Consider the following 229,955-nt stretch of genomic DNA (forward strand, 5'->3'; position numbering starts at 1 on the left):
CTGCCGGACTGCCCACCCGGGCCGGGTGCGCGATGCGGGGCACGGACCGGCGTACGCCGAACCGCCGACGCCCGCCGGCCGCCTGATGCGTCGTCGCCTCGCGCGGGAGCACACCCCGTGCCGCCCCTCGTGGCGGTGCGCGACGTGCGGCGCGGCGTGGCCGTGCTCGCCCGCAAAACTGGGTCTGCTGGGCCGGTTCCGGGGCGACCGGGTCGGCCTGCTCGTTCTCCTCGGCGAGCTGCTTGTCGACGCGGCCGGCGAACTGCCCGCCGACGTGGACCTGTGCGCCCGGTTCATCACCTGGGCACGCCGGCAGGCCGAGACGGAGCCGCGCCGGCCGTAGGGTGGAGGACATGGCAGTCGTGAAGATCAACGCGATCGATGTCCCGCCGGGCGCCGGCGAGGAGCTGGAGCGCCGGTTCGCCGCTCGGGCCGGGGCGGTCGAGAACTCACCGGGCTTCCTCGGGTTCGAGCTGCTCCGCCCGGTGGCCGGCGAGACCCGCTACTTCGTGTACACGAGGTGGGAGTCGGAGGAGGCGTACCAGGCGTGGGCCGCCGGCCCGGCGAAGGCCGCGCACGCTGGCGGCGGGGGCGGCGAGGGCGGTGGCGAGCAGCGGCGGCCGGTCGCCTCCGGGGCGAACCTGCTGGAGTTCGAGGTGGTGCAGGAGGTCACCGGCCCCCGCTGACCGAGACGGATGACCGGGTCCGTCGACGCGGACCCGGAGCCCGCCCCGACCCGGGCGTGCCGGCGCGATCCGGGCGTGCCGGCGCGGGCAGAAGGTGACGGGGGCGGAGCCTTTGGAGCTGCCCCAGATATGGGGCAAGCCGGCTGGTGTCCGGCGGCTCGTGGAGACACCGCCGACACCGGCTGAGCCCGCCCGGAGCGCGTGCCCCATATCCGGGGCAGCTCCAAAGGCTCCCACCGGACCAATACCCACCCGGCTGGAACGGCCTACGCCGCTGGTCGGAGCGTGCCCCATATCCGGGGCAGCTCGACAGCCTCCCACCGGACCGACACCCACCCGGCCGGAGCGGCCCACCGGTGGTCAGAGCGTGCCCCATATCCGGGGCAGCTCGACAGCCTCCCACCGAGCCGACGCCCGGTCGGAGCGGTCTACGCCGCTGGTAGCAGAAGAAGGCCGCCGCCGACGCGGCCCGGGCCCCACAGCAGGTCAGAAAGCGGCCGGGCAGCAGAGATCAGGCAGCGGGATCAGGTAGCAGGGATCAGGCAGGGGTCAGGCAGCAGCGGTCAGGCCGGGCGGTGGGCGATCAGGGTGGCGAAGGCGATCACGTTGTCGGCATACCCGATGCTGCCGCCGACGAACTGGCCGCCGCAGGTGATCAGGCGCAGGCCGGGGCCGCTGTGGTCGCCGTAGACCCGTTCGACGGGGAGGTTGTCCTTGTCGAAACGCTCGACCGAGGAGACCGCGAACACGGCCACCGACCCGTCGGCCCGGGTCACCTCGATCCGGTCGCCCGACCGTAGTTTGCGCAGGTCGTAGAAGACGGCCGGGCCGGTCTTCGTGTCGGCGTGGCCGACGATGATCGCCGGACCGGTCTCACCCGGCGTCGGCCCCCGGTCGTACCAGCCGGTCTCGGCGGCCCGGTCGAGCGGAGGCACCGCGACGGTGCCGTCGGCGGCCAGGCCGACCCGGCTGACCGGGGCGGCCACCCCGATCGCCGGCACGGCCAGGCTCACCGGCCGGCTCTCCGGCAGCGGCGCCACCCCGTCGGCGCGGACGCCCGCCGGGTTGGCGACCAGCCCCGACCAGGGACGTCCCGCCGACCGCCCGAGGCCGGCCCCGGTGACGAAGACGCCGAGCAGCACCAACGCCACGGCCAGCGGCGTCCGCCACCGTCGGCGGCCGTCGCGCGGCCCGCCCGGGCGCCCCCGGATCGGCGCGGTCGGCCCGACCGCCACCGTGGGGCGGTTCCGCGCCGGGACGGTGGCCCGACCGGAGATCCCGGCACGGGCGCTCGGGGCACGGGCGCTCGGGGCACGGGCGGCTGCCTGGTCGGCGGCGGCCAGGACGGTGCGCGCGGCAGCAGCGGTACGGGCTGCGGCAGCCCGGGTGGCGGCGCTGGTGGCGCGGGCGGGCGGCTGGGCGCGGCTGGTGGCGGGCATGACGGTCAGCGCCGGTCCCGCGAGGGCCGGCGGCGCGGCGTGAAGTGGCCGGGGTCGGGCGGGTCGAGTCGGGGTCTCCGCTTGCGGGTGGCCAGCACGGCGAGGACCAGCCCGGCGACGGTGACGCCGAGCCCACCGGGGATGAGCAGGCCGCCCAGGTCGGGGCCGCCCGCCGCGCCGCCGAACCCGGTGGCCGGCCCCCGGGTCGGGTACGGGTACGGCGGCGTGGGCTGCGGTGGGGCCGGCGAGCCTGCCTTGACGTACAGCATGGTGGAGGCGTTCGGGCCTTCCGGGCAGAGCAGCTTGACCCGGTAGCGACCGGGGCGCATCTGCGGGTCGACGGTCGCGGTGCCGGTGAGGTAGCCGTGCGCCGGCTCGACGGTGACCATGCCGAACGCTTCCGACTCGACGCTGGCCGGATGCCAGTTGGTCCGGCAGCTCGCCCGGATGCCGACGAGCTGACCGGGGGTCACGTCGCTCGGGGCGACCTGCACGTAGATGTCGGCGGCGTGGGCCGGCGTCGCGGCGACGAGAGCGCCGACCAGCGCCCCGAGCACCGCGAGGAGGAGCCCGGTGGGTCCGGCCGCGCCTCGTAGCGTGAACGACCGCATGATCCTCCTCCCGGCCCGTCGGCCTGGTCGGGCGTCGCGGCGTCGGCCGCCGGACGGGTGGAACGTCCGCCCGGTACGGCCCGGTGGTCCCCGTCGGCGTAGGCTCGGGTCGCTGTGACCTCCGTCGACCAGAACCCGACCGCCCCGGCCCCGTCCCGGGTCGGCTCCGCCGTCCGTACCTTCCACCCGCGCCGTGGTCGCCTCAGCGGCCGCCACCTGGACGCGCTGGACCGGCTCTGGCCCCGGTACGGCCTGACGGCGTCGGACGACGACGCCGACCCGGCGCCGGACCTCGCCGGTCTCTTCGGTCGGCGGGCCCCGGTGGTGCTGGAGATCGGCTCCGGGATGGGCGACGCGACCGCCGCGATGGCCGCCGCCGACCCGGATCGAGATTATCTGGCCGCCGAGGTGCACACCCCGGGAATCGCGAACCTGCTGGCCCTGGTGGAGCAGCACGGGCTGGGCAACGTGCGGATCCTCGACGGCGACGCGTTGCCGCTGCTGCGGCGGCTGCCCGAGGGCTCGCTGGCCGCCGTGCACGTGTTCTTCCCGGACCCGTGGCCGAAGTCGCGGCACCACAAGCGGCGGCTGATCCAGCCCGGTCACGTGGCGCTGCTGCGCGCCCGGCTGGCCGTCGGCGGCACGCTGCACTGCGCGACCGACTGGGCCGAGTACGCGACGGCGATGCGGGTGACCCTGGACGCCGATCCGGGCCTGGTCGACGCCCGACCGGGTGACGTGTCCCGCCCGGCGCACCGTCCGGTGACGAAGTTCGAGCGGCGGGCGCTGCTCGCCGGCCGTCCGGTCGCCGACCTGATCTACCGCCGCCACCGCTGACTGGCGAGCGGGCGGGCCCGGCAGGCAGGATGGAGCGGCTATGACGCTCACCGCCGCGCTGCCGGACAGCGCCGACCCCGATGCCCTGTACGACGCGTTCGCCGGTTGGGCGAAGGAGCGCGGCCTCGACCTCTACCCGCACCAGGAAGAGGCGGTCATCGAGATCGTCTCCGGCGCGAACGTGATCATGAATACGCCCACCGGATCGGGCAAGAGCCTGGTGGCGGTCGCGGCGCACTTCGCGGCCCTGGCCGACGACCGGACGACCTTCTACACCGCGCCGATCAAGGCCCTGGTGTCGGAGAAGTTCTTCGCGCTCTGCGAGGTCTTCGGAGCGGAGAACGTGGGCATGCTGACCGGCGACGCGAGCGTCAACGCGGACGCCCCGATCATCTGCTGCACCGCCGAGATCCTGGCCAACCTGGCGCTGCGGGAGGGCCGGCGGGCCGACGTCGGCCAGGTGATCATGGACGAGTTCCACTTCTACGCCGAGCCGGACCGGGGCTGGGCCTGGCAGGTGCCGCTGATCGAGCTGCCCCAGGCGCAGTTCGTGCTGATGTCGGCCACCCTCGGCGACACCACCCGCTTCGTCGACGACCTGGCCCGGCGCACCGGGCGGCCGACCGCCGTCGTGCGTTCGGCCGAACGGCCCGTACCGCTGCTCTTCTCGTACGTGACCACGCCGATGCACGAGACCCTGGAGGAGTTGCTCACCACGAAGCAGGCCCCGGTGTACGTGGTGCACTTCACCCAGGCCGCCGCGCTGGAACGCGCCCAGGCGCTGATGAGCGTCAACGTGGCCACCCGGGCCGAGAAGGACCTGATCGCCGAGGCGATCGGCCGGTTCCGGTTCACCTCGGGCTTCGGCAAAACGCTGTCCCGGCTGGTCCGGCACGGCATCGGCGTGCACCACGCCGGCATGCTGCCGAAGTACCGCCGCCTGGTGGAGACCCTGGCCCAGGCGGGCCTGTTGAAGGTCATCTGCGGTACGGACACCCTCGGGGTGGGCATCAACGTGCCGATCCGTACGGTGCTGTTCACCGGGCTGAGCAAGTACGACGGGGTGCGGACCCGGCTGCTCAAGGCCCGGGAGTTCCACCAGATCGCCGGCCGGGCCGGGCGGGCCGGCTTCGACACCATCGGCCGGGTCGTGGTGCAGGCCCCCGAGCACGTGATCGAGAACGAGAAGGCCCTGGCCAAGGCGGGCGACGACCCGAAGAAACGGCGCAAGGTGGTGAAGAAGAAGCCGCCGGAGGGCTCGATCGGCTGGGGTGAGCCGACGTTCCAACGGCTCGTCGACTCCGAGCCGGAGCCGCTGACGTCCAGTTTCCAGGTCAGCCACTCGATGCTGCTCAACGTGATCGGCCGGCCCGGGGACGCGTTCGCCGCGATGCGGCACCTGCTCACCGACAACCACGAGGACGCCGCCGCCCAGCGCCGGCACATCCGCCGGGCCATCGCGATCTACCGGGCGTTGCGGGCCGGCGGGGTGGTCGAGGAGCTGCCCGAGCCGGACGAGACCGGCCGGCGGGTCCGGCTCACCGTGGACCTCCAGCTCGACTTCGCCCTGAACCAGCCGCTGTCGCCGCTGGCCCTGGCCGCGATCGAGCTGCTCGACTCGGCCAGCCCGTCGTACGCGCTGGACGTGTTGAGCGTGATCGAGTCGATCCTGGACAATCCCCGCCAGGTGCTCTCCGCGCAGCAGTTCAAGGCGCGCGGCGAGGCGGTCGCCGCGATGAAGGCCGAGGGCATCGAGTACGAGGCCCGCATCGAGTTGCTCGACGAGGTGACCTGGCCGAAGCCCCTGGCCGAGCTGCTGGAGGCGGCGTACGAGATGTACCGGCAGGGGCATCCGTGGGTGGCCGACCACGAGCTGTCCCCCAAGTCCGTGGTCCGCGACATGTACGAACGGGCCATGACCTTCGGCGAGTACGTGCAGTTCTACGGCCTGTCCCGGTCGGAGGGGCTGGTGCTGCGCTACCTGGCCGACGCGTACAAGACGCTGCGGCAGACGGTGCCCGAGGACGCCAAGACCGAGGAGCTGGTCGACCTGATCGAGTGGCTGGGCGAGCTGGTCCGCCAGGTCGACTCCAGCCTGATCGACGAGTGGGAGCGGCTGCGCAAGCCGTCCGACGTGGAGGAGGTCGCGTCGTCGTTGGACGACCGGCCGCCGGCGGTGACCCGCAACGCCCGCGCGTTCCGGGTGCTGGTGCGCAACGCGCTGTTCCGCCGGGTCGAGCTGGCCGCGTTGCGCCGCTGGGACCTGCTCGGCGAGCTGGACGCGGCCGACGGCTGGCACGCCGATGCCTGGGCGGACGCGCTGACGCCGTACTTCGAGGCGTACGACTCGATCGGGACCGGGCCGGACGCGCGCGGCCCGGCGCTGCTGATGATCGAGCAGGGTTCGCAGCGGTGGTCGGTGCGGCAGATCCTGGACGACCCGGACGGCGACCACGACTGGGGCATCAGCGCCGAGGTGGACCTGGTCGCCTCGGACGAGGTCGGCGCGGCGGTCGTCCGGGTCACCGACGTCGGGCAGCTCTGACCGACCCGTACCCCGGAAAGGGGGTCGCCCGGCGCGGGCGGCCCCCTTTCCCGTGTGCCGGCCCCGGCGCGGCCGGGGGTTTCCGCCTTACGCATAACCATATGGGTATACGATGGCGGCCATGGCACGAGCAGCGACGACGTCGGACGTCTTCAACGCGATCGCCGAGCCGCAGCGTCGGGAGATCCTCGCGCTGCTGCGGGCCGGTGAGCGACCGGTCACCGAGCTGGCCCGGGAGCTGGGGATCACCCAGCCGGGCGCGTCCAAGCACCTGCGGGTGCTCCGGGAGGTCGGGCTGGTACGGGACCGCAAGGAGGGCAGACAACGGCTGTACGGCCTGGACGCCCGCGGGCTGCGACCGGTCCACGAGTGGACCGGCGGGTTCGAGCGGTTCTGGAACGAGACCTTCGACCGGCTGGACGCGTACGTGCAGGACCTGAAGCAGGCACAGCATGAGGAGTAGCTGATGAGCGAGACGGGACCAGCGGCGCCGGAGCGGTCTGCGGCGGCCGACCGCGAGATCGTGATCTCCCGGGTGGTCGACGCCCCCCGGGAGCTGGTGTTCGAGGCGTTCACCGACGTGCGGCACCTGTCGCGCTGGTGGGGGCCGGCGGGGTTCACCACGACCACCCGGTCGTTCGAGTTCCGCGTCGGCGGGGAGTGGGACTTCGTGATGCACGGGCCGGACGGCACGGACTACCAGGAGTGGATCTCCTGGACCGAGATCGTCCCGCCGGAGGGCATCACGCTGCTGCACGGCGAGTCCCGGGGTGACCCCGACGCCTTCCAGTCGTTCCTCACCTTCACGCCCGACGGGGCGGCCACCCGGGTCGAGATGCGCACGGTGTTCCCCACCAGGGAGCAGCGCGACGAGGCGGTCGAGAAGTACCACGCGGTCGAGGGCGGCCGACAGACCCTGGGCAAGCTGGCCGCCTACGTCACCGGGGTCGCCCGGCCGGGAGCGCAGGGCTGATGGCCGGGCGGGTGTTCTTCAGCGTGTCGATGTCGCTCGACGGGTTCATCGCGCCCGGGTCCCTCGGCGACCTGATGGGACGACAGTGGATGGAGTTGCAACGCTGGGTCTTCCCGCAGCGGTTCTTCCGGGAGAACCTCAAGCTCGGCGCGGGCGGCGAGGAGGGCCGCGACAACGACATCCTGCGGGAGACGTTCGCGCGCACCGGCGCGAGCGTCATGGGCCGGCGCATGTTCGACGGCGGCGAGCGGATGTGGCCGGAGGAGGCGCCGTTCCACACGCCGGTCTTCGTCGTCACGCACCACCGGCGTGACCCCTGGGAGCGGCCGGGCGGCACCACCTTCCACTTCGTCGACGAGGGCATCGAGGCCGCGCTGGACCGGGCCCGCGCCGCCGCCGGCGACCGTGACGTCCGCATCGCGGGCGGCGGCGCGACGATCCTGGCGTACCTGAACGCCGGCCTGGTCGACGAGTTCTCGATCGCGTTGTCGCCGGTGCTGCTCGGCGCGGGGGTGCGCCTGTTCGAGGGCGTGGACGCCGGCCGGGTGGCCCTGGAGCTGGTCCGCACGGAGCCCTCCCCACGGGTGACGCACCTGACCTACACCGTCCGGCGGCGGTAGGTCGCACAGCGTCGACGAAACCCTGGGCGTTGTCGTACCCGTCGATTAGAATGTATGTACTAATCAGGGTACTGACCTGGGAGGATTAGCGTGTCCGCACCCCTCAGCACCGCGCTTTCCCCGTACGCCACGCTGCTCGGCTTCACCCGCTACGTCGACCGCACCGGCCCCACCAAGGCGACCTTCGTGGGTGGGCTGCGCAGGCAGCGGGCGAGCCGGTCCGGCTTCAACCCGCACGGTCAGTTCGTCAAGGCGCTCAAGGCCGACATCGCCTTCCACACCGGCGGCACCCACCTCGCCGGGGTGGCCGACCTGGTCAAGCCGCGCTGGCGTCCGCTCTACCAGGCGCTGACCCCGGGGGCGACCCGCTGGCTGCGTTCCCTGGGCGAGCCGAAGCAGGTCGACCTCGCCCAGACCCGGGACGCCCTGGCCATGCTCGGCGACCTCCCGGTCAAGATCAACCCCCACTTCGGCGTACGGTACGCCGACGGCCGCGCCGAGGCGGTCCGGCTGCACTTCGACGAGGCCGAGCCGAGCGAGGAGGCGGTGCTCGCCACCCTGCACCTGATGACCCGGCACATCGACGCGGTGCTGGCGCACGCCACGCCGGTCCTGGTCGACGTGCGCCGAGGCGCGGCGCACCGGATGCCCGACGGCGTCAAGCCCGAGCAGATCGAGCAGTGGCTGGCCGGCGAGGCCGCCGCCTTCCGCGCCATCTGGTCCACCGCCGCCTGACCCTCCCCCACCCCACCCCACCCACCCACCCACCAAGATCGTGCTACTTGTGGGCAGTAGTGGCCTCACGCCTGGTCGAGGCCACTACTGCCCGGACACAGCGCGATCTTGGCGGGTTGTCCACAAGGGGTTACCGGTTGTCCACAGGGGGTCGCGAACGGGTAGCCCGTTCGACCAGTGTGAGGGGATGCCTACGCCCGCCCGACGGCCACCCGAACTGCGGGGCCGGATCTTCCGTGGCTCCACGGCCATCGCTGATGGTCTGCTCACCCGTAACGAGCTGCGTAGCTCGGCCTGGCGGCCGCTGTTCCGCGACGTGTACGCCGACGCCGGCCTGACCGTCACCCACCGCCAGCGTTGTGCCGTGGTCAGTCAGTGGCTCCTCCCACCGGAGGCGGCTGTCGCAGGCCCCGCCGCGGCGGCGCTCCACGGCGCCGGGCAGGTCACTCCGGATGACCCGATCGACGTGCTGGCCCCGGCCGGCGTCCGGGTCGGTTCCGCCGCCGGTCTGCGGGTCCACCGCGCCGCCGTCACGCCAGATGACATCATCGTCCACGCCGAATCGCACGGCGTTGCCAGCGCCAGCCCGCACCACGCGACCGGCGGCAACCTGCACCGCGCAGCGGGCGGCACCCGTCACCCTTCCGTGCTCGGCGCCGCGCCGCTCCGGGTCACCTCGCCGGTCCGTACCTGCTGGGACGTCGCTCGGTGGTTGCCGCCGGTCGAGGCGGTCGTGGTCGTCGACGCGCTGCTCGCCCGGCGATCCACCAGCCGCGACGCGCTGCGCGGGTACGCCCTGGACCGGGCCGGTGACCGGGGCTGGCGGGCGCTGCTGCGGGTGGTGGATCTGGCCGATCCGGGGGCGGAGTCCCCGCAGGAGTCCCGCACCCGGGTCCGGCTGGTACAGGCCGGCCTGCCCCGGCCGGTGACCCAGCACGTGATCACCCGGGGCGGTCGGTTCGTCGCCCGGGTGGACCTGGCCTGGCCGGAGTTCCGGGTCGCGGTCGAGTACGACGGGCTCTGGCACGACGACCCCGAGCAGTTCCACCGGGACCGCCGCCGGCTCAACCAACTCGTCGGTGACGACTGGATCGTCCTGCACCTGACCGGGAAACGCCTGCGCGAGGACTTCGACGGGTTCCTCGCCGAGGTCCGGGCCGCCCTACGGTCCCGCGCCCCGCGCCCCTGACCGCCCACTGCCCAAACCGGGAGAGAGATCACGCTACATCCGGGCAGTAGTGCCCTGCCGCTGTGCCGAGGCCACTACTGCCCGGAAACAGCGTGATCTTGACGGGTCGGCTCCGGGGGCAGGTCGGTGAGCGGCAGGAGGCGGAGGTCGTCCAAGGGGCCGACGACCACCTGGATGGTCGGGTGACGGTCGAGGAGGACCTGACGGCAGCGCTCGCAGGGCGGGAGCACGAGGCGACCCCGGTCCCCCACCACGACGATCGTCTCCAGCTCCGGCACGCCCTGGGTGGCGGCCGTGCCGAGGGTGACGATCTCGGCGCAGGTGTCACCGGTGGCGTGCCGGACGTCCACGCCGGTGAACACCCTTCCCTCGGGCGTCCGGACGGCGGCTGCCGTGGTGTGCGTCGCGCTGCGGCAGCGCAGCCGGGCGACCGCCCCGGCGGCCTGCACCAGTGCCCGGTCGACGTCCCGCATCTCCATCGTGTCCCTCCGCGCCCGATCGGCGGTCACCTGTGGACCCCGCCCCGCATCGTAGGCAAACGGGTGGCCGCGCCGCCGCAGTGGTGCGAGGCTGCCGGGATGGCGGTCGACATCGTGTACGAGACGCACTCACTGACCACCGACAACGAGGCGGGTCGGGCCACCGGCTGGCTGCCCGGCGAGCTCTCCGAGTCGGGTCGCGGCTTCGCCCGTGAGCTGGGCCGACGCCGGCCCGTCGACGACTTCGCGGTCATCTTCTGCTCCGACCTGGCCCGCGCGGTCGAGACCGTGGAGACCGCGTACGGCGGGTGGCCGGCCGTCGCCCGGCGGGACCACCGGCTCCGCGAGTGCGACTACGGCGAGCTGACCGGCATGCCCGTCGACGAGCTGGCCCGGCAGCGGCGTGCCCGCATCGACGCCCCTTTCCCGGGTGGGGAGAGTTACCGGCAGGTGGTGGACCGGACGGCGGAGTTCCTGCGGGACCTCGCCGAGGGCTGGGACGGACGACGGGTCCTGCTGGTGTCCCACTCCGCCAACCGCTGGGCGCTCGACCATCTGCTGCACGGTCGGACGCTGGCCGACCTGGTCGACGCGCCGTTCGGCTGGCAGGAGGGCTGGTCGTACCGGCTGCCCGACGACTGGCGCCGCTGACCGTCAGCCCGCGCCGACCGCCGGGGCAGGTCCGGCAGCGCCGTCGAGGGTCGACCGGTAACCCGGGGGCGGTCCGGCGGCGGGCTGCCTATCCTTGGCGACGACATGCAGACACCTCCCGATTCCGCCCGCCCCGGCGCCGTCGAAGAACCCGCTGACGCCGTCGAGGAGTCCGCCGGCTCCGCCCGCGAGCCGTCCGTCACCGGCGACGATCCGTCGCCGGCCCACGAGCACGCCCACCTGCCGGCTCACCCGGTCGTCCACGAGACCCCGGGCGCGGCCACGCCGCCCCCGGCGGGCAGACCCGACAGGTCGGACGCGGGCACATCGCCCCCGGCGGACAGCCCCGACCCGCCGAGCCGGGCCGACAGCCGCAGGACCGCGGACGGGGATCGGCGTGGGCGGACGGCCACCGACGGCGCCCGGGGTGGCGGACGGCCGGACGCCCCTGCCGGCGTCGTCCGGGAGCTGCACCGGCGGGCCGGCGAGCTGATGTTCCGTGACCAGCGCCGGATCCAGCGCCGGTTGGACGGGGTACGGCGGCTGCGGGACCCCGCTCGGCGGGACGCGGCGTTGGCCGAGGTCGCCGCCGAGGTGGCCACGGCCGAGGCGCGGCTGGCCGCCCGCCGGGCCGCTGTGCCGAAGATCACCTACCCGGCCGCGCTTCCGGTGAGCGAGCGCAAGGACGACATCGCCGCCGCCATCCGGGACCACCAGGTGGTGATCGTGGCCGGTGAGACCGGCTCCGGCAAGACCACCCAGTTGCCGAAGATCTGCCTGGAGCTGGGGCGGGGCGTGACCGGGCTGATCGGGCACACCCAGCCGCGCCGGCTGGCGGCCCGTACGGTGGCCGACCGGATCGCCGAGGAGCTCGGCACCGAGCTGGGCGACGTGGTCGGCTACAAGGTGCGCTTCACCGACCAGGTCAGCGACCGCAGTCTGGTCAAGCTGATGACCGACGGCATCCTGCTGGCCGAGTTGCAGACCGACCGGATGCTCCGCCAGTACGACACGTTGATCATCGACGAGGCGCACGAACGCAGCCTCAACATCGACTTCATCCTGGGTTACCTGCGGCAGCTCCTGCCCCGCCGACCGGACCTCAAGGTGGTCATCACCTCGGCGACCATCGAGACCGACCGGTTCGCCGCGCACTTCGCCGACGCCGAGGGCAGGCCCGCGCCGATCGTCGAGGTGTCCGGGCGGACGTACCCGGTGGAGGTCCGGTACCGGCCGCTGGTCGAGGTGACCGGAGCCGACGACGACGAGGCCGACGACGAGGAGAACGTCCGCGACCAGGTCCAGGCCATCGGCGACGCCGTCGAGGAGCTGGCCGCCGAGGGGCCCGGCGATATCCTGGTGTTCCTCTCCGGCGAGCGGGAGATCCGGGACACCGCCGACGCGCTGGGCCGGCTGACGCAGCGGAAGCGGTCGCTGCTGGGCACCGAGATCCTCCCGCTGTACGCGCGGCTGTCCTCCGCCGAGCAGCACCGGGTCTTCGCCCCGCACGCCGGACGCCGGGTGGTGCTCGCCACCAACGTCGCGGAGACCTCGCTGACCGTGCCCGGCATCAAGTACGTGGTGGACCCGGGCGCGGCCCGGATCTCCCGCTACTCGAACCGGCTGAAGGTGCAGCGGCTGCCCATCGAGCCGGTGTCGCGGGCGTCGGCCAACCAGCGTAAGGGCCGCTGCGGGCGTACCTCGGACGGCATCTGTATCCGGCTCTACGACGAGGCGGACTTCGACTCCCGGCCCGAGTTCACCGACCCGGAGATCCTGCGTACCAACCTCGCCTCGGTCATCCTCCAGATGACCGCGATCGGGCTCGGCGACATCGCCGCGTTCCCGTTCATCGACCCGCCGGACCGCCGGGCCGTCACCGACGGCGTCAACCTGCTGTACGAGCTGGGCGCGCTGAACCCCGCCGAGACCGATCCGGCGAAGCGGCTCACCCCGCTGGGGCGACGGCTGGCCCAGCTCCCGGTGGACCCCCGGCTGGCCCGGATGGTGCTGGAGGGCGAACGCAACGGCTGCGCCACCGAGGTCGTGGTGATCGCCGCCGCGCTGTCGATCCAGGACCCCCGCGAGCGACCGGCGGAGAAGCAGGCCCAGGCCGACCAGGCGCACGCCCGGTTCGCCGACGCCGAGTCGGACTTCGTCGGGTACCTGAACCTGTGGCGGTACCTGCGGGAGCAGCAGCGGGCCCTGTCGTCCAGCGCGTTCCGCCGGATGTGCAAGGCCGAGTACCTCAACTACCTGCGGGTACGGGAGTGGCAGGACATCGTCAGCCAGGTGCGCCAGGTGCTGCGTACCCCGCCGGAGGGTGGTCGGGGACGCGGCCCGCGCGACGCCCCGGCGGCGGCCGACCGGGACGACGCCGCCTCCGACGGCGGCCGGCGGGGCGACCGGGCCGGTGGCGGCGGGCGGCGGGACCGGGGGGCGGACCTGCCGGAGGAGATCGACACCCCGAAGGTGCACCAGTCGCTGCTGCCCGGCCTGCTGTCCCACCTGGGCCTGAAGGATCCACAGAAGCACGAGTACCTGGGCGCGCGCGGGGCGAAGTTCGCGATCTTCCCCGGCTCGGCGTTGTTCAAGAAGCCGCCGCGCTGGGTGATGGCCGCCGAGCTGGTGGAGACGTCCCGGCTGTGGGGTCGGGTGGCCGGGCGGGTGGAGCCGGAGTGGGTCGAGCCGCTCGCGGCGCACCTGGTCAAACGCGGCTACAGCGAGCCGCACTGGGAGAAGAGGCAGGCGGCCGTCCTGGCGTACGAGAAGGTGACCCTCTACGGGCTGCCCGTCGTCACCGCCCGGAAGGTCAACTTCGGCCGGATCGATCCGGCGCTGAGTCGGGAGCTGTTCATCAGGCACGCCCTGGTCGAGGGCGACTGGTCCACCCACCACCAGTTCTGGCGGGACAACCAGCGGCTGCGCGACGAGGTGGCGGAGCTGGAGCACCGGGCCCGCCGGCGGGACATCCTGGTCGACGACGAGACGATCTTCCAGTTCTACGACGAGCGGATCCCGGCCGACGTGGTCTCCGGGCGGCACTTCGACGCCTGGTGGAAGACGGAGCGCCGGCAGCGGCCGGACCTGCTCACCTTCACCCGGGAGCTGCTGGTCAACGCCGGCCGGGGCGGGGTGGACGAGGCGGCCTACCCGGACGAGTGGCGCTCCGGCGAGGTGACGCTGCCGCTGACGTACCGGTTCGATCCGGGCACGGCGGCCGACGGGGTGACCGTCGACATCCCGCTGCCGCTGCTCAACCAGGTGCCGGCGGAGAGTTTCGACTGGCAGGTGCCGGGGCTGCGGGAGGAGCTGGTGATCGCGCTGATCCGGTCGCTGCCGAAGGCGGTGCGGCGCAACTTCGTGCCGGTGCCGGACTTCGCCCGCGCCGCCCTGGCGGCGATCACCCCGGGTGAGGAGCCGCTGCTGGACGCGCTGACCCGGGTGTTGCGCCGGATGACCGGGGTGACCGTGCCGCGCGACGCGTGGGACACCGACCGGCTGCCCGCGCACCTGCGGGTCACCTTCCGGGTGCTCGACGAGGAGAACCAGCCGGTCGCCGAGGGCAAGGACCTGCCGGCCCTGCAACGCCAGCTCAAGGCCGAGGTACGGCAGGTGGTGGCCGCCGCCGCGCCGGAGGTGGCCCGGACCGGGCTGCGCGAGTGGAGCATCGGTGACCTGCCGCGCACCATCGAGCAGGTGCGGGCCGGGTACCGGGTGACCGCGTACCCGGCGCTGGTGGACGAGGGCGCCACGGTGGGGGTGCGGGTCTTCGACTCGGCGGCCGAGCAGACGGCGGCGATGTGGGCGGGCACCCGGCGGCTGCTGCGGTTGACCGTGGCGAACCCGGCGAAGTTCCTCCAGGGGCGGCTGTCCAACGAGGCGAAGCTGGCGTTGAGCCGTAACCCGCACGGCGGCGTCCAGGCGTTGATCGAGGACGCCACCGGGGCCGCCATCGACCGGCTGGTCGCCGCGGCGGGCGGTCCGGCCTGGGACGCCGACGGTTTCGCCGCGCTGCGCGACCGGGTGCGCGCCGACCTGGTGGACACCGTGGTCGAGGTGATGGACCGGGTCCGCAAGGTGCTGGCCGCCGCGCACGCCGTGCAGCAGCGGCTGACCCGGACCACCGACCTGACCATGGTGGCCGCGCTGGCCGACGTCCGGGCGCAGCTCGCCGGGCTGGTGCACGCCAACTTCGTCACCGAGACCGGGTACGCCCGCCTGCCCGACCTGCTGCGCTACCTGACCGCCATCGAGCGGCGGCTGGACCGGCTGCCGACCAGTCCGCAGCGGGACCGCCAACAGCAGGACCGGATCGCGGTGGTGCAGAAGGAGTACCAGGATCTGCTGGCCGCGCTGCCACCGGCCCGGCGGGGTGAGGCGGCCGTCCGGGAGATCCGTTGGATGATCGAGGAGCTGCGGGTGAACGTGTTCGCCCAGGCGCTCGGCACCCCGCAGCCGGTCTCCGAGCAGCGGATCTACCGGGCGATGGACGTGGTCGAGGGCCGCTGACCGGGCTGGTCGGGCCTCTCGGCGGGTCGGCGGCGGCCGGCCCGGCGGGCGGCGGGGACGCCGCGGAGGACCCGCAGCAGGACGGTCGGGGCGAGCAGCCGGGCCGGCGGGTCCACCAGGTTGAGCACCCGCAGGAACGCCGCCCCGAGGGACGCGTCCCGGGTCGCGGCGGCGTGCAGGTACGGCAGGTAGGCGTTGACCAGCCGCACCCGGGCCGGGCGGGGCCCGCTGACGGCGGGGAAGCGCAGGTCACTGCCGGACGAGATGGCCCACGGTCCGTCGATCACCCGGGCCGCGCCCCGGAAGAACATCCGGGCCAGCCGGTCCGGTCGCCACTGCCGGTCCGGTCGCCACTGCCGCCCGGCCCGCTGCCGCCGGGTCAGCAGGCGGCGCAGCAGCAGCGCCTCCAGCGCGGCCACGGTGACGCCCTGGCCGTAGACCGGGTTGAAGCTGCACAGCGCGTCGGCCACCACCAGGTACCCGGCCGGGAACCGGCGCAGCCGCTCGTAGCGGCGTCGCACGCTGAACGGGAAGCGCATCCTCGCCGGCTCGCCGATCGGTTGCGCGGTCCGCAGCAGCGCGCCGACCTGCGGGGCGGGCAGGGTGTCGGCGAAGGCCAGCAGGCCGGCGTCGTCGGTCGGCGGCTCCTCCCCCAGCATGCCGCTGAACGCCACGGCGACCCGCCCGTCCTCCTGCGGGGCGACGATGCCGCCGCGGGGCTGGCCGGGCATCGCGTTGGTCAACAGCCCGAGCAGGCCGTCGAGCTGGTCGGGCGTCCGCCGGTAGCGCCGGGTCACGTAGGTGACGTCGACCCGTACCCGCTCCTCGGCGGCCGGCTGGTAGCCGAGCTCGGCGAGCCACACCGGGCTGCGGGTGCCGCGACCGCCGGCGTCCACGGTCAGATCGGCGTCCACGGTCCGTTCGGCGCCGTCCCGGTCGCGTAGCCGTACCCCGGTGACCCGCTGCCGGTCGTCGGTGGTGGTGAGCCCGACCGCCTCGCACCCGGCGACCAGGGTCACCCCGGGCAGGGCGGCGACCCGCTCCCGGACCACCTGTTCCAGCAGCGGCCGGCTGAGCCCGTACGCGTGCAGGTCGGACGGCGCGCGGCGCATCCGGTGGCCGTCGTTGTACCAGTGGACCTGGCCGTGCAGGTCGACGGTGGCGACGCCGCGGCCGACCAGCTCGTCGCCGATGCCGGGCAGCAGCTCCTCCAGCGCCTGCCGGCCCCGGACGAGCAGCACGTGCAACTGCCGCCCCTGCGGGACCCCCCGGCGGGCGTCCGCCTGCCCGGGCAGGGCGTCCCGGTCGACCACGACGACCCGGTCGTACGCGTCGGTGAGGGCTCGCGCGGTCAGCAGGCCGCCCAGGCTGGCGCCGATCACCACGGCGGTGCGGGTCGTCATGATACGGGAGCGTAGTTTTCCGATGACCGCCCGTGTTCTTGCCGAATGCGCTCCTCAGGACGGGTCCCGTCCGGGCAGGCGGAGGGGTTCGACGCCGGGGGGCAGGTCGGCGCGTTCGGCGGCGTCGCGTACGTGGTCGAGGAGGATGCGGCGCAGCGCCCGGCCGGCGTGGGTGGGCACGGCCTCGCGTCGCCGGGCCACCGCGATGGTCCGGCGCACCCCGGGCGGGGCGAGCGGGGTGGCCCGGATCCGGGGGCGGCGGGCCATCACGATGCCGGGCACCAGGGCGACGCCGAGCCCGGACTCGACGAAGCTGAGCACGGCGTCCAGCTCGCCGCCCTCGACGGCGAAGGACGGCTCGAAGCCGGCCTGCCGGCAGGCCTGGATGGTGACGTCCCGGATGTCGTACCCCTGCCGGAACATCACCAGCGGCTGGTCGCGCAGGTCGGTGATGCGCAGCTCGCCGTCGGCGGCGGCGGGCAGCGGCTCCAGGGAGGCGACCACCAGGCTCTCCCGCAGGATCGGCTCGACGCGCAGGTCGGGGTCGGCGCCCTGCGCCGGCAGGATGATCAGGGCCAGGTCGAGGTCGCCGCGGAGCAGGTCGCGGACGAGGTCCTGCGAGCCGCCCTCCTCGACCCGCAGGTCGACGGCGGGGTGGGCGTCGCGGAACCTGCGCAGCACCGGCGGGGCGAGCGAGGTGACCAGACTGGGGGTGGCGCCGAGCCGGACCCGCCCGCGACGCAGTCCGGCCAGCTCCTGCACCTCGCGGCGGGCGGTCTCGGTGTCGGCGAGGATCCGCCGGGCGGACGGCAGCAGCACCTCACCGGCGGCGGTGAGGGTGATGTTGCCGCGGACGCGTTCGAACAGCGGGGTGCCGAGGTCGTTCTCCAGGGCGTGAACTTGCTTACTCAGCGATGGCTGGGTGATGCCCACCAGATCGGCGGCCTGGGTGAAATGTCGCACTTCGGCCACCGCGACGAAGTACCTGAGTTGATGGAACTGCATCTACATAGCTTACGGCTATGGGAACTACGCCTTCGATGCATTGGACGACTGATCGCAGGCCTCCTAGCGTCGATGGGGTGGCAGTCACGGCAAACCGGTCGCCCCTACGCTCCAGCGTCGGCCTCAAGGCCGTCATGGCGGTGAGCGGCCTCGTCCTGGTGCTCTTCCTCGTCGCCCACATGCTCGGCAACCTGAAGGTCTTCGCCGGGCAGACCTCGTTCGACCACTACGCGGAGTGGCTGCGGACCGTCGGCGCCCCGGTGCTGCCGGGCGTCTGGTTCCTCTGGACTCTGCGCGTCGGGCTGGTGGTCGCCGTCGTCGCGCACATCGTCGCCGCCACCGTGCTCGCCCGACGGGCCCGGGCCGCCCGCCCCGTGCGGTACGCCCACCGCCGGCCGGCACGGGCCAGCTACGCCGCCCGGACCATGCGCTGGGGCGGCGTGATCATCCTGCTCTTCGTCGTCTACCACCTGCTCGACCTGACCACCGGGACGCTCAACCCGGTCGGCGACCCGACCCGCCCGTACGCCAACGTGGTCGCCGACTTCGCGCCCGCACGCTGGTACGTCACCCTCGCCTACACGGTGGCGATCGTGGCCGTCGGCCTCCACCTGCGGCACGGCGTGTTCAGCGCGCTGCGCAGCCTCGGCCAGCAGACCCCGCGCGGCGAGCGGCGGGCCCGGGCGGTCGCGCTGGTCCTCGCCGTCGCGCTGTGCGCCGGCTACCTGGTGGTCCCGTTCGCCGTACTCACCGGATTGGTGGCCTGACCATGGACCTCTTCGTCGAGGGCGACCCGATCGCCGACACCACCGCGCCCGACGGCCCGATCGAGACCCGCTGGGACCGCCGCCGCTTCGCCGCGAAACTGGTCAACCCGGCCAACCGTCGCAAGCTGACGGTGATCGTGGTGGGCACCGGGCTGGCCGGCGGCTCGGCCGCCGCCACCCTGGCCGAGCAGGGCTACCGGGTCAAGAGCTACTGCTACCAGGACAGCCCGCGCCGGGCCCACTCGATCGCCGCGCAGGGCGGCATCAACGCGGCCAAGAACTACCGCAACGACGGCGACTCGGTGCACCGGCTCTTCTACGACACGGTCAAGGGCGGCGACTTCCGCTCCCGCGAGTCGAACGTGCGCCGGCTGGCCGAGGTGTCGGTGAACATCATCGACCAGTGCGTGGCCCAGGGCGTGCCGTTCGCCCGCGAGTACGGCGGCCTGCTGGACACCCGCTCGTTCGGCGGCGCGCAGGTGCAGCGCACCTTCTACGCCCGGGGCCAGACCGGCCAGCAGTTGCTGCTCGGCGCGTACCAGGCCCTGGAACGGCAGATCGGGCTGGGCCGGGCGCAGATGAACTCCCGGCACGAGATGCTGGAGCTGATCGTGGTCGACGGCCGGGCCCGGGGCGTCGTGGTCCGGGACCTGGTCAGCGGCGAGATCACCAGCGAGTTCGCCGACGCGGTGGTGCTCGCCACCGGCGGGTACGGCAACGTCTTCCACCTCTCCACCAACGCCAAGGGCTGCAACGTCACCGCCACCTGGCGGGCGCACCGCAAGGGCGCGTACTTCGCCAACCCCTGCTACACCCAGATCCACCCGACCTGCATCCCGGTCTCCGGGGACCACCAGTCGAAGCTGACCCTGATGAGCGAGTCGCTGCGCAACGACGGCCGGGTCTGGGTGCCGGCGACCGCCGGCGACGACCGGGCCCCCGGCGACATCCCCGAGGACGAACGGGACTACTACCTGGAACGGATGTACCCGTCCTTCGGCAACCTGGTCCCCCGGGACATCGCCTCCCGGGCCGCCAAGAACATCTGCGACTCCGGGCGCGGCGTCGGCCCGACCGGGCTCGGCGTCTACCTGGACTTCGCCGACGCGATCGGCCGGCTCGGCCGCCCGGCCATCGAGGAGCGGTACGGCAACCTCTTCGAGATGTACGAGCGGATCACCGGCGAGGACCCGTACCGGACGCCGATGCGGATCTACCCGGCGGTGCACTACACGATGGGCGGGCTCTGGGTCGACTACGACCTCCAGTCCACCGTCCCCGGGCTGTTCGTGATCGGCGAGGCCAACTTCTCCGACCACGGGGCGAACCGGCTCGGCGCGTCCGCGCTGATGCAGGGGCTCGCCGACGGGTACTTCGTGCTGCCCAACACCATCGCCGACTACCTGGCCGCCGGCCCGTTCGCGCCGATCGACGCCAGCCACCCGGCGGCCCGGGAGGCCCGCCGCAACGTGGCCGACCGGCTCGGGCGGCTGCTCGCCGTCGACGGCGACCGGACCGTCGACTCGTTCCACCGCGAGCTGGGCCAGATCATGTGGGAGCACTGCGGCATGGAACGCTCCGCGGCCGGGCTGCGCAAGGCCATCGACGAGATCCGGGCGCTGCGTGAGCAGTTCTGGCGACGGGTCCGGGTGCCCGGCGGCGGCGAGGGCCTCAACCAGTCCCTGGAGAAGGCCGGCCGGGTCGCCGACTTCTTCGAGCTGGCCGAGTTGATGTGCGTCGACGCCCTGCACCGGGAGGAGTCCTGCGGCGGCCACTTCCGGACCGAGCACCAGACCCCCGACGGCGAGGCGCAGCGCGACGACGACCGGTTCGCGTACGTGGCGGCGTGGGAGTTCACCGCCGCCGGGCAGCCGGCCGTGCTGCACAAGGAAGACCTGACCTTCGAGTACGTCCACCCCACGCAGCGGAGTTACAAGTGAACCTGACCCTGCGCATCTGGCGGCAGAACGGCCCGGACGACAAGGGCCGGATGGTGACGTACCCGGTCGAGGACGTCTCCCCCGACATGTCCTTCCTGGAGATGCTCGACGTGCTCAACGAGCGGCTGATCCTGGCCGGCGAGGAGCCCGTCGCCTTCGACCACGACTGCCGGGAAGGTATCTGCGGGGCCTGCGGCATGGTCATCAACGGCGCCGCGCACGGTCCGCAGCGCGGCACCACCGCCTGCCAACTGCACATGCGGCACTTCACCGACGGCGGGACGATCGACATCGAGCCGTGGCGGGCCCGCGCCTTCCCGGTGGTCAAGGACCTGGTCGTGGACCGGGGCGCGTTCGACCGGATCATCGCCGCCGGCGGGTACGTCACCGCGCCGACCGGCAGCGCGCCCGAGGCGCACGCCACCCCGGTCGCCAAGGCCGACGCGGACGCCGCCTTCACCTCGGCGGCCTGCATCGGCTGCGGCGCGTGCGTGGCCGCCTGCCCGAACGGCTCGGCGATGCTGTTCACCGCCGCCAAGGTCACCCAGCTCTCGCTGCTGCCGCAGGGGCAGCCGGAGCGGCACACCCGGGTGCTCGGCATGGTCGACGCGCACGACGAGGCCGGCTTCGGCGGCTGCACCAACGTCGGCGAGTGCACGGCGGTCTGTCCGAAGGGCATCCCGCTGACCACCATCGGCCGACTCAACCGCGACTACCTGGCCGCCACCACCAGACGCGGCGACAACGTCCCCGGCGCCTGAGGGTCGGCGCGTCCCGTCGGCCGACCCGACCGTCGTCCGGTTCAACGTCCCCTGGCGGGGTAGCACACAGGGCGACGGCACTCGGGAAGGCGGACGACATGAAGGCACTGACCTGGCAGGGCAAACGGGACGTCCGGGTGGAGGAGGTGCCCGATCCCCGCATCGAGGACCCGACCGACGCGATCGTCCGGATCACCTCGACCGCGATCTGCGGCTCCGACCTGCACCTGTACGAGGTGCTCGGGCCGTACCTGAAGCCTGGTGACATCCTCGGCCACGAGCCGATGGGCGTGGTCGAGGAGGTCGGCGCCGGGGTGACCCGGCTCAAGCCGGGCGACCGGGTGGTGGTGCCGTTCAACATCTCCTGCGGCTCCTGCTGGATGTGCCAGCGGCAGCTCTACGCGCAGTGCGAGACCACCCAGGTCACCGCCGAGGGCAAGGGCGCGTCGCTGTTCGGCTACACCTCGCTGTACGGCTCGGTGCCCGGCGGGCAGGCCGAGTACCTGCGGGTGCCGCACGCCCAGTTCGGGCCGATCAAGGTCCCGGACACCGGCGCGGACGAGCGCTACCTCTACCTGTCCGACATCCTGCCCACCGCCTGGCAGGCGGTGAAGTACGCCGACACCCCGCGCGGCGGCACCCTGGCCGTGTTCGGGCTCGGCCCGGTCGGGCAGTTCTGCGCCCGGATCGGCCGGCACCTCGGCGCGGACCGGGTGATCGGGCTGGACCTGGTGCCGGAGCGGCTGGAGATGGCCCGCCGGCACGGCATCGAGACCCTCGACGTCAGCCAGCTCGACGACGTGCCGGGGGCGCTGATCGACCTGGTCGACGGACGCGGCCCGGACGCGGTGATCGAGGCGGTCGGCATGGAGGCGCACGGCTCCACCTCCGGCAAGCTCGCCCAGGCCGCCGCGGGGCTGCTGCCCGACAAGCTCGCCCAGCCCATGATCGACAAGGTCGGGGTGGACCGGCTCGTCGCGCTCAAGGCCGCGCTCAAGGCGGTCCGCCGGGGCGGCACCGTCTCGATCTCCGGCGTGTACGGCGGCGAGGTGGACCCGCTGCCGCTGATGGAGATGTTCGACCGGGGCATCCAACTGCGGATGGGCCAGTGCCACGTACGGCGCTGGACCGACGAGATCCAGCCGCTGCTGGCCGGCGACGACGACCCGCTCGGCGTGGAGGACCTGCGCACCCACCGGCTGCCGTTGACCGACGCGCCGAAGGCGTACGAGATGTTCCAGAAGAAGGAGGACGGCTGCGTCAAGGTCGTACTCGCTCCGTGACCCGGGTGGTGGTGGTCACCGGCGCGACCAGCGGCGTGGGCCGGGCGACCGCGCACGCGTTCGCCGCGCGCGGTGACCACCTGGTCCTCGCCGCCCGCGCGCCGCGGACCCTCGCCGAGGTACGCGCCGAGTGCGCGGCGGCCGGAGCGGCCACGGTCGAGGTCCGCGTCACCGACGTCACCGAGCCGGGGGCGGTCGACGCGCTCGCCCGGGCCACGCTGGACCGGCACGGCCGCCTCGACGTCTGGGCGCACAGCGCGGCGGTGATGGCGTACGGAAGGTTCGACGAGGTGCCGGCCGAGGTGTTCGACCAGGTGGTCCGCACCGGCCTGCTCGGCGCGGCCGGGGTGGCCCGGGCCGCGCTGCGGCACTTCCGGGCCGCCGGCGGCGGCGCCCTGATCTTCACCGGCTCGGTGCTCGGGCAGGTCACCGCGCCCTACATGAGCGGCTACGTGGCCAGCAAGTGGGGGCTGCGCGGCCTGGTCCGGGCGCTCCAGCAGGAGTGCCGGGACACCCCGGGCCTGCACGTCTGCCTGGTCAGTCCGGGCAGCGTGGACACCCCGGTCTACCAGCAGGCGGCGAACTACCTCGGCCGGGCCGGTCGGCCGCCACCCCCGGTCGCCACCCCGCAGCGGGTGGCCCGGGCGATCGTGGCGTGCGCCGACCGGCCCCGCCGGGAGGTCACGGTGGGCTCGGCGAACCTGGTGATGCGGTTCGGGTTCACCGCGCTGCCCGGCCTCTACGACGTGCTGGTCGGGCCGCTGATGCGGCTGGCCGGGCTGAGCCGTCGACCGACGCCACCGCACCCCGGGGTGGTGTTCGCCCCGAACCCGGCCGGCGAGGCGGTCCGCGGCGGCTGGCGTCCCGACCCGGTCGGCGCGCTCCGCGCCCGGCTCGGACGGGACAACCGACGTCGATCTCTTCGCCTAGAGTGACCGGAGGAGCACTCCACACTCGGGGGATGAGGAGAAACGCATGACCGTCAGGGTGAACCGCAGGACCGCGCTCGGCATCGGCACCGCCGCCACCGCCGGCACCGTGCTCGGCACGGGCACGCCGGCCGCGGCGGCGGGGAAGGAGCGCGTCGTGCAGCCGAGCGCCAGCACCCCCGCCCAGGCCGCCGCCCAGGTGTCCGCCGCCTACCAGCAGCGCATCGCCGAGGCCGGCGGGGCCTGGCAGGCGTACGTCAGCGTGGCCGGGGCGACGGGCTCGCCGGTGGTGGCCGTCTCCGACGAGCCCGACCTCAAGCTCGAGGCGTACAGCGTCAACAAGATCGCCGTCGCGGTGGCGGTGCTCGACAAGGTCGACCGGGGGCTGCTCACGCTCGCCCAGAAGGTCGACGTCACCGCCTCGATCGTCATTCCCGGCGGCGACGGCATCTTCAGCCTCGACGGGGCGTACCCCAGCTCGGTCACCCTCGGGCACGCGCTGGCCGCCCTGCTCACCGTCTCCGACGACACCGCCGTCCGGCTGTGCGGGCTGGTCTGCCCGGCCGCCGAGCTGAACACCATCCTGGTCGCCAAGGGCTACCCGAACACCCAGGTCCAGCCGGTGGCCAACCCGAACCGTTTCTACCTCGGCACCAGCACCCCCCGGGAGACCCACAACATGCTCCGGGCGCTGGTCGCCGGCACGCTGCTCTCGGCGTCCTCCACCGCGTTCCTGTTGCAGCAGCTCCGCGCCCCGATCGCCTACACCGACGGCGTCCGGCGCACCATGTCGTCCGCCGAGCGGGCCCGGATCGCCACCAAGGGCGGCTGGTACGCCGACGCCCGAGGCGAGGCCGGGGTGATCTTCGACCGGGCCGGCGCGCCGGTGCTGACGTACGCCACCTTCTCCGCCGGGCAGTCCGACGCGGGCAACTACGGGGCGACCCACCCGGCGGTCGCGGCCCGCGCGGCGATGGGCCGCAGCTTCCTGACCGCGGTGGACGGGCTGACCGGCGTCGGGGCCACCCACCGGGCGCCCGCCCAGCGCCCGAGCAACGGCGGCTGACCGACTCCGCCACCCGGCCGGGGCCCGGCCACCCCTCCCCCGGCCGGCGTGGCCCGCCACGGCGCTACGGTTGCCAGGCGGCGATCATCCGACGACGAGGGGGACGGGAATGACGCGACCGGCGGCACGGGCACGGCGGATCAGCGGCGGGCAGGTGGCCGGCGCGCTCGGCCTGGCGGCCCTGGCCGGGCTGGCCTGGGCGGCCCGCGACGTGCCGGCCGCGCTCGGCGGCCGGCTGGCCGGGGCGCGCGCCGAGCGGGCCCACCGCTCGCCCCGGTTCCACGACGGGACCTTCCACAATCCCGCCGACACCCGCACCACGATCGCCGTCGAGCCGGGCCGGAACCTGCTCCGCGAGCTGCTCTTCGGCCAGCAGCGACGCCGGCCGGTCCGGCCGGTGCCGCTGGTCCGGCCCACCCCCACCGTCACCGACGCCGACCGGGAGCTCAGCGTGGTCTGGTACGGCCACGCCTCCGCGCTGATCGAGATCGAGGGCTCGCGGGTGCTGGTCGACCCGGTGTGGAGCGACCGCTGCTCCCCGTCCCACGTGGTCGGCCCGCGGCGGCTGCACGCCCCGCCGGCACGCCTCGACGAGCTGCCCCCGGTGGACGCGATCCTGATCTCCCACGACCACTACGACCACCTGGACATGGCGACCGTGCGGGCCCTGCGGGACGCCCAGACCGCGCCGTTCCTGGTGCCGCTGGGCGTCGGCGCGCACCTGGACCGGTGGGGGGTGCCGGCGGAGCGGATCGTCGAGCTGGACTGGGCGGAGAGCCACCGGGTCGCGGGCCTGACCGTCACCGCCACCGCCGCCCAGCACTTCTCCGGGCGCGGGCTGCGCCGCGACGGCACGCTCTGGGGCTCCTGGGTGGTGGCCGGGGCACGCCGCCGGGTCTTCTACACCGGCGACTCCGGCTACTTCGACGGGTACGCCGAGATCGGCGCGGCGCACGGGCCGTTCGACGTGACGCTGATGCAGATCGGCGCGTACGACCGGGCCTGGCCCAACATCCACATGTTCCCGGAGGAGGCGGTCGCCGCCCACCTCGACCTGCGCGGCGGGCTGCTGCTGCCGGTGCACTGGGCCACCTTCAACCTGGCGCTGCACGACTGGGCCGAGCCGGTGAACCGGCTCTGGAAGCCAAGGCCCGGGGCGTCCGGATCGCCGTGCCCCGCCCGGGCGAGCGGGTGACGGTGGACGCCCCGCCCCCGGTCGACGCCTGGTGGGACCACGTCGCCTGAGCCTCCGCCGCGCCGCCGGCCGAGCCCCGGAGACCGCCCTCCGTCGCGCCACCCCTCAGAGGACGAAAGCGTCGGTCCAGAGGGCGCCGGAGCGGCCGGAGAGCGCGTCCAGCATCGCCACCGCCTGCGAGTCGGTGAGCAGCGCCACGAAGTCGACGATGGCCCGGCCCCGGGCCCGCGCCAGCCGGTCCGGGGTACGCGGGTGCAGCTCCGCCTCGGCCAGCGCGACCAGGTCGTGCAGCCGGCGGGGCAGCCGGGACTCCTCCTCCGGGTCGAGCAGCCACTCCCAGAGCGCCTCGACCAGCGTGCCCAGCAGTCGGGCCTGGCCCCGCTGGTGCAGCGCCAGGTCGGGGCGGGCCAGCACGAACCGGTGGTGGACGAACTTGAGCACCTGCACCTCGTGCCACTGCGCCGGGGCGAGCGCCACGTGCCCGGAGCGCACCGACGGCTGCTCGACCACGCCGATGGCGTCCACGAACCGGGTGGTCCAGCGGGCCGAGAACCGGGCCACGTACTGTTCCGCCTCGATCGACCCGTCGAACGGCGTGGCGAGCAGCCCCTCGACCAGCTCCCCCCGGACGTGTTCGACGGCGGCGGCGAACGCCTCGTCGTCGGTGATCCAGGCGTCCTTGCGGTGCAGTTGCCGGCGCAGCCTCTCGATGGCCGCGCCCGGCCGGCGGGCGGTGCTGACCAGGGCGGCGTCGGTGACCGACCGGTAGTGCCCGTGCTCGCGCTGCCAGGCCGTCAGCTCGGCGGCCACCGCGCCCTGCTGGAGCACGCCGACCCGGTGGAAGTCCTCCACGTCGTGGATGGCGTAGGCGATGTCGTCGGCGGTGTCCATGATGGACGCCTCCGGGGTCTGCTGCCAGTCGGCGATCCGGCCGGCGAACGGGGCGCGGGCCTGCCGCAGGTCGGTCAGCTCGGTGCCGTACGCGCCGAACTTCAACGACCCGCTCTCCGGGTCGTCCGGTGGGGCGGCGGCGCCCCGGGGCGCCGGCGTCAGGTGCCGGGGGTGCGGGTCGGGGTGGTCCAGCCGGGTCCACGGGTACTTCAGCATCGCCGCGCGGACCGCCGCGGTCAGGTCGAGGCCGGTGGTCGCCGCGCCGCCGATCTCGGTGGAGGTGACGATCCGGTACGACTGGGCGTTGCCCTCGAACCCGTCGGCGAGCCCGAGCCGACGCCGGGCCAACCGGTCCAGCACCCGCTCCCCCAGGTGCCCGAACGGCGGATGCCCGAGGTCGTGGGCGAGCGCGGCGGCCTCCACCACGTCCGGGTCGCAGCCGCCCAGCTTCTCCAGCAGGTCCCGGTAGCGGTCGTCGGCGGTGAGCCGTTCGGCGATGGCCCGGGCCACCTGGGCGACCTTGAGGCTGTGGGTGAGCCGGTTGTGCACCAGCAGCCCGGAGCCGCCGGGGCTGACGACCTGGGTGACGCCGCCCAGCCGGGTGAAGAACGGTGAGCCGACGATCCGGTCCCGGTCGGCACGGAACGGGCTGGCCGCGAGGTCGCCGAGGGCGCGGGCGCTGCCGCCGAAGAGGCGCCGGGCCCGCGCGTCCGCAGGTAGTTCCATGATCGCCACGCTAGCGCAGCCCGGCGGGCGACGGGACCGGGCCGGGGACGGCACAATGCAGACGGGCCGGGACGGCACAATGCAGGACGGAACCCACCGGAGAAGGCGGATCAAAGAGTGAGTCAGTCCGTTCATCAGCGGATCGCCGAGGAGATCGGCGTCACCGAACGTCAGGTACGCGCGGCCGTGGAGCTGCTCGACGGCGGGGCGACCGTGCCGTTCGTCGCCCGTTACCGCAAGGAGGCCACCGGCGCCCTCGACGACGCCCAGTTGCGCACCCTGGAGGAGCGGCTGCGCTACCTGCGGGAGCTGGACGAGCGGCGGGCCGCCATCCTGGAGTCGGTCCGGGGGCAGGGCAAGCTCGACGACGCCCTGGAAGCGCAGATCATGGCGGCCGACTCCAAGGCCCGGCTGGAGGACATCTACCTGCCGTACAAGCCGAAACGGCGGACCCGGGCGCAGATCGCCCGCGAGGCCGGACTGGCGCCGCTGGCGGACGCGCTGCTGACCGACCCGACGCGGGACCCCCGGGAGCGGGCCGCCGGGTTCGTCGACCCGGACAAGGGCGTGGCCGACCCGGCCGCCGCCCTGGAGGGGGCGCGGGCCATCCTGATCGAGCGGTTCGCCGAGGACGCCGACCTGATCGGCACGCTGCGCGAGCAGATGTGGTCGCGGGGCCGACTGGTCTCCCGGGTACGCGAAGGCCAGGAGACGGCCGGCGCGAAGTTCGCCGACTACTTCGACTTCGCCGAGCCGTACCCGAAGCTGCCCTCGCACCGCATCCTGGCGATGCTCCGCGGCGAGAAGGAGGGCGTCCTCGACCTGACCATGGACCCGGAGGCCGACGGCGACGCCGACGCCGTGGCCGCCGGCCCCACCCGGTACGAGGCGGCCATCGCCGGCCGGTTCGGCGTGCACGACCGGGGCCGCCCGGCCGACCGGTGGCTGGCCGACACGGTGCGCTGGGCCTGGCGTACCCGGATCCTGATCCATCTCGGCGCGGACCTGCGGACGCGGTTGTGGCAGGCGGCCGAGGAGGAGGCCGTCCGGGTCTTCGCGACGAACCTGCGGGATCTGCTGCTCGCCGCGCCGGCCGGCGCCCGCCCCACCATGGGGCTGGACCCGGGGCTGCGCACCGGCGTCAAGGTGGCGGTGGTCGACGGCACCGGCAAGGTGGTCGCCACCGACACGATCTATCCGCACGAGCCGCGCCGGCGGTGGGACGAGTCGGTCGCCACCCTCGCCAGGCTGGCCGCCGCGCACGGCGTCGAGCTGGTCGCCATCGGCAACGGCACCGCCAGCCGGGAGACCGACAAGCTCGCCGCTGACCTGATCAAGCGGCATCCGGAGCTGACGCTGACCAAGGTGATGGTGTCCGAGGCCGGCGCGTCGGTCTACTCCGCGTCCGCGTACGCCTCGCAGGAGCTGCCCGACCTGGACGTGTCGCTGCGTGGCGCGGTCTCCATCGCCCGCCGCCTCCAGGATCCGCTCGCCGAGCTGGTGAAGATCGACCCACGGTCGATCGGGGTCGGGCAGTACCAGCACGACCTGTCCGAGCTGAAGCTGTCCCGGTCGCTGGACGCGGTGGTGGAGGACTGCGTGAACGCGGTCGGGGTGGACGTCAACACCGCCTCCGCGCCGCTGCTGACCCGGGTGTCCGGCATCGGGGCGGGGCTGGCGGAGAACATCGTCCTGCACCGCGACGCCAACGGGCCGTTCCGCACCCGGGGCGAGCTGAAGAAGGTGGCCCGGCTCGGGCCGAAGGCGTTCGAGCAGTGCGCCGGCTTCCTGCGCATCCCCGGCGGCGACGACCCGCTCGACTCCTCCAGCGTGCACCCGGAGTCGTACCCGGTGGTGCGGCGGATCCTCGCGCACACCGGCTCCGACGTCCGGTCGCTGATCGGGCGCAGCGCCATCCTGCGCGGGCTGCGGGCCACCGACTTCGTCGACGACACCTTCGGACTGCCCACCGTCACCGACATCCTCGCCGAGCTGGAGAAGCCCGGCCGTGACCCGCGTCCGGAGTTCCGGACGGCGACGTTCGTCGAGGGCGTGGAGAAGATCGGCGACCTGGCCCCGGGCATGGTCCTGGAGGGCGTGGTTACCAACGTGGCGGCGTTCGGCGCGTTCGTCGACGTCGGCGTGCACCAGGACGGGCTGGTGCACGTGTCGGCGATGTCGCGCACCTTCGTCAGGGATCCCCGCGAGGTGGTGAAGTCCGGCGACGTGGTCCGGGTCAAGGTGCTCGACGTGGACGTGCCGCGCAAGCGCATCTCGTTGACCCTGCGGCTGGAGGACGAGTCCCCGGCCGGCGCCGGTGGCCGGGCGCCGGGCGACGGCGGCCGGCGGTCCGCGCCGGGCGGCAGTCCGCGCGGCGGACAGGGCGGCAACCCGCGTGGCGGACAGGGCAGCAGTCCGCGCGGCGGACAGGACGGCGACCCGCGTGGCGGACAGGGCAGCAGTCCGCGCGGCGGGCAGGGCGGCGACCCGCGTGGCGGGCAGGGCGGCGGCGCGGCGCGGGGGGACGACGGCCGGACGTCGCGCGGCGACCGGGGTGGCGCGCGTGGCGGCGGCCCGCAGCGGTCCGGGCGGCCCGCGGCCGCCCCGGCGAACAGCGAGATGGCCGAGGCCCTGCGCCGCGCCGGCCTGGCCTGAGCGGCCCGGCCGGGGCCGGCGCCGGGCCGGGCGTACCGTGGCGGGGTGGACGCGGACGACGGGCGGGACTGGCGGGAGCAGCAGCGGCACGCGGTGCGGGCGCACGCCGAGGCGGACGCCCGGGCCCGCGCCGCCGAGCAGGCGACGGCGGCCGAGCTGGTCGCCGGCTTCGCGGCCGAGGCCACCCGGCGCGGTCTGCGGACCACCCGGCTCACCGCGGTGTCCTACGACGGTCGCGGCCGTTACCGCACCGGGCTGACCGGGTGGTACGTCGACCGGGCCCGCACCCGGGCGGTCGACACCCGGGGCCGGTTCTATCTGCTGTCCGTGCCGCCCGGCGTGCGCTCCCGGTTGTTCGGCGCGACCCCGCCGCCGTCCCCGCCCCCGCTGGTGATCGGCCGGGGTGGCCGGGACGGCGAGTCCATGCCGCTGGCGGCGCTGCTCAGCCAGCGGCTGGCGGCCGGCGACGACTGGAGCTGACCAGCGTGTAACAGTTCATCCGCCGCCCCTCCCGGGTGACGTAGGCACCGGCCAGGGTCCAGCCCGCCCGCCGGTAGAAGCGGTTCACCCGGTCGTTGTCGTCGGCGTCCGTGGTCAGGTAGGCGCTGGTCGCGCCGTGTTCGCACGCCGCGCGCCACCACCGCTCGATCAGCAACCTGCCGTGTCCGGCCTGCCCGGCCGTCGGGTCCACGCAGATGGACGCCAGCAGCGCCCCGTGCGCCGCGACCGGCACCGCGCCCCGGTGGGTGAGGCCGCGCAGGAGTCGCCACGCGGCGCGCGGATCCCGCAGCGCCCGCCCGACGACCGCACGGGCCAGCCACGGGCCACGGCGGCGCAGCAGCCGCCGGTAGAACCGGTCCGGCGCGACCGTGCCGACGACGACGCCGACGAGCCGACCGGTCCCGTCCCGGGAGACGACGGTCACCGCGTCGGGGTCGTGGGCGAACCCGGCGTAGAACTCCCGCAGGAACGGCTCACCCAGGCTGGACAGGAAGAACCCGGGGAACGCCCGGCTGTGCAGCGCCGCCGCGGCCGGCACGTCCGTGGGACGGAGCGTGGCCACGGTGGCGGTCAGGACTGGCTCGGTCATCGTCGCCTTCCGGTCTCCGCTGCCTCGTACAGCGCCCGCTCGACCCGCTCGACGCCGGTGGCCAGGGAGAGGCGCCTGTCGTAGTAGGTACGGCCGGCCCGCCCGAGCAGGTCGAGCTTCTCCCGGCCCAGCTCACAGATCTCGCGGAGGGCCTGGGCGATCGAGTCCACGTCCCCCGGGCGGGCGGTGATCCCCGCGCCGCTGTCCCGGGCGACGGTGGCGGCGTCCCCCTCCGCCGCGACCAGCAGGGCCCGCCCGGCGGCGAGAATCGTCTGGATCTTGCTCGGCATGGTGTACGCGGACATGCCACCGGGCCGCAGACTCACGTAGTGGGCGTCGCCGGCGGCCAGCACCGCCGGCATCCGTTCCCGGGGCACCTGTCCGAGGAACCGGATCCGGGTGGAACCGGCCGTCGCCGCCCGCTGCCGCAGCCGCTCCCCGGCGGTGCCGGAGCCGGCGATCAGGCACACCAACCGGGGATCGTCGACGCGGGCGACCGCGTCGATCAGCGGGTCGAGTCCCTGCGCCTCGCCGAGCGCGCCCGCGTACACCAGGACCACCTGGTCGTCCCGGACGCCCAGCTCCGTCCGTAGCTCGGCGGGGCGGGCCGGCGGGGTCTCGTCCGCCCACAGGGGAATGTGCACCAGCTTCCCGGCCGGCACCCCGCGGCGGGCCAGCAGCTCACCTGCGCCGGGCGAGACGTGTGCCACCCGGGCGGCGCTGCGGTACATCGCGGCGCACCAGCCGGTCATGCCCCGCTCGGCGACCCGCGACACCGGCCCGCCACCGAGGAAGCCGCTCGCCGCCGCGCTGTCCGGCCAGACGTCCAGCACGTGCAGCAGCACCGGCACCCGGTGGACGTAGCGGGCGTACCACATCGGCAGGGCCACCGTGATCGGCGAGTTGCACACCCAGAGCACGTCGAGCCCCCGGAACACGTCGGCGCCGGAGGCGAGCGCCGACGCGGCGAAGGAGCCGTAGTTCGCCAGCCGTCGGGGCGCGGACCGGTCGTGGCTGGGGTAGAGGGCGACCCGGCGGACCCGCACCCCGTCCCGGGTCTCGTCCAACCGGCGGCTGATCCGGTAGCCGGGGGCCAGCCGCCCGCCGGGGTAGTTGGGGAATCCGGTGAGCACCCGGACGTCGTGGCCCCGGCCGACCAGGCCACGGGCGAGCATCCCGGCGAGCGCGGCCGGCCCCGGCTCGGGGTCGAACCACTGGGTGAGCAGACCTACGTGCATGTGGCTGGCTCCACTCCGCTGACGAGAACGCGCCCGGAACTAATCCGGCAATCCACACTTTAGACACTAAAGCCACATGAACAGATTATCCTGACCAACGGCAGTTAGGGAGAAACTACCCAATTCTGGAGCAAGGAGGTCCGCGTGTCCGACCGATTCCTTCCGTTCGCCCTGCCGGACATCGGGCCGGGTGAGATCGACGCGGTCACGTCGGCGCTCCGGTCCGGGTGGCTCTCCAGCGGTCCGCTGGTGCAGGAGTTCGAGCGGCGCTTCGCCCGACATTGCGGCGCGGACGTCACCGCGGTGGCGGTGAACTCCGCGACCGCCGGCCTGCACCTGGCGCTGGAGGCGCTCGGCATCGGCCCCGGCGCGGAGGTGCTCGTGCCGACCTGGACGTTCACCGCCACCGCCGAGGTCGTCGTCCACGTCGGCGCGACGCCGGTGCTGGTCGACGTCGAGCCCGAGACGCTCACCATCGACCTCGCCGACGCCGCCCGGAAGGTCACCGACCGCACCGCCGCGGTCCTGCCCGTACACTTCGCCGGCCGGCCGGTCGACGCCGCCGCCCTGGCCGGGTTCGCCCATGCCCACGGGCTCGTCGTGGTGGAGGACGCCGCGCACGCCTTTCCGGCGGCCAGCGCCGGGGTGCCGATCGGCGCGGGGGCGAGCGCCGCCACGGTGTTCAGCTTCTACGCCACCAAGACCATCACCACCGGAGACGGCGGGATGCTGGTCACCCGGAACCCGGAGCTGGCCCGCCGGGCCCGCGTCATGCGGCTGCACGGCTTCGACCGGGACGGCTTCGACAGGTACCGCAGCCCCCGCCCGGCCTGGCACTACGACGTCGTCGACGCCGGCTACAAGTACAACCTCACCGACCCCGCCGCCGCCCTCGGCCTGGCGCAACTCGACCGGGCCGAGACGATGCGACGACGCCGCGAGGAGATCGCCGGGCACTACCGGGAGGCGTTCGCGTCGCTGCCGCTCGATCTGCCCCTGCCGGCCGCCGACGGGGACCAGCACGCCTGGCACCTGTTCGTGGCCCGGCTCCGCCCCGGGGCCCCGGTCGGACGCGACGAGTTCATCGCCGAACTGGCCCACCTGGGCGTGGCGTGCAGCGTGCACTTCATCCCACTGCACCGGCACACCCACTGGCGCACCCGCTACTGGCTCACCGACGAGATGTTCCCGGTGGCCAGCCGGGAGTTCGAGCGGGTGGTCAGCCTGCCGCTCTACTCGGCGATGACCGACGAGCAGGTCACGCTCGTGATCCGTACCGTGCAGAAGGTGTTGCAGTGACCAAACGTGTCTTCGACGTCGCGGTCGCGGCGGTGGCGCTGCTGCTCTGTTCCCCGCTGCTGCTGCTGATCGCTCTCGCCGTCCGGTTGGAGGACGGCGGTCCGGCGCTGTTCCGTCAGGAGCGGGCCGGTCGGCACGGCCGGCCCTTCCGGATCCACAAGTTCCGCACCATGCGGGTGGCCCCGGGCGCCGCGGTCACCTCGGACAACGACGACCGGATCACCAGGGTCGGCCGCTTCCTGCGTGGTAGCAAACTGGACGAGCTTCCCCAGTTCTACGACGTGCTGGTGGGGCACATGAGCCTGGTCGGGCCCCGCCCCGAGGTCCGCCGCTACGTGGCGTCCTGGCCGCCGCCGGCCCGTCGTCGGATCCTGTCGGTCCGGCCCGGGATCACCGACCCCGCCGCCATCACCTACCGGAACGAGTCCGCCGAGCTGGCCGCCGTGGCCCGACCGGAGGAGTACTACCTCTCCGTCGTGCTGCCCCGGAAGGTCGAGATGTACCTGCGGTACGTCGAGACCCGCAGCTTCCTGGGGGACCTGCGGATCCTGGTCCACACCGTCCGGGCCGTACTGATCAGGTGACCGCCCCGGCTCGCCGAAGCCACCATCGGCCCCGCCCTCGGCAACAACCGGAGGCGGGGCCGGAGGCTTGCGCTCAGAGGCGTTCGACCGTCGGGCCGACGCACCGGTCGCGGGCGTCGAAGACGTACCGGGCGTGCCGGGCGACCAGGTCGTAGTCGAAGACGTCGTGGTCGGTGACCACCACCACCGCGTCCGCCGCGCGCACCTCCTGTTCGGTAAGCGGCACGACCAGCACCCCGGTGGGGATCTGGTGCGACTCGGCGTACGGCTCCACCGCACGGACGTCCGCGCCGAGACCGCACAGCCGTTGCGCCACGTCCAACGCCGGGGAGTCACGCAGATCCCCGGTGTTCTTCTTGTAGGAGAGGCCCAGCAGGAGCAGCCGGGCGCCGTTGACGGCACGACCGCTGCGGTTGAGCCCGGCCATGATCCGTGCCGTCACGTGCGCCGGCATCTCGTGGTTGACGTCGTTGGCCAGCTCGATGAACCGGAACTGCCGGCCGAGACGGCGCTTGACCTGCCAGGAAAGGTAACAAGGGTCGACCGGCAGACAGTGCCCGCCCACTCCCGGCCCGGGCCGGAACGGCATGAACCCGAACGGCTTCGTCCCAGCGGCGTCGATGGCCTGCCACACGTCGATTCCGAGTTCGTGGGAGAGCATCGTCAACTCGTTGATCAAAGCGATGTTCACCTGTCGGAAGGTGTTCTCGATCAGTTTGGTCAGCTCGGCGACCTGGGTGGACCCGACCGGGACGGTGCGGTCGACCAGGCGTCGGTAGAAGGTGTCGGCCCGCTCCAACGAGACCGGGTCGACGCCCGAGATCACCTTGGGGGTGTTCTCCAACCGCCAGACCGGATTGCCCGGGTCGATCCGTTCCGGGCTGTAGCCCAGGTGGAAGTCGGCGGGGCTGCGCAGCCCGCTCACCGACTCCAGCAGTGGACGCAACAGCTCCTCCGTGGTGCCCGGGTAGGTCGTCGACTCCAGCACCACCAGACAGCCCGGGCGCAGGTACGGGCCGATGCCGACGCCAGCCTGCTCCACGTGACTCAGGTCGGGGACGCCGTTGCGCAACGGCGTCGGCACCGTGATCACACAGACGTCGAACCCCTCCGCGTCGGCGTAATCGGTGGTGGGGTGGTACCGGCCGCTGCCCAACGCGCGCCCCAGCCGGTCCGCGGGAACGTCCTCCACGAACGACTCGCCTGCGACCAACCGCTTGACCCGGTACGAGTCGGTGTCCAGGCCGGTCACGTCCAGGCCCGCCTCGACGGCTCGCATGGCCAACGGAAGACCCACATATCCCTGGCCGATCACGACCAGCTTCTCCGCTCTCACCCGTACTCCTGACTGGGAAGGAACTCTTTCCCAAGAGGCTAGGTGGACATTCGGGATAAAAGGCTTGATTGGCTATATTCTGGCAAGCGCCGGGTGGCGTGATGGCCAGGGCAGGCCGGCACGTGGACCGACGTGACCCCGCGGTGGGCCACCGAGGTGAACGTGGAAGCCGGACGACGGCACCGGCGCGCGATACAACGATGTCGTGGCCACCGCCCTCGGGTCACCGGGAGGGGCACTGTCCACCGAGCATCCCGCGATCGCACGACAAGCCGTGCACCGGTGACCGACCGGTGTCGAAAGGAATCGACGATGTGTGGGATCTGCGGTGTGGTCCGGGCGGGGCGGTCGCCGAACGAGAACCTGGCCCTGGTCGCCGACCTCAACGCGCGTCAGCGGCACCGGGGGCCGGACAGCGCCGACACCTGCTCGGCGGGGGACGTCGCGATCGGCCAGGCCCGGCTCGCCCTCGTGGACCTCACCAACGCAGGCAGGCAGCCGTTCGTGAGTCCCGACGGCACGATCGCCGTCGTGTTCAACGGCGAGATCTACAACCACCAGGAGTTGCGCGGTCGGCATCGACTTGGCGCGTCGGGGCGTTGCGACGGCGCGATCCTGCCAGAGCTCTGGAGCCGGCTCGGGGTGGAGATGTTCCGTGAGCTGCGTGGGATGTACGCGACCGCGGTCGTCGACCGACGTCGGCACACCCTCACGCTGGCCCGGGATCCCTTCAGGGTCAAACCACTGCGCTGGACGACGGCGGCGGACGGCGCGATCGTGTTCGCCTCCGAGATCCGGCCGCTGCTCGCATTCCGGACCACGCCCAGGATCAGGGCCACCGCGCTGCGCCGATACCTCCGGTTCGGCGCGGTCGGGCGTCTGGAGTCCGTGTCGGCGCATCTGCTCAGCGACGTGCCCGTGGCGCTGCTGCTCTCCTGGGGGCTGGATTCCGCGGCGATCGCCTGGGCCTGCCGGGAGATCGACCATCGGCTCACCTGCGTGACCGTCGACCAGGGCGGGTCCATGGGCGAAGGGGACGGAGCGCGCCGGGTCGCGCGGCGGTTCGGTCACCGGCACGAGATCGTGACCAGCAGACCGGACGAGGAGTCCGTCGCCCGTTACTTCGCGGCCATGCAGCGGCCCACGATCGACGGGCTGAACACGTTCGTGGTCAGCGACGCTATCGCACGGCGTGGCATCAAGGTGGCGGTCTCCGGTCTGGGTGGTGACGAGGTGCTCGGTGGATATCCGGTTTTCCGTGCCCTCCGGCGGCTACCGCTGCTCCAGGTCACCGACCGGCTGTTCCTGGCCCGGCTGCTCGCCCGCACCGTTCGGTGGCGGCACGAGAAGGTGGCCGAACTGCTCGGCCCCGACGGCCCGCGGGACGCCGCCGGCCTGGGGGCGCTTTCCCAGCAGATCCTCGACCGTGACACGGTCGACTCGCTGGCGCCCTGGGCGTCCGCGCCGGCGCCGGGCCCCCGTCGCGGACGCACCGACACCTCCGCGCTGGCCCTGTCCCACTACGAGATCGAGCACTATCTCGGGGCGACCCTCCTGCCCGACACCGACGCCTTCTCGATGGCGTCGTCGATCGAGTTGCGGGTGCCGTACGTTGACGTGCCCTTCGCCCGGCTGGTCCTCGCGGCCGACCGGAAGCAGGGCCTGGGCAAGGTCGGTTTCGCCAGGTGCTTGGGGGACAGCGAGTTGGTCGCCATCGCGAGACGCCGGAAGCAGGGTTTCACCCTGCCGATGGACGGCTGGATGCGGCACGGCCCGCTGGCGCCGCTGGTGCGGTCGACCGAGTCGCCGACCGCCACCGTGCGTCAGATCCTGGCTCCCGGGGCCGTTGACGAGCTGCTTCACGGGTGGCGGGTCGGACGGCTTCCGTGGGCCAGGGCATGGTTGATCGTCAGCCTGGAGCACTGGTTGCGGTCCGTGGGCCTCGACACCGTCCGGCTGGACGAAGCGTCCGGCGGCCTGACGCTGGAGTCGGCCTGACCAGGGCCGGAGTTCGGCAGCGGGTCGGCGCCGTCCCCGATGCCGACCAGGAGCCGGTATCGGCGACGCCAGCCATCTTCGACAAGCAGGGGGACACGATGGACGAACTGGTCATAGTGGGCGCCGGTGGTCTGGGGCGGGAAGTGTTCGGGATCGTCGACGCCGTCAACCGGGCGGCCGGCTCCCGACGCCGCTGGCGGGTCCTCGGGTTCGTGGACGACCATCCCACCGAGGAGAACCTGAAGCTGGTCCAGCGTCTGACGGCGCCGTTCCTCGGCGGCACCAGGTGGCTGACCGGGCGGTCCACCGACACGTACCTGATCCTGGCCGTGGGAGATCCGCGACTACGCCGGGCGACGGAGCGTACCCTGCGTCCGTACGGACTGCCGGCGGCGTCGCTGATCCATCCGTACGCGGATATCAGCCCGGACTGTGTTTTCGGTGAGGGCCTGATCGCCTTCGGCGGCGCCCGGGTGACGACGAACGTGGTCCTCGGCCGGCACGTGCATCTCAACCAGAACTGCGCGGTCGGGCACGACAGCGTGCTGGGCGACCACGTCTCGGTCAATCCGCTCGCGGCCGTGTCCGGTCACTGCCGACTCGACGACGGGGTGCTGGTCGGGACGACGGCGGCGGTGCTCCAGCGCCTCACCGTGGGCGGGGGCGCGACCGTGGGCGCGGGGGCCTGTGTGGTCCGGGACGTCCCGCCCGGCGCGGTGGTCAAGGGCGTGCCGGCCCGCTGAGCAGGGCATGGTCTCTGCTTCACGAATCTCCAGGACGTAAGCAAAAGGGCGATTTGTCCGCTATAGCAATCATTGAGGGCTATTGTCATTGAGAGCTAAGCGCCCTATCACCAAGGGCGGCCGACCGAACAGGAGAAAGCGTGTCGACCTCACTTGTGGACCGGTGTGTCCTGATCACCGGTGGCACCGGATCCTTCGGCCAGACGATGGTCACCCGGCTGCTCGACGCCGGCGCCGGGGAGGTGCGGGTGCTCAGCAGGGACGAGGCCAAGCAGGAGGCGATGCGGATCCGGCTCCGCGACGACCGGGTCCGGTTCTACGTCGGGGACGTCCGCGACCGGGACGCGGTGTCCAAGGCCACCCGGGGCGTCGAGTACGTCTTCCACGCCGCCGCGCTCAAACAGGTGCCGTCCTGCGAGTTCTTCCCGCTGGAGGCGGTCCGCACCAACGTGCTGGGCAGCGCGAACGTGGTGGACGCCTGCGAACGCCACGACGTGTCGGCCCTGGTGTTCCTCAGCACCGACAAGGCCGTGTACCCGATCAACGCCATGGGCATGACCAAGGGCCTGATGGAGAAGGTGGCCCAGGCGCACGTCCGGAACAACCCCCGGGCCCGTACCCGGGTCTGCTCGGTCCGGTACGGCAACGTGATGTGCTCACGGGGCTCGGTGATTCCGCTGTTCATCGAACAGATCCGCAACGGCGTCCCACTGACCGTGACCGAGCCGGCGATGACCCGTTTCCTCATGTCGCTGGCCGACTCGGTGGAGCTGGTCGAACACGCCTTCGAGCACGGGCAACCCGGCGACATCTTCATCCGCAAGGCGCCGGCCTCCACGATCGGGGACCTCGCCACCGCCCTGTGCAACCTGTTCGAGGTGCCGGCGAAGTTCGATGTCATCGGCCTGCGGCACGGGGAGAAGATGTTCGAGACGCTGGCCAGTCACGAGGAGCTGGCCCGCGCCGAGGACTTCGGCAGCTTCCTGCGGGTCCGGGTGGACAGCCGCGACCTCAACTACTCGCTCTACTTCGAGGAGGGCGACCCGTCCCGGGAGCACCGGGCCGACTACACCTCCGAGAACACCACCCGGCTGACCGTGCCGGAGATCATGTCGCTGCTGCTGACGCTGCCCGAGGTACGGCAGCGGCTGGAGCCGGTGGCCGCGTCGGCGGGCTGCGGGTGAGCGTCGACTCCGGCCACCACGGACAGGAGAGTCCGCGATGACCCGACAACGGATACTGGTCCTCGGCGTCACCGGGATGCTCGGCCACACGCTGCTGCGGCAGCTCACCGAGGCGCCCGAGCTCGACGTCCGGGGCTGCGCCCGAAGCGCCGACATCGTGCGGGCCGGCTTGCCCGAACCGCTGGCGCGACACGTCGTGACCGGGGTGGACGTGACCGACGACGACGCCCTGCGCCGGGTGCTGGATCTCCTGCGTCCGGACGTCGTGGTGAACTGTGTCGGCGTGATCAAGCAGCGTCCCGAGGTCGCCGACGCCGTCACCACCATCGCCGTGAATGCCCTCCTGCCCCACCGGTTGGCGCGGGAGTGCGCGGCCCGTGGGGCCCGGCTCGTCCAGATCAGCACCGACTGCGTCTTCTCCGGGAACCGGGGCGGCTACACCGAGCAGGACGACCCCGACGCGTACGACCTCTACGGTCGGTCGAAGCTGCTCGGGGAGACGACCAGCGGCACCGCGCTCACCCTACGCACGTCGATCGTCGGACACGAGCTGAACAGCGCGCGTTCGCTTGTCGACTGGTTCCTCGGTCAGCCCGGCCCGGTGAACGGTTTCACCCGGGCCGTCTACTCCGGACTGACCACCACCGAGTTCGCGACGATGCTCCGGACGGTCGTGCTTCCCCGCGCCGACCTGACCGGTCTGTACCACGTGGCCGCGACCCCGATCGCCAAGTACCACCTGCTGCGCGTCGTCGCCGACGAGTACGGCTGGCCCGGCCGGATCCAGCCGTGGGACGACTTCCGGTGCGACCGGTCGCTCTCGGCCGCCGCGTTCCGGGCCGTCACCGGGTACGAGCCCCCCGCCTGGCCGGAGATGGTGCGTGAGCTGCGGCGGGCCGCGCTCGGCTGGGGTCTGCCGGCGGTGGCCGGGCCAAGCCCGGCGATGACCGGCTGACCGCGGGGCTGGCGCGCGGGACGCCAGCGCCCCGGCGGGGGGCCGTCGGCCGCGCTTGCGGGCAGGGGCCGCACCGGGCCGGCTCAGCCGGCGTGCGCAGCCTCCCGGACCTGGTCGAGGAGGCTGCGCGTGTCACCCGCACGGGCGTGCCACGCACGGTACGCCGCCGCGGCGGCGACCCGGGCGGCGTGCCGTTGGGCCGGGCTCCGGTCGACCACCCGCTGGATCGCCGCGCGCACGGCGTCGACCGTGACGTCGGGCAGCACCTCGCCCCCACCGGAGCGCAGCAGCTCTGTCCAGGGGGTACGGTCGGAGCAGATGACCGGGCAGCCCACCGAGAGGCTCTCCCCGATCACGTGCCCGAAGTTCTCACCCCGGGTCGGCAGGACGAAGGCGTGGCTACGGGCGAACGCCCCGGCTACCTGGTCGGGCAGTAGCGGTCCGTGCCAGGTCGCCCGCACGTGCGGGGGGAGCGCCGCCCACAACCTCCGGCAGCGCCGCCAGTAGGCCGGGTCGTCGGCGGGGCCGTAGACGTCCAGGACGACGGGGGTCCGGACCTCGGCGAGAGCGGCCAGCACCAGGTCGAGGTTCTTCATCGGGGAGATCCGGCCGACGAAAACCAGGCGCGGCGGCCCGTCCGTCGCGGGCTCCTCCGGGTGTCCCTGCGGCTCCGGGCCGGCGGCGGCGACGACGAACGGCGCCCGGGCCGCCGGAAAGGCCCGCCGGATGTCAACCGCCTCGGCCGGCGCGGTGGCGTGCCACCGGAACCGCGACCCGCCCAGAACATGTCGCCACAGCGCCAGGAAGACCTTCTTCCGCATGCGCTTCACGCCCAGCGCGCCCGAACCCATCTCACCCCGCGGAGCGACCAGAACGCAATTCGTCCGCAGCAGACCCACTCGAGCCGCCAGAACGAAGACGATCGACAGTCGCGACCAGACGCTGTTGACGTAGAGGAGGTCCCACTGCGCCGCCCGCGCCGTCCGGGTCAACGTCCACCATTGTCGTGGACTGGCCGCGTTCAGGTAGAAAACCGTTTCCCGTTCCCGGTCGACCCACCGTCCCGACAATCCGGGATAAGGGGCGAGGTCGCCGAGATCCCGGTCCCGGGTGACGATGGCGACGTCGATGTCCGCGCCGGCCGCGTCGATCACCTGTCGGAGCGAGCGCACCGGGCCACCCGCCCGGTAACCGGGTTCGAACCGGTCGGCCACGATCAGCACCCGGTACCGATCCCGTCGGACGCCCGGCGCGCCGGCCCTACCAGCGGTGACACGGCCGCTCATGGAATCCTCCGGACCGGCTGCGGAACATGATCGGGAACTGCTCGACCGCCAACCCGGCGGGCGCATTTCTTAATAACGACGGACCGCTCACCCGGTTACGATGGCCACACAAAGACGCCTCTCATGTTTTCGATACGCGAAAACGCCGTACCGCTCTTCTCCGCAACGGTATAAAAGACGGACGAAAGCCATGGTCAGGCCGATTCGGTGATTCGCTGCGGTCGGCCTCGTCCCGATCACGAGAGGTCAGCATGCCGCGAGTAGCGCTCATCACCGGCATCACCGGGCAGGACGGCAGCTATCTGTCGGAGCTGCTGCTCGACAAGGGCTACACGGTGCACGGGCTGAAACGTCGGTCGTCAACCTTCAACACCGAACGCGTCGACCGGATCGACGTCCACCCGCGGCACCCGGACGCCCGGCTCTTCCTGCACTACAGCGACCTCACCGATCCGGCCTCGCTGACCAACCTGATCCGGGACATCGCCCCGGACGAGATCTACAACCTGGGCGCGCAGAGCCACGTCCGGGTGTCGTTCGACATCCCCGGCTACACCGCCGACGTCACCGGGCTCGGGGCGCTGCGCCTGCTGGAGGCCGCCCGGGCCGCCGACGTCGGGTGCCGCTTCTACCAGGCGTCGTCGTCGGAGATGTTCGGCGCCACCCCGCCCCCGCAGCGGGAGGACACCCCGTTCCACCCGCGCAGCCCGTACGCCTGCGCCAAGGTCTACGCCTACTGGTCGGCGGTGAACTACCGTGAGTCGTACGGCATGTACTGCGCCAACGGCATCCTGTTCAACCACGAGAGCCCCCGGCGCGGCGAGAACTTCGTCACCCGCAAGATCACCCGGGCGGTGGCCCGGATCGAGGCGGGCATCCAGGACAAGCTGCACCTGGGCAACCTGGACGCCGTCCGGGACTGGGGCTACGCGCCGGAGTACGTCGAGGCGATGTGGTTGTCCCTGCAACAGGACCAGCCCGGGGACTACGTGGTGGCCACCGGCGAGGGACACACGGTACGCGAGTTCGTCGAGGCCGCCTTCGCCCACGTCGGGCTGGACTGGCGCGACCACGTGACGATCGATCCCCGCTACTTCCGGCCGGCCGAGGTCGACGCCCTCATCGGCGACTACTCCCGGGCCCGGCGTGCCCTCGGCTGGGCGCCGAAGACGCTCTTCGCCGACCTGGTCCGGGTGATGGTGGACGCCGACCGGCAACTACTGGAGGACGAACGCGCCGGACGACTGGTGCGGGTGGACCGATGAGGATCACCGTCGACGCCACCCCCATCCGCCCCCGGCACGCCGCCGGGGTGGAGGTGTTCACGTACGGCCTGCTGCACGGGCTCGACGAGGCCACCGACCACGACGTCCGGGTCGCCGTGATCCGGGGGACCCTCGACGAGTGGCGGCGGCAGGCGCCCGGTCGGCGGCTCCGGTGGACCGAACACGACGTCTCCCTGCCGATGGGCAACCGGTACGGCCAGGCGCTTCGCCGCTGGCTCCCGCGCCAGGTGCAGGAGTCGGTCACCGTGCGGCGGCTGCTCAACGCGGCCCGCCGCCGGGCCGCCGTCCAGCCCGACGACGGCGGGGTGACCCTGTTCCCCTGCGGCCTGATCCCGGTGCGCTCCGGGGCCTCCGTCGTCGTGGCGCACGACCTGCGGCAACTGCTGCCCGAGTTCCGGGCGCCCGGGTTCGCGGCGATGCTGCGGGAGAACGTGGCGCGGGCCGCCGCCGTGGTGGTCAGTTGGCCGCACCCGTACCGGCAGGCACTGGCGGCGTTTCCGGAGGCCGCCGACCGGATCGCGATGATCCCGCCGCCGGCGCTCCAGGCCGCGCCGGACCCGTCGCTCGCCGACCCCGAGCCGGGCCTGCTGGTCTACCCGTCCTCGACAGGTCTCCTGAAGAACCACGTCACGCTGCTGGAGGCGCTGGCGCTGCTGCCGGAGTGCCGGCTGGTCTGCCCCGGCCCGCTGGTCGAGCCGGAGGCGTCCCGGCTGCTGGCCCGGGCCGCCCGCCCGGACCTGCGCGGGCGGGTGTCGTTCCCCGGCTTCGTGCCGCTGGACGAGCTGCACCGGCTCTACGCGCGGGCCGACGCGGTGGTGGTGCCGTCGCGGTGGGAGGCGGCCAGCGGGGCGATGCTGGAGGCGTTCAGTTGGGGTCTCCCCGTGGCCTGCAGCGACGCCGAGCCGTTGCTGGCGCAGTTGGAGTTCACCGGCGGCGAGGCCGCCGTGTTCGAGGCGCAGAATCCGCGCTCGTGCGCCGACGCGATCCGCCGGGTGCTGCGCGACCGCGACCGGTACGCCGAGGCGTCCCGCCGGGCGAACGCCCGACTGGCCGGGCGCACCTGGGCCGACACCGCCCGCGACTACGTCGCGCTGCTGGAGTGGGTGGCCGCCGGCCGCCCCGGCCCGATGCCCCGGTCGGCCTTCGCCGGCACTCTCACCGGTGGCGTCCGGTGAGCACGCAGCGGTTCCCGGTCGCCCGGCCCAGCCTCTCCGGGCTGGAGGAGCGGTACGTCCTCGACGCGGTGCGCAGCGGCTGGATCTCGTCGCAGGGGCCGTACCTGCAACGGTTCGAGGCGGAGTTCGCCGAGCGGGTGGGCGCGACCACCGCCGTCGCGACGAGCAACGGGACGGTGGCGTTGCACCTCGTCCTCGCGGCGGCGGGCGTCGGCCCCGGCGACGAGGTGATCGTGCCGGCGCTGACCTACGTGGCCACGGCGAACGCGGTGCGCTACTGCGGCGCCCGACCCGTCTGCGTGGACGTCTCCGCCGACACCTGGTGTGTCGACCCGGAGCGGGTCCGCGCGGCCGTCGGGCCCCGCACCCGGGCCGTGCTCGCCGTCGACCTGTACGGCCACCCGGCCGACTACCCGGCGCTGCGGGCCATCTGTGACCGGCACGGGCTGCTGCTGGTCGCCGACGCGGCCGAGTCGTTCGGGGCCACCCTGCACGGGCGGCCGACCGGGTCGTTGGCCGACGCCACCACGTTCTCCTTCTTCGGCAACAAGATCGTCACCTCGGGCGAGGGCGGCTGCGTGACCACCTCGGACCCGGCGCTGGCGGACCGGATGCGCCTGCTGCGCAACCAGGGCATGGATCCGCAACGACGCTACTTCTTCCCCGAGGTGGGCTTCAACTACCGGCTGACCAACGTGTGCGCCGCCCTGCTCTGCGCCCAACTGGCCCGCGCCGACGACATCCTCGCCCGGCGGGACGCGGTGCTGCGCGGCTACGAACGCGAGCTGGCCGACGCCGTCCGGCTCCGGCCGCAGCCGGTGGCCGCCGGGGCGCGCCGCGCGCCGTGGATGGCGTCCTTCCTGGTCGACGGCGCGCCGGGCACGAGGGACGAGCTGGCCCGGGGACTGGACCGGCTCGGCGTGGAGACCCGGCCGTTCTTCGTGCCGATCCCACGGCTCCCGCCGTACGCGGACGACACCGCCGCGATCCCGGTCAGCGTCGACCTGGGCCGACGCGGTCTCAACCTGCCCACCTACCCGGAGCTGACCGACACGGACGTCAAGGTGATCAGCGAGCGGGTGCGTCAGGCGCTCGCCACCGTGGCCTGAGCGGCCGCCCGGTCGACCGGTCGATCCCGCAGGGTCAGGTAGCTGAGCCACCACACGAACGCGGCGGTGACCGCCACCCCCGTCCGGGCCGCGGCGGTCCCCTCGGCTTGGAACAGCAGGCCACCACCGACCACGACCGTGACCCGGACCAGTCCGAGAACGGCGCCTACCAGCAGCGCACGCCCCCCGGCGTGCTGGACGCGATGGCCCGCGAAGGCGACCAGCGCCACCGGCACCAGGACCGTCTCGATTCCGAGCATCGGCAACAACGGCCGCGCGGCGGTCCAGTTGTCACCGAGGACGATCCGACCGATGTCGTCCGGGAGGAGACAGATCGCGATCACCAGCGGGAGGATCAACCCGACCGACGCCAGCAGGACGGGCCCGGCGGTGACGAACCGGGCCCACCGGGTGACCGGTCGGGCCCGGCCGAGGTAGGGCACGACCAGCGCGGACAGCGGGGCGATCAGGAGCGTCACCGGGCTCAACGCCGTCTGGGCGGCGCCGAGCGCGCCGACGACTCCGACACCCGCGGTCGCCGCCACCAGCGTCAGGGCCAGCTGCGCAGAGCCCGAGGTGACCAGGAACTGACCACCGAAGCTCGCCGCGGTACGGCTGGTCACCGCGTCCAGGCCCCAGCCGGGTGTCAGCCGGTGGCCCTGCCGGACAGCAGTGACCACGCCGATGGCCGCGCCGGAGAACGCCCAGACCGTGAAGATCAACACCGGCGGAACCGGCACGAGAAACGCGGTCCCCACACTCATCACGGTCATGGCGGCCCATCCGGCGTCCTGGGCGCAGGCAGCCCATGGGGTGCCGACGCCCAGATTGACGCCGCGCACGTAGTCGTAGATCACGAGTCCCCACAGCGCCGGCCCGACGACGACGAGATAGGGCGAGCCGACACCCAGCCCGATGCCCAGCACCAGGGCACCGGCGCCGGCGCCGATCGCGCCGGCCCGTCGGATACCGTCTCCGGTCGCCGACTGCCCCGTCCGGCCCGCCAGGACGGCCTCGGTCACCGTCGCCCGTACCAGCCCGATCACGAGCACATAGACCGAGAACGCCAGCGCGAACTGGCCCACCCCGGTGAGCGACTCTCCGCGGGTGATGGAGATCGACGTCAGGAAACTCGACAGGCTGGACAGTCCACTGGCGAGCAGGGCGACGCCGGCGCGCTGGTGGAAGGTTCGGGAACCGGCCCCGGCACGCCGGCCGATCGCCTGGTCGCGGACCTCGGTGGCCGCCGACGCGGAAGGATGCCCGGTCACGACAGGTCGGCGGGCACCCGGCGCCCCACGACGACAGTCTCTGGGCGGGATCTGGTGAACCGGATCAGGAGCAGCACGGGCACCGCGGAGACGACGTGCTGGAGGAAACCGGCTAGTGAATCCGGATAGGACGTCGACCAGGCCAGCACGTCGGCGACCACGAGCGCGAACAGGCTCAACCGGATCGGGCCGGGCCCGCCACCCAGCCGGAGCAGCAGACTCACCACGAGCGCCCAACCGGCGAAGTTGAGAATCACTCCCTGCCGGCCGTCGAAGAAGTAGATGTTGCCGAGCGTGAGGAAGTTGTACGCGGACGTGTCGACGCCGAAGAGCATCTCGTTGATCTTTATCGCGCTGGTGAGCGGTGGACGGTCGGAGTCGACCAGCCGGGGCAACAACCCGTAGCGGAGAATGTCGGTTGGTCCCGGCTGGTCCAGGTCGACCGGCACGTCGAAGCCCGCAGCCTGGGTGAGTTGCAGGTCGAAGCGCAACCGGTCGGCGGCGGTCTGGTTCTGGTCGACCGCCACGCCACCATCGGTCCGGATCTCGCTGCGCAGGGCGAAGAGCGTCGGCCAGGCCACGAACACCGCCACCGCGATCACGGCCACGAGGCGGGGTCTGAGCACACCGCAGACCGCGCCCACGGTGATGACGAACGACAGATACGAGATCATCGGCCCGCTGAAGCCGGTCAGGAGCCCGACCTGCACCTGCGCGACCACCAGGGCGGCCGTCCAGCACACGAAGGAGCGACGGCCGGCACGCCCCCCGACGAGACTCGCCACGAGCAGCGCCAGCGCGATGTAGCGCCAACCCGAGAAGAGGGAGGTGACCAGAGCCTGCGGGGTGCTGACCACTTCCTCGGTCACCTGCGTGAAGATGCTGCCACGCCCTGAGACGGCGCCGAGGACGTCCGACACGATACTGATGACTGTGACCGACCGGGCGATCAGGAAGAGCCTGGGATAGCCGGTGTTCGCCCTGGCTAGCTCTCGCTGCCACCGACCTCGCCCACCCAGTTTCCCGAGGAAGAGCGTCTCCACGACGACGGCGCTGGCCAGGGCCAGCCCCAGCAGCTTGAGGACGAAGTCGAGGTCGGGGTTGTCGTACGCCACCGCCATCGGCACGATCAGGATCGCGTACGGCACCAGGACCAGGAAGCTCACCGGGTAGAGCTGGAGCAGCCAGGTCAGCCGGGACGGGCGATGGTGGTCCCGCCGGGGCCGCCCGCCCGTCGGCCCGGCGACGACCCGTTCCGTCGTTTCCAGGAGCATTTGTGTCACCCTTCCCCGCCAGATGTCACCGACGCTGCCTTCTCGGTGGTGGACCGCGCCGGCGACCACTCCCACCCGGGCGGAAAGAAGCGCCTGCTCACCAGGCGGGCAAGGCGACGCTAACATCCAAAAAGCCTCCTTTTCTGCCGATCCTCCTTTTTGAATGGAGCTCATCTCCGAAAGGCGGCCGAGACTCGCTTTTCCGAACAAGGTCGTCAATGCCGCCCGTCGTATTGACACACGCGACATCGACAAGCACGCTCGCTCGACAGGGCACTACGAAGGGGGCGCGATGAGGCGCAGACGGCTGGCGGTCGCCGGCGTGTTCACTCTGGTCGGCGCATTGACGCTGACCACACCGGCGAGCGCGCGGCCACCGTCCGACGTGGGCGGTCGCGACAACATGGAGGTGTACGTCGGCACGGTCGGCCCGGAGCAGCTCGACAAGCTCCGCGCGGCCGGCGTCGACCTCGGCCACGACCATCAGGAGGCCGGCCCCACCGGGCAGACCACGATCGAGACGGTGCTGAGCCGACGACAGGCCGACCGGCTGGCCAGCCAGGGGGTACGGCTGCGGGTCAAGCAGGTGCGTGGCAAGGACGCCTCCAGGGTGCTGCGCGAGCAGGCCGCCGCCGGCTGGTCGGCGTTCCGGTCGTACTCCGCGCCGGGTGGCATCCGGGACGAGCTGACCGCCACGGCGGCCCGCTACCCGAAGCTGACCAAACTGGAGACCGTCGGCCGGACCCACCAGGGCAAGCCGATCCTCGCTGTCAAGGTCACCAGGAACGCCCGGAACGTGCCGGACGGCAAGCGGCCGGCGGTGCTGTACGGCGCCACCCAGCACGCCCGCGAGTGGATCACCCCGGAGATGACCCGGCGGCTGATGCACCACGTGCTGGACAACTACGGCAGGGACCGGGAGATCACCAAGCTGCTGGACACCACCGAGCTGTGGTTCCTGCCGGTGGCCAACCCCGACGGGTACGACCACACCTTCACCCCGGGCAACCGGCTGTGGCGCAAGAACCTGCGCGACAACGACGGCGACGGCAAGGTCACCTCGGCCGACGGCGTCGACCTGAACCGCAACTTCGCCTACAAGTGGGGTTACGACAACGAGGGCTCGTCACCGGACCCGGCCAGCGACACCTACCGGGGGCCGGGCCCGAACTCCGAGCCGGAGACGAAAGCGCTGGACGGGCTGTTCCGCCGGGTCGGCTTCGAGTTCTTCGTCAACTACCACTCGGCGGCGCAACTGCTCCTCTACGGCGTCGGCTGGCAGGTCGCCACGCCCACCCCGGACGACGTGATCTACCAGGCGATGGCCGGTGACGACGCGCACCCGGCGGTGCCCGGCTACGACCCGGACCTCTCCGCCGAGCTGTACACCACCAACGGCGACACCGACAGCCACGCCACCGTCAGGTACGGCACGCTCGGTTTCACCCCGGAGATGTCCACCTGCCAGGCGGCCGCCGCGTCCGACCCGGACGACCAGTGGCGTCCGGAGGACTGCGTCAGCGGCTTCGTCTTCCCCGACGACGAGAAGCTGATCGCCGCCGAGGTGGCGAAGAACCTGCCGTTCGCGCTCGCCGTGGCGAAGTCCACGCACCGACCGGACGAGCCGGTCTCGGTGGTCGGCCGCAACACCCCGGACTTCGTGGTGGACGCCTTCGACACCTCGTACGGTCGCAGCCAGCCGGTCGCCGCGATCACCCGGCGGTCGCTGACCAACGTCCGGATGCACTACGTGGTCAACGGCGGCCGGCCGAAGGCCGTCGCGACGCGCGAGTGGCGCGGCGGCGAGCGGTACGGCGACACCCACGACGACTACTACGCCGAGCTGCGCGGCACCGTCACCGGGGCGAAGCCCGGTGACCGGGTCGAGGTCTGGTTCACCGGCAACAAACGCGGCCAGGGCGTGGTCGCCAGCGAGCGCTTCACCTACCGGGTGCACACCGACATCGGCGGTGAGGTGCTGGTCCTCGCGGCCGAGGACGTCACCGGCCTCAGCCCCGTCCAGGAGGGCGCCGGCGCGAAGTACGCCGACGAGGTGGTGGCCGCGCTGACCGCCGCCCGGCGTACCAGCGACGTGTACGACGTCGACGCGTCGGGCCGCAAGGCCCCGCACCCGCTGGGCGTGCTGTCGCACTACCGGGCGGTGGTCTGGGAGACCGGCGACGACGTCATCCCCCGCTCCCCCGGCCAGGTGCCGGGGACGGCGGCGCGGGCGGCGGCGGAGACCGAGCTGGCCGTGCGCGACTACCTCAACGAGGGCGGCAAGGTGCTGATCAGCGGCAAGTACGCGCTGTACGCGCAGGCCGCCGACGGCGCGTACGCGTACCAGCCGACGCCGCCGGCCGAGTGCGTCGACGCCGACGACCCCACCTGCCTGCCGCTGTCGAACGACTTCCAGCAGTACTGGCTGGGCGCGTACAACTACGTCAGCGACGGGGGCAGCGCCGACGGGCAGCCGTACCCGGTGCGGGGCGCCGAGGGCGCGTTCGCCGGGTTCGAGGGGGTCCTCAACGCCCCCGGCTCGGCGGCGAACCAGGACCACACCGCGTCCTTCCTCAGCACGTCGAGTTTCCTGCCGCCGGACGAGTTCCCGCAGTTCGGCACCATCGCGGCGGTGGACTGGGCGCGGCCGGGCGGCGCGCCGTTCGACCCGCGCACCGGCGAGTGGTACCTGTTCAGCGGACGGGCCGACGAGACGTACAAGCGGGTCGGCCGGACCGTCGACCTGACCGCGGCGACCAGCGGTGAGCTGCGCTTCTTCGCCTCGTACGACATCGAGCCGAACTGGGACTTCATGATCGTCGAGGCGCACGAGGTGGGCACCGACACCTGGACCACGCTGCCCGACCGCAACGGCAACACCAGCACCGAGACCGGGGACAGTTGCGAGAGCGGCTGGGCCGAGCTGCACCCGTTCCTGGCGCACTACCAGACCGCGAGCTGCGAGCCGATCGGCACCACCGGCCAGTGGCACGCCGCCACCGGCCCGTCCAACGGTTGGAAGGAGTTCTCCATCGACCTGTCGGCGTACGCCGGCAAGCAGGTCGAGGTGTCCATCTCGTACGTCTCCGACTGGGGCACCCAGGGGCTCGGCGTGTTCCTGGACGACGCCCGGGTGATCGTCGACGGCGCGACCGTCGCCGAGACCTCGTTCGAGTCGACCGACCTGGGTGGCTGGACGGTGTCCGGGCCGCCGCCCGGCTCGCTGCCCGGCGCGAACGACTGGTCGCGCAGCCAGCGCGCCTTCTCCGAGGGCGCGGCCGTGGTGACGGAGGACAGCGTCTACCTCGGGTTCGGCCTGGAGGGGCTGGCCCCGACGGCCCGTGCCGACCTGGTCGCCCGGTCGATGACGCACCTGCTCGGCGGCGCCCGCCGCTGACCAGCTGACGGTGGGAGGTCGTCTCCGGCGGCCTCCCACCGTCACCCCGCTCCGGGCAGCGGAGCCGGGTCGGACTCTCGACGGTCAGGGCACGAACAGCGCGTGTTTGCCGGCCCGGGTCCTGGTCTGCCGGTCCACCTGGGCGAAGGTGACCGACCGGGGGTCCAGGTCGGGATGGTCCCGGCTGAGCTCCCGGACGAAGAACGCCGCGACGTCGGCCAGGTCGAGCGGACGGTCGGCCTCGACCTGGATCCGCAGCGCGTTCGGTCGGTCCTGGCGGAACTGCACCCCGACGATGCCCGGGTACGACTTGAGGATGTGCACGGGCAGGATCGCGGACAGGTCGAGCACGCCCCGCGCGGAGTTCACCCGCACGAAGTCCTGCCGGCGGCCGAGGATCGCCCGGAAGGCCAGGGTGTTGCCGTCGCGGACGTCGCTCGGCTCGACCCGGTCCCCGATGGCGTAGTTGACCAGCGGGAACAGTTGCGGGTTCAGCGTCGTCACGCGCAGCTCACCGGTCTCCCCCGCCAGGCACACGAAGCTGTCCCAGAGCACCCGGATGTCGTGGGCGTGCCCCCGGGACGCGGCCAGCACGCCGGTCTCCGCGGCGCCGTACTCGATCACGACCGGGGCCCGGAACACCCGTCCGATCAGGGCGACGTCCGCGTCGCTCGCGGTCTCCGCGCAGAGGATCACCGCCCGCAGGCGGCTCTTGTCACCCAGGTCGAGACCGTTGCGCTCGACGAACCGGGCCAGCCGGAACAGCGCCGAGGTGTAGCCGGACAGGCAGACCGGGTTCCGGCGGCGAAACGCCAGGTAGTGCCGGTGCAGAGCGGGTTCGCTGAGGTCGTACGCGTTGAGCCGGGTGATCCGCATGCCCTGGTCGGCGACCCACCGCTTCAGCAGCCGGGCCTGCCGACGCCAACCGCTGCCGAACAGGTGGGCGTGCCCCCAGAGATGCACGGTCGGATCCGTCGGCGCGACCCCCCACCAGTGCCGCACCAGGTACGCGTCGATCCACCTGTCGTCCAGCTCACCCGGCCCGCGCGGATACCGGGCCGGTTGGCCGGTGCTGCCGCCGGTGGAGTAGCAGCCCGTGGCCCGGCCGCCCCGGAAGATCTCCGCGCTGCGGGCGATCACCGTCTCCTTGGTCAACGACGGGAAGTCCCGTAGCTCACCCGGGTGGCCGATGCGCGCCGGCAGGCCGTGCTCCCGTCGCCACGCCTGGTAGAAGGGCACCTCCGCCAGGCAGCGCGCCCAGACCTCGTTGAACCGGCGGGTCTGGAAGTCCTCGACCTCCTCCCGGGACGTCCGGACGTCGTACCGGGCGATCTTCTGTCGTAGCCGCCGGTGCCGGTCGGCGAGGACGGATCCACGCAGCAGTGCCGTAAGCATCGACTGTCCCTTTCCCTGGCGGTGGTTCGGTGAGGTGGCGCGTGGTCAGCGCCGGATGCCGGCCCACTCGTGGTGGCGGCGGACGGTGGACAGGATGAAGTCGACGACCCGCCGGGAGGTGTCCGGCACCCGGTAGTCGGCCGGGCAGGGCACCCCGTCGGCGGCCACCTGCTCGACCGTCACCCGGACCGCCTCGACCACCCCGGCCGGGTCGAGGCCGGTCATGATGATCCCGCCGGCGTCCAGCGCCTCCGGGCGTTCCATCGACTCGCGCAGCGTCACCGCCGGGAAACCGAGGATGGCCGCCTCCTCGCTGATCGTCCCGCTGTCCGACAGGGTGCACCTGGCCGCGAGTTGCAGCCGTACGTAGTCGAACAGCCCGAACGGCTCGTGGAAGGTGATGCCGTCCAGGCTGGTCGGGTCGGTGGCGAGGGCCTCCAACCGTTTGCGGGTGCGCGGGTGGGTGGAGACCAGCACCGGCAGCGCCCACTCGTCGCGGACGGCCCGGAGGCAGTCGAGCAGCCGACCGAGCCGGGCCGGCGCGTCCACGTTCTCCTGCCGGTGCGCGCTGACCAGGAAGAACCCGTCCTCGGGCAGGCCGAGCTGGTCGAGGATGGAGGACCGGGCGATGTCCGTCCGGTGGTGCTCCAGCACCTCCCGCATCGGCGAGCCGGTGTGCAGGACCCGGCGCGGGTGCAGGCCCTCCGCCAGCAGGTTCCGCCGGGCGTGCTCGGTGTAGACGAGGTTGAAGTCGGCGACGTGGTCGACCAGCCGACGGTTGGTCTCCTCCGGCACGTTGAGGTCGAAGCACCGGTTGCCCGCCTCCATGTGGTAGACCGGCACCCGCATCCGGCGGGCCATCAACGCGGCGATGGCGCTGTTGGTGTCGCCGAGCACCAGCAGCGCGTCCGGGCGCAGGTCACTGATGGCCTGCTCGACGCCGATCAGCACCCCGCCGAGGGTCCGCCCCAGCGACGACGTGTCCACGTCGAGGAACCGGTCCGGGCGGCGCAGCCGCAGCTCGGTGAAGAACACCTCGGACAACGCCGGATCCCAGTTCTGCCCGGTGTGCACGAGCGTGTGCTCCACCGTGCGGTCCAGCCGGTCGACCACCCGGGACAGCCGGATGATCTCCGGCCGGGTGCCGACCACGGTCATCACCCTGGTCATGCCGGTGCTCCCCTCGTCAGCCCCACCGTGGGGTCAACGAGGGGAGACCTCGTCCGGTGACGCGGCCGGGATCGGGACGGCCAGTTGTCGTCGACGCCGGTCAGGCCTGCGCGAGGACCGCCGAGACCAGCTCCTTCGCCTCCTGCTGGATCCGGGTCAGGTGCTCCGGACCCTGGAACGACTCGGCGTAGATCTTGTAGACGTCCTCGGTGCCGGACGGGCGGGCGGCGAACCAACCCGACGCGGTGGTCACCTTCAACCCGCCCAGCGCCGCGCCGTTGCCGGGCGCGGAGGTCAACGTCGCGGTGATCGGCTCACCCGCCAACTCCGTCGCGGTGACCTGCTCCGGCGACAGCTTGCCCAGCACCGCCTTCTCCTCCCGGCTGGCCGGGGCGTCGATCCGGGCGTACGCGGGCGCGCCGAACCGCTCGGTCAGATCCGCGTAGTGCTGGCTCGGCGTCCGGCCGGTGCTGGCGATGATCTCGGCGGCCAGCAGGCAGAGCAGGATGCCGTCCTTGTCGGTGGTCCAGGTGCCGCCGTCACGGCGCAGGAACGACGCCCCGGCGCTCTCCTCACCGCCGAAACCGACAGTGCCGTCGAGCAGGCCGGGCACGAACCACTTGAACCCGACCGGCACCTCCAGCAACGTCCGACCCAGGTCCGCCGCCACCCGGTCGATCATCGACGAGGAGACCAGCGTCTTGCCGACCGCCGCGTCCGGCCCCCAGCCCGTCCGGGTCCGGAACAGGTGGGCGATGGCCACCGCGAGGAAGTGGTTCGGGTTCATCAGCCCGCCGTCGGGGGTGACGATGCCGTGCCGGTCGGCGTCCGCGTCGTTGCCCGTGGAAACCTGGAAGTCGGCGCGGGCGGCGATCAGCGAGGCCATCGCGTTCGGCGACGAGCAGTCCATCCGGATCTTGCCGTCGGTGTCCAGCGTCATGAACCGCCAGGTCGGGTCGACCGTCGGGTTCACCACGGTCAGGTCGAGCTTGTGCCGCTCGGCGATCTCCCCCCAGTACGCCACGCTCGCCCCGCCCAGCGGGTCCGCGCCGATGCGCACCCCGGCGTCCCGGATCGCCGCCACGTCGATCGCCGCCGGCAGGTCGTCCACGTAGCCGGCGAGGAAGTCGTACGAACCGGTGGTGTCGGCGGCGCGGGCCCGCGCGTACGGCACCCGCTTCACCTCGCCGAGCCCGGCGGCCAGGATCGCGTTCGCCCGGTCCTGGATCCACCGGGTCGCGTCGGTGTCGGCCGGGCCGCCGTTGGTCGGGTTGTACTTGAACCCGCCGTCGTCGGGCGGATTGTGCGACGGCGTGATCACGATGCCGTCGGCGAGCCCGCTCGTGCGTCCCCGGTTGTGGGTGAGCACCGCGTGCGACAACGCCGGCGTCGGGGTGTAGCCGTCCCGGCTGTCCACCAGCGCCGTCACGTCGTTGGCGGCCAGCACCTCCAGGGCGCTCACCGTGGCCGGCGCGGACAGCGCGTGGGTGTCCCGGGCCAGGAACAGCGGCCCGTCCACGCCGTTGGCCCGTCGGTAGTCGCAGAGCGCCTGGGTGACGGCGAGAATGTGGTCCTCGTTGAAGGCGTTACGCAGGCTCGACCCCCGGTGCCCGGACGTGCCGAACGACACCTGCTGCGCCGGGTCGGCCGGATCCGGGTGCTCGGTGTAGTAGGCGGTGACCAGCCGGGGCACGTCGACCAGGTCGGCGGGCTCGGCGGGCTGGCCGGCGCGGGCGTGGACCACTTCGGGAACCTCCTCGGGAAACGGTGGACGGCTCAGGGCTCGACGCGCTGACCCTTGCCGATCACCACGATGCCGTTGTCGGACACGGTGTAGCGCTGCCGGTCCCGTTCCAGGTCGACGCCGATCTCGGCGCCCTCCGGGACGTACACGTTCTTGTCCAGGATGGCCCGCCGGACCACCGCGTGGCGGCCGATCTCGACGCCCTCCATCAGCACCGCGCCGTCCACGTGCGCCCAGGAGTGCACCTTGACCTTCGGCGAGACCACCGAGTTCTCCACCAGCGAGCCGGAGATCACCGCGCCGGGCGAGACCATCGAGGCGTGCGCCCGCCCGACCCGCTCGCCCCACTGGTGCACGAACTTCGCCGGCGGGTAGGTCAACTGGCCGGTGTAGATGGGCCACTCGAAGTTGTAGAGGTTGAACACCGGGTGCACGTTTATCAGGTCCATGTGCGCGTCGAAGAACGAGTCGAGCGTCCCCACGTCCCGCCAGTAGCCGCGGTCCCGGTCGGTGCTGCCCGGCACCTCGTTGTCGCGGAAGTCGTAGACGTTCGCCTCGCCCCGCTCGACGAGCATCGGGATGATGCTGCCGCCCATGTCGTGCTTGCTGGTCTTGTCCTCCGCGTCGGCCTCCAGCGCGTCGATCAGCGCCTTGGTGGTGAACACGTAGTTGCCCATCGAGGCGTAGATCTCGTCCGGGGCGTCGGGCAGCCCCACCGCGTCGGTGGGTTTCTCCCGGAACGCGCGGATCCGCCGGCCGTCCTCGCCGACCTCGATCACGCCGAACTGGTCGGCCGTCGACAGCGGCTGCCGGATCCCGGCGACCGTCACCGCCGCCCCGGACGCCCGGTGCTCCTCCACCATCTGCCGGGGGTCCATCCGGTAGATGTGGTCCGCGCCGAAGACGATCACGTAGTCCGGCTGCTCGTCGTCGATCAGGTTGAAGCTCTGGTAGATCGCGTCGGCCGAGCCGGCGAACCACCACGGGCCGCGCCGCTGCTGCGCCGGCACCGGCGTGACGTAGTTGCCGAGCAGCGTCGACATCCGCCACGTCTTGGTGATGTGCCGGTCCAGCGAGTGCGACTTGTACTGGGTCAACACCACGATCTTCAGGTAACCGGCGTTCGCCAGGTTCGAGAGGACGAAGTCCACCATCCGGTACATCCCGCCGAACGGCACGGCGGGCTTCGCCCGGTCGGTGGTGAGCGGCATCAGGCGCTTGCCCTCCCCGCCGGCCAGGACGATCGCGAGCACCTTGTCAGCCATGTGAAGACGCTAACCAGCCGCGTGCGACTTCACCACTCGTACGGGCACGATTCTGCGCCGGGTGGCCGGCGGCACATTGCACTAGGGTGCGCTCATGACCCACTCCGCCCCGCCGAGCGCGGACAGCCCCGTCCCGCTGCGTGTCGACCTGCTCACCCGGGAGTACCCGCCGGAGGTGTACGGCGGCGCCGGGGTGCACGTCGAGTACCTGGCCCGCGAGCTGCGCCGGCTGGCGGACGTGCGGGTCCACTGCTTCGGCGCGCCCCGCGCCGAGGAGGGCGTCACCGCGTACCCGGAGCCGGCCGAACTGGCCGGCGCGAACGCGGCGCTGCGGACCATGGGCGTCGACCTGGCGATGGCCGCCGGCTGCGCCGGCGCCGACGTGGCGCACAGCCACACCTGGTACGCGAACCTGGCCGGGCACACCGCGAAGCTGCTGCACGGGGCGCCGCACGTGGTCACCGTGCACAGCCTGGAGCCGCTGCGCCCGTGGAAGGCCGAGCAGCTCGGCGGCGGGTACGCGCTCTCCTCCTGGTGCGAGCGCACCGCCATCGAGGCCGCCGACGCGATCATCGCGGTCAGCGCCGGCATGATGCGTGACGTGCTGACCGCGTACCCGGCGGTGGACCCCGCCAAGGTACGGGTGGTGCACAACGGCATCGACACCGAGCAGTACGCCCCGGACCACGGCACCGACGTGCTCACCCGGCTCGGCATCGACCCGGCCCGCCCCAGCGTCGTCTACGTCGGGCGGATCACCCGGCAGAAGGGCCTGCCGTACCTGCTGCGGGCCGCCCGCGACCTGCCGCCGGAGACGCAGCTCGTGCTGCTGGCCGGCGCCCCGGACACCCCCGAGATCGCCGCCGAGGTGGAAGGGCTGGTCGACGAGCTGCGGGCCACCCGTACCGGCGTGGTCTGGGTCGCCGAGATGCTGCCCAAGCCCGAGGTGATCCAGGTGCTCACCCACGCCACGGTCTTCGTCTGCCCGTCCGTCTACGAGCCGATGGGCATCGTCAACCTGGAGGCGATGGCCTGCGAGACGGCGGTGGTGGCCACCGCCACCGGCGGCATCCCCGAGGTCGTCGCCGACGGCGAGACCGGGCTGCTCGTCCCGATCGAGCAGGCGACCGACGGCAGCGGCACCCCGCTGGACCCGGACCGCTTCGTGGCCGACCTGGCGGCGGCGGTCAACGCCCTGCTCGCCGACCCGGCCCGGGTGGAGAAGTTCGGCCGCGCCGGCCGCCGCCGCGCCATCGACCACTTCTCCTGGGCCGCCATCGCCGACCAGACCGTCGAGGTGTACCGCTCACTGCTGGCCTGAGGAAGGGGCGCCCACCAGGACGCCGCCCGACCCGCCGGATCGGCTTCTTTCCGCTTCTTTTCCGCGATATGGGCCTCTCCCTGGCGGATGATGCCCCTCTATCGCGAAAAAGAAGTCGATCAGGCCGGCTCAGGTGACGCGGAGGGTGGTGGCGAGGCGGATCAGGTCGGGCGGGGCGTCGGCGGACCGCGCCACGACGGCGACCAGGTCCCGCGCCGCCGGCCGGTCGTGCACCTCACCCCGGGCGGTACGCTCCGCGTCCAGCACCGCCCGCCCGGCCCGCCGACCGTCACCGACCAGCACGTACGCCCCGGCCACGTCGAGCAGGTACGCGGCCTGGTGCTCGGGCGGCAGCCACCGCCAGCCGTCGCCGGTGACCAGCCGCTCGTGCCGTACCGTCGCCGCACCCACGTCGCCCAGGATCGCCGCCGCCACCACCCGCGCCGCCTCGACCGCCGCCCGGTCCTGGGCCGCCCCGGCCAGCTCGGCCGCCTGGTCCAGCAGCATGGTCGCGCCGTCGGCGTCCTCCCGGCCGGCGGCGGCGAGGGCGGCCTGGACCAGCAGCGTCCCGAACAGCGACTCGTCAGCCTGGTCGGGGCCGCGGTGCCGCTGCGGTGGGGTGGCCGGGCCGGTGTCCCCGGCGGGCGTCAGCCGGTGGGCGGCGACAAGCGCGACCTCCAGCGCGAACCGGGGCCGGTCGCCGTGCCGCAGCGCCTGCGCCAGGGGTACGGCCGCGGTGGCGGCCAGCCGCGCGTCGTCCGTCGCCAGGGCGGCGGTCATGCCCCGGTCGGCGGCCAGCCAGGCCGGCGCCCCCTGCCCCACCTTCACCAACGCCAGAGCGGTGAGCCCGTACGCGGCGACCAGCAGCGCGTCCGTGTCCCGCCCCGGTCGGGTGGCCCGCGCCGCACGGGCGGCATCGAGCAGGCCGGGCAGCAGGACGAGCAGATCCGGGTAGCGGGCGTGCCGGTAGCTCTGCTCGGCGTGCCCCAGCCGCGCCCACAGCTCCGCCGGGTCGGGCGGCCGGGCCGACCCCGAAACGTGGTACCGCGACAGCGCGCCCCGCACCCCCTCCACGGCGTCGACGGCCGGGTCGGACCGTCCACCCGACCGGTCCGCCAACAGCACCTCGACGTCGATCCGGAGCGCGTCGGCGACCGCCCGCAGGCTCGACACCCGTTCCAGCCGACGCGCGCCGCGCTCGACCTTGTCCACCCAGCTCTTCGACTTGCCGAGCCGGTCGGCGAACTGCTGCTGCGTCATGTTCCGCCGGACCCGCCACTGCGCGACCCGACGACCCACCGGCAGCTCGTTCACCTGAGCACCCCGACCACGAGCAGCACCAGGACGAGCAGCGCGACCGTCAGGCCGTAGGCGTACTGCCGGCGGGTGGGCGCCGGACCATCGGGACGGGCCGGGCGCTCCTGCGGAGCCGGACCGGGCACCCGGTCGCCGTCGGGATGCGGCGGCCGGGCCCCCGGCACCGGGTACGCCCTGGGCGGTGGCCCGTCGTGCGGACGCTCACGCATCTGCGCCTCCTCGGCGTCGTCGGAGGGCGGGGTGGCACGGGGAGAAACCACCCCGCCCAGGGGACGAGGACTCCGCTGCTGACGAGAGACCCTCGCCCTCAACTTAGAACCCTTAGTAGCCAGAGTCAACACAGGGTCCACACCATGTCGCGGCGAGTGAGATGCTGAGCAGGCTGACGAGAGGTGGTCCCACCATGCCCCGAAAGCCTGTGTACGAGCAGGTTGTCGACGACATCACCACGTCGATCCGGAACGGCACGCTCAGACCCGGCGACAAGTTGCCAACGATCGCCGACCTCGCCCACCAGTACAAATCGTCCGACAATCCGATCAAGCGGGCGCTCTGGATCCTCGATGAGCGGGGATGGATCGAAGTACATCAGGGGAAGGGTTCGTTCGTCGCGGACAAGCCACCCACCTGACCTCGACTCGAAATGATCTTGGAGATCAAAGTGAAGGAAAACCCGGTAGTTGATCTTTAGAGTCGCAGGTCAAGGAGTCTGTTCCCCGCGCACGCGGGGGTGATCCAACCTCGGCAAGGCTTTCCCGACCCACCAACGCCTGTTCCCCGCGCACGCGGGGGTGATCCGGTGAGAGTGCCACGGTCGGACGCGTCGACCGGCTGTTCCCCGCGCACGCGGGGGTGATCCCATCCCCGTCGGGTGGGTGGCGACGTGGTGACGCTGTTCCCCGCGCACGCGGGGGTGATCCGGCTTCCGACAGGAGTACTGCCCGGGCGGAATCGGCTGTTCCCGGCACCTGCGGGGGTGCCCCATATCTGGGGCAGCTCGACAGGGAGCGAGCCGCATACATTCCGCAAACCGCCTAGCCCCACTGGTGGTCGGCGGCGGGCAGGGTGAAGTCGCTGCTGGCAGACTGCCCGGATGACAGAGCAGCTCCGTGAGCGGCGACGACTCTGGTTGGTGCTGGTGGTGGCGGTCGTCGGCGGCGTACTGCTGGGGGCGGTCGACCTGGTCGCCCAGCGGGAGCTGCCGTACCCATGGGCGAACCTGGCGAATTCCAGCGCTGTCTGGGCGGTCGGCGCGTTCGGTATCGGCGTCTGGGTGGGTGACCGGGGTTGGCGGCCGGTGCTGGCCGGTACGCTGCTGCTGCTGGTGGCGGTGGAGAGCTACTACCTCACCGCAGCCCTGGTGCAGGGCGACAGCATGACCAATCTGGTGAGTCCGACGGCAGCGCTGTGGCTGGTGTTCGGGGTTCTCGCCGGCGTCGTCTTCGGCGCCGCTGGCGGCTGGTCGCGGGGCGGCAACCGGTGGCGGCGGGTCCTCGGCGCGGCGCTGCCTGGAGCTGTCCTGCTCGCCGAGGCCGCCGTGCTGGTCCTCCGCAGCGGCAACGGGGGCGTGGCCTACCGGACGGACAGCCTCCAGACAGCGGCTATCGAGGCGGTGCTCGGCCTCCTGCTGCCGCTGCTCGTCGGGCGCACCGGCCGGGAGCGGCTGGAAGCGCTGGCGGCGAGCGTACCGCTGGCCCTCATCGGCCTCGGCGGCTTCCTCGCCGCCGGATTCGGCGGCTGACCAGCGGCCCCGCCGGGCCTGTGCTGCCGCCACCCGCTGAGCCCGTGGACGTCCCGACCCCCGGTCAGCTTCCGAGAGCCGCCATCCGGCGGAGGCCCTCGTCGACGGTGATCGTCGGCTGGTACTCCAGGTGGGTCCGGGCGCGCGTGATGTCGTAGACGCGGTCGCGGCCCATGAAGGTGACGATCCATCGGGTGAGCGGTGGCGGCGTGGCACGGCGGCGGGCCCTGGCGGCGGTCTCCATGACCGTGGCGATGGCCGACGCGACCGCCCGGGGGAAGCTGTTGCTGCTGCTCACGTCGAGGCCCCGGGTGGCGAGCAGCGGGGTGAAGAAACCGCGGGCCGGCCGGGGGTCGCCGTCGGTGACGTAGCAGACCAGGCCGTGCTCCCCGCGCGTCATCGCCAGGGCGACGGCGTGGGCAAGGTTGTCGAAGTGGCAGTAGTCGACGGTGTGCTGCCCGCCGTCGATCCAGGCGAACCGGCCGGCCTCGACGGAGTCGACGAACCCTTGCAGGTTGCCGGCCGCGCCGTGGCCCCAGAGAAAGGGCGGTCGGAGGATCACCAGCGCGGTCTCTCGATGGGGCAGCGCGAGCAGCTCTTGCTCGGTGCGCAGCTTGACCCGGCTGTACGCGATGTTCGCCCGGCCGGTGTCGGAGGTCTCGTCCACGATGCTCAGGTGTCTGGTGCCGGTGGAGACGCTGGCGGCCGAGAGCAGGACGAAGCGTCTCACCCCTGCGGCCACCGCAGCCTCGTACAGGGCGCGGGTGGGCAGCAGGTTGCGCTCGACGAACAGCTCGTCGGGCCCCCAGAACTCCATGAAGGCCGCCGCGTGGACCACGGCGTCGACCTCGTCGAGGACGCTCAGCCACGCCGGCGCGCCGGCACCGTTCCGGGCGGCCTCCGCCAGGTCACCGCGTACCGGCCGGGCCCCTGCGACCGTGACCGCCTGCTCCGCCGAAGCCGACCTCGCCAGCGCGTGCACGGTGTGCCCGTCGGCTACCAGCCTACGGATGATCACACCGCCGGCAGAGCCGGAGCCGCCCGTGAGAAAAATGTCCATGAGATCCCTCCAGAACCGGGACGCGCTCTGTTGACGCTGTCACCTGAAGAGAGTGTGCGCGATTGGAGTTGACAATGTCAACCCGTCGGATGACGTTGTCAACTAGATAGCATGGTGTGGTGATCAGTCGCTCGGAGTCCGCTGCCGCCACCCGTCGTTCACTGCTCGACGCGGCGGCCGGCCTGCTGGACGAGGGTGGACCGGAGGCGGTGACGCTGCGGGAGGTGGGCGCACGGGCCGGCGTGAGTCGCGGAGCGCCCTACCGGCACTTCGCCGACAAGGGCGACCTGCTGACCGCCGTCGCGGCGGAGGCATGGGACCGGTTGGCGGACCGGGCCGTGGAGTTGGCCGCCGATCCGCTGACCTCGGCGGAGGAGAAGCTGCGGGGCATGCTCGCCGGGCTGCTCGCCGTCGGCCGCGAGCAGCCGCACCTCTACCGGCTGATGCACCAGGCGCCCGCCGGTGAGGAGGTGCTGCGCGCGGCGTCGCGAAGTCAGGGCCCGTTCGTGGCCGTCCTGGGTGATCTGGTGGGCGAGGACAAGGCCTACCGCTACGGGGCGCTGCTGCTCACCAGCGTGCACGGGATAATCGGGATGGAGGCCAGCGGCCAGCTCACCGCCGACAAGTGGCACACCGACGCCGACGACATCCTGACCCTCCTGACCGGGATGATCGCCGGCCGCTGAGCGAGCAGGGACAGCTACGGCTACTCCCTCGCCGGCAACTGCTCCTTGGCCTCGTCGTAGCCGGCCGGGGTGGGGGCGGCGGTCGGCGCGTAGATGACCCGGAGCACGCCGGTCGGGTACGCCTCCGTGGCCACCACCTTCAGGTGGTACGGCTGGTCGCCCTCGTCGAACAGCCTGCGGCCCTTGCGGGCCGCCACCGGGTGCACCAGCAGGCGCAGCTCGTCGACCAGGCCGGCGGCAAGCAGTTGCTGCACCACGGAGATCGATCCGGGGATGAGGATGCCCCGGATGCCGCTGTCGGCTTTGAGCGCGGTGACCGCCTCGACCAGGTCGCCCTCGATCAGCTCCGAGTTGCGCCAGGAGAACTCCAGCGGCTGACGCGAGACGACCACCTTGCGGACGTCCCCGAGCTGCTTGGCGAACGGAGCGTCCTCTCCCCCGGCAGCCTCACGGTCGGGCCAGGCCCCGGCGAAGCTGTCGTACGTCTCCCGGCCGATGAGCAGCACGTCAGACGTACCGTAATCCTCCTCGACGGCACGGCCCATGTGCTCGTCGAAATACGGGAAGTGCCAGTCGGGGTCGATCTCTGCCACCCCGTCGGCCGAGATGAACAGCGTGGAGACGACCTTCGCCATGGCGTGATCCCTTCTGGTCAGTTGGCGCGGCAGGTAGGCCGCTGTCACATCCTGGCGTACCCCACCGACATTCCGGGCGACCGCTGGAGTGCCCCAGATCCGGGGCAGCTCGACAGGTCGCCGGAACACGTACCCCTGGCGGTGGGCTCAGCCGACGGGCCAGGCCGGGAGGTGATTTCGTTTCCTTGAAACGGGGGCTTCCGGGCGGAGCATGACCCCGGTATCGGTGAAATGGAGTTGATCTTGCGGCACGGTGGGCGGGGTGGGCGGGGCGGGGTGGGCGGAGTGGGTGGGACGGGAGTCGCGCGCGGAGCGATCTCGGGCAGTAGGTTGACGGGGTGACTGGACGGTTCCCGATCGAAGACATCACCCCCTCGGTGGCCTGCGGTCGCTACCCGGCCAAGGCGGTCGTCGGCGAGTTGGTCCCGGTGTCCGCCCGCGCCTACCGGGAGGGCCACGACGCGCTGGGCTGCACTGTCGTCTGGCAGGGGCCGGACGGGCGGCCCCGGCCCCCGGTGCGGATGCGGCCCGGCGAGCCGGGGCAGGACAGGTGGCACGCCACCATCCGGCCGGACGCGGTGGGCCGCTGGACGTTCACCGTGGAGGCGTTCTCCGACCCGTACCTGACCTGGCAGAACGCCGTGACCAAGAAGATCGCCGCCGGGCAGGGCGCGGCGGAGCTGGCCAACGACCTGGCCGACGGGGCGCGGATCCTGGACGCCGCCGCCGGGGTCGTGCCGACCGCCGAGCGGCGGCGGGTGCGGGCGGCGACGCAGGCGTTGCTGGACACCGGGCGGCCGGTGCCGCGCCGGGTGGCCCAGGCGCTCGACCTGGCCGAGCTGCTCTGGGCGTACCCGGTCCGCGAGCTGGTCACCGCAGCCGACGAGTACGCCATCTGGGTGGACCGGCCCCGGGCGCTCTTCTCCGCCTGGTACGAGTTCTTCCCCCGCTCGGAGGGGGCGATCCCGGCGACGGTGGACGCCCCGGCGCGCTCCGGCACGTTCACCACCGCGATGGACCGGCTGCCCGGGGTGGCCGCGATGGGGTTCGACGTGCTCTACCTGCCGCCGATCCACCCGATCGGCCGGGTCAACCGGAAGGGCCCGAACAACTCCCTGGTCGCCGGGCCGGACGACGTGGGCTCGCCGTGGGCGATCGGCGCGGCCGAGGGCGGCCACGACGCCATCCACCCCGACCTGGGCACGGCGGAGGACTTCCGGGACTTCGTCGCCGCCGCCGCCGACGCGGGCCTGGAGGTGGCGATGGACCTGGCGTTGCAGTGCGCGCCGGACCATCCGTGGGTCACCGAGCACCCGGAGTGGTTCACCACCCGGGCCGACGGCAGCATCGCGTACGCGGAGAACCCGCCGAAGAAGTACCAGGACATCTACCCGTTGAACTTCGACAACGACCCGGAGGGCATCCGGGCGGAGATCCTGCGGGTGGTGCGGCACTGGGTCGGCGAGGGCGTGAAGATCTTCCGGGTCGACAACCCGCACACCAAGCCGGTCGACTTCTGGCACTGGCTGATCGCCGAGGTCAAGCGGACCGACCCGGACGTGCTGTTCCTGGCGGAGGCGTTCACCCGGCCGGCGATGATGCACGGGCTCGGCAAGGTCGGCTTCACCCAGTCGTACACGTACTTCACCTGGCGGACCACGCCGGCGCAGATGCGGGAGTACTGCGAGGAGCTGGTCGCCTCGGTGGACTGGATGCGGCCGAACTTCTGGCCGAACACGCCGGACATCCTGCACGAGACGTTGCAGCACGGCGGCCCGCCGATGTTCAAGATCCGGGCGGTGCTGGCGGGTCTGCTCTCCCCCTCCTGGGGCATGTACGCCGGCTACGAGCTGTTCGAGCACGAGGCCCGCCCCGGCGCGGAGGAGTACCTCGACAACGAGAAGTACGAGCTGCGCCCCCGGGACTGGGCCGGCGCGCAGGCGCAGGGTCGCTCCCTCGCGCCGTTCGTCACCACCCTGAACCGGGTACGGCGGGAGCATCCCGCCCTGCGTCAGCTCCGCAACCTGGTCTTCCACGACGTCGACAACCCGATGCTGCTGTGCTGGTCGAAGCGGGACGCGGACACCGGCGACACGGTGCTGGTGGTCTGCTCGTTCGACGCGCGGCAGGTGCAGTGGGGCAACACCACGCTGGACATGCCCGCGCTCGGTTTCGACTGGCACGAGCGGTTCACCGTGCACGACGAGCTGACCGGCGCGACGTACGACTGGGGGCAGCGCAACGCCGTCCGGTTGGACCCGTATCTTCAGCCGGCACACGTGTTCACGGTGCGGCGTCCCGCGCCCGCCGAGCCACCGACGCCCGTCCCGGCCCCCCCGACCGAGCTGACCGTCGAGGCTGTGCCGGACGACCTCTCCGGCGGCGCCGCACCGGTCGCTCCCGCTGACAAGGATGAGCAATGGACCAGTTGATCGCCGGTACGGCGCACGACCCGCACGCCCTGCTGGGGGCGCACGCCGCCGACGGCCGCACCACCGTCCGTACCCTGCGCCGGGGCGCGGGACGGGTGACCCTGCTGGTGGGCGGGGCCCGGCACGAGATGCGCCGCACGCACGACGCGGGCGTCTTCGAGGTCACCGTGCCGGGCACGGTGAGCGACTACCGGGTCGAGGTGGACGGGGTCGAGCACGACGACCCGTACCGGCATCTGCCCACCCTGGGTGAGCTGGACCTGCACCTGATCGGCGAGGGTCGGCACGAGCGGCTGTGGGAGGCCCTCGGCGCGCGGGCCCACGACGGCGGGGTGGCGTTCGCGGTGTGGGCGCCGAACGCGCGGGGCGTGCGGGTGGTCGGCGAGTTCACCGGCTGGGGCCCGGACGACGGTTGGCCGATGCGCTCGCTGGGCTCCAGCGGGGTGTGGGAGCTGTACGTGCCGGGGGCCGCCGTCGGGCACCGCTACAAGTACCGGATCCTCGGCGCGGACGGGCGGTGGCGGGACAAGGCCGACCCGATGGCCGCGTACGCGGAGGTGCCGCCGGCCACCGCGTCGGTGGTGCACCGGTCGACCCACCGGTGGGGTGACGCCGAGTGGCTGGCGCGGCGGGCGCGGCGGCAGCCGCACCAGGAGCCGATGAGCGTGTACGAGGTGCACCTGGGCTCGTGGCGGCCGGGCCTGGGCTACCGGGAGCTGGCCGAGCAGTTGACCGCGTACGTGACCGAGCTGGGGTTCACGCACGTGGAGTTCATGCCGGTGATGGAGCACCCGTTCGGCGGCTCGTGGGGTTACCAGGTCACCGGCTACTACGCGCCGACGTCCCGGTTCGGTGACCCGGACGCGTTCCGGCACCTGGTGGACACCCTGCACCGGGCGGGGATCGGGGTGCTGCTGGACTGGGTGCCGGCGCACTTCCCGAAGGACGAGTGGGCCCTGGCGCGGTTCGACGGCACCCCGCTGTACGAGCACCCCGACCCGCGCCGCGGCGAGCACCCCGACTGGGGCACGTACGTCTTCGACTTCGGCCGTCGGGAGGTGCGTAACTTCCTGGTCGCCAACGCGCTGTACTGGCTGGACGAGTTCCACGTGGACGGGCTACGGGTGGACGCGGTGGCGTCCATGCTCTACCTGGACTACTCCCGGGGTGAGGGGCAGTGGGCCCCCAACCAGCACGGCGGTCGGGAAAATCTTGAGGCGATCGCCTTCATGCAGGAGGTCAACGCCACCGTCTACAAGCACCACGCCGGCGTGGTGATGATCGCCGAGGAGTCGACGGCGTGGCCGGGGGTGACCCGGGCGACCAGCGGCGGCGGGCTCGGGTACGGCTTCAAGTGGAACATGGGTTGGATGCACGACACCCTGCTCTACACGTCGAAGGACCCGATCTACCGGCAGCACCACCACCATCAGCTCACCTTCTCGCTGGCGTACGCGTTCAGCGAGAACTACGTGCTGCCGATCAGCCACGACGAGGTGGTGCACGGCAAGGGCTCGCTGGTCGCCAAGATGCCCGGCGACACCTGGCAGAAGCTGGCGAACGTGCGGGCGCTGCTGGCGTACATGTGGGCGCACCCGGGCAAGCAGTTGCTGTTCATGGGCTGTGAGCTGGGTGACGAGCGGGAGTGGAGCGAGGAGCGCGGCCTGGACTGGTACCTGCTGCACGATCCGGCGCGGGCCGGCGTGCAGCGGCTGGTCAAGGACCTGAACGCGGTGTACCGGGCCACCCCGGCGCTGTGGGCGCAGGACACCGACCCGGCCGGCTTCCGCTGGATCGCCGGGGACGACGTCGTCAACAACACCGCGTCGTTCGTGCGGATCGCCCCGGACGGCTCGACCCTGGTGTGCGTGGTGAACTTCTCCGCCCGCCCGCTGCCCGACTACCGGGTCGGCCTGCCGTCCGGCGGCGTCTGGACGGAGGTCGTCAACACCGACGCCCACCACTACGGCGGCTCGGGCGTGGGCAATCTGGGCCGGGTGCGGGCGGAGAGCGTCCCCTGGCACGGTCTGCCGGCTTCGGCCGCCCTCCAGGTGCCGCCGCTGGGCGCGCTCTGGCTCCGCCCCGCCTGACCGGCCCTCCTGTTCGGCTCCACTTCGCGGAAGCGGTGGCATGGGCATCCCGCCGATGCCCCGCTTCCGCGGAGATGGAGCGTCAGCGCGTGAGCCGGAGCATGGGGGACGGGGAGTCCTGGAAACCCAGCTCGCGGTAGAGGGGCGCGCCGTCCGGCGTGGCCACCAGGTCGATCCGCGTGACGTCACGCCGACGGAACCAGTCCAGCAGGGCGGTCAGCACCGCCCGCGAGCAGCCACGTCGGCGGTACGTCGGATCGGTCGCCACGTTGAAGACGTACCCGATCTCGCCACGGGGATTGTCCGGGCCGCCCAGCCGACGTTCGATCACGCCGACGGCGCAGGCCGCCAGCCGGCCCGACTCGTCCGGCCGGTCCACCACGTACGCGGCCATCGACGGCTCCGGTCCGGCCAGCCGTTCCCGCAGCGTGGTAACGGCGGTCTCTTCCCAGGGCCCGGAATCCGGCTCCCGGCCGGACATGCCGGCCAGCATCACCCGGCGTAGCCGCACCAGCTCGTCCACGTCCCCGACGCCTGCCCGCCGCACCTCGACCACCCGGCGACCGTACGCCCCTCTCCGTTTCGCGGAGAGTGCGGTGTCGGACCTTGGGGACACGCCCGTTTCCGGGAAACGGCGCGGATCTGCCCCGAGGCGGGCGGGGCGGGTCAGACGAGGTCGGCCTGACGGAGGAGTTTCCAGAGGCCGGCGCCGTCCGGGGCGGAGAGCCACTTCTGCCCCACCGGCCCGGACGACGACTCGTGCTCGGCCAACGGGGCCGGCAGCGTGCCGGCCAGCACCGACTGGGCCGGGGAGAGTCGGCGGATCGCCACCCCGGCCACGTTGGCCGGGTGGGCGGCGGCGAACTCGCGGTAGATCTCCTGGTCGTGCTGGCCGTCGTCGCCCACCAGCAGCCACCTGACGTCCGGGAACTCGCTGGCCAGCCGGGCCAGGGTGGCCCGCTTGTGCTCCATGCCGCTGCGGAACCACCGGTCGTGGGTGGGTCCCCAGTCGGTGAGCAGCAGCGGCCCGGCCGGGTACAGGTGCCGGGACAGGAACCGGGTCAGCGTGGGCGCGACGTTCCACGCGCCGGTGGAGAGGTAGAAGACCGGCGCGCCGGGGTGCGCGGTGACCAGCCGCTCGTACAGCACGGCCATGCCGGGGACGGCCGCCCGGGCGTGCTCGTCCAGGACGAACGTGTTCCAGGCGGCCAGCAGCGGCCGGGGCAGCGCGGTGACCATCACCGTGTCGTCGATGTCGGAGATGATGCCGAACCGGACCTGCGGGTCGAGGATCCGCACCGGGGCCTCGACCGGGTCGGCGTCGGCCAGGCTCAGCCGTACCGTGCCCCAGCCGGGCGGCAGGTCGGCCTTGACCACGGCGTTGACGAAGCCGCTGCGGTCGGCGACCGCCTCGTGACGGACCCCGGCCGCCTCGATAACCACCCGGGCGTGCTTGGCGGGGAGGGTGGTGAAGCTGCGCCAGCCGCGTACCTTCTCCAGCCGGCCGCCGCCCTGCCGCCGGTCCGGGCGGCCGAGCAGCACCCGGCACATCACCCGTACCCAACCCGGCGCGCCGTACCCGGCGTACGCGACGATGTTGGTCTGCCAGCCGGTGCGCCGCAGGCGGCGCTCGACCAGCCGGTGCACGGCGTCCTCGATCCGGGCGGCCCGGTGCAGGACGGGAACGGCAAGCTCACCGGTGGGTGGGGTCGACACGCTGCCACCCTGCCACACGAACGGGGAACCGGCCACGCGAGCGCCGGAGCGCCGCCGCCCCCACCGGCCACGCGGGCCGACCTGCGCCGATCCGCCTCCCCGACCCCCGTTGTCGTGACAGACTCCGGTCGCGGACGGTGACGGGGGCGTTCGGCGATGGTGACAGGGGCGCGACGACGGCGGCCGGCGCTGGACCGGCCGGCCCGGGTCGCCCTGCTGCTCGGCGTCGCCGGGGTGGGCTACCGGCTGGCGCTGCTCCTGCTCGACGTGCCCGGCTCGAACAGCGACGAGGGCACCTTCGGGCTGGTCGCCCTGCACATCGCGCAGGGTCGCGCGCATCCGGTCTTCCTGTACGGGCAGCGGTACATGGGGGTGCTGGAGTCGTACCTGGCCGCGCCGCTGTTCGTGGTGGCCGGGCCGTCCTGGCTGGCGCTGCGGCTGCCGCTGCTCGTGCTGTACGCCCTGTTCGTGTACCTGATGTACCGGTTGACCAGGCGGATCGGCTCGCCCTGGTTCGCGGCGCTGGTGGTGGGGCTGTTGGCGCTCGGTCCGGAGCGGGTGGTGCGGGACCAGTTGACGGCGGTGGGTGGCCGGCCGGAGGCCAAGGTGGCGGTGGCGGCGATGCTGCTGGTCGCGGTCGGGCTGGCGGAGGGCACGCTCCGGCGTCGCCGGTTGGCCGGGGTCGCGTTCGGGGCGCTGGCCGGGGTCGCGGTCTGGTCGGACTGGCTGATCGTGCCGTACCTGGCGGCGGCCGGGCTGGTGCTGGTGTTCGCGTTGCGCCGGGAACTGCTCGGTCGGGCGGTGGCGCTGCCGTTGGCCGGGTTCGCCGTGGGCGCCGCCCCGATGATCTACGACAACCTGACGGTGCCCGCCGGCCAGCGTTCGTGGGAGGTGTTCCAGCAGGTCAACGCGGGTGACGGTGGCCCGGTGCCGGCGCTGGGCGAACGGTTGCGCGGCGGGTTCGCCGAGGGGGTGCCGCTGGCCGCCGGGCTGTGCCCGCCGGGCGGCTGCGCCGGCTGGCAGGCGTGGTTCGGCCTGCTCTACCCGCTGCTGCTGGCGCTCGCCGCCGGGTTCGCGGTGGTCACCCTGCGCCGCCGGGTCGCCCACCCGGTCCGGCCGGTGACGCACCTCGCGCTGGTCGGCGCGGCGGCGCTGACCCTGCTCGGGTACGTGCGCAGCCCGCTCGCCGCGTCCGACCCGCTGGCCAGCGCCCGGTACCTGGCGGTGCTCCAACTGTCGCTGCCGGCGGTGCTCTGGCCGCTCTGGGCGGCGGCGGTGACCGGCTTGACCGGCCGGGCCGCGCGGTTCGGCCGGGGCAGCCGGAGCGAGCCGACCGGCCGGGGCAGCCGGGGCAGCCGGGGCGAGCCGGCCGGTCCCGGTGGCCGGGTCGGCGGGGCGGTGGGGACCGCCGGCGGGCGGGTGCGGGCTGTCGGCGGGGCGGTGGCCGTCGGCGCGCTGGCGGCGCTGGTGGGGGTGGCGCTGGTGGCGACCGGGCTCTTCGTCACCGACGCCGCCGGCATCCGGGCCGAGGAACGGCAGGCCCGCCGGCTCGCCGAGACGCTGCGCGCCGACGGCCCACGCCACGTCTACGGCGACTACTGGACCTGCGGCCGGCTGGTCTTCCACACCGCCGAGGAGGTGGTCTGCGCGGTCGTCGACGACCGGCTGGGCCCCGGGCAGAACCGCTATCCGGCGTACTGGCGGGCGGTGGGGCGCGCCGAGCGGCCCGGGTACGTGCTGCGCCCCGGCTCGGCCGCCGAGCGGCGGCTGACCGGGCTGCTGGCCGAGCGGAACGTCCCGGCCACCGTCACCGACCTGGGCGGATACCGACTGTACCGACCGGCCTCGGCGGTACGACCGTGACGCCGGCCTCGGCGGTACGACCGTAGCGGCGGACGGCCCGGGTACGCTCACCCGGCCAGCTCCACCGGCCGCCGGTTCCACCCGGTCGGCGTGGACCCACCCTCGGCGAGGAACTCCGCGATGCTCATTCTGTTGCCGCCCTCGGAGCGGAAGGCCGACGTACGCGCCGGGCGGCGGCTCGACCTGACCCGGCTCAGCCTGCCCGAGCTGACCCCGGCCCGGGAAGCGGCGCTGGCGGCGCTTGTCGACCTCGCGGTCGCGCCCGACGACGCGGGCATGCGGGCGTTGGGGCTCGGCGACGGTCAGCGCGGCGAGTTGGCCCGTAACGCGCGGCTGCGCGCCGCCGCCGCCGGGCCGGCCGGGGCCGTCTACACCGGGGTGCTGTACGAGGCGTTGGACCTGGCCACCCTGCCCCCGGCGGCGTTGCGGGCGGCCCGCCGGCAGGTGCTGGTCGCCTCCGGGCTGTGGGGGGCGGTCCGCCTCGCCGACCGGATCCCGCCGTACCGCTGCCCGATCGGGGTGGTCCTGCCCGGCCTGGGGGCGCTGTCCGCGTACTGGAAAGGGGTGTTGGGGCCGGCGATGGAGTCGGCGGCGGCCGACGGCCCGGTCCTCGACCTGCGCTCCGCCGCCTACGCCGCGGCCTGGACGCCCCGGGGCGCGCTTGCCGAACGGACGGTGGCCGTGCGGGTGCTGCACGAGCGGGAGGTCGACGGGGTGGTGACCCGGTCCGTGGTCAGTCACTTCAACAAGGCGACAAAGGGTCGGTTGGCGCGTGACCTGCTCACCGCCGGGGCCCGCCCGCGCGACGCGGCCGAGCTGGTCACCGCGCTGCGGGACCTGAAGCACACGGTGGTGGAGCAGTCCGCCGCGCCGGGCCGGGCGCGACGCGTCGACGTGGTGGTCGGCGCGCTCTGACCCGGCCTGTCCTCGGCCGGGACGGGCCGGGGGCCCGACGTCGGTCACGACGTCGGGCCCCCGGGTGGTGCTTCCGGCCAGGACCGGCTCAGCCGGGCCGGTCCTGGTTTGTCCGGTCAGCGTTGCAGGGTGAGCAGGCCCGGCCGGTACGGCAGGAGCCCGTAGTCGCCGCCCGAGTTGGGCGAACGGCCCTGGTACAGCATCTGCAGGTTGCAGGCGTTGACGGTCATGGTCTGGTCGGCGTTGGTGCGGATCAGCTCGCCGTGGCTGATGTCGTTGGTCCAGGTGGCGCCGCTGTTGGCCTTGCCGGCGAACGGGTTGCTCTCGCTGGTGGCCTGCGGGGTCCAGCTGCCGCCCAGGCTGGTCGCGGTGAACGACCGGAAGTAGCGGCCCTGCGAGCCGATCGCCTCGACGATCATCAGGTACTTGTTCAGCCCCTGGAGCTTGTAGACCTGCACGCCCTCGAACAGGTTGTTCGTGGTGTCGGTCATGATCGTCGTGTAGTTCGAGCCGAAGCTGCCCGGGAAGTTCCCGATCGGCATGCTCGCCCGGTAGATCCGACCGTTGTCCCCGGCGAAGAACAGGTACATGTTCTGGCTGTCACCGATGAGCGCCTGGTCGATCGGGCCGGTGCCGGAGTTGGAGATGCTGCCGGTGAACAGCGTCTGGTGCGCCGACCAACTGTTCACGTTCGTCGGGTCGGTCGAGGTCCGGTAGGAGAACGCCGGGCCACCCCACTGGTAGGCCAGCACCCAGATGTTCTTCGGCGCGAAGTAGAACAACGACGGCGCGACCGCCGAGAACGGCATGGTGTTCTGACTGGCCGAACCCATCTCGTTCCAGTTACCGAACGTCCCGAAGTTCATCGAGCCCCACGACGTGCCGGTGTCGTGCGTCGTCGCGTAGACCAACTGCCGGCCGTTGTACGGCGCGTGCGTGAAGTCCTTCAGCGACACCCAACCGGACTTCGGCTGCGCCAGCGCGCCGGTCGACGACCACCGGTACGACGACGGCAGGTCACACGTCGTGGACGGCGGCGGCGTGGTCGGCGCCGGCGTCGTCGGCTGGGTGGTACCGCCGAGGGAGACGAGCCGGAACTGCTGGTTGGCCTGCCCGTGGCAGTCGTACAACTGGACCTGCGCCCCGTTGGCCGTGCTCCACACGTCCAGGCAGCGCCCGGACTGCACGCCGCTGATGGTGCCGTTGGAGTTGACGTTCCACTGCTGGTTGCTCTGCCCGTGGCAGGTGTAGATCTGGACCGCCGCGCCGTTGCCGGTGCCGGCCGCGTCCAGACACATGGTGCCGTACACCCGGAGTTGCTTGTCCGAGGTGTACGTCCAGGACTGGTTGGTCTGCTTGTTGCAGTCCCAGAGGTTCACCCGGGTGCCGTCGGTACGGGAGGCGTTGGGCACGTCGACGCACCGGCCCGACTGGGTGCCGACGATCTCGCTGGCGGAGCCGGGCGGAGCGGTCGGCCCCGGCGTGGTGGGGGTCGGTCCCGGCGTGGTGGGCGTGGGGTTGGGGGTGGCGCTGTTCAGCGCGTCCAGGGTGGCCGTGTACGCCTGCTTCTTGTTGCCGTTGCACTCGAACAGCAGGGGGGTGCCGCTGCTGCGCCACGAGTCGCAGTCCCGGACGCCCCAGACGGTGATGCCGGTGCACCGGGGCACCGCGAGGCAGTCGTTGACCACGTTGCGGTAGGTGTTGGCCTGGGTGCTGCCGGAGCCCTCGATGTCCAGCTCGGTGATCTGGACGTCGACGCCGAGCGCGGCGAAGCTGGACAGCGTGGTGCGGTAGTTGCTGTTGTACGCCGAGCCGGCGTTGAAGTGCGACTGGAACCCGACGCAGTCGATCGGCACGCCGCGCTGCTTGAAGTCCTGGACCATCCGGTAGACGGCCTGCGTCTTGGCCCAGGTCCAGTTGTCGGTGTTGTAGTCGTTGTAGCAGAGCTTCGCGCCCGGGTCGGCGGCCCGGGCGGCGCGGAACGCGGCCTCGATCCAGTCGTTGCCGGTGCGCTGGAGGTTGGAGTTGCGGCGGGCGCCGCTGTTGCCGTCCTCGAACGCCTCGTTCACCACGTCCCAGGCGTAGATCTTGCCGCGGTAGTTGCTGGCGACCCGGGTGACGTGGTTCAGCATCGCCGAACGCAGCGCCGAGCCCTCCATGGCCTGCATCCAGCCGGGCTGCTGGGAGTGCCAGGCCAGGGTGTGGCCGCGCACCTTCCAGCCCCGGCTGAGGCCGTGGTTGACGATCCGGTCCGCGTTGGTGAACGTGAAGTTGTTCTGCTGCGGCTCGGTCGCGTCGATCTTCATCTCGTTCTCGGCGGTGATCGCGTTGAACTCGCGGTTGAGGATCGTGCTGTACGTGCCGTCGCCGAGCTTGCCCACGGTGGCGGCGGCGCCGAAGTAGCGGCCGGACTGGGCCGCCGCCGCGCCGAGGGTGCTCTCGGCGGCGTGCGCGAGGTTGGGCAGCAACGATACGAGCAGGGCCGCCGACAGCGCGACAGCTCCGGAGACGGAGAGCGCTCTGAGTCGGCGTCTGGGGGGACGGTGCCGGGAGATCACGTCGATCCTCCAACGGGACGGGGCGACACAGGGTCGCGGTGGGGGTGGAATACGCCGGCTGGCCGCGTCGGAACGAACTCGTGGCCCACGTGGTGGACGTCGGACCGGTCGGCCCGGCCGGCGAAGGGTCGCCGCCCGCCGCACGGCGGCTGGTGGAAGCCGGCGTGGTCACGCGGGCGCGGGTGGTGAACCCCGGCCCGGACGGACAGCGGCGGCGCGGTGGCCCCGGGTGGTGGCCTCTGCCGGTGGTGGTGTGGTGGTGTGGTGGTGGTGGTGACCTCGGGTGGCGGTGGGACGGGCTCCTCGCAGGGACGGGCAGTACGGGGTCGACAGCTGTGTTAGCGCTCACACAGATCGACGGATCTAGGTTTACAAAGACTCGCAGGCATGGCAAGCGATAGTTTTGTCCGATAGTTTCGGAGACCTGTCTTCCGGCGCCGGCCGGTGGCCGCGGTCAGCGTCCGGCGTCGACGGTGGGCGGGGCGGTGCTCTCCCGGATAGTGAGGGTGGTGGCCAGTTCGAGCCCGATCCGGGTGGTCGGCTCGCCGCGGGCGAGGGCGAGGGCCATCTCGGTGGCGGCCACGGCCATCTCGACGAGCGGCTGGTGGACGGTGGTCAGCGGCGGATCGACCAGACCGGCCAGTGGCAGGTCGTCGAAGCCCACCACGCTCAGCTCGTGCGGGATCCGTAACCCGAGCCGCCGGGCGGCCTGGTAGACACCGAGGGCCTGGAGGTCGTTGCAGGTGAAGACCGCCGTCGGCCGGTCGGGCCGGCTCAGCAGGTCGAGCGCGGCCGACTCGCCGCCCTCCCTGGTCAGCGTGGCGCGCACGATCAGATCGGCGCCGTCGGGCAGGCCGGCGGCCTCCATGGCCGAGCGGTAGCCGTCCAGTCGCGCCCGACAGCACAGGATCCGCTCCGGGCCACCGATCATCGCGATCCGCCGGTGCCCCAGCCCGATCAGGTGGCGGGCCGCGGACCGGCCGCCGGCCCAGTTCGTCGCCCCGACGAAGGGCACGTCGTCGGGGAGTTCGGCGGTGGGGTCGAAGACCACGAGCGGGATTCCCCTGGCGCGCAGCCGACCACGCTCCTCCTCGTCGAGCTGGGCCACCGTCACCAGGCCGGCCGGTCGACGGGAGAGGGCGTCGTCGATCCAGTAGCGGACCGCGTTGCGTTGCGGACCGAACTCGGTGAGGACCACGCCGACCCGCTGCTGGCGGGCCACCCGCTCGACCCCCCGGATGATCTCCAGGCCCCACATGTCGGCGATCTCGTCGAAGACGAGCTCCACGGTGTTGTTGCGGGTGGGCGGCGGCGAACGACGGTAGCCGTGCTGGCTGATCGCCACTTCCACCCGGGCGCGGGTGTCGGCGGAGACGCCGGAACGACCGTTGATGACCTTGGAGACGGTGGGCACCGACACCCCGGCCGACTCGGCGATGACCGCGATCGTCACCGGTCTGCTCGGGTCGCCGATCCGGGCCGCCGGCTCGGTGACCGGCTCGTCCGCCTCGGCGTGCGTCAACCCTGGTCCCTTCTCGTCGGCCGGACGGCGGCCGGCGGGTCGGCTGGCCACCCGGACCGGGGTGGCCGGTCGGTGGGCGTCGGCCCGGCCGGGGCGAGCCATCAGTGACCGGCGTCCCATCCCAGTGACCGGCGTGTTTTCGGGGAAGGATAGCCGGTCCGCGCCGTAACCGGACCCGACCCGGTCGCCGATTGACGATGATCAAAGAAAGTCGGTAAGGTTCGGGGTGGAAAGTTTCCGGCTCGTGTTCGAGAAAGTTTCCAGCGGGAGCCCTCATCACCGCACCGCGGATGCCCTGGGCAGCATCCGCCGCACCCCTCACCCTCGGCTGACGACGCTGGGCAACGCCGCCTGACCCGGTGACCGGGCGGCAGCGCCGCCGCCTCCATCGGTCCGAGGGCCCGAGCGCCATCCTGGCGAGGAGTTTCCTGATGAGATCGCACACCGCACGAAGAAAAACCCCCTGGCAGCTCGGCCTGGTCGCCGCCGGGGTCGTCACCCTGTTGCTGGCCTGGCTGACGACTCCCGTCAACGCCCAGGCCGCCGCCGGTTGCCGGGTGACGTACACGGCCGCGGCCGAATGGCCGGGCGGTTTCACCGCCAACGTCGCCGTGACCAACCTCGGTGAGCCGGTCAACGGCTGGCGGCTGGCCTGGACGTTCCCGTCCGGACAGCGGGTCACCCAGGCGTGGAACGCGACGGTGACCTCGTCCGGCGGCCAGACCGTCGCGGCCAACCTGAGCTACAACGCGGCCATCGCCACCAACGCGACGGTCTCCTTCGGCTTCAACGGCTCCTGGACGGGCAGCAACACCGCGCCGACCGCGTTCACCCTCAACGGCGTCGCCTGCGCCGGCGACGCCTCCCCGTCCCCGACCACCCCGCCGCCCACGACGCCCCCGCCGCCGACCACCCCGCCGCCCACGACGCCCCCGCCGACGACGCCCCCGCCCGGGGACGCGATGGCGACGGTGGCCGCTATGCAGCCCGGCTGGGGTCTGGGGAACACGTTCGACGCCATCCCCGACGAGACCTCCTGGGGCAACCCGCTGACCACCCGGGAACATCTACGGTTCGTCCGCTCGCAGGGGTACAACAGCATCCGGATCCCGGTGACCTGGAGCAACCACCACGGCCCCGCGCCGACGTACACGATCGACCCCACCTGGTTGAACCGGATCCGGGAGGTCGTCGACTGGTCCCTCGACGAGGGCCTGTACGTCATGATCAACCTGCACCACGACTCCTGGCAGTGGATCAACACCTACCCCACCGACCGGACGACCGTGCTGAACCGCTACACCGCGCTGTGGACCCAGCTCGCCGCCACGTTCCGCGGCCACTCCGACAAGCTGGTCTTCGAGAGCATCAACGAGCCGCAGTTCACCGGCACCGCCGACGACGCCGCCAGCGACGCCCTGCTGCACGAGCTGAACACCGAGTTCGTCCGGCTGGTCCGGCGCACCGGCGGGACGAACGCCACCCGGCTGCTCGTGCTGCCCACCCTGCACACCAGCTCCGAGCAACCCCGGCTGGACGCGCTCTCCGCGACCATCGACCAGTTGGACGACCCGAACCTCGCCGCGACCGTCCACTTCTACGGGTGGTGGCCGTTCAGCGTCAACATCGCCGGCGGCACCCACTACGACGCCAACGTCGAGAAGGACCTCGTCGACAGCTTCACCCGGGCGCACGACGCCTTCGTGGCCAAGGGCGTCCCGGTGATCGTCGGAGAGTGGGCGTTGCTGGCCTACGACTACACCCGGCCCGGGATCATCCAGCGCGGCGAGATGCTGAAGTTCTTCGAGGCGGTCGGCTATCACGCCCGGATCCGCAAGCTCACCACCATCCTCTGGGACGCGGGGACCTTCCTGGTACGCGACGAGCTGCGGTGGCGCGACCAGGGTGTGCACACCCTGTTGAAGGCGAACTGGACCACCCGCTCCGCCACCGCCTCCTCGGACCAGGTCTACCTGCCCCGCACCGGGGACATCACCAACCGGACACTGACGCTCAACCTCAACGGCGCGACGTTCCGGGGGTTGCGGCAGGGCGGCGTCGAGCTGGCCAACGGCGCGGACTACACGGTCTCCGGTAGTACGCTCACGCTGACCCGCACGGCCCTGACCCGGCTGGCCGGCAACCGCGCGTACGGCGTCAACGCCACCATCGAGGCGCACTTCTCCCAGGGCGCCCCGTGGCAGATCAACGTCATCACCGCCGACCCGCCGACCCAGGCGGCGGCGACCGGCACCACCGGCTCGTTCGCCGTTCCCACCCAGTTCCGGGGGGACCAGCTCGCCACCATGGAGGCGAAGTACGCCGACGGCACTCCCGCCGGCCCGGCCAACTGGACCCCGTACAAGGAGTTCTGGAGCAACTTCCAGCCCGACTACGCCGCCAACACGATCCTGCTCAAGCCCGAGTTCTTCGCCGAGGTCGACGACGGCGTCGTCACCCTCACCTTCCACTTCTGGAGCGGCACGAAGACCACGTACCGACTGACGAAGTCCGGCGCCACGGTCACCGGCGCTCCGGCCTGACCCGGCACGACAGGGGGCGTCGGGGCCGACCACGGTCCCGGCGTCCCCGTCCCGCCTCCGGCCGGAACGCAAATTTTGCTCAAGGCTTGCCCCGATCGGTACCGTCCGGGCCGCCGGCCGTCCACGGTAAGGGGTATCCCGACGAGTGGAGAAACGGTCTGCGATGGCATCCATCCTGCTCGACCGGCCCCGGCCGCCGGCGCACCCGCCGCCGCTGGACTGGCCGACCATGGCCGACGCGTTCGAGGTCGCCTGCCTGCTGCGCTGCATGCCGCTGCCCGCCGGCAGCCGGGGGCGGCGCACCGGTGAGCCGTACCGCAGCGTGGTGGAGTTCAACCGGGAGGACGCCGCGCTGCGCACGCGGCAGCTCCTCGGCCGACTGGCGGTCCCGGTCGAGCACGAGGTCAGCGTGGGCGGCCTGCGTCGCCGGTACGAGTTGCACCGACTGCGGGTGCCCGAGTCGGGGCGGGCGGCGTACACGCTGCTGCTGGAGGCCGGTTGGCGACAGGGCCGGCGGGAGCTGCTCGGCGGAACCGCCCCCGGCTCGTCCGGTCCGCGCCGGGTGTGGCGCGCCCGGCTGGCCGCCGCCGCCTGGCGGTCCGCGCTGCTGGCCGGGGGACGCCACGTCCGCCGACACATCCTCGGGGTCCGCCTGACCGACCGGGACCTGGCCGCCGTCCTGGTGCGCGGCGCCACCGTCCTGGACGTGCCGGCCGCGTTCCGTCCGGGCGCCGGATGCTTCGTGGTGAGCGTCGCCGACGGCCCCGACCGCGCCCGCATCCTCGACAGCGTCAGCGCCCCGACGGTCGACCGGGCGGGGACCCTTCCCCCCGATTGACGTGCGGGAAGGGTCCCCTGCCCACCACCGGCCCCGCAGTGCCGCCGGGTCTGGGCGCCGTGGCAGGTCAGCCGTTGGCGATCAGGCTGGCGATCTCGTTGTAGATGAGGTGGGCCTTCGCGCCCTGGTTCGCCGGACAGCCGCCGAGGTGGTGCAGGGCGATCACCCGGTGGTTGGCGTCGAGCACCGGCGAGCCGGAGTTGCCGCCGGAGGTGTCACAGCTGTAGCTGATGTTCCAGGTGTTGTAGTTCGCGTTCCGCACGGTGCACAGCGCGCCGCCCTGGGTGTCCTCGTAGATGGACAGCCGCTTGGGGTTGCCGTCGCCGTGTCCCGGGACGTACATCCGGGCGCCGGTGGTGGTGGCGGTGGTCGCCAGGTAGAGCGTGCCGAAGCTCTGGATGTTGGCGAAGTTGTTCACCGAGAACAGGGCGTAGTCCAGTTGGCTGGAGCCGCCGGCGCTCACCTTGTAGAGGGTCGCGCCGCTGACCTTGGTGCCGGCGCCGGGGTTCGCCCCGCCGCAGGTGGCGCACTGGTAGTTGAACTGCATCTCGCTGCCGCTGACCGCGGCCTGCGTCGAGAAGCAGTGCTTGTTGGTCAGCATGCGGTTGGTGTCGCCGACCCGCCAGGTGGTGCACATGCCGCCACCGCTGATCAGCAGCCGGGCCACCGCCCGGCCCCGGGCGTACTCGGTCGGGTGGCTGCTCTGGTAGCAGACCACGTCGCGCCGGGCGTCGGTGCCGCACACCGACTGCGCCGAGAGGTTGTGCTGGGCGATCTCGGTAGGAGCGTAGCCACGCCAGAACCGGTCGATGGTGGCGACGGTGGCCCGGGAGGACCGGCTGCTGTGCAGCGTCACCACCGCCGTGTCGCCGTCGACCGACATCGCCCAGAAGCCCGGTCGCCCGTCGGTGGTGTAGTCCGAGCCGGTCGCCCGGTCCAGGTGGCGGTCGTACCGGTGGCTCTCCCGGCCGTCCGGGCTCGACACGGTGACGTGGTCGCCGGGGGCCAGCCGCAGCGAGCTGAAGTGCACCTTGACGTAGGTCGCGCCGGGGTGCCGGATGACCTGGGTCCGGCCGTCCCGGGCGTAGGAGAGCGCGCCGTCGACGGTGCGCAGCTCGCCGACGGTGGTGACGCCCTCCGCCGAGAACTGCTCCGCCTCGGCCGCCCGCTCTGAGCGCGGAGTGAGCTGTTGGCCCGGGTACGCCTCGGCGGCGGGCACCGACAGCAGGCTCAGCCCGAGCGTGCAGGCGCCGATGGTGACCGCCGCCGTTCGCAGACGACGCAGGGTGGTTTTCATGTCGCTCCCTCCCGAGAGACCGGCACGGGAACGTGCCTGCTGAACTTCATACTCGATCTAAACGATAGATGTAAACATATCGATTTTTTGGAGATCGGTGTGATGATCGACGGGTTGCCAACCCGGGCGTCGGGGCGCACAGTGCTGGCTGTGAACGGCGACCGACCCATCCGCCGCCGGTGGCGCAGCCGCGCCCGGCGCGCCTCGGCCGTGGCGCTGGCCGTGGCGCTGTCGCCGGCGCTGTCCGCCTGCCGCGACGAGCCGGCCGACCCGGTCCGCGTCCGGATCGCCACCGGCAGCCCCACCGCCGTCTACCACGCGTTCGGCGAGTCGCTGGCGGCCATCCTCAACCGGGAGGTGCCCGGCGTACGGGCCAGCGTGGTGGTCACCGCCGCGTCGGCGCAGAACGTCCGGCTCGTCGAGTCCGGCCAGGCGGAGCTCGGCTTCACCCAGGCCGACGTGCTGCTCGCCGAGCCGGGCGCGCACCCCGAGGTGGCGGCGGTGGCCCGGGTCTACGACGACCTGCTGCACCTGGTCACCACCGTGGAGTCGCCGGTGCGTACCGTGGCGGACCTGCGCGGCCGACGGGTCTCGGTGGGCGCGGAGGGCTCCGGCACCGGGATCACCGCGACCCGCCTGCTCGACGTGGCCGGGCTGAACGGCCCGTCGGTACGGCGGGAACGGCTCGGCCTGGACGACTCGGTGTCCGCGCTGCGCGCCGGCCGGATCGACGCGTTCTTCTTCTCCGGCGGGCTGCCCGTACGGGCCATCGAACAGCTCGCCGGCGCCATCGGCGTCCGCCTGGTCGACCTGGGCGAGTGGACCGAGCCGCTGCGCCGCCAGCACCGCGAGGTCTACGTCTCCCGGGACGTCCCCAGCTCGGCGTACGGGGTGGAGCCGGTCACCACGGTGGCGAACCCGAACTACCTGGTGGTCGCCGCCGACGTGCCGGAGTCCCTGGTGCGGGAGGTGACCCGGCTGCTGATGCAGCGCCGGGAGGAGCTGGCCGCCGCGCACCCCGCCGCCGGGCGGATGAGCGCCCGCTCCGCCATCGTCACCGCGCCGCTGCCCCTGCACCCGGGGGCCGCCGGCTGGTACCGCGACAGCAAACCCTGAGCGTCAGGAGGGGGTCGGGAACCACAGCTCGGCGACCAGGCCCCGGGGTCGGGCCTGGCGCATGCTGAGCCGACCGCCGGAGGCGTCCACCAGGACCGCCACGATGGTCAACCCGAGACCGGCGCCGTCGACGTTCTGCGCGTCCGGGGCCCGCCAGAACCGCTCGGTGGCCTGGTCGAGCTGGCTCTCCGTCATGCCCGGACCGTCGTCGCGGACCGCCAGGGCGACCCCGTCCCCGCTCGGCTCGACGGTCACCGTCACCGTGCCGCCGGCCCCGCTGAACTTCACCGCGTTGTCGACCAGCGCGTCCAACGCCTGGTCGATGGCGGTGGGGACGGTGCGCGCGTACGCGGGGCCGGGGACCGCGGACAGGCGCAGCGTGACCGACCGGCGGCGGGCCAGCGGCTCCCAGGCCGTCACCCGGGACGCGGCCGTCGCCACCGCGTCCACGGTCACCAGGCGGTTCTCCTCCCGCTCGGCGCGGGCCAGGGTGAGCAGCGCGTCGAGCACCTGGGCGAGCCGGTCGGTCTCCTCCAACGCCAACCGGTGCTCGGCGCGGCCCTCCGCGTCGACGAGGCTCGGCCCCAGCTCCTCCACCCGCAGCCGCAACGCGGTCAGCGGGTTGCGGAGCTGGTGGCTGGCGTGCGCGACGAAGGCCCGCTGCCGGTCCATCACGTCGGACACCACGTCGGCCATGTGGTTGAAGCCGGCCGCGAGCCGCCGCAGCTCCGGCGGGCCGAGCCGGTGCTGCACCCGGGCGGTGCGGTCCCCCTCGGCGATCTCGTGGGTCACCGCGTCCAGCTCGGTGACCGGGCGCAGCACCCAACCGGCCAGCCCGAACGCGGTGAGCACGCAGGCCAGCACGGCGAGCAGCCCGATCACCGTGAGCAGCAGCCACCAGGCCGTGACGGTACGGCGCACCGCGTCCACCGGGCTGGCGGTGACCACCGCGCCCAGCACCTCACCGCCGTCGTTGATCGGCACCGCCACCACCATCGGCCCGTCCACCCAGGGCCGGACGGCCTCCGAACCGGTGTACTGCTGCCCGGACAGGGCGACCCGGACCGCCGCCTCGGTCGCCGGCGACGGGTGGTAGCCGGCGGACAGCGCGACCGTACGGAGCTCCCGGTCGACCACCGTGGCGCCGATGCCGTACAGGCCGTCGTAGCTGTCGAGCTCGTTCTCCAGACCACCGGTGCCGCCGCCCCGCAGGGCGGGGCCGGCCAGCGAGGCGAACCGGGTGGCGTCGGCGAGCCGGTCGGCGCGGACCCGGTCGGTCTCCCGGTTGGCCAGGGTCACCGCCAGCGGCGTCTCCAGCGCCACCAGCACCAACGCCATCAACAGCAGGTAGCTGACGACCAGCCGGCGGCGCACCCCGACCTCACTCGCCGCGCAGCCGGTAGCCGACCCCGCGCACCGTCTCCACCAGCCGGGCGTCGCCCAGCTTGCCGCGCAGCGAGCCGACGTGCACCTCGACCGTGTGCCGCTCGGCCCAGGTGGTGCCCCAGACGTCCAGCAGGATCCGCTCGCGGGGCACCACCGTGCCGGGCTGGCGGGCCAGCGAGACGAGGATGTCGAACTCCTTGCGGGTCAGGGTGACCGGTCGGCCGTCGACGGTGACCGTCCGGGCGGCCACGTCGATTGCCAGCGCCCCGGCGACGATCCGGTCCGGCTCGGGGGCGGCCCGGGCGGCCCGGCGCAGCACCGCCTCGATACGCGCCTGCAACTCGACCATGGAGAACGGTTTCACCACGTAGTCGTCCGCGCCGAGCCGCAGCCCGAGCACCCGGTCGCGCTCCTCGCCCCGCGCGGTGACCGCGATGATGCCGGTCTGCGCGCTGCGCCGCCGCAGCTCGCGGCAGAGCTCGGTGCCGTCGCCGTCGGGCAGGGTCAGGTCGAGCAGGACCAGGTCGCACGGCGCGGCGGCCAACGCCGCCGCCACGGTGGCCGCGTGCTCCACCCGGTACCCCCGCCGGGTCAGCGCCGACGACAGGGCCGCCGCCACCCGACGGTCGTCCTCCACCAGCAGGACCCGCACCCGCGCCCCCTCCGCCGTTGAGCCTCCGGTCAGCGAATGGTGCCAGACGTCGGCGCTCCGCCGCGACACCCGGGACGGGCCCGGGGCAGGGCCCGGCGTACCGGAGAGTCCCCTCCGCACGGCGGTTATGCTCCCTTTGCCGTGTCGGCCCCCCGGGCGGCCGCGCGTCGTCCCGGCACGTACGTGCCCCTTCGAACCCTGTGAGTGGAGCTCATGAGCCAAGGAACCGACCAGGTCTTCGTGCACCCGACCGCCGAGGTGGAGGAGGGCGCGACCATCGGCGACGGCACCAGGGTCTGGCACCTGGCCCACGTCCGGTCCACGGCGACCATCGGCGCCGGCTGCGTCATCGGCCGCAACGTGTACGTGGACAGCAACGCGGTGATCGGGGACCGCTGCAAGGTGCAGAACAACGTCTCGGTGTACCAGGGGGTGACCCTGGAGGACGAGGTCTTCGTCGGGCCCTGCGCGGTGTTCACCAACGACTTCCGGCCCCGGGCGCAGAACCCGGACTGGCAGATCACCCCGACCGTGGTACGTCGAGGCGCGTCGATCGGCGCGAACGCCACGCTGGTCTGCGGCATCGAGGTCGGCCGGTACGCGATGATCGCCGCCGGCTCGGTGGTGACCCGGGACGTCGCCCCGTACCAGTTGGTCGCCGGCAACCCGGCCCGGCCGAAGGGCTGGGTCGACGAGAAGGGCGAGGTGGTCTCCCGCGACCCCGCCACTCCCCCACCCACCCGCCCCTGACGCCCCACGCGCGAACCTCCTGATCGACCCGGCCGACCGGCGGAAAGCCGGCCGGGTCGACGGGGCGGGGTCAGCCGCCGATGACGATGCGGCGGGTGTCCGGCCAGCGGGCCGGGTCGGTGACCCGGCGGCCGTCCACCAGCACCCGCACGTCGGGCAGGTCGGTGGCGGCGAGGGTGCGGTACTCGGCGTGGTCGGCCTGCACCACGGCGGCGGTGACCCGCTCGCCGGCGTACGCCGGCAGGCCGTGCGCGGTCAACTCCTCGGCGGTGTACATCGGGTCGGAGACGTACGGCTTAGCGCCCCGGGCGCGCAGCGCCTCGACGGTCGGGAAGACCCCGGAGAACGCGGTCTCCTTCACCCCGCCCCGGTAGGCCGCGCCGAGCACCAGCACCTCGACGTCGGTCAGGTCACCGTACGCGGCGGCGAGCAGGTCGACGGCGTACTCCGGCATGGCCGCGTTCGCCTCGCGGGCGGAGCGGACCACCGTGGCGGCCGGGTCGTTCCACAGGTACATCCGGGGGTAGATCGGGATGCAGTGCCCGCCGACCGCGATGCCCGGGGAGTGGATGTGGCTGTACGGCTGGCTGTTGCAGGCGTCGATGACCTTGAGCACGTCGACGCCGACCGTGTCGGCGAACCGGGCGAACTGGTTCGCCAGGCCGATGTTGACGTCCCGGTAGGTGGTCTCGGCGAGCTTGGCCAGCTCGGACGCCTCGGCCGAGCCGAGATCCCACACCCCGTTGGGCTGGGCCAGGTCGGCGCGCTCGTCGAAGTCGAGCACCGCCTCGTAGAAGCGCACGCCGTGCGCGGCGGACGCCTCGTCGATGCCGCCGACCAGCTTCGGGTAGCGACGCAGGTCCGCGAAGACCCGGCCGGTCAGCACCCGCTCCGGGCTGAACACCAGGTGGAAGTCGGCGCCGGCGGTGAGCCCGGAGCCCTGCTCCAGCATCGGGGCCCAACGGGTCCGGGTGGTGCCGACCGGCAGGGTGGTCTCGTAGCTGACCAGGGTGCCCGGCTTCAGGCCCCGGGCGATGGCCCGGGTCGCGTCGTCCATCCAGCCGAAGTCCGGCACGCCCTCGGCGTCCACGAACAGCGGCACGACGACCACGACGGCCTCGCTCTCGGCGACCGCCGCGGCGGTGTCGGTGGTGGCCGAGAATAGCCCGGCGGCGACCACCTCCTTGAGCTTGACGTCCAGGTCGGCTTCCCCGGGGAACGGCACCGCGCCGTCGTTGACCAGGTTGACCACCCGCTCGGAGACGTCGGCGCCGATGACCCGGTGCCCCTTCGTCGCGAACTGCACGGCCAGCGGCAGTCCGATCTTCCCGAGCGCGACGACGCAGATGTTCATGGCTGCTACTTTCCTCCGAGTGGAAGCCTGCGCCGCAGGCGGGCCATCAGCCGGCGGGGCGTGACCGGCGCTACGGCGACGACGAGTTGACCCTTGTGGTTCGTGGTGGCGGTCAGGACGTGCAGGCTGGCGCCCCGCCGGACGACGGCCCGCCGCGGCGTCGGCCGCCGTGGGCCGCGCAGCGGCGCGACACCGGTGCCGCCGAGCGCGTCGACGTGCGCCTGGACGAGCCGCAGCTCGCCGCCGGGCGCGACGTCCGCCAGCAGCCCGGCGAGCGGGATGCGGGCCCGGACGGTGGTGCCGGTGGCGTCCGGGACGACCTCGGTGGTCGTACCGAGCGTAACGCCCGCGCCGAGTTTCACCCCGCTGGTCAGCTCGGACAGGTCCGGACGGGGGCTGCGGGCGGTGACGGTGAGCGCCCGGGCGCCCTCGAAGTCCACCGACACGGTGTCGAGTCGGGCCAGCCAGGCCGCCGCGTGGTCGGTGACGTCGAACCAGGCGTCCGGGATGTCCAGCTCCGGGGAGCGGAAACCCGGATAGCCGGCGTACCAGCGGTCGCCGTCGCGCACCGCCGGCGGGACGCCCAGCTCGGCGTCCTGCCGGATCACCGCGAGCAGGTCGTCCACGCCGCCGTGCCGGGCCACGCCGAGCCGGACCCGGGCGTCGATGTCGAGGCCGTCGCGGATCCGGTCGGTGAGATGCCGTACGGCCAGCGCCCGCACGCCGGCGTGCACGGCCTCCTGGGTGGCCCGGTCCAGGCCGAGGACGTCGTCCTCCAGCAGCCGGGCGACCTCCCAGGCGAAGTGCCGCAACAGCACCGCGTCCCGGCGGGGCCCCTCCTCGATCAGCCCGGCCACGAACCCGACCAGCGCCTCGGCGCAGCGCAGCCGCTCCAGGTGCCGGCTGGCGTAGGTGATGTTGCGGGCGTTCAGCCGGCGTACCGCGTAGTAGTAGTCGTAGTCGGCGAGCACCGAGACCCGCTTCGCCCGGTAGCACGCCTCGATGGTGAACGGCTGGTCGCTGCCGACCGGCATGTCCTCCGGGTAGCGCAGCTTGTGCCGCTCGATCAGCTCCCGCCGGAACAGTTTCGTGTTGGACAGCGAGAACGGCAGCGGGGAGGTGAACAGGTCCACCTCCTCCCGGGTCGACCCGAAGATCGCCTGGTGGATGTTGCGGCTGTTCACGCCGCGCATCCGGCCGAGCACCACGTCGGCGTCCCACCGGTCGGCGGCGGCGACCAGGCGTTCCAGCGCCTCCGGGCCGAGGTAGTCGTCGGAGCCGATGAAGAAGACGTACCGGCCGGTGGCGACGTCCAGCGCGCGGTTGCTCGGCCCTGCCGGGCCGCCGGAGTTCGACTGACTCAGCACCTTCACCGTGCCCGGGTGCAGCCGCGCGAACCGCTCCAGCTCCCGGCCGCTGCCGTCGGTGGAGCCGTCGTCGACCGCCACGATCTCCAGCCGGTCCCGGCCGATGGTCTGCTCCACCAGGGAGGTCAGGCAGCGGGTCAGGTACGGCATGGTGTTGTAGACGGCGGTGACGACGGTCACGTCGGGGACGCGCTCGCCGGAGGCGGGGACGGTCACGTGCCGGCTCCCACCGCCGGTCGGGTCGCCGGGCCCTCCGGGTGGAGCGCGCCGCCGGCCCCGGTCGCCCCGGCGGCGACGCCGCCGACCGCGGTCGACCCGGCAGGACCGCCGTCGAGCGGGCCCGGCCGGTCCGGCAGCAGCCGGGCGTAGACGCCGTCCAGCACCCGGGCCTGAGCCTCCCAGGTCCAGGTCTCCAGCAGCCCCGGGCGGTCGTACGCGGCCCGGTAGCGCTCCGGGTCGGCGAGCACCGCCCGGACGGCGCGGACGTAGTCGGTGACGTCCTCGGCCCGGAACACCTCGCCCTGCCCGGTGGCGCGGACCGTGCCGGCCATCGTCCGCACGTCGCTGACGATCATCGGCAGCCGGGCGTGCGAGTACTCGAAGAACTTGGTGATCAGGGCGATCTCGTGGTTCGGCCAGTGGTGGATCGGGATCACCCCGGCGTCGGCGGCGGCCAGGAACGGCACCACCTGCCAGTGCGCCACGTACGGCAGCGCGTGCACCCGGTCGGCCACGCCGAGCTTCGCCGCACGGGCCAGCACCCCGCTCACGTACGGGCCGGCGGGCTTGTTGACCACCAGGGCGACGTGCACGCCGGGCAACTGCGGCAGGGCGTCGACCATGACGTCCAGGCCACGCTGCTTCGCCGCCGCCCCGCTGTAGACCAGCAGCGGGGTGTCCGGCCCGACGCCGCAGAGGGCGCGCAGGTCCGGGGCGGGCGCGTCGGGCGCCAGCTCGCCGTGGTCGGCCGCCGGGGCGTTGAGCACCACGTCCGGCACGGCGACCAGCCGGTGCTCGCGGCGCAGCAGGTCGGCCAGGCCGTCCGAGACGGTCATCACCGCGTCCGCGTACGGGGCGTACTCCCGCTCGTGGGCCCGGTGCGCGGGCAGCCAGCGGGCGTTGTCCTGCCACGGCTTGAGACCGGGCAGGAACTCGTGCGCGTCCCAGACCACCTTGATCGCGCGGCCCCGGGCGGCGGCGCGGATCTTGGCGCGGGCGGCCACGCCGAGCATCCGGAAGTCGTTGGCGTGGATCAGGTCGGGCGCGAGCGCGTCGACGACCGGACCGTAGGCCAGCTCGTAGTCCCAGAGCCCGGGCTCCAGCCGCCGCCAGGCCCCGTCCCCCTTCACCGTCTGCCAGAACTTCGTGTACGCGCGGTCCCACGGGTTGCGGAACCGGCGACGCTTGCGGGCCCGGGTGAGCATCCAGTACCGCCCCGACACCCAGGTCCGGGTGAGCTTCGCGGCCGTCTCCTCGGCCTTGAGCAGCTTGCGGCGCAACGCCAGCCGGGGGGTGGCCGGGTCGGCGACGGCCAACTGCGCGGCGCGCACCGCCAGGTCGGCCCGCCACGCCTTCACCGCCTGGGCGCGGTGGGCGGCGATCCCGCTCGGCGGGTACGCCAGCGGCCAGCGCAGCCAGGCCCGGCGGAACTCGTGCCGGCGGCGGGCCAGCGGGTCGGGCATCGGCAGCAGGCGCACCTCGGCCCGGCCGAGCTGCCAGGTCTGCGGCGTCCCGCCGGGCGAGCGGCCGAGCAGGACGACCTCCCAGCCCGCGTCGGCCGCCGAACGGGCCGCCTTCTGCACCCGCGAGTCCCCGTTGACACCGTTGTCGACCAGCATGACAACCCGTCCCCGGACGTTTCGCGCCCCGGCCACGTCGCCAGATCCCATGCCCGCCCGTCTCCGTCTCTGCCGAGTGCCCAGCCCGCGAACGTCGGCGAGTCTACGTCAAGCCCTCCGCCGCCGATCCGCTGTGTACGCCTGCCCGTCGCCCCTGGTCGCCGTCGCCCGGCACGCCCCGGTCGGGCCCGGGCAACCCAGACGAGTGCCAGCCCCTGTCGGGTAGTCGACCGAACACGGAAAGCGACAACCCTTCCCCGGCTACCCTTCGCATATTGATTTCTGGCGATCAGATGATCGCTCTTTCCGTAACTGTCCTTACGGGGGAGAGAATGCCAAGAACCAGCCTCGTCCGAATTGCCGTGGCGCTCATGGTGGCTGTCGCCTCAGTCGGCGTCGGGTCCACCACGGCAGCCGCCCAACCCTCGAACGACGACTTCACCGGCGCCACCGTGATCGACGGCCTCCCCTTCGGCAGCACGACCGACACCGGTCAGGCCACCTGGGACCCCGACGATCCGGGGGACTGCTCCAGCAACGGGTCCGTCTGGTTCGCCTTCACCCCGAGCACGGACCTGACGGTCCAGGCCGACACCTTCGGGAGCAGCTACGACACGGTGCTGTCCGCCTGGACCGGCGCCCAGGGGTCCCTCGGGCTGGTGGCCTGCAACGACGACCACTCCGGCGGGCAGTCGATGGTCAGCTTCCCGGCCACCGCGGGGACGACCTACTACTTCATGGCCGCCCGGTGCTGTGGCAGCGGCGGGGACGGCGGAGGCGCGCTGCGCTTCTCGGTGACCCAACTCCTGCCTCCGGCCAACGACGACTTCGTCGACGCGACGGCGATCGACAGGCTGCCCTTCTCCGACGACCGGAGCCTGGGGGCGGCCAGCCGGGAGGCCGGCGAGCCGGAATCCCCCTGCTTCAGCCAGGGCGGAACGATCTGGTATTCGTTCACCCCGTCGACCAGTGGGTCGGTCACGGCCCGCGTCGAGCAGTACGGGGTCGGTGTCGCCGCCTACACCGGCGCCTCGCTCACCGATCTGTCACCGGTCGGCTGCCGCGACGGCAGGTACACCGCATCACTGACGTTCGCGGCACAGGCAGGCACGACGTACCTGTTCCAGGTGGGGCAGGGGTGCTGCGTCGGGGCGGCCCCCGTCACCTTCCGACTGGACGTCGCGCCGAGTCCGGTAGCCGACCTCTCCTTCAGCCCGCAAGACCCCAACTCCTTCGACACCGTCCGGTTCTACGACTACTCACACGACCCCGCCGGCAACGAGGTCTCCTCCTGGCGCTGGGACCTCGGTGACGGAACGACGTCGACGGACCGCCAGCCGATCCACCGGTATGCGGCCGACGGCGACTACCAGGTCCGGCTCACCGTGGCGACGCCCGACGGCCGGACCGCCTCGGTATCGCGCGCCGTGACAGTGCGGACCCACGACGTGTCGATCGTCGGCCTGGACGTCCCCACGTCAGCACGGGTGGGACGCACCATCGACATCACAGTCCACGTGCGGAACACCCGGTATCCGGAAACCGTCGGGGTCTCGTTGCGCAAGAGCACCCCTGGAGGCTTCGACCAGGTCGGGGCGCTCACCCAGGCGGTGGCGGTCAAGAGGGCCAGCCGGTCGACGCCCTTCGCGTTCAGCTACACCATCACGAGCGAAGATCTGGCCATGGGAAAGATCACCATCCAGGCCGAGGCCACCATCACCGGCTACCGGGACGCGCTACCCGCCGACAACCAGTTGCTCTCGATACCCATCGTCATCCGCTGACCCTCTCGCCGTACCGGGTGGGCCCGGGGCATCACGCTCCGGACCTGACCGGTGGCGCCGACGCCTGGGCGGACGGCGCCGGGGAGCGTCGGACCGCCCGGGCTTGGCGGTGGGCCGGCCGGTGGGTGACGTATCGTGTGGGCGCCGGGAGCTGTCCCACGGGCGCTCTCCTCCCACCCGGACCGCCACTCACCGGCGCGATCCGGAAACCCATGTCGCCGCAGGCCAGGAGAATACCGTCGTGAAGGTAGTCAGTGTCGTCGGAGCCCGCCCGCAACTGGTGAAGCTCGCACCGATCGCCGCGGCGTTCGCCGGCACCGGGCACGAGCACGTGATCGTGCACACCGGGCAGCACTACGACGTGAACCTGTCGGACGTGTTCTTCTCCGGGCTCGGCATCCCCGCCCCGGACGTGCACCTCGGCATCGGCTCCGGCACGCACGGCGTGCAGACCGGCAACACCCTGGCCGCCCTCGACCCGGTGCTCGCCGCCGAGCAGCCGGACTGGGTGCTGGTGTACGGCGACACCAACTCGACCCTGGCCGGCGCGGTGAGCGCCGTCAAGCAGCACATCAAGGTCGCCCACCTGGAGGCCGGGCTGCGCTCGTTCAACCGGCGGATGCCGGAGGAGCACAACCGGATCCTCACCGACCACGCCGCCGACCTGCTGCTCGCCCCCACCGAGGAGGCCGTCCGGCACCTCGCCACCGAGGGGCTGGCCAAGCGCGCCGTCCTGGTCGGCGACGTGATGGTCGACGTGTGCCTGCGCATCCGGGACGCGGTGACCCGTGGCGAGCACCCCGCCCCGACCCTGCCCGAGGGGATCGACCCGGCCGCGCCGTACCTGGTGGCGACCCTGCACCGGCCGGACAACACCGACCGCCCGGAGCGGCTCGCCGGGCTGGTCGAGGCGCTGGCCGGGCTGGGCGTGCCGGTCGCCCTGCTGGCCCACCCCCGGCTGGTGGCCAAGGCCGAGGAGCACGGCATCAAGCTCCAGCAGGGCGCGGTGCACGTCGGCCAGCCGCTGCCGTACGCGGGGCTGGTCTCCGCGGTGCTCGGCTCGACGGGCGTGGTGACCGACTCCGGCGGCCTGCAGAAGGAGGCGTACCTGCTCGGGCGGGCGTGCACCACGGTGCGTCCGGAGACCGAGTGGGTGGAGACCCTCGAAGGCGGCTGGAACGTCCTCGTGCCGGACCCGGCCGCGCTGCCCGCCGACGAGTGGGCCGCGCTGGCCACCAGGCCCGCGCCGACCGGCGACCGCGGCGCCCCGTACGGCGACGGCCGGGCCGCCGAGCGGGTCGTCCGGGTGCTCGCCGAGCGGGCATGAGCGACAAGCGTCCGGTGGCCCGCCGGCTCGCCGCCCGCACCGTCGACGGCGCGCTGGCCCGGGCCACCGCGCCCGGGGTGCTGCGCCGCCGGGCGGCGGAACGGCTGTGGCGGCAGGCGCTGACCGCGCCGGGCCTGCCCGACGGCGTGCGGGTCAAACTGGCCGAACGGGTGCACGCCGGCCTGGTCGGCGCGGGGCGGGCGGCCAGCGCCGCCTCGTCGGCCTCGGCGGTGGCCAGCCGGCTCGACTCGGCCGGGCTGCACGCCCGGATGCTCGCCGGCCTGACCCGCGCCGAGCTGGACGCCGGGCTCACGCCCAGCCGGCTCGACGAGACCTGGCGGGCCGGGTTCGCCGTCGCCGACCGCCTCCACCAGCGGGGCCGGGTCGCCCACGCGGCCCGGATCCTGGCCCGGACCATGCCGCTGGGCTTCCACCGGGTGCTGCACTTCGACCAGCTCGACTCGCCGCTCTCCGCCGACCCGACCGGCTTCCTGGCCCCGCTGCGGGACAGCGTCGCGGCCCGCGCGCTCACCGCCGCCGGCCGGGACACGCCGGCCGCCGACCGGCCCGCCGGGCGTCCGCTGCGGTTGCTCTTCGCGACCTGCGCCAACGACAACTTCCTCGGCGAGATCCGCCAGCGGTACGCGGACCGGCCCGACGTCGAGGTGCGGTTCCTGGACGTCGCCGCCGACCCGGCGCGACGGCCGATGAACGGGCAGATCGGCCGGATGGTCGAGCATCTCCTGCTCGGCGGGACGGCGTACGGGACGGCAGTGGAGGAGTGGCTGCGTCCCCACCTGGACTGGGCGGACACCGTCTTCGTCGACTGGTCGGTGTCGACGGCGGTGCTGTTCACCATGGTCGACCCGGGGGACACCCGGATCGTGGTCCGGCTGCACAGTTTCGAGTTGTGGAGCCTCTGGCCGCACCTGGTCACCTTCGGCCGGGTCGACGACCTGGTGTTCGTCTCCGAGCACCTGCGTCAGCTCGGCCGGGCGGTGCTGCCCGGCCTGGATGGGCCGGGCGGTCCGCGTACCCACGTGTTGACCAACGCGATGGACCTGCGCCGGTTCGTCCGGCCGAAGTCCGACGAGGCGCGGTTCCGGCTGGCGGTGGTCGGGGTCGGCGCGATCGCCAAGGATCCGCGCTGGGCGGTGGACGTGCTGCGCGAGCTGCGCGCCGTCGACCCGCGCTACCGGCTGCGGCTGGTCGGTGGGCTGATCGACCCGGCGGCCAGCCCGGCCGCCGCCCGCTACCGGGCGCTGCTCGACGCGGACCTGGCCGAGCTGGGCGACGCGGTGGAGACGCCCGGCCAGACCTCGGACGTGCCGGGCGCGCTCACCGACATCGGGGTGATCCTCAGCAGCTCGGTGCGGGAGAGCTTCCACTGCGCGCTGGTGGAGGGGGCGGCCAGCGGGGCGGTGCCGGTGGTCCGGGACTGGCCGTTCTTCGACCGGGGCGCCCGGGGGCTGTTCCCGGACGGCTGGGTGGTGGACACGCCGAAGGAGGCCGCCGCGCGGATCCTCGCCGCCACCGCCACCGACCAGCGGTGGCGGGAGGTCGGCGCGGAGGCGTCCGCGCACGCCCTCGCCACCTGGGACTGGCCGGTCACCCGGCACGGCTTCGACGAGCTGTTCCTGGGCTGAGCCGGCTTCGGCGCGCCGTCCGCCGGCCGGGCTGAGCGGGCCCGGCGGGACGGTGGTCCCCGTCCCGCCGGGCCGTCGGGGCTCGTCAGGGGGCCGGTTTGCGGACCGCGACCACCACGCCGTTGTCGATGGTGTCGTCGATCTGCCAGACCGCCGGGTCGAACTGCTTCGGGTCAAACACGACCGAGCCCCAGTGCCAGCCGGTGGGGCGGCGTCGCAGCACGAACACGTCGATCTCGCCGAACTCGGTGTCGGCGGTGGCCCGGGTGAACTCGGCCGGGTCGGTGACGCCGGTCAGCCGCACCAGCTCCGCCCGCCGGTCGTCCCAGTGGGTCCAGGTGTTCGACGCGAGCCGTTCCACCGAGATGTACCCGGGCCACGGCTGGTACGCGTACATCCGCTCGTCGAAGGAGAGCGTCACCGGCAGGGCGTCCGGGCCGAGCGTGTCGTGCACCACCCGGCGGACCGGCTCGGCCGGGAACCAGTGCACGCTGATCCCCTCCGGTGCCGGGTAGCGCGGTTTCGAGCCGTCCGGCAGCGGCTCGGCGTGCGCGTAGACGGCCAGGTTCGGGTTGGCCGTCGCGCTCTCCGGACGTTCCACGTCGTTCAACCCCGGCGGGTGCGGCATCCAGGTGCCGATCCCGGCCAGCGCGGCGGCCACCATCAGGCCGGCGGTGCCCACCAGGGCGAGCCGGCGCGGCGAGCCGACCACCCGGATCCGGGCGGACAGCGCGCGGGCCGCCTCGACCCCGGCCAGCACCGCCCCGGAGGCGAGCACCAGGCCGATCAGCCGGGTGGTGTAGTGCAGGTAGAGGGTGTGCCCGTTGGTCGCGAAGATCAACACGAACGCCCACCGGTAGACGTAGACGCCGAGCAGGATCAACAGCATCGGCCGGGCCCACCAGCGCTTGCGCCAGTACCAGACCAGCCCGACCAGGCCGACCGCCTGGAGCAGGTTCAGCAGGGAGGCCAGTGGCCGGAGCAGGTACCACAGGCCCAGCGGGTCCTCGACGATGGACGGCGAGATGAAGTAGTCGTTGATCCGGTCCCCGCCGTAGGTGAGGGTGCCCCGCACGTACGGGATCAGGTACCAGGACGCCGTCACCGCGGCGGTCACCCCCACCCCGACCAGGTGCCCGAGGTAACGCCAGCGGCGTCGGCTGCGCCAGAGCGTGAGCAGCACCAGGGCGACCAGACCGACCAGGGCGAACAACAGGTAACCCTGGTACGTCTGGATGAGCAGTCCACCGATCACCCCGGCGGTGAGCCAGTGCAGCCCGCCGTCGCGGCGGGACCGGTCGGTGAAGGCGCGCAGCACCCAGGGCACGAAGACCGCGATGGTCACGATCTCGTACGACTTGCGGGGCTGGGTGAACACCCAGGCCGGCAGCACCGCCAGGGCGAGCGCCACCCAGGCCGGCACGACGCCCCGCCACAGCAGGAAGGCCAGCAGCACGGCCAGCGAGATGAGGGTCGCCTCGCCGTACCCGACGAGGGACCAGGCGGGCTGGTCGAGCAGGAGGGACGCCCGCCCGAGCAGGAACGGGAACAGCGGCGGGTACTCCGCCGGCACCGCCGAGACGACGCCGTCGACCGGGGTGGTGTGCACGGTGAACTTGGTGGCCATCGCGGCCAGCCGGGCCGAGTCGCCACGCAGTCCGGAGTCCCCGAAGGGGGTGCCGTTGTAGGAGGCGATCAGGGTCGCCCCGACCCAGCCGGCGTATCCCCCGGCGACCAGGCCGACGACCCAGTCGGAGGAGCGCCACAGGGCCAGCGCGAGCAGCAGCGCCCCGCCGACGAGGCCGATCGCCAGCGGCACCACCGCGCCGCGCGCGTCCAGCGGGTTCGCGTCGATGACCTTCACCAGGACACCGAGGCCGGGGAAGGCGACCAGCCAGGCGACGACCGCCCAGAGTGGCGCTCCGGCCCAGAACCTCGGTCGGCGGGCCGGCCCGCGACCGGTCGACACCCGGTCGACCGGCGTGGCACCGGCCGGGCCGGGATCGGCCGGCGGCGTGTCGCCCGGCGCGGCATCGCCCGGGCCGGGATCGGCCGGCGGCGCGGTGTCGGCCGGCGTGGTGGGGGTGGTGTCGGTGTCGGTGTCGGTGTCGGTGTCGGTGTCGGTGGTGTCGGTGGCGGTGGGGGCGGTGGCGGTGGGGGCGGTGGCGGTGGCGGTGGGGGCGGTGTCGCCGGGCCGGTCGGCAGGGCGCCCGACCTGGCCGGCTGCGGTGGATGTGGTCGCCTCGGGGGCGTCGTCCGCCCGCTCGGGGTCGGGCCGCTCGGGGCGGGTGTCCTCGTCCACGCTGCTCGTCATGCGCACCCTCCTGGTGGAAAACGTGCGCCAGCCTAGCGGAGCGTCATCGACGCGAGCGCTCAGCGCCGCCCGGAACACCCGCGCAGGTCACCGTGTCGCCCCCCGCGACGAAACCCCCAAAGGCCCCAACTCGCCCGGTCGTCGGGGCGTGTGCCGACGCGACGCCCCGTACCGGGTGCGGTAGCCTGACGCCGCACACGCCATCCGCTCGCGACCTTTCCCCCGGTCCGCGGAACACGTCGGCCCCCGTAGGCCCTCCAGGAGGCAACTCCCTTGGCCAGTCTCGAAACCCCCCCTGTCACGGACGCCGAGCTCCAGTCGACCACTCTCCAGGAGATGGCCACCGGGGCGGTGAACTACCACCGGTGGCTGACCGACCTCGCCCTGCCCTACCTGGGTGACAACCCGATCGAGGTGGGCAGCGGCTTCGGTGACTACGCGCAGCGCTGGTTGGACGAGGGCGTTCCGGCGATCACCGTCGGCGACGCCGAGCCGTCCCGCCTGACTGCCCTGCACCAGCGTTTCGACGCCGACGAACGGGTGGAGGTGCTGGGGCTGGACCTCTTCGACCCGCCCGAGCGGCAGCACTCGGCGCTGGTGTCGTTCAACGTGCTCGAACACATCCCGGATCACGTCAACGCCCTGGCGGCGGCGCACACCCTGCTCCGGCCGGGTGGCCGCGTGATCAAGTTCGTGCCCGCCTTCCAGTTCGCGCTCGGCCACTTCGACCGGCAGGTCGGGCACGTCCGCCGGTACACCAAGGCGTCCCTGCGTCAGGCGTACGAAGAGGCCGGGCTGGTCGTCGACCGGCTGCACTACGTCAACGCGCCGGGCCTGCTGGCCTGGACGGTGGGCATGAAGATGCTCCGGATGATCCCCGGCGACGGGCCCCTGCTGCGGGTCTGGGACAAGGTCGTCGTGCCCACCGCGCGGGCCGCCGAGCGGGTCACCCGACCCCCGTTCGGGCAGTCGGTCTTCGCCGTCGGTCACGTGCCGGCCGACGGCGAGGCGTCCCGGCCGGGCGGGAACCCGACCCGGTGACCGTCGACACGAGCCACCACGAGGGCGGGCGGTCCCCCGCCGGGTCGGCGGGCGCCGCCGTCGCCCCGCTCGAGCTCTCCGTGGTGATGCCCTGCCTCAACGAGGCCGAGACGCTGGCGGTCTGCATCCGCAAGGCCCGTGCCTGCCTGGCCGAGTTGGGCATCCGGGGCGAGGTGATCGTCTCGGACAACGGCTCGACCGACGGCTCGCAGGAGATCGCCGAGGCCGAGGGCGCCCGGGTCGTGCACGCGCCGCAACGCGGGTACGGCGCGGCCCTGCGCGCCGGCATCGCCGCGGCCGACGGCGAGTACGTGATCATGGCCGACGCCGACGACAGCTACGCCCTGCACGACCTGGGGCCGTTCGTCGAGCGGCTGCGGGCCGGCGCGGACCTGGTGATGGGCAACCGGTTCAAGGGCGGCATCGAGCGTGGGGCGATGCCTCCGCTGCACCGTTTCCTCGGCAACCCGGTGCTGTCGTTCCTCGGCCGGACGTTCTTCGGCGTCCCGGTCGGCGACTTCCACTGCGGTATGCGTGGCTTCCGCCGGGACCGCATCCTCGCCCTGTCGCTGAAGACCTCCGGCATGGAGTTCGCCAGCGAGATGGTGGCCCGCGCGGCGCTGGCCGGGCTGGTCATCGACGAGGTGCCCACCACCCTCGCCCCGGACGGCCGCAGTCGTGCCCCGCACCTGCGCACCTGGCGGGACGGCTGGCGGCACCTGCGTTTCCTGCTGGCGCTCAGCCCGCGCTGGGCGATGCTCTACCCGGGTTTCGCGCTGCTGTTCGGCGGCGGCACGTTGCTGGTCTGGCTGCTCGCCGGCACCCAGCAGGTCGGCAAGCTCTCCTTCGACCTGCACACCATGCTGGCCGCCGCGACGGCGGTGGCCATCGGCATCCACGCCATCGCGTTGGCGGTGGTGGTGCACGCGCACGCCATCCAGGTCGGCCTGATCCCACCCGACCGGAAGGTGGAGGTGCGGATCGCCGACTACGCGCTGCGTCGTGGGGTGAGCACCGGCCTGCTGTTGGCGCTCGCCGGGGTGGCCTGTTTCGGGTACGCGTTGTGGAGCTGGGGCTCGGCCGGTTTCCAGCAGCTCGAGGTGGTCTCCACGATGCGACTGCCGATCCTCGGGGTGGGCCTGATCGTGGTGGGCGTGCAGTCGGCCCTGCTGTCGATCATCATCGGCCTGACCCGGGTCGGCGAGCTGTAGCGACAAACACTTCGGCCCCGGTCGCGTCGACCGGGGCCGAAGTCGTGTTCCGGGTCAGCCGTCTGCGCGGAGTTCCTCGTGCAGGGCCGCCAGGTTGCGCTCCAGCGCGGTGGTGGCCACCAGGTGCGGGTGCCGGCGGGCGAGCTGCCAGCTCAGGGTCACCGCGTACACGTCGGCGGCGACGACCCGGTCCACCGTCCGGAAGTCCACGTCGGCCAGGCGCTGACGGAACAGCTTCGCCAGCACCGACGGCCGGGCCAGCCGGTACGCCTTGATGTAGAGGCGCTTGTGGAACGCCCCGGCGACCTTGCGGTGCCCGTTCTCCAACGCCTTGGCCGGCGTGCGCAGCGGGCGCAGCGGGGCGACCTTCTCGGTGAGCCGGGTGGCCCGGGTGAGCACCGCCCGGGGCGCCTTGTGCACCAGCACCCGCTCGACCCGGCGCAGCGGGTGCCGCTGCTCCGCGCCGTCGATGGTGTACAGGGTGAGGTTCGGGTGACCGCTCACCACCGCCCACTCCTCCGGGTCGGCCTCCTGCCACGCCTCGGCGCCGAGGAAGACCAGGTCCACCCGGAGGCCCTCCTCCTCCAGCAGGGCCCGGACGTAGTTGCGCACCCGCTCGTTGAGCCGGTAGACCGTCGAGATGACCATCACCCGGAGGGCGCCGTCCACGTCTGCCACCTGTCCACGCTCCCCTGTCGCCGCGTACCCGTCCGTGCTCACCGTGCCGGCCCCGCCCCGGCGACCGCCGCCCGCTCCCGGCCGGCGATGACCCGCAGGCGGTCCTCCAGCGCTGTGAGGAGGGTGTCCCGGGTGAAACCGTCGGCGTGCCGGACCGCCGCCGCGCGTTGCTCGGCGGTGAGCCGCCGGGCGGCCTGACCGGCCTCGACCATCGATTTGGCGACCGCGTCGGTCTCCAGGCTGTCGGCGTTGAACCAGAGCGGGTAGCCGTCCAGGACGTCCTGGGCGGCGATGCCGGGGGCGTGCACCGACACGATCGGCTTGCCGGCGGCCATGTACTCGAAGATCTTGCCCGAGGTGACGTACTTTCCGCCGCCGGCGAGGAACACCAGCACGTCGTTCTGCTCGTACACCCCGGCGACCTCGGTCTTGGAGACCGGGCCGCGGTAGCGGATGCCCAGGTCGCCGGTGGTCGGGTCGTCCACCACCTGCCCGTCGGCGTCGAGGTCGAGGCCGAGCCGGTTCATCAGCTCCTTCTTGCCGGTCTTGAAGAAGCCGAGGTGACCGTGGATGTTCAGCTCGGCGTCGGCCAGCTCGGGGTGACTGCGGGCGCGGATCCAGGAGGCGGCGAGCTCCTCCACCGGCTGGGAGTTGGTGAGCGTGCCGAGGTAGCCGAAACGCAGCGGGCGGGAGGCGACGGTCGGGTCGACCCCGCCCACCCCGGCCGGGGACATCAGGTCGGCGTCCCAGCCGTTGGGCACCACCATCATCCGCCCGGCCACCGCCGGGTACCGCTCGGCGTGCCAGCGGCGCAGCGCCTCGTTGACGAAGACCGCCCCGGCGGACCTGCCGAGCACCCGCTGCTCCCACTTCCAGGCGAGGTGGTCGTCGGGGAAGGCCGGCTTGTCGTGGAACAGGTCGAGGGTCCACGAGTCGCGGTAGTCGACCACGTACGGCACGTTCGTCGCCTTGTGGAACAGCCACGCGGCGGCGAACGAGGCGAACGGGTTACCGGTGGCGAGCACCACGTCGAACCGCTTGCGGGCGTGCAGCCTCAGGGCCCGCGCCACGGCGGCCCGCCCCCACGACTCGTAGTGCTCGGGAAAGACCCGCCGCTGCCCGAACTGGTAGAGCCGGTGGGCGAGCAGCGGCATCCGGGCCCGGAAGCCGCTGTAGCGGCGGATGTCCTTCTCCCAGACGAACTGGTTGAGCGACGGACGTTCCACCCGGATGCGGGGGTCGACGGTGCGGGCGAGGTCCTCGTCGACGGAGCCGATCACGTCGTACAGGAAGGAGAGGGGGGCCGCGCAGACCGTGACGTCCCAGCCCTTGGCGGCCAGGTGGTTGGCGGTGGCGCGGGCGCGGTAGACGCCGCTGGCCCGCGACGGCGGGAAGTAGAAGGAGAGGTAGAGGATGCGTGGGGGCCGGGCGTCACGCCTGGGGTTCATCTGCTGTATGTCCTTCGCGCGCTCAGCCGGCGCCCGACGTGGCGGCGCCGGCGCCGGCGTGGTCGTAGCTGTAGGAGACCCGTGGGGTGGGCAGGCTGCTGTTGGCGCAGCCGGCCAGCAGGGCGGCCGCGGTGATCATCGATTCCGGGTCGCTGACCACGAGCAGGTCGAACGGGGGCCGGTCGGCGAGCACGTGCCGGTGGATCAGGCGCTGCCGGAGCTGGCCCCAGGTGCGCCGGTCGGAGGGGAGGATCAGCGCCCGGTGGGCGGGCGCGGCGATCCGGCGCTCGTACGTCTTGCGGGTGCTGGTCGCCCACTGCTTCAGCGGCCCCCGGCCGACCACCTTGAACAGCGCCCCCGGCCCCTTGAAGAGCAGGACGCGTTCCACCGCCCGGGGCGGGTGCTGCTGCTCCAGCCGGCTCACCTCGACCACCTCGACCCGGCTGTCGAACGGGTCGCGGTGCCAGGTCTTGAGCTGACCGACCAGCACGACGGCGTTGCCGCCGTCGTCCACCGCCCGGGTGGACTCCTCGATCACGGCCCGCCTGCGGTTGGCGCCCAGGGCCAGGAAAAGTACCTGCATGTCACTTCCGTCACTCGGGGCCGACGACGGCTGGCGTCGACGTCGTGGTGTGCGACTCGGGGAACCAGATGCGGTGGTGCGCCTCGGCCACCGCCTGGTAGCTGTACCGGGCGGCGAGGTGCCGGCGGGCCCGGTCGACGTCGGTGCCCCACGGGAACCGGTCCCGCAGTCGACGGTAGCCGGCGACGATGGTCTCCGGCTCGTCGGTGACGTCGATCAGCTCGCCGGCCGCCTCCTCGATGCCGGCCAGGGTCTCCTCCGGACCGCCGCAGCGGGTGACCAGCACGGGCGTCCCGGCGGCGAGCGCCTCGACCACGGTCACCCCGAAGGTCTCCATCCGGCTCGGGTGCACCAGCAGGTCGTGCTCCTTCATCAGGCGCAACGCCACGTCCGGCGAGACCGCGCCGGTGAAGGTGACCGCCTCGGTGAGACCCAGCTCGGCGACGCGGGCGGTGAGCCTGGCCAGCAGCTCGCCGGCGCCGACCATGGTCAGGGTGAGCGACGGGTCGTCGGCGCGGCAGGTCGCGAACGCCTCCAGCAGCAGCTCCACGCCCTTGCGCTCGATCAGGCCGCCGACGTACAGCCAGCGGCGCAGGGCGGTCACCGGCTCGGGCCGGTCCACGTCGAAGGAGGTCGGGTTCGCGATGAACTCGATCTTGTCCTTGTGGTGCGGGAAGACCTCCAGCAGCGGGGCCCGGACGGCCTCGCCGACGGCGAAGAAGCCGGCGCAGCGGGTGAGCACCTCGTCGTACATCTTCCGGGCCTCGTCGGTGTCGAGGACGCTGTCCAGGAAGGTCGCGTGTTCGGTGACGTAGACCCGGGCGTCCGGGCGGGCGTGGTGCAGCGCCGCCCACCCGCCGGGGAGCCCGACGTGCGCGTGCACCACCGGGGCGTCGATCCGCCGGCCGCCGAGGGCGGTGCCCAGCGTCGCCGCGTACCGGTGGGCGATCTCGGCGTGCCACCGGCCGCGCGGGATCGGCACCGGGACGTAGAACAGCTCGGCCCCGCCGACGGTGGGGGTGGGGCGCAGGGTCTGCCGCAGCAGCTCCTGGTGTGCCCGACCGACCAGAGTGTCCTGATGGTTGGAGAGTTTCGCCACCCACGCGTCACAGTGGTAGACGGTGGCCCGGTCGCACCCGGGCGCGGTGGCGTCCACCATCGCCTGCACGAAGGCCCCGCGGAAGGGCAACTCTCGGGTGGGGAACCAGGGCGTCACGATCGCAACGTCTTTCACAGCAGCGGCTGCCACCCGACCATGCCTCCAACTCTCGCAACGAGCGTCCCAAGCTATCACCCGGACGTGTCCGGGCCGCCGTACCGCGCTCCCCGTGGTCGGGGAGCGCGGCGCGGCGGGTGGTACGTGTGGTGGCGCGGTCGACTCAGCCGGCCGGGACGACGCCCGGGGCGCGCGGACCGACCGCGACGGTGCTGCCGTCGGCGGCCGAGCGGAGCACCGCGCCGGCCACCTCGACGGTGCGCAGCCCCTGGCGCAGGGTGACGATGTCGCTCTCCTTGCCCTCGACCGCGTCGCGGAACCGCTCGTGCTCGACCAGCAGCGGCTCACGCTTCGGGATCGCGTACCGCACCATGTCGCCCTCGGCGACGCCCCGGAACGCCCGCAGCGCCTCCCACTCGGTGCCGATGGCGGCGTTGGCGTAGAAGGTCAGGTCGGCGGTGAGCGTGTCGGCGACGAAGCAGCCCTTGTCGCCGGTGATCACGGTGGACCGCTCCTTGAGCGGGCTCAGCCAGTTGACCAGGTGGTTGACCATCGTGCCGTCGGCGAGCTGGCCGACCGCGGCGACCATGTCCTCGTGCAGCCGGCCGCTGCGGGAGACGGTGCGGGCCGAGACGGAGGTGTACTCCTGGCCGGTGACCCAGCTCGTCAGGTCGATGTCGTGGGTGGCCAGGTCCATCACCACGCCGACGTCGGCGATCCGGTGCGGGAACGGGCCCTGGCGGCGGGTGACGACCTGGTAGACCTCGCCGAGCTCGCCGGCCTCCAGCCGGGCGCGGAGGTTCTGCAGGGCCGGGTTGTACCGCTCGATGTGCCCGACGCCGGCCACCAGGCCACGCGACTCGAACGCCTCGACCAGCCGGGTGGCGGCCTCGACGGACTGGGCGAGCGGCTTCTCGATCAGCGCGCAGACGCCGTTGCCGGCCAGCTCCAGGCCGATCTGCTCGTGCAGCGCGGTCGGGCAGGCCACCACCGCGTAGTCGATGCCGAGGGCGAGCAGGTCGCCCAGCTCCGACACCACCGGGGCGCGCAGCGTGCCGGTGGTGTCGCCGGCCGGGTCGACGATGCCGACCAGCTCGACGCCGTCGAGCCCGGAGAGGATCCGGGCGTGGTTGCGGCCCATCGCGCCGAGGCCGATCAGGCCGGCGCGCAGCTTGCGTCCCTCGGTCACGCGGCACCCCCGGCGGCGTTCGCGGCGTCGGCGATCCGCTCCAGGTCGCCCTGGCTCAGCGCCGGGTGGACCGGCAGGGAGATGACCTCGGCGGCGGCCTTCTCGGTCTCCGGCAGGTCCCACGGGCCGGGCTGGCCGTCGGCGGTGAGGTACGGCTTGAGCCGGTGGATCGGCGTCGGGTAGTAGACCGCGTTGCCGATGCCCGCCTCGGTGAGGCGCTGCTGGGCGGCCTCCCGGTCACCGGTGACCCGGACGGTGTACTGGTGGTAGACGTGCCGGGCGGCGTCGGCCACCGGCGGGGTGACCATGCCGGTGATCCGGGAGTCGAGGAACTTGGCGTTGGCCCGCCGCTGCTCGGTCCACTCGGCGAGCCGGGTGAGCTGGACCCGGCCGACGGCGGCGGCGACGTCGGTCATCCGCATGTTCGCGCCGACGATCTCGTTGGCGTACCGCTGCTCCATGCCCTGGTTGCGCAGCAGCCGCAGGGTGCGGGCGAGCGCCGGGTCGGCGGTGGTGACCATGCCGCCCTCCAGGGAATGCATGTTCTTGGTGGGGTAGAAGCTGAAGCAGCCGGCGGTGCCGAACGCGCCGACCGGGGTCCCGTTGAGGGCCGCGCCGTGCGCCTGCGCGGCGTCCTCGACCACGGCCAGGCCGTGCTGCTCGGCGATCGCCATGATCTGGTCCATCGCGGCGGGGTGGCCGTAGAGGTGCACCGGCATGATCGCCCTGGTCCGGGGGCCGACGGCGGCGGCGACGGCGGTCGGGTCCAGGCAGAAGCTGCCCGGCTCGATGTCGACGAAGACCGGCTCCGCGCCGACCAGGCGGACGGCGTTGGCGCTGGCGGCGAAGGAGAAGGACGGGACGACGACCTCGTCACCCGGGCCGAGGCCGAGCGCCATCAGGGTGAGCTGGAGCGCCGAGGTGCCGGAGTTCACCGCGACGCAGTGCCGGCCGGCGACGAGCTCGGCGAATTCCTCCTCGAAGGCGGCGACCTCGGGGCCCTGGACGACCCGGCCGCTGCGCAGCACGCGGACGGCGGCCTCGATCTCGGCGTCGCCGATCACCGGTTTCGCGGGTGGGATGAATTCGGCGTGCTGCCCAGTCATGGGCGTCCTCCTGTCGTGTGGAGCTCGTCCGGCCGCGATGCTAGCCGGTTCCGGTGTACGGCAGGCCGGCGGTGCGGGGTCGGGGTGAGGCGGGAACGAGCGGGGATGGTCACGGTCGTACGGTCAGTTGGACGCCCGGCTCGTCCCGGATTGGTGGTTCGCATGCTACTCGGAGCGCTGCGGTGACCGCCGCGGCCATCCGGGGCAGCTCGTCGGGTTCCAGTGGCAGCCGGGCGATGGCCAGCCGCCAGTAGATCGGGCCGACGACGAAGTCGATCGCGGCGTCCGGGTCCGCCCCGGCGGGCAGCTCGCCGCGTTCGACGGCCCGGCCGATCAACTGGCCGCCGACGGCGCGCTGGTTGACCCGCAGCGCCTCCTCCAGGGTCTGCGCCATCTGGGGGTTGCGGGCCGCCTCGGCCAGGAGGTCGGGAATGATCTGGGAGGCGAGCGGGTGGCGCAGCGCCCGTGCCATGATCATGAAGAGTACGGTGAGGTCGTCCTGGAGGTTGCCGGTGTCCGGCAGCGGCAGGCGTTGCCGGGCCGCCGTGGACACCACCTCGAGCACCAGTTCCAGCTTCGAGCTCCATCTGCGGTAGATCGCGGTCTTGCTCACCCCGGCCCGGCGGGCGACCGCCTCGATGGACAGGCGCCCGTAGCCGACGGCGGCCAGCTCCTGCATGACGGCCCGGCGGATGGCCGTGGTGATCTCGCCACGCAGAACCGCCGCGCCAGCCGGAGCCCGCCTCTTCTCGGTCGTCACGTGGAACAATGTAGCGCAGCGACGGTACGGTTGCGTCCCGACGTGTTTTCCACTACGGTCCACGCAGCGAAGAGGCTCGACGTCCCCACCGATGCGGTCCGGCGGACGACCCGCCGGAGACTCGCCAGCCTCGCGCGCATCCCGCACACCTGAAAGATCGGAGCGCCTACCCATGGCCAACACGGCGGTGGCTGACGCCGACTCAGGACTGACCCGGGCGCAACTGGCCGCCCGGTACGGCCTGACGGTGGCCGGCGAACGGCCCACCCTGGCCGGGTACACCCGGCAGTTGTGGTCGTACCGGCACTTCATCGCGGCCTACGCGAACGCGAAGCTGGTCGCCACCTTCGCCACCGCCCGGCTGGGGCGGCTCTGGCAGGTCCTGACCCCGCTGACCAACGCGGCGATCTACTACCTGATCTTCGGGGTCATCCTCAACACCAAGCAGGGCATCGACAACTTCATCGCGTACCTCTGCGTGGGGTTGTTCGTGTTCAACTTCACCCAGTCGGTGGTGCTCAACGGCACCCAGTCGATCACCAGCAACCTGGGGCTGATCCGGGCGCTGCACTTCCCCCGGGCCAGCCTGCCGATCGCGGTCACGCTGACCCAGTTCCAGAACCTGCTCACCGCGATGGTGGTGCTGGTCGGGATCGTGCTGGTCACCGGCGAGCCGCTGTCGCTCCAGTGGCTGCTGGTGCTGCCGGCGCTGGCGTTGCAGTCGCTGTTCAACGTCGGGATGGCGCTGGGCATGGCCCGGCTCGGGTCGAAGATGACCGACCTCAAGCAGCTCATGCCGTTCGTGATGCGGACCTGGATGTACGCCTCCGGCGTGCTCTACAGCGTGCAGAACTTCGCGAAGCACCTGCCCGGCTGGGCGCAGGTCGTCATCGAGGCGAACCCGCTGCTGATCTACATCGAGCTGGTCCGGCACGCGCTGATGGAGGACGTGCCGCTGACCTCCGCCGCCGGTCGCCTCTGGGCGGTCGGGGCGCTCTGGGCGGTCGTCGCCTTCCTGGGCGGGTACGTCTACTTCTGGCGCGGTGAGAAGGAGTACGGTCGTGGCTGAGCTCGACAACCAGGTCACCCCCGGCGTCGCCACCGTCGCCGACCAGCGCGTCCCCACGGTGATCGCGGACGACGTGCACCTGATCTACCGCATCTACGGCGCCGGCACCCCCGGCAGCGGCAGCCCGGTGGCCGCGCTCAAGCGGATCGTCACCCGCACCCAGGCCCCGAACGTACGCGAGGTGCACGCGGTCAAGGGGGTCAGCTTCACCGCGTACCGGGGTGAGGCGATCGGGCTGCTGGGCAGCAACGGCTCCGGCAAGTCGACGCTGCTGCGGGCCATCGCCGGGCTGATGCCGGTGAACCGGGGCGCGATCTACACCCAGGGCCAGCCGTCCCTGCTCGGCGTCAACGCCGCCCTGCTCAACGACCTCTCCGGGGAACGGAACGTGGCGCTGGGCTGCCTGGCGATGGGCATGTCCCCGCCGGCGGTGCGCCGGCTCGTGCCGCAGATCATCGAGTTCTCCGGGATCAACGAGCGCGGCGACTTCGGCTCGCTGCCGATGCGGACGTACTCCTCGGGCATGGCGGCCCGGCTGCGGTTCTCCATCGCCGCCGCGAAGAAGCACGACGTGCTGCTGATCGACGAGGCGCTGGCCACCGGTGACGCCCGGTTCCGGCGGCGCAGCGAGCAGCGGGTCCGCGAGCTGCGCGCCGAGGCCGGCACGGTGTTCCTGGTCAGCCACGCCATCGGCACCATCCGGGACACCTGCGAGCGGTCGATCTGGCTGGAGTCCGGGGTGATCCGGGCGGACGGCCCCACCGACCAGGTGGTCGCGGCGTACAACGAGTTCATGAAGAAGTAGCGTCCCGCCTTCGTGAAGAAGTAGCGTCCCGCCTTCGTGAAGAAGTAGCGTCCCGCCTTCGTGAAGAAGTAGCGTCCCGCCTTCGTGACGGGACGGTGTCGCCCGCCCCGCCCCCCGGTGAACACCGGGGGGCGGTCGCGTTCCGGGGCGGCGCTAAGGTCTAAGCCGCCCGCCCGGTCGGGCCCGACCACCCGTGGATCAGTGAGGATCGGCGATGACGCAGCACCCCCCGTCCCAGACCGACGCCGTCGGCCCCGACCCGGCGGCCCCGTGGCGGCCGACCCGGACGGTGGCGGTGGTGCTGGCCGGCGGGACCGGCGCCCGGGTCGGGCTGGGCATCCCCAAACAGCTCGTCAAGATCGCCGGTAAGCCGATCATCGAGCACACCGTGGCGGTGTTCGAGGCGGCCCCCGAGATCGACGACATCCTGGTGCTGATGGCCCCCGGGTACGTCGACGAGGCCCGGCGCATCCTCGACGCCGCCGGCTTCCGCAAGGTCCGCCAGGTCCTCGCCGGCGGGGAGACCCGCAGCGACACCACCCGGCTGGCGCTGGCCGCCATCGGCCCCGACGACTGCAACGTGCTCTTCCACGACGCGGTCCGCCCCCTGGTCAGCGGCCGGATCGTCCGGGAGTGCGTGAACGCGCTCTGGACGTACTCGGCGGTGGACGTGGCGATCCCCTCGGCGGACACCATCATCGAGGTGGACGACGACGACTGCATCACCGGCATTCCGGTCCGGGCGCGGCTGCGCCGCGGGCAGACCCCGCAGGCGTTCCGCTCCCCCACCATCCGCGAGGCGTACCGGCGGGCCGCCGACGACCCGCGCTTCGCCGCCACCGACGACTGCGGGGTGGTGCTGCGCTACCTGCCCGAGGTGCCGATCCGGGTGATCGACGGGGCGGACGAGAACATCAAGGTCACCCACCCGGTGGACGTGCACCTGGTGGACAAGCTCTTCCAGCTCGCCGCCGCCCGCGCCCCGCGCCTGGTCGACCAGGCCCGCTACACCGAGGAGCTGACCGGCCGCACCCTGGTGGTGTTCGGCGGCAGCTACGGCATCGGGCACGAGCTGACCGAGCTGGCCCGCCGGCACGGCGCGCAGGTCTTCCCGGTCAGCCGCTCCACCACCGGCACCCACGTGGAGCGGGACGCCGACGTACGGGCCGCGCTGACCGCCGCCTACGAGGCCACCGGCCGGATCGACCACGTGGTGGTGGCCGCCGGGATCCTGGAGAAGGGCGCCCTGGCCGAGATGGACCAGGACACCATCGACCGGCTGCTCCAGGTCAACTTCGTCGGGCCGGTCACCGTCGCCCGGCACGCCCTGCCGTACCTGCGGCAGACGAAGGGGCAACTGCTGCTCTACACGTCCAGCTCGTACACCCGGGGACGGGCCCGGTACGCGCTCTACTCGGCGACCAAGGCCGCGCTGGTCAACCTCACCCAGGCGCTCGCCGACGAGTGGGCCGAGCTCGGCGTACGGGTCAACTGCGTCAACCCGGAACGCACCGCCACCCCGATGCGCGTGCGGGCGTTCGGGGCGGAGCCCGGCCACACCCTGCTCGCCGCGGAGACGGTGGCCCGCGCCTCGCTGGACGTGCTGCTGTCCGACCTCACCGGCCAGGTCGTCGACGTCCGCCGGGACGCCGACGAGCCGACGCCGCCCGCCCGGACCGACCCGGAACGTCTGCCCGGTCAGGCCGACCCGGACCGTCCCGCCGTGCCGTCGGCCGGCTGACCCCGATCCCGTACCAGTCAGGAGAAGTCGGCGACATGCGTGGCACCCTGGTCCGGAAGCTGCTCGCCCGGGTCCTCACCGTGGGCCTGGCGGTGCTGGCCTTCCTCGTCCTGCTGCTGACCGGCGCGACCGTGCCGGGGCTGCTGCTCGCGGTGGCCGCCCTCGGGGCCGGGGCGTGGGAACGGCGGGTCCGCCCCGGCGCCGACCTGGCCGCCGAGTCCGTGCTGGTCGCGGCGGGCGTCCTGATCGGGTACGCCCGTCGCCTGGACGCCGGCTTCGACCCGGCGTTGGCCGCCGCCGGGCTGACGCTGCTGGCCCTGGTGCTGCTGGACGGGCCGCTGCGCGCCGCCGGCGGGTTGGAGATCCGCGTCGCGAACCTGCCGGTGCGGGCCGGGCTGACCGCCGGGCACGTCGGCGTCGCCGTCCCGGCGCTGGTCGCGGCGGTCGCGCTCGGCGCGCTGCTGGCCCTGCCCACCTGGTACGCGCTGCTGGTGAGCCTGCTCGTCGGCGCGCTGGCCGGGGTGGTCGGGCTGCGACTGGCCCGGCGGCGGTTCCGCCCGTCGGCGGCGGCCAGCCCGGTGACCCGCGCGCTGCGCGAGCACCAGCCGGAGTTCCTGTTGTACTTCTCCGCCCCGCCCGGCTCGGAGTACCAGGTCACCATGTGGCTGCCGTACCTGGAGCGGATCGGCCGGCCGTTCCTGGTGCTGCTGCGCGAGCCGGAGTTCCTGGCCCCGATCGCGGCGGCCACCCGCGCCCCGGTGGTGTACTGCCCGACGCTGAAGGCGATGGACGAGACGCTGACGTCGAGCCTGAAGGTGGCGTTCTACGTCAACCACGGCGCGAAGAACGCGCACTGCGTCCGGTTCACCCAGCTCACCCACATCCAGATCCACCACGGCGACAGCGACAAGGCGCCCAGCGCCAACCCGGTCACCGCGATCTTCGACAAGAACTTCGTCGCCGGGCAGGCCGCGATCGACAGGTACGCCCGCGCCGGGGTGCGCATCCCGGCGGAGAAGTTCGTCATCGTCGGCCGCCCCCAGGTCGAGGCGATCGAGGTACGCCGACCGCCGCTGACCCCGCCGGCCGAACCGACGGTGCTGTACACGCCGACCTGGACGGGCCACCACGCCGACGCCGACTACTGCTCGCTGCCGGTGGCCGAGGCGCTGGTGGGCCGGCTGCTGGCCCGGGGCGCGACGGTGATCCTGCGCGCCCACCCGTACACCGCGCAGAACCCGGCGTCGGCGCGGCAGCTCGCCCGGGTCACCGAGCTGCTCGCGGCGGACCGCTCCCGCACCGGACGGCCGCACGTCTGGGGCGTCGAGGCCAGTCGGACGCTGAGCCTGGTCGACTGCGTCAACCGGTCCGACGCGCTGGTCTCCGACGTGTCCGGGGTGATCTCCGACTACCTGTACTCCGGCAAGCCGTACGTGGTGACCGACATGGGCGCGGACGGCGACGAGTTCACCGCGCGGTTCCCACTGGCCCGGTCCGGCTACGTGCTGCGGCGGGACCTGGCCGACGTGGACGGGGTGCTGGACCGGCTGCTCGGCGACGACCCGCTGGCCGGGGCCCGCTGGGCGACGCGCACCCACTACCTGGGCGACTTCCCCGTCGAGTCGTACGCCGAGGGGTTCCTGTCGGCCGCCCGCGCGCACCTGGGCACGCCCACCGTGCCCGCCCAGCGGCCCCCGGTCCCGGCCGGCCGGGGTCAGGCCGAGTAGCCGCGGGTGGCGATCCAGTCGGCGAGGACGTCGACGGTCACCCAGTACGACGCGGCGGCCGGGTCCGCCGGGTCGGCGATCTTGACGGTCCGGCCGTCGGCCCGGTAGCCGACCACTGTCACGTAGTGGCCGCCGGGGTACGAGTGCCATCCGCCGTCGACGTCGGTGACCGAGCCGGCGATGTTCACCACCGGGGCGTACCCGTTGCCGACGGCCCGGACCACGTCGGCCCGGAGCCGGTCGGTCTGGGCCGTCGTGGCCGCGCCGCCCGGGATGGTGCGGGTCCGGTAGGCGTCCCGGCCGACCAGGTCGTTGAGGACGCGGGTGGTGTCGGCCGCCGAGTTGGTGCCGGACGTCGTGGTGTTCAGCCGCCGGGCCAGGTCGTCCTGACTGCGGACGACGTCCCGGGCGGTCAGCGCGATCCGGGTGGCCGCCGGGCCGCAGTAGTAGTAGGTGGTCTGCGCCTGGTAGGCGACGTCGAGCACCTTCGTCGACGGCGGCTTCGCCGGGGTGGGGCTGGCCGACAGGTCCGGGTCCGGCGACGCGGTGGCCGCCGCCCGCCGGGCCGACGGTCGGGCGGACGCGCCGGGCCGGGCCGGGTCGCTGGCCGACGCCGACGGGCTGACCGGCACGGGAGCGGCCGGCGTGGTCGACCCGCTGGCCGCCGGGGTCGGGCGCACCTCGGCGGTGGCGACGGTGTCGTCCTGCCGGGCCGGCGCGTCCGGGCGGGTGAGCAGCACGCCTGCCGTGGACGCCGCCACCAGCACGGCGGCCGACACGGCCACCCGGTAGGGGCGGCGGGCGAGCGTCTGGCGGTTGAAGGGGGGTGTCATGGGGATCCTTCCGGAGCCGCCTACCGGGTTAGCTGACGGATTCGGGCGGGAAGTTCGCCCTACCACCGGGCCGGAGCCCGGCGGATTCACCCCACATGCGGATGGGTCCCCGGTTCGTGGTCACGATTAGGCGGGTCGGCGCGGCGTCGCCCTCTGCGATCTTCAACCGTGCCGGACGGGCCGACACTAGTGCTCACATATTCCGCTGCCAAGCGTGCTGAGCTGCGTAAACACGCGTCCGACGACGACACTCCGGGCCGTTCCCACGCTGACGCCACTCAATGGGACAGACAGTTTTTCCGGTGTCGCCGGGTCATAACGGGACGCCACTGCCGCAATGGCCCCGGGTCAGTCGGCGCAGAACGGGACGACCGGCGTCGAAGGTCCCGCCCCGACCGGAGTCCCGGATCGACGTCACGATCCGGTCACACTCCGCCCCGACGACGTCCCAGCGCCGGCATCGGCGACCCGGCCACGCCGTGTACGGCAGGAGGCGGCCACCCGGCAAGGTCGGACGCCAGGGGCGGCCGGGCGGGCGGGGGCGGCGGGGGCGGCTGTGCGGGTGGTCAACCCACCCGCGCGGGACGCCAGCGGGCGGCGCCGCGGGCCGTCGCCGGGACCAGCCGGGGCGTGACCGGCGCCGGCCGGATCGCCGCCCGGAGCCGCTCCGCGGCGACGTACGCCTCCTCGGCCAGGCTCCGGGCGGCGGTGGCCGCCACCTCGGCGTGGTGCCAGGCCACCCGCTCCCGCTCGGCGACCGCACGGTACTCGGCGCGGCGCAGGTCACGGACCACCCGGTGCAGCACGGCCTCCTGCTCGGCCGGGTGCAGCCGGGGGTCCCAGCCGTGCCGGTGGGCGAACACGTCGCTGAGGTGCCGCACCGACAGGTCACCCTGCCAGTACGCGGCCATCGCGGCCCGGTGCAGGTACCGTTCCCGGGCCGCGTACTCGGCCGGGGTGCGCGGCGCACGCGGGGCGGGCAGCGCGGCGGAACCGACGAACCGGCGGGCGGCGGTCTCCGCCTCGTCGTACGCCTGCCAGGCCCGCTCGACCTGCTCCTGGGCGGTCAGCCAGTCGGCGCGTCGGCGTCGGGCCGACTGCGCCGCGCCGGTCGCCGCGACGGCCACCTCCTCGGCGTACCGGCGCAGGTCCGCCGGATCGGGCCGGGGGGTCGGGGCAGCCGCCGGGGACCCGGCCGACGCAGGGACAGCCGGCAGCCGGGCCGGATCCCGCTCCGGCCGGGCGACCAGGACGGTGAGCACGGACAGGGCGAGCACGAGCAGGGCGGACCAGATGGCGGCCGCCCGGGGCACATCGATCAGGAACTCGTAGAGAACGACGTCCATCGTCGGCACCTCACGGAACAGGGAGCGGGCGGATCGCACGACCGCCGGCGCGGGCGGGCCGCCGTCGGGCACGTGCGGGGTGAGGTCGTCGGATCGTCCGGCCCGGGGCGGGTCACCGGGCGGACGGCTCAGCCCGGCGGCGGCGCGCGCGGACCGGCGACGCCCGGTGTCCCGCCGACCAGCGGACGGACCGGGGCGTGCTCGGTGGCGGCCGGGGCGCCGGACCCGCCGCCGGTCGGGCCGGCGGACCGCCGCGCCGCGCGCTCGTCCCGGTCGGTGGCCCCGGACCAGCGGAAACCGGCCACCGGGGCGGCGCCGCGGGCGGCGGTCGCGCCGGGAACGCCAGCGGCCGGGACGGCGGGGACGGGCACGTTGCCGGGTGGGGCCGACCAGCCCCGGGTCGGCCCGACGGTCGGGCCGGTGGGCGGCGCGGGTTCGAGCCTGAGCGCCTGGCGCGTCGGCGCGGGAGCGGCCCCGGACCAGCCCGACGGGCCGCCGGTGGCGAGGCCACCGCTCAGCGCCAGGGCCACCGCCACGGCCAGGCCGGTGAGGAGCCGGAACGCCCGGCGCGCCGACCACCACCGGGGGCGGTCGAACGCGACGGGGAGCACGAGGAGCAGATTACCCCGGCCGACGGGCGCCCGCGTCGACGGCGGGCGTGTCGGCCACCGACCCGCCGGCCCCGGGCTCGGAAGCCGTGTCGGGGGCCGACTCCGGGTGGGGGGCCGCTCCGGTGTGGGGGGTCGACGCCGTGTCGGGGGGCGGCGTCGGGCCGGCCGTCGACACGCGGCGGCGGCGCGACGCCAGCAGGCGCATCATCGGGGTCTCCACCCCGCGGTACAGCAGCCAGGCCAGCAGCAGGTTCAGCAGCAGGAAGCCGACCACCACCAGCGGGCCCGTCCAGCCGGTGAAGCCGACGCCGTGGTGACCGGTCAGCCGCAGGATGGTGATCATCACGAACACGTGCACCAGGTAGAACGCGAAGGAGACCTCGCCGAGCCAGACCAGCGGCCGGGACCGCCACGGCGAGGGCAGCCCGCGCACGTCGGCCCGGGCCGCCGACGTGATGACCAGGATGTACATGGCGGCCAGCAGCGCCGCCCACAGCTCCGCCCGGATCCACTCGCTGGCCACCAGCCAGGTCACCACGAAGATCACGGTGGCCAGCGGCAGCCCCGGGCCACGCCAGTGCCCGCGCCGCATCAGCTCGGCGGCGGCCACCCCCATCCAGAACTCGGTCGACCGCACCAGCGGAAAGACCTGGGTGAACCACCAGCGGTGCTCCTCGGGCACCAGGAGCTGACCCGGCCAGAGGGCCAGGATCACCAACGGCACCGCGACCACCACGACCCACAGCGCCCAGGACGGCGTCCGGCGCAGCACCGGCAACGCGAACGGCAGGCAGAGGTAGAAGAACAGCTCGCAGGAGAGCGACCAGCTCACCGTGTTGACGCTGTAGAAGTAGCCCGGGGTCGGGTTCCAGGCCTGGATCAGGAAGAGGTTCTGCACGGCGGCCGAGCCGTTGAACGGGTCGGCGAACCAGAGCCCGACCAGCAGCACCAGCGCCCACAGCACCACGTGGTTCGGATAGATCTTGGCCAGCCGGCGTCGCCAGAAACGCCACTTCGTGTCCTGCGGCCGGGCCGACCAGACCAGCACGAAGCCACTGAGGATGTAGAAGAACTGCACCCCGGACAGGCCAAGGGTGAAGAGCTGGTCCACCACCGCCTTGTGGCTCGGCTCGGCGACGATCCGCATCGTCCCGGCGTGGAAGCCGAAGACCAGCATCGCCGCGATCCACCGCAGACCGGTCAGGGAGGGCAGCCGGTGCGCCGCCGGGTCGACACCGGCCGTCGGGGTGAGGCTGGTCATGACACCGCCCGCGGGTACGGCTCGCGGAGGGGCATGCGGTTCTCCCGTCGGTCGATCGGCGTACGCCGGGGGGATGGTCGGCCGGGGCGGTCGGAAGCCGCCCGCCGGGCACCCTACCCCGACCGACGCTCGTACGGGTGTTCGATCAGGGCGGTACCATCCAGCCATGACACACGTCGGGTACCAGCCGTCGATGCTGGATCTCGCCGACGCGGGCGCCACCCTGGGGCCGCTCGCCGGTCGGGTGCGCCGGCACGGGCTGACCCGGGGCGCCTGGGTCGACCACCTGCCCGGCTGGGTGCGCGGCTCCGACCCGGTGCTGGCCACGCTGCTGACCGAGGTGCCCTGGCGGGCCGAGCGCCGCCGGATGTACGACACCGACGTGGACGTCCCCCGGCTGCTCTGCTGGTACGCCGCCGGTCGCCCGCTGCCCCACCCGCTGCTCACCGGGGCCCGCGCCGCGCTCAACCGGCACTACGCCGACGAGCTGGGCGAGGAGTTCACCACCGCCGGCCTGTGCCTGTACCGCTCCGGGCGGGACAGCGTCGCCTGGCACGGTGACACCCGGGGCCGCTCCGCGCACGCCGACACGATGGTGGCGATCGTCTCCTTCGGCTCACCCCGGCCGCTGCTGCTGCGTCCCCGTGGCGGCGGGGCCGGTCTGCGCTTCCCGCTCGGGCACGGCGACCTGGTCGTGATGGGCGGCTCCTGCCAACGCACCTGGGAGCACGCCGTCCCGAAGACCACCCGGCCGGTCGGCCCCCGGGTCAGCGTCCAGTTCCGGCCCGCCGGCGTCGCCTGACCGGGCTCTGCTAGAAACGTCCAGGGTCGTTCGCCGTCCCCGCCTGATCCCCGACGCGAAGGGCACGCGCGCCATGACCCAGCCATCCCCCACCGAGACACCGTCCCGCTGGTCGCCCTGGCGGCTGCACGGCGACGGCCGCACCGTACGCCCCGGCGACGTGGTCGCCCCGGAGGAACGGCTCTCCTGGTCCCGTACGGTGGGCATCGGCGCCCAGCATGTGGTGGCGATGTTCGGGGCGACCTTCACGGTGCCGCTGATCACCGGCTTCCCGCCGGCCACCACGCTGTTCTTCTCCGGGCTGGGCACCCTGCTGTTCCTGGTGATCACCGGCAACCGGCTGCCGTCGTACCTCGGCTCGTCGTTCGCGTTCATCGCGCCGGTGCTGGCCGCGAAGGCCGGCGGCGACCTCGGCCCGGCGCTCGGCGGCATCGTGGTCGCGGGCGTGGCGCTGGCGCTGGTCGGGCTGGTGGTGCAGGTGGCCGGGTCGCGCTGGATCGACGCGTTGATGCCCCCGGTGGTGACCGGCGCGATCGTCGCGCTGATCGGCCTCAACCTCGCCCCGGTCGCCTGGGACGGCAACGGCAGCGGCACCGGCGTCAAGGCCCAACCGCTGGTCGCGGTGGTGACCTTGGTGGCGATCCTGCTGGCCACGGTGGCCTTCCGGGGTTTCCTCGGCCGACTGTCCATCCTGCTCGGGGTGGTCGTCGGCTGGCTGTTCGCCGCCGCCACCGGCGGGCTCGACCCGGCGACGCTGACCAGCCTGCGGGAGGCCGCCTGGGTGGGGCTCCCCGAGTTCCACGCGCCCACCTTCAGCGTCCGCGCCGCGGTGCTGGTGATCCCGGTGATCCTGGTGCTGATCGCGGAGAACGCCGGGCACGTCAAGGCGGTGGCCGCGATGACCGGCCGCAACCTGGACCGGCACCTGGGTCGGGCGTTCCTCGGCGACGGGGTGGCGACCGTGCTCGCCGGCGCCGGCGGCGGCTCCGGCACCACCACCTACGCGGAGAACATCGGCGTGATGGCGGCGACCCGGGTCTACTCCACCGCCGCCTACTGGGTGGCCGGGCTGGTCGCGGTGCTGCTCGGCCTCAGCCCGAAGTTCGGCGCGCTGATCCTGACCGTGCCGGCCGGGGTGCTCGGTGGCGCGACCACCGCCCTGTACGGCCTGATCGCCATCCTCGGCGCGCGCATCTGGATCGAGAGCCGGGTCGACTTCCACGACCCGGTCAACCTGTTCACCGCCGCCGTCGCGGTGATCATCGGGGCCGCCGACTACACACTCGTCACCGGCGACCTCTCGTTCAACGGCATCGCCCTCGGCACCGCCGCCGCCCTGCTGATCTACCACGGCATGCGCGCGGTGAACCGCCTCCGCGCCCCCTGAACCCCCGTACGCCCACCCACCCGACACGCCCGCCGGCCCGCCGCTGTCGATCACAAGGTTCTGGTCCGGGACCGGCGTCCCGGAGGGCGCGAACCTCTTGGTCGACAGCGGCGGGTGGGGTGGGAGGTCAGGCGCGGGAGAGGTGGTGGCCGAGGATGGCGGGGCCGAGCATCACGGCGAAGCCGGAGCCGTCCCGGCGGGGGTCCTCGGCCGGCAGCTCCACCGGGTCGCCGGTGGCGGTGCAGCCCACCGGTCGGGGGCCGACCCAGGCCGCCACCAGATCCGTCTCACCCTTGAGGAAGCGCTGCGCGCGCACCCCGCCGGTCGCCCGTCCCTTGGCCGGGTACGCCGCGAACGGCGTCACCTTGACCGTCGCCCCCGTCGAGGTGACCACCATGGGCGCGCCGTGCTCCGGGTCGTCGGTGCGGACCGCGCCGAAGAACACCACCCGCGCGCCGGCCGGCAGGTTGACGCCGGCCATCCCGCCGCCCCGCGCGCCCTGCGGACGGACCAGGCTCGCCGGGAACCGCAGCAGCGCCGCCTCGGACGAGACGAACGTCAGCGCCTCGGAACCGTCGGACAGCCAGGTCGCGCCGACCACCTCGTCGCCGTCGCGCAGGCCGATCACCTCGAACTCGTCGGAGCGCACCGGCCAGTCCGGGGCGCACACCTTGACCACGCCCTGCCTGGTGCCCAGGGCCAGGCCGGGCGAGCCCTCGGCGGCCGGGCCGAGCGGGGCCAGACCGACCACGGTCTCCCCCGCCGCCAACGGCGCCAGCTCGGCGGCGGACATCCCGCCGCTGAGCGACACCGTGCCGGAGTGCTCGGGCAGCACCGGCAACGGCAGCACGTCCACCTTGAACGCCCGGCCGGCGCTGGTCACCAGCAGCACCCGGCCGCGGGCCGTGGAGTGCGCCAGCGCGCGTACCGCGTCGTGCCTGGTCCGGCCGCGCCGGACCCGCCCCTCGGCGGCCTCCTCCGACTCGGCCGCGGTCCGGGCGATCAGCCCGGTGGCGGAGAGGATCACCTGGCACGGGTCGTCGGCGACCTCCAACGGCCCGGCCGGCGCGGACGCCGCCAGCACCTCCTTGAGATCGCCGTCGACCAGGGTGGTGCGGCGTGGGGTGGTGGACTGCTTCGCCACCGCGGCCAGCTCGTCGGAGACGAGCTTCTTGAGCACCTTGTCGTCGTCGAGGATGCGGGACAGCTCGGCGATCTCGCCGCGCAGTTTCTCCTGCTCGGCCTCCAGCTCGATCCGGTCGTACTTCGTCAGCCGGCGCAGCGGGGTGTCGAGGATGTAGGTGGCCTGGATCTCGGAGAGCTTGAACCGCCGCATCAGGCCGTCCTTGGCGTCCTGGGCGTCCTCGGCGGCCCGGATCAGCCGCACCACCTTGTCGATGTCGAGCAGGGCGACCAGCAGGCCGTCGACCAGGTGCAGCCGTTCGGCACGCTTGCGACGGCGGTACGCGCTGCGCCGGGTCACCACCTCGTACCGGTGGGCGAGGAACACCTCCAGCAGGGCCTTCAGCCCGAGGGTGCGCGGCTGCCCGTCCACCAGGACGAGGTTGTTCACGCCGAAGGACTGCTCCAGCGGGGTGAGCCGGTACAGGTCGGCCAGCAGCGCCTGCGGGTTGACCCCGACCTTGCACTCGACGACCAGTCGGGTGCCGCTGTCCCGGTCGGTGAGGTCCTTGACGTCGGCGATGCCGGTGAGCCGCTTGGTCTTCGTCACCTCGTTGGTGATCGCGGCGATGACCTTCTCCGCGCCCACCCCGTACGGCAGCTCGACCACGGTGATCGCCTGGCGGCCCCGGCTGCCCTCGACCGGGCCGATCTCCACCTTGCCGCGCATCCGGACCACGCCGCGCCCGGTCTCGTACGCCCGGCGGACCTCGTCGAGGCCGAGCAGCAGGCCGCCGGTGGGCAGGTCGGGGCCGGGCACGAACTCCATGAGCTTGTCCAGCGTGGCGTCCGGGTACCGGATCAGCCAGCGGGCGGCCTGGACGACCTCGCCCAGGTTGTGCGGGATCATGTTGGTTGCCATCCCGACGGCGATCCCGGACGCGCCGTTGACCAGCAGGTTCGGGAAGGCGGCCGGCAGCACGGTCGGCTGGGTCAGCGAGCCGTCGTAGTTCGGCTCGACGTCGACGGTCTCCTCGCCCAGCTCGCCGACGAGCTGCATGGCCTCCCGCGACAGCCGGCACTCCGTGTAGCGCGCCGCGGCCGGGCCGTCGTCCGGGCTGCCGAAGTTTCCATGCCCGTCGATGAGCGGGACGTTGAGGGAGAAGTCCTGGGCGAGCCGGACCAGGGCGTCGTAGATGGCCGTGTCGCCGTGCGGGTGGTAGCGGCCCATCACGTCGCCGACCACCCGGGCCGACTTGACGTGCGCCCGCTCCGGCCGGAACCCGGACTCGTGCATCGAGTAGAGGATGCGGCGGTGCACCGGCTTGAGGCCGTCCCGGGCGTCGGGCAGGGCACGCGAGTGGATGACCGAGAAGGCGTACTCCAGGTAGGAGTCGGAGACCTCGGTGACCAGCGGGTTGTCGAAGACCCGCGCGCCGGCCTGGTCGAAGGAGGCCAGGTCGGCGCGGGGGCCGGTGCTCTTGCGGCGTGCCATTGCTCAGCTCTCTCCCGGGACAGCGGCGGCGCTCGTGGGTCCGTCGCCTGGTGGCCTCATGCGTCGATCGCCTCGCGGTCGACCCGGTCGGCGGAGGAGATCAGCCAGTTGCGGCGCGGCTCGACCTTCTCCCCCATCAGCAGGTCGAGGATCCGTTCAGCGGCCTCGGCGTCGTCGAGGGTGATCCGGCGGACCGCCCGGGTGGCCGGGTTCATCGTGGTCTCCCACAGCTCGTCGGCGTCCATCTCGCCGAGTCCCTTGAACCGCGGCACCGGTGTGACGATCTGGCGGCCGGCCTTCTCCAGCTTGCGGATCGTGGCCTCCATCTCGGCCTGGGTGTAGGTGTAGACGGTCTGCGGGTTGCGCCCCTTCGTGGTGATCTTGTGCAGGGGCGGCATCGCGGCGTAGAGCCGACCGGCCTCGATCAGCGGACGCATGTACCTGGCGAACAGCGTGATCAGCAGGGTACGGATGTGCGCGCCGTCGACGTCCGCGTCCGCCATGATCAGGACGCGGCCGTACCGCAGCGACGACAGGTCGAACGTCCGGCCCGAGCCGGCCCCGAGCACCTGCACGATCGCGGCGCACTCGGCGTTGTCGAGCACCTGCTGGAGGTTGGCCTTCTGCACGTTGAGGATCTTGCCGCGGATCGGCAGGAGGGCCTGGTACTCGGCGACCCGGGCCAGCCGGCTCGACCCGAGCGCGCTGTCGCCCTCGACGATGAACAGCTCGCTGCGGTCCACCCCGGTGGAGCGGCAGTCGACGAGCTTTGCCGGCATCGCCGCGCCCTCCAGGGCGGTCTTGCGCCGGGCGGCGTCCTTCTGCTGCTTCTGGGTCAGCCGCACCCGGGCCGCGTCGACGATCTTCTGGAGTACGGTGCGCGCCTCGGCCTTCGTCCGCCGGTCGTCGAGCCACCGTTTGAGGTGCTGCTCCACCAGGGACTGGATGACCTTGGTGATGCCGGCCGTGGAGAGCTCGTCCTTGGTCTGCGAGGTGAACTGCGGCTCGGGGATGCGCACGTGCACCACCGCCGTCATCCCCTCCAGGATGTCGTCCAGGGTGGGCGGGTCCTCCTTGGCCTTGAGCAGCCCACGGGTGTTGCGGACGGCGTCGGCGAGGGTACGCGCCAGGGCCCGCTCGAAGCCCTTGCGGTGGGTGCCGCCGTGCGCGTTGCGGATGGTGTTGGTGAAACACTCGACGGTGCGCTCGTAGCCGGTGCCCCAGCGCAGCGCCACCTCCACCTCGGCGCGGCGCTGCACGTTGGACTGCATCACGCCGTTGGCGTCGGCGGCGTTCTCCCGGTACGTGCCCTCACCGGTGATCAGGAGGGTGCCGGAGACCGGCCGGTCACCGGTCGGGGCGAGGAACTCCACCATGTCGGTCAGCCCGGCCGGATAGTGGAACCGCTCCTCGGCCGGCCGGGCCGTGGCCTCCGGGGCGTCCTCGTCGCCGGCCCCGTCGCGGAGCCGGTCGTCGCCGGTCTCGTCGCGGAGCCGGTAGTCGACGCCGGGCACCAGGAACGCGGTGTTGCGCAGCTTCATCCGGACCGCGTCGACGTCCAGGCGCGCGCCGGTCTCGAAGTAGCGGGCGTCGTGCCAGTAGCGGATCGAGGTGCCGGTGCGCTGACCGCGCCGCGCCGAGCCGACCACCTGGAGCCCGGGGCCCGGGGTGAACGGGGCGTCCGGGCCGTCGCCGGCGAAGACCCCCGGCACCCCGTGCCGGAACGACATGGTGTGGATCTTGCCGCCGCGCCGGACCGTGACGTCGAACCGCCGGGACAGGGCGTTGACCGCCGACGCGCCGACCCCGTGCAGGCCGCCGGAGGTCTTGTAGCCCGCGCCGCCGAACTTGCCGCCGGCGTGCAGCCGGGTCAGCACCAGCTCGACGCCGGAGATGCCGGACTTGGCGTGCACGTCGGTCGGGATGCCCCGGCCGTCGTCGTCGACCTGCACCGAACCGTCGGCGTGCAGGATCACGTCGATCCGGGTGGCGTGGCCGGCCACGCCCTCGTCGGTGGAGTTGTCGAGGATCTCGTTGACGAGGTGACCCACGCCACGGCTGTCGGTGGAGCCGATGTACATGCCGGGGCGCTTACGGACGGCGTCCAGCCCCTCCAGGTGGGTGAGGTCGTCCGCCCCGTAGAGAGGCTCAAGCTCTGCGGTCAACTTGCTCGTACTCCCAGGTCTCGGCGGTGCGGGGCCACCCGCGCGAAGCTCGTCGGCAGGTGCCGCGCCGCAGCGAGCCTAGCCGGGCGTACCGACAGGCCGCCGCCGCCCCGCGCGGGGATCGCCCCCACAGACCGGTCGTGAGCTGCCCGGGCGACGACGTCCCGGCCCGCTCGCGGATCGTCCCGCGACCGGTCCGGTCAGGTCGGAGCGGCTGGTCTCCCGCCGCGCCGGCCCGCTGTTCTCGTCGAGGCAAATTGTTACAGGTCGTTGACGCCCCGGAGACAGCCGTGATCTGATCGCGCTCCTAGAGAATCTCTCACATTTCCATCGATGGATGGAGGACGCGATGTCCGTGTTCCGTCGTACCGCGCTCGCGGTGGCGCTGGTCGTGGCCTCGGCCGGGCTCACCACGGCGACCACGCCGCCGGCCCCGGCCACGGCCGCCCTGCCCACGGCCGCGGTGGCGCTCGGCGACAGCTTCGTCAGCGGCGAGGGGGCCGGCGCGTACGCCCCGGTGGTGGACGTCGGCGGGACCGCCCGGTCCTTCCCCGGCTGGTCCGCGCCGAACAGCGACGCCTTCTTCTGCCACCGCTCGGCCAACGCCTCCCTGCACCGGGCCAGCCTGCCGGGCATCCAGGACCGGTTCAACCTGGCCTGCTCCGGCGGGCAGCCCTACGACATCGCCGCCGCCTCGGCCACCCGGGCCAAGGGCCGGCAGGTGGCCGCCCAGCTCGACCAGCTCCGCGCCGTCGGCCGGACCCACGACATCGACCTGGTGCTGGTCGGCCTCGGCTCCAACAACAGCTCGTTCACCTTCGGCTCGGTGGCCGAGAAGTGCGCGAACCGGTTCATCGCCGACGCGTGGACCGGCTGGTGGGAGTTCTGGGCGTACCTCGGCGGACCGGTCCCCCAGCAGCCGTGCGCCGACGCCGACCTGGCCACCGGGGCGCAGCTCTCGGCGGCGATCGCCGAGACGACCAACGCGGCCCGCCAGATCCTCACCACGCTCGCCCAGATCGACGCCGACGGGCAGCACCGGATCGTCTTCCAGGACTACACCAACCCGCTGCCGCCCGACCTGTACCCCAGCTTCCACGAGGAGGACGGCCGCGCCGACGACCGGGACAAGTTCCGTGACCTCGGCGCGGAGCGGTACGCCGGCGGCTGCCCGATCCACCGGGCCAGCCTGGCCCCGGGGCACCGCTTCTCGACCGGCCTGGGCACCCTGGTCAAGTCGGCCCGGGACGCCCTGGCCGTCGAGTTCCCCCGCGCGGACCTGGTCTACCTGAACGTGCAGCGGGCGTTCGACGGGGCCCGGCTGTGTGAGCAGCCGACCAGCCCGTCCGGCACGCTGGCCACCCCGATCCGCCTCCAGGACGGCCCCTCCGGGGTCTTCGTGACCAGCCTCTCCGGCAAAGACAAGATCGACATTCAGCGGATCGCCAACACCTGCGTCAGCTACTTCCAGACCTGCCAGGAGTCGTGGCACCCGAACGCCGCCGGCCACCAGGTGCTCGGGCAGTGCCTGAGCGGGGCCGCCGGCGCGAACGTCCGGGACGTGTCCTGCGTCCGAGGACCGGACGGCCGGATCACCGTGTCCTGACCGTCCCCACCTCCGGCCCCGTCGCCCGCGGCGGGGCCGGTCGCCGTCGCGGACGCCTGGCCACCGCGCCGGGCGCCGGTCCGGTCGGCCGCTGGTGGCCCAGGCCGAGCAGGACCGACCCGGCCGCGCCGGCCGCCAGATCGCCCAACCGCACCTGGTCGAGCACGTCGAGAAAGGCGCGCTGCGCGCGGCGCAGCTCCCCGCGCAGGGCGCAGGCGCCCAGCAGCGGACAGGCCGGCCGGTGACAGTCGACCACCTCGTCGTCACCCTCGAACGCCCGGACGATCGCGCCGACGGTCAGCGCCGCCGCCGACTCGGCGAACAGCACCCCACCGGAGCGTCCCCGGATGGTGACCAGCACGCCCAGTCGCTGGAGCCGTTGCACGGTCTTCGCCACCTGGTTACGTGGCAGGACGAGCCGCTCGGCCAACTCGTCGACCGTCGTCCGGGCCGTGGACGCCGAGGTCAGCATGGCGATCCGCAACGCCGTGTCGGTGGACCGGTTGAGCTTCACCCCACCGACCCTAGCCAGGACGACCGGCCCGTCACCACGACCGGCCGACACGCTTTCGGCGTGGTCACCGGGCGACCGACGGGGACGGATGTGACCGATCCGTTGGTTAGGCCGGGTGGCTGAGGGTAGGGACCTGCGCAGGCGGATCGGGCGTCCACTCCGGTCGGGCCGGACGGTCACGGGAACACCACAGGCGGTAGGGAGCCACCGGCGGTGCGGCAGGCCGACCGGGTCCCGTGGCGGCGTGCGCGACGTGTCGACGCTCCCGGGAGACGGGGACCGGCTGATGAAGGAGGAACCATGCGTATCGCGCTGATCTCGGAACACGCCAGCCCGCTCGCCGTGCTGCCGGACGGGGCGGCCACCGGCCAGCACGCGCACGTCGCCGAACTCGCCGCGGCGCTCGTCGGCGAGGGCCACGACGTCCGCGTCTACACCCGGCGGGACTCCGGCACGGCTCCGGAATCGGTCGCCACCTCCGACGGCTACCTGGTCTACCACGTGCCGGCCGGGCCGGCCCAGCGGATGCCGCGCGACGAGCTGCTGCCGTACCTGGGCGAGTTCGGTCGCTGGCTCGCCGGGCAGTGGCAGGACGGCGACTGGCTGCCGCACGTCGCCCACGCCCACCACTGGACCTCCGGCCTGGCCACCCTGCACGCGAGCCGCCGGACCGGCGTTCCGGTGATCCAGACGTACCACGGACTCGGCACCGTGAGCAGCCTGCGCCGGGGCGCCCGGAACACCAGCCCGCCCGGGCGGATCGGATACGAACGGGCCATCGGCCGGGCGGTCGACCGGGTGATCGCGCAGGGCCAGGCCGAGGTCGGCGAGCTGCTCCGGATGGGCGTGCCCCGCTCCCGGGTGACGCTGGTGCCCGGCGGGGTGAACCAGGAGCTGTTCCAGCCGGAGGGACCGGTGGTCCCCCGCGACCCGGCTCGGCCGCGGATCGTCACGGTCGGCCGGATGGTCACCCACGAGGGCTTCCCGGACGTGGTCCGGGCGCTGCCGGGCGTGCCGGACGCGGAGTGCGTGATCGTCGGCGGTCCGCCCGCCACCGAGCTGCCCGCCGACGGCTTCGCCCGCCGGCTGCGTGTTCTCGCCGAGTCCTGCGGCGTCGCCGACCGGGTCCGCCTCCTCGGCGCGCTCCCCCGGGCCGAGCTGGCCCCCTGGTACCGCTCCGCCGACCTGCTGGTCGCCGCGCCGTGGCACGAGCCCGTCCACCTGACCCCGTTGGAGGGCATGGCCTGCGGGGTGCCGGTGGTCGGCACCGCGGTCGGAGGCATCGCCGACACGGTGGTCGACGGGCTCACCGGCGACCTCGTCCCGCCCCGGGACCCCCGCGCGCTCGGCGCCGCGATCCGCCGGCTGCTCCGCGACAAGGTACGGCGCTTCTCGTACGCCACCGCGGCGCTGGACCGGATCCGCAGCGGCTACTCCTGGAAGCGCGCCGCCCAGCAGCTCACCGCGGTCTACTCGGCGGTCGGCGCGATCAGCCGTCCGGCCTCGGCAGCGGCCTGATCTTCCACCCCGGTCTGATCCCCACCCGCGGCGCGGGACGAATAGCCGCCCGGGGGTGGGGTATGCCGCACCGCCCACACACGGCGGAAGGGGATCAGATGTCCGAACGGCACACCGTCCTGCGCTCGATGCACGACCTGGGGCTGGCAGCCTGGTTCGGCGGCTCGTTGATGGGAGCCACCGGGGTCAACGGAGCGGCGGCGCGGATCAGTGACAACACCCAACGGCTGCCGACGGCCTCGGCGAGCTGGGCCCGGTGGACGCCGGTCAACGCCGCGGCGATCGGGGCGCACCTGATCGGCGCGGTCGGCGAGCTGGTGACCGAGAGCCCTCGGCTGCTCACCCAGCGCGGCGTGGGCCGGATGAGCGCGGTCAAGACCGGGCTCACCGTCGCCGCTCTGGCGATCACCGGGTACAGCCGTCTGCTGGGCATGCGGCTGGAGAGGGCCGGCGCCCAGCCGGTGGCCGGGGTCACCGAGCCGCAACCCGACACGCCCCCGGCGATCGTGGGGTCGCAACGTCAGATGAAGGTGCTCCAATGGGCCGTTCCGACCGTCACCGGCGCCCTGATCGTGGTCACCAGTTTCGCCGGCGAGCAGCAGAAGCCCGGCCAGGTGCTCCGCGGCCTGCTCGGTAGGGCCGGCGGCGTGCTGGGCGGGGCGAAGGGGATGGGCACGGGAATGCTCGTCGCGAACGGCAACGGCCGGATGCACCGCGTCCTGGCGCACCGCCACTGAGCGGCCACCGCACCGCCGTCGGGCGGCTGCCGAACCGCCGCTGAGCGACGCGGCACGACGCCGCCACCGGGCGGCCGTGGCCGCCCGCGTCGTTTCCGAGACCGCCGGGCGGCCGAGGTGCCCGGCGGTTTCGGGAACGGGACAGCCGGGCAGGACACCGGCATGTCGTCCCACCGCGCCACACCCCTGGACAGCACCGTCGTGACACCCCTGGACAGCACCCTCGCGCTCGCCGTCGAGGGGTACGCCTGGCTGCCCAACCGAATGCGCAGGGCCGGCGGGGACGTCCTGTCGACCCGGTTGGCCGGTCGCCGGACGGTCGCGCTGCGCGGCCCGGCGGCGGCCCGTTTCTTCTACGACGAGCGCAACGTCCGGCGGCACGGCGCGCTCCCCGAGCCGGTACGGAGCACCCTGTTCGGTCACGGGGCGGTGCACACCCTCGACGGCGCCGCGCACCGGGCGCGCAAGGCGATGTTCCTGGCCCTGCTGACCGACGCCGGTGGCGTCGACGGGCTGGTCGCCCGGGCCGGGACGGCCTGGGACGAGGCGGTCGCGGGCTGGGCGACCCGATCCCCCGTGGTGCTGTTCGACGAGGCCGCCCAGGTGCTCACCCGGGCGGTCTGCGACTGGGCCGGGGTGCCGGTCACGCCGGCGCAGACGCCGGGGCTGGCGGCGGACCTGGTCACGCTGGTCGACGGGTTCGGCACCGCCGGGCCGCGGCACTGGCGGGCCCGGTGGGCGCGCCGCCGGCGCGAGGCGTGGCTGGCCGACCTGATCGACCGGGTACGGCGCGGCGAGGCGGCGGCCCCGCCCGGCTCGGCGGTGGACGTGGTGGCCCGGCACCGGGACGCCGACGGCGCCGGGCTGGACGGCCGGACCGCCGCCGTCGAGCTGCTCAACGTCCTGCGGCCGACGGTGGCGGTGAGCTGGTTCCTCGCGTTCGCGGCGCACGCCGTGCACCAGTGGCCGTGGCAGCGTGAGCAGCTCCGGGAGGGCGCTCCCGGGTACCCGGGGACGTTCGTCCACGAGGTGCGGCGGTTCTACCCGTTCGCCCCGTTCGTCGGCGGCCGGGCGGTGCGGGACCTGGAGTGGGCCGGGGAGCCGATCCCGGCCGGCGCGACGGTGCTGCTCGACATCTACGGCCAGCACCACGACGACCGGTTCTGGCGGGACCCGTACCGGTTCGACCCGGACCGGTTCCTCGACCGGGAGGTCGACCCGTACGAGCTGCTGCCGCAGGGCGGCGGGGACCCGGCGGCCGGGCACCGCTGCCCCGGCGAGGCGATCACCGAGGCGTTGCTGGGGGCGCTGGCGGTGCGACTGGCCCACCTCGACTACACCCTGCCCGAGCAGGACCTCACCATCGCCCTGCGCCGGGTACCGACCCGGCCCCGCAGTGGGGTGCTGATCGCCGTCCGGCCGCCCCGGTGACCTCCGGATCACCCGTCCCGCCCCGCGTGATCGACCCCTGATCAGCCGTGCCGCCCCGCGTGATCGACCCCTGATCACGGTGACGGCGCTGTCCCGGTGGGAGGATGCCGCCACTTCCAGGAAGTCGGCCCGGCCGCTGACCCGGCCCCGCCGGGTCGCCCGGCACCCCGCTGCGGGCCGGGTCAGCGGAGCGAGGCGGACGGGCGGGCCGGCACGCGCAGCAGCTCGGCCAGCCGGGCGGCGTCCCGCTGGGCCTGGTCGCCGCAGCAGTTGTTCATCAGCACGTGCAGCTCGTCCGCCTCGCCGGCCAGCTCGACGAGCAGGTCGGCCCAGCGCGCGAGCTCCTCGTCCCGGTAGGCGTACCGGAAGCGTTCCTGCTTGTCGCCGCTCTCCCAGGCGGCGCTGTGGCCGTGGAACCGGATCATCGCCAGCCCGGTGGTGGTGGTGGTGAGGATCGGCGGCACCGAGGAGGCATGCCCCTGGGGCATGTCGACGCAGACGAACGTGAGGTCGTGCGCGCGGAGGAAGCTCAGCGTGTCCAGCACGTTCTCGTCGGTGAACCACGAGTGGTGGCGCAGCTCGACCCCGACCCGCCAGGGCCGGCAGCGCTCGGCGACGTGGGCGATCCGCCGCTTCGCCGCCTCGCCGTGGCCGAGCCACGGCGGGAACTGCGCCAGCACCGCGCCGGCCCGGTCGGCCGAGGCGATGGGCGCGAGCGCCGCCCGGAACCGTGCCCACAGCTCGTCGTACGCAGGGGCGGGCAGGTCCCGCCGGGTGACCCGACCGGTCGCGCGTTCCGGGCGGAGGTCCCGGGGCAGCATCCGCACCGGCGTCGGGTGGCCGGTGAACAGGCTGAACGCCTTCACGTCGAAGGTGAACCCGGCCGGGCTGGCCGCCGCCCAGCCCTCGGCGGTCTCCACCGTCGGGATCGCGTAGTAGGAGGTGTCCACTTCGACCAGGCCGAACCGGTCGGCGTACCAGGCGAGTCGCTGCGCCGGGGTCCGGACCGACCGGGGGTACCAGCCGGAACGCAGCAGCATCTGGTCCGCCCAGGAGGACGTGCCCACCTTGATCACACCCATGAGTCAAGTTCACCCCCGACCCGCCGACCCGGCAACCGGAGGCGACGGACAGGCGGTGCGTCGCCGACCGGAAAAGTGTCGGTGGCCGGTCGTAGCGTGTCCCCATCGGACGCCCTGAGAGGACGGCAACCATGACCATGACCAGGCCCGACACCCGCACCGCAGGCGAACGCGCCGACCTGCTGGAGTCGCTGACCGTGCACCGGGGTTTCCTGCGGCAGACGGCGCGCGGGCTCACCGACGAGCAGGCCGCCCGCCGCACCACGGTCAGCGAGCTGTGCCTCGGCGGCCTGATCAAGCACGTCGCCGGCGCCGAGCGACAGTGGCTGGAGTTCGCGGTCGACGGAGCGGCGGCCATGCAGACCGACCCCGCCGAGTGGGGCGGGCGGTTCCGGATGGGCCCCGGCGAGACCCTGGCCGGCCTGCTCGACGAGTACGACCGGGTGGCCCGCCGCACCGACGAGCTGGCGGCGACGCTCGACCTCGACGTGTCGCATCCGCTGCCGTCGGCGCCCTGGTTCGCCCCGGGCGCCCGCTGGTCGGTCCGGCGGGTGCTGCTGCACGTCATCGCCGAGACGGCGCAGCACGCCGGGCACGCCGACATCATCCGGGAGTCGCTGGACGGCGCGAAGACGATGGGCTGACCAGGCTGGCCCGGGCGGCGGCGGAGCCACCCGGGGGCCGGGACGGCCCGCCCGGACGGGGCGGGAAGCGTCAGAAGGGGCGAGGGGCGTACGGCGGCCGGGGCTGGCGGGGGTCGGCCGCCGTACGACGCCGACGCGGTCAGGCCCGGGGCGGGCCCTGGTAGCCGGGGGCGACGTACACCGGCAGGCGTTCGCCGTTGGCGCGGGCGTAGCGACGGGTGTAGGTCACGTGTCCGCGAACGCCGGTCAACTGGGCCGACCCGTGGTCGGCCTGCTCCGGCGGGAGCGGCACGGTGAAGCTGACCGGGAGCGAACGCAGCGCCGAGGCGGATCGGCTGGGGGTCACGTCGTGACGTTGGTTGTGCCAGGGGCCACCGAGGAAAAGCACCTTCATACGACCCATCGTCTCCTGTCGCTGATCGTGACGCCTCATCCGTCGGTCCCGCTACCGGTACCGTCCTGGTTGGACCTTCGGGTACCGATCTGTCCGGTCTGCCGGTGACCAGGTGGATGACCCGGGCCGGCGTCGGGCATCGACCGGACGACCCGCCGCCGGGCCGTTCCGGCGGTCCCGTCCGGCAGCCCGTCTCCGGCCCGGGCCGCGGGACGCCTTCCGGCGAAGGTACCCTCCGGCGCTGAGTCGCTCGTCAGCGGGCCACGCGCCGAGCTGGTGACGACCTCGTCCGGAGCTGCTAGCGTGCCCGGATGACCTTGCGGCGGCCCGGCCCGGTGGTGGCGTTCCGGCTGCTGGTGGTGGGCGCGGTGCTGGCCGGCGTCGGGCTGACCACCGCCGGCCCGGCCACCGTGACCGGCCTGCTGCCGTACTTCACCATCCAGAGCAACGTCGCGGTCGCGCTGCTCGCCGGGTACGGCGCCGGGCAGATCCGGCGGGGCCGCCCCGACTCCCCGGCGGCGCTCAGGGGCGCGGTCACCCTCTACGTCACCATCACCGGCGTGGTGTACCACCTGCTGCTGGCGAACCCGGCCAGCCCGTTCGCGATGGCGCAGCCGGAACGGTCCCTCGCCGACGCGGCCGGCAACCAGCTTCTGCACACGGTGGTCCCGCTGCTGGCGGTGACGGACTGGGCGCTGTTCGCCCCCCGTGGCCGGTTACGCCCCCGGCACGCCGTCTGGTGGCTGGCGTTCCCGTTGGCGTACCTGGCGTTCGCGCTGGCCCGGGGGCCGGTCGTGGGCTCGTACCCGTACCCGTTCGTGGATCCGGGCCAGCTCGGCTACCCGGGCGTGAGCCTAGCCGCGGTGGGCTTCGCGGTCGCGTTCTGGCTGCTCGGCCTGGCCTTCGTCGGGGTCGACCGGCTGCTGGCCGGGCCCGCCCCGGCGACGACCGACCCGGCGGTCACCGACCCGGCGACGACCGGGGGGATCCCCGCCGGGTGTCAGGAGGAGACCCCTCCCGACACCGGGGTACGGTCGCGCCCGTAGGCGTCGGCGTGACCCCAGCGGCCGGGGATGTCGAGCAGCTCGATCCGCCCGTAGCCCGGCGGCAGCGCCGGGTCGACCAGGAGGTTCCCCGCGCAGGGGCGCAGGCCGAGCAGGGTGCTCAGCATCATCAGCGCCGCCCCCGCCGACCAGGACTGCGGGGCGCCGCCTGCGGGCAGCGGCACCGGATACCGGGTCGCCTGCCGGTCGTACCCGGCGATCAGCTCCGGCAGCCGGCCCTCGAAGTGCGCGGCCATGTCCAGCACGCCGGCCGCGACCCGGGCCGCCTCCGCGTCGAAGCCGTACCGCCGCAGCCCGGCCGCGGCCAGGGCGTTGTCGAACGGCCAGACCGCGCCGAGGTGCGAGCCGACCGGGTTGTAGCGGCGCTGCCGGCTGCCCAGGGTGCGGATGCCGTACCCGGTGAACAGCTCCGGACCGAGCAGGTGCCCGGCCACCTGACCGGCCCGGTCGGCCGGGACGATGCCGCTCCACAACAGGTGCCCCAGGTTCGAGGCGAGCGCGTCGACCGGTCCGCCGTCGGGGTCGAGCGCGAGCGCGTACGCCGTCCGGTGCGGCAGCCAGAAATCCCGGTTGAAGCGTTCCCGCAGGTGCTCCGCCTCGCGCTCCAGTCGCTGCGCGTACGCCGGATCACCCCAGAACTCGCGGGCCAGCCGGGCCCCGCGCCGCTTCGCGTCGTACACGTACCCCTGGAGCTCGCAGGTGGCCCGGGGGAAGCCGGGTTCCCGACCGTCCCGGCCGACGATCGCGTCGTCGGAGTCCTTCCACACCTGGTTGACCACCCCGTCCGGGTTTCGGCGCTGGTAGCGCAGGTAGCCGTCGCCGAGCGGGTCGCCGTACTCGTCGATCCAGTCCAGCGCCATCCGGGCGGGGTGGCGCAGCTCGCGGACCAGGTCGGCGTCACCGGACCACTGCTCGTACTCGTCGAGCAGGACCACGAAGAGCGGGGTGGTGTCCGCCGCGCCGTAGTAGATGATGGTCGGGTCGTCGCCGAACGCGCCGCGCTCGCCGTACCGGAGGGTGGCCAGGATCTTGCCGGGCTCCTCCTCGTGGAAGTCGTCCAGCCGGCCGCCCTGGGCCAGGGCCAGCATCCGCAGCACGGCCGGGGCGAGGTCGGGCACGAACGGCAGGGTCTGCAGGGCGGTGACGATGGCGTCCCGGCCGTACAGGGCCATCCCCCAGGGCATGCCGGCCACCGGGACGGGCGCGCTGTAGGACAGCGGGTTGTAGCGCAGCGCGGCCAGGTCGAGCAGGCTGCGCCGGTACGCCAGCTCCAGCCCCGGCCGTTCGGCGACCAGCGTCGGCGCCTGGTCCAGGAAGCGGCGCAGCTCCGCCCACCGGTCCTCGCGGGCCTTCCGGCGGTACGACTCCAGGTCGGCCCGGATGTCCCGGCCGGTCCCGGCGCGCAGCACCATGTCGACGTGCAGGTCGGTGGACCACGCCCCGTTCGGCTCCACCACGATCCGGAACGTCATCCCGGTCTGGTCGACGTCGGCCGGCGCGGTGGAACGGACCACGCACTCCCGGGAGAAGCGCTTGCGCTCGTACCGCAGGCACAGCTCGTGGTCCTCGGGCCGCGGGGTGACCGTGACCGACCGGCGGCCCGGCGCGGCGATCTCGGCGGTGTCGGCGAAGTCGGTGCCGATCTCCAGCCGGACGACGAACTCGGCCGGCTCCGGCGAGTGGTTCAGGACGGTGAGCCGTTCGTTGAAGCCCTCGTCGAGCGACCGGTGCCGCAGCACCGACACGTCCGCGTCCACGTAGTGGCTCGCGGTGCCCGGCACCAGCAGGAAGCGGGTCTCGAAGGAGGACATGTCGTCCCGGGACAGCGAGTGGAAGCGTTTCCCGTCGATGGTCAGCACCCAGCGGGACAGGAACCGGGTGTCGAAGGAGAACAACCCCACCGGGGTACGCGGGTCGTGTTCCATGTCGCCCTCGGCGTCACTGACCGCGAAGGTGTTGCCGGCCATGACCTGGACCCGTTGCTCCCTCACCGCCGGTCACCCCCCTCCCGGGCGACGTCCCGGGGGTGCCGGGCGTCCTGGGGGCCCGGGAACAGCCGGCGCAGCGACATCAGCAGCGGCAGGCGGCCCTGCGCGGTCAGGTCGTTGCGCAGCAGCGTGGCGGCGATCCGGGCGCGACCGCTGGCCAGCTCGTCGAAGACCTCCCGGTCGGCCTGGACGACCAGCTCGGCCTCGTCGGCGGAGCGGGTCACCCGGACCACCTGGTCGGCGATGGTCAGATACCAGTGGTCGGTCCAGCCGTCCTCGGTGACGTCCAGCCGGATCGTCCCGGCGGTGGTCTCCGGCAGGTCGGTGTGCCGGCCGGCCAGCCCGTTCGCCAGGTAGTCCCGCACCGAGTCGGTCGCCACCGCGATCCTCGCACGTTCGTCCACGCCGGTGACGATCGCAGCCGGCGGGGTGAGCCGGGTTCACCCGGGACGGGTGAAATCCACCCCGAGCCGGGTAGCCGGCCCGCCCAGGGGCCGCCCGGGCCGGGTAGCCGGCCCGTTCAGGGTCGCCCCGGCCGGGTAGCCGGAGACCGGACGCCGGCCGGCGGGACATCAGCACCACGACGAGAGGCGACGATCATGCGCGCGCTACGACTGAACGCCTGGAAGAGCGAGCCGGAGCTGGTCGAGGTGGCCGAGCCGACGCCCGGACCCGACCAGGTGGTGGTCCGGATCGGGGCGGCCGGCGCCTGCCACTCCGACCTGCACCTGATGCACGACTTCGAGGCCGGCACGGTGCCGTGGGGTCCGCCGTTCACGCTGGGGCACGAGAACGCCGGCTGGGTGCACGCCCTCGGTGACGGCGTGACCGGGTTGACGGTGGGGCAGCCGGTCGCCGTGTACGGGCCGTGGGGCTGCGGCGCCTGCGCCCGCTGCCAGGTAGGCGTCGACACGTACTGCGAGAACCCGGCGGGCGCGCCGGTGCCCAGCGGCGGCGGGGGTCTCGGGCTGGACGGCGGCATGGCCGAGTACCTGCTGGTGCCGGCCTCCCGGCACGTCGTGCCGCTGCCCGAGGGGCTGGACCCGGTGCACGCCGCCCCGCTGACCGACGCCGGGCTCACCCCGTACCACGCGGTCCGTCGGTCCTGGCCGAAGCTGCCGCCGGGCAGCACCGCCCTGGTGATCGGGGTGGGTGGTCTCGGGCACGTCGGGGTGCAGGTCCTCAAGGCCACCACCGCGGCCCGGGTGATCGCCGTCGACACCCGCGCCGAGGCGCTGGACCTGGCCCGGGCCTGCGGGGCGGACCTCGCCCTGCCCGCCGGCGAGGACGCGGCGGAGCAGGTCCGGGCGGCCACCCCGCACGGCCGGGGCGCGGACGTGGTGCTCGACTTCGTCGGCGCGAACACGACCCTGAAGCTGGGCGCGGCCAGCGTGCGCACCGTCGGCGACCTGACCATCGTCGGCATCGGCGGCGGCACCCTGCCGGTGTCGTTCTTCTCGGTGCCGTACGAGGTGAGCATCCAGACCACCTACTGGGGCAGCCGGCCGGAGCTGGTCGAGGTGCTGGACCTGGGCGGGCGGGGCCTGCTGAAGCCGAAGATCACCACGTTCGGGCTGGACGAGGCCGTGCACGCCTACCACCTCCTGGCGGAGGGCCGGCTGGAGGGCCGGGCGGTGATCGTCCCCTGACCGGGTGGCCCTAGGGTGACCCGGTGGTCGCCGCGCTGGAGCTGTACCTGGACCCGGACGCCTCCCGACGGATCCGGGCGCTCTGGGACGCGCTGGAAGCCGAGGGCGTGCAGAGCCTGCGGTACCTGCTTGACCAGCGGCACCGGCCGCACGTCTCCCTCGCGGTGGCGCCCCGGCTGGACCCGGAGCGGGTCGCCGGGGCGCTGGCCGGGTTGACCGTCGCCGCGCCGCTGCCGCTGTCGTTCCGGCACGCCGGGCAGTTCGTCGGCCGGGTGCTCTGGCTCGGGCCCACCCCGACCCTGGAGCTGCTGACCCACCAGGCCCGGGTGCACGAGCGGCTGGCCGGGGCCGGCGTCGAGCTGTCCGGGCACTACCGGCCGGGCCGTTGGGTGCCGCACTGCACGCTGTCCATGCGGGTGCCGAACGCGCTGATGGCCACCGCCGTACGTCGGTGTCTGGAGACGCTGCCGATCGAGGCGCGGGTGGTCTCGGCGGCCGTCACCGACCACGCCCGGGGCATCTCCCACCCGCTTTCCTGATCCCACCCGCTTTCCTGACCGGCCGACGATTCGCCCGCGCCCGGCCGGGTACATCCTGCCCCGACGGCGGGACGAAGGACCGCCGGACCAGGATCCGGGGGTGCGGACAGCGTGGAGGGCGGGGTGGACACGGAACGGACGGAGGTGGACGCCCCGGTCGAGACGTGCCTGCTGACCGTGGCGTTCGACCTCGACCACCTGAGCCGGGTACGGCACGAGGTCGGTCGACGGCTCGCCGAGGCGGGCCTGCCCGAGCAGGAGGCCGAGGACTTCCTGCTGGCGGTGAACGAGGCGATGGCGAACGCGCTGCGGCACGGCCCCGGCAGCGGCCACCTGCGGCTGTGGCGCGACGGGTCGGTGGTCTGCGAGGTCGCGGACACCGGCCTCGGGTTCCCCGACGGGCCGCCGCAGCGCCCGTTGCGCCCCCCGGGGCCGCGTCAGCAGGGCGGCCGGGGGCTGTGGCTGGCCCAGCAGTACTCGGACGAGCTGCGCATCGACAGCAGCCCGGAAGGCACCAACGTACGGCTGAGCAAGGCCCTGCCGCCCGCCCCCGGCCCGACGCCCCGGTGACCGTCGGCGTCGCGGTGGCCCGGACCGGTCGGCGCGGTCAGCGCCAGCCGTAGCCGGCGCGCAGGGCCTCGGCGACCCGGTCGAAGCGGGCCCGGTCCAGGATCGCGCCCTCCCGACGGATGCCGTCCTCCCGCATGGTGAGCACCCGGTCGAGCCGGACCCAGCTCGGCCGGTTGTCGTCGTCCCACCCGCCCGCGCCGAGCGCCAGCCAGTGCCGCTGGCCGTCGCGGTCGGCCCGGCTGGAGAGCAGGAGACCGAAGAGGGTACGGCTCTGCCGGCCCACCACGAGCACCGGCCGGTCCTTGCCCTGTCGGGGGTCGTCCTCGTAGCCGACCCAGGTCCAGACGATCTCGCCGGGATCGGCCTGGCCGTCCAGCTCCGGCGCGTACGTCAGCTCGCGTTGACGCAACGTGGCGACCTGACGTCGCCGGGCCACCTGCGCGGGGATCTGCGCGGGGCTGCCGACCGGACCACCGCCGGCCCGCACGACCCGACCGACCCGCTGCGCCACGTCTCTCCACAGCCCTGCCACCGCGGTAGCCTAACCGCTCCCCCGGCGCCCCGCCCGCCGCCGGGGCCCGGGCCTAGGAAGGGGCTCCCACGTGGACGGTTGGCGTCGAGGGGCGGTGCTGCTGGCGCTCGCGGTGTCCGCCTTCGCCTTCAACACCACCGAGAACCTGCCGATCGGGCTGCTCCCGCTGATCTCCGCGGACCTGGATGTGCCGTCCTCCTCGGTCGGCTACCTGGTCACCGGCTACGGCCTCACCGTGGCCGTCGTGTCGTTGCCGGTCGCGCAGCTCACCCGGAACCTGCCCCGACGGTGGGCGCTCACCGGGGTGTTGGCCGTCCTGGTCGGGGCCACCCTGGTGTCGGTCGTCGCGACCGGCTACGGGGCGCTACTCGCCGCCCGGGTGGCGACCGCCATCGCCCAGGCCCTCTTCTGGGCGGTGAGCGCGCCGGTCGCGGTCGGGCTGTACGCTCCCGGCGTCCGGGGCCGGGTGCTGGCCGTGCTGTCGGTGGGCGGCTCGGCGGCCACCGTGCTCGGCGTGCCGGCCGGCGCGTGGCTGGGGCAGCAGGGCGGCTGGCGCACGCCGTTCCTGGCGCTGGCCGCCCTGTCGCTCGCCGCCCTGGTGGTGGTCGCCACGCTGCTGCCGACCAGTCGACCGCAGGAGAGCCACGGCGCGTACGGCGCCGACCCGCACACCGGGCGGTTCCTGGTCACGCTGCTGGTCACCGCCGTCTCGGTGACCGGCATGTTCACCGGTTTCACCTACGTGGCCCGGCTGGTGACGCAGGTCGCCGGGTTCACCGACGCGGCGTTGGCCGGGTTGCTGGCCGGGTTCGGGCTCGCCGGCCTGGCCGGGGTGGCCGTCGTCGGCCGGGCGCTCGACCGGTTTCCCCGTGGCGTGCTGGTGGCGACCGTCGGGGGGCAGGCGGTGGCGCTGCTCGGGCTCCACCTGCTGGCAACCGAGCGGGTCGCCGTCGCCGTGCTGCTGGCCCTGCTCGGCGGTACGGCCGCCCCGGTCTTCCTGGTGACGCAGGGCCGGATCCTGGCGGTCGCGCCGGGGCGCACCGAGCTCGGCTTCGCGGCCAACTCGGCCGCGTTCAACGTCGGCATCGCGGGCGGCGCGCTGGCCGGCGGCCTGCTCCTGACGCCGCTGGGCGCGCGGGGCGTGTTCGCGGTCGGCGGGCTGATCACCGTCGGGGCGCTGCTGGTCGTGCTCGCCGAGCCGCTGGTCACCGGCCCGGGTACGGCCACCACCGGCGTCCGGCCCCGAGCCGCCGCCGACTCGGCAGGCCCCGTCACCCGGACCGGTCCCGCCGGCCCTGCCGCTTCCGCCGGCCCTGCCGCTTCCGCCGCTTGCGAGGTCACACCGGGACGGGACGGAACCGGCTGACGTACCGCTTCTGCCAGGGCGTCTCGACGGCGCCCGGGTGGTAGTGCCGCCGCACCCAGGCCACCGCCTCGTCCGCCGGCACCCCGTCGACGACCGCCAGGCAGGCGAGGGCGGTGCCGGTGCGGCCCCGGCCGCCGCCACAGGCCAGCTCGACCCGTTCGGTCGCGGCCCGTTCCCAGACCTCGCGCAGCAGCGGCCCGACGGCCTCCCGGTCGCGGGGCAGCCGGAAATCCGGCCAGGGCAGCCACCGGCTCTCCCAGTCGACGGCCGGCGGCGGCTTGCCGAGCAGGTAGACGCCGAAGGTCGGCGGCGGACCGACCGGCGGGCCGGCGCGCAGGCCACGGCCGCGTACCAGCCGGCCCGAGGGTAGACGCAGCACTCCGGCGACGGAGGGATCCCACGGCGTCGTCATGCCGCCGATCGTAGGGGCCCGGCGACGGTCAGTAGTAGCCTTTCTCGCCGTCCAGCAGCTCACGGATCGTGTCGAGGTGACCGGCGTGCCGGGCGGTCTCCTCGACCATGTGCAGCAACATCCAGCGCAGTGAGGCGGCAGCCGACCGGAAGTCCGGGTGCCGGCCCGCCTGGTCCAGCGGATGGGCGGCGATGATCTCGTTGGACCGGGCGCACTGCTCGTCGTACTCGGCGAGCAGCCGGGCCAGCGGCACGCCGTCGACCCGCATGTCGGCGTCCTCCGGGTCGTCGCGGAACTGCGGGCCGTCGGCGGGGCCGCCGAGGAAGAGCACCTCGAACCAGGTCTGCTCGGTCCAGCGCAGGTGGGAGACGATCCCCGCCACCGTCATCAGCGGCGAGGTGGGCAGGACGACCCGGTGGGCGTCGGCCTCGGCGAGGCCCTCGCACTTGAGGTGGACGATGGCGCGTTGCAGGTCGAGCCAGCCGACGAGCTGGGCCCGCTCGTCGGCGTCGAACGGGGGACGGACCCGGGGAGGCGGCATGGTCCCCGACGGTAACCGGTTCCGCTGCGGTCGGCACGGCATTTTCCGGCCCGTCGACGGGTCGGCCCGGCCCGGACGGCCTGCCGACGGGTCAGCCCGGCCCGGGCCGTCGACAGTCAGCCCAGGCCCATGGCGCGGACGTGCCGTTGGGCGGCGTCCGGGGCTCCGGCCGGCTCCGGGCCGAGCCGGTAGACCCCGTCCGCCCGGGACAGGATCCGCAGGTCGACCAGGTAGCGGCGGATGGTCACGTGGTCGACCTCGCCGCCGTCGCACCAGGCCCGCAGCCGGTCGTTCACGGCCCGTTCCGGGTAGTCGACGCCCGGCTCGAAGGCGCGGTCGGCGACGTAGGTCAGCACCGCCCGCCGCCGGCTCTGCTGCGCCGGCACGCTGACCAACCGGTCACCGCGCAGGAAGGGTCGCAGCCCGGGCTCCACGGTGGACGGCTCGGCGGCGGCCGGCAGGGCGCGGGCCGCCTCCCGCAGGGTGTCGTAGTCGACCCGGAGGTCGTCGCCTCCGCCGGCCGTCATCAGCCCCTGCTCGCCGAGACGATGCAGGGCCGCCGCCACGACCCGTGGGGACAGGCCGGTCGCCGCCGCCACCTCGTCGGGCGTACGTGCGCCGAGCGCCACCGCGCCGAGGGCCCGCATCCGGTCCGGTTCCGCCAGCAGCCGCACCACCGTCTCAGGAGTCATGGCCCCATTACCGCCCGCCCCGCCGTCGTCCTTCAAGGGGTTTTCCCGTCCGTCGGGGCTCGCCCTGAGCCAGGCCGTCAGGCGCCCGGGGCGGGGGCGACGTCGGCGTGGGCCGCGCCGTCCGGTGACCGGCGGCCGAGCCGGGCGGCGACCAGGCCGAAGCCGGCGGCGGTGAAGAACATGACCGTGCCGTAGACCACCGAGGGCATCGCCATCGTGCTGTTGTCCAGCAGGGCCGGGCTCATCCCGATCGTGATGGCCAGGGGCGCGTTGTGCAGGCCGATCTCGAACGAGGAGGCGACCGACTCGCGATGCCCGACGCGCAGCAGCCGCGGCGCCAGGTAGCCGATCGCCAGGCTGACCAGGTTGAACAGCAGGACGATCACGATGATCTCGCCCAGGGTGGCGAGGACGTCGTCCTTGATGCCGCTGAGCGCCCCCACGATCATGACGGCCAGGACCACCGCCGAGAGGATCTTCACCGGGCGCTCCATCCGGGCGGCGAAGGCGGTGAACCGGGCCCGGACCAGCATGCCGATGCCGATGGGGACCAGCACCAGGGCGAACACCTGCACGACCTTGTCGAACTGCAGGCCGATCGAGGTGTCCGAGCCGACGAAGCCGGCCACCGACAGGTTGACGATCACCGGCAGGGTGAACAGCGCCAGCACGGAGTTGACCGCGGTCAGCGACACGTTGAGCGCGACGTTGCCCCGGAACAGGTGACTGTAGAGGCCGGCCGTGCTGCCGCCCGGCGAGGCGGCCAGCAGCATCATGCCGACGGCCAACTCCGGGCGCAGGTCGAAGGCGAGCACCAGTCCCAGGCCGATCGCCGGCAGGAGCACCATCTGACAGGCGAGGCAGACCACCACGACCCTGGGATACCGCAGGATCCGGCGGAAGTCCGCGACGGTGAGGCTGAGTCCGATCCCCAGCATGACGATGCCCAGGGCGAACGGGAAGAGCACGAGCGCCAGGCCGGAACTCACGACGACCACACCCTTTTGATTGACGGCGGTCAGTTGCCGGGAATCATCACACCGGCGTCGAGGGCGGGGCATCTCGCAACGTGCTCAGGCCGTCACCGCGCCCCACGGGGCCGCCCGGCCGCCCCGACGCACCGGGTGCCACCGCCGCTGACCTGCGGGTTTACCGAGATCAATCTGTCGCCGAGGGGTTGACCTGGGTCACATGTTACGGCTACGTTTCCGTCTACCGTACACCGTCGACGATAGCGGCTCGGTGGTGAGATCAACGGGCAGAAGGGTGACGTCATGCCTGGTCCAGCCGGAACGGCGCCGGTGACTGCCGGCCTCCGCGTTCCGCAGAAGGTGGTGCTGAGCGAGTCCACCTACGACGTGCTCCGCACGGCGATCCTGGACGGGACACTCCCACCGGGCACCCGGATCGTCGAGGAGACGCTCGCCCGCCAACTCGGCGTGAGCCGGGCGCCGCTGCGCGAGGCGATCTGGCTGCTCAAGCGGGACGGGTTGCTGGTCGACGAGTCGGCCCGCAGCACCCGGGTCGTCCAGCTCACCGAGGACGACGTGCACGAGCTGCACATGATCCGTACCGTGCTGGAGACCCTGGCCTACCAGCACGCCGCGCCCCGGTTGCAGCCGACCGACGTCACCACGCTCAACGAGATCATCGAGCAGATGCAGGTGGCCGCGGACGCCGGCGACGTACGGGCGATCGCCGACCTGGACTACCGGTTCCACCGGTCGCTGTGCCAGCCGTGCGGCCTGCCCCGGGTCCTGAAGACCTGGGACGAGCAGCACGTGCTGTTCCGACTGTGGCTGAACATGGTCGGCCGCTCGCTGGAGCTCGGCGACATCGCGCAGAGTCACCGACTGCTGCTCGACACGGTGCGCGGCGGTGACCCGGACGCCATCTCCGAGCAGGTCATCGCGCACGTCTACCTGGTCGGCGGCGTGATGACCGAGCAGCGCCGGCGGTGGGCGGCGGCCCAGCCGCGACTCTGCCTGCCCGACCCGGACCAGACCCGAATCCCCCGCCCGGCCACCGAGCAGGAATGAGGCAGCCGCCAATGAACACCGTCAACCTGACACTGCCGCTCTACCCGTTCATGCCGGTCGGCAACGTGTGGGCGTGGGACTCCCCGTTCCAGCTCACCCCCACCATGACCCACGAACGGCACGGGGTGGCGACCCACCAGATGAGCTTCCACAGCGAGGCCGGCACCCGGCTCATGCTCGGCGCCTGCTACGACGACGCCGCCCCCCGGGTGCACGAGCTGGACTACAGCACGCTGGTCAACCGGAACACCGTCGTCATCGACGTGCCGAAACAGGCCGGCGAGGAGATCCTCGCCGAGGACATCGACCGGACGCTGGCCGTCGACCCCGACTACCGGGACGGGGACGCGGTGCTGCTGCGCACCGGCTGGGGCGACGACGAGCGGTACCGCACGCTCGGCGACGCGTACGCCAGCACCACGCCGCACTTCTCGCTGGAGGGCGCGCACCGGCTGGCCGAGGTGATGAAGCAGCGCGGCAGCGACCTGATGCTCACCGACTGCGCCTACATCGGCAACCTCGGGGAGAAGTTCATGTACCCCGAGTGGTCGTCCCGGGCCCCGTGGGACCGGCCGCCGTTCCCGTCCCCGCAGGCCCGCATCTACCTGCGGCACTACACCCCGGCGCGGGGCGCCGGCGGCGGCGCGCCGGACTGGGCCTCCTCGGTGGTGCTGCACGGCGCGATGTCACCGGTCGCGGCCCTGGCCAACTGCGGCGCGCTGCGCGGCAAGCGGGTCCAGGTGACGGTGCTGCCGCTGTTCCTGGCCGGCGCCGAGGGCGCGCCCTGCACCGTGCTGGCCGTCGACGGCGAGCCGACCCAGCCCACCGACGAGATCAGGGAGACCACCCGATGACCACCGTCAACCTGACCCGGCCCATCCGGACCGACTCGGCGGCCGGCCGCCTCTTCCCCTGGGAGGCGCCGTACCGGACCGAGGAGATCGCCACCCTCACCTACAACGGCGCCAACCTGTTCCACATCACCATGGGCAGCGGCGCGGCGACCCGACTGATCGGGCCCGCCCTCTCCTCGCCGGGCGGCGCCACCGTCGACCAGCTCACGCCGGAGAAGCTGGTCAACCGTCCGGCGACCGTCGTGACGTGCCGACCGGGCGAGGACGGTCGGATCACGGCCGCGCTGGTGGCCGACGCGTTCGCCGAGGCCGGACCGGCCCACGGGGACGCGATCGTGCTCGCCACCGGCTGGGGTGACCAACCGGACCGGCTGGACACCGACGAGTACCTGCTCGACGGCCCCCACCTGGACCCGGAGGCGGCCACGACGCTCGTCGAGCTGCTGGCCGGGAACGGCTCGGACCTGCTGCTCACCGACTGCGGCTACCTGGACCGGCCGGGCGGGGAACACGCCCGCGCCGAATGGACCGCCCTGCAACCGTGGCTGCGCCCGACCTTCCCGTCGGACGCCGCGCGGACCTACCTCGAACACTACCGGCCGGAGAAGGTCCGGCGGGACTGGGCGGCGACCATCGCCCTGACCGCCTCGATCTGGACCGTCGTCGGCCTGGTCGGATGCGCCGCCCTCGACGGGCGCCGGATCCGGCTCACCCTCGCCCCGCTGCCCGTCCAGGGCGTCGGCGAGGTCCCCTGCACCGTGGTCGCCCAGTTCGTCGGCGACGACGGTCAGCCCGTGACACCGGTCCCCCTCCGAGGAGATCCGACATGACCCGAAAGACCAGCACCGCGATCCGGGCCCTCGCCGTGGGCCTCTGCGCCGTACTCAGCGTCACCGCCTGCGGCTCCGGCGGGTCCGACAGCCAGGGCCCGCAGTACGAGGGCGACAGCTTCGACTGGAAGCGGTACGACGGCACGTCCCTGAAGGTGTACGTCGCCGACACCGGCCAGGTGGAGAGCCTGCGCGCCAAACTCCCCGAGTTCCAGGAGCTCACCGGGATCACCGTGGAGATCGAGGGCTCCGACGTGACCAGCTACCGGCAGAACCTGCCGGTCCGGCTCACCTCACGGGCCTCCGACTTCGACGTGATGGCCACCTTCCCCGAGGTCGACGGTCTCCAGTTCGCCAGCAACGGCTGGTACACCGACCTCACGCCGTACCTGGACAACCCGGGCGTGACCAACCCGGAGTACGACTTCGAGGACTTCCAGGAGGGGGTCCGCAACGCGATGACGGTCGAGGACCAGACCGTCACCGTGCTCTGGGAGATGCAGACCGACCTGGTCTACTACCGCAAGGACCTGCTGGAGCAGGCCGGTCTGCCGGTGCCCACCACGTTCGCCGAGTGGGACGCCGCCGCCGCCAAGGTGCACGACCCGGCCAACCGGCAGTACGGTTTCGCGCTGCGCGGCATCCCGTACCAGACCACCACCCCGTTCTCGTCCTTCCTCTACGCGCACTGCGGGCAGTGGGTCGCCGACGGCAAGGCGGTCATCAACTCGCCGGAGGCGCTGAAGGCGTTCGAGACGTACGGCCAGCTGGGCAACAAGTACGGCCCGCCGGGCATCGCCGGCTTCGACTGGCCGGTGCCGTCCCAGCAGTTCGCCCAGGGCAACGTGTTCGCCTTCCTCGACGTGAACCTGTTCGTCAAGGACCTGGAGGACCCGACGAAGTCCCGGGTCGCCGGCAAGGTCGGCTACACGACCGTGCCGCGGGCCGACTGTGACGCCGCCCCGTTCATCGGCGGCTGGGGTTACAGCCTCAACCCGTTCTCCGAGAAGCGGGACGCCGGCTGGTACTTCATCCAGTGGGCCACCGGCAAGCAGATGAACCTGGACCTGAAGCTGACCGGCTGGCCCAGCCCGCGCGCCTCCGCCTGGGAGTCGACGGAGTTCACCCGGTCCGACAAGACGCCGGAGTTCACCCGGACCGTGCTGACCAGCACGCAGACCGCCCGGGCCCAGATGAACCCGCCGGTCACGCCGGGTGTCGAGGCGCGGGAGGTGGCCGGACTGGTCGCCAACAAGGCGCTGGAGGGGCAGACCGGCGCCACGCTGCGGTCCACCGCCGACCAGCAGAACGCCCGGCTCCAGGAACTGCTCGACGCGATGCGCTGACGCAGCGCCACGCCCCGGGACCGGGGTGGGTCGGCCGGCACCCCGGCCCACCCCCGGTCCCGGCCCCGGAGATCCGGGCCGGCCCCGGATCCGCGTCGGCCCGGGTGATCCGGCCCGGCCCAGGAGAGAGGAAGTGACAGGCGATGGCACAGCTCACCGACAGCCCGTCGCGCCAGCGGCCGGCGTCCGCGACGCCCCCGCCGCCACCGCGACGGTCCGTGCTGGACGTCCTCGACCGGTACGACCGGTGGATCCTGCCCGCCCCGGCGTTGATCGTCGTGGTCGTGATGCTCGCCTTCCCGATCGTCTACACCATCTACCTCAGCTTCCACGAGTGGTCCGGTGGGCTGCGTCCGCCGGAGTTCGTCGGGCTGGACAACGTCACCCGGTCGCTGACCGACGGCCAGTTCTGGGGCAGCATCTGGCGCACGGTCTACTTCGTCGGCCTGTCGGTCGGCATGCAGGTCGTCCTCGGGGTGGGCGCCGCGCTGCTGTTCCACCGCCGGTTCCCCGGCCGTGGCCTGGCCCGGACGTTCTTCATGTTCCCGATGATCGCCACCCCGGCCGCGGTGGCCCTGGTCTGGAAGATGATGTTCGACCCGACGATCGGGGTGCTCAACTACCTCGTGCAGTCCGTCGGCGGGCCGACCCTGCTCTGGATCAGCGACGCCAACCTGGTCATCCCGGCACTGGCCATCGTGGACACCTGGATGTGGACGCCGCTGGTCATGTTGATCGTGCTGTCCGGGCTCGCCGCCCTGCCGCAGGAGCCGTTCGAGGCGGCGAAGGTCGACGGGGCCGGCGAGATCCGCACCTTCCTCAGCGTCACCCTGCCGCTGCTGCGTCCGGTCATCCTGGTCGCCGCGCTGTTCCGGCTGATCGACGCGATCAAGACCTTCGACATCATCAAGGTGATCACCGACGGCGGGCCGGGCCACGCCTCGGAGACGCTCAACCTCTACGCCTTCAAGCAGGGCCTGTCCTACCTGCACTTCGGCTACGGCTCGATGCTGCTGGTCTGGCTGACCCTGCTGGTCTTCGGCGTGGCGATCGTCTTCACCCGCCTCCGTGCCCGCAGCGAACAGGGGTGAGTCTGATGACCGTGCTCGAAGCCGACCCCCGGCCCCCGACCCCGCGGCCCACCGCCGCCCGGCCCGTGCCCCGCCGCGCCCCGGGCGTCGGCGGCGTGCTCCGACGGGTGGCGTTCACGCTGACCGTGGTGATCGCGCTGGCCCCGGCGGCGTTCGTGTTCTTCTGGATGGTCACCTCGTCGTTCAAGCAGCAGGTGGACATCTACAGCATCCCGCCGAAGTGGCTGGACTTCACACCGACGCTCGACAACTACCGGGACGCGTTCACCCGCACCCCGTTCGGCCAGTACATGACGAACAGCCTGGTCGTGGCGACCTGCTCCAGCGTCCTCGGCCTGGTGATCGGCCTGCCGGCCGCCTACAGCATCGCCCGGTACCGGCAGCACCGGCTGTCGCTGTCGCTGCTCACCGCGCGGCTGCTGCCCGGCGTGGCGTACCTGGTGCCGTTCTTCGTCGCCTTCGCCGCGCTGCGGATGGTCGGCACCTACCCGGCGCTGATCCTGTCCCACGTGATCATCACGTTCCCGTTGACCGTCTTCATCATGGTGAACTTCTTCGCCGGGCTGCCGCAGGAGATCTACGACGCGGCCGAGGTGGACGGCTGCGGGCGACTGGAGACGTTCTGGCGGATCGCCCTGCCGCTGACCCGGCCGGGCATGCTCACCGCCGGCATCCTGGCGTTCATCTTCTCCTGGAACGACTTCAAGATGGCGCTGATCCTGTCGGACGCGGACAGCCGCACCCTGCCGGTCGCCGTCTTCAACTTCGTGCACGAGGCGTCCCTGGACTGGGGCCCGATGATGGCGTACGCATCGATCATCATGCTTCCGGTCCTGGTGCTGACCCTCGTCGCCCAACGCCACATCGTCACCGGAATGACGATGGGCAGCGTCAAGTAACCGACCCCGAGGAGACACCATGACCAGCACCATCCCCGCCGTCGTCAGCCGGGCGGCCGGCAACGGCCGGATCATCGCGGCGAGCCTGCCGCCGGGCAGCCAGTTGACCGACGGCATCGAGCAGGTCTGCGTCGAGCACGGCGTCGAGACCGCCGTGATCCTGTCGGTGATCGGCACCATCGAGGAGATCCGGCTGCGCAACCCGCGTGACATCACCACCCTGCCGATCCACCAGGAGCACGAGTTCGCCGACGAGATCGACACCGTCGTGCTGCGCCGGCCGATGGAGATCCTCTCCATCCAGGGCAACGTGATGATGCTGGAGGGCAAGCTGTGGGCGCACTGCCACGGGCTGTTCTCCGAGGCCGGCGGCCAGGTCCGGGGCGGGCACGTGTTCCGGGGCACCATCTGGAGCCAGGGCGAGGTGTTCATCCAGGAGCTCAGCGGCATCCGGATCGACCGGGAGAAGGAAATGGAGATCACCGGGCTGCCGCAGATCCGACTGCACGGCTGCGACGTCGGCCCCGGCGATGGCCGCTGAGCCCTCCCCCGGTGGGCGCGGCACCGGTCCGGGCGGGGCCGGCGGCGACGGTCCGTGCCTGCTCGGGGTGGACGTCGGCACGTCCAGCACGAAGGGCGTCCTGACCGACCCGGTCGGCCGGATCCACGCCACCGCCACCCGCCCGCACCGGGTGTCCCGGCCCCGGCCCGGCTGGGTCGAGCACGACCCGGAGACGACCTGGTGGGACGAGTTCGTCGCGGTGGTCCGCGAACTGCTCGCGGTGGCGCCCGGGCCGGTCGCCGGGGTGGCGGTCAGCGGCATCGGTCCGTGCCTGCTGCCCGCCACCGCCGCCGGTCGCCCGCTGCGGGCGGCCATCCTGTACGGCGTGGACACCCGCGCCACGGCCGAGATCACCGAGCTGACCGACCGGCTCGGCGCGGACCGGATCGTCGCCCGCTCCGGCAACCGGCTCACCAGCCAGGCCGTCGGCCCGAAACTGCTCTGGGTACGCCGCCACGAACCGCAGGTGTGGGCGGACACCCGCCGCTTCTTCATGGCCAGCAACCTGCTGGTGCACCGGCTCACCGGCGAGTACGTGCTCGACCACCACTCGGCCAGCCAGTGCGACCCCCTCTACGACCTGCGGGAACAGCGGTGGATCCCGGAGCTCGCCGAGGAGGTGGCCCCCGGCCTGGAGCTGCCCCGGCTGCTCTGGCCGACCGAGACCGCCGGCCGGGTCACCCCCGCCGCCGCCGAGGCCACCGGCCTGCCGGTCGGCACGCCGGTCACCGCCGGCACGATCGACGCCTGGGCGGAGTCGGTGAGCGTGGGCGCCACCCGCCCCGGCGACCTCATGCTGATGTACGGCACCACGATGTTCCTCAGCCGGGTCGTCGAGCGGCCGACGCCGCACCCGGCGCTCTGGTCCACGGTCGGGGTGCTGCCCGGCAGTTTCTGCCTGGCCGGGGGGATGGCCACCTCCGGCGCGGTGGTGGAGTGGCTGCGGGAGCTGACCGGCGGCACGCCGTACGAGCGGTTGACGGCCGAGGCGGAGCCGCTGCCGCCGGGCGCGGACGGCCTGGTCGTGCTCCCCTATTTCGCTGGCGAGCGGACCCCGCTCTTCGACGACCGGGCGCGCGGGGCGGTCGTCGGGCTGACCCTGGGCCACGGCCGGGGCCACCTGTACCGGGCGGTGCTGGAGGGCACCGCGTACGCGGTGCGGCACCACCTGGACACCATGGCCGAGCAGCTCCCGCCGCCGGAGCGGATGATCGCGGTGGGCGGCGGGGCCCGCGCGTTGTGGACCCGGATCGTCTCCGACGTCACCGGTCGACCCCAGCTCGTGCCCCGGCACACCATCGGGGCGAGCTACGGTGACGCCTTCCTGGCCGGTCTCGCCGCCGGGCTCACCCGGATCGGGCAGGACTGGACGGAGTTCGTCGACGAGGTCCGGCCGCAGCCGTCGACCGCCGCCGCCTACGACCGCTCGTACCAGGTCTTCCGGGAGCTGTACCCGGCGACCCGCGCCCTCGTGCGCCGACTCGGCCAACCGGCCGGCTGAGCCGCGCGGGCCCGGTCCGGGGGCCTGCGGGCGGCCCCGGTCCGGCCACCCCGGTGTCGGCCGCCCCGTGCCGGTCGCTCAGGTCAGCAGGGCCGGGCGCAGCTCCCCGCCGAGGTTGATCCCGCCGATCGGCCGGCCGGCCGAGTCGTGGACGGCGAGGGTGTTGTTGCGGCGCATCAGCTCCCGGACCGGGGGCGGCAGCGGCGGCGCGTCGTCACCCATCTCCGCCCGCAGGTCACGGGTCGTGCCGATCAGCCGCATGGCCAGGGTCGCCCCGTCGACGTCCACCGGCACCCCACCGAACTCCCAGCCGGCGGTGACCGCGTCGAAGACCTCGAACAGGTGGGCCAGCAGCGGGTACGGGTCGGTGACCCGTCCGCAGCGGGACGCCTGCCCGCCGACCACGCCGACCGCCGCGACCACCTGCACGTACGGGTGGAAGCCGGACGGCAGCGCGAACAGCGGCGAACGCAGGTGCGGCCCGACCGCCCGCCACCCGGTCCGGTAGTTGCGGCGGTTGACCATCAACCGGTGACCGGTACGTTCGTACAGGCCGGGAGCCTGCGCGAGGAACGCCGCGTGGGTCTCGTCGGCGACCTGCCGCAGGATCCGGGCGGCCACGGCGAGGCCGTCGTCGCCGGCCAGCAGCCGGGTGACCGCCTCGACCTGCTCGACGGGCCGCGCCGGCTGACCCGGGCCGAACCGTTGCCGGGCCTCCTGGAACAGCGTCTCCTGCCGATCGGGGTCGTGCTCGACCTGTTCCCTACCCAGCATTCGCTGGAGCCACCGCATGTCGCCTCGTCTCCACAGTCGCCGCAGGATCCGGCCATGCTAGCGGAGCTTCCCGCCACCCGGCGTGGCCGGTCACGGGGAGTTGGTGGCTTCGACCCGCGGAGGTTGCCGGATCAGGCGGCGGGGACCGGTCCGGGGCCACCCGGATCGGCCGTCGGCTGGATGCCGGTGCGTTGCTGGATCCAACCGGCGATGGTGTTGACCATCAGGGCGTACGCGAAGCGAGCCTGGTCACCGGCGATGTGGACGCCGACCACCCGGTTGGAGTAGTAGACGCCGGCTCCGGAGTCCCCGGGGCCGGGGACTCCGGAGCCCTTCTCCACGAGGAACATGGCGCTGTCGCCGGCCCCGACATAGTCGTGGTGCACGTTGGTCAGCCCCACCCGCATGGAACAGATCTGCAGGAAGTCGGCGGGCGTGGGGCCGCCCGGGACCGTGGTCCCCCAGCCGCTGATCGCGGGGTTGGAGTTGATCGGTGGGACCCCGAGGGCATAACCGACCACGAGGCTCCCCGCGTTGGGGACGTTGTTCCAGAGGTTGAGGAGCATCGCGTCCTGCTCCGGGTGCCGGTAGATCCCGGCGATCGTCATCCGGTGGCCCTCGCCCAGCCTACGGTCGCCCGCGAGGACCACGCTGTTCTTGACGGTACCGCCGACGTCGTCCAGGCAGTGGCGTGCCGTCAGCACCCAGTTGCCGCCGATGAGCGTGCCGGCGCACCGGTAGCTGTTGTTGACGAAGATCTGCACCTGGCCGCGTAGATGCCCTGCGGACGTCCCGCCGATGACGGCCGCCGCCGGCTGCGCGGTGACCAGCAGGTGCGTCACCAGCAGCACGAAGCCGATGGTGATCAGCCGTATCCGTCGTCGCATGGGTGGGTCCTTCCGTCAGCCTGCCTGTGGCGACCGAACGGCAGCCCGCGCTCATCATGTCGACGACCCGGGTTCTCCGGCAAGGACAGTCCGATGTATCCGACGTCACCAGGGTCATGCCGCCAACACTGGCGTCGGCGGCATGACCAGCGTAAGGACAGCAACGGCTCCACCGCCTGGGGCCGCCACCCGGTCTCCTCCTCGACCTCACGCACCGCACTGCGTCAACAGCAGGCGCTCCCGATCGTCGAGTACGGCGACCATGGCCGACCGGGGAGCCCGGATCACGTACTGCTCGAAGCGGACCCCGTCCGGCAGCTCCACCTCGGCGATACTCAACCGGGCTCGGCGGGTGTCGTCCACGACCCGCTCGCCATGGATGGCCCACCGGGTCAACTCCGTCGCCTGCTCCTCCACCACCCCGCCGGTATCCGCACCGCACCCCGTCGCGAGGCGCAGGCAGCGGTACGCAGGCACCGCGAGTTGATGGCCGAGCAGAAGCGCCAAGAAGCGGAGGCACGTCGCGAGGCAGTGGGACCGCCGTTAGACAACGCCGCCCTGAGTAGGTCACGTCCACGGCGACCCGGGACGCCCTGAAGCGCCTCGGCGATTCCCTCGACGGTTGACGTACCACCGCCCCCGAGGCCGACGCCGGGCTCAGCTCTCGTCCGCCCCGGCGGCCGGCAGGTCGAGATAGGCCAGCAACCGCAGCATCCCGGCCAGGTGTTGCAGGTCGTGCCAGAGCACCGGCTCCTCGGCCGCCGGCCGGCGCGACAGCGCGCGTAGCTCCGCCACGTCGTCACTGCTCTGCCCGACATCGATTCCGGATTCCGGGTCCTCTCGGATGGTGAAGGCCGAACGTAGGTCGACGTTCCAGTAGTGGTCGACGTCGAGGACCGACAGATCGATCTCCGAGCCGAACCGCTCCTGCACGGCGTCCAGCAAGAGCGCACACACCTGACGAAGATCCTCGACCCTGAGCGTCTCTGTCACGTGCGCCCCATTCCGGAGTAGCGACCGCCGTTGCTGTACTTCGCTGTTGTACGGGCAGCAGAAAGGCCACCTCCCGAAGCCGGGAAGTGGCCTTTGAGCTGCGTGGGCGATACTGGGATCGAACCAGTGACCTCTTCGGTGTGAACGAAGCGCTCTCCCGCTGAGCTAATCGCCCTCAGCGCGTGTGACTGTACCCGATCGGGTCCGCGCCGCGCGAATCCGGGGTCAGTGCGTCGCGAGGTAGTGCAGGGCCCGGGCGACGACGTCGACGCCGAGGCCGTACTTGAGTGAGAGCCAGGCCACGGCGCCGACGAAGACCAGGCCGACCGAGCCGAGGAGCAGGCGCAGCGGCAGCGGCCGGCTGGTCGCCCATCTGGTCCACCGTTGCACGTGCCGGCGGGTGAAGACGAGCAGCCGCCTGGCCCAGTGGAACTCGACGGCCCAGATGCCGAGCCCGGCGATCACCAGCAGCCAGCCGGGGCCGGGCAGCGGGATGAGCGCCACCCCGATGGCGACCACCAGCGCCCCGGCCACCGAGATGAAGATCTTGAGCGCGATGCGGCCGGTGGGGTTGGCCCGGATCAGGTCCAGGGTGGTGCGCAGCCGCCCCCAGCGGACCCGCCGTTCGGCGAGCTGGAGGCCGCCTCCGACGTTGGCGCCGCGGTCGCGCAGCCCCTCTCGGCCGCGATCGTTCTCCGGCACCACGTACCCCCGCTGCTCGGTCCTCGTCACCATCGTGCCCGGCTTCGGGACCCTCGGCACCTGCTCCACTGAGGAATGTTTCGTGACCATCTCACCTCCCAGTGTCGCCCGCGCCCGTCACTCTCACCGACCACTGGACGTTACCGGAGTAAGTCGACGACTGACCCACCCGATCCGGGCGGGAAAATTTTCTGGGCAGAACCGGATATCGTACATGAATTTTCACATTCTAGCGGCGTTTCCGTCCCCCTTCCCACCACTGGGTGAAGTCAGCGTATGGCGGAGCGTAGCCATGAGGAGCGCCTGAGTATGGAAAAGCGGAACACGCGCGTTCCGCAGCGGGTGCCGGGGGGAGAACGTCCATGAGTGTCATCCGACCGACGACCGTCGAGGTCGAGACGTCGCTAAGGCTCGTCGCGCCAGACGCCACCGCCTTGCCGGTGCGCGCCAGTCTACGGTACGACCCTGCTGACCCGTACGCGGTCCATGTCCTGTTTCATGCCGATTCTGCCGGCGGCGAGGCGGTGAGCTGGTCGTTCGCCCGTGAGCTGCTGGTCACCGGCCTCGACGAGCCGGCCGGCATCGGCGATGTCCGGGTGTGGCCGTGGGCCAGCCCGCGCGGCGACTTCGTCGCGCTGGCGTTGTCGTCGCCTGACGGCAACGCCCTGTTCGAGGTGCCGCGCAGCGTGCTGGTGCGCTTCCTGCGCCGCACCTACGTCGTCGTCCCGCGCGGCCGGGAGGCCGAGCACCTGGACGTCGACACCGCGGTGAGCCGGCTGCTGGCCGGTCGCTGACCACCACCGCTGCCGTCCTGGGGCCGCGCGGAGCTGCCGAATCCGCGCGGCGCCGGACCTCGACCCCGGATCCGGAGACCGCGACCCGGATCCGGAGACCGCGACCCGGTCCCCGGCCGGTCAGCCGTGCGTCGTGATGCCACCGTCGACCGGGATGACCGCCCCGGTCAGGTACGACCCGGCACGGGACGCGAGGTAGATCGCGGTGCCGGCGATGTCCTCGGGGCGGCCGATGCGGCCCAGCGGCACCTGCTGTTCGATGCCGGCCCGGGTGGTCGGGTCGTCCAGGGCGAACGCCGTCATCCGGCTCTCGAACGGGCCGGGCGCGATCGCGTTGACGGTGACGTGCTCCCCGGCCAACTGGTGGGCCAGGCTGCGGGTCAGCATGTGCACCGCGGCCTTGGTGGCGGAGTACGCGTACACCTCCATCCAGGGCACCCGGATGCCGTCCACCGAGCCGATGTTGATCACGCGGGCCGGGTCGTCGGGGGTGGCCGCCGCGCGCAGCGCCGGCAGCAGGGCGGTGGTGAGCCGGAACACCGCCTTGACGTTGACCGCCCAGAGCTTGTCGAAGGCGCTCTCCGGGTACGCCTCGAGCGGCGCGCCCCAGGTCGCCCCGGCGTTGTTGACCAGCACGTCGAGCCGGTCGACGCGCTCGCGCACGGCGGCGGCGAGTTCCTGCGCGCCGGCGTCGACGCCCAGGTCGGCCGGGATCGCCACGCACCGGCCCAGCTCGCCCAGTTCGGCGGCGACCCGCTGGCAGACCTCGGCCTTCCGGGACGAGACGATCACGTCCGCGCCGGCGGTCACGAAGCCTCGGGCGATCATCAGGCCGATGCCCCGGGATCCGCCGGTTACCAGGACGGTCTTGCCTTCGACCGAGAACAGATCCGTCATCTGCGCGTCCTCCCTCGTCGTCGTCCGGGACCGCATCGGGAGCCTAGTCCGGCGGGAGTGGCGGGGCTCGACATGCGGTCGTTGCGGTGCCGGGCTACCGTCGCTGATGATGGTCGCTTCCGGTCACCCCTCCCCGGCGGCGGATGCCGGTCCACCGCCTGCCCCGACCGGGATCCGCGCGCTCACCCTGGGTGAGCTCTGCGCTGATCCGGCGTGGCGTCGGCCCGTGCTCGCCCCGGCCGAGCTGCTGATCCTGGTCACCGGTGGGCACGGCGCCCTGGAGGTCGACTTCCGGCCGCTGACCTGCCGACCGGGTTCCCTGCTGCGGGTCCGTCCCGGTCAGGCGCTGCGCCGCGCCGACGGGTTGGACGCCCACGTGATCTGCTGGAGCATCGGCGCGCTGCACGGGCTGGACGTCGGCCCGGACACCGCCCCCACCCACACCCAGCTCGCCGGTGAGGACGAGGAGGCGGTGGTCACCGAGATCAGCCAGCTCATGGTGGACTGCCACCGGTACCGGGGCGACCCGACCGGCGAGCGTCTGCTGCGCCACCAGCTCGCCGTACTGCTGCTGCGGTTGACGCTGACCGCCGCCGTGGACGCGCCGGGCACCGAGCTGCGCACGTTCCGCCGACTCTGCCAGGAGGTGGAGCGAAACTACCGGTACACCCGGCGGGTCGAGGACTACGCCGAGCGGCTGGGCTGTTCGGTGCGTACCCTCACCCGGGCCTGCCTGACGGTGACCGGACGCAGCGCGAAGCAGGTCATCGACGAGCGGGTGGCCCTCCAGGCCCGCCGGCTGCTCGCAGCGACCGACGAGCCGGTGGCCCGGATCGGCCGGCACCTGGGTTTTCCCGAGCCGACCAACTTCGGTCGGTTCTTCAGCCGGGAGGTCGGGCTGAGCCCCGGTTCGTTCCGGGCTACCGGCGGAAGGGTGGCCCCGACCCGGGTGGCCCGCCCACGACCACCGCACTGGACGGACCGGGCATGATGACATCGTGCAGATCTCCGCTCGCGGCGACTACGCGGTACGGGCGGCCCTGAGCCTCGCCATCGCGTACCCCTCGCTGCTGTCCACCCAGTCCATCGCCGCGGAGCAGGACATGCCGCGCAAGTTTCTCGAAGCGGTCCTGGCGGACCTGCGGCGGGCCGGCATCGTCCGCGCCCAGCGGGGCGCCGAGGGCGGTTACACCCTGGCCCGACCGCCCCGGGAGATCGCCGTCGGGGCGATCCTGCGGGCGGTGGACGGGCCGCTGGCCGGCGTCCGGGGCGTCCGGCCGGAGGAGACCAGCTACCTGGGCGCGGCGGAGAACCTCCCCCGGCTCTGGGTGGCGGTCCGCGCCGCCGTACGGCAGGTGGTGGACGAGGTGAGTCTGGCCGACCTGGCCGGTGGCCGGCTGCCGGCGCACGTCCGGCGGCTGACCGCCCGCCCGGACGCCTGGGAGCCCCGCTGACCGCCCTCCCCTTTGCACCACCCGGGTCGAGACCGCGCTACATCAGGGCAGTGGTGGCCTCCGAGACCGCCACTGCCGACAGGTAGCGCGATCCTGCCGTCCGGGCAGGGTGAGGATAGTGACGTTTGGCTATGTGATGGATAACATTGTTAACGCTAACACCGTGTCCGCGCGGCGGGGGGCGCCTGCCGCCCGGGCAGGTGTGTCGCGTCCCGCCTCCCACCACCGGCCCCTGCCGTGGTCCGCCCGCCGGTCAGGGGCGACTCCGAAGGAGAACCCGCATGCTGAGAAGCCTGGCCAGAGCGGTGGCGTCCATCGCCGTCGCCGGCCTGCTGTTCGCCTCGTCGGCGCTGGCCGTCGGCCGTCCCGCCGCCGCCGCGCTCGACCCGTTCACCGGCTACCTGATGGCCCACTTCACCGGCGAGTCGGCCACCGGCGAGCAGATCTACCTGGCCCACAGCAAGGACGGCCTGACCTGGCGGGACCTGAACAACGGCCAGCCCGTCCTGCTCTCCACCCTGGGCACCCGGGGCGTCCGCGACCCCGCGCTGGTCCGCTCGCCCGCTGGTGACCGGTACTGGATCGTCGCCACCGACCTGCGCATCGCCAGCGGCACCTCGTGGAGCGACGCGGTGAACCGGGGCAGCACCTCCCTGGTCGTCTGGGAGTCGCGGGACCTGGTGAACTGGTCCGCGCCCTGGCTGATCAACGTGGCCGGCGGCATCTCCGGGGCCGGCAACGCCTGGGCGCCCGAGGCGATCTGGAACCCGCAGACCGGCGACTACGTGCTGTACTGGGCGACGAACTCCCCGCGCGACGGCGTGACCAAGAACCGGATCTGGTACGTGCGTACCGCCGACTTCCGTACCTTCACCGCGCCGCAGGTCTACATCGACCGCCCCGGCACCCAGGCGATCATCGACACGCAGATCGTCGAGGCGCCCAACAGCGTCGGCGGCTACCGCTACTACCGGGCGTCCGCCGACGGGCACATCCCGATCGAGGCCAGTAACTCGGTGCTCGGCACGTGGACCAGCCTGGGTAACCTCTCCCACCTGGGCATCAGCAACGGCACCGGCGGCGGCAACGTCGTCGAGGGACCGATGTGGATGCAGTTCAACGGCCGAAACGAGTGGGCCCTGTGGCTGGACCAGTTCGCCACCGGCCGGGGCTACCTGCCGATCACCTCGACCAACCTGGGCAGCGTGCAGAACTTCCAGCACCGTTCCGGCTACCAACTGGGCGTGAACCGCAAACGGCACGGCTCGATCCTGAACCTCACCGCCGCCGAGGAGAGCCGGGTGCTCGGCCGGTGGGGCGCGACCGCCCCGACGCAGCGACTCCAGTCGTACAACTTCCCCGACCGGTACGTGCGGCACGTCGACTACGACGTACGCATCGACGCCAACGTCAGCCCGGCCCAGGACGCCCAGTTCCGGGTGGTGCCCGGCCTGGCCGCGAACTCCGGGTACGTGTCGTTCGAGTCCGTCAACCACCCCGGCCACTACCTGCGGCACTACGCGTACGACTTCGTGCTGGCGGCCAACGACGGCAGCGCCACGTTCGCCGCCGACGCCACCTTCCGGCCGGTCGCCGGACTCGCCGACTCGGGCTGGACGTCGTTCCAGTCGTACAACTTCCCGGACCGCTACCTCCGACACTACGGCTACCTGCTGAAACTCGATCCGATCAGCGACGCGACGGGACGCGCCGACGCCACCTTCCGGCTGACGAGCTGAGCCCGGCCCCGGCGTCCCTGACCCGCCCGTACACATGTCGGGTTTCGTGAATCGGCCGTCTGGGCATCTTCGCCTCAGACACGGACGGCTGGTCACGAAGGGAGGCCCCCGCCATGGGCCTGATGTTCCGTAAGCGGAAGAAGTACGGTCCGATCATCCTCAACTTCACCGAGAACGGGTTCTCCTCCTGGAGCATCAAGATCGGTCGCTGGTCCTGGAACTCGCGCGCCAAGGCGCACCGGGTGGACCTGCCCGGCCCGCTGTCCTGGAAGCAGGACAAGTCCCGCTCCCGGGCGTAACGCCCCGACGTCGAGGGGGCGCCGGTGTCGACCGGCGCCCCCTCGACGTGTCCGGGTCGATGGTTCCGGCCCGCCCGCGTCCCCGTGTCGTGTCCGGGTCGATGGTTCCGGCACGCCCGCGTCCACCCGGTCGGGTGCGGGTCGGCGGTTCCCGACGGTCGGCGTCCGGCCGGGCCGACAATCGCCACATGACCCGCGAGCGGCCCCACCGGCGGCATCGCCGGCAGGCGTCGCTGGCGTCGGCGGCGCTGCTGGTGGCGTACTTCGTGGCGCCGGTCGAGCCCGACGTGGACGGCCCGCGGCTGGCGCTGCGCGCCCTCGCCACCGCGCTGCTGGTGCTGCTGGTGGCCCGGCTGGTCGTCGGCCAGGTGCGCGGGCAGCTCACCGACGCCGCGACGCCGACGTCGGTGTGGCACCTGGCGGTCGCGCTGGTCGCCGGCGTGCTGACCTTCGCCCTCGCCGACTACGTCATCGCGATCAGCGCCCCGGACCAGTTCGTCAACCTGCGCACCCGGGTCGACGCGCTCTACTTCGCCGTCGCCACGCTGACCACCGTCGGTTACGGCGACGTGCACGCCAACGGGCAGCTCGCCCGGATGGCGGTGATCGCGCAGATGGTCTTCAGCATCGGGGTGCTGGCCGGCGGCGCGTCGCTGGCGGTCGGCCGGCTCACCGGACGTCCCCCGCCGACGCCGCCTCGATGACCACGTCCCCGGCGAGCCGGCCGACCGCCGGCTCCCGGCGGGCCGCGCCCGACTCCAGCAGGACCGCCAACGCCCGCAGCGCGTCGGTGGCCCGGTAGTCGGTCGCGCTGACCGTGTGCCGCCGCAGCTCGGTCACCGGACGCGGCCCGGTGCGGACCAGCTCGGCGTGCAGCAGGGCGGCCAACGGGGCCGGATCGGGCTCGGCGGCCAGCTCGCCCGGCTGCCCGTCGGCGTCGCGCCGCCGCAGCCCGGCAGCCGCGCCGACCTGCCACAGCGACTCCTTGAACGCGTCCAGGTTGCGGTCCGAGCCGGTGGCCAGGGCGAACGACCGCGGGGCCGGATCGCCGGCCGACACCATGGCGACCTCGGCGACCAGCGGGAACCCGGCGGCGGACAGCTCGGCCCGGACGCCCGCGCCGGCGGCGACCAGCAGGTCGGCCGGACGGCCGGCGGCGACCACCGCGCGGGCCACCGAGCCGACCAGCCCACCCGCCCCCGGGCCGGCAGGAGCCGCCGAGCCGGCGGAGGCCGATGAGGCCACGGGGCCGGTCGACGTCCCCGGGCCGGCCGGGGGCGGTGGAGCTGCCGGGGCGGGCGCGGTCGGGACGTACAGGGCGGCCAGCAACGGCGCGCCGGCCGCGCCGGCCGCCTTCAGCACCACCGGCAGCCGGCCGGGGTCACCGGGTACGACATGAACGGCCACGTCGGCGGGCAGGGCCGCCTCCACCGGGCCGAGCCGGGTCGGCAGGTCCGGGCCACCGCCGAGCACCACGACGGTGAGCCGGTGCCCGCGTACCCGGTCGGCGACGGCGCCGATCGACCGGAGGGCGGTCTCGGCGCTCCCGCCCGCCGGCCCGGCGTCCGCGTACGCCAGGGCGATGGTGGCCCGGCGGGACCGCCGCAGCGCCCCGGTGAGCCAGGTGTCGATCTGGCGGGCGAGCAGCTCGCCGTGGACGGCGTCGGACGGGGTAGCGGACATGTTGTCGTTCTACCAGGCGACCGGGGGCGGCCGACGGACGACGTGATCGACACGACCGGCGGGGACGCGCCCGGCAGCCGACACGGACGGCAGCGGGGTGGGCGACGGGTCGTCAGGCGGGGACGGAGACGCCGACGCCGCCCCGGGTCTGCCCGCCGTAGCGCTGCCGTTCCCGGGCCAGGTCGAGCCGGCCGATCCGCTTGCGGGCGGCCAGCGCCGCGTCGTCGAGCCGGTCGGCCGGGACCAGCCAGACCACCTCGAACTCGAGGCCGTCAGGGTCGCGGGCGTAGAGGCTCTTGGTGGTGCCGTGGTCGGAGGTGCCGACGAGCGCGCCGGCGGCGGCGAGCCGGTCGGCGGTGGCGGCCAGCTCGTCGAGGGTGTCGACCTCCCAGGCCAGGTGGTAGAGACCGACCGTGCCGCGGCCCGCGCCGGACGGGCCGGCGTTCTCGCCCACCGCGAACAGGCCGAGGTCGTGGTCGTTGGTGGAGCCGGGGGCCTGGAGGAAGGCGGCGCCGGTGAAGCCGTCCGGCGTCATCGCCACCGGCCGGAAACCGAGCACGTCGCGGTAGAAGGCGACGCTGCGGTCGAGGTCTCGGACGAACAGCACGGCGTGGTTGAGGCGATGGATTCCCATGTCGCCCACGGTAGCGTCGGTTTGTTGAACGTTCAACCATCGGCCGTATGATGGTGGTCATGACCCGGTGGTTGGACCCTGACGAGCAGCGCGCCTGGCGGGCGTTCCTGGCCGCCTCCCGGGCGCTGATGGCCACCCTGGACCGCGAGTTGCAGCGCGACGCCGGCATGCCGCACGCGTACTACGAGATCCTGGTCCGGCTCTCCGAGGCGTCGGGCCGGCAGCTCCGGATGACCGACCTGGCCCGGCTCACCGACTCGTCGCGCAGCCGGCTCTCCCACGCGGTCAGCCGGTTGGAGGCGGCCGGTTGGGTGCTCCGGCGGGACTGCCCCACCGACCGGCGCGGGCAGCTCGCCGTCCTGACCGACGCCGGCTTCGCGACGCTGGCCGCCGCCGCCCCCGGCCACGTCGAGGGGGTACGCCGGCACCTGTTCGACGCGCTCAGCCCGGCCCAGGTCGACCAGTTGCGCCGGATCAGCGAGTCCCTGGTGGACCATCTCGCGACCGATCGCCCGTTATCCTGACCAAACTGCCGCCTGACGGGTCTTGTACATACCGTCGCGGAATGAGCACGATGGGGCGTGTCCTACCCCTTCGGTGAACTGACCGCGCAGGCCCACCACCTCGTGGCCTCCGGCGACCTGTCCGGCGCGCAGGAACTGCTCGCCGACGCGCTCGCCGACGCGGACCCCCGCCCGGCGAACGCCTCGCCCGAGCTGGCCGAGGCGGCCGGGTTGCAGGCCCGGGTGCTGGTCACCCTCGGCGAGCCGCACTCCGCCCGGGGCTGGGCGGCCTTCGCGTACGCCGCGATGTCCCGGCTGCACGGCCCGTCCGACCAACGGACCGTGGCCGCCGCCGCCACCCTCGCCGCGGTGCTGCACCGGGTCGGCAGCTACGCCCGCGCCGCCCGCCTCTACGAGGAGGTGATCATCGAGCTGACCGCGCTCGACGGTCCCGAGTCGCTGCGGGTGCTCGCCGCGCACGCCGACCTGGCCACCGTCGAGTACGCCCGGGGCGAGTGCGCCATCGCCCGGGAACGCCTCCAGGACGCCTGGGAGCTGCACCGCGAGGTGTACGGGGACGGGCACGTCAGCGGCATCAAGATGCTCGCCCGGCTCGGCGCGATGCAGCGCGACTGCGGGCGCTTCGCCGAGGCGCACGACAGCCTGGCGCTGGCCCGGGAGCTCTGCCGGCAGCAGCTCGCCCCCGACGACCCGCTCGCCGCGCAGGTGGCCAGCCTGGCCAGGGCCGCCGCGAACCCCGACCACGTCTGCGTGGACGCCGCCCCGGTCGGACCGGCGGCGGGCGCCACCGACGGGGACCCCGACGACGGCTGGCCGGCCGACGAGATCCACCCGCCGACCCGCCCCACCCCGGACCCCGACCCGCCGTACCAGCCGGCCCCGCCGTACCAGCCAGAGCCGCCGTACCAGCCAGAGCCGGCCTACCAGGCGGAGCCGGCCTACCAGGCGGAATCCGGGTACGCCGCCCAGGTGCCGCGTCCCCGCGCGCCGGGCGACCAGCCCGGGTACGCCGACCAGGGGCGTCCGCACGACGACGGCACGTACCCGTACGACGACCCGGGCCCCGCGTACGGCGACCAGCCGTACCCGTACGACGAGCCCGGGCGGGCGTACCCGCCCGACGGGCGCTCGTATCCGCAGGAGCGGCGGTACGGCACGGACGTGCGGTCCGGAGGCGACCAGCCGGACGCCGGGGACTTCTGGCCGCCGGAGCACGACATGGACCGCCCCGGCGAGGAGCCCGCCGTCCGGACGCCGGCCGCGCCCGCGGTGCCGCCCTCCGTGGTGGGGTTGGCGCGGGCGTACCGGGAGGAGGCGGCCGGGGTGCACCGGAACTCCCGGCTGCCCGTGCCGGTCGGCTCCCGACTGCCCGTGCACGTGCCGCGACCGCCCGCCGACCCGCCCCGCCGGCTCGCGCCACTGGTCGTCGCGGGGGTCGTCGTGGCGCTGCTCGGGACGGGCGCGGTGATCGCCGGAGTGGCCCGGGTCGACGAGGGCCCCGGGCAGCCGCCACCTCCGGGCGCCGGCACGCCCACCCCGCCCGGGGACGCCTCGCCCGACGCGACCGGGGGCGGCACCGCGCCGGCCCCCGCGCCGCCCGGCGCCCCGCCGAGCGGGGTGGCCCTGCGCGACAACCGGGACAGCGTCGCGTTGAGCTGGACGTACCCGGCGGGCGCGGAAGGCCCGGTGGTGGTCTCCGGCGGCCGGACGGGGCAGAACCCACGCGCCTTCCAGGAGCTGCCGGCCGGGTCGACCAGCTACATCGTGTACGGCCTGGACCGCGACACCGACTACTGCTTCACGGTCGCGGTCGTGCACTCGGCGGATCTGGTGGGCCGGGCGAAGGCGGTCTGCACCAAGCGGCGCTGAGCAGTCGGGTCACCCGGTCGGGTCGGTCCGGACGCGCTGGTCGGCGGCGCCGGTCTCCTGGTCGGGGCCGGCGGTCAGGGCCGGCAGGCGCACCTCGACGCGCAGCCCCGGGTCCGCGTCGGCGAGCCGCACCGTACCGTCGTGTCGGCGCACGAGTTCCCGCACGATGGCCAGCCCCAGACCGGCGCCACCGGCGTCCCGGGCGCGGGCGTCGTCCAGCCGGGTGAACCGGTCGAAGACCCGGTCCCGGTCGGCCGCCGGGATCCCGGGCCCGTCGTCGGTGACGGTCACCAGGTGCTCCCCCGTTGCGGCGGACGGACCTGCGTCCGACTCGGCGGCGGTCACCGCGACCACCACCGCGTCCCGGCAGTGGCGCGCCGCGTTGTCGAGCAGGTTCGTCAGGACCCGGCGCAGTTGGTCGTCGTCGCCGACCGTCCAGGTCGGCCCGGGGGCGGGCTCGACGCGTACCGGTGGGGTGGGGAAGCGGGCCGCGACGGCCTGGACCAGCGAGGTCAGCTCGACCGGCCCGGTCGGTCGAGCCCGGAGCCGCCCACCGCCCACGGTCCCGGAGCCGACGGCGGGGGCCGCGGAACCGGCGGGCATCGCGGAACCGGCGGCGGCGGACGGGCCGGCGGCGGCCTCGTCGAGGCGGGCGAGGAGCAGCAGGTCGTCGACGAGCCGGCTGAGGCGTTCGGTGTCGACCAGCAGGTCCCGGGCCACCGCCGGCCAGTCGGTCCGCTCACCCAGCCGACCGGCCACCTCCAGTTCGGTGCGCATGTTGGTCAGCGGGCTGCGCAGCTCGTGGGCGGCGTCGGCGAGGAACGCCCGTTGCCGGGCGCGGCTCGCCTCGACCCGGTCCAGCATGTCGTTGAGGGTGACCGCCAGCCGGTGGATCTCGTCGTGCGACCCCGGCACCGGCAGCCGGCCGCCACCGGAACCGCCGGTGATCTCCTCCGCGCCGCTGCGCAGGGCCTCGACCGGCCGCAGGGTCGCCCCGACCACCCGCCAGGTCACCGCGCCGAGCAGCGCGACCAGCAGGGGGAAGCTGACCAGCAGGACGGAGCGGACCACGTCGACGCTGTGCGTGACGTCCGCCATCGACTTGCCCACCAGGACGGTCAGCGGCCCGTCCGGCGAATCCACCGGCAACGGCCCGTCCGGCGAGCCTGCCGGCAGCGGTACGGCCGACCCGGTGACCGGGACGGTGACCACCCGCACCGGGCCGGGCAGCCCCAGCCGCTCCCCCCGGACGAAGGCGCGCTGCCGGCTGGTGTGGTCGATCCGGTCCACCGGCAGCATCGGCACCAGCCGGTCCGCGTCGATCGAGGCCGCCCGGACCCGCCCGCGTACGTCGACCACCTGCACCCGGACCTGGCCGGCGGCGACCGGCAGGGGGTCCGGCAGGGCGTCCTCGGCGGCCAGCAGGGCGACCGCGTCGGCGGTCCGGAACGCCTCGTCGTCGACGTTGCGCTGCACGGTGTGGTCGAGCGCGCCGAGCAGCACCACCCCGCCGACGGCCAGCCCCACGGTCAGGCCGAGCACGGTGAGCGCGGTCAGCCGGCCGCGCAGTCCGCGCGCCGGTCGGGCGGGACGGCCGGTCGGTCGACGGGCGGGACGGCCGGTCATCTGCCGGCGAGGCGGTAGCCGGCGCCCCGGACGGTCTCCAGCCGGTGTCGGCCGATCTTGCGACGGAGGTAGCCGACGTACACCTCGACCGAGTTCGGCGCGGTCTCCAGGCTGGCGTCCCAGACGTGGTCGAGGAGCTCGGTCTTGGACACCACCTCGCCCGGGCGGCGCATCAGGTACTCCAGCAGCGCGTACTCGCGGGCGGTCAGGGCGACCTCGGCGTCGGCGACGGTCACCCGCCGGCCGGCCGGGTCCAGGCTCAGGTCACCTGCGGTGAGCACGGTGGGCCGCTGCGGCGCGCCCCGGCGCAGCAGCGCCCGCAGGCGGGCCAGCAGCACCACGTACGAGAAGGGTTTGGTGAGGTAGTCGTCGGCCCCGCAGTCCAGGCCGTCGGCCTGGTCGTACTCGCCGTCCTTGGCGGAGAGCATCAGCACCGGCAGCCAGTGCCGCTCGGCCCGCAACCGACGTACCAGCTCGTACCCGGACAGACCGGGCAGCATCACGTCGAGGATCATCGCGTCGTACCCGCCGTGCCGGGCGGCGTCCAGACCGGCCGGGCCGGTCACGGCGACGTCCACCGCGAAACCCTCGGCCGTCAGGCCCCGCTGCAACGCCCCGGCGAGCCGGGTCTCGTCCTCCACCACCAGCAGTCGCACGCCGTCAAGGGTGCCACCGGCGCGCCGCCGGGCGGCCGTCGCTCCTCAGCCCGCTCTCAGCTCCTCAGCCCGTTCTCAGCATGGGTCGGGCAGAGTGGAGGCCGAGGAGGTGCACATGTCTGTTCTGACCAACCGTCCGGTGCTGCGCTGGGTGGTGCCGGCGCTCGCCGCGGTGACCGTCGTCGGCGGGGGCGCGGCCCTCGGCCGGTTCGCCGCCGAGGCCGAGCCGGCCCTGCCGCCCCGGACCGCCGCACAGCTTCTGGTGGACCTGCAGACGTCCCGGCTGGAGGGGCTCTCCGGCACCGTCGTGCAGCGCGCGGACCTGGGACTGCCGCCGGTGGCCGGGATGCTCGCCGAACGCAGCGACGACCTGACCGCGCTGCTGGCCGGCACGCACACCATGCGGGTCTGGTACTCCGGCCCGGACAAGGCGCGGATCGCGTTCAAGGACACCCTCGGCGAGCGGGACGTCATCCGCAACGGGACCGACCTGTGGGTGTGGAACAGCCGGACCAACGAGGCCGCCCACCGGACGCTGCCGGCGGCGAAGACCGGCGAGCGCCCGGCCACGCCCGAGCTGCCGGTCACCCCGGCCGAGGCCGCCGACCAGGCGCTGGCCGCGATCTCGCCGAGCACCGAGGTCAGCGTCGGCCGGTCCGCCACGGTGGCCGGCCGCAGCGCGTACGAGCTGGTGCTCAAGCCGCGTGACGCGGCCTCCCTGGTCGACCAGGTGCGTATCGCCCTGGACGCCGAGGAGCACGTGCCGCTGCGCTTCGAGCTCTTCGCCGCCGACCGCGACGAGGCGACCGTCGAGGTGGCCTTCACCCAGGTCGACTTCGGTCGCCCCGACGCCGACCAGTTCACCTTCAACCCGCCCCCGGGCGCGAAGGTGAACGAGGACGCGAAGGTGGACGGGGACGAGCCGACCGACCGGCGGCCGGAGGGTCGGACGCCGAAGGGCGCCGCGGCCGGGAAGCCGGACGCCACCACGGTCGGGGAGGGTTGGGCCACCGTCTTCGTCACCCGGCTGGACGCCGGGGCGACGAAGGGCGCCGCCGGCAGGCCGGACGCCACGAAGCCGGACGCCGGCGAGCCGGACGCGGCTGCCCTGGACCTGCTGGGCGCGTTGCCCGAGGTCAGCGGCGACTGGGGCAGCGGGCGACTGTTCCGCGGCACGATGTTCAGCGTGCTGCTGACCGACGACGGCCGGCTGCTCGCCGGGCTGGTCGCCCCCGAGCGGCTGTACGAGGTCGCCCGCGGCTGACGACCAGGCTGGCAGGCGCCTCACGTCGGCCGTCCGCGCGGACCGTCCAGGATCCGTGTCACCGGAACCCGTTCCGGTGACACGGATCCTTTCGTGTGGACTTGGTCGCCAACCCCGGGGCAGGCTATCTTTCTCAGTTCAGGCACAAAAAAAGAACGGCAATGTAAATGCCGTTCGCCGCCATTTTAGCGAATTGGGAGAAGGCTTGTCAACGCAGTCCGGCGAGCAGCGGCACACCGACGAGATCGGCCGGGAACAGGAGTACGTCTCCATGCTGTACGGCCGGCTGGACGCGCTGCGGGACCAGGCCGGCCGCCGGCTGGCCGCGGAGCTCCGCGCCGACGGCGGCAGCATGCAGGCCCGCTCCCAGCGGGACACCGCGGTACGGATGTACGCCGAGCAGGTCGAGCAGTTCTCCGCCGTGGAGCAGGGCCTCTGCTTCGGCCGGTTGGACACCGACGACGGCTCCCGCCGCTACGTCGGCCGGATCGGCATCTTCGACAGCGGCGACGACTACGACCCGTTGCTGATGGACTGGCGGGCCCCGGCCGCCCGCCCGTTCTACCTGGCCACCGCCGCCAACCCACAGGGCGTACGGCGGCGGCGGCACCTGCGCACCCGGGACCGCAAGGTGGTCGGGCTGCACGACGAGACCCTCGACCTGGACACCGCCTCCCCCACCGGGCACGACGAGCTGACCGGCGAGGCGTCCCTGCTGGCCGCGTTGAACGCCAGCCGGACCGGCCGGATGCGGGACATCGTCGAGACCATCCAGGCCGAACAGGACCGGGTGATCCGCGCCGACCTGCACGGCACGCTCGTGGTGCAGGGCGGCCCGGGCACCGGCAAGACGGCGGTGGCGCTGCACCGCGCCGCGTACCTGCTCTACACCCACCGGCGGGAGCTCTCCACCCGCGGCGTGCTGCTGGTCGGGCCGAACGCGACGTTCCTGCGGTACATCTCGCAGGTGTTGCCGACCCTCGCCGAGACGGGCGTGCTGCTGCGCACCCCCGGTGACCTCTTCCCCGGGGTGTCCGCGCGGCGGGCCGAGTCGGCGCGGGTCGCGGCGCTCAAGGGCCGGCTGGTGATGACCGAGGTGCTCGCCGGCGCCGTCCGGGACCGGCAGCGGGTCCCGGACGCGCCGGTCGATATCGAGCTGGAGCAGCGTGACGTGCTGACCCTCACCCCGCAGGTCTGCCGGGCCGCCCGGGACCGGGCCCGGCGCTCCGGCCGACCGCACAACCTGGCCCGTGCCCTGTTCGACATCGAGGTCATCCACGCGCTCGCCGACCAGGAGGCCGACCGCATCGGCGCCGACCCGCTGGGCGGGGAGAACCTCCTCGACGAGGCCGACGTCGCGGAGATCCGCCGGGAGCTGCGCGAGGAGCCCGCGGTCCGCGCCGCGCTCGACGAGCTCTGGCCGGTGCTCACCCCGCAACGCCTGCTGGCCGACCTGTACGCCGACCCGGACCGGATCGCCGCCGCCGCGCCCATGCTGACCGCCGCGGAACGGGCGCTGCTGCGCCGGGAGCCGGGCGGCTGGGCGGTCGCGGACACGCCGCTGCTGGACGAGGCCGCCGAACTGCTCGGCGAGGACCAGCGGGCCGCCGCGGTCCGCCGGGAACGAATCCGCGCACAGGCCCGCGAGTACGCCGAGGGCGTGCTGGAGATCTGGCGGGGCTCCCGCTCCATCGACGTCGAGGACGAGGCGGAGGGCGGCGAGATCCTCGGCGTCGCCGACCTGATCGACGCCGACCGGCTGCTGGAACGGCAGGAGACCGGCGACTCGCTGACCACCGCCGAGCGGGCCGCCGCCGACCGGAGCTGGGCGTTCGGACACGTCATCGTGGACGAGGCGCAGGAGCTGTCGCCGATGGCCTGGCGGCTGCTGATGCGCCGGTGCCCGAGCCGGTCGATGACCATCGTCGGGGACGTGGCGCAGACCGGGGCGCTCGCCGGCACCCCGTCCTGGCGGGAGGCGCTGGCCCCGTACGTGGCGGACCGGTGGCGACTGGAGGAGTTGACGGTCAGCTACCGTACGCCCGCCGAGATCATGGCGGTGGCCGCGGACGTGCTGGCCCGGATCGACCCCGACCTGCGTCCGCCCCGCTCGGTGCGCAGCACCGGAACGGCGCCGGTGGACCGTACGACGCCGGCGGGGTCGCTGACCGCCGACGTCGTCGACACGGCGCTCGCCGAGGTGGCCGACCTCGGCGACGGGCGGCTCGGGGTGATCGTGCCGGCCGCGCGGGTCGCCGAACTCGGCGCGGCGGTCACCGCGGCGCTGCCCGAGGCCGCGGTCGGCGACGACCCGGCCCTGGAGAGCCGACTGGTGGTGCTGACCGTCGCCCAGGCCAAGGGCCTGGAGTTCGACGCGGTCGTCCTGGTCGACCCGGACGGCATCGTGTCGGAGTCCCCACGCGGCCACAGCGACCTCTACGTCGCCCTCACCCGGGCCACCCGCCGCCTCACCCTGCTGCGGCCGGTGTGACGGTCACTCGTCGGTGAAGCCGCCGGCGTGGCTGGCGGGGCCGGACTGGTCGCTGGTGCTGGCCCCGGCCGGGGTGCCCAGGCCGCCGGTCGTCGCGTCCCCGGTGGTGGTCGGGGCGACCGTGCCGGGGTGCCGTTCCGGCTGCCGGGCCACCCGTCGCACGCTCGCCGGGCCGGCCGTGCCGCCGGTCGTGGTGACCGCCCCCTGCCCCCGGGTCGGGCCGCCGTCGCGCAGCACCGCCGGGTCGACCGGCACGTCCGCCGGGTCGCCCGGGTCCTGCCGCTGGATCTCCTGCTGCACGTCGGTCGCGGGCTCGTTCACCTCGGCCAGGGCGTCGTCGCCGTAGACGCCGGCCAGGAGCCGCTCCTCGGCGCGCCGGGCGGACTCGCGCATGCTGTTCTCGGTCACGTCACTCACCTCGCACTGTCGGCAACCCACTGAGTGACCGGCTGCCGCCCGGCTAAACCCGGTCGGGTCCCACCGCGACCTGCCCGGTCGTGCCCGTGGACGTACCCGTCGGTTCATCCGGGCGTCTCCCGCCGGCCACTCCCGCGCGCCCGGGCCAGACGATGCTGACCGGCGGGTTGGCGGGACCCGCCCGCCCCCGGAGGGAGCAAGCGTGCGGACAGTACGCCGTACCGCGACCGCCGCCCTGGCGGCGCTGGTCGTGACGAGCGGGCTCACCGGGCCCGCGCAGGCGCGGCCACGGCCGGACCGCGCCTTCGACGTGCAGGCCCACCGGGGCGGGCTGGGTCTACGGGTGGAGAGCACCCTCGCGTCGTTCGGCAACGCGCTCCAGCTCGGCGTCACCACGCTGGAACTGGACGTGCAGATCACCGAGGACGGCCAGGCGGTGGTCACCCACGACCGGCGGGTCAGCGCCACCAAGTGCGTCGACACCGCGCCGGTCGTCCCCGGTGACCCGGAGTTCCCGTACGTCGGGAGGTACGTCAACACGCTCAGCCTGGCTCAGACGCGCACCCTGGACTGCGGCACGCGGACACTGCCCGACCGGCCGGGCCAGCTCGCCGTGCCGGGGGCCCGGATGCCCCTGCTGCGCGAGGTGTTCGACCTGGTGAAGCGGTACCGGGCCGACGACGTGACGCTGAACGTGGAGACGAAGGTGGAGGCGGGCGCGCCGCACGAGACCGCTCCTCGGGAGCAGTTCGTGCAGGTGACCGCCGCCGAGATCCGGGCCGCCGGGCTGCGTGACCGGGTGACCGTCCAGAGTTTCGACTGGGGCGCGCTGATGCGGATGCGCCAGGTCGACCCGAAGCTGCCGCTTGTCGCGCTGACCAACTACGACTTCCTCCAGGTCGGGCAGCCGGGCGCGTCGCCGTGGCTGGGCGGCATCGACATCGACGACTTCGACGGTGACCCGGTCCGGGCCGTCCGCAGTTTCGGGGCGGACGCCTTCTCCCCGGTGCACGGCTTTCCGCAGAACGGCACGGTCACCGACCCCGACTACCGCCCGTACGTGACGAAGGAGCTGGTGCGGCACGCGCGCCGTAACGGGCTCGCGGTGATCCCGTGGACGGTCAACGACGTGCCCACCATGGCGAAGCTTCTCGACGACGGCGTGGACGGCCTGATCACCGACTACCCGGACCGGCTGCGTGAGCTGCTCGCCCAGCGCGGACGCCGGCTGCCGGAGGGGTACGCCGCGCCGTTCGACATCCAGGCGCACCGGGGCGGCCGGGCCGACCGGCCGGAGAACACCCTGCCGGCGTTCGGGTACGCGCTGGAGCACCCGGGGATCTCCACGCTGGAGCTGGACACCGGCGTCACCGCCGACGGCCACCTGGTGGTGCTGCACGACCGGCGGATCAACGGCAGCCACTGCCGGGACACCGCCCCGGCGACCCCGGGCGACCCCGCCTTCCCGTACGTGGGGAAGCTGGTGCACGAGCTGACCCTGACCCAGGTCAGGACGCTGGACTGCGGCACGCTGACCGACCCGGCCCTGCCCGACCAGGCGCCCGTCCCGGGCGCCCGGATTCCCACCCTGGACGAGGTGTTCGACCTGGTGCGCGCCAGCGGCCGGGACGACGTGCGACTCAACGTCGAGACGAAGATCAGCCCGTTGGTGGCGGACACCGCGCCGTACCGGGAGTTCACCCGGAAGCTGGTCCGGGCGATCGAGCGGGCCGGTCTCACCCGCCGGGTCACCATCCAGTCGTTCGACTGGCGCACCATCACCTACGCCCGGACGCTGAACCGACGGATCGACACGGTCGCCCTGGTCTGGCAGTACGGTCCGGCCGAGTGCGCCGGCCTCGCCGACGAGTGCTCGCTGCGCGCCGTGTACGACGACCCGTGCGTGAAGAGCCCGTGGACGGCCGGTCTGGACTGGTGGCGGTACCAGGACCTCGGCAAGCTGGTGCGCGCGTCCGGGGCGACCACGGTGTCGGCGAACTGGCAGGTGCACGACCCCGGGCAGGGCACCGTGCCGGCCGCCGACTGGTACCTGCGGGAGAACCCGGCGTACTTCCACGGACCGGACGTGTCGACCCTGCGGCGGCGGTACGGGTTGACCGTGGTGCCGTACACGGTGAACGACCCCGCGGTGATGCAGCGGGTCATCGACCTGGGGGTGGACGGGATCATCACCGACGACCCGCGGCTGCTGGTCGAGGTGGCCGTCCGCAACGGGCTGCGCTGAGCGGGCCGGTCCGTGCTGCTATCCGGCCGGTGGGTGGGGTTACTGCCCTGCCCCGGCCGGGTAGCCAGGCCGTGCCCCGCCGAGTACCGCGTCGTGATCGGAACACGGAGCGGGGGCGTGGGCGCAGGACTCATCGCATCCTGAGGAGGACAAGATGAGCACACAGGCTGCAAGCACCAGGCCGCAGAACCGGAGCACGCAGGACATGTCCCGCCAGTCGATGGCGGACGCGCCCACCCGGCACATGCCGGCGATGTCCGACGGCCGCCAGCCGGCGACGGCGCCCGGCACGGAGACCAAGAACGCGCTGCTCACCACCGAGTTCTGGGTCTACGCCGCCGCCGTGACGGTGCTGGTGATCTCTGCCTTCTGGCGGGGCGGGGCCGGCAACGGGCTGAACATCAACAACCCGCAGCAGGCCTGGTTCTTCCTCACCCTGCTGACCCTGGGTTACCTGGGTAGTCGTGGCCTGGCCAAGGTCGGCAACGCCTTCCGCAGCGGTACGGAGCGGTCCAACCGGCGTTGACGCGCATGCCGTGACACCGATGGTGGCCTCCGGGGACGTCCCCGGAGGCCACCATTCGTCCCGTCCGGCGCGACGGACGGGCGGGTCACTCCTCGAAGTCACCCTCGTCGTCGCCCTCGAACGCCTCCTCGATCAGCTCGCCGGCCACCAGGCCGCCGGCCACGCCGAGCGCCCCGGCGGCCACCATGCCGCCCATGCCGCCGCCGTGACCGTGACCGTGACCGCCGTGGCCGTAGCCGTGCGGGGCGGCGAAGCCCCCGCCGCGCAGGCCGCCGAACCGGTTGACGGTCTCGCCCAGCCAGCCGTCGACCACCTGGGTCCAGTCGACCCGGTCGGCGTCGGCGTGGGAGACCGTGTACCGGCCGAAACTGTCCTGGCCGGGGGTGAGGAAGCCGCCGCGCTTGTCGCACTCCAGGACGACGTCGACGCCCTGCTGGCTCGTCACGAAGGTCAGCTCGACCTCGTTGACGGTGTGCGCGTACTGCGGGGCGGCGAAGAACTCGATCTCCTGGTAGAAGGGCAGCGTCTGCTGGACGCCGTAGATGTGCCCGCGCTCCAGGTCGGCCTTCTTGAAGCGGAAGCCGAGCCGCTGGAACGCCTCCAGGATCCGCTCGTGCACCGGCAGCGGATGCACGTTGACCTGGTCGAGGTCGCCCTTGTCGACCGCCCGGGCGATCGCCAGCTCGGTGCGCAGGCCCATGGTCATGCCGTGCAGCCGCTGACCGTAGACGTCGGTGATCGGCGTCTCCCAGGGCACCGGCAACTGGAACGGGATGGCGAGCTGCTGCTTCGGCGCGAGCTGAAGCGGGCCGCTGACGCCCATCCGGTGGAACTCCATGACTCCGGCGTACTCGCCGTCACCGCTCTCCACCTCGACCCGGGTGACCAGGCCGAGGGTGATGTGCTCGATGTTCGCCGGAGCGTCTCCGCCGACCAGGTTGACCTGGCCGTCGAGGGTGAGGCCGGGCCGGGTGTTGGGGTTGGCGAGGACGGTGTCCACACTCGGCCCGCCGACCCCGAACGCGCTCAACATCTTCTTGAAGACCATGTCGCAAACTCCCGGTGAATCGCGCCGGCCCTCCACGGTGGAACCGCGCGCTACTGCGCGCAGCGTATCGGCCTCCACTGGGAGCTGCCTGTGAGGACACGGCGACCACGTCGGTCGGCCGGGACGCCTACCGGGACCGGGAACCGCCGTCCGACGCCGGCCGGCCACCAGGGCCGACCGGCGCCGTCGTCCGGACCGGAACCGCCGATTCCGATCCGGACGGGTCAGGCGGCGGCGCAGCTCAGCGTCGGAGCGGGATTGCTGCTCTGCGCCGAGCCGATGAAGCCGAACGTCGTGCTGACGCCGGCGCCGAGGCTGCCGTTGTAGCTGACGTTCTTCGCGGTCACCGACGAGCCGCTGCCGGTGACCGTGGCGTTCCAGAACTGGGTGACCCGCTGGCCGTTGGCGTAGGTCCAGGTCACCGTCCAGCCGTTGATCGCGGACGGGCCGGCGGTCACCTTCACCTCGGCCTGGAAGCCGCCCTGCCAGGAGCCGATCAGGGCGTACGTGGCCGCGCAGCTCCGGCCGGCCGGCGGCGGCGTGGTCGGGGCCGGGGTGGTCGGCGCCGGGGTGGTCGGCGCGGGCGTGGTGGGCGCCGGGGTGGTCGGCGCGGGCGTGGTCGGGTTGGGCGTGGCGTTGCCGTAGACGGACGCCTCCCGGGCGGTCTGCTTGATGCCGTTGGCGCCGTCGAAGAGGCGCTGACCCCAACTGCTCAGGTTGTTCGGGTCGAAGTTGACCGCCAGGTCGAGGTACTCGACGCCGCCGCCGTTGCCGCTCCACGACCAGCCCAGCCAGCCGATGCCGTTGGCCTGGGAGTAGGAGAGGATGGCGTCCTCGTCGGGGTTGCCGTCGGAGTGGTCGTGCCCGAACTCGCCCACCACGATCGGCAGCTTGGCGCTGCGGAACCGGCCCAGGTAGTCGCTGACCTCCGCGGCGGTGTCGAACACCCCGTACATGTGGATGGAGAACACGGTGTTCCGCGCCGGGTCGGCGGCGAAGACCGACGCCGCGTTGTCCCGCATGGTGAAGGACCAGTCCTGGCCCCAGTTCGGGGCGTCCACCATGATGGTGTGCTCGAAGCCTGCGGTCCGCAGCCGCTTGATCGCGTTCGAGGTGTCGGTGGCCCAGGTGCCGTAGCCCTGGTTGCCGTACGGCTCGTTGCCGATGTTGAGGATGACGTACTTCTCCTGGCCGGCCAGGGCCGACTTGACGCTGATCCAGTAGTCGACCGCCTGGGCCAGGGTCGCCGCGCCGGCCTGCTCGCCGTACCCGGTGGTGTCGTGCACCTCCAGCACACAGATCAACCGGTTTTGCTTGCACAGCGAGACGACGTTGGTGACGTCCGCGGTGTCGTTCTTCGTCCAGCGCTGGCCGCTGGCGAGCACCACCCGGACGCTGTTCGCGCCGAGCCGCTTGACGTCGGCGAAGGAGCTGGTCTGCTGGGGGTACCAGGTGTGCGCGTGGTTGACGCCGCGCATGATGAACTCGTTGCCGTTGGCGTCGAGGAGCTTGCCGTCGGCGACGGTGAAACCGGCCGCCGCGTGTGCCGGTGACATGCCGAACGCCACCAGGCCGACGACGAACGCCAGCAACGCGGAGGCGACGACGGAGAGTCGTGTCTTCATGGCCTTCCTCAGGGAACGACCCCCGGCCCAAGGGGGTGCGGGATGTGACAGTCAGCGGCTGCAGCCCGACAGCCGGCCGCCCGGCGACCCGGCGACGTGGGCATCAGCGTAGGCCGATGCGACAGCCAGGGGCAACCTGAACCGGTTAAGAGATTCGGTCACCGACGGGCAGGCAGGGATTGACCGACCGCCGGCGGGGTACCCGGAGAGGATCGACGGCGAGAGGAGACGGGTCATGGTCAAGGTCGGCTACACCCTGATGTGCGAGCAGGCCGGTCCGAAGGAACTGGTCGACTACGCGGTACGGGCGGAGGCGGCCGGCTTTGACCAGCTCGTCGTCTCCGACCACTACTACCCGTGGCTGGAGTCGCAGGGCCACTCGCCGTACGCGTGGTCGGTGCTCGGCGCGGTCGCGCACGCCACCTCCCGCGCGGAGCTGATGTCCTTCGTGACCTGCCCGATCCGCCGCTACCACCCGGCGGTGGTGGCGCAGAAGGCCAGCACCGTCGGCGTGCTCTCGGACGGGCGGTTCACCCTCGGGGTGGGCGCCGGGGAGAACCTCAACGAGCACGTGGTCGGCGGTTGGCCGCACGTGCAGCAGCGGCACGAGATGTTCGAGGAGGCGTTGCAGATCATCCGGCCGCTGCTCAACGGGGAGACGCTGACCTTCTCCGGCAACCACTACGACGTGCCCGACGCGTACGTGTGGGACCGCCCGTCGCGTCCGGTGCCGATGGCCGTCGCCGCCTCCGGCCGGCAGTCGGCCACCCTGGCCGCCGAGTACGGCAACGGCGTCATCTCCACCGAGCCGGACCGCCACCTGATCGAGATGTACGACGACGCGGGCGGCGCGGGCCAGCCCCGGTACGGCCAGGTGGCGATCTGCTACGGGCCGGACGAGTCGGAATGCCGCAAGATCGTGCACGACCAGTTCCGCTGGTTCGGGCTCGGCTGGAAGGTCAACGCCGAGCTGCCCGGCCCGGACTCCTTCGAGGCGGCCACCGAGTACGTCCGGGAGGAGGACGTCGCCGAGGGCATCTCCTGCGGCCCGGACGTCGACAGGCACGTGGCCGCGTTCAAGAAGTTCGTCGACGCCGGCTTCAGTCACGTCGCCCTCGTCCAGGTCGGCGGGGACACCCAGCCGATGTTCCTGGACTGGGCCCGCGAGGAGCTGCTCCCCCGGCTACGCGAGCTGTGAGCCGGCCCGCCCCGGCACCGCCCGCGCCCCGGTCGGCTCGGACGGAGGTGACCCGGGACGGCTTCGGCCCCGCCCGGTTGCGGCTCGCGCTCGCCGCGCCCCGCCCGGCCGCCGGTCTGGTGAGCCAGTGGCGGGTGGTCGACGGCATCCGTACCCACTGCCGCCGTACCACCGAGCCGGCCGGCGGCCGCCTGCCCGTGGTGCTTGTGCACGGGCTGGCCGTCTCGCACCGGTACCTCACCCCGCTGGCGGTGGCGCTTGCCGCCACCCACCCGGTGTTCGTGCCGGACCTGCCGGGCTTCGGGTTGAGCAGCCCGCCCGCCGCCGCCTACGACGCGACGCGGCACGCCGCCCACCTGGCCGCCTGGCTGGACGCGTACCGCCTGGAGTCGGTCTGCCTGGTCGGGCACTCGTTCGGCGCGGAGGTGGCGGCGGCGCTGGCCGTCCGGCGACCCGAGACGGTCGCCGCGCTGGCGCTGGCCGGCCCGACCAGCGACCCGGCGGCCCGCTCCCGGCGGGGGCAGTTCGGCCGGTTCCTGGTGGACACCCTCCGGGAGGCGAAACTCCAGGCCCCGGTCCTGCTCCGGGACATCCTCGACGCCGGGCCGCGTCGGGTGCACGCCACCCTGTCGCACTCTGTACGCAATCCGGTCGAGACCGACCTGGTCCGGATCAGCGCCCCCACCCTGGTGGTGACCGGCAGCCGGGACCCGATCGCCCCGCCTGCCTGGCGGGACACCGTCGGCCGGCTTGTCCCGACGGCACGTGTGGTGGCCGTGCCGGGGGCCGCGCACAACGTCGCGACCACCGCGCCGGCCCAGGTCGCCGACGCGGTAAGCGCCTTCCTCGATCACTGTCCCAGGAACGGGTGAACAGCCATGCGTATCGGCAACACGGAGATCCGGCCGCTCGGTGGTGGCCTCGGCTGCCTCCTGATGATCCTCTTCTCGGTGGTCGCCTCCATCGTGCTGACCGTCCTGGTCAACGTGGTGCTCTGAGGGTGACCCGGGATCACCCCCGCGTACGCGGGGAAGAGGCCCTCGGGGTCGGTGCAGAGGAGGGCGCCGGGGGATCACCCCCGCGTGCGCGGGGAAGAGTCCAGCGTCGCCGCCCACTGCCGGAGGATCCGCGGATCACCCCCGCGTGCGCGGGGAAGAGACTTCTTGACCTGGGGCGCTAAAGATCAACTGCCGCGTTTTCCTTCACTTTGATTCGCTTGCTGTCCACGATGTGGACGGTGTCATCACACCGGACAGTGTCCGGGATCCCTCCGCCCGAAGGCAACCGCCGAAGCGAGCGAGGCCCACTCCACCAGCGGCGCCCGAGACCCGCCCCCGCAAGTACGCGAGTTCTCTTTCAACCAAGCGAGGGCCGAGCGCGGGATGGCTCCCCACCTTGCAGCGACGGAACGCACAGAGCGCTACCCGGGCTGACGAGGACCACCAGTCCGCATCAATGAAACTAAATCCTTCCGATCGGCACGACCACCCCGGATCAAGGAAATCGCATCCATGCCATCCCTCAAACGCAGACGCACACGCTATTTGCACGCGTGGGAATTGCGCATCTATAGCGGTTGTCGGAGGCAGCCGGTAAGGTCCATCGAGTTGGCGCGAACGCATGAGTCGCCAGCGGCCGAAATCGTTCCTGACTCGACAGAGCGACGTTCCACCGCTGGCGTCCTGATGTAACAAAACGCTACATGGAGAGGAGTGGCGAATGGCCGACGATATGGGATCGACCGTCCCGAGACGACAGCTCGGGCGGGCCCTGCGGGAACTGCGCTCCGAGGCCCAGATGACCTTGGACGGCGCGGCGGACGCGCTGCACTGCAGCCGACAGAAGGTGTGGCGCATCGAGAGCGGCCTCGGCCCCATCCGCCCCCTCGACGTCCGCGCTCTCTGCGATCTCTACAGCGCCACCCCCGAACTCACCCAGGCCCTCATCGCCCTCGCCCAGGAAACCAAAGCCAAAGGCTGGTGGCACTCCTACCTCGACGCCATCCCCGAATGGTTCGAGCTCTATCTCGATCTGGAGTCGAGCACGTCCCGCCTACGCGAGTACGACGACACCCTGATCCCTGGACTGCTCCAGACCCGAGGCTATGCCCGTGGCGTGTATCAACATCGACTCCGCATCTCAGAGGAGGAACGGGAGCGACTGGTCGAAGCTCGGCTCCAACGTCAGACACTCCTCCAACGCCGCCTACCACCCGCGCCGCGCTTCGAGGTGGTTGTTTCCGAGTCGGCGCTCCTTCGAGTCGTGGGCGACCCAGCCACCATGGCCGAGCAGCTACGACACCTCATCGGCATGAGCACGCTCCCCCACATCGTGATCCGGGTGCTCCCGTTCAGCACGGGCCTGCACTTCGGCGCGGTGGCTGGCCCCTTCGTCGTACTGGACTTCCCGGTCGGCAAGCGCATCGATCCCGCGCCCTCGATCATCTACAAGGAGTCGCTGACCGGGGCGCTCTACCTTGACCGCAAGGAAGAACTCGCGATCTACGAAGAAGTGTGGGCAAGCCTCACGTCGCTGGCCCTTGATGAGCAACAATCAAGGAGGCTGATTGACAAGATCACGACGGAGGTCCACCGTGGCTGACCTGACCGGCGCTCAGTGGCGCAAGAGCACCCGCAGCGGTGACAACGGCGGCAACTGCGTCGAGGTAGCCGACAACCTGCCCGGCATCGTCGCCGTACGCGACAGCAAGGACCCGACCGGTCCCGCCCTCACCTTCTCCCGCGACGCCTGGGCCGCCTTCACTGCCGTGACCGCCAGGCGCCACCGTTGAGCCAACGGGTCGACACGGGAGAGACCGCGACGTAGCTGACTGGTCACCCGACAGCCCGAGGGGCGGGCGGGCCGCCCACGCCGACCCGCCCGCCGTCCCGCCGGGATCCGCTCAGGCCAGGTCGTACGCCAGGCCGGGCCAGAACCTCGGCAGGGCGCTGAACCACGCCTTGCCCGGTCGCACGTTGCACCCCGACACGCTGCGGCTGTGCAGGCCGAACGCGTACCGCTTGCCCGACGAGGGAAGCCAGTAGACGCCGCCTCCGCTGTCCCCGGGACACGGGTCGTACCCCTCGTACCGGACCAGACCCCGCTGCGACGCGTCACTGGTCTTGGTGATCACACCGCACGGGTTGCCGAACGTGGCGGGCGCCGCGTACCGGGCCGACACGCAGACCACGTCGCCGACCCAGATGAACGACATCGTGTGCGCCCGGCCCTTGACCGGCACCCAGGTCGAGGCGGAGATGGCGATCCGGCCGAGGGTGTCCGCCGCGTACCCGGCGTTGGTGACCTGGATGGCCCCGGCGTCCACCGCGCCGGAGTTGAGCGCGTTCACCGGGTGCATCGGGCCGATCGGGGTGCCGGCGGTGGACCAGTTGGTCACCGAGCCGCCGCCGCAGTGGCCGGAGGTCAGCGCCCACCGCGTGCCGGTGCTGCTGCGCGCCGTGAAGCCCAGCGAGCAGCCGCCGCCGGAGCGCCGGATCACCAGGCCGGAGCGCAGGTTGTCGTTGCAGTTGGCCCGGGACGTGCAGACGTCCTCCTCGACCTCGTCGACGCTAGCCGGCACGATGGTCGCCCAGCTCGGCACGGCGCCCTTCGGGAGGCTGGCCTCCTCCTGCGCGGTGAGGGCGACGGTGACCTTGTTGCTCTCCACCTCGACCCCGACCCGGCCCTTGGCCAGCACGGCGAGCTGGTCGGCGCCGGCCCGGACCGTGTCGGCGAGCCGCTCCAACTCGTCGTAGCTGCGCTCGACCACCCGGGCCTGGACGGTGAGCCCGAGGGAGCGCCCGACCGTCGCGGCGCGGTCCGCGCTCGCCTGATCGGTCAGCGCCACGTGGGTGACGCCCGACAGCGGGTCGAAGTGCCCCCCGCCGTACGTCTGGGGCTCCTTGGCCAACTGCTCGTGCAGCTGCTTGCGGGCGTCCTGCTGGCTGGCGGCGAGCCTGGCGGCGCCGTCCGAGATGGTCGGGTAGACGGTCCGGTAGGCGAGGATCGCCGCCTGGATCTCGTCCTGGCCGCTGTCGGCGGCGACCGGGTCGGCCGCGTACGCCGGCGCGGACAGCGTCGACGCGATCAGCGCCAGCACGACCGCCCCGGTCAACAGTCGAATACTCCTCATGCGCTCCTCCTCGGAGAGGGTTGACTACCGGTAGAGGAGTCGCAGGCGGCGCGCGAAATACATGTGGATCGACATCTGATCCGGTCAGGCCGGGTCGAGGTCGAGGTCGACGACGACCGGGTAGTGGTCGGAGGCGTGCTCGGTCTCGCCGCCGCGCGCCACCCGGCAGCCCCGGGCCAGCGCCGCCAGCGCGGGCGTGCCGAGCAGGTAGTCCAGCCGCATCCCGGAGAACTCCACCCCGCCGCCGCACGCGGTCGGGGCGGTCTCCGGCGGGCCGTCGCCGGCGCGGTCGAACAGGTCGACCAGCCCGGCCCGACGCAGCCGGGCCACCGCGCGGGTCTCCGGCGTCCGACCGTCGCGGCGCAGGTGCCGGGAGCGGTACGCGGCCGGCAGTCGGGCGATCCGGGCGGTATGGTCGACGCCCGGCTCCAGGGTGTTCAGGTCCCCGGCCAGCAGCGCCAGCTCCCCCGGGGCGCGGCGGACGGCGGCGGCCAGCCAGCCCGCCTCGACCCGCCGCCGCCACCCCCGGTACGGGTCCAGGTGGGCGCTGACGACGGTCAACGGCCCGGCGGCGGTGTCCACGGTGACCCGCTGCGCGGCGTGATGGAACGGGCGACGCACCGGGCCGGCGGCCCGCGCCCGCCACGGCGGCCGGACCAGCACCGCGACCGGCTGACCGAACCGGGACCGGACCAGGTACGCCCGCATCCCCACCGCCTCGGCGAACCGGTCGGCCGTCCCGTCCCGGTCGAAGCCGCGCAGCTCCTGCACGGCCAGCAGGTCGGGACGCTGCTCGGTGACCACCCGGACCACCCGGTCCAGGCGGTCGGGGCCGCCCCGGTCCCGGCCGCCGGTGCGGATGTTCCAGGTGATCACCCGCAGCATCGGCGGCCCCTCCGGCTCAGTCGACCCGCCCGGCCCTGACCAGCTCGTCGTCGAGGGTGTCGACGTCCTCCGACTCGATGGCCGGCTGGTTGCCCTCGGCCACGTCGGCGTTGGGCCGGATCACCCAGTAGAGCAGGCCGATCCAGCAGACGGTGAGCAGGATCGCGCCCATGAAGTCGGTCGGGTGGTGCATGCCCCGGTACATCCGGGACACCGCCACGCCGACCGGCATGACCACCGCGAGGGCCACGAAGACCCAGCGCCACCACCGGTCGGTGCGCGGGAACACGACGATCGCGATGGCCGTCCACAGGCAGAGGGTGGCGGCGATGTGTCCGGACGGGAACGACGAGGTGGGCATCGGACCGTCCAGGTTCTCGATCGGCGGGCGCGGCCGGTCCACCGCCGCCGCGCTGGCGAGGAAGAGGCTCAGCTCGCCGAACATGGTCAGCGCCACGAACAGCACCGGCCGCCAGCGCCGCCAGACCGCCAGCACCAGTGGGCAGAAGACCAGCGAGATCAGCAGGATGGCGTGGGTGTCGCCGACCTTGCTCCACCAGTAGCTCAGGTCGTCGCGCCCCGGGGTGCGGTGCGCGTCGAACCAGTTCGGCACGGCGGTGTCCAGGGTCGCGAAGAAGGTGCCCTGCGCGTGGTAGCTGACGAAGGTGCCGAAGCCGTACAGCACCCCGAGGACCAGCACCCAGCCGATGACCAGCTCGGCCACCCCGGCCCGGGGGTGCGGCAGCAGCCGCTCCTCGTCGGGGGCGGGGGCCACGTCGTGCGCGGCCTCCGGCTCCAGACCCTCCCCCAGCGGTACGGCGGGCCGGCCGCGCTCCAGCCGCCACAGCCGGAACGCGTACGCGGTGACGCCGAGCCACGCCGCGCCGAGCAGCCACGCCCCGAGCACGTCGGAGACGAAGTGGACGCCGAGCGCGACCCGGGTCAGGCCGACCAGGAACACGACGACGGCGGTCACCACCATCGCCGGTCGCCGCCACCGGGGCCGCATGGCCGGCAGGAAGACCAGCAGCAGCGCGCCGTACGCGACCATCGAGCCGAGCGCGTGCCCGCTGGGGAAGCTCTCCCCCGCGTAGCTGCCGATCGGCACGTCCACCTCGGGGCGCAGCCGGTCGACCAGGGTCTTGAGGGTCGGGTCGAGGATCAGCGCCCCGGCCCCGGTGACCAGCAGGTACACCGCCAGCCGGCCCTGCCTGCGGATGAGCAGGCCGACCACCCCGACCGAGACCAGCCAACCGATGACCGTCAGCCCGCCCAGACCGGTGAGCGCGTTGAGCACCGTCACCAGTGGACCGTGCGGGGCGACCTGCGCGTTGAGCCAGGCGGCGACGCCGTGGTCCACGTCGTACAGGGGCGTCCACTGGCTGCGCACCAGCACCAGCAGCACCCCGAAGCCGACCCCGGCGCCCAGCACCAGGGCCAGACCGGCGAGGCTCCGCTCGGTGAAGTGCCCCAGGGGTCGACGTAGAACATCCTTGACCGCGGCCACGGCAGCCTCCCTCGTCCTCTGGCGTGCCGCTTTACCCGAACGGTCGATCCGGTACACGTGGCGGCCGGCGGTCGTCCGCCCGCCGCGCTACAGCCCGGTCATCTCCCCGGTGTCGTGGATCTCGGCACGTCGGGCCTCCGGCTCCCACAGGTCCGGCTGGGCCGGGTCCTGCACGCCGATGCGTACGGCTTCGAGCTGGGCGGCGAAGGCCAGCCCCCCGAAGAGCGCCATGCCGGTGAGGTTCGCCCAGAGCAGCAGGGCCATGATCCCGGTCAGCGACCCGTACGTCTGGCCGAAGTTGTCGGCGAACGCGACGTACCCGGCGAGCAGCAGGCTGGCCAGCCACCACAGGACGGTGGCGATGATCGCGCCGAACAGCAGCCAGGACAGGCCGGGCTGCCGGCGGCGGGGGGTGTGCCGGAACAGCACCGCGACGGCGAGCACGGTCAGCGCGAGGCTGAGCGGCCAGCGCAGCAGGTTCCAGGCGCCTTCGAGGGTGTGCCCCCAGGCGTAGTGCCGGCGTACCGAGTCGCCCATCGGGCCGCCGCCGACCAGGATGAGGAACCCGGTGAGCGCCGGCAGGCCGGCGGTGACCGCGAGCACGGCGGCGCGCAGGTACTTCCCCAGCGCCGGCCGGTCCCGCTCCACGCCGTAGATCCGGTTCGCGCCGCGTTCGATCTGGGCCATGGTGGAGGTCAACGCGACCAGGCCGGTCAGCAGGCCGAGGGTCAGCGCCAGCTCGCCGACGCTCTCGGTGCGCTCCCGGTCGTCGAGCAGCTCGGTGACCATCTGCTCGCTGGCGCCGGGGGTGAGGGCCAGGACGGTGTCCGCGACGATCTCGCCGCCCTCCTCGACGCCCAGCTCGCTGATCAGCCCGGTCAGGGCGATCATGAACGGGACGACGGCGAGGCAGAGCTGGAACGCGAACGCGCGGGCGTGACTGAAACCGTCGCCGTAGCGGAACCGGATGAACGCGTCCCGCAGCAGGTGCCAGCCGCCCTCCCGGCGCAGCGTGTGCCAGGCGTCGTCGGCGGACAGCTCCTCGTCGGCCATCAGCCGGGTCTCCGGGACGATGCGGGTGCTACTCACCGCGTGCCTCCTCGACCCGGCGCTCACCCCGCTCCGCGACGGCCTCGGCGTCCTCGGCGAGGTCGGGGTCCTCGGCCGGACGTGGCACGCAGAGCCACAGCGCCTGGGGGCGGATCTCGGCGAGCAGCCGCCGACCGGGCTCGATCAGGTCGCCGTCCAGCTCCCGGGGCTGGGCGCGGTTGCTGGTGATCTCGACGCGCCGGCCGCGGTAGACCTCCAGCCGGGGCACCTGGTCGCGGCGACGCAGCACCGCCCAGCCGAGCGCCAGCCAGTGCCGCAGGGTGCGGGGGGTGAGCACGGCGACGTCGAGGTGGCCGTCGTCCGGCTCGGCCTCGGTGAGCAGGGTCAGCCCGCCCTGGAGCCGGCCGACGTTGGCGATCAGCACCGAGCGGGCGCGGCGGCGCAGCGGCTCGCGGTCGTCGACGCGGATGGTGACCCGCATCGGCCGGTCCCGCAGGTGTCGGGCGGCCCCCATCACGTACGCGGGCCAGCCGATGCGCGCCTTGGTGGTCTCGGAGGTGTCGGCGAGCATCTGGGCGTCGAAGCCCATGCCGGCCATCACCACGAAGTGGTGCTCGTCGACGGCGCCGACGTCCAACCGGCGGCGTCCGCGTTCGATCGCCACCTCCAGCCCGGCGGCGAGGTCGCCGGAGAGGCCGAGGTTGGCGGCGAGCAGGTTGCCGGTGCCCTGCGGGAGCACCGCCAGGGCGACGTCGGTGCCGACCAGCCCGCTCACGCAGGACATCACGGTGCCGTCGCCGCCGCAGGCGAAGACCACGTCGACGCCCTCGGCGACGGCCTGTTCGGCCTGGCCGCGGCCGGGGTCGTCGAGGGTGGTCTCGTACCAGATCGGCGCCGGCCAGCCGGCGGCGGTGAGGGTTTCGTCGACGGTGCGACGTAACGTGTCGAGATCGGGCACCTTGACCGGGTTGACCACCACGGCGGACCGCAGCCCGTCCGGTCGCGCCGCGCGCCGCGTGTCCTCTCCAGCTTCCACGGCGCAAGTGTGCAGCACGACCGCCCTGGCAGCGACCCGACGGCGACCGTCGTTGAACAAACCACAAAAAGGTTTCGGCTCGTCCGGCCGCCCGAGAGGGTCAGGCCGCCGCCCGCAGCGCCGTCTCGACCCGGCGGCGCAGGTCGGTCAGGTCGACGCCGGCGTCGTGGAGCGCCCGGGCGGCGAGCCCGTCGCCCTCGTGGAGCAGGCCGAGCAGGACGTGCTCGGTGCCGATGTGCCGGTGACGCAGGCGCAGCGCCTCCCGCAGGGCCAACTCCAGCGCCTTGCGGGAGCCCGGCGCGAAGGGGCCCCTGCCGCTTCGCCGCCACCAGCCATCCCGGCGCGGCGGCGGCGGTCGGCGTAGCGCGCCCGGCCCGAAGGACTCCTCGATCCGGGCTTCGATCGCGGCCAGGTCGATACCGATCTGGCGCAGCGCGTCGGCGTCGTCCTCGCCGGGAACCGCCCCTTGATCGAGGCGTCGGCTGATCCGGATCCGCAGGTCGTCGCCGGTGACCCCGGCGTCGGCCAGTAGCCGGGTGGCCAGCGCGTCCCGGTCGGCGAGGAGCGCCAGCAGGAGGTGGTGGGTGCCGACCGGCTCGCGGTCGGCCTCCCGTCGGGCCTGCCGGACCACCTCGCGGGCACGGTCGGTGAACCGTTCGAACATCACGCCTCCCAGGAGCGCTCGACCGCCGGTCGCCCGGCGTGTTTCTTGTGGACCGCCTGCCGGCTCACCTCGAGCGCGTCGGCGATCTCCTGCCAGGACCAGCCCGCCCGTCGGGCGTTGTCCACCTGGACCACCTCCAACCGCTCCAGCAGCCGGCGCAGAGCGAGCACCGCCCGCAGGCCGACCCGGGGGTCGGCGCTGCCGGCCGCTGCCGCGAGTTCCGTAGCCTGACTCATGCCGTCAATCTACGTTGATAGCACCCTCTTGTCAATCCTGGTTGACGCCCTGGCGGGCCACCCCGGTGATCCGTACCATCGAAGGTCGTCTTCGAATTTCCGGACGAACGGTCGCGTCCGGTCTCCTCGACGCCGGGACGGCGCCTTCGACGACCGTCCCGTCCCGACCGCCCTGCGAGGCGGCGCCCAACCTCGTCGAGTGACCGCCGGCCCCCTGCCGAACTGTCCACGGCAGGGGGCCGGCGTCCGCCGGCCGACCGCCGCGCCGGCCCGCCAGTTCCGCGGAGTCACCCCGACGCCGCCGGTCCCGCCACTACTGTCGGCGGTGGTACCGCGACCCGGGAGGTGACCCGCGATGAGCGCAGCCGCCGACGCTCCCGTGGTGGTCGGGGTCAGCGGTTCCGAGGAGAGCCTCGCCGTGGTCCGGCTGGCCGCCCGGGAGGCGGCGGAGCACGGCCGCCGGCTCTGCGTGCTGCACGCCTTCGACTGGGCGTCCGCCCTGGCCGCGCCGAGCGTCGTCGGGCACCGGGCCGAGGCGGAGCAGGCCATCGCGCGGGCCGTGTCGGTCGCCGACCGGGTCGCCCCGAAACTGCGGGTGGACGCGCAACTCCTGGAAGGTCCGGCGGTGGCCGGGTTGCTGCGCCGATCCGAGTCGGCCTTCCTGGTCGTGGTCGGCGACGGCGGCCTGACCAGCCGGCAGTGCGCGCCGGCCGACGCGGCGGCCGTGCAGGTGGCCGCCCGCGCCGGCTGTCCGGTGCTGGTGGTCCGGCTGGCGCCCCCGCCGGACGGGCCGGTCCTGGTCGCCCTGGACGGCTCGGCGACCTCGCGGGCCGCCCTCGACTTCGCCTTCGACTGCGCCGGCCGGCACGACGGCCGGCTCCGCGCGGTGCGCGTGGTCGAGCCCGGGGACGACGCCGGCCGCGGCGAGCAGGACCTCGCCGACGTCGTGGACCGGTGCGCCCGTCGCCACCCCACCGTCGTCGCCGAGCGGGAGGTGCTGCGCGGCGAACCCGGGCCGGTGCTGGTCGAACAGTCCCGCACGGCCCGTCTGGTGGTCGCCGGCACCCGCGGTGACCAGCCCGGACGCGGCATGCTCGGCGCGGTCAGCCAGTCCCTGCTCTACCACGCGCCGGCCCCGGTGGCCCTGGTGCGCCGGGTCCTCGACGAGCGGTGACGGCGGGCGCACGACGGGTCGGAGCGCCCACCCGTCCCGGGACCAATGGCCCTGAACCCGCCTCCGCGCCCGGACGAAGCTGAGGTTGCCGGGACGAAAAAGCCGTTCCGGGTGCAGAATCCCCCGACCCGCGAGAGGCTTGCCCAGATGGACACCGCCCTGGATGTGACCGGCCCGCTGACCGACGACGAGCTGCGCCGACTGGACGCCTGGTGGCGGGCGGCGAACTACCTGACCGTCGGACAGATCTACCTGCTGGACAACCCCCTCCTGCGGGAACCGCTCACCGCCGCGCACGTCAAGCCCCGGCTGCTCGGCCACTGGGGCACCAGTCCCGGGCTGAACCTGCTCTACGCGCACCTGAACCGGGTGATCGTCGACCGGGACCTGAGCGCCATGTTCGTCACCGGCCCCGGCCACGGCGGCCCGGCCCTGGTGGCGAACACCTGGCTGGAGGGCACCTACAGCGAGCGGTACCACTCGGTCGGCCGGGACGAGGCCGGCATGGCGAAGCTGTTCCGCCAGTTCTCCTTCCCCGGCGGCATCCCCAGCCACGTGGCCCCGGAGGTGCCGGGCTCCATCCATGAGGGCGGCGAGCTGGGCTACGCGCTCAGCCACGCCTACGGCGCCGCGTTCGACAACCCGGACCTGCTGGTCGCCTGCGTGATCGGCGACGGCGAGGCGGAGACCGGGCCGCTCGCCGGTAGCTGGCTGTCCAACGTCTTCCTGAACCCGGCCCGCGACGGGGCGGTGCTGCCGATCCTGCACCTCAACGGCTACAAGATCGCCAACCCGACCGTGCTGGACCGCATCGGCGTCGAAGACCTGCTGACGATGATGCGCGGCTTCGGCCACCAGCCGTACCTGGTCGAGGGGGACGACCCGGCCGCCGTGCACCAGGCCCTCGCGGCCACCCTGGACCGGGTGGTCGACGAGATCGCCGCCATCCAGCGTCGGGCCCGCTCCGGCGGGTCGGTCACCCGCCCCCGCTGGCCGATGATCGTGCTGCGCACCCCGAAGGGCTGGACCGGCCCCGACGTGGTCGACGGCAAACAGGTCGAGGGCACGTACCGGGCGCACCAGGTGCCCGTCGACGCTGTCCGCACCAACCCGGAGCACCTGGCCGAGCTGGAGCGCTGGCTGCGTTCGTACCGGCCGGAGGAACTGTTCGACGCCACCGGCGCGCCGGTGGCCGAGCTGGCCGCGCTGCCGCCGACCGGGGACCGGCGGATGAGCGCCAACCCGGTCACCAACGGCGGCGTGCTGCTGCGCGAGCTGGCCCTGCCGGACTTCCGGGCGTACGCGGTGGACGTGCCCGAGCCGGGCGCGACCGTACGGGGCGCGACCGTCGCGTTGGGCCCCTGGATCCGTGACGTGATCACCGCGAACCCGCAGACGTTCCGGCTGTTCGGCCCGGACGAGGTCGCCTCGAACCGGCTCGGCGCGGCGTTCGAGGTCACCGACCGGGCGTTCGTGGCCGGCACGGTCCCCGGCGACGACCACCTCTCCCCCGACGGCCGGGTGATGGAGGTGCTCTCCGAGCACCTGTGCCAGGGCTGGCTGGAGGGGTACCTGCTGACCGGCCGGCACGGCGTCTTCACCAGCTACGAGGCGTTCATCCACATCGTCGACTCGATGGTCAACCAGCACGCCAAGTGGCTGAAGGTGACCCGGGGCATTCCCTGGCGGCAGCCGGTCGCCTCGCTGAACTACCTGCTCTCCAGCCACGTGTGGCGGCAGGACCACAACGGTTTCTCGCACCAGGATCCGGGCTTCATCGACCACGTGGTCAACAAGAAGGCCGAGGTGGTCCGGGTCTACCTGCCGCCGGACGGCAACACCCTGCTCTCCACCATGGACCACTGCCTGCGCAGCCGGCACTACATCAACGTGGTGGTCGCCGGCAAACAGCCCGCGCCGAACTGGCTGACCATGGACGAGGCGATCCAGCACTGCCGGCGCGGCCTGGGCATCTGGGACTGGGCCAGCACCGACGACGGCCAGGAGCCGGACGTGGTGCTCGCCTGCGCCGGGGACGTGCCGACGCTGGAGACCCTCGCCGCCGCCGACCTGCTCCGCCGACACCTGCCCGACCTGCGGGTCCGGGTGGTCAACGTGGTCGACCTGATGCGCCTGCAACCGCCGTCGGAGCACCCGCACGGGCTGCCGGACAACGAGTTCGACACCATCTTCACCCGCGACCGGCCGGTGATCTTCGCGTACCACGGGTACCCGTGGCTGATCCACCGGCTCACCTACCGCCGCGCCAACCACGGCAACCTGCACGTGCGCGGCTACAAGGAGGAGGGCACCACCACCACGCCCTTCGACATGGTGATGCTCAACGACCTGGACCGCTTCCACCTGGTCATCGACGTGATCGACCGGGTTCCGGGGCTGGCCGCCCGCGCCGCGCACCTGCGGCAGCGGATGGTCGACGCCCGGCAGGAGTGCCGGGACCACACCCGCCGCTTCGGCGAGGACGACCCCCGGGTGGCCGAGTGGCGCTGGGTCCGCGAGGCCGACCCGACGAACCGGTGACGTCGGTGGCCGGTGGGCGCGGGGCCGCGCCCACCGGCCACCGCCCACCCACGAAACGAGAGGCGGACGGACATGAGCGACGAGATCCTGGTCGGCTACGACGGCTCCCCCGACGCGTCGACCGCGCTGTCCTGGGCGCTGGACGAGGCCGGCCGGACCGGCCGGCCGGTACGGCTGGCGTACGTGTTCGAGTGGCTCACGGTGGCCGGCTGGATCGGCCCCGGCGTCACCCCCGGCGCCTGGCCGGACGAGACGGCCCGCCGGCAGGTGGAGGAGATGGTCCACCGGGCCGCCACCGACGCCGCCGCCGGCCGCCCCGGGCTGACCGTGACCGCGGAGGTGTTCGACGGGCCGCCCGCCCTGGTGCTGCAGGAACGCTCCGCCCGGGCGGACCTGCTGGTGCTGGGCAGCCGGGGACACGGCGGCTTCACCGGTCTGCTCGCCGGGTCGACGGCCGTGTCGGTGGCCGCGCACGCGCACTGCCCGGTGGTGGTGGTCCGGCCGGACGCCCCGACCGGCGTCGGGAAGCGGATCGTGGTCGGGGTGGACGGGTCGGACCCGTCCCTGGTCGCCCTCGCCTTCGCGGTGGAACGCGCCGCCCAGCGGGAGGCGCCCCTGCACGTGGTGCGCGCCTGGGCGCCCGCGCAGTGGCGCGCCCAGGGCTTCGACCCGGACGAGGCCGACGCGGCCGAACGCGCCAGCCTGGACGAGTCGTTGGCCCGGTGGCGCGACACCTTCCCGGACCTGCCGGTGAGCACCCAGGTGGAGTCCGGGAATCCGGCGTCGGCGCTGGTGGAGGCGAGCCGGGACGCGCAGCTCGTGGTGGTCGGCAGTCGGGGCCGGGGCGGCCTGGCCGGGGCGCTGCTCGGGTCGGTCAGCCAGCAGGTGCTCCAGCACGCGCACTGCCCGATCGTGGTGGCCCGGGAACGCTGAGTCACGTTCACGGGATTCATTCAATCTACAAGCATAAATGCAACCGGTTACGCTCCAACTCCCGACGCCACGACCACCGAGAGAGAGCAGCCGCATGCGAAAGGTCATCACCGGTTCGGGCGCCGCCACCCTGGCGACCCTGGGCCTGATCGTCGCCGTCCCCGGCAGCGCCACCGCCGCCGCCCCCGCCCCCTGGTGCGACAGCGGTGGCTCCAAGTTCGCCTGCGACACCTCCGTGGGCGGGCCGACCACCTGGACCGTGACCCGCACTGGCACTCCCTACAGCTTCACGGTGAACACCCCCGGTGGGAGCCTGCTGCATGACTGCTCCCCGCAGAGCTCCCTCACCGTCTCCTACAGCTACGTACAGAACGGGACGACCGTGACCAGCCTGCCCAGGGACGTCTGGTGCAACCCCGGCGAGTGGCCGTGACCATCGCCAACCAGCTCCACCGGCCCGGCTACCCCTCCCTCGGCCGTCCCTGACCGCGTCGGCCCGCGCCCAGCGCCCGCAACGCGTTGAGGATCACCACCACGTCGATGCCCTCCTGGAGGAACGCCCCGGCCACCGGCGGCAGCCGACCGGCCGCCGCCACCAGCATCGCCAGCACCGCCAGCCCCATCCCCACGCCGGCGCTCTGCGCGGCGATCCGCCGGGCCCGGCGGGCGATCTCCACGGCGTCGGCGAGCCGGTCCAGCCGGTCCACGGTGAGCACCGCGTCGGCCACGTCGGCGGAGGCCCGCGCCCCGGTCGCGCCCATCGCCACCCCGACGTGCGCCTCGGCCAGCGCCGGGGCGTCGTTCACCCCGTCACCGACCATCACGGTCACCGCCCGCCGCGCCTCCCGGCGGACCCGTTCGACCTTCTCCGCCGGCGGGCACCGCGCCACCACGTCGTCCACGCCGACCGCCCGGGCGACCCGGTCGGCGGTGGTCGACCGGTCGCCGGTGACCATCACCAGCCGGGTCAGCCCGGCCCGCCGCAGCCGCTGGACCGTGGCCGGGGCGTCCGGCCGGACGGGGTCCTCCAGCAGGATCACGCCGAGCGGCCCGGACCCGTCGTCGACCCAGACCGTGGAGTGGCCGGCCAGGTCGGCCCGCTCACGGGCCCGGCGCGCCCATCGCGGCAGGCCGGACGGGTCGTCGGCGAGCTGACCGACCCGCAGCTCCCGCCCGTCCACCAGGCCCCGCACCCCACGGCCCGGCTCCTCGGTGACCCCGGTCGGCTCGGTCAGCGCCAGCCCACGTTCCCGGGCCTGCCCGACCAGCGCGGCGGCCAGCACGTGCGGGGAGAGCTGCTCCACCGACGCGGCCAGCCGCAGCACCTCGTCCGGGTCGCCGCCGGGCGCGACGACCGTCCCGGCCGCCCGGGGTCGCCCGGCGGTGAGCGTCCCGGTCTTGTCCAGCAGCAGGGTGCGGGCGCGGCCGAGCAGCTCCAGCGAGCCGCCGTCGCGGACCAGCACCCCACGTCGGGCGGCCCGGGACAGCCCGGAGACGATCGCGATCGGCGTGGCCAGCAGCAGCGGGCAGGGCGTCGCCACCACCAGCACCGCCACCGCCCGCAGCAGGTCACCGGCGAGCAGCCCGGCGCCGCCGGCCAGCAGCAGCGTGAACGGGACGAACCCCGCCGCGTACCGGTCGGCCAACCGCACCATCGGGGCCCTGCGGGCGGTCGCCTCCTCGGCCAGCCGGACGATCCCCGCGTACGTGCTGCCCGCCGCGTCGGCCGTGGCGACCAACCCGAACCCGGCCCCGGCGTTGACCACGCCGCTGGGCAGGCGCTCGCCGGCGGCCCGGGACGCCAGCCGGGACTCACCGGTCACCACCGACTCGTCGAGGGTGGCCGCCTCGGTAAGCGTCCCGTCGACCGGCACCACGTCACCCGGTCCGACCAGCACCCGGTCCCCGGCCCGCACCGCCGCCAACGGCACCTGCTCGATCCCGCCGTCCGGGCGACGCCGTCGGGCGGTACGCGGGGCCCGGGCCAGCAGCGCCCGCAGGTCCCGGGTCGCCCGGTGCTGCGCGTACGCCTCCAACGACCGGCCCGTCACCAGCATCACCGCCACCACCGCCCCGGCCAGGTACTCGCCCACCGCCAGCGCGCCGGCCAACGCGAGGACCGCCACCACGTCCACGCCGAACCGGCGACGCCAGAACTGCCGCAGCATCGCCACGGCGGCCGGCAGCAGCGTCGCCGCGGTCACCGCCGCCCACACCCAGCCGGCGGCGGTCCGCGCCCCGGCCAGCCAGAGCGCCGCGCCGACCAGCACCACCACGAGGAGCCCGGCCAGCGGCAGCCACTCCCGCCACCGCCGCCGGCGCGCCGCGCCGGGCACCGGCCGCCCCGGAACGCACCCGTTCTCCCCCACCCGGGGATCGTCCCAGCCGCGCGCGGGCGGCAGACCGGGATCGCCGCATCCGGCCCGCGTCGCGGCCCCGGCGGCCGGACGCGACCGCAGACCGGAACGACCCGGGACCGCCGGCCCGCGTCACGGCCCGCTGGCCGGGTACCGCCGGAACCGGAAGACCCGGGACCATCGGCCCGGGCCCCGGGACCGACGGCACTGCCCCGGGGACCACCCCGGCCGCAGGATGGGAGGCAAGCCGGCCCGGAGCGCCACCCGGGTGGGGCACGATGGGGACGACAGACGAAAGGTCGTGACATGAGCCACGAGACGCCGGCCCGCTCGCTGACCACCGCGTACGTGGAGGCCGCCACCACCGCCGGCCACGCCCCGTCGGTGCACAACACCCAGCCCTGGCGGTGGCGGGTGCTGCCCGACGCGCTGGAGCTGCGGGTGGCCGCCGACCGCCGGCTCGCCGCGATCGACCCGGACGGGCGGCTGCTCACCCTGAGCTGCGGCGCCGCCCTGCACCACGCCCGGGTGGCGCTGGCCGCCGAGGGCTGGACGCCCGCCGTCGAACGGCTGCCCGACCCGGACGACCCGGAGCTGCTGGCCCGGATCACCGGCGCCCGCCGCGCCGGACCCGACCCGGACGCGATGCGCCTGGTGCAGTGCATGCAGATCCGGCACACCGACCGGCGGCCGGTCAGCGACGAGCCGGCGCCCGACGAGTCGCTCCGCGAGATCGCCCGGGCCGCCGGGCTGGCCGGCGCCCACCTGCACCTGCTCGACGCCGACCAGGTGCTGGAGCTGGCCGCCGCCGCCGGGCACGCCGCCTCCGTGGAGGCCGAGGACCCACAGGCACGCGAGGAGCTGGCGTACTGGACCAGCCGGGCCGGCGTCGGCGTCGGCCTGCCGGCGGAGGCGCTGCCCGCGCAGCCCCCGCAGACCACCGTCCCGGCCCGGGACTTCGGCCGGCCCGGCAGCCTCCCCATCGGCCCCGGCCACGACCGGGCGGCCCGCTACGCGATCCTGTTCGGCGACGCCGACGAGCCGGACGGTTGGCTCGCCGCCGGCGAGGCGCTCTCCGCCGCCTGGCTGGCCGCCACCCGGCTGTGCGTCTCCGTGGTGCCGCTCAGCGGCGTCGTCGAGGTCGCCGGCACCCGGCAGACGCTGCGCCGGCTGCTGTCCGGGCTCGGCTTCCCGTACCTGGCGCTGCGGCTGGGCGTCGCCGACCCGGCGAACACCGGGCCCGCGCCCACTCCCCGGCTCGACGCCACGCAGGTCGTCGACACCTCGGCGGTACGCGACCAGCGGTGACCCGTCGCCGGAAGGTCGGGCCGGCGGGGACGCGGTCTCGTGCCGGACGGTCACCGGGCGGTAACATCCCCCGGTGGCCGATCCCGCTCCGCGCCCGCGCCCGGCGCCCCCCTCGCTGGGGCTGAGCCCGCTGTCCCGGGTCCGTCTCGACGAGCTGCTGCAGGAGATGCTCGACCGGGTCGGCGAGGTCGTCACCAGCCGGGAACGGCTGCGTGCCCTGCTCGACGCGGTCGTCGGCATCAGCACCGACCTCGACCTGCACAGCACCCTGCAACGCATCGTGCGCTCGGCGTGCGAGCTGGTCGGCGCCCGCTACGGCGCGCTCGGCGTGGTCGGCCCCGACCGTACGCTGCACGACTTCATCGTGCACGGGGTCACCGCCGGACAACACGCCGCCATCGGCGACCTGCCGCACGGCCGGGGCGTGCTGGGGCTGCTCATCGACGAGCCGCGTCCGCTGCGCATGCCCGACATCACCCAGCACCCCCGGTCGTACGGGTTCCCGCCGAACCACCCGCCGATGCACACCTTCCTCGGCGTGCCGGTACGCATCCGTGACCAGGTCTTCGGCAACCTCTACCTGGCCGAGAAACAGGGCGGCGCGCAGTTCACCGAGGACGACGAGGAGATCGTCGTCGCGCTCGCCGCGGCGGCCGGCGTGGCCATCGAGAACGCCCGCCTGTACGCGCTGGCCCACCGGCGGGAACGCTGGCTCGCCGCCACCGCCGAGATCACCTCGGTGCTGCTCGGCGAGGTCCGCCGCACCGACGCGCTGGCGTTGGTGGCCCGCCGCGCCCGCGAGGTCGCCGAAGCCGAGCTGGCCCTGGTGCTCCTCTACGACGAGGACGCCGACCAGTTCACCGTCGAGGTCGTCGACGGCGTCGGGGACCGGGTCGGGGAGCTGCTCGGCGCGGTCCTGCCGGCCGGTGAGACCACCTTCCGCGGGTCGGTCACCGAGCACCGGCACGAGCTGCTGGAGAACCTCGCCCAGGCCGCGCCGTGGCCCGCCCCGGTGACCGCCGGGCCGGCGGTGGTCTCGCCGCTGGCCGCCGCGGACACCCTGCACGGCGTCCTGGTCACCGCGCACCAGCCGGACCGGGGCGACACCACCGACGACGACGTCGCCCTGCTGCGCAGCTTCGCCGGTCAGGCCGCGCTGGCCATGGAACGCGCCCGGGGCCAGGAGGAACGCGAGCTGCTGCTGGTCCTGGAGGACCGCGAACGCATCGCCCGGGACCTGCACGACGTGGTGATCCAACGACTGTTCGCCACCGGCCTGCAGTTGCAGAGCGCCGCCCCGATGGCCACCCGCCCCGACGTGGCGAAACGGATCAACGCCGCCGTCGACGACCTGGACGCCACCATCCGCGACATCCGCCGCACCATCTTCGAGCTGCGTACCCCGATGAGCGCGACGCTGCGCACCGAGATCCGCGAGGCGGTCGACGCCGCCGCGCAGTCCCTCGGCTTCCGGCCGGAGCTGGACCTGGCCGGTCCGGTCGACAGCGCCGTGCCCGACGCCGTCCGCCCCGACCTGCTCGCCGTGCTCCGCGAGGCGCTGTCCAACGCGGTACGGCACGCCCGCGCCGGCCGGGTGACCGTCGCCGTACGCGTCGACGCCGGCCGGGTGACGGTGCGGGTCACCGACGACGGGGTGGGCCTCGACCCGTCCGCCGCCCGCAGCGGGCTGGTCAACCTGCGCGAGCGCGCCACCGGACTCGGCGGGGAGTTCACCGTCGGGCCGGCCGACCCGCGCGGCACCGAGCTGTGCTGGACCGTCCCCCTGCGCGACTGACCCGCCTGGCGGGTCCGGCCCCGGCCGGCCCGGCCCGCAGCGTCCGGCTGCTCGGCCGCCCCTGCCCGGCCCTGGACGGCCGGCGACGGCGGGCGGGCTCCGTCAGTGCCGCTGGCCGAGCAGCCGGGTGGCCAGCACCGCCGCCTGGGTACGCCGTTCCAGACCGAGCTTGGCGAGCACGCTGGAGACGTAGTTCTTCACGGTCTTCTCGGCCAGGAACATCTTGCCGGCGATCTCCCGGTTGGTCAGCCCCTCGGCGACGTACTCCAGGATCCGTCGCTCCTGCTCGGTCAGCGACTTCAGCTCCTGGGGCTGCTCCACGCCGCTGCGGATCCGGTCCAGCACCCGGGTGGTGATCGCCGGGTCCAGCAGCGACTGCCCGGCCGCCACCCGCCGCACCGCGTCCACCAGATCCGTGCCCCGGATCTGCTTCAACACGTACCCGGCCGCCCCCGCCATGATCGCCGCGAACAGCGCCTCGTCGTCCTCGTACGAGGTCAGGATCAGGCCCTTGATCGACGAGTCCACCGCCCGCACGTCCCGGCACACGTCGATGCCGTTGCCGTCGGGCAGCCGGGCGTCGAGGATCGCCACGTCCGGCCGGAGCGCGGGAATACGCCGGGCCGCCTCCGGCGCGGAGCCGGACTCGCCGACCACCTCGATGTCACCGCTGCTGGTGAGCAGGTCGGCCAGGCCACGACGGACGACCTCGTGGTCGTCGAGAAGGAACACCCGGATCATCCCTCGTTTCTACCCCGCCCGACCGCCCCTGGCACGGGCCGAAGGTCCCGAACGTCCCGCCGACCGCGGGTAGCTGGTCCCGGCCGGTGGGGACGTCCGGCCCTGCCCGACGCCGGTCCGCCGGGCGCACCGTGGAGACGCACACACGAGGGCGCCACGCCCGGGAGGAGCGTCACCATGGACATCGGCTACACCGTCGAGCAGCTCCGCGCCGCCGTGGCGGACGCCGTCCGGGCGCCATCGCTGCACAACACCCAGCCGTGGCGGTTCCGGCTGTGCGACGGCGGCATCGACCTCGCCGTCGACCCCACCCGCCGGCTGCCCGCCACCGACCCGACCGGCTGGGGCGCCCGCCTGTCCTGCGGGGCCGCCCTGCACAACCTGCGGCTCGCGCTGGCCGTCGCCGGCGCCCCCGCCACCGTACGGCTGCGCCCCTACCCCGGCGAGCCGGACGTGGCGGCCCGGCTGGTCCCGGACCTGCCCCGCCGCGCCACCCCCACCGAGCGGAGCCTGCACGCCGCCGTACCACGCCGGTTCAGCAACCGCGCCCCGTTCTGGCCCGACCCGGTGCCCGCCGACGTGCGGTGGCGGCTCGGCGAGGCCGCCCGGGTCGAACAGTGCTGGCTGGAGCTGGTGATCGGCGCCAGCGCGGTGAGCGCGTTCGCCGAGATCGCCGGCAGCGCGCACCGGGTGCTCGAACGCGACCCCGCCTACCGGGCCGAGCGGACCGCGTGGACCCGCATCGGACCGGCCACCGACGGGGTGCCCGCCGCGGCGGGCGGCCCCCGGGCCGAACCCCAGGACCTGCTGCCCAGCCGTGGTTTCGGCGCGCTCGACCGGGCCCCCGGGCGGGACTTCGAACCGGAGCCGCTGGTCGCCGTGCTCATCTCGGCCGGCAACACCGCCACCGACCAGCTCGTCGCCGGGCAGGCGCTGCAACGGGTGCTGCTGACCGCCACCGACGCCGGGCTGGGCGCGTCGCTGCTCTCCCAACCCATCGAGGTGCCCGGGGCGCGGGAACGGCTGCGGCGGTCGCTGGGCCGCTTCGGCACCCCGCAGATGGTGCTGCGGATCGGGTACGGCCAGCCGGGCCGCCCCACCCCGCGCCGCCCGCTCGACGAGGTGCTCGACCTGCCCGTCACGCGGCCCTGACCCGGCACGGCCACGGCCCTGACCCGGCGCGCCCGGCGCCGGGCCATGACCTGGCACGCCCCGGTCAGGTCGCCCGGTTCACGATCTCGAGCTGCGCCATCATGCCCGCCGAGGAGTGCTCCGGGAAGTGGCAGTGGTAGACGTACCGGCCGGTGAACCCGGAGAACGTGGCCTGCACCCGCACCGTGGAGCCCGGCGGCACGTGCACGGTGTCCTTCCAGCCCGCCTCGGCCGGCGCGGCCGGCGTCCCGTCCCGGTCGAGCAGCCGGAACTGCACCATGTGCAGGTGGAAGTCGTGGTCGATCCGGAACTGGGTGTCGGCGTTGGTGACCCGCCAGATCTCCGTGGTCCCGTTGACCACCCGGGCGTCCACCCGGCCCGCGTCGAAGGTCTGACCGTTGACCGTGAACGCCAGCTTCGACCTGTCGAAGCTCAGCGTCACGTCCCGGGTGACCGTGGCGGTGGGCAACGGCGGCATCGGGACCAGCCGGTCCGGCACCCGGCTGTCGTCGGGCGCCACGCCCGCGACGTCGAAGGCGAGCACCGGCCCGGAGGTGTCCGCCAGCACCAGCCGGGCCCCGACCGGCTCGCCCGCGAAGTCGATGACCACCTCGGCCCGCTCACCCGGGGTCAGCCGCACCTCGTCGACCACGACCGGGGCCGGCAGCAGCCCGCCGTCGGTGCCGATCTGGACCATCCGCCCCCGCTCCAACCGCAGCCGGAAGATCCGGTGCAGGGCGGCGTTGAGCAGCCGGAACCGGTACCTTCGGGCGGTCACCCGCAGGTACGGCTGCGGCTTGCCGTTGGCCAGGACGATCGGGCGGTCACCGCCGTTGGCCGGGTCGAACACCAGCGACCCGTCGGCGCCGACCGCCGCGTCCCGCAGCAGGACCGGCACGTCGTACCGGCCCGACGGCAGGCCCAACGCCTCCTCCGCCGGATCGGAGATCAGGTAGAACCCGTGCAGCCCCCGGTAGATGTGCTCGGCCTCCATGTGGTGACTGTGGTCGTGGTACCACAGCGTGGCCGCCTGCTGGAGGTTCGGGTACGCGTACGTACGCGTCGCGCCCGGGTTGATCGCGTCCATCGGGTGGCCGTCCTGGGCCGCCGGGGTGAACCCGCCGTGCAGGTGCACGTTCGTCGGGTGGGCGAGCTGGTTGGTCACCTGCAACGCCACCGCCCGCCCCCGCCGGGCCCGGATGGTGGGGCCGACGAACCGGCCCTGGTACCCGAGGACGGGCGTGGCCACCCCGGGGACGATCTCCGTCGTCCCGGCCCGCACCGGCAACTGGTACAGGTCCGCGTCGCCGCCCACGTACACCGGGCGCAGCACCGGCGGGATCGGCAGGGCCACGCCGAACGGCTCGACCGCCGCCGCGCCGCCCCGGCCGGCGTCCGCGCCGCCGTGCCGGTGCTCCCGGTGGGACCGCTCGGTCCGGTCGGCGGCGCCGGCCGCCGCCCCGGCGGACGAGAGAACCGTCGCGCCCGCGGCGGCCAGCCCACCGAGCGCGACCACGCGTCGTCTGTCCACTGTGCACTCCCCCTCGTCGGTCAGCAGGAGGAGTCAACCCGAGCAGCCTCGAAGGCCGGTGGAGCCGCGAAGAACACCGGAGAGCAGCAGACGGAAGGCACCGCGAAGGCCGGTGGAGGAGCGCGGCCGGCGGATAGGAGTGGGCGATACTGGGTTTGAACCAGTGACCTCTTCCGTGTCAAGGAAGCGCGCTCCCACTGCGCCAATCGCCCCGGGTGTGCCTCAGACGGGCTACGAGCGGACGACGGGATTCGAACCCGCGACCCTCACCTTGGCAAGGTGATGCGCTACCAGCTGCGCTACGTCCGCGTGCCCCCGGGATCACCCGGTGACAGCGTGAACTCTACCCGAGCCAAGATCAGAGACGAAACCGGGTATCCGTTCCCGCGCCGGCCCCGGGCTCACGACCCGCCCGGCCCGGGCGGCGGCTCCGACTGCCGCTGCCGGGGCGGCTGCGGCCCCGGCTGCGGGGACGGCCGGACCGGCTGCTGCCCCGGCGCCGGCGCGCCCCACCCGGGCAGCAGCCCGGCGGCGGTCTGGTCCGCCGACGCCGGCTGCGGGGCGATCGGCGCCGGCTGGGAGAGCGTCACCTGGCCCGGCGGCCCGGACGTCGGGTACGCCGCCGCGCCGTCGGACGGCAACGGCGCCAGCGGCACCGGATCCATCGTCATGTACGGCAGGGTCACGATCTCCGGATTGCACTCCACCGCCTGCACCACCGAGCCCCGACCCTCCCCCTTCACCAGCAGCAGCGCGTAGTCGGGCAGATCCTGCAACACTCGGGGCTCCACCGCGTACTCGTACACCCGCTGCGCCTCGGCGGCGTCGTTCCAGGTCGTCCCGGCGGCCACCGACCGGGTCTGGCTCCAGTTCCGGCTCCGGCTCCAGGTGCGGCTACGCTGCCGGATCAGCGCCCGGCCCTCGCCCCGGCTGCCCTCGGTGCGGCTGTCGGTCTCCGAGCCGCCCTGCATGTCGGCCAGGGTGTGCGTCTCGTTCCCGCCCAGCGTCCGGGTCATACCACTGAGCACGAACTTGTGCTGCCGGCCGATGAACTCGGCGGCCTGCTGCGCCTCCCGGTGATTGCCCAACCGCATGAACGCCACCTCGCCGCCACCGAGGGCGTGCAACGCCTGCTCCCGCAGGTGCGCGTAGAACAGCACCAGGCGGATCCCCCGCCGCTCGCAGAGCGTGCCGAGCCGCTCGATCTGCCGGTGGTGCAGCTCGTCCGCGCCGACCAGCACGATCGAGCCGCCGCTGATCTCCTCCCGGCTGACCCGGCGGATCAGCCACTGCGTCAGCAGGTCCTTCAGCAGCTCGTGCTGGGCGCTGCGGCCGTCCCGGTCGGCGACCAGACACGACAGCTCGGCGTCCGGCGGCCCGCCCCCGGTCTGCCCCAACGTCTCCAGCGGACGCAGGAAGCTCTCCAGGCGGCGCAACTGGTGGTGCGCCTGCCGGCGGGCCTCCTCGGGCAGCAGGCTGATCACCAGCGAGCACTCGATCTCGCTGAGCGCCGGCTGACCGGGCCGGTCGGTCAGCACCCGCAGCCCGGCCACGATCCGGGCGATGGTGACCTCGTCGCCGAGCACCTCGCACAGCTCCCCGAGCAGCATCGCGTCCTGGTGCCGTTGGGCGCGGTCACCGCCGTCCGCCGCCCCGTGCATCGACTCCACCAGCAGGTCGACCAGTTCCCGGGGGGAGAGCCCGGCGAGCAGGTCCAGCTCCCGCAGGCCGGACGGGAACCCGGTGACCCGCACCGACCGGCGGGTCTGCTCGGCCAGGCTCATCAGCTCGCCGCAGAGCGCCTCGCCGGTGAAGTCCACCAGCGTCATCGGGCCCCGGGTGCTCAGCAGCGACCCGCCGAGCACGGTCAGCAGCGCCTCCCAGCCGTAGCTGCTGCCCCCGACCACGTCGATCCGGCGGGTGCCCGGCGAGGGGGCCGCCGCGCTCCACTCGTACATCTGCTCCAACGCCCGCTGCTGCCCCTGCTCGAACTCGACCCGGCGGGCCTCCCACCCCGCCCGGGCCTGCTCGTACGCGGCGCGGACCTGCTCCTGCGCGGTGGCCAGGTCCTTCTCGGCCTGCCGTCGCAGCAGCCAGACCACCAGCGCGCCGCCCAGCCCGCCGAACGCGGAGAGGATGGTCAGGAACATGACGAACCAGCCGAACGGCTCGGCGAGGCTGCTCGCGAACCGACCACAGCAGCCGAACAGCGCCGCCAGACCGAGCCCCACCCCGAGCGACACGCCGACCCGCCGCAGCGTCCGCTGCCGGGCCGTGGTGGCCCGGGTGACCAGCTCCGGCGGGACCGTCCCGGGCGTCGGCGGGGGCTCCGGGAACCGCCGCCGGTAGAGGTTGCGGTCCTGGTAGATCCAGCCGAACCGCTCGCCCGGCACGGCGAGCCGGGGCAGCGGGTCGTCTCGGTGCGCGATCTCGGTCATGGGGCAGGGCGCCGCCTTCCACAGTGGCAGGATCCAGGATCGAATTCGCAGTTAACCAGGCACCCGGCGAATCGAGAAGACCACCGTGCGCCATCGGCGCGAGTCGGGCCTAGAGTTGGCCGGTCCCCCGTCGCCGCCCCCGAGGAGCCAGCCGTCATGGTCGACGTCGCGGTGGCCGTCGTCCTGCTGCTGGCCGCGATCACGGTCGCGGTCGGGTACGCCCGGTGGCGGCGGCGACGTGTCGGCGGCCCACCGTCCGGCAACCCGCCCGGACCTCTCGGGGCCGCTCCGGGAACGGCCGGCCGAGGTCGGCGGTTCCCGGCGCCCCGGCTGTCCGTACGTCGGCTCGTGCCGCCCTGGCGGCGGACGCCGGACCCCTGGCCGGACGCGGGCCGGATCCCGACGGAGGTCACCGTCCTCTGCCTGGACTGTCGGGGGCGGGGCTGGATCGACCGGAGGGAACGGACCCTCGACTTCACCGGGGCCGGCTTCGCGGACGTGGAGCGCCCGCCCACCATGTGCGTGACCTGCTCCGGCTCCGGCCAGGTCACCCGCTGACCACCACCGTGGGACCGGCGGGTCGGACGTGCCGGGGTGGGGCGAGTGGACGGACGACGGCGGCCCGCCCCGGAATCCGGGACGGGCCGCCGTCTCACTGGTGGGCGATACTGGGTTTGAACCAGTGACCTCTTCCGTGTCAAGGAAGCGCGCTCCCACTGCGCCAATCGCCCTCGCCTATTGCCGAGGTGGAGACGGGATTTGAACCCGTGTACACGGCTTTGCAGGCCGTTGCCTCGCCTCTCGGCCACTCCACCGAGGTTGCCCCCGCATGCGTGGTGGCATCTCGCCGAGCGGACGACGGGATTCGAACCCGCGACCCTCACCTTGGCAAGGTGATGCGCTACCAGCTGCGCTACGTCCGCATGCCCCCGGATTCTCACCGGGTGACGGATGAGAACTCTAGCCGAGGCCGGGAACGCTTGCCAAATCGGGTCCGTTTCTGGCGCGTTGCCCCGGCCGGGCCGACGCGTTGTTCCGGGCGGAGGAGTCGACGGGAGGGGCCGGTGGGCGGGGCCGATGGGTGCGGACCGGCGGCGGGGCGGGGCGGGGTGGTGACGTGCCACCGCCCGGGTGCGGCTTCCTAGGAGCCTGGGTGAGTTCGCCGCCGGTTTACGGCCCCCTGCTGTCCGGGTTCCGACTGTCCCGCTCGGCGGGGCCGGAGCGGTAACTCCTCGTGAGCGCCCTGATGGGCTACGGTAGCCGCGTGACAAGACGTGCCGCCGAGATCCGCCTGGATGCCCTGCTGCGCACGGCGTGTGACGTGATCGTGGAACGCGGCCTGGCGAACACCCGCACCGCCGACGTGGCCCAGGCGGCCGGGGTCAGTCAGGCGCTGGTGTTCTATCACTTCGCCACCAAGGACCGGCTGCTCGAGCAGGCGTTCACGTACGCCGTCGAGCAGGACCTCGCCCGCCTGGACGCCGTGGTCCGCTCCGCCGCGCCCCCGCTGGCCAAGCTGAAGAAGATCCTGCGGCTCTACACGCCCGCCGGCCGCTCCACGTCGTGGTCGTTCTGGATCGACGGCTGGGCCGAGTCGCTGCGTACCCCGGAGCTGGAGAAGGTCTGCCGTCGCCTCGACCTGCGGTGGCGGCAGGACCTCGCCGCGGTGATCTCGGCCGGCGTCCAGGACGGCACCTTCGAGTGCGCCGACCCGGCCGGCGCGGCGTGGCGGATCCACGCCGTGATGGACGGTCTCGCGGTGCAGCTCGCCGTCCACCACCGGGTGATCACCCGACGACAGTTCGCCGAGTGGATCCGCCTGCTCACCGCCCGGGAGCTGGGCCTGGACCCGGCCGAGCTCGACTGAGCCGTCGACCGCGGCCCCGACGCCTGTGCACGGCCAGGCTCCCGGGCGACGAAACGGCAGGCTCGGCGCAACCCGCTGCGGCCGGCCCGCCCGGCCCGGACAATCGACGGCATGGAGCTGCTGGAGGCGTACCGACGCGGACTCACCGGGTTCGTCGGGCTGGTCGACCAGGTCGCCCCCGACCAGTGGTCGGCGCCCACCCCGTGCCCCGACTGGGACGTACGGGCGCTGGTCGACCACGTGGTGACCGAGGAACTCTGGTCGGTGCCGCTGCTCGACGGCGCGACCGTCGAGTCGGTGGGTGACCGCCTCGACGGCGACCAGCTCGGCCCGGACCCGGTCGGCGCCGCCCGGGACGCCGTCCGGCAGGCCGAGCGGGCCGCCGCCGCCCCCGGCGCGCTGGACCGCGACGTACGGCTCTCGGCCGGCCCGACCCCGGCTCGGGAGTACCTGCGCCAGCTCCTCGCCGAGCACCTGGTGCACGGCTGGGACCTGGCGGTGGCGATCGGCGTCGCCCCCCGGCTGGACGGGGCGGCGGTGCGCGAGTGCGCCCGCTGGTTCACCGAACGCGTCTCCGACTACCAGGCGGGCAGCCTCGTCCGGCCGGCGGTGGAGGTGCCGGCCGACGCGGACGAGCAGGACCGGCTCGTCGCCGCGTTCGGCCGCGACCCCGCCTGGACCCCCGGCTCCTGACCGGCCGGGGCCGCTACCAGCTCCCCACGACCGGCAGACGTCGCCGTCGGCCGGGCTCGTCGGACGCCCGGCCCAGCACCTGACGCATCCGCAGCAGCAGCCCGATCCCGAGGGAGATCAGCAGTCCGCCGAGGAGGAAGGCGGCCTGTACCAGGCCGAATCCGCCGCCGGTCGACCCGGTCCGCCGCGCGGCCACCCCGGCCCGGTCACCGCCCGCCCCGGCGTCGCCGTTCGCGCCGTCGCCCGCCCCGACCGGTCCCGCCGGCTCCCCCGTCGGGTCCTCCGTCGGGTCTTCCGTCGGGTCTTCCGTCGGGTCGTCGGTCGGGTCGTCGTCGGTCGTCCCGGGTCCGTCGGCGTCGGTCGACCGCTCCGGCCCGGCCGTCGACGCCGCGACCACGCTCCGGGTCGCCGTCTGCCGGGCCAACAGACGCAGATCCGCGTCGTACGCCTCGACGGCGAGCGACACCCGCCCGCCGGTGACGTCCCCGGTGACCGCCAGCCGGTAGCGGGCGGTCACCGTCCGGCCGGCGCAGAGCGTGCCCGGGTCGAGTCGCCGATCGGTCAACCGGGCCACCGTGCCGTCGGCGCGCACCTGCGTCGGGAACGCCCCGTCCTGCTCGACCCGCTCCAGCCGCACCTGGTCCAGCCGCAGGTCACGCACGCTGAGCACCAGCGACCAGCGCACCTTCAGGCAGCCGCCGGCGTCGTCCCGGGAGACCACCGCGGCGACCGTCTCGACCCGGCCGGTGACGAGCCGGTCCGGCAGCCCGGACAGCTCGGTGGTGAAGTCCGCCGCCGCCGGGACCGACCCACCGGGCACCGCCACCGCCAGACAACCCAGGACCGCCCCGACCCGCGTCGCGTACCGCCGCCACACCCCTGTCACCGTCTGATCCCTCCGGTCACCGCGTCCCTGTCTCGACGCTAGGCGCGACGCCGGGGCCGGACCAGCCGGGCGGGTTCGCGCCCAGCGCCAACTCCGGTGGGTGATCTCACCACACGTGGTGAACCGGTGACCGTCGACCCGCGACACGCCGAGCGGAACCGCCGGGGCAGAATCACCGGGTGTCCGAGATCTCCGCCGCCTTCGTCCGGCTGCACGCGCGGCTCGCTCCGGTGGCCTTCGTGCCCGAGGTGCGGCTGCACCAGGCCGACGAGCCGATCGGGCTGTGGGAGCTGACCGAGGGCGAGTTCCGCAGCGCGCAGCCCCCGCCGTTCTGGGCCTTCGCGTGGGCCGGCGGGCAGGCCCTGGCCCGCTACGTGCTCGACCATCCGGAGGTCGTCGCCGGTCGGCCAGTGCTCGACCTGGCCGCCGGCTCCGGCCTGGTCGGGATCGCCGCCGCCCGGGCCGGCGCGCTCACCGTACGCGCGGTGGAGATCGACGAACGGGCCGTCGCGGCCGTCGCGCTCAACGCCGGGGCCAACGGGGTACGCGTCGACGCCGTCCACGCCGACGTCCTCGACGACGCGGACGCCGGCCCGGCCCGGGTGGTGCTCGCCGGAGACGTCTTCTACAGCGCGGCGATGGCCAACCGGATGCTGCGCTTCCTGCTGCGGGCCACCCGGGCCGGGGCGCGGGTGCTGGTCGGCGACCCGGGACGCGCCTTCCTGCCCCGGGAGCGGTTCACCGAGCTGGCCGGGTACGACGTCCCGGTGCCACCTGCGCTGGAGAGCGTCGCGGTCCGGCACGCCACCGTCTGGGAACTCAGGCCCGGCCGTCCCCGCGCCGACGCATGACCGTTCCACTGTTCCGGGCCTGGGGCGACCCGCTCGACCTCGACCGGCCCGACACGGTCACCGTCCCCGACCACCGCGGGGTCGCGCACCTGCTGGTCACCCGGCACGCGCTCGTCCGGCAGGTGCTCGCCGACCCGGTCACCTGGCGACCGGACAACGCGCTCGACGCGGTCACCCCGGTCCCGGTGGCCGCGCTGCGGATCCTCGCCGGGCACCGGTTCCGCCTGCCGCCCACCCTGGCCAACAACTCCGGCCCGAGCCACCCGGGAATCCGGGCGCTGGTGGCCGAGGCCCTGCACCCGACGCGGGTCGCGGCCCAACAGCCCTGGCTGACCGACCTGGTGCGGGCCCGGGTCGGTCGGCTCGCGGCCGGGCTGGCCGCCGGGCAGACCGTGGACCTGCACGCCGGGATCGCCGCCGACCTGCCGTTGCGCACGCTGGCCCGGCTGGTCGAGTTGCCGGACGCGCCGGTCGACACGGTCAAGGAGTTCGCCCGCGCCGCCCTGGAGCTGTTCTGGGCGCCGCTGGACGAGCAACGCCAGCAGGCCCTCGCCGTCGAGGTGGGCCGGTTCCACCGGGTGCTGCGGGAGTTCGCCGCCACCGGCGGTGGCCTGGCCGCCCGGCTGCGGGCCGCCGGCCACCACCCGGACGTGGTGGTCGGCGCGCTGTTCTTCCTGCTGGTGGCCGGTCAGGAGACCACCAGCCAGTTCCTCACCCTGCTGCTGCACCGGCTCACCGGGGAGCCGGCGGTGCTGGCCGGGCTGCGCGCCGGCGCCCTGCCGGTGGCCGACGTGGTCGAGGAGGGGCTGCGGCTGGAGCCGCCGATCGTCACCTGGCGGCGGGTCGCCGCGGTGGACGCCACGCTGGGCGGGACGCCGGTGCGCCGGGGCGCCCCGGTCGTGCTCTGGCTGGCCCGGGCCGGCCGTGACCCGGCGGTGGTCGCCGAGCCGGCGCGGTTCCGGCCGGGGCAGCGGGGATCCCGCCGGCACCTGGCGTTCGGCGCGGGCGCGCACCGCTGCGTCGGCGCGCACCTGGCCCGGATGGAGGCGGCCGTGGTGGTGGCCGGCGCGGCGGAGCTGCTCGCCGACGTGACAGTGGTCCGGCCACCCTGGTGCCCGGACAATCTCACCTTCCGGATGCCGGACGCCTTCCTGGTCCGCCACGCCTGACCGGCCGGCCGCGCGGCCCGGCGGACCGGCCGGCCGCGCGGCCCGGCGCCGACGAAGGTCAGGAGCTCAGATCTCCTCGGCCCAGGCCCGCCAGTCGTCGAGCACCCCGTGCAGGGCGGGGGTGAGCCAACCCGGCGCGGACCGGCGGAACACTCCCGGATCCATCGCCCCGGCCCCGGCCGGCAGCGCGCCGAGCAGGTTCGGCACCAGCTCACCGAGGTTCGCCCAGTGCACCAGCTCCGGCTCCGCCGGCCACGCCCCGAGGACGACGCCGGCCGGCACCGCCCGCCGTTGCAGCGCCTCCAGGGTCAACGCGGTGTGGTTGAGGGTGCCCAGCCCGGCCCGGGCCACCACCACGGCGGGCGCGCCGAGCGTCACCGCCAGGTCGGCCACCGTCCACGCCTCCCCGGACGGCCGCAGCCCCATCGGCACCAGCAGCCCACCGGCCCCCTCGACGAGCACCAGGTCGTGCTTGTCGGCCTCCTCGCGTACGGCGTCGACCACGGGGTCCAGCTCCAGCGGCGTCAGCTCGGCGACCCGGGCCGCGGCCAGCGGGGCCAGCGGGTCCGGGAAGCTGGCCAGCGTACGGCCGGTCAGCGGGGCCGCCAACCGGGTCACGCTGTCGACGTCCGACGGCTCGCCGGTGGCCGTGCCGGTCTGGCCCGGCTTGACCACGGCGACCCGCAGGCCCGCGGCCTGGGCGGCGGCGGTCACCGCCGCCGTCACCACCGTCTTGCCGACGCCGGTGTCGGTGCCGGTGACCAGCACCGCGCCCTGCCATCCACCGCTCACCGGGCCACCTCCACCGTGGGCTCACCCGGCGCGCAGTCCACCACCACGTCCAGGGCCCGCTCGAAGTCGACGCGGGGCACGCCCGCGCTGATGGTCAACCGCAGCCGGGACCGCGGGTCCGGGGTGGCGGGCGGGCGGAAACAGCCGACCGCCACGCCCCGCTGCCGGCACCGGTCCGCCCACCCGGTGGCGGCTTCCGGGCCGGGGGCGGTCACCGACACCACGGCGGCGTCTGGAGCGGAAACGGTCAGTCCGGCCGCGCGGAGCCGGCGTACCGCCAGGGCGGCCCGGTCGGCCAGCTCGGCCCGCAGGTCGTCGGCGTGCCGGGCCAGGCCGAGGGCGGCGCCCACCCCGGCGGCCACCGCCGGCGGGAGCGCGGTGTCGAAGATGAACGTCCGGCCGGTCTCCACCAGGTGGCGGACGAGCGGGGCCGGGCCGGCCACCACGCCGCCCGCCCCGCCGAGCGCCTTGGAGAGGGTGGCGGTGACCACCACGTCCGGCTCACCGGTCAACCCGGCCGCCACCACCCCACCGGCCCCGCCAGGCCCGATCACCCCGAGCCCGTGCGCGTCGTCGACCAGCAGCAACGCGCCGAACCGGCGGGCGACGGCGTGCAGCCGGGCGAGCGGGGCGAGGTCACCGTCCACCGAGAACACCGACTCGGTGACCACCACGGCCGGTCGTCCCGGGGCGGCGGCCAACGCCGCCTGCACCGCCGCCACGTCACCGTGCGGGGTGACCACCGTCTCCGCGCCGGAGATCCGGCAGCCGTCGATCAGCGAGGCGTGGTTGTGCGCGTCCGACACGAGCAGGGTGCGTGGGCGGGTCAGGGCGCGCACCGCGCCCAGGTTGGCCAGGTAGCCGGAGGAGAAGACCAGGGCCCCTTCCGTACGGAGCCAGTCGGCCAGCCCGTCCTCCAGCGCCCGGTGCGCGTCGGTGGAGCCCCGCACCAGACGGGAACCGGTCGCGCCCAGCCCGTACCCGGTGAGGGCGGCGGTCGCGGCGGCGACGACCTCGGGACGCGTGGCGAGACCGAGGTAGTCGTTGCCGGCGAGGTCGACCACCACGTCGGCCTCGCCCCGGGGACGCAGCCGCCGGGTCAACCCGGCCCTGGCCCGCAGCTCGGCCCGGCGGTCGAGCGCCGCCAGCCAGTCCGCCACCGTCACTCCCCTGCTCGCACCGACCTCGGCCGCCGCACGCCGTGCCGCCCTGCCCGGGCGGCGCAACCGACGACCGTTCCGCCGGGCGAAATTACCATCCGGGCCGACCGGGCCGGCGTGGCGTGGGGACGGGCCTGGGAGTGGCTCGTGGAGCGCCGGAGTCCGGCGACGTCGGGGATTCGTCCGGGGCGGGCGGGCTTGTAGGGTACGACCCATGCCAGAGATCCTCGACCAGGCCCGCACCCAGGTGCTGGAGAACGGCGTCGGCCTCGACCAGGCCGGGGTCCTCGCCGTGTTGACCCTTCCCGACGAGCACCTGTCCGACACGCTCCAGCTCGCGCACGAGGTACGGATGCGCTGGTGCGGGCCGGAGGTCGAGGTGGAGGGCATCGTCTCGCTCAAGACCGGCGGCTGCCCGGAGGACTGCCACTTCTGCTCCCAGTCCGGCCTGTTCGCCTCGCCGGTGCGTTCCGTCTGGCTGGACATCCCGTCCCTGGTCGAGGCGGCGAAGCAGACCGCGGCCACCGGGGCGACCGAGTTCTGCATCGTGGCCGCCGTACGCGGGCCGGACGCGAGGCTGATGCGGCAGATGCGCGAGGGCGTGGCCGCGATCCGCGCGGCGGTGGACATCCAGGTCGCCGCGTCGTTGGGCATGCTCACCCAGGAGCAGGTCGACGAGCTGGTCGAGATGGGCGTGCACCGGTACAACCACAACCTGGAGACCTGCCGCTCGTACTTCCCGAACGTGGTCACCACGCACTCCTGGGAGGAGCGCTGGGAGACGCTGCGGATGGTCCGCGAATCCGGCATGGAGGTCTGCTGCGGCGGCATCCTCGGGCTCGGCGAGACCGTCGAGCAGCGGGCCGAGTTCGCCGCGCAGCTCGCCGAGCTGGACCCGCACGAGGTGCCACTGAACTTCCTCAACCCGCGGCCGGGCACCCCGCTGGGTGACCGTCCGGTGGTCGAGGGCCGGGACGCGCTGCGGGCCATCGCCGCGTTCCGGCTGGCCATGCCGCGCACCATCCTCCGGTACGCGGGCGGACGCGAGATCACCCTCGGCGACCTCGGCACCCGGGATGGCCTGCTGGGCGGCATCAACGCGGTGATCGTCGGCAACTACCTGACCACGTTGGGTCGCCCGGCCACCGAGGACCTGAAACTCCTCGACGACCTGAAGATGCCGGTCAAGTCTCTCTCCGCGACGCTGTGACGGGTCGGTCGACGACCCCGGGTCACCCCGCGCCCCCCGGAACCGGAGCCGGCGACAACGGAGCCGGCGGGAGCAAAGTCGGAGCCGGTGGGAGCGGAGCTCACTGCGGTGGGAGCGGAGCTCACTGCGGTGGGGGCGGAACTGGCGGATACGAAGGCCACGGGACCGAAGGCCACGGGAGCGGAGCCGGCGAGAGCGGAGCCGGCGGGAGCGGAGCCGGCGGGTGGTGTGACCGGTGTGGCGAGCCGGTCGATGCCGGTGGGCACGTCGCGTGTCGGGCGGCACGCGCGCTGGAGCCGCCCCGGTTCTGTGTGCGCTGCCGGCGGCGGATGCGGGTGCAGGTGCTGCCGACCGGCTGGCGGGCCACCTGTGTCGAACACGGCGCGACCGAGGGCTGACCGAAGCAGATCTTGGACAGTTGCCGTCCAGATACGACGGTAACTGTCCAAGATCTGGCGACGAGAGACGAGCGAGCCCCGCACCGCAGCAGGCGCACCGCAGCAGGCGCACCGCAGCAGGCGCGGGGCAGCAGGGCGCGGGGCAGGGCCAGCGGCGCGAGTCGGGAGACGAGTAAGGCCAGCCGACAGACAAGCCGGGCGAGCCAGGCGGGCCAGGCGGGCCGGCAGACAAGCCAGGCGAACCGGGCGGGCGGCAGACAAGCCAGGCGAACCGGGCGGGCGGCGGACGAGCCAGGCGGACCGGGCGGGCGGCGGACGAGCCGGGCGGCGAGTGGCGCGGGCGAAGTGGCGGGTGGGGCAGCGGGGATCGGGCGGGTTCGGCGAGACTCGACGGCATGGTTACCGACCGGCCCTCCGCCGACCTGACGGAGCTCGACTGGCTGGCGTTCGAGCAGGGCGGCGTCCTGACCACCGCGCAGGCGACCGGTCTGCTCACCGAGGGGGTCGTCCGGAGCCGGATCCGTACCGGGCGGTGGCGCTCGGTCTGCCGGGGGATCGTGCTCACCGGCAACGGTCGGCTGACCCGGGACCAGCAACTCTGGGTGGCGGTGCTGGCGGCGGGGCCGGAGGCGGTCCTGGCCGGCGCGACGGCGGCCACCGAGGCCGGCGTGCGGGGGCTTCCCTGGGAACCGCTGCACGTGCTCGTGCCGGCCCGGCGGCGGGCCGGCCGTACGGTGCTGCGCCGGTTGCCGCTGGACATGCCGGCGGTTCGGGTGCACCGGACGACGGTGCTGCCGCCGGAGCATCTTCAGGTCGGCCGGCCGCCCCGCACCACCACCGCCCGGTCGCTGGTCGACGCGGCCGGCTGGGCCCGGGACGAGGCACAGGCGCAGACCGTGCTGGCCGCCGGTTGCCAGCAGCGCCGGGTGCTTCCCGAGGAGCTACGGCAGGTGCTGGGCGCGCTGCCCCGGGCTCCCCGACGTCTGCTCGTCCAGCAGACCGTGGCGGACATCGCGGGTGGCGCCGAAGCCCTGTCGGAGATCGACTTCGTCCGGCTGTGCCGCCGGCACGGGCTGCCCCGTCCGGAGTTGCAGCGGCGGCGTACCGACGCGGCGGGGCGGACCCGGTGGCTGGACGCCCACTGGCGGGCGTACCGGCTCCAGGTGGAGATCGACGGCGCGCACCACATGGACGTACGCGAGTGGGCGGCCGACATGCGGCGGCAGAACGACGTCTGGACGGCGGGTGACCGGATCCTGCGTTTCCCGGCCTGGCTGGTGCGTGCCCGCCCGACGGAGGTCGCCGACGCCCTGCGCCGCGCGCTCACCTCCGCCGGTTGGTCTTCCGACGCCGCCGTCACGTGAATCTTGGACAGTTACCGTCCAGATACGACGGTAACTGTCCAAGATCACTGGGTCAGGCGATCGTGCAGGTGGCGCCGTTGAGGGTGAAGGCGGTCGGTTTCGGGTTGCTGCCGGTGTGCGTGCCGTTGAAGCCGAAGCTGGTCGACGCGCCCGCCGCGAGGGAGCCGTTGTAGGCGGCGTTGGTCAGGGTCACCGCGGCGCCGCTCTGGGTGGCGTTGGCCGACCATGCCTGGGTGACCTTCTGGCCGGTGGACGGGAAGGTGAACGCCAGGCTCCAGCCGGTGAGCGCCGCCGTGCCGGTGTTGGTGATCGTGATGTTGGCGGTGAAGCCGCTGCTCCAGTCGTTCGTGGCGTAGCTGACCCGGCAGTTCGAGATCGGCGCCGCGGGAGAGGTGCGTACCGTCATCCTCGCCGAGGGCGGCGAGGTGTTGCCGGCGGCGTCCACCGCCACCACGTAGTAGCCGTACGCGGTGTCCGGAAGCAGCCCGGTCAGCGTGTGCGTGGGGCTGGTGACGGTGGCGACCAGGGCGTCCTCGGGCAGCGCCGGGGTGTAGATCCGGTAGCCGGTGACGCCCACGTTGTCGGTCGACGGGGTCCAGGTCAGGGTCGCCCCGGTGGAGGTGACCCCCGACGCGACGGGCGTGCCGGGCGCGGTCGGCGGGGCCGTGTCGCCGTCGTTGCCGGCCGGCGTCGTCACGACCACCTTCGGCGACCAGTTCGACGTGTTGCCGGCCTTGTCCCTGGCCTGCACCATGAACTCGTACGTCCGGGCTGGTTGCAGGTTGGTGACGGCCAGCGAGGTGGCGGTGGTGTTGCGCATCCCGTACACGTCGCCGCCGACCATGAACGTGCTGACGGTGTAGGTGTCGAGGCCGCTGCCGGCGTCGGTGGAGGCCGCCCAGCTCAGGTTCACCGAGGTGGGGGCGAGCCCGCTGGCGACCGGGGCGCCGGGGACGGTGGGCGGGGTGGTGTCGGCGGGCGCGGTGGTCGGCTCGTCGCCCCAGACCCGGGTGGTCCCGGCGTACAGCGGCACCTTCCGGTTCGGCCCGGCGGTGGCCTGGTACGAGGGGTCGTTGGTCGGGTCCCAGGTGCCGCCCTCCGGCACGCCGATCTTGAACTGCACCTCCATCCGGTGCGCGGACTGCCCGGCCGGGGCGATGGTGTGCCCGGCGCAGTCCACCTCGACGTACCAGATGTCACCGCTGTGCTGCTTCGCCGTCGACGGCGCCGGGCAGCCCTGGGTGTAACCGGGGGTGACCTGCACCGCCGAGGTCCCCTCGGGGCGGAAGTAGTAGCGGAACTTCCCGTTGGTCAGCGCCCGGGCCGGGAACGCCGACTTGTTGTAGACGATCGCCTTGAGCCCGACGGACCGCGGCTCGTTCTGCATGACCGTGGTCTCCACGGTCAGCTCGTCGATGTCCGGCTGCTCGGCGACCGGGAACCCGGCGGCCGGGGTGCCGCCGTACTTGGCCGTCAGGGCGGCCAGCGCGGAGGTGAAGCCGGCGTTGTAGTCGGTGGCGACCTCGTTCATCACGTAGTCCGACCGGTTGTCGGTGTACGCGTCGTTCGCCGCGGACGGGCCGCCGACCAGCGCGCCGTAGAGCACGTGCCGGGTCTCGGTCGGCACGGTCTGGCTGTCCCACCAGGAGCCGTGCGCGGTGCGGTGGTGCGGGTTGCGCGGCGAGTTGGTCCCGAAGCCGATCTGGTAGCTGGACTTGCGCGGGTTGTCGCCGAGCGCGTAGTTGATCTGCCGGACCGCGAAGTCGTGGTAGCGGGTCTTCCGGGTGGCGTCGGTGATCTTGTCGCTGTGCAGCAGCGCGACGAACGCGGTGTTCGAGGCGTAGCGCAGCGCGCCCCAGGAGTCGAGCACGGCCATCCCGCCGGGCGAGTAGGCGACCCGTTGGCCGTTGACGCCGACGGTCCAGAAGTCCAGCCACCGGTTGGCGTCGTCGAGGTACTTCTGCTTGCCGGTCAGCGCGGCCAGCAGCACGTACGTGCCGTACTGCTTGTTGTCCCAGGCGATCGTCCACTTGTAGGACTTGGTGGTGGTCTGGTTCTCGTTCTGGAGCTTGTCGTACTCGCTCTCGGCCTTGGTCAGGTAGCTGGCCTCGCCGGTGGCCCGGTGCAGCCAGACCGCGCCCCAGACCAGCTCGTCCTGCCAGCCGCTCCAGGAGCGGTAGAAGCTGGTCGCGTCGGTGATGCACTCGTGGTAGCTCTTGCGCACCGTGTCGGCGAAGGTGTAGAGCTGCCGGGCGTGGGTGAGCAGCGTGTTGGCGTAGGTCGGGTCGGTGGGCCGGAACACCATGGACGACGCGGCCATCGCCGCCGCCGTCTCGCCGGCCAGGTCCGCCCCGCCACAGCTCGCGTCGATCTTGTACGCGGGCCGCGCCATCGGCATCACCTCGGCCGGACCCCACCACTTGTGGTCGTCGTCGCCCTTGCCGACCTGACCGTAGAGGACGTTCGGGGCGGGGTGCGCCTTGATGAAGTAGTCGTTGACGAACCGCAGGTTGTTGAGCAGGTGCGGCAGCTGACCGGAGGCCACGTAGCCGTCCCGGTACTCGACCGCTCCCCAGGCGAGCATGGTGGCGGTGAACGCCATCGGGAAGCCGAACTTCACGTGGTCGCCCGCGTCGTACCAGCCACCGGTGAGGTCGAGGCCGACGTCCGCGCCGTCGCGCAGCGCGGAGTCGCCGCGCCAGGAGACCCGGTTCCAGTCGGGCAGCTCGCCGGACTGCTGGGCCTCGTAGAAGTACAGCGACTTCTGCAACGCCTCGGCGTAGTTGTAGGCGGGGGCCGCGGCGGCGGGGGCGGCGGCCGGGGCGGTGACCGCGAGCGCGAGGCCGGTGGTCAGCGCGGCGCCGACCGCCACGAGGCGACGACGCCAGGACGGTGCGAAGCGGCCACGGGCGGTGCGGTGGCGCATGCCGGTGCTCCTGTCGGGTGATGAGGGGGCCGCCCGGCGAACGTCGACGCGGGACGGGGGTGCGGGGCGACGTTCGCCGGGCGGCCGGGGGTGGTGATGGTGGGGGAGCCGGGAGAAGCGCCGCCGATCGATGGAAGCGCTCCCATGGATACGCGACAATGTAACGCTCGGCTCACCGGTTTGTGAAGAGCTGATGTCCAACCGACCCGGCCGATCCGGCCGCGAGGCCGCCCGCGCCCCGCCGACCAGGGAAAGTGTCGACCGCCCAGGGAAGGCCGCCGGACGAGGCTTCAGGAAAGCCCTTTCCGAGCATTCTGGCGTGGATCACATTATCGAGGTTCTACGATACGATGTCGGCGTAGCACCAGCTCAGCGAGGCATGCACCGAGCACCAGGCCGGTTCGACCGGCCCTCGACAGTGGACGGCCATCCTGGCATACGAACGTACTGTTGCCGCCCTGGTCACGGCCACGGGACAGTACCCGCAGCGGTGCCGTCGATGCCGCCGCTCCACTGGATGACCCTGAGGAGATCGCGATGGCTCTACGACTCGCCGACGGTACCGCCTGGGCCGACACCCTGGCCCGCGCCGTCCAGGCCACGCCCGAGGCGTTCGACCCGGCCGGCCCGGACGGCACCGTCACCCTGCGCAACCTGATCCAGGGTGACTGGGCCTCGGCGGGCACGCCCACCCCGGTCCGTACCCCGGTGGACAACACCGTGCTGGTCAACCTCCCCCGGCTGGACGCGGCGACGGCCAGCGCGGCGGTCGCCTTCTCCGCCGCCACCCACCGCGACTGGGCCGAGACCCCGCTGGCCACCCGCAAGGCCAAGGTCACCGAGGCGGTCGACGCGCTCACCGCGCACCGCGACCTGCTCGCCCTGCTGCTGGTCTGGGAGATCGGCAAGCCGTGGCGGCTGGCCTGCGCCGACGTGGACCGGGCCCTGGACGGCGTCCGGTGGTACGTCGAGGAGATCGACCGGATGCTCGCCGACGGGCGCGAGCCGCTGCCCGGCCCGGTCAGCAACATCGCGAGCTGGAACTACCCGATGAGCGTGCTGGTCCACGCCGAGCTGGTCCAGCTCCTCGCCGGCAACGCGGTCATCGCGAAGACCCCCTCGCAGGGCGGCGCGGTCTGCCTCACCGTCGCCCACGCGCTGATGCGCCGGGCCGGACTGCCCGCCACCCTCGTCTCCGGCGGCGGCGAGGAGCTCTCCGAGGTGCTCGTCCGGGCCCCCGAGATCGGGGCGGTCGCCTTCGTCGGCGGGCGCTCCAACGGCGGCAAGGTCGCCGCCGCGCTGCTCGACTCCGACAAGCGCCACTTCATCGAGCAGGAGGGTCTCAACGCCTGGGGCATCTGGAACTTCTCCCAGTGGGACATGCTCGCCAAGCACCTGAAGAAGGGCTTCGAGTACGGCAAGCAGCGCTGCACCGCGTACCCGCGCTTCGTCGTCCAGCGGGAGCTGGTCGACGAGTTCCTCGCCATGTACCTGCCGGTGGTCTCCTCGGTCCGCTTCGGCCACCCGCTCGCCGTGGCCGACGACTGGTCCGCCGGTGACCCGCTGCCCGAGCTGGACTTCGGCCCGCTGATCAGCGGCTCCAAGGCCGACGAGCTGCGCCGCAAGGTCGACGAGGCGGTCCGCGGCGGCGCGATCCCGATCTACCGCGGCAAGCTGGACGGCGCGCCGTTCCTCGACGGGCAGGACACCTCGGCGTACGTGGCCCCGTCGGTGCTGCTCGCCCCGCCCGGCCGGTCCCGGCTGATGCACGCCGAGCCGTTCGGCCCGGTCGACACGATCGTGGTCGTCGACACCACCGACGAGCTGCTCGCCGCGATGAACGCCTCCAACGGCGCGCTGGTCGCCAGCCTGGCCTGCGACGACGAGGACGAGGCCGCGAAGCTGGCGGTGGACCTCCAGGCGTTCAAGGTCGGCATCAACAAGCCGCGCTCCCGGGGCGACCGGGACGAGCCGTTCGGCGGCCGGGGCGCCTCGTGGAAGGGCGCGTTCGTCGGTGGTGACCTGCTGGTGCAGGCGGTCACCGTCGGCGGTGAGGGTCGCCTCTACGGCAACTTCCCGGACTACAACAGCTACCCCGCCACCTGACCGTCGCCGCCGGGCGGGGCCGGGGCGGACAGCCCCGACCCGCCCGGCCACGGCCACCGGGCCGTCAGCTCGGTGTCCCGGCACGTCCCCGGCCACCCGGGTACGGTCAGCGGATGGCCACGATCGCACAGATCTCGCTGGGGGTGTCCGACTGCGAGCGGGCCGGCCGGTTCTGGGCCGCCGCCCTCGGTTACCGGCGTCGTCCGCCCCGCTACCCCGGCGACGACTGGATCCTGCTGGAGCCCCCGCCGGGGGTGGCCGGCGCGGCGATCGCGATGGACCTCAGCGCCAGCCCGGTCGAGCGGCTCCCCCGCATCCACCTCGACCTGGCCGCCGGTGAGCGGGGCCTCGACGCCGAGGTGGACCGGCTGGTCGGGCTCGGCGCGCGACGGGTCGACTGGGCGCACTACCCGGCCGAGCTGGAACCCGGCGCGCCGCCGTACGTCGTGCTCGCCGACCCGGAGGGCAACCGCTTCTGCGTCTGCGGCGAGGCCGACCGGCCCGACTGAGCGCCCCGCGCGCCGACCGACCGTCGACAACCCGGCCGGCTGAGCGCCCTGGCTAGACGCCCGTCGGGCAGGCGCGGACGGCGAGGGGAAACGTGACGGTGACCAACGGGCCGTCCCGGTCCAGGGTCAGCGGGCGGCCGAGCCGGTGCAGCATCCGCAGCATCGGCGCGTTCGAGGCGTGCACGTGCAGGTCCACGGCCGCGTACCCGGCCCCGTCGGCGTGGGCGAGCAGGCGACGCAGCAACGCGCCACCCAGGCCACGGCGCTGCTGGTCGTCGTTGACCAGCAGCGCCGCCTCGGCCTGGTCCCCCTCGCCGAGCAGGCTCGCCATCGCGACGATCGACTCCCCCGCACCGGAGGAGTCCACGCCGACCGATTCCCCCGTACCGGGGGAATCCGCCTCGACGACGACCAGGGTCATCCCACGCGCCGGATCGAGCAGCCGCCGCAACCGGTCGGGAGACGGCCGGCCCGCTTCGCTGAGGTAGCGACGGTGCAGGGTCCGCGCCGAGCACTGCTCGTGCAGCCGTAGGACGGCTGGGAGATCGTCCGGCCCGGCCGGGCGTACGCCCAGCTCGGCGCCGTCGGGTAGCACCAGGGTGACCTGTTCCGCGGCCCGGCGCGCGGCGGTGGCGGCCAGCTCGACCAGCGCCTGCGCCCGCGCGTACTCGGCAGGGGTGAAGTCCGGCGCGGGACGGGACAGCTCGAAGACCCCGCCGACGCCGTCGGCCAGCCGCATCCGGGCCCGGTCGACGCCGACGGCCTCGGCGGAGCGGACCGGCCGCCAGGTCACCGCGTCCGCGCCGAGCAGCGCGCGCAGCGCCTCGCCTGTCGCGTCCGGGTCACGGACCAGCCGGGTGGCCAGGCCGAGCACCCTGGTGGGCTGGTCGACCAGGCCCCGCGCCTCGCTGCGGGCGATCCAGCAGTCCCGCCCGCGCCCCCGCTCGACGGCGGCGAGCAGGTCTGCCTCGTCGATCGTGTCGGGGGCGTCCACCAGGAAGTCGTCCACCGCGCCGGCCTCGGTGGTGTGCACCTGCAGGGCGAGGATGTTCACCCCGCGCAACGCGAGGCTGGCGGTCAGCACGGAGAGATAGCCGGGACGGTCGTCCACCGTGGCCCGGATCCGCCAGAGTGTCACGGTCGCCCCCCGGCGGTCGGGGCCGGGGGCGCGCCCACCAGATCGAGCCGGTCGCCGAGGATGACCGCGCTGGCCTTGACCAACTGGGTCAGCCGGTCCACCTCGGTGCGGTGGAAGGCGGCCGGCCGCAGGGGCTCGGCGGCGTCCCGGGCCACCACCAGGACCAGGCCGGCCCGACCGAACGGGACCAGCGCGAAGTGGCCGCCGTCGGGCATCGTCAGCGCCCGCGAGCGCAGCGGGGTGATCTCCGGCAGCGTCGGCGGGACCGGGGCACGCCAGCTCGCGTACCCGACGGTGGCCGATCCCCCGCCCGAGGAGGCCCAGTCGATCGGCACCACGGCGGCCACCGCCCAGTCCGCCGCGAGCAGGCCCGGCACCGCGTCGACCAGGGTGGCGCACCCGTCGGCCGGGTTCGCCGCCACCTGGGCGAGCAGCTCGGCGTCCTGCCCGGTGGCGGTCGGCGCGCCGATCGCCCGCCACACCCCGTCCACCTGGACGCCGGGGATCGCGGCGAGCCCGGCGAGCAGCCGCTCCAGCCGGGAGGCCCCCGGCCAGACCACGGTGAAGTCGTCCACCGCCCGGCCGCCGAGCCGCTCCAGCACCACCACCTGGACGATGTCGGCGCCGGAGACGCCGAGGGTACGTGCCACCTGGCCGAGCGTGCCGGGGCGGTCCGGCAGGGTCACCCGAACTCTCAGCAGCATGGTCCTGTCCCCCATCGCTCGGCGGGCCGGCTCACACGTCCGGCAGGCTGGTGCCCAGCGTGCCGGACGAGCGTTTCGCCCCTGTTGCCGCAGGGTGTCCCGGCCGAAAAACAAGTCTTGACATCCACTCCCACCGTGCCATCAACTGGGCGGATGACCGATCCGGCCGGCGAGGCGACCCGGCCGGGCCCGACCCCGCGCGGGCTCGACCTCGACCGGCTCGCCGGTCATCTCGCCCGGCACCGGCCCGACCTGGCCGGCGGGCCGCTGCGGGCCGAGCTGATCGCCGGTGGCCGGTCCAACCTGACCTACCTGGTGACCCTGGGCGACCGGGAGGTGGTGCTGCGCCGGCCGCCGCTGGGGCACGTGCTGGCCACCGCGCACGACATGGCGCGCGAGCACCGGGTGATCAGCGCCCTCGCCCCGACCGGCGTGCCGGTGCCGGCCGTCCTGCTGCTCTGCCTCGACCCGGCGGTGCTCGGCGCGCCGTTCTACCTGATGGAGCGGGCGCCCGGGGTGGTCTACCGCAGTCGGACGCAGACCGACCGGCTCGACGTCGGGCAGCGGCGCGAGCTGGCCATGACGATGATGGACGTCCTCGCCACCCTGCACTCGCTGCCGCCGGTCGAGGTGGGGCTGGCCGACTTCGGCCGCCCGGACGGCTTCCTCGCCCGGCAGGTACGACGCTGGGCCGGTCAGCTCGACCGCTCCCGCAGCCGTCCGCTGCCCGGCGTCGACGCGCTGCGGGACCGGTTGGCCGCGACGGTCCCCGAGGGGGCGAACGCCGGCCGGATCGTGCACGGCGACTACCGGCTGGACAACCTCCTCGCCACCGTCGACCCGGTCGCCGTCCGGGCCGTGCTGGACTGGGAGATGGCGACCCTGGGTGACCCGCTGGCCGACCTGGGTCTGCTGCTGACCTACTGGGACGTGCTCGGCGACTCCGACCTCGCCGCCGGCAACCCGGTCACCGACGCGCTCGGGCCCCGCGCCGGTTTTCCCACCGGTGACGAGCTGATCGAGCGGTACGCCGGCCGGGCGGACGTCGACGTGGGGCCGCTACGTTGGCATGTCGCGCTGGGGTGCTTCAAGCTTGCGGTGATCTGCGAGGGGATCCACTACCGGCACGGCCTCGGGCAGACCGTCGGCGAGGGGTTCGACCGGATCGGCGAGCTGGTGCCGCCGCTGGTCGCCCACGGGCTGGCCGCCGTGGCCGACTGAGCACGGCGGGCGGATGCCCGGCCGCCCGGCGGAGCGGGCCGCGCACGCGCACGCGCGGAGCTGTCGGTGACGGCCGGCGTCCGGAGCTGGCCGGGATCGGCCGCGCCGCGCAGGCGCGGAGCTGTTCGCCGAGGACGACGACGAGGGCGGCGCGGCCGCCGGGGAGAGACGATGGACTTCAGCTTCGACGCCCGGACCGAGGAGTTACGCGGGACGCTGCGGCGTTTCCTGGCCGAGCGGGTGATCCCGGCCGAGGCGACGTTCGCCGGGCAGGTCGCCGCCGCCGGTGACCCGTGGGCGCGTCCGCCGGTGCTGGCCGAGCTGAAGGCCGAGGCCCGGGCCCGGGGCCTGTGGAATCTCTTCCTCCCCGACCCGCGCCACGGCGCCGGCCTGACCAACCTCCAGTACGCCCCGCTCGCCGAGGAGACCGGCCGCAGCCCGCACCTGGCGCCGGAGGCGCTCAACTGCGCCGCCCCGGACACCGGCAACATGGAGCTGCTCGCCGAGTTCGGCACCCCCGAGCAGCGGGAACGCTGGCTGCTCCCGCTGCTGGCCGGGGAGATCCGGTCGGCGTTCTGCATGACCGAGCCGGCGGTGGCCTCGTCGGACGCCTCGAACATCGCCACCCGGATCGTGCGGGACGGCGACGAGTACGTGATCGACGGACGCAAGTGGTGGTCGTCCGGGGCGATGGACCCACGCTGCGCGGTCCTGGTCGTGATGGGGCGGACGGACCCGGACGCCGAACGCCACCGGCGGCAGAGCATGATCCTGGTCCCCCGGGACGCCCCCGGGGTCACCGTCCGCCGGGGCCTGACCGTCTTCGGGTACACCGACGCCGCGCACGGCGGGCACGCCGAGATCGACTTCACCGGCGTACGGGTGCCGGCGACGAACCTGGTCGGGGTGGAGGGCGGGGGCTTCGCCATGGCCCAGGCCCGGCTCGGCCCGGGGCGGATCCACCACTGCATGCGGCTGGTCGGGATGGCCGAGCGGGCGCTGGAGGAGATGTGCCGCCGGGTGGTCGGGCGGGTCGCGTTCGGGCGACCGCTGGCGGAGCAGGGCGTGGTCCAGGAGTGGATCGCCGAGTCCCGGGTCCGGATCGAGCAGGCCCGGCTGCTGGTGCTCAAGACCGCCTGGCTGATGGACACGGTCGGCAACCGGGGCGCGCACACCGAGATCCAGGCCATCAAGATCGCCGTCCCGGCGATGGCCGAGTGGGTGGTCGACCGGGCGATCCAGGCGCACGGTGGCGCCGGAGTGAGCCAGGACACCCCGCTCGCCGCGCTCTGGGCGCAGGCCCGTGCCCTGCGCCTGGCGGACGGACCCGACGAGGTCCACCGCGCCTCCCTGGCCCGCCGCGAGCTGCGCGCCTACCGCTGACCCGCCGCCTGGCCGCCGCCGCGCCCGCCGGCGTGGGCAGCGGGCGTCGCCGCGCCCGCCGGGTGAGGCCCGGGACCGCCGCCGCGCCCGCCGGCGTGGTCTCCCGGGCCGTCGCGCGGAAAGCGCTTGCTGCGACAACGGCTTCGGGGGCCACGCGGCGGACGCGCAGCGGGGTGGCTCAGGCGGAGGAGCGGGGCACCAGATGGGTGTCCAGCAGGACGTACGGGGCGGGCAGCCCGTCACCGCGGATCCGGGCCACCAGGAGCCGGGCCATCTGCCGGCCCATCTCCTCCACCGGCTGGAACACCGACGTCAACGGCGGATCCGACTGCCGGGCGATCGGCGAGTCCTCGTACCCGACCACCGCCACGTCCTGGGGCACCCGCCGGCCGGCCTCCCGCAGCGCGCGCAGCGCCCCGTACGCCATCAGGTCGCTGGCCACGAAGACCGCGTCGAGGTCCGGGCACGACTCGAGCAGCCGACGCATGCACGCCGTGCCGCTGCCCTCGCTGAAGTCCCCGTACGCGATCATCGCGGGGTTGACCTTGCCCCCGGTGGCCGTGATGGCCTCCCGGTAGCCGGTCAGCCGGGACAGGCCGGCGCCCATGTCCTGCGGGCCGGCGATGGTGGCGATCCGCCGTCGGCCCTTGCCGATCAGGTACTCCACCGCCTGCCGGGCGCCGCCGGTGTTGTCCACGTCCACGAAGTGGGCCGGCTGCGCGCCGGGGCGCAGCATCCGGGCCGGCCGACCGCCGAGCACGGTCGGCAGGCCACGTTCCTCCAGCAGGGTGGGCAGCGGGTCGGCGTCGTGCAGGGACAGCAGCAGGACGCCGTCGACGTGCTGGTTGGTGAGGTGGTGCTCGACCCGCTCCCGCTCCACCGGCGACTGGGCCATGGCCAGCCAGAGCTGCATCGGCGTCTCCAGCAGCCCGGAGCTGATGCCCCGGACGATGCCGGCGAAGAAGGGCTCGGTGAAGACCCGCTCCCCCGACTCGGAGACCACCAGGGCCACCGAGTCGGTCCGTTGGGTGACCAGCGCGCGGGCGGCCCGGTTGGGCACGTACCCGAGTTCGGCGATGGCCTGCTGCACCGCGGCCCGGGCCTCCGGGCTGACCTGGGGCGAGCCGTTGACGACGCGGGACACCGTCCCCCGCCCGACACCGGCACGGGCCGCGACCGCGTCGAGGGTCGGGCGCCCGAGCGACCGGGTGCGCTGGGTTGTCATGTCTGCTCCTCCGACGTCGGGCGCGCCGGCGGGCGCCCCGCATGGGGTGCCCGCCGGAGCCGCCCGTTACTGGCTGGCCCTGGGCCTATTGTGCGGCCAGACCGTTGCGTCGGATCACCTCGGCGTACCACCTGGCGCTGGACTTCGGGATGCGGAGCTGGCTGTCGTAGTCGACATACACCATGCCGAAGCGCTTGGTGTAGCCCCACGCCCACTCGAAATTATCCATCAGTGACCAGGCGAAGTATCCCCGCAGGGGCACGCCCGCGCTTATCGCCTCGTGCGAAGCCCGCAGGTGGGCGTCGAAATACGCCAACCTGTCGGTGTCGTCCACCCGGCCGTCGACAACGGTGTCGACGAAAGCCGAGCCATTCTCGGTCACGTAGAGCGGCAGATCGGTGTATTCCTCGTGCACCCGACGCAGCGTCTCGAGCAGACCGGGAGCGTCGATCTCCCAGTTCATGTCGGTGACCGGCACGCCCCGGGTGACGAAGCGCACCGACTCGCTGGCCGGCCAGCAGGAGGGCGCGCGCCAGTACTTCTCCGGCTCGACCCCCTCGACCGGGGCGGCCACCACGTGCCGGCTGTAGTAGTTGACGCCGACCACGTCCAGCGGGGTGGAGATGACCGCCAGGTCGCCGTCCTGGACGTGCCCGAAGTCACTCACCGGGCTCAGGTCGGCGACCAGGTCGGCCGGGTACTGGCCGCGCAGGATCGGGTCGAGGAAGAACCGGTTGGCCAGCCCGTCGATCCGGCGGGCCGCGTCGGCGTCCTCCGGCGAGTCGCTGGCCGGGGTGACCGGGTACAGGTTGAGCGTCACGCCGATCTCGGCGTCCGCGGCGCCGGCCCGCAGCGCCTGCGTGGCCAGGCCGTGCCCGAGCATCAGGTGGTGTCCGGCCCGGACGGCGTCGCCGCCGTCGGAGCGGCCGGGGGCGTGCACCCCGGAGCCGTACCCGAGGAACGCCGAGCACCACGGCTCGTTCAGCGTGGTCCAGTACCGGACCCGGTCACCGAGGGCGTCGTGCGCCAGCTTCGCGTAGTCGGCGAAGCGGCTGGCGGTGTCCCGGGCCGGCCAGCCGCCGGCGTCCTCCAGCTCCTGGGGGAGGTCCCAGTGGTAGAGGGTCACCCACGGCTCGATGTCGTGGGCGCGCAGCTCGTCGACGAGCCGGCGGTAGAAGTCCAGGCCCTCCTGGTTGGCCGCGCCGGATCCGCCCGGCTGCACCCGGGGCCAGGAGATCGAGAACCGGTACGACCTCAGGCCGAGCTCCGCCATCAGCTTCACGTCGGCGGGCATCCGGTGGAAGTGGTCGCAGGCCACGTCCCCGGTGTGTCCGCCGACGGTCCGCCCCTCGGTACGGCTGAAGGTGTCCCAGATCGACGCGGTGCGACCGCCCTCGGCCGCGGCCCCCTCGATCTGGTACGCGGCGGTGGCCGCGCCCCAGAGGAACCCGGGCGGGAAGATCAGTTCCGGGCCCTGTTCGAGGAGACCCACGGTAGGCGGGGTGGCGGGGTTGCTCACGACTTGACGGCACCTTCCATGATCCCGCCGATGATCTGGCGGCCGAACAGGACGAAAATGACGAACAGCGGCAGGGTGGCGACCAGGGTGCCCGCGAAGATCTGCGAATTGTCCGCGAAGTAGGCGCTGTTGAGGCTCCGCAGCGAGATCTGCACGGTGGGATTCGACGGGTCGGCCAGCACCACGAACGGCCAGAAGAACTGGTTCCACTGCTCCATGAAGGTGAGCAGGCCGAGCACCGCCGCCGCCGGCCGCAGCGCCGGGGCGACCACGTGCCAGTAGATCCGCCAGGTGGAGCAGCCGTCCACCCGGGCCGCCTCGATCAGCTCGTTGGGCACCGCCTGTTCGGCGTACTGGCGCATCATGAAGATGCCGAATCCGCCGATCAGGAACGGCACCGTCACCGACGGCATGGTGTTCAGCCACTCCAGCTTCGCCATCAGGATGTACAGCGGCAGGACGCCGAGCTGGATCGGCACCATCATCGAGGCGAGGATGATCAGCAGCAGCGCGTTCTTGCCCTTGAAGCGGAGCTTGGCGAAGGCGAAACCGGCCAGCGAGCCGAAGAAGACCGTGGCGATGGTGATCGTCCCGGAGACCAGGAACGAGTTCATCAGGCCCTTGACGACGTTGGCGTCGGTGTTGGCGAGCACCCGTTGGACGTTCTCGCCGAGGTTCCCGCCGGGCAGGAACGGCGGCGGCCAGGAGTTCGCCGCGTCGTTGGTGCGCGACGCGATGACGATCATCCAGTAGAAGGGGAAGAGGGACAGGAGCACGCCGAGGACCAGCCCGATCCAGGTCAGCGGGCTGGCCTTCCAGAGCTGCGCCGCCTTGTGCCCGCGGGAGGACCGGTCGGCCCGGCGCCCGGGCTGACGTACCGGGGGACGGAGTGTCGTGGTCGTCATCTGCGTACCCTCACTTGTCCGAGCTGATCCGACGGGCCAGCAGGTAGTTCACGACCGACATGAAGGCGATCAGCACGAACAGCACGAGCGCGACCGCGCCGGCGTACCCCCAGCGGAAGCGGGTGTTCATCACGTCGAGCAGGTACATGGTGATGGTCTGGAACTGCCCCTCCGAGCCGCCGGAGATGCCCCCGGCGCCGCTGGTGAACAGCAGCGGCTCGGTGAAGAGCTGCAACCCGCCGATGGTGGAGATGATCAGCGTGAAGATGATCGTCGGGCGGAGCTGCGGGACGGTGATCGACCAGAACTGCCGCCGCCGGGAGGCGCCGTCCAGCGACGCCGCCTCGTACATGTCCTTCGAGATGGACTGCATCGCGGCCAGGTAGATCAGGGCGTTGTAGCCGACCCACCGCCAGTCGACCATCGTGGAGATGGCGAACCAGGAGGCGAAGCGGTTGGCGCGCCAGTCGATGGGGTCGATGCCGACCAGGTCGAGCAGCCAGTTGACCAGGCCGAACTCGCGCGCGTAGACCATCGAGAAGATCAGCGCGACCACGGCGGTCGAGGTGATGATCGGCATGGCGATGGCCATCCGGAAGAAGGTCTGCGCCGGCAGCCGCCGGTTGAGCGCGTTGGCCAGCATCAGGGCGATCAGCAGCTGCGGCACGGTCGACATGGCGAACATGCCGAACGTGTTGACGACCGCGTTCCAGAACTGCGGGTCGTTGGTGAGCAGCTCGACGAAGTTGTCCACGCCGACGAAGCTGATCGTGGGGTTCAGCGGGGAGCGGTCGGTGAGCGCGATCCACACCGTGTAGGCGATCGGGTACGCGCCGAAGATGGCGAAGAGAACGAAGAACGGCAGGACGTACAGGTACGGGGAGTACTTCAGGTCCGCCCGGGTCAACGAGAGGCGACGGCGCGACTCGGCACGGGTGGGGCGGGGCCGGCGGCCGTCGGGCGGCGCGTCGGCGTGCAGGTCGAGGCTCATCAGTGGTCCTTCACGTCAGGCGACGCCGCCGGTGTCGGCGGCGTCGGGAGGCGCCGCGGGGTGGCGCCGCCGCGTTGCCGCGGTCGGCGCCACCTGCGGGCGGCTCGGCCAGGTCACTTACCGGCGGCCTCGCCGTTCTTCAGCGCCGCGTCCCACTGCTCGGCCGCAGACTTGCCCTGCTCGACCGCGCGAAGGGTGTTCTCCACGGCGGTCCGGACCGCGTTGTTCTTCGGACCCAGGTAGACCGGCTTCAGGTCGCTGGCGCCGGCGGCGAAGATCTTGCCGACCGGAGCGCCGCTGAAGTACTCGTTGGTGGATTCGGCCACCGCCGGGTCGGCCAGACCCTGCGGGGAGGACGGCAGGTTGCCGACCGCCTTGAACGCCGCGACGTGGCCCTTGGGGTTGGTCAGGAACTTGACCAGCTTGGCGGCCTCCTCGGCGTGCTTGCTGGACTTCGGCACGGCGAGGAAGGAGCCGCCCCAGTTGCCGCCGGCGCCGGGGGCCTTGGCGATGTCCCACTTGCCGGCCGCCGCGTCACCGGCCTGGCCCTTGATGACACCGGTCATCCAGGCCGGGCAGGCGGCGGTGGCGAAGGAGGCGTTCTTGAAACCGGCGTTCCACTCGTTCGAGAACGCCTGGAGGTTGTTCGACAGCTTGGCGTCGACCAGCTTGGTGGTCAGGTCGTACGCCGCCTTGACGTCCGGGTTGTCCCTGATGACGAGCTTGTTGCTCTTGTCGTAGTAGGTGTAGCCGGTGCCGGCGCCGGCGATCTGCATCAGCACCACGTTGTAGAAGTTGGTCGCCGAGTCGATGAACTTGTGCTTCGGGTCGGCGGCGGTGAACTTCTTGCCGGCCTCGATGAAGGCGTCCCAGGTCGGCCAGAGCTGCCCGACCTGCTCGCGGTCGGTGGGCAGCCCGGCGGCCTCGAAGAGGTCCTTGCGGTAGCACAGCGCCATCGAGCCGACGTCGGTGCCGAGGCCGAGCACCTTGCCGTCGGGGGTGCTGCCCTGCTCCCACTTCCACGGCAGGAAGTTGCCCTTGAGGTCGTTCGCGCCGTGGTCGGCCAGGTTCACGAACTTGTCGGCCTGGGCGTAGAACTGCACGATCGTGCCCTCTTCGAGGGCGACGACGTCACCGGCGCCGGAGCCGGCGGTGATCTGCTGGGTAAGTCGGGTGTTGTGGTCACCCAGACCGAGGCCCTTGCCGCGCTCCTGGATCTTCACGTTCGGGTTCTCGGACTCGTACTGCTTGTAGAGCTCTTCGTAGCCGAATCCCTGGTCGCCGAAGACGTCGACGGTGAGGGTGATCGGACCGTCGGAGCTGCCGCTGTCCGACGAGTCGTCACCGCCACAGGCGGTAGCGGTGGCGATCACCGCGACGGACGCGAGCGCGATCGCCGCGAACCGCCGACGGTGGAGTGTGAGGCTCATTCCGGACCCCTCTTTTCGGTGGTGAGGCTTTTGTGGTGGGGGCGCTCCTCGGGAGCGCTCCCATGAGATTGCCGTCGGGTAACGGGCGTGTCAATAGATCGTGGGAGCGTTCCCATATCGTTACCGCGAAAGCCGTTTCACTCGGCCCGATCGTCCTTTTTCTGCCGTTTCGTCGCCGCTACCTGATTACGGAGGGGCAACTTGCGGGAAGACCACCCGGCCGACAACCGCACCACGGGAATGCCACGACACGGGAAAGCGACCCGTCGGGAAGACCAGAAACCGGGAAGCCCACGGCGGCGCGGGGTCGGTTTCCCGGCCGGACCGGGCGCGCCCTCAGCAGAGGCGGCGCAGCAGCGTGGAGACGCGCCGGGGCTCGAAGACCTCCGGGTCGAACGGTCGACCGAGCCAGTCCCGCATCGCCTCGTGCTCCGGGTGGAACGGATCGGCGAGCGCGGCGAGCAGCAGCCGGTAACCCGCGGGACCGCCGACCTCCTCCGGCGGGCCGGCCCGCTCGCCGTCCAGGCAGCTCGGATAACGCCCCTCCGGATCGGCGGTCAGCACGTCCTCCACCAGGAGGTCGTGCTCCCACCAGTCGCCGAAGTCGTAGGTGTAGTGGAACCGGCTGCCCTTGCCGACCACGGCGTCGAGCCGGGTGTCCAGCTCGTCGCGCAGCGGCAGCTCACCCACCGGGTCCGGGACGCCGTACTGCACCCCGTCGATCTCGAACGAGTGCAGGTGGTAATCCTGCCAGCCCACCGCGTACTGCACGACGCGGTGCAACCGGTCCAGGGTGTACCCGCCGGGGACCAGCACCCGCCGCCAGACCGACGGACGTACCCCGGCCAGCGAGATCTGCAACTGGAAGATCTGGCGCGACATGCTGTCCCATCCTCCCGGGGCATAGGCTGCCACCATGATCTGCCGAGCGTGTCGGGCGAAACGGCACGGTGACTGCCCGGGCCGCAACTGGTGCGACTGTCAGCACCGTACCCCCGGACCGACCCCTCCGGTCACCGGTCCGGCGAGCGAATGAGCGTCCGCGTCCCGATCCACCGCGCGTGGCCCGGCCCCGGCGACGGTCCGCTTGACGACGCCGCGCTCACCGCCCTGTACGGCCGCGCCGACCGACCACGCCTGCGGGTCAACTTCGTGACCAGCCTGGACGGCGCGGTCACCCTGGACGACTACTCCGCCGGCCTCTCCGGCGAGCCGGACAAGCGGGTCTTCGGGCTGCTCCGGATGCTCTGCGACGCGCTGGTGGTGGGCGCCGGCACCCTGCGGCACGAGGGCTACCGGGCGATCCGCCTCGACCCGGCCCGGCGGGCCTGGCGACGGGAGCACGGGCTCGCCGAGTACCCCACCCTGGTCGTGGTCTCCGACTCGCTGCGGCTCGACCCGGCGCAGGCCGCCTTCGCCGACGCCCCGGTCCGGCCGGTGGTGCTGACCCGCGACGACGCCGCCGCGCCGACCGGCCTGACCGACGTCGCCGACGTGGTACGGACGGGCCCGGACCGGGTCGACCTGGCCGCCGGCCTGGCGGGGCTGCGCCGGCGTGGCCTGACCCAACTGCTCTGCGAGGGCGGACCGCGGCTGTTCGGCGCGCTCACCGCCGCCGACCTGGTGGACGAGGTCTGCCTCACCGTCGCGCCCCTGCTCGCCGGCCCCGGCCCGGGCCGGATCACCACCGGAGCGCCCAGCCCGCCCCGGGGCCTGCCGCTGCGGCACGTGCTGGCCACCGCCGACGGCGTGCTGATGCTGCGCCACGCCCGGGACTGACCCGCCACGCCCCGCGCCGGGGCCGGGGTCACCGGGTCCGGCAGACCTGTCCCCGCTCCGGTCCGCCGTCGGCGCCCGCGCGGCGGCGGTGACCGTACGCCCCCGCGTCGACCCCGAGGGTCACCGGCGGCGCTCCCCGCGCCGCGTCGCCTGGCGACCTGTCGTACCGCTGAGGCAGGATGCAGCACGTGTGCCCTGAGCGAGACGAGCGACCACGCAGCGGAGTCCGACGATGACCGACGGCCCGGCGGCCCCCGACGCCCTCGACGTCCCCGGTGAGGAGGTCGGGCGGGTGCTCGGCACCGCCGACGCCACCCCGCTGACCTTCTGGACCGCGGTCTCCGCCGACAGCTACCTGCAACTCGACGACGTGGTGGTGACCCGCCGCGACCTGCCCGACCGGGAGCCGGTGACCATCGCCGGGGTGGTGACCCAGGTGCGCGCCCGGCACGAGGGCGCCCAGTTCGACTCGGACGTGTTCGCCATCGCCGACGGCACCCTGCCGGCGATGGTGCAGGAGGCCGCCGAGATCACCACCACCCGGGTCGACCCGGAGCTGTACGTGCCGCCCACCCCCGGCGCGGTGGTGTGCCGGGCCGAGGGCGACGCCCGGGCCCGGGCGCTGCACTTCGACCGGATGGAACGCCGCATCCCGATGGGCACCGGCCGGGACGGGGTGCCGGTCTACCTCAACGCCGACTTCCTCGACGGCAGCCGGGGCGCGCACGTGTCGATCTCCGGCATCTCCGGGGTGGCGACCAAGACCAGCTTCGCCACGTTCCTGCTCTACTCGGTGTTCCGCTCCGGGGTGCTCGGCGGTGACGCGGTCAACGCCAAGGCGCTGATCTTCAACGTCAAGGGCGAGGACCTCCTCTTCCTCGACCACCCCAACACCCGTCTCGACGACGCGACCCGGGCCGCGTACGCGAAGCTCGGGCTGGCCGCCGGGGCGTTCCCGGACGTGCGGGTGTACGCCCCGCCGCGGCCCGGTGACGCCTCCGGCACCCCGGACGTGAGCAGCCGGCTGACCGGCGTGGACAGCTTCTACTGGACGTTGAGCGAGTTCTGCGCCGAGCGGCTGCTGCCGTACGTGTTCGCCGACGCCGACGACGAACGCCAGCAGTACACGATGGTGGTGCACT

195 protein-coding genes, 6 tRNA genes, 4 pseudogenes, 1 CRISPR repeat array and 1 riboswitch (2 of these 207 only partly in view) are annotated in these 229,955 nt (G+C 73.3%); of the genes and pseudogenes, 109 read left to right on the plus strand and 96 right to left on the minus strand.

Features of this window, described 5'->3' with window-relative positions; all coding sequences use genetic code 11:
* The 3 genes in view from O7606_RS09410 to O7606_RS09420 are tightly spaced (at most 10 nt apart) and all read left to right on the plus strand, a layout consistent with a single transcriptional unit that may run on beyond the window.
* A protein-coding gene (locus tag O7606_RS09410) for a hypothetical protein (RefSeq protein ID WP_281598672.1) crosses the window boundary here: on the plus strand, positions 1–86 show its end. Its footprint begins 373 nt before the window's first position; only the last 86 of its 459 coding nucleotides appear in the window; its start codon lies beyond the left edge, outside the window; it ends in the stop codon at positions 84–86.
* Positions 86–343: a flavin reductase gene (locus tag O7606_RS09415; protein WP_281598673.1), complete on the plus strand. Its 258-nt coding sequence runs from the start codon at positions 86–88 to the stop codon at positions 341–343. Before O7606_RS09410 ends, O7606_RS09415 begins: the two co-directional genes overlap by 1 nt.
* A gap of 10 nt (positions 344–353) precedes the next feature.
* Positions 354–686 carry an antibiotic biosynthesis monooxygenase gene (locus tag O7606_RS09420; RefSeq protein ID WP_281598674.1) on the plus strand — a complete coding sequence of 111 codons (333 nt, stop codon included), beginning with the start codon at positions 354–356 and terminating at the stop codon, positions 684–686.
* Positions 687–1,249: 563 nt separating this feature from the next.
* Here O7606_RS09420 and O7606_RS09425 read toward each other — a convergent pair.
* Both O7606_RS09425 and O7606_RS09430 read right to left on the minus strand, forming a co-directional pair.
* Positions 1,250–2,125 (minus strand): class F sortase, encoded by an 876-nt coding sequence (locus O7606_RS09425; protein ID WP_281598675.1) that lies wholly within the window; start codon positions 2,123–2,125, stop codon positions 1,250–1,252.
* 5 nt (positions 2,126–2,130) lie between these two features.
* Complete coding sequence (locus O7606_RS09430) at positions 2,131–2,736, minus strand: hypothetical protein (protein WP_281598676.1); 606 nt, start codon at positions 2,734–2,736, stop codon at positions 2,131–2,133.
* Positions 2,737–2,850: 114 nt separating this feature from the next.
* Between O7606_RS09430 and trmB the strand changes: the two genes are divergently transcribed.
* The 7 genes from trmB to O7606_RS09465 all read left to right on the plus strand — a co-directional run bounded on the left by trmB (position 2,851) and on the right by O7606_RS09465 (position 9,635).
* Positions 2,851–3,573: a tRNA (guanosine(46)-N7)-methyltransferase TrmB gene (trmB, locus tag O7606_RS09435; protein WP_281598677.1), complete on the plus strand. Its 723-nt coding sequence runs from the start codon at positions 2,851–2,853 to the stop codon at positions 3,571–3,573.
* Positions 3,574–3,613: 40 nt separating this feature from the next.
* The gene (locus O7606_RS09440) at positions 3,614–6,118 is read left to right on the plus strand and encodes a DEAD/DEAH box helicase (protein ID WP_281598678.1); all 2,505 of its coding nucleotides are present in this window, start codon (positions 3,614–3,616) and stop codon (positions 6,116–6,118) included.
* A gap of 121 nt (positions 6,119–6,239) precedes the next feature.
* Entirely contained in the window at positions 6,240–6,581 is a 342-nt protein-coding gene (locus O7606_RS09445; RefSeq protein ID WP_281598679.1) for a metalloregulator ArsR/SmtB family transcription factor, read from the plus strand.
* 3 nt (positions 6,582–6,584) lie between these two features.
* Positions 6,585–7,091, plus strand: a complete 507-nt coding sequence (locus O7606_RS09450; protein ID WP_281598680.1) for an SRPBCC family protein — start codon at positions 6,585–6,587, stop codon at positions 7,089–7,091.
* Positions 7,091–7,711 carry a dihydrofolate reductase family protein gene (locus O7606_RS09455; protein ID WP_281598681.1) on the plus strand — a complete coding sequence of 207 codons (621 nt, stop codon included), beginning with the start codon at positions 7,091–7,093 and terminating at the stop codon, positions 7,709–7,711. The genes O7606_RS09450 and O7606_RS09455 overlap by 1 nt, the downstream gene beginning before the upstream one ends.
* A gap of 90 nt (positions 7,712–7,801) precedes the next feature.
* Complete coding sequence (locus O7606_RS09460; RefSeq protein ID WP_281598682.1) at positions 7,802–8,446, plus strand: hypothetical protein; 645 nt, start codon at positions 7,802–7,804, stop codon at positions 8,444–8,446.
* A 187-nt stretch (positions 8,447–8,633) separates the two neighbouring features.
* Positions 8,634–9,635 (plus strand): hypothetical protein, encoded by a 1,002-nt coding sequence (locus O7606_RS09465; protein ID WP_281598683.1) that lies wholly within the window; start codon positions 8,634–8,636, stop codon positions 9,633–9,635.
* A 74-nt stretch (positions 9,636–9,709) separates the two neighbouring features.
* Here O7606_RS09465 and O7606_RS09470 read toward each other — a convergent pair whose 3' ends face one another.
* Positions 9,710–10,114, minus strand: a complete 405-nt coding sequence (locus O7606_RS09470; RefSeq protein ID WP_281598684.1) for a cytidine deaminase — start codon at positions 10,112–10,114, stop codon at positions 9,710–9,712.
* Positions 10,115–10,213: 99 nt separating this feature from the next.
* On the opposite strand from O7606_RS09470, the gene O7606_RS09475 reads away from it, so the two are divergent.
* Both O7606_RS09475 and hrpA read left to right on the plus strand, forming a co-directional pair.
* The gene (locus O7606_RS09475) at positions 10,214–10,765 is read left to right on the plus strand and encodes a histidine phosphatase family protein (protein ID WP_281598685.1); all 552 of its coding nucleotides are present in this window, start codon (positions 10,214–10,216) and stop codon (positions 10,763–10,765) included.
* A gap of 105 nt (positions 10,766–10,870) precedes the next feature.
* Positions 10,871–15,277 carry an ATP-dependent RNA helicase HrpA gene (gene hrpA / locus O7606_RS09480; RefSeq protein WP_281598686.1) on the plus strand — a complete coding sequence of 1,469 codons (4,407 nt, stop codon included), beginning with the start codon at positions 10,871–10,873 and terminating at the stop codon, positions 15,275–15,277.
* Here hrpA and O7606_RS09485 read toward each other — a convergent pair.
* Together O7606_RS09485 and O7606_RS09490 are read right to left on the minus strand one after the other, a co-directional pair.
* Entirely contained in the window at positions 15,244–16,680 is a 1,437-nt protein-coding gene (locus O7606_RS09485) for an FAD-dependent oxidoreductase (RefSeq protein WP_281598687.1), read from the minus strand. The two genes, hrpA and O7606_RS09485, sit on opposite strands and share 34 nt — an antisense overlap.
* Before the next feature lie 54 nt (positions 16,681–16,734).
* A complete protein-coding gene (locus tag O7606_RS09490) occupies positions 16,735–17,685 on the minus strand; it encodes a LysR family transcriptional regulator (protein ID WP_281598688.1) in 951 nt (316 codons plus the stop codon).
* A gap of 35 nt (positions 17,686–17,720) precedes the next feature.
* On the opposite strand from O7606_RS09490, the gene O7606_RS09495 reads away from it, so the two are divergent.
* From O7606_RS09495 to O7606_RS09525, 7 genes and pseudogenes are all read left to right on the plus strand, one after another.
* Positions 17,721–18,452 carry a succinate dehydrogenase cytochrome b subunit gene (locus tag O7606_RS09495; protein ID WP_281598689.1) on the plus strand — a complete coding sequence of 244 codons (732 nt, stop codon included), beginning with the start codon at positions 17,721–17,723 and terminating at the stop codon, positions 18,450–18,452.
* Between the two features lie 2 nt (positions 18,453–18,454).
* A complete protein-coding gene (locus O7606_RS09500) occupies positions 18,455–20,392 on the plus strand; it encodes a fumarate reductase/succinate dehydrogenase flavoprotein subunit (RefSeq protein ID WP_281598690.1) in 1,938 nt (645 codons plus the stop codon).
* Entirely contained in the window at positions 20,389–21,153 is a 765-nt protein-coding gene (locus O7606_RS09505; RefSeq protein ID WP_281598691.1) for a succinate dehydrogenase/fumarate reductase iron-sulfur subunit, read from the plus strand. The genes O7606_RS09500 and O7606_RS09505 overlap by 4 nt, the downstream gene beginning before the upstream one ends.
* A gap of 98 nt (positions 21,154–21,251) precedes the next feature.
* Positions 21,252–22,436: a zinc-dependent alcohol dehydrogenase gene (locus O7606_RS09510; protein ID WP_281598692.1), complete on the plus strand. Its 1,185-nt coding sequence runs from the start codon at positions 21,252–21,254 to the stop codon at positions 22,434–22,436.
* Positions 22,433–23,371, plus strand: coding sequence for an SDR family NAD(P)-dependent oxidoreductase (locus O7606_RS09515; protein ID WP_281598693.1), 939 nt, complete (start codon positions 22,433–22,435; stop codon positions 23,369–23,371). The genes O7606_RS09510 and O7606_RS09515 overlap by 4 nt, the downstream gene beginning before the upstream one ends.
* Positions 23,372–23,411: 40 nt before the next feature.
* On the plus strand, positions 23,412–24,431 hold the full coding sequence (locus O7606_RS09520; RefSeq protein ID WP_281598694.1) for a serine hydrolase: 1,020 nt from the start codon (positions 23,412–23,414) through the stop codon (positions 24,429–24,431).
* A 109-nt stretch (positions 24,432–24,540) separates the two neighbouring features.
* Positions 24,541–25,676, plus strand: a pseudogene (locus tag O7606_RS09525) (MBL fold metallo-hydrolase).
* Between the two features lie 55 nt (positions 25,677–25,731).
* Here the strand turns inward: O7606_RS09525 and dgt are convergent.
* Entirely contained in the window at positions 25,732–27,243 is a 1,512-nt protein-coding gene (gene dgt / locus O7606_RS09530; RefSeq protein ID WP_281598695.1) for a dGTP triphosphohydrolase, read from the minus strand.
* A 117-nt stretch (positions 27,244–27,360) separates the two neighbouring features.
* On the opposite strand from dgt, the gene O7606_RS09535 reads away from it, so the two are divergent.
* Both O7606_RS09535 and O7606_RS09540 read left to right on the plus strand, forming a co-directional pair.
* The gene (locus O7606_RS09535) at positions 27,361–29,898 is read left to right on the plus strand and encodes a Tex family protein (protein WP_281598696.1); all 2,538 of its coding nucleotides are present in this window, start codon (positions 27,361–27,363) and stop codon (positions 29,896–29,898) included.
* Positions 29,899–29,943: 45 nt separating this feature from the next.
* Entirely contained in the window at positions 29,944–30,378 is a 435-nt protein-coding gene (locus O7606_RS09540) for a hypothetical protein (protein WP_281598697.1), read from the plus strand.
* On the opposite strand, the gene O7606_RS09545 is transcribed toward O7606_RS09540, so the two are convergent.
* Both O7606_RS09545 and O7606_RS09550 read right to left on the minus strand, forming a co-directional pair.
* Positions 30,341–30,988 carry a GNAT family N-acetyltransferase gene (locus O7606_RS09545; RefSeq protein WP_281598698.1) on the minus strand — a complete coding sequence of 216 codons (648 nt, stop codon included), beginning with the start codon at positions 30,986–30,988 and terminating at the stop codon, positions 30,341–30,343. The genes O7606_RS09540 and O7606_RS09545 overlap by 38 nt on opposite strands.
* Positions 30,985–32,226, minus strand: a complete 1,242-nt coding sequence (locus tag O7606_RS09550) for a glycosyltransferase family 4 protein (RefSeq protein ID WP_281598699.1) — start codon at positions 32,224–32,226, stop codon at positions 30,985–30,987. The genes O7606_RS09545 and O7606_RS09550 overlap by 4 nt, the downstream gene beginning before the upstream one ends.
* A 144-nt stretch (positions 32,227–32,370) precedes the next feature.
* Here O7606_RS09550 and O7606_RS09555 point away from each other — a divergent pair, with 144 nt between their 5' ends.
* Together O7606_RS09555 and O7606_RS09560 are read left to right on the plus strand one after the other, a co-directional pair.
* Positions 32,371–33,525 carry a DegT/DnrJ/EryC1/StrS family aminotransferase gene (locus tag O7606_RS09555; RefSeq protein WP_281598700.1) on the plus strand — a complete coding sequence of 385 codons (1,155 nt, stop codon included), beginning with the start codon at positions 32,371–32,373 and terminating at the stop codon, positions 33,523–33,525.
* Complete coding sequence (locus tag O7606_RS09560) at positions 33,522–34,109, plus strand: sugar transferase (RefSeq protein WP_281598701.1); 588 nt, start codon at positions 33,522–33,524, stop codon at positions 34,107–34,109. Before O7606_RS09555 ends, O7606_RS09560 begins: the two co-directional genes overlap by 4 nt.
* Positions 34,110–34,182: 73 nt before the next feature.
* Here O7606_RS09560 and O7606_RS09565 read toward each other — a convergent pair whose 3' ends face one another.
* Positions 34,183–35,445, minus strand: coding sequence for a nucleotide sugar dehydrogenase (locus O7606_RS09565; RefSeq protein ID WP_281598702.1), 1,263 nt, complete (start codon positions 35,443–35,445; stop codon positions 34,183–34,185).
* A 312-nt stretch (positions 35,446–35,757) separates the two neighbouring features.
* On the opposite strand from O7606_RS09565, the gene O7606_RS09570 reads away from it, so the two are divergent.
* The 4 genes from O7606_RS09570 to O7606_RS09585 all read left to right on the plus strand — a co-directional run bounded on the left by O7606_RS09570 (position 35,758) and on the right by O7606_RS09585 (position 40,325).
* A complete protein-coding gene (locus O7606_RS09570; RefSeq protein ID WP_281598703.1) occupies positions 35,758–37,443 on the plus strand; it encodes an asparagine synthetase B in 1,686 nt (561 codons plus the stop codon).
* Between the two features lie 98 nt (positions 37,444–37,541).
* Positions 37,542–38,186: a NeuD/PglB/VioB family sugar acetyltransferase gene (locus tag O7606_RS09575; protein WP_281598704.1), complete on the plus strand. Its 645-nt coding sequence runs from the start codon at positions 37,542–37,544 to the stop codon at positions 38,184–38,186.
* Between the two features lie 140 nt (positions 38,187–38,326).
* Complete coding sequence (locus O7606_RS09580; RefSeq protein WP_281598705.1) at positions 38,327–39,370, plus strand: SDR family NAD(P)-dependent oxidoreductase; 1,044 nt, start codon at positions 38,327–38,329, stop codon at positions 39,368–39,370.
* A gap of 37 nt (positions 39,371–39,407) precedes the next feature.
* Positions 39,408–40,325, plus strand: a complete 918-nt coding sequence (locus O7606_RS09585) for an SDR family oxidoreductase (RefSeq protein WP_281598706.1) — start codon at positions 39,408–39,410, stop codon at positions 40,323–40,325.
* An 83-nt stretch (positions 40,326–40,408) separates the two neighbouring features.
* Here O7606_RS09585 and O7606_RS09590 read toward each other — a convergent pair whose 3' ends face one another.
* Positions 40,409–41,611 (minus strand): glycosyltransferase, encoded by a 1,203-nt coding sequence (locus O7606_RS09590; protein WP_281598707.1) that lies wholly within the window; start codon positions 41,609–41,611, stop codon positions 40,409–40,411.
* 251 nt (positions 41,612–41,862) lie between these two features.
* Here O7606_RS09590 and gmd point away from each other — a divergent pair, with 251 nt between their 5' ends.
* The 3 genes from gmd to O7606_RS09605 are packed head-to-tail and all read left to right on the plus strand — an operon-like array spanning position 41,863 to position 45,181.
* The gene (gmd, locus tag O7606_RS09595; protein WP_281598708.1) at positions 41,863–42,876 is read left to right on the plus strand and encodes a GDP-mannose 4,6-dehydratase; all 1,014 of its coding nucleotides are present in this window, start codon (positions 41,863–41,865) and stop codon (positions 42,874–42,876) included.
* Positions 42,873–44,072: a glycosyltransferase gene (locus O7606_RS09600; RefSeq protein ID WP_281598709.1), complete on the plus strand. Its 1,200-nt coding sequence runs from the start codon at positions 42,873–42,875 to the stop codon at positions 44,070–44,072. Before gmd ends, O7606_RS09600 begins: the two co-directional genes overlap by 4 nt.
* Positions 44,069–45,181, plus strand: coding sequence for a DegT/DnrJ/EryC1/StrS family aminotransferase (locus O7606_RS09605; RefSeq protein ID WP_281598710.1), 1,113 nt, complete (start codon positions 44,069–44,071; stop codon positions 45,179–45,181). The genes O7606_RS09600 and O7606_RS09605 overlap by 4 nt, the downstream gene beginning before the upstream one ends.
* Here O7606_RS09605 and O7606_RS09610 read toward each other — a convergent pair.
* The gene (locus O7606_RS09610) at positions 45,157–46,452 is read right to left on the minus strand and encodes a hypothetical protein (protein WP_281598711.1); all 1,296 of its coding nucleotides are present in this window, start codon (positions 46,450–46,452) and stop codon (positions 45,157–45,159) included. The two genes, O7606_RS09605 and O7606_RS09610, sit on opposite strands and share 25 nt — an antisense overlap.
* A complete protein-coding gene (locus O7606_RS09615) occupies positions 46,449–47,726 on the minus strand; it encodes a hypothetical protein (RefSeq protein ID WP_281598712.1) in 1,278 nt (425 codons plus the stop codon). Before O7606_RS09615 ends, O7606_RS09610 begins: the two co-directional genes overlap by 4 nt.
* A 292-nt stretch (positions 47,727–48,018) precedes the next feature.
* On the opposite strand from O7606_RS09615, the gene O7606_RS09620 reads away from it, so the two are divergent.
* Positions 48,019–51,123, plus strand: coding sequence for a M14 family metallopeptidase (locus O7606_RS09620; protein WP_281598713.1), 3,105 nt, complete (start codon positions 48,019–48,021; stop codon positions 51,121–51,123).
* Between the two features lie 84 nt (positions 51,124–51,207).
* Here the strand turns inward: O7606_RS09620 and O7606_RS09625 are convergent, their stop codons facing one another.
* The 4 genes from O7606_RS09625 to glgC form a co-directional block, all read right to left on the minus strand.
* Positions 51,208–52,518, minus strand: coding sequence for a hypothetical protein (locus O7606_RS09625; protein ID WP_281598714.1), 1,311 nt, complete (start codon positions 52,516–52,518; stop codon positions 51,208–51,210).
* Between the two features lie 45 nt (positions 52,519–52,563).
* A complete protein-coding gene (gene wecB, locus O7606_RS09630; RefSeq protein WP_281598715.1) occupies positions 52,564–53,688 on the minus strand; it encodes a UDP-N-acetylglucosamine 2-epimerase (non-hydrolyzing) in 1,125 nt (374 codons plus the stop codon).
* Between the two features lie 100 nt (positions 53,689–53,788).
* The gene (gene pgm / locus O7606_RS09635) at positions 53,789–55,432 is read right to left on the minus strand and encodes a phosphoglucomutase (alpha-D-glucose-1,6-bisphosphate-dependent) (protein ID WP_281598716.1); all 1,644 of its coding nucleotides are present in this window, start codon (positions 55,430–55,432) and stop codon (positions 53,789–53,791) included.
* A 32-nt stretch (positions 55,433–55,464) separates the two neighbouring features.
* Positions 55,465–56,697, minus strand: a complete 1,233-nt coding sequence (gene glgC, locus O7606_RS09640; protein WP_281598717.1) for a glucose-1-phosphate adenylyltransferase — start codon at positions 56,695–56,697, stop codon at positions 55,465–55,467.
* Positions 56,698–56,791: 94 nt separating this feature from the next.
* On the opposite strand from glgC, the gene glgA reads away from it, so the two are divergent.
* Entirely contained in the window at positions 56,792–58,018 is a 1,227-nt protein-coding gene (gene glgA / locus O7606_RS09645; RefSeq protein ID WP_281598718.1) for a glycogen synthase, read from the plus strand.
* A 129-nt stretch (positions 58,019–58,147) separates the two neighbouring features.
* Here the strand turns inward: glgA and O7606_RS09650 are convergent, their stop codons facing one another.
* Entirely contained in the window at positions 58,148–59,332 is a 1,185-nt protein-coding gene (locus O7606_RS09650; protein ID WP_281598719.1) for a helix-turn-helix domain-containing protein, read from the minus strand.
* Positions 59,329–59,595, minus strand: coding sequence for a hypothetical protein (locus O7606_RS09655; protein WP_281598720.1), 267 nt, complete (start codon positions 59,593–59,595; stop codon positions 59,329–59,331). The genes O7606_RS09650 and O7606_RS09655 overlap by 4 nt, the downstream gene beginning before the upstream one ends.
* A 158-nt stretch (positions 59,596–59,753) precedes the next feature.
* On the opposite strand from O7606_RS09655, the gene O7606_RS09660 reads away from it, so the two are divergent.
* A complete protein-coding gene (locus O7606_RS09660; RefSeq protein WP_281598721.1) occupies positions 59,754–59,966 on the plus strand; it encodes a winged helix-turn-helix domain-containing protein in 213 nt (70 codons plus the stop codon).
* Between the two features lie 78 nt (positions 59,967–60,044).
* Positions 60,045–60,318: a CRISPR direct-repeat array (repeat unit 28 nt; unit sequence CTGTTCCCCGCGCACGCGGGGGTGATCC).
* 110 nt (positions 60,319–60,428) lie between these two features.
* On the plus strand, positions 60,429–61,076 hold the full coding sequence (locus O7606_RS09665; RefSeq protein ID WP_281598722.1) for a DUF6518 family protein: 648 nt from the start codon (positions 60,429–60,431) through the stop codon (positions 61,074–61,076).
* Between the two features lie 64 nt (positions 61,077–61,140).
* Here the strand turns inward: O7606_RS09665 and O7606_RS09670 are convergent, their stop codons facing one another.
* Complete coding sequence (locus O7606_RS09670; RefSeq protein WP_281598723.1) at positions 61,141–62,136, minus strand: NAD(P)-dependent oxidoreductase; 996 nt, start codon at positions 62,134–62,136, stop codon at positions 61,141–61,143.
* Between the two features lie 119 nt (positions 62,137–62,255).
* Here O7606_RS09670 and O7606_RS09675 point away from each other — a divergent pair, with 119 nt between their 5' ends.
* Positions 62,256–62,822 (plus strand): TetR/AcrR family transcriptional regulator, encoded by a 567-nt coding sequence (locus O7606_RS09675; protein WP_281598724.1) that lies wholly within the window; start codon positions 62,256–62,258, stop codon positions 62,820–62,822.
* A 20-nt stretch (positions 62,823–62,842) separates the two neighbouring features.
* On the opposite strand, the gene O7606_RS09680 is transcribed toward O7606_RS09675, so the two are convergent.
* Positions 62,843–63,457, minus strand: coding sequence for a dihydrofolate reductase family protein (locus O7606_RS09680; protein ID WP_281598725.1), 615 nt, complete (start codon positions 63,455–63,457; stop codon positions 62,843–62,845).
* 338 nt (positions 63,458–63,795) lie between these two features.
* On the opposite strand from O7606_RS09680, the gene O7606_RS09685 reads away from it, so the two are divergent.
* On the plus strand, positions 63,796–65,889 hold the full coding sequence (locus tag O7606_RS09685; RefSeq protein WP_281598726.1) for an alpha-1,4-glucan--maltose-1-phosphate maltosyltransferase: 2,094 nt from the start codon (positions 63,796–63,798) through the stop codon (positions 65,887–65,889).
* Positions 65,877–67,979: a 1,4-alpha-glucan branching protein GlgB gene (gene glgB / locus O7606_RS09690; protein ID WP_281598727.1), complete on the plus strand. Its 2,103-nt coding sequence runs from the start codon at positions 65,877–65,879 to the stop codon at positions 67,977–67,979. Before O7606_RS09685 ends, glgB begins: the two co-directional genes overlap by 13 nt.
* A gap of 82 nt (positions 67,980–68,061) precedes the next feature.
* Here the strand turns inward: glgB and O7606_RS09695 are convergent, their stop codons facing one another.
* Both O7606_RS09695 and O7606_RS09700 read right to left on the minus strand, forming a co-directional pair.
* A complete protein-coding gene (locus O7606_RS09695) occupies positions 68,062–68,535 on the minus strand; it encodes a GNAT family N-acetyltransferase (RefSeq protein WP_281598728.1) in 474 nt (157 codons plus the stop codon).
* A 110-nt stretch (positions 68,536–68,645) separates the two neighbouring features.
* Entirely contained in the window at positions 68,646–69,695 is a 1,050-nt protein-coding gene (locus O7606_RS09700) for a phosphatase domain-containing protein (RefSeq protein ID WP_281598729.1), read from the minus strand.
* A 156-nt stretch (positions 69,696–69,851) separates the two neighbouring features.
* Between O7606_RS09700 and O7606_RS09705 the strand changes: the two genes are divergently transcribed.
* Positions 69,852–71,558 (plus strand): hypothetical protein, encoded by a 1,707-nt coding sequence (locus O7606_RS09705; RefSeq protein WP_281598730.1) that lies wholly within the window; start codon positions 69,852–69,854, stop codon positions 71,556–71,558.
* Positions 71,559–71,678: 120 nt separating this feature from the next.
* The gene (yaaA, locus tag O7606_RS09710) at positions 71,679–72,473 is read left to right on the plus strand and encodes a peroxide stress protein YaaA (protein ID WP_281598731.1); all 795 of its coding nucleotides are present in this window, start codon (positions 71,679–71,681) and stop codon (positions 72,471–72,473) included.
* 116 nt (positions 72,474–72,589) lie between these two features.
* Here yaaA and O7606_RS09715 read toward each other — a convergent pair whose 3' ends face one another.
* Together O7606_RS09715 and O7606_RS09720 are read right to left on the minus strand one after the other, a co-directional pair.
* Positions 72,590–75,031, minus strand: coding sequence for a non-reducing end alpha-L-arabinofuranosidase family hydrolase (locus tag O7606_RS09715; protein ID WP_281598732.1), 2,442 nt, complete (start codon positions 75,029–75,031; stop codon positions 72,590–72,592).
* A gap of 454 nt (positions 75,032–75,485) precedes the next feature.
* Complete coding sequence (locus tag O7606_RS09720) at positions 75,486–76,655, minus strand: LacI family DNA-binding transcriptional regulator (protein ID WP_281598733.1); 1,170 nt, start codon at positions 76,653–76,655, stop codon at positions 75,486–75,488.
* Positions 76,656–76,984: 329 nt separating this feature from the next.
* Between O7606_RS09720 and O7606_RS09725 the strand changes: the two genes are divergently transcribed.
* Entirely contained in the window at positions 76,985–79,096 is a 2,112-nt protein-coding gene (locus O7606_RS09725) for a cellulase family glycosylhydrolase (protein WP_281598734.1), read from the plus strand.
* Positions 79,097–79,259: 163 nt separating this feature from the next.
* Positions 79,260–79,934: a hypothetical protein gene (locus tag O7606_RS09730; RefSeq protein ID WP_281598735.1), complete on the plus strand. Its 675-nt coding sequence runs from the start codon at positions 79,260–79,262 to the stop codon at positions 79,932–79,934.
* Positions 79,935–80,001: 67 nt separating this feature from the next.
* Here the strand turns inward: O7606_RS09730 and O7606_RS09735 are convergent, their stop codons facing one another.
* Positions 80,002–81,231, minus strand: coding sequence for a serine protease (locus O7606_RS09735; protein ID WP_281598736.1), 1,230 nt, complete (start codon positions 81,229–81,231; stop codon positions 80,002–80,004).
* A gap of 168 nt (positions 81,232–81,399) precedes the next feature.
* On the opposite strand from O7606_RS09735, the gene O7606_RS09740 reads away from it, so the two are divergent.
* A complete protein-coding gene (locus tag O7606_RS09740; protein ID WP_281599579.1) occupies positions 81,400–82,347 on the plus strand; it encodes a TAXI family TRAP transporter solute-binding subunit in 948 nt (315 codons plus the stop codon).
* A gap of 3 nt (positions 82,348–82,350) precedes the next feature.
* Here the strand turns inward: O7606_RS09740 and O7606_RS09745 are convergent, their stop codons facing one another.
* Together O7606_RS09745 and O7606_RS09750 are read right to left on the minus strand one after the other, a co-directional pair.
* Positions 82,351–83,721 carry a HAMP domain-containing sensor histidine kinase gene (locus O7606_RS09745; RefSeq protein WP_281598737.1) on the minus strand — a complete coding sequence of 457 codons (1,371 nt, stop codon included), beginning with the start codon at positions 83,719–83,721 and terminating at the stop codon, positions 82,351–82,353.
* Positions 83,722–83,728: 7 nt separating this feature from the next.
* Positions 83,729–84,385 carry a response regulator transcription factor gene (locus O7606_RS09750; RefSeq protein WP_281598738.1) on the minus strand — a complete coding sequence of 219 codons (657 nt, stop codon included), beginning with the start codon at positions 84,383–84,385 and terminating at the stop codon, positions 83,729–83,731.
* 213 nt (positions 84,386–84,598) lie between these two features.
* Here O7606_RS09750 and O7606_RS09755 point away from each other — a divergent pair, with 213 nt between their 5' ends.
* Positions 84,599–85,135 (plus strand): acyltransferase, encoded by a 537-nt coding sequence (locus tag O7606_RS09755; RefSeq protein ID WP_281598739.1) that lies wholly within the window; start codon positions 84,599–84,601, stop codon positions 85,133–85,135.
* Between the two features lie 70 nt (positions 85,136–85,205).
* Here the strand turns inward: O7606_RS09755 and O7606_RS09760 are convergent, their stop codons facing one another.
* Genes O7606_RS09760 through O7606_RS09770 form a run of 3 tightly spaced genes read right to left on the minus strand, consistent with a single transcriptional unit; the run spans position 85,206 to position 89,694 of the window.
* Positions 85,206–86,489 carry a nucleotide sugar dehydrogenase gene (locus O7606_RS09760; RefSeq protein WP_281598740.1) on the minus strand — a complete coding sequence of 428 codons (1,284 nt, stop codon included), beginning with the start codon at positions 86,487–86,489 and terminating at the stop codon, positions 85,206–85,208.
* A gap of 5 nt (positions 86,490–86,494) precedes the next feature.
* Positions 86,495–88,072 (minus strand): glycosyltransferase, encoded by a 1,578-nt coding sequence (locus O7606_RS09765; RefSeq protein ID WP_281598741.1) that lies wholly within the window; start codon positions 88,070–88,072, stop codon positions 86,495–86,497.
* Positions 88,069–89,694 carry a glycosyltransferase family 4 protein gene (locus O7606_RS09770; RefSeq protein ID WP_281598742.1) on the minus strand — a complete coding sequence of 542 codons (1,626 nt, stop codon included), beginning with the start codon at positions 89,692–89,694 and terminating at the stop codon, positions 88,069–88,071. Before O7606_RS09770 ends, O7606_RS09765 begins: the two co-directional genes overlap by 4 nt.
* Before the next feature lie 275 nt (positions 89,695–89,969).
* Between O7606_RS09770 and O7606_RS09775 the strand changes: the two genes are divergently transcribed.
* From O7606_RS09775 to O7606_RS09785, 3 genes are all read left to right on the plus strand, one after another.
* Complete coding sequence (locus tag O7606_RS09775) at positions 89,970–91,478, plus strand: PKD domain-containing protein (protein ID WP_281598743.1); 1,509 nt, start codon at positions 89,970–89,972, stop codon at positions 91,476–91,478.
* A 241-nt stretch (positions 91,479–91,719) separates the two neighbouring features.
* Positions 91,720–92,805 (plus strand): UDP-N-acetylglucosamine 2-epimerase (non-hydrolyzing), encoded by a 1,086-nt coding sequence (gene wecB / locus O7606_RS09780; RefSeq protein ID WP_281598744.1) that lies wholly within the window; start codon positions 91,720–91,722, stop codon positions 92,803–92,805.
* Entirely contained in the window at positions 92,802–94,451 is a 1,650-nt protein-coding gene (locus O7606_RS09785; RefSeq protein ID WP_281598745.1) for a glycosyltransferase, read from the plus strand. The genes wecB (O7606_RS09780) and O7606_RS09785 overlap by 4 nt, the downstream gene beginning before the upstream one ends.
* An 85-nt stretch (positions 94,452–94,536) precedes the next feature.
* Here the strand turns inward: O7606_RS09785 and O7606_RS09790 are convergent, their stop codons facing one another.
* Positions 94,537–96,765 carry an arabinofuranosyltransferase gene (locus O7606_RS09790; RefSeq protein ID WP_281598746.1) on the minus strand — a complete coding sequence of 743 codons (2,229 nt, stop codon included), beginning with the start codon at positions 96,763–96,765 and terminating at the stop codon, positions 94,537–94,539.
* A gap of 336 nt (positions 96,766–97,101) precedes the next feature.
* Between O7606_RS09790 and O7606_RS09795 the strand changes: the two genes are divergently transcribed.
* Both O7606_RS09795 and O7606_RS09800 read left to right on the plus strand, forming a co-directional pair.
* Positions 97,102–97,806, plus strand: coding sequence for a class I SAM-dependent methyltransferase (locus O7606_RS09795; RefSeq protein WP_281599580.1), 705 nt, complete (start codon positions 97,102–97,104; stop codon positions 97,804–97,806).
* Entirely contained in the window at positions 97,803–99,017 is a 1,215-nt protein-coding gene (locus O7606_RS09800; RefSeq protein WP_281598747.1) for a glycosyltransferase, read from the plus strand. Before O7606_RS09795 ends, O7606_RS09800 begins: the two co-directional genes overlap by 4 nt.
* Positions 99,018–99,071: 54 nt before the next feature.
* On the opposite strand, the gene O7606_RS09805 is transcribed toward O7606_RS09800, so the two are convergent.
* From O7606_RS09805 to O7606_RS09835, 7 genes are all read right to left on the minus strand, one after another.
* A complete protein-coding gene (locus tag O7606_RS09805; RefSeq protein WP_281598748.1) occupies positions 99,072–99,695 on the minus strand; it encodes a hypothetical protein in 624 nt (207 codons plus the stop codon).
* Between the two features lie 38 nt (positions 99,696–99,733).
* Positions 99,734–101,143: a glycosyltransferase gene (locus tag O7606_RS09810; RefSeq protein ID WP_281598749.1), complete on the minus strand. Its 1,410-nt coding sequence runs from the start codon at positions 101,141–101,143 to the stop codon at positions 99,734–99,736.
* A gap of 22 nt (positions 101,144–101,165) precedes the next feature.
* Entirely contained in the window at positions 101,166–101,726 is a 561-nt protein-coding gene (locus O7606_RS09815; RefSeq protein ID WP_281598750.1) for a hypothetical protein, read from the minus strand.
* 10 nt (positions 101,727–101,736) lie between these two features.
* The gene (locus O7606_RS09820) at positions 101,737–102,885 is read right to left on the minus strand and encodes a glycosyltransferase (protein WP_348651161.1); all 1,149 of its coding nucleotides are present in this window, start codon (positions 102,883–102,885) and stop codon (positions 101,737–101,739) included.
* 220 nt (positions 102,886–103,105) lie between these two features.
* Positions 103,106–104,131 (minus strand): Gfo/Idh/MocA family oxidoreductase, encoded by a 1,026-nt coding sequence (locus O7606_RS09825; protein WP_281598752.1) that lies wholly within the window; start codon positions 104,129–104,131, stop codon positions 103,106–103,108.
* Complete coding sequence (locus O7606_RS09830) at positions 104,128–105,237, minus strand: DegT/DnrJ/EryC1/StrS family aminotransferase (protein ID WP_281598753.1); 1,110 nt, start codon at positions 105,235–105,237, stop codon at positions 104,128–104,130. Before O7606_RS09830 ends, O7606_RS09825 begins: the two co-directional genes overlap by 4 nt.
* A gap of 109 nt (positions 105,238–105,346) precedes the next feature.
* Positions 105,347–105,997 carry a TetR/AcrR family transcriptional regulator gene (locus tag O7606_RS09835; RefSeq protein ID WP_281598754.1) on the minus strand — a complete coding sequence of 217 codons (651 nt, stop codon included), beginning with the start codon at positions 105,995–105,997 and terminating at the stop codon, positions 105,347–105,349.
* Positions 105,998–106,169: 172 nt separating this feature from the next.
* Here O7606_RS09835 and O7606_RS09840 point away from each other — a divergent pair, with 172 nt between their 5' ends.
* From O7606_RS09840 to O7606_RS09855, 4 genes are all read left to right on the plus strand, one after another.
* Entirely contained in the window at positions 106,170–107,066 is an 897-nt protein-coding gene (locus O7606_RS09840) for an ABC transporter permease (protein WP_281598755.1), read from the plus strand.
* Positions 107,059–107,871: an ABC transporter ATP-binding protein gene (locus O7606_RS09845; protein ID WP_281598756.1), complete on the plus strand. Its 813-nt coding sequence runs from the start codon at positions 107,059–107,061 to the stop codon at positions 107,869–107,871. Before O7606_RS09840 ends, O7606_RS09845 begins: the two co-directional genes overlap by 8 nt.
* Before the next feature lie 214 nt (positions 107,872–108,085).
* Positions 108,086–109,612, plus strand: coding sequence for a bifunctional cytidylyltransferase/SDR family oxidoreductase (locus O7606_RS09850; RefSeq protein WP_281598757.1), 1,527 nt, complete (start codon positions 108,086–108,088; stop codon positions 109,610–109,612).
* 35 nt (positions 109,613–109,647) lie between these two features.
* On the plus strand, positions 109,648–111,339 hold the full coding sequence (locus O7606_RS09855) for a CDP-glycerol glycerophosphotransferase family protein (protein ID WP_281598758.1): 1,692 nt from the start codon (positions 109,648–109,650) through the stop codon (positions 111,337–111,339).
* Here O7606_RS09855 and O7606_RS09860 read toward each other — a convergent pair.
* The 4 genes from O7606_RS09860 to O7606_RS09875 form a co-directional block, all read right to left on the minus strand.
* Positions 111,327–112,172, minus strand: coding sequence for a C39 family peptidase (locus O7606_RS09860; protein WP_281598759.1), 846 nt, complete (start codon positions 112,170–112,172; stop codon positions 111,327–111,329). The genes O7606_RS09855 and O7606_RS09860 overlap by 13 nt on opposite strands.
* A gap of 2 nt (positions 112,173–112,174) precedes the next feature.
* Positions 112,175–112,315: riboswitch (cyclic di-AMP (ydaO/yuaA leader) on the minus strand.
* A gap of 423 nt (positions 112,316–112,738) precedes the next feature.
* Entirely contained in the window at positions 112,739–113,518 is a 780-nt protein-coding gene (locus O7606_RS09865; RefSeq protein WP_281598760.1) for a hypothetical protein, read from the minus strand.
* Positions 113,519–113,646: 128 nt separating this feature from the next.
* On the minus strand, positions 113,647–114,129 hold the full coding sequence (locus tag O7606_RS09870; RefSeq protein ID WP_281598761.1) for a hypothetical protein: 483 nt from the start codon (positions 114,127–114,129) through the stop codon (positions 113,647–113,649).
* A 10-nt stretch (positions 114,130–114,139) separates the two neighbouring features.
* Complete coding sequence (locus tag O7606_RS09875; protein ID WP_281598762.1) at positions 114,140–115,390, minus strand: acyltransferase; 1,251 nt, start codon at positions 115,388–115,390, stop codon at positions 114,140–114,142.
* Between the two features lie 166 nt (positions 115,391–115,556).
* Here O7606_RS09875 and O7606_RS09880 point away from each other — a divergent pair, with 166 nt between their 5' ends.
* A complete protein-coding gene (locus tag O7606_RS09880; protein ID WP_281598763.1) occupies positions 115,557–116,192 on the plus strand; it encodes an alpha-ketoglutarate-dependent dioxygenase AlkB in 636 nt (211 codons plus the stop codon).
* A gap of 73 nt (positions 116,193–116,265) precedes the next feature.
* Positions 116,266–117,579: a solute carrier family 23 protein gene (locus O7606_RS09885; RefSeq protein WP_281598764.1), complete on the plus strand. Its 1,314-nt coding sequence runs from the start codon at positions 116,266–116,268 to the stop codon at positions 117,577–117,579.
* A gap of 127 nt (positions 117,580–117,706) precedes the next feature.
* On the opposite strand, the gene O7606_RS09890 is transcribed toward O7606_RS09885, so the two are convergent.
* Entirely contained in the window at positions 117,707–120,196 is a 2,490-nt protein-coding gene (locus tag O7606_RS09890) for a DNA topoisomerase (ATP-hydrolyzing) (RefSeq protein ID WP_281598765.1), read from the minus strand.
* Between the two features lie 56 nt (positions 120,197–120,252).
* Positions 120,253–122,434, minus strand: a pseudogene (locus O7606_RS09895) (DNA topoisomerase IV subunit B).
* Positions 122,435–122,710: 276 nt separating this feature from the next.
* On the opposite strand from O7606_RS09895, the gene O7606_RS09900 reads away from it, so the two are divergent.
* A complete protein-coding gene (locus O7606_RS09900) occupies positions 122,711–123,967 on the plus strand; it encodes a hypothetical protein (protein WP_281598766.1) in 1,257 nt (418 codons plus the stop codon).
* On the opposite strand, the gene O7606_RS09905 is transcribed toward O7606_RS09900, so the two are convergent.
* Entirely contained in the window at positions 123,954–124,481 is a 528-nt protein-coding gene (locus O7606_RS09905; RefSeq protein ID WP_281598767.1) for an Rrf2 family transcriptional regulator, read from the minus strand. The two genes, O7606_RS09900 and O7606_RS09905, sit on opposite strands and share 14 nt — an antisense overlap.
* Before the next feature lie 300 nt (positions 124,482–124,781).
* On the opposite strand from O7606_RS09905, the gene O7606_RS09910 reads away from it, so the two are divergent.
* From O7606_RS09910 to O7606_RS09920, 3 genes are all read left to right on the plus strand, one after another.
* On the plus strand, positions 124,782–125,999 hold the full coding sequence (locus O7606_RS09910) for a glycosyltransferase (RefSeq protein ID WP_281598768.1): 1,218 nt from the start codon (positions 124,782–124,784) through the stop codon (positions 125,997–125,999).
* A 98-nt stretch (positions 126,000–126,097) separates the two neighbouring features.
* On the plus strand, positions 126,098–126,736 hold the full coding sequence (locus O7606_RS09915; RefSeq protein WP_281598769.1) for a hypothetical protein: 639 nt from the start codon (positions 126,098–126,100) through the stop codon (positions 126,734–126,736).
* A 162-nt stretch (positions 126,737–126,898) separates the two neighbouring features.
* The gene (locus O7606_RS09920) at positions 126,899–128,167 is read left to right on the plus strand and encodes a cytochrome P450 (protein ID WP_281598770.1); all 1,269 of its coding nucleotides are present in this window, start codon (positions 126,899–126,901) and stop codon (positions 128,165–128,167) included.
* Positions 128,168–128,349: 182 nt separating this feature from the next.
* On the opposite strand, the gene O7606_RS09925 is transcribed toward O7606_RS09920, so the two are convergent.
* Positions 128,350–129,249 (minus strand): DUF72 domain-containing protein, encoded by a 900-nt coding sequence (locus O7606_RS09925; protein WP_281598771.1) that lies wholly within the window; start codon positions 129,247–129,249, stop codon positions 128,350–128,352.
* Positions 129,250–129,380: 131 nt separating this feature from the next.
* Between O7606_RS09925 and O7606_RS09930 the strand changes: the two genes are divergently transcribed.
* A complete protein-coding gene (locus O7606_RS09930) occupies positions 129,381–129,893 on the plus strand; it encodes a DinB family protein (RefSeq protein ID WP_281598772.1) in 513 nt (170 codons plus the stop codon).
* 139 nt (positions 129,894–130,032) lie between these two features.
* Here O7606_RS09930 and O7606_RS09935 read toward each other — a convergent pair whose 3' ends face one another.
* Positions 130,033–130,287, minus strand: a complete 255-nt coding sequence (locus O7606_RS09935; protein WP_281598773.1) for a hypothetical protein — start codon at positions 130,285–130,287, stop codon at positions 130,033–130,035.
* Positions 130,288–130,598: 311 nt separating this feature from the next.
* Between O7606_RS09935 and O7606_RS09940 the strand changes: the two genes are divergently transcribed.
* Complete coding sequence (locus O7606_RS09940; protein ID WP_281598774.1) at positions 130,599–131,333, plus strand: Pr6Pr family membrane protein; 735 nt, start codon at positions 130,599–130,601, stop codon at positions 131,331–131,333.
* Here O7606_RS09940 and O7606_RS09945 read toward each other — a convergent pair.
* Both O7606_RS09945 and O7606_RS09950 read right to left on the minus strand, forming a co-directional pair.
* Positions 131,288–133,342 (minus strand): glycogen debranching N-terminal domain-containing protein, encoded by a 2,055-nt coding sequence (locus O7606_RS09945; RefSeq protein WP_281598775.1) that lies wholly within the window; start codon positions 133,340–133,342, stop codon positions 131,288–131,290. The two genes, O7606_RS09940 and O7606_RS09945, sit on opposite strands and share 46 nt — an antisense overlap.
* Positions 133,339–133,704 (minus strand): SCP2 sterol-binding domain-containing protein, encoded by a 366-nt coding sequence (locus O7606_RS09950; RefSeq protein ID WP_281599582.1) that lies wholly within the window; start codon positions 133,702–133,704, stop codon positions 133,339–133,341. The genes O7606_RS09945 and O7606_RS09950 overlap by 4 nt, the downstream gene beginning before the upstream one ends.
* 234 nt (positions 133,705–133,938) lie before the next feature.
* Here O7606_RS09950 and O7606_RS09955 point away from each other — a divergent pair, with 234 nt between their 5' ends.
* From O7606_RS09955 to O7606_RS09965, 3 genes are all read left to right on the plus strand, one after another.
* Positions 133,939–134,988, plus strand: a complete 1,050-nt coding sequence (locus O7606_RS09955) for an NAD(P)-dependent alcohol dehydrogenase (RefSeq protein WP_281598776.1) — start codon at positions 133,939–133,941, stop codon at positions 134,986–134,988.
* 23 nt (positions 134,989–135,011) lie between these two features.
* Positions 135,012–135,527 carry a 2'-5' RNA ligase family protein gene (locus tag O7606_RS09960; RefSeq protein WP_281598777.1) on the plus strand — a complete coding sequence of 172 codons (516 nt, stop codon included), beginning with the start codon at positions 135,012–135,014 and terminating at the stop codon, positions 135,525–135,527.
* A gap of 123 nt (positions 135,528–135,650) precedes the next feature.
* Positions 135,651–136,097, plus strand: a complete 447-nt coding sequence (locus O7606_RS09965) for an ATP-binding protein (protein ID WP_281598778.1) — start codon at positions 135,651–135,653, stop codon at positions 136,095–136,097.
* A 37-nt stretch (positions 136,098–136,134) separates the two neighbouring features.
* On the opposite strand, the gene O7606_RS09970 is transcribed toward O7606_RS09965, so the two are convergent.
* Positions 136,135–136,629, minus strand: a complete 495-nt coding sequence (locus tag O7606_RS09970) for a type II toxin-antitoxin system PemK/MazF family toxin (RefSeq protein ID WP_281598779.1) — start codon at positions 136,627–136,629, stop codon at positions 136,135–136,137.
* Between the two features lie 70 nt (positions 136,630–136,699).
* Between O7606_RS09970 and O7606_RS09975 the strand changes: the two genes are divergently transcribed.
* The gene (locus tag O7606_RS09975) at positions 136,700–137,995 is read left to right on the plus strand and encodes an MFS transporter (protein ID WP_281598780.1); all 1,296 of its coding nucleotides are present in this window, start codon (positions 136,700–136,702) and stop codon (positions 137,993–137,995) included.
* Here O7606_RS09975 and O7606_RS09980 read toward each other — a convergent pair.
* The 4 genes from O7606_RS09980 to O7606_RS09995 form a co-directional block, all read right to left on the minus strand.
* A complete protein-coding gene (locus O7606_RS09980; protein WP_281598781.1) occupies positions 137,967–138,407 on the minus strand; it encodes a protein phosphatase in 441 nt (146 codons plus the stop codon). The two genes, O7606_RS09975 and O7606_RS09980, sit on opposite strands and share 29 nt — an antisense overlap.
* Before the next feature lie 28 nt (positions 138,408–138,435).
* On the minus strand, positions 138,436–138,948 hold the full coding sequence (locus tag O7606_RS09985; protein WP_281598782.1) for a DinB family protein: 513 nt from the start codon (positions 138,946–138,948) through the stop codon (positions 138,436–138,438).
* A 116-nt stretch (positions 138,949–139,064) separates the two neighbouring features.
* Complete coding sequence (locus O7606_RS09990; RefSeq protein WP_281598783.1) at positions 139,065–139,640, minus strand: DUF2087 domain-containing protein; 576 nt, start codon at positions 139,638–139,640, stop codon at positions 139,065–139,067.
* 77 nt (positions 139,641–139,717) lie between these two features.
* Positions 139,718–140,629 (minus strand): bile acid:sodium symporter family protein, encoded by a 912-nt coding sequence (locus tag O7606_RS09995; protein ID WP_281598784.1) that lies wholly within the window; start codon positions 140,627–140,629, stop codon positions 139,718–139,720.
* A 285-nt stretch (positions 140,630–140,914) separates the two neighbouring features.
* Between O7606_RS09995 and O7606_RS10000 the strand changes: the two genes are divergently transcribed.
* The 8 genes from O7606_RS10000 to O7606_RS10035 all read left to right on the plus strand — a co-directional run bounded on the left by O7606_RS10000 (position 140,915) and on the right by O7606_RS10035 (position 148,762).
* Positions 140,915–141,679, plus strand: a complete 765-nt coding sequence (locus O7606_RS10000; protein WP_281598785.1) for a GntR family transcriptional regulator — start codon at positions 140,915–140,917, stop codon at positions 141,677–141,679.
* An 11-nt stretch (positions 141,680–141,690) separates the two neighbouring features.
* The gene (locus O7606_RS10005) at positions 141,691–142,533 is read left to right on the plus strand and encodes a cyclase family protein (RefSeq protein ID WP_281598786.1); all 843 of its coding nucleotides are present in this window, start codon (positions 141,691–141,693) and stop codon (positions 142,531–142,533) included.
* Entirely contained in the window at positions 142,530–143,363 is an 834-nt protein-coding gene (locus tag O7606_RS10010; RefSeq protein ID WP_281598787.1) for a cyclase family protein, read from the plus strand. The genes O7606_RS10005 and O7606_RS10010 overlap by 4 nt, the downstream gene beginning before the upstream one ends.
* On the plus strand, positions 143,360–144,709 hold the full coding sequence (locus O7606_RS10015) for a sugar ABC transporter substrate-binding protein (RefSeq protein ID WP_281598788.1): 1,350 nt from the start codon (positions 143,360–143,362) through the stop codon (positions 144,707–144,709). Before O7606_RS10010 ends, O7606_RS10015 begins: the two co-directional genes overlap by 4 nt.
* Before the next feature lie 143 nt (positions 144,710–144,852).
* Positions 144,853–145,800: a sugar ABC transporter permease gene (locus O7606_RS10020; protein ID WP_281598789.1), complete on the plus strand. Its 948-nt coding sequence runs from the start codon at positions 144,853–144,855 to the stop codon at positions 145,798–145,800.
* 5 nt (positions 145,801–145,805) lie between these two features.
* A complete protein-coding gene (locus O7606_RS10025) occupies positions 145,806–146,699 on the plus strand; it encodes a carbohydrate ABC transporter permease (protein ID WP_281598790.1) in 894 nt (297 codons plus the stop codon).
* A gap of 19 nt (positions 146,700–146,718) precedes the next feature.
* A complete protein-coding gene (locus tag O7606_RS10030; protein WP_281598791.1) occupies positions 146,719–147,240 on the plus strand; it encodes a PPC domain-containing DNA-binding protein in 522 nt (173 codons plus the stop codon).
* Positions 147,230–148,762 (plus strand): FGGY-family carbohydrate kinase, encoded by a 1,533-nt coding sequence (locus O7606_RS10035; protein WP_281598792.1) that lies wholly within the window; start codon positions 147,230–147,232, stop codon positions 148,760–148,762. Before O7606_RS10030 ends, O7606_RS10035 begins: the two co-directional genes overlap by 11 nt.
* 78 nt (positions 148,763–148,840) lie before the next feature.
* Here O7606_RS10035 and O7606_RS10040 read toward each other — a convergent pair whose 3' ends face one another.
* The 6 genes and pseudogenes from O7606_RS10040 to O7606_RS10065 form a co-directional block, all read right to left on the minus strand.
* Positions 148,841–149,536: a hypothetical protein gene (locus tag O7606_RS10040; protein ID WP_348651142.1), complete on the minus strand. Its 696-nt coding sequence runs from the start codon at positions 149,534–149,536 to the stop codon at positions 148,841–148,843.
* A gap of 131 nt (positions 149,537–149,667) precedes the next feature.
* Positions 149,668–150,423: a trypsin-like serine protease gene (locus O7606_RS10045; protein WP_281598794.1), complete on the minus strand. Its 756-nt coding sequence runs from the start codon at positions 150,421–150,423 to the stop codon at positions 149,668–149,670.
* Positions 150,424–150,569: 146 nt separating this feature from the next.
* Positions 150,570–150,843 (minus strand): annotated as a pseudogene (locus tag O7606_RS10050) (NUDIX hydrolase); the annotation flags it as partial.
* Between the two features lie 237 nt (positions 150,844–151,080).
* Complete coding sequence (locus O7606_RS10055; RefSeq protein ID WP_348651143.1) at positions 151,081–151,416, minus strand: hypothetical protein; 336 nt, start codon at positions 151,414–151,416, stop codon at positions 151,081–151,083.
* Positions 151,417–151,519: 103 nt separating this feature from the next.
* Positions 151,520–151,591 (minus strand) — tRNA-Val (locus tag O7606_RS10060).
* Between the two features lie 50 nt (positions 151,592–151,641).
* A complete protein-coding gene (locus O7606_RS10065) occupies positions 151,642–152,151 on the minus strand; it encodes a TIGR02611 family protein (protein WP_281598796.1) in 510 nt (169 codons plus the stop codon).
* A gap of 329 nt (positions 152,152–152,480) precedes the next feature.
* Here O7606_RS10065 and O7606_RS10070 point away from each other — a divergent pair, with 329 nt between their 5' ends.
* Positions 152,481–152,912, plus strand: coding sequence for an SsgA family sporulation/cell division regulator (locus O7606_RS10070; RefSeq protein ID WP_281598797.1), 432 nt, complete (start codon positions 152,481–152,483; stop codon positions 152,910–152,912).
* A 120-nt stretch (positions 152,913–153,032) separates the two neighbouring features.
* On the opposite strand, the gene O7606_RS10075 is transcribed toward O7606_RS10070, so the two are convergent.
* Positions 153,033–153,809 (minus strand): SDR family oxidoreductase, encoded by a 777-nt coding sequence (locus O7606_RS10075; RefSeq protein ID WP_281598798.1) that lies wholly within the window; start codon positions 153,807–153,809, stop codon positions 153,033–153,035.
* A 109-nt stretch (positions 153,810–153,918) separates the two neighbouring features.
* Here O7606_RS10075 and O7606_RS10080 point away from each other — a divergent pair, with 109 nt between their 5' ends.
* The 5 genes from O7606_RS10080 to O7606_RS10100 all read left to right on the plus strand — a co-directional run bounded on the left by O7606_RS10080 (position 153,919) and on the right by O7606_RS10100 (position 158,005).
* Complete coding sequence (locus O7606_RS10080; protein ID WP_281598799.1) at positions 153,919–154,800, plus strand: AraC family transcriptional regulator; 882 nt, start codon at positions 153,919–153,921, stop codon at positions 154,798–154,800.
* 7 nt (positions 154,801–154,807) lie between these two features.
* Positions 154,808–155,263, plus strand: coding sequence for an Rrf2 family transcriptional regulator (locus O7606_RS10085; protein ID WP_281598800.1), 456 nt, complete (start codon positions 154,808–154,810; stop codon positions 155,261–155,263).
* 281 nt (positions 155,264–155,544) lie between these two features.
* Positions 155,545–157,002, plus strand: a complete 1,458-nt coding sequence (locus O7606_RS10090; RefSeq protein WP_281598801.1) for a glycoside hydrolase family 43 protein — start codon at positions 155,545–155,547, stop codon at positions 157,000–157,002.
* Between the two features lie 113 nt (positions 157,003–157,115).
* Entirely contained in the window at positions 157,116–157,301 is a 186-nt protein-coding gene (locus O7606_RS10095; RefSeq protein WP_275034738.1) for a DUF4236 domain-containing protein, read from the plus strand.
* Positions 157,302–157,489: 188 nt separating this feature from the next.
* Positions 157,490–158,005: a potassium channel family protein gene (locus O7606_RS10100; RefSeq protein WP_281598802.1), complete on the plus strand. Its 516-nt coding sequence runs from the start codon at positions 157,490–157,492 to the stop codon at positions 158,003–158,005.
* On the opposite strand, the gene O7606_RS10105 is transcribed toward O7606_RS10100, so the two are convergent.
* Both O7606_RS10105 and O7606_RS10110 read right to left on the minus strand, forming a co-directional pair.
* Positions 157,971–158,984 carry a hypothetical protein gene (locus O7606_RS10105; RefSeq protein WP_281598803.1) on the minus strand — a complete coding sequence of 338 codons (1,014 nt, stop codon included), beginning with the start codon at positions 158,982–158,984 and terminating at the stop codon, positions 157,971–157,973. The genes O7606_RS10100 and O7606_RS10105 overlap by 35 nt on opposite strands.
* Positions 158,985–159,096: 112 nt before the next feature.
* Positions 159,097–159,618, minus strand: coding sequence for a VOC family protein (locus O7606_RS10110; RefSeq protein WP_281598804.1), 522 nt, complete (start codon positions 159,616–159,618; stop codon positions 159,097–159,099).
* A gap of 50 nt (positions 159,619–159,668) precedes the next feature.
* On the opposite strand from O7606_RS10110, the gene O7606_RS10115 reads away from it, so the two are divergent.
* Positions 159,669–160,142 carry a MarR family transcriptional regulator gene (locus O7606_RS10115; RefSeq protein WP_281599584.1) on the plus strand — a complete coding sequence of 158 codons (474 nt, stop codon included), beginning with the start codon at positions 159,669–159,671 and terminating at the stop codon, positions 160,140–160,142.
* Positions 160,143–160,199: 57 nt separating this feature from the next.
* The gene (locus tag O7606_RS10120; protein WP_281598805.1) at positions 160,200–162,011 is read left to right on the plus strand and encodes a tetratricopeptide repeat protein; all 1,812 of its coding nucleotides are present in this window, start codon (positions 160,200–160,202) and stop codon (positions 162,009–162,011) included.
* A gap of 9 nt (positions 162,012–162,020) precedes the next feature.
* Here O7606_RS10120 and O7606_RS10125 read toward each other — a convergent pair whose 3' ends face one another.
* Together O7606_RS10125 and O7606_RS10130 are read right to left on the minus strand one after the other, a co-directional pair.
* On the minus strand, positions 162,021–163,637 hold the full coding sequence (locus O7606_RS10125) for a HAMP domain-containing sensor histidine kinase (RefSeq protein WP_281598806.1): 1,617 nt from the start codon (positions 163,635–163,637) through the stop codon (positions 162,021–162,023).
* Complete coding sequence (locus O7606_RS10130) at positions 163,634–164,293, minus strand: response regulator transcription factor (protein ID WP_281598807.1); 660 nt, start codon at positions 164,291–164,293, stop codon at positions 163,634–163,636. Before O7606_RS10130 ends, O7606_RS10125 begins: the two co-directional genes overlap by 4 nt.
* A gap of 115 nt (positions 164,294–164,408) precedes the next feature.
* On the opposite strand from O7606_RS10130, the gene O7606_RS10135 reads away from it, so the two are divergent.
* Positions 164,409–165,557 carry a sigma-E factor regulatory protein RseB domain-containing protein gene (locus O7606_RS10135; protein ID WP_281598808.1) on the plus strand — a complete coding sequence of 383 codons (1,149 nt, stop codon included), beginning with the start codon at positions 164,409–164,411 and terminating at the stop codon, positions 165,555–165,557.
* Between the two features lie 271 nt (positions 165,558–165,828).
* On the plus strand, positions 165,829–168,048 hold the full coding sequence (locus tag O7606_RS10140; RefSeq protein ID WP_281599586.1) for a UvrD-helicase domain-containing protein: 2,220 nt from the start codon (positions 165,829–165,831) through the stop codon (positions 168,046–168,048).
* 3 nt (positions 168,049–168,051) lie between these two features.
* On the opposite strand, the gene O7606_RS10145 is transcribed toward O7606_RS10140, so the two are convergent.
* A complete protein-coding gene (locus tag O7606_RS10145) occupies positions 168,052–168,441 on the minus strand; it encodes a hypothetical protein (RefSeq protein ID WP_281599588.1) in 390 nt (129 codons plus the stop codon).
* A gap of 226 nt (positions 168,442–168,667) precedes the next feature.
* On the opposite strand from O7606_RS10145, the gene O7606_RS10150 reads away from it, so the two are divergent.
* Together O7606_RS10150 and O7606_RS10155 are read left to right on the plus strand one after the other, a co-directional pair.
* Complete coding sequence (locus O7606_RS10150; protein WP_281598809.1) at positions 168,668–170,710, plus strand: glycerophosphodiester phosphodiesterase family protein; 2,043 nt, start codon at positions 168,668–168,670, stop codon at positions 170,708–170,710.
* A gap of 244 nt (positions 170,711–170,954) precedes the next feature.
* On the plus strand, positions 170,955–171,236 hold the full coding sequence (locus tag O7606_RS10155; protein ID WP_348651162.1) for a hypothetical protein: 282 nt from the start codon (positions 170,955–170,957) through the stop codon (positions 171,234–171,236).
* A gap of 85 nt (positions 171,237–171,321) precedes the next feature.
* Here O7606_RS10155 and O7606_RS10160 read toward each other — a convergent pair whose 3' ends face one another.
* Both O7606_RS10160 and O7606_RS10165 read right to left on the minus strand, forming a co-directional pair.
* The gene (locus O7606_RS10160; RefSeq protein WP_281598811.1) at positions 171,322–172,284 is read right to left on the minus strand and encodes a sporulation protein; all 963 of its coding nucleotides are present in this window, start codon (positions 172,282–172,284) and stop codon (positions 171,322–171,324) included.
* 224 nt (positions 172,285–172,508) lie between these two features.
* Positions 172,509–173,909 carry a cellulase family glycosylhydrolase gene (locus O7606_RS10165; RefSeq protein WP_281598812.1) on the minus strand — a complete coding sequence of 467 codons (1,401 nt, stop codon included), beginning with the start codon at positions 173,907–173,909 and terminating at the stop codon, positions 172,509–172,511.
* Between the two features lie 235 nt (positions 173,910–174,144).
* On the opposite strand from O7606_RS10165, the gene O7606_RS10170 reads away from it, so the two are divergent.
* From O7606_RS10170 to O7606_RS10185, 4 genes are all read left to right on the plus strand, one after another.
* A complete protein-coding gene (locus tag O7606_RS10170; RefSeq protein WP_281598813.1) occupies positions 174,145–175,107 on the plus strand; it encodes a TIGR03557 family F420-dependent LLM class oxidoreductase in 963 nt (320 codons plus the stop codon).
* A 47-nt stretch (positions 175,108–175,154) separates the two neighbouring features.
* Positions 175,155–175,979, plus strand: a complete 825-nt coding sequence (locus tag O7606_RS10175) for an alpha/beta fold hydrolase (RefSeq protein ID WP_281598814.1) — start codon at positions 175,155–175,157, stop codon at positions 175,977–175,979.
* Between the two features lie 847 nt (positions 175,980–176,826).
* Positions 176,827–177,708 carry a helix-turn-helix transcriptional regulator gene (locus tag O7606_RS10180; RefSeq protein WP_281598815.1) on the plus strand — a complete coding sequence of 294 codons (882 nt, stop codon included), beginning with the start codon at positions 176,827–176,829 and terminating at the stop codon, positions 177,706–177,708.
* Entirely contained in the window at positions 177,701–177,898 is a 198-nt protein-coding gene (locus O7606_RS10185; protein ID WP_281598816.1) for a DUF397 domain-containing protein, read from the plus strand. Before O7606_RS10180 ends, O7606_RS10185 begins: the two co-directional genes overlap by 8 nt.
* A gap of 111 nt (positions 177,899–178,009) precedes the next feature.
* Here the strand turns inward: O7606_RS10185 and O7606_RS10190 are convergent, their stop codons facing one another.
* From O7606_RS10190 to O7606_RS10220, 7 genes are all read right to left on the minus strand, one after another.
* Entirely contained in the window at positions 178,010–179,239 is a 1,230-nt protein-coding gene (locus O7606_RS10190) for a hypothetical protein (RefSeq protein WP_281598817.1), read from the minus strand.
* An 84-nt stretch (positions 179,240–179,323) separates the two neighbouring features.
* A complete protein-coding gene (locus tag O7606_RS10195) occupies positions 179,324–180,124 on the minus strand; it encodes an endonuclease/exonuclease/phosphatase family protein (protein WP_281598818.1) in 801 nt (266 codons plus the stop codon).
* A gap of 16 nt (positions 180,125–180,140) precedes the next feature.
* Positions 180,141–181,631 carry a phosphatase PAP2 family protein gene (locus O7606_RS10200; protein WP_281598819.1) on the minus strand — a complete coding sequence of 497 codons (1,491 nt, stop codon included), beginning with the start codon at positions 181,629–181,631 and terminating at the stop codon, positions 180,141–180,143.
* 87 nt (positions 181,632–181,718) lie between these two features.
* Positions 181,719–182,720 (minus strand): YihY/virulence factor BrkB family protein, encoded by a 1,002-nt coding sequence (locus tag O7606_RS10205; protein ID WP_281598820.1) that lies wholly within the window; start codon positions 182,718–182,720, stop codon positions 181,719–181,721.
* Positions 182,713–183,717: a diacylglycerol kinase family protein gene (locus O7606_RS10210; protein WP_281598821.1), complete on the minus strand. Its 1,005-nt coding sequence runs from the start codon at positions 183,715–183,717 to the stop codon at positions 182,713–182,715. The genes O7606_RS10205 and O7606_RS10210 overlap by 8 nt, the downstream gene beginning before the upstream one ends.
* A gap of 100 nt (positions 183,718–183,817) precedes the next feature.
* Positions 183,818–184,381: a Clp protease N-terminal domain-containing protein gene (locus tag O7606_RS10215; protein ID WP_281598822.1), complete on the minus strand. Its 564-nt coding sequence runs from the start codon at positions 184,379–184,381 to the stop codon at positions 183,818–183,820.
* Positions 184,381–184,617, minus strand: coding sequence for an HTH domain-containing protein (locus O7606_RS10220; protein ID WP_281598823.1), 237 nt, complete (start codon positions 184,615–184,617; stop codon positions 184,381–184,383). Before O7606_RS10220 ends, O7606_RS10215 begins: the two co-directional genes overlap by 1 nt.
* Before the next feature lie 355 nt (positions 184,618–184,972).
* Between O7606_RS10220 and O7606_RS10225 the strand changes: the two genes are divergently transcribed.
* The 4 genes from O7606_RS10225 (at position 184,973) to O7606_RS10240 (ending at position 189,698) form a co-directional block, all read left to right on the plus strand.
* Positions 184,973–185,791 (plus strand): universal stress protein, encoded by an 819-nt coding sequence (locus O7606_RS10225; RefSeq protein WP_281598824.1) that lies wholly within the window; start codon positions 184,973–184,975, stop codon positions 185,789–185,791.
* A gap of 147 nt (positions 185,792–185,938) precedes the next feature.
* Positions 185,939–188,332: a phosphoketolase family protein gene (locus tag O7606_RS10230; protein WP_281598825.1), complete on the plus strand. Its 2,394-nt coding sequence runs from the start codon at positions 185,939–185,941 to the stop codon at positions 188,330–188,332.
* A 72-nt stretch (positions 188,333–188,404) separates the two neighbouring features.
* Positions 188,405–189,265, plus strand: coding sequence for a universal stress protein (locus O7606_RS10235; protein ID WP_281598826.1), 861 nt, complete (start codon positions 188,405–188,407; stop codon positions 189,263–189,265).
* A gap of 94 nt (positions 189,266–189,359) precedes the next feature.
* On the plus strand, positions 189,360–189,698 hold the full coding sequence (locus tag O7606_RS10240) for a hypothetical protein (RefSeq protein ID WP_281598827.1): 339 nt from the start codon (positions 189,360–189,362) through the stop codon (positions 189,696–189,698).
* 28 nt (positions 189,699–189,726) lie between these two features.
* Here the strand turns inward: O7606_RS10240 and O7606_RS10245 are convergent, their stop codons facing one another.
* Positions 189,727–191,601: a heavy metal translocating P-type ATPase gene (locus tag O7606_RS10245; protein ID WP_281599590.1), complete on the minus strand. Its 1,875-nt coding sequence runs from the start codon at positions 191,599–191,601 to the stop codon at positions 189,727–189,729.
* Between the two features lie 327 nt (positions 191,602–191,928).
* Between O7606_RS10245 and O7606_RS10250 the strand changes: the two genes are divergently transcribed.
* Positions 191,929–192,930 carry a nitroreductase gene (locus tag O7606_RS10250; protein ID WP_281598828.1) on the plus strand — a complete coding sequence of 334 codons (1,002 nt, stop codon included), beginning with the start codon at positions 191,929–191,931 and terminating at the stop codon, positions 192,928–192,930.
* Positions 192,931–193,096: 166 nt separating this feature from the next.
* On the plus strand, positions 193,097–194,725 hold the full coding sequence (locus tag O7606_RS10255) for a GAF domain-containing sensor histidine kinase (protein WP_281599592.1): 1,629 nt from the start codon (positions 193,097–193,099) through the stop codon (positions 194,723–194,725).
* 102 nt (positions 194,726–194,827) lie between these two features.
* On the opposite strand, the gene O7606_RS10260 is transcribed toward O7606_RS10255, so the two are convergent.
* Positions 194,828–195,466, minus strand: a complete 639-nt coding sequence (locus O7606_RS10260) for a response regulator transcription factor (RefSeq protein ID WP_281598829.1) — start codon at positions 195,464–195,466, stop codon at positions 194,828–194,830.
* Positions 195,467–195,643: 177 nt separating this feature from the next.
* Between O7606_RS10260 and O7606_RS10265 the strand changes: the two genes are divergently transcribed.
* Positions 195,644–196,618: a nitroreductase gene (locus O7606_RS10265; protein ID WP_281598830.1), complete on the plus strand. Its 975-nt coding sequence runs from the start codon at positions 195,644–195,646 to the stop codon at positions 196,616–196,618.
* A gap of 64 nt (positions 196,619–196,682) precedes the next feature.
* Here O7606_RS10265 and O7606_RS10270 read toward each other — a convergent pair whose 3' ends face one another.
* From O7606_RS10270 to O7606_RS10285, 4 genes are all read right to left on the minus strand, one after another.
* Positions 196,683–198,149 (minus strand): multicopper oxidase domain-containing protein, encoded by a 1,467-nt coding sequence (locus O7606_RS10270; protein ID WP_281598831.1) that lies wholly within the window; start codon positions 198,147–198,149, stop codon positions 196,683–196,685.
* Between the two features lie 140 nt (positions 198,150–198,289).
* Positions 198,290–198,361, minus strand: a tRNA-Val gene (locus O7606_RS10275).
* A 24-nt stretch (positions 198,362–198,385) separates the two neighbouring features.
* Positions 198,386–198,458, minus strand: a tRNA-Gly gene (locus O7606_RS10280).
* Between the two features lie 92 nt (positions 198,459–198,550).
* The gene (locus O7606_RS10285) at positions 198,551–200,587 is read right to left on the minus strand and encodes a hypothetical protein (RefSeq protein WP_281598832.1); all 2,037 of its coding nucleotides are present in this window, start codon (positions 200,585–200,587) and stop codon (positions 198,551–198,553) included.
* Between the two features lie 156 nt (positions 200,588–200,743).
* Between O7606_RS10285 and O7606_RS10290 the strand changes: the two genes are divergently transcribed.
* Positions 200,744–201,145 carry a hypothetical protein gene (locus O7606_RS10290; protein ID WP_281598833.1) on the plus strand — a complete coding sequence of 134 codons (402 nt, stop codon included), beginning with the start codon at positions 200,744–200,746 and terminating at the stop codon, positions 201,143–201,145.
* A 98-nt stretch (positions 201,146–201,243) separates the two neighbouring features.
* Here O7606_RS10290 and O7606_RS10295 read toward each other — a convergent pair.
* From O7606_RS10295 to O7606_RS10305, 3 genes are all read right to left on the minus strand, one after another.
* A tRNA-Val gene (locus tag O7606_RS10295) sits at positions 201,244–201,318 on the minus strand.
* A 13-nt stretch (positions 201,319–201,331) separates the two neighbouring features.
* Positions 201,332–201,402 (minus strand) — tRNA-Cys (locus tag O7606_RS10300).
* Between the two features lie 35 nt (positions 201,403–201,437).
* Positions 201,438–201,510: transfer RNA gene (locus tag O7606_RS10305), tRNA-Gly, on the minus strand.
* Positions 201,511–201,851: 341 nt separating this feature from the next.
* On the opposite strand from O7606_RS10305, the gene O7606_RS10310 reads away from it, so the two are divergent.
* Positions 201,852–202,454, plus strand: coding sequence for a TetR/AcrR family transcriptional regulator (locus O7606_RS10310; protein WP_281598834.1), 603 nt, complete (start codon positions 201,852–201,854; stop codon positions 202,452–202,454).
* A gap of 111 nt (positions 202,455–202,565) precedes the next feature.
* Entirely contained in the window at positions 202,566–203,147 is a 582-nt protein-coding gene (locus O7606_RS10315) for a TIGR03086 family metal-binding protein (RefSeq protein ID WP_281598835.1), read from the plus strand.
* Between the two features lie 13 nt (positions 203,148–203,160).
* On the opposite strand, the gene O7606_RS10320 is transcribed toward O7606_RS10315, so the two are convergent.
* On the minus strand, positions 203,161–204,033 hold the full coding sequence (locus O7606_RS10320; protein ID WP_281598836.1) for a hypothetical protein: 873 nt from the start codon (positions 204,031–204,033) through the stop codon (positions 203,161–203,163).
* Between the two features lie 179 nt (positions 204,034–204,212).
* On the opposite strand from O7606_RS10320, the gene O7606_RS10325 reads away from it, so the two are divergent.
* Positions 204,213–204,884: a 50S ribosomal protein L11 methyltransferase gene (locus tag O7606_RS10325; protein ID WP_281598837.1), complete on the plus strand. Its 672-nt coding sequence runs from the start codon at positions 204,213–204,215 to the stop codon at positions 204,882–204,884.
* Positions 204,881–206,053, plus strand: a complete 1,173-nt coding sequence (locus O7606_RS10330) for a cytochrome P450 (protein ID WP_281598838.1) — start codon at positions 204,881–204,883, stop codon at positions 206,051–206,053. Before O7606_RS10325 ends, O7606_RS10330 begins: the two co-directional genes overlap by 4 nt.
* 66 nt (positions 206,054–206,119) lie before the next feature.
* On the opposite strand, the gene bioD is transcribed toward O7606_RS10330, so the two are convergent.
* Complete coding sequence (gene bioD, locus O7606_RS10335; protein ID WP_281599594.1) at positions 206,120–206,821, minus strand: dethiobiotin synthase; 702 nt, start codon at positions 206,819–206,821, stop codon at positions 206,120–206,122.
* Between the two features lie 20 nt (positions 206,822–206,841).
* Complete coding sequence (locus O7606_RS10340) at positions 206,842–208,005, minus strand: 8-amino-7-oxononanoate synthase (protein ID WP_281598839.1); 1,164 nt, start codon at positions 208,003–208,005, stop codon at positions 206,842–206,844.
* Between the two features lie 214 nt (positions 208,006–208,219).
* On the opposite strand from O7606_RS10340, the gene bioB reads away from it, so the two are divergent.
* From bioB to O7606_RS10350, 3 genes and pseudogenes are all read left to right on the plus strand, one after another.
* Positions 208,220–209,215 (plus strand): biotin synthase BioB, encoded by a 996-nt coding sequence (gene bioB, locus O7606_RS10345; RefSeq protein ID WP_281598840.1) that lies wholly within the window; start codon positions 208,220–208,222, stop codon positions 209,213–209,215.
* Between the two features lie 206 nt (positions 209,216–209,421).
* Positions 209,422–209,613, plus strand: a pseudogene (locus O7606_RS27605) (hypothetical protein); the annotation flags it as partial.
* A gap of 395 nt (positions 209,614–210,008) precedes the next feature.
* The gene (locus O7606_RS10350) at positions 210,009–210,977 is read left to right on the plus strand and encodes a hypothetical protein (RefSeq protein WP_281598841.1); all 969 of its coding nucleotides are present in this window, start codon (positions 210,009–210,011) and stop codon (positions 210,975–210,977) included.
* Between the two features lie 52 nt (positions 210,978–211,029).
* Here the strand turns inward: O7606_RS10350 and O7606_RS10355 are convergent, their stop codons facing one another.
* On the minus strand, positions 211,030–213,903 hold the full coding sequence (locus tag O7606_RS10355) for a glycoside hydrolase family 9 protein (protein WP_281598842.1): 2,874 nt from the start codon (positions 213,901–213,903) through the stop codon (positions 211,030–211,032).
* A 537-nt stretch (positions 213,904–214,440) separates the two neighbouring features.
* Here O7606_RS10355 and O7606_RS10360 point away from each other — a divergent pair.
* Together O7606_RS10360 and O7606_RS10365 are read left to right on the plus strand one after the other, a co-directional pair.
* Positions 214,441–216,009 carry an aldehyde dehydrogenase family protein gene (locus O7606_RS10360; RefSeq protein ID WP_281598843.1) on the plus strand — a complete coding sequence of 523 codons (1,569 nt, stop codon included), beginning with the start codon at positions 214,441–214,443 and terminating at the stop codon, positions 216,007–216,009.
* Positions 216,010–216,122: 113 nt separating this feature from the next.
* Positions 216,123–216,518 (plus strand): VOC family protein, encoded by a 396-nt coding sequence (locus O7606_RS10365; protein WP_281598844.1) that lies wholly within the window; start codon positions 216,123–216,125, stop codon positions 216,516–216,518.
* 52 nt (positions 216,519–216,570) lie between these two features.
* Here the strand turns inward: O7606_RS10365 and O7606_RS10370 are convergent, their stop codons facing one another.
* Together O7606_RS10370 and O7606_RS10375 are read right to left on the minus strand one after the other, a co-directional pair.
* Positions 216,571–217,656 carry a GNAT family N-acetyltransferase gene (locus O7606_RS10370; RefSeq protein ID WP_281598845.1) on the minus strand — a complete coding sequence of 362 codons (1,086 nt, stop codon included), beginning with the start codon at positions 217,654–217,656 and terminating at the stop codon, positions 216,571–216,573.
* Complete coding sequence (locus tag O7606_RS10375) at positions 217,653–218,360, minus strand: amino acid-binding protein (RefSeq protein ID WP_281598846.1); 708 nt, start codon at positions 218,358–218,360, stop codon at positions 217,653–217,655. Before O7606_RS10375 ends, O7606_RS10370 begins: the two co-directional genes overlap by 4 nt.
* 153 nt (positions 218,361–218,513) lie before the next feature.
* On the opposite strand from O7606_RS10375, the gene O7606_RS10380 reads away from it, so the two are divergent.
* Both O7606_RS10380 and O7606_RS10385 read left to right on the plus strand, forming a co-directional pair.
* Complete coding sequence (locus O7606_RS10380) at positions 218,514–219,581, plus strand: phosphotransferase family protein (protein WP_281598847.1); 1,068 nt, start codon at positions 218,514–218,516, stop codon at positions 219,579–219,581.
* Between the two features lie 171 nt (positions 219,582–219,752).
* Positions 219,753–220,964, plus strand: coding sequence for an acyl-CoA dehydrogenase family protein (locus O7606_RS10385; RefSeq protein WP_281598848.1), 1,212 nt, complete (start codon positions 219,753–219,755; stop codon positions 220,962–220,964).
* A gap of 178 nt (positions 220,965–221,142) precedes the next feature.
* Here O7606_RS10385 and O7606_RS10390 read toward each other — a convergent pair whose 3' ends face one another.
* The 6 genes from O7606_RS10390 to O7606_RS10415 all read right to left on the minus strand — a co-directional run bounded on the left by O7606_RS10390 (position 221,143) and on the right by O7606_RS10415 (position 227,916).
* The gene (locus O7606_RS10390) at positions 221,143–222,189 is read right to left on the minus strand and encodes a LacI family DNA-binding transcriptional regulator (RefSeq protein WP_281598849.1); all 1,047 of its coding nucleotides are present in this window, start codon (positions 222,187–222,189) and stop codon (positions 221,143–221,145) included.
* 85 nt (positions 222,190–222,274) lie between these two features.
* Positions 222,275–223,708: a GH1 family beta-glucosidase gene (locus tag O7606_RS10395; protein WP_281598850.1), complete on the minus strand. Its 1,434-nt coding sequence runs from the start codon at positions 223,706–223,708 to the stop codon at positions 222,275–222,277.
* Positions 223,705–224,613 (minus strand): carbohydrate ABC transporter permease, encoded by a 909-nt coding sequence (locus tag O7606_RS10400; protein ID WP_281598851.1) that lies wholly within the window; start codon positions 224,611–224,613, stop codon positions 223,705–223,707. Before O7606_RS10400 ends, O7606_RS10395 begins: the two co-directional genes overlap by 4 nt.
* A 10-nt stretch (positions 224,614–224,623) precedes the next feature.
* Entirely contained in the window at positions 224,624–225,604 is a 981-nt protein-coding gene (locus O7606_RS10405) for a sugar ABC transporter permease (RefSeq protein WP_281598852.1), read from the minus strand.
* A gap of 113 nt (positions 225,605–225,717) precedes the next feature.
* Positions 225,718–227,034: an extracellular solute-binding protein gene (locus O7606_RS10410; RefSeq protein ID WP_281598853.1), complete on the minus strand. Its 1,317-nt coding sequence runs from the start codon at positions 227,032–227,034 to the stop codon at positions 225,718–225,720.
* A 336-nt stretch (positions 227,035–227,370) separates the two neighbouring features.
* On the minus strand, positions 227,371–227,916 hold the full coding sequence (locus O7606_RS10415) for a plasmid pRiA4b ORF-3 family protein (protein WP_281598854.1): 546 nt from the start codon (positions 227,914–227,916) through the stop codon (positions 227,371–227,373).
* A 150-nt stretch (positions 227,917–228,066) separates the two neighbouring features.
* Here O7606_RS10415 and O7606_RS10420 point away from each other — a divergent pair, with 150 nt between their 5' ends.
* Both O7606_RS10420 and O7606_RS10425 read left to right on the plus strand, forming a co-directional pair.
* The gene (locus O7606_RS10420; protein WP_281598855.1) at positions 228,067–228,813 is read left to right on the plus strand and encodes a pyrimidine reductase family protein; all 747 of its coding nucleotides are present in this window, start codon (positions 228,067–228,069) and stop codon (positions 228,811–228,813) included.
* A 232-nt stretch (positions 228,814–229,045) separates the two neighbouring features.
* Positions 229,046–229,955: the 5' portion of an ATP-binding protein gene (locus O7606_RS10425; RefSeq protein WP_281598856.1), read on the plus strand. 854 nt of this gene lie beyond the right edge of the window; only the first 910 of its 1,764 coding nucleotides appear in the window; it begins with the start codon at positions 229,046–229,048; its stop codon lies off the right edge, out of view.

This window comes from Micromonospora sp. WMMD882, from assembly GCF_027497255.1.
Lineage (GTDB): Bacteria > Actinomycetota > Actinomycetes > Mycobacteriales > Micromonosporaceae > Micromonospora.

Bases quoted from the DNA above. Each gene is read 5' to 3' on its own strand.
- O7606_RS09415 (WP_281598673.1), top strand. From the start codon at position 86: ATGCGTCGTCGCCTCGCGCGGGAGCACACCCCGTGCCGCCCCTCGTGG.
- O7606_RS09420 (WP_281598674.1), top strand. From the start codon at position 354: ATGGCAGTCGTGAAGATCAACGCGATCGATGTCCCGCCGGGCGCCGGC.
- O7606_RS09425 (WP_281598675.1), bottom strand. From the start codon at position 2,125: ATGCCCGCCACCAGCCGCGCCCAGCCGCCCGCCCGCGCCACCAGCGCC.
- O7606_RS09430 (WP_281598676.1), bottom strand. From the start codon at position 2,736: ATGCGGTCGTTCACGCTACGAGGCGCGGCCGGACCCACCGGGCTCCTC.
- O7606_RS09440 (WP_281598678.1), top strand. From the start codon at position 3,614: ATGACGCTCACCGCCGCGCTGCCGGACAGCGCCGACCCCGATGCCCTG.
- O7606_RS09445 (WP_281598679.1), top strand. From the start codon at position 6,240: ATGGCACGAGCAGCGACGACGTCGGACGTCTTCAACGCGATCGCCGAG.
- O7606_RS09450 (WP_281598680.1), top strand. From the start codon at position 6,585: ATGAGCGAGACGGGACCAGCGGCGCCGGAGCGGTCTGCGGCGGCCGAC.
- O7606_RS09455 (WP_281598681.1), top strand. From the start codon at position 7,091: ATGGCCGGGCGGGTGTTCTTCAGCGTGTCGATGTCGCTCGACGGGTTC.
- O7606_RS09465 (WP_281598683.1), top strand. From the start codon at position 8,634: ATGCCTACGCCCGCCCGACGGCCACCCGAACTGCGGGGCCGGATCTTC.
- O7606_RS09470 (WP_281598684.1), bottom strand. From the start codon at position 10,114: ATGGAGATGCGGGACGTCGACCGGGCACTGGTGCAGGCCGCCGGGGCG.
- O7606_RS09475 (WP_281598685.1), top strand. From the start codon at position 10,214: ATGGCGGTCGACATCGTGTACGAGACGCACTCACTGACCACCGACAAC.
- hrpA (WP_281598686.1), top strand. From the start codon at position 10,871: ATGCAGACACCTCCCGATTCCGCCCGCCCCGGCGCCGTCGAAGAACCC.
- O7606_RS09485 (WP_281598687.1), bottom strand. From the start codon at position 16,680: ATGACGACCCGCACCGCCGTGGTGATCGGCGCCAGCCTGGGCGGCCTG.
- O7606_RS09490 (WP_281598688.1), bottom strand. From the start codon at position 17,685: ATGCAGTTCCATCAACTCAGGTACTTCGTCGCGGTGGCCGAAGTGCGA.
- O7606_RS09495 (WP_281598689.1), top strand. From the start codon at position 17,721: ATGCATTGGACGACTGATCGCAGGCCTCCTAGCGTCGATGGGGTGGCA.
- O7606_RS09500 (WP_281598690.1), top strand. From the start codon at position 18,455: ATGGACCTCTTCGTCGAGGGCGACCCGATCGCCGACACCACCGCGCCC.
- O7606_RS09510 (WP_281598692.1), top strand. From the start codon at position 21,252: ATGAAGGCACTGACCTGGCAGGGCAAACGGGACGTCCGGGTGGAGGAG.
- O7606_RS09520 (WP_281598694.1), top strand. From the start codon at position 23,412: ATGACCGTCAGGGTGAACCGCAGGACCGCGCTCGGCATCGGCACCGCC.
- dgt (WP_281598695.1), bottom strand. From the start codon at position 27,243: ATGGAACTACCTGCGGACGCGCGGGCCCGGCGCCTCTTCGGCGGCAGC.
- O7606_RS09545 (WP_281598698.1), bottom strand. From the start codon at position 30,988: ATGACCGAGCCAGTCCTGACCGCCACCGTGGCCACGCTCCGTCCCACG.
- O7606_RS09550 (WP_281598699.1), bottom strand. From the start codon at position 32,226: ATGCACGTAGGTCTGCTCACCCAGTGGTTCGACCCCGAGCCGGGGCCG.
- O7606_RS09570 (WP_281598703.1), top strand. From the start codon at position 35,758: ATGTGTGGGATCTGCGGTGTGGTCCGGGCGGGGCGGTCGCCGAACGAG.
- O7606_RS09575 (WP_281598704.1), top strand. From the start codon at position 37,542: ATGGACGAACTGGTCATAGTGGGCGCCGGTGGTCTGGGGCGGGAAGTG.
- O7606_RS09585 (WP_281598706.1), top strand. From the start codon at position 39,408: ATGACCCGACAACGGATACTGGTCCTCGGCGTCACCGGGATGCTCGGC.
- O7606_RS09590 (WP_281598707.1), bottom strand. From the start codon at position 41,611: ATGAGCGGCCGTGTCACCGCTGGTAGGGCCGGCGCGCCGGGCGTCCGA.
- gmd (WP_281598708.1), top strand. From the start codon at position 41,863: ATGCCGCGAGTAGCGCTCATCACCGGCATCACCGGGCAGGACGGCAGC.
- O7606_RS09600 (WP_281598709.1), top strand. From the start codon at position 42,873: ATGAGGATCACCGTCGACGCCACCCCCATCCGCCCCCGGCACGCCGCC.
- O7606_RS09615 (WP_281598712.1), bottom strand. From the start codon at position 47,726: ATGCTCCTGGAAACGACGGAACGGGTCGTCGCCGGGCCGACGGGCGGG.
- O7606_RS09620 (WP_281598713.1), top strand. From the start codon at position 48,019: ATGAGGCGCAGACGGCTGGCGGTCGCCGGCGTGTTCACTCTGGTCGGC.
- O7606_RS09625 (WP_281598714.1), bottom strand. From the start codon at position 52,518: ATGCTTACGGCACTGCTGCGTGGATCCGTCCTCGCCGACCGGCACCGG.
- wecB (WP_281598715.1), bottom strand. From the start codon at position 53,688: ATGACCAGGGTGATGACCGTGGTCGGCACCCGGCCGGAGATCATCCGG.
- glgC (WP_281598717.1), bottom strand. From the start codon at position 56,697: ATGGCTGACAAGGTGCTCGCGATCGTCCTGGCCGGCGGGGAGGGCAAG.
- glgA (WP_281598718.1), top strand. From the start codon at position 56,792: ATGACCCACTCCGCCCCGCCGAGCGCGGACAGCCCCGTCCCGCTGCGT.
- O7606_RS09665 (WP_281598722.1), top strand. From the start codon at position 60,429: ATGACAGAGCAGCTCCGTGAGCGGCGACGACTCTGGTTGGTGCTGGTG.
- O7606_RS09670 (WP_281598723.1), bottom strand. From the start codon at position 62,136: ATGGACATTTTTCTCACGGGCGGCTCCGGCTCTGCCGGCGGTGTGATC.
- O7606_RS09680 (WP_281598725.1), bottom strand. From the start codon at position 63,457: ATGGCGAAGGTCGTCTCCACGCTGTTCATCTCGGCCGACGGGGTGGCA.
- glgB (WP_281598727.1), top strand. From the start codon at position 65,877: ATGGACCAGTTGATCGCCGGTACGGCGCACGACCCGCACGCCCTGCTG.
- O7606_RS09705 (WP_281598730.1), top strand. From the start codon at position 69,852: ATGGTGACAGGGGCGCGACGACGGCGGCCGGCGCTGGACCGGCCGGCC.
- yaaA (WP_281598731.1), top strand. From the start codon at position 71,679: ATGCTCATTCTGTTGCCGCCCTCGGAGCGGAAGGCCGACGTACGCGCC.
- O7606_RS09720 (WP_281598733.1), bottom strand. From the start codon at position 76,655: ATGGCTCGCCCCGGCCGGGCCGACGCCCACCGACCGGCCACCCCGGTC.
- O7606_RS09725 (WP_281598734.1), top strand. From the start codon at position 76,985: ATGAGATCGCACACCGCACGAAGAAAAACCCCCTGGCAGCTCGGCCTG.
- O7606_RS09730 (WP_281598735.1), top strand. From the start codon at position 79,260: ATGGCATCCATCCTGCTCGACCGGCCCCGGCCGCCGGCGCACCCGCCG.
- O7606_RS09735 (WP_281598736.1), bottom strand. From the start codon at position 81,231: ATGAAAACCACCCTGCGTCGTCTGCGAACGGCGGCGGTCACCATCGGC.
- O7606_RS09755 (WP_281598739.1), top strand. From the start codon at position 84,599: ATGAGCCAAGGAACCGACCAGGTCTTCGTGCACCCGACCGCCGAGGTG.
- O7606_RS09760 (WP_281598740.1), bottom strand. From the start codon at position 86,489: ATGAACATCTGCGTCGTCGCGCTCGGGAAGATCGGACTGCCGCTGGCC.
- O7606_RS09770 (WP_281598742.1), bottom strand. From the start codon at position 89,694: ATGCTGGTCGACAACGGTGTCAACGGGGACTCGCGGGTGCAGAAGGCG.
- O7606_RS09785 (WP_281598745.1), top strand. From the start codon at position 92,802: ATGAGCGACAAGCGTCCGGTGGCCCGCCGGCTCGCCGCCCGCACCGTC.
- O7606_RS09790 (WP_281598746.1), bottom strand. From the start codon at position 96,765: ATGACGAGCAGCGTGGACGAGGACACCCGCCCCGAGCGGCCCGACCCC.
- O7606_RS09795 (WP_281599580.1), top strand. From the start codon at position 97,102: ATGGCCACCGGGGCGGTGAACTACCACCGGTGGCTGACCGACCTCGCC.
- O7606_RS09810 (WP_281598749.1), bottom strand. From the start codon at position 101,143: ATGAACCCCAGGCGTGACGCCCGGCCCCCACGCATCCTCTACCTCTCC.
- O7606_RS09815 (WP_281598750.1), bottom strand. From the start codon at position 101,726: ATGCAGGTACTTTTCCTGGCCCTGGGCGCCAACCGCAGGCGGGCCGTG.
- O7606_RS09820 (WP_348651161.1), bottom strand. From the start codon at position 102,885: ATGGTGGACGCCACCGCGCCCGGGTGCGACCGGGCCACCGTCTACCAC.
- O7606_RS09830 (WP_281598753.1), bottom strand. From the start codon at position 105,237: ATGACTGGGCAGCACGCCGAATTCATCCCACCCGCGAAACCGGTGATC.
- O7606_RS09840 (WP_281598755.1), top strand. From the start codon at position 106,170: ATGGCCAACACGGCGGTGGCTGACGCCGACTCAGGACTGACCCGGGCG.
- O7606_RS09850 (WP_281598757.1), top strand. From the start codon at position 108,086: ATGACGCAGCACCCCCCGTCCCAGACCGACGCCGTCGGCCCCGACCCG.
- O7606_RS09855 (WP_281598758.1), top strand. From the start codon at position 109,648: ATGCGTGGCACCCTGGTCCGGAAGCTGCTCGCCCGGGTCCTCACCGTG.
- O7606_RS09860 (WP_281598759.1), bottom strand. From the start codon at position 112,172: ATGACACCCCCCTTCAACCGCCAGACGCTCGCCCGCCGCCCCTACCGG.
- O7606_RS09865 (WP_281598760.1), bottom strand. From the start codon at position 113,518: ATGGACGTCGTTCTCTACGAGTTCCTGATCGATGTGCCCCGGGCGGCC.
- O7606_RS09875 (WP_281598762.1), bottom strand. From the start codon at position 115,390: ATGACCAGCCTCACCCCGACGGCCGGTGTCGACCCGGCGGCGCACCGG.
- O7606_RS09880 (WP_281598763.1), top strand. From the start codon at position 115,557: ATGACACACGTCGGGTACCAGCCGTCGATGCTGGATCTCGCCGACGCG.
- O7606_RS09885 (WP_281598764.1), top strand. From the start codon at position 116,266: ATGACCCAGCCATCCCCCACCGAGACACCGTCCCGCTGGTCGCCCTGG.
- O7606_RS09890 (WP_281598765.1), bottom strand. From the start codon at position 120,196: ATGGCACGCCGCAAGAGCACCGGCCCCCGCGCCGACCTGGCCTCCTTC.
- O7606_RS09900 (WP_281598766.1), top strand. From the start codon at position 122,711: ATGTCCGTGTTCCGTCGTACCGCGCTCGCGGTGGCGCTGGTCGTGGCC.
- O7606_RS09910 (WP_281598768.1), top strand. From the start codon at position 124,782: ATGCGTATCGCGCTGATCTCGGAACACGCCAGCCCGCTCGCCGTGCTG.
- O7606_RS09915 (WP_281598769.1), top strand. From the start codon at position 126,098: ATGTCCGAACGGCACACCGTCCTGCGCTCGATGCACGACCTGGGGCTG.
- O7606_RS09920 (WP_281598770.1), top strand. From the start codon at position 126,899: ATGTCGTCCCACCGCGCCACACCCCTGGACAGCACCGTCGTGACACCC.
- O7606_RS09925 (WP_281598771.1), bottom strand. From the start codon at position 129,249: ATGGGTGTGATCAAGGTGGGCACGTCCTCCTGGGCGGACCAGATGCTG.
- O7606_RS09930 (WP_281598772.1), top strand. From the start codon at position 129,381: ATGACCATGACCAGGCCCGACACCCGCACCGCAGGCGAACGCGCCGAC.
- O7606_RS09935 (WP_281598773.1), bottom strand. From the start codon at position 130,287: ATGAAGGTGCTTTTCCTCGGTGGCCCCTGGCACAACCAACGTCACGAC.
- O7606_RS09940 (WP_281598774.1), top strand. From the start codon at position 130,599: ATGACCTTGCGGCGGCCCGGCCCGGTGGTGGCGTTCCGGCTGCTGGTG.
- O7606_RS09955 (WP_281598776.1), top strand. From the start codon at position 133,939: ATGCGCGCGCTACGACTGAACGCCTGGAAGAGCGAGCCGGAGCTGGTC.
- O7606_RS09980 (WP_281598781.1), bottom strand. From the start codon at position 138,407: ATGACGACGCCGTGGGATCCCTCCGTCGCCGGAGTGCTGCGTCTACCC.
- O7606_RS09985 (WP_281598782.1), bottom strand. From the start codon at position 138,948: ATGCCGCCTCCCCGGGTCCGTCCCCCGTTCGACGCCGACGAGCGGGCC.
- O7606_RS09990 (WP_281598783.1), bottom strand. From the start codon at position 139,640: ATGACTCCTGAGACGGTGGTGCGGCTGCTGGCGGAACCGGACCGGATG.
- O7606_RS10000 (WP_281598785.1), top strand. From the start codon at position 140,915: ATGCCTGGTCCAGCCGGAACGGCGCCGGTGACTGCCGGCCTCCGCGTT.
- O7606_RS10005 (WP_281598786.1), top strand. From the start codon at position 141,691: ATGAACACCGTCAACCTGACACTGCCGCTCTACCCGTTCATGCCGGTC.
- O7606_RS10010 (WP_281598787.1), top strand. From the start codon at position 142,530: ATGACCACCGTCAACCTGACCCGGCCCATCCGGACCGACTCGGCGGCC.
- O7606_RS10015 (WP_281598788.1), top strand. From the start codon at position 143,360: ATGACCCGAAAGACCAGCACCGCGATCCGGGCCCTCGCCGTGGGCCTC.
- O7606_RS10020 (WP_281598789.1), top strand. From the start codon at position 144,853: ATGGCACAGCTCACCGACAGCCCGTCGCGCCAGCGGCCGGCGTCCGCG.
- O7606_RS10025 (WP_281598790.1), top strand. From the start codon at position 145,806: ATGACCGTGCTCGAAGCCGACCCCCGGCCCCCGACCCCGCGGCCCACC.
- O7606_RS10030 (WP_281598791.1), top strand. From the start codon at position 146,719: ATGACCAGCACCATCCCCGCCGTCGTCAGCCGGGCGGCCGGCAACGGC.
- O7606_RS10035 (WP_281598792.1), top strand. From the start codon at position 147,230: ATGGCCGCTGAGCCCTCCCCCGGTGGGCGCGGCACCGGTCCGGGCGGG.
- O7606_RS10040 (WP_348651142.1), bottom strand. From the start codon at position 149,536: ATGCTGGGTAGGGAACAGGTCGAGCACGACCCCGATCGGCAGGAGACG.
- O7606_RS10045 (WP_281598794.1), bottom strand. From the start codon at position 150,423: ATGCGACGACGGATACGGCTGATCACCATCGGCTTCGTGCTGCTGGTG.
- O7606_RS10065 (WP_281598796.1), bottom strand. From the start codon at position 152,151: ATGGTGACGAGGACCGAGCAGCGGGGGTACGTGGTGCCGGAGAACGAT.
- O7606_RS10070 (WP_281598797.1), top strand. From the start codon at position 152,481: ATGAGTGTCATCCGACCGACGACCGTCGAGGTCGAGACGTCGCTAAGG.
- O7606_RS10075 (WP_281598798.1), bottom strand. From the start codon at position 153,809: ATGACGGATCTGTTCTCGGTCGAAGGCAAGACCGTCCTGGTAACCGGC.
- O7606_RS10080 (WP_281598799.1), top strand. From the start codon at position 153,919: ATGGTCGCTTCCGGTCACCCCTCCCCGGCGGCGGATGCCGGTCCACCG.
- O7606_RS10090 (WP_281598801.1), top strand. From the start codon at position 155,545: ATGCTGAGAAGCCTGGCCAGAGCGGTGGCGTCCATCGCCGTCGCCGGC.
- O7606_RS10095 (WP_275034738.1), top strand. From the start codon at position 157,116: ATGGGCCTGATGTTCCGTAAGCGGAAGAAGTACGGTCCGATCATCCTC.
- O7606_RS10100 (WP_281598802.1), top strand. From the start codon at position 157,490: ATGACCCGCGAGCGGCCCCACCGGCGGCATCGCCGGCAGGCGTCGCTG.
- O7606_RS10105 (WP_281598803.1), bottom strand. From the start codon at position 158,984: ATGTCCGCTACCCCGTCCGACGCCGTCCACGGCGAGCTGCTCGCCCGC.
- O7606_RS10110 (WP_281598804.1), bottom strand. From the start codon at position 159,618: ATGGGAATCCATCGCCTCAACCACGCCGTGCTGTTCGTCCGAGACCTC.
- O7606_RS10115 (WP_281599584.1), top strand. From the start codon at position 159,669: ATGGTGGTCATGACCCGGTGGTTGGACCCTGACGAGCAGCGCGCCTGG.
- O7606_RS10125 (WP_281598806.1), bottom strand. From the start codon at position 163,637: ATGACCGGCCGTCCCGCCCGTCGACCGACCGGCCGTCCCGCCCGACCG.
- O7606_RS10135 (WP_281598808.1), top strand. From the start codon at position 164,409: ATGTCTGTTCTGACCAACCGTCCGGTGCTGCGCTGGGTGGTGCCGGCG.
- O7606_RS10140 (WP_281599586.1), top strand. From the start codon at position 165,829: ATGCTGTACGGCCGGCTGGACGCGCTGCGGGACCAGGCCGGCCGCCGG.
- O7606_RS10145 (WP_281599588.1), bottom strand. From the start codon at position 168,441: ATGCGCGAGTCCGCCCGGCGCGCCGAGGAGCGGCTCCTGGCCGGCGTC.
- O7606_RS10155 (WP_348651162.1), top strand. From the start codon at position 170,955: ATGCCGGCGATGTCCGACGGCCGCCAGCCGGCGACGGCGCCCGGCACG.
- O7606_RS10160 (WP_281598811.1), bottom strand. From the start codon at position 172,284: ATGGTCTTCAAGAAGATGTTGAGCGCGTTCGGGGTCGGCGGGCCGAGT.
- O7606_RS10165 (WP_281598812.1), bottom strand. From the start codon at position 173,909: ATGAAGACACGACTCTCCGTCGTCGCCTCCGCGTTGCTGGCGTTCGTC.
- O7606_RS10170 (WP_281598813.1), top strand. From the start codon at position 174,145: ATGGTCAAGGTCGGCTACACCCTGATGTGCGAGCAGGCCGGTCCGAAG.
- O7606_RS10180 (WP_281598815.1), top strand. From the start codon at position 176,827: ATGGCCGACGATATGGGATCGACCGTCCCGAGACGACAGCTCGGGCGG.
- O7606_RS10190 (WP_281598817.1), bottom strand. From the start codon at position 179,239: ATGAGGAGTATTCGACTGTTGACCGGGGCGGTCGTGCTGGCGCTGATC.
- O7606_RS10195 (WP_281598818.1), bottom strand. From the start codon at position 180,124: ATGCTGCGGGTGATCACCTGGAACATCCGCACCGGCGGCCGGGACCGG.
- O7606_RS10215 (WP_281598822.1), bottom strand. From the start codon at position 184,381: ATGTTCGAACGGTTCACCGACCGTGCCCGCGAGGTGGTCCGGCAGGCC.
- O7606_RS10220 (WP_281598823.1), bottom strand. From the start codon at position 184,617: ATGAGTCAGGCTACGGAACTCGCGGCAGCGGCCGGCAGCGCCGACCCC.
- O7606_RS10225 (WP_281598824.1), top strand. From the start codon at position 184,973: ATGAGCGCAGCCGCCGACGCTCCCGTGGTGGTCGGGGTCAGCGGTTCC.
- O7606_RS10230 (WP_281598825.1), top strand. From the start codon at position 185,939: ATGGACACCGCCCTGGATGTGACCGGCCCGCTGACCGACGACGAGCTG.
- O7606_RS10235 (WP_281598826.1), top strand. From the start codon at position 188,405: ATGAGCGACGAGATCCTGGTCGGCTACGACGGCTCCCCCGACGCGTCG.
- O7606_RS10240 (WP_281598827.1), top strand. From the start codon at position 189,360: ATGCGAAAGGTCATCACCGGTTCGGGCGCCGCCACCCTGGCGACCCTG.
- O7606_RS10250 (WP_281598828.1), top strand. From the start codon at position 191,929: ATGAGCCACGAGACGCCGGCCCGCTCGCTGACCACCGCGTACGTGGAG.
- O7606_RS10255 (WP_281599592.1), top strand. From the start codon at position 193,097: ATGCTCGACCGGGTCGGCGAGGTCGTCACCAGCCGGGAACGGCTGCGT.
- O7606_RS10260 (WP_281598829.1), bottom strand. From the start codon at position 195,466: ATGATCCGGGTGTTCCTTCTCGACGACCACGAGGTCGTCCGTCGTGGC.
- O7606_RS10265 (WP_281598830.1), top strand. From the start codon at position 195,644: ATGGACATCGGCTACACCGTCGAGCAGCTCCGCGCCGCCGTGGCGGAC.
- O7606_RS10285 (WP_281598832.1), bottom strand. From the start codon at position 200,587: ATGACCGAGATCGCGCACCGAGACGACCCGCTGCCCCGGCTCGCCGTG.
- O7606_RS10290 (WP_281598833.1), top strand. From the start codon at position 200,744: ATGGTCGACGTCGCGGTGGCCGTCGTCCTGCTGCTGGCCGCGATCACG.
- O7606_RS10315 (WP_281598835.1), top strand. From the start codon at position 202,566: ATGGAGCTGCTGGAGGCGTACCGACGCGGACTCACCGGGTTCGTCGGG.
- O7606_RS10330 (WP_281598838.1), top strand. From the start codon at position 204,881: ATGACCGTTCCACTGTTCCGGGCCTGGGGCGACCCGCTCGACCTCGAC.
- bioB (WP_281598840.1), top strand. From the start codon at position 208,220: ATGCCAGAGATCCTCGACCAGGCCCGCACCCAGGTGCTGGAGAACGGC.
- O7606_RS10350 (WP_281598841.1), top strand. From the start codon at position 210,009: ATGGTTACCGACCGGCCCTCCGCCGACCTGACGGAGCTCGACTGGCTG.
- O7606_RS10355 (WP_281598842.1), bottom strand. From the start codon at position 213,903: ATGCGCCACCGCACCGCCCGTGGCCGCTTCGCACCGTCCTGGCGTCGT.
- O7606_RS10360 (WP_281598843.1), top strand. From the start codon at position 214,441: ATGGCTCTACGACTCGCCGACGGTACCGCCTGGGCCGACACCCTGGCC.
- O7606_RS10365 (WP_281598844.1), top strand. From the start codon at position 216,123: ATGGCCACGATCGCACAGATCTCGCTGGGGGTGTCCGACTGCGAGCGG.
- O7606_RS10375 (WP_281598846.1), bottom strand. From the start codon at position 218,360: ATGCTGCTGAGAGTTCGGGTGACCCTGCCGGACCGCCCCGGCACGCTC.
- O7606_RS10380 (WP_281598847.1), top strand. From the start codon at position 218,514: ATGACCGATCCGGCCGGCGAGGCGACCCGGCCGGGCCCGACCCCGCGC.
- O7606_RS10385 (WP_281598848.1), top strand. From the start codon at position 219,753: ATGGACTTCAGCTTCGACGCCCGGACCGAGGAGTTACGCGGGACGCTG.
- O7606_RS10390 (WP_281598849.1), bottom strand. From the start codon at position 222,189: ATGACAACCCAGCGCACCCGGTCGCTCGGGCGCCCGACCCTCGACGCG.
- O7606_RS10400 (WP_281598851.1), bottom strand. From the start codon at position 224,613: ATGACGACCACGACACTCCGTCCCCCGGTACGTCAGCCCGGGCGCCGG.
- O7606_RS10405 (WP_281598852.1), bottom strand. From the start codon at position 225,604: ATGAGCCTCGACCTGCACGCCGACGCGCCGCCCGACGGCCGCCGGCCC.
- O7606_RS10410 (WP_281598853.1), bottom strand. From the start codon at position 227,034: ATGAGCCTCACACTCCACCGTCGGCGGTTCGCGGCGATCGCGCTCGCG.
- O7606_RS10415 (WP_281598854.1), bottom strand. From the start codon at position 227,916: ATGTCGCGCCAGATCTTCCAGTTGCAGATCTCGCTGGCCGGGGTACGT.
- O7606_RS10420 (WP_281598855.1), top strand. From the start codon at position 228,067: ATGAGCGTCCGCGTCCCGATCCACCGCGCGTGGCCCGGCCCCGGCGAC.